Here is a 223,773-nt window from a genome sequence, read left to right on the forward strand (position 1 = left end):
TCTCGTTCAGGCGGTCCTGCACCACCTTCCAGCTGTTGTTGCGCGCCTGCGCTTCCAGCTGCGCCAGTTCGCGGAAGTTGTCGACGGCCTGCTGCACGCCGCGCTGCGCGACCTCGGCCTGTTTGGAGATGGCGTCCTTGCCGGTGGCGTCCTTCAGTGCATCCTGCCACTGGGCCAACGTGTCGCGCAGGATCTCGCCGCGCCGCTGCGCCAGCGACTGGATGCCTTCATAGGCCTGCCGGTTGGCCTCGGCCAGGGCCTCCATGTCCTTGCGCTGCCATTCCACGAGCGCGCCGACGTCCACGCCGGGCAGCTTGAGCTGCTCGATCAGCTTGCTGAAATCTTCCATCGACGGCAGCGCCGTGGGAAAGAGCGGGTTGGCGTTGGCTGCGGTCTTGCTGGTTGCCATGGATCGAATCTCCTTGTGTGAATGAAATAGCGGGTAACAAAAAAATCAGGCCGGCGCGAACTGCGTGCGCCCGGCCGCGGCGGGCCGCATCACGCGCAGCAGCACCACGCCGGACAGCAGCCACAACCCGATCGCCAGGAACATGCTGTTGTCCGAGCTGCCGGTGGCGGTGGTGATCCACGCGGTGATCACCGGCATCACGGCGGGCCCGAGGTTGCCCAGGCTGCTGATCAGCGCAATGCCGCCGGCCGCCGACTTGCGCGGCAGGTACTCGCTGATGGCCGCGAAGAAGATCGGCGTGTTGGCCGACTGGCCGATGCTCATGACCGCGAGGCCCGCCAGCGCCAGCACCAGGTTGCCGCCGCTGAACACGGCCACCAGCAGGCCCGCCGAGGCCAGCGCCACGCAGAAGAAGAAGTGCTTGCGCCGCTCCAGGTGCTTGTCGGAGCTGCGCCCGACGAACACCATGCCGATGGCGCCGAAGACCGCCGGAATGGCCGACAGCAGGCCGACCATGAACACGTCGCCCACGCCCCAGTTCTTGATGAGCGTGGGCACCAGGAACACCAGCGTGTAGTTGGCGCCCAGGAACAGGAAGTACACGAAGGCCATCGTGAACACCTTCGGGTCGCGCAGCAGCGCCCAGAACGAACCATGCGAGGCGGTCTCCACCGCATGCGGCTCGTTGTCCAGATGGTGGCGCAGCGCGACCTTCTCGGACGGCGTGAGCCAGCCGGCCTGCTCGGGCTTGTCCTTCAGGTAGAAGAACGCGACGATGCCCAGCACCGAGGCCGGCAGCCCCTGCACCACGAACAGCCACTGCCAGCCGTGGTGGCCGCCCAGGCCGTTCATGTACTTCATGATCCAGCCCGACAGCGGGCCGGCCAGCAGGTAGCCTATGGCCGTGGCCGTCATGAAGATCGAGATCACCTTGCAACGCCGCGCCGAGGGGTACCAGTAGGTGAGGTACAGGATGATCCCCGGGAAGAAGCCCGCCTCGAAGGCGCCCAGCAGGAAGCGCAGCACGTAGAACTGCGTGGTGGTCTCCACGAACATCATGGCCGAGGCCACGAGCCCCCAGCAGAACATGATGCGCAGCAGCGTCTTGCGCGCGCCGATCTTCTCGAGCATGAGGTTGCTGGGCACCTCGAAGAGAAAGTAGCCGATGAAGAAGATGCCCGCGCCCAGCGCATAGGCCTCGTTGCTGAAGGCCAGCGTCTGCTTCATCTGCAGCTGCGCGAAGCCGATGTTGATGCGGTCGATGAAGGCGACGATGTAGCAGAGGATCAACAGCGGCAGCAGGTGCCAGCTGACCTTCGAAAACAAAGCCTCGTCCGCCGCGTTGTACGGCGCGCGGGCGGGGGCCTGCGCAGAAGTGGGGGTCATGGTCTTGCTTTCCTTTGGGGTCGGTCGGTGAAGGGATCGCGGGAAGGCTAGGCAGCGGCGGCGGCGCGCTTGCCCTTGGCAGGCGCGGCCGGCTTGCGCGGCGCGCGGGGCTTCTTGCTGGCGGGTGCGGCCGCAGTGGCAGCCGCACGCGGCTTGGCAGCGGCCGGTGCCTTCGCGCGGCGCGAGGCCTTGGCGGGCACGGCCTCGGCCGGCGCCTCTTTCGCGACCGCCGGCTTGGCCGCGCTCTCGACGCTGGGCAGCCGCTCGATCTGCCGCAGCGCCGCGCGCAGGTGGCCGATCAGCTCGTACGACTCTTCCTGCGACAGGATGCGGCGGCAGGCCGTGAGGCCGAAGTCGAGCGAGCCCGCGTAGCTCTGCACCGTGATGTTCAGCGCGCTGCCGTGGTACGGAATGGAGACCGGATAGAAGTGCATCATCCGCGCGCCCGCCACGTAGAGCGTGGCGCCCGGCCCCGGCACGTTCGAGATCAGCACGTTGGCCGCGGGCGGCACGCGGCGCGCCAGGTTGGAGCGGCCGTACAGCGACGCCAGGCTGGTCATGAGCCAGGGCGAGCCGGTGATCGGCATGTCGACACCGAGCACGGGCTTGAGCTCGCGCACCACGGCCTTGGCCGCCTCTGACGAGGCATGGATCGCCTTGAAGCGCTCGGCCGCATCGCCGATGTCGGTCGCCAGGTCGACGCGCACCATCGACACCTGGTTGTTCATCGAGTCGTCGCCCTCCGCGCGCAGGCTCACGGGCACGCCGGCGATCAGCGCTTCTTTCGGCAGCAGGTTGCGCTCCTTCAGGAAGCGGGCCAGCGCCTCGCTGCACATCGCCATCACGATGGTGTTGACGGTGCCGCCCACGCGCTTGCCCAGCGCCTTGAGTTCATCGAAGGGCAGCGACATCGTGCTGTACGAGCGCTGGTTGGTGATGGCGTCGTTGAACATGCTCTTGGGCGCCATGCCCAGGCTCAGGCGGCGCTCGCCCTTGCCGGTCTGCTGGCTCGCCAGCACGCTGCCGGCCGCCGTGAGCGCGCGCGCGGCCGCCGGCAGCAGCTCGGCGAGCTTGCGGTACTGGCGCGCCGAGTTGGACACCGCCGCCTGCAGCAGCTCGGCCACGCCCAGCTGGTAGTGGCTGCCGCTGCCGCGCTTGCGGCGCGCGGGCGGCACCTCGCGCATCTGCGCCGTGGTGTCGTAGAGCACCTTGGCCAGCTCGGTGCCGGCCTTGCCGTCGACGCCGCTGTGGTGGGCCTTGGTGTAGAAGGCCACCTGGCCGTTCTCCAGGCCTTCGATGACGTACATCTCCCACAACGGGCGGCTGCGGTCGAGCAGGCTCGAATGCAGGCGCGCCACGAGGTGGTGCAGCTGCTCCATGGTGCCGGGGCGGCGCAGCGTGAGGCTGCGCACGTGGTAGTCCAGGTCGATGTCGTCGTCGTCGATCCACACCGGCTCGGCCAGCTCGAAGGGCATCTGCGCGAGCTTGCGCGTGAGCACCGACGCCAGGTGCAGCCGCTTGCCCAGCATGCCCTTCACGTCTTCGTAGTAGTCGCCCCGGTAGCCCTCGGGCAGGTCCAGGAGCATGAGGCTGCCGACGTGCATCGGCGTCTCGGGAGTTTCAAGGTGCAGGAACGACGCGTCCATGCTGCTCAGGTGGTCCATGGCGTGGCCTCTTTCGTCGGTGGGATCGGTGGGAATTCGGGAAGGGGTGCGCTCAAGCGGTGGCCGCGGCGACGGCCTGCTTGCGCAGCTCTTCGTCCACGAGGTCTTTCTTGGAGAGCTTGCCCACCGCCGTCTTGGGCAGCGCGGCGCGGATCTCCAGGGCCTGCACCATCTCGTGCTTGCCCACGCGCTCCTTGAGAAAGGTTTGCAGGGCCTTGATGTCGAAGGCCTCGGCGCCGGGTTTGAGCGTGACGAAGGCCTTGGGCGACTGGCCGCGGTATTCGTCGGGCACGCCGATCACCGCCACCTCATGCACGGCCGGGTGCTGGTAGATGGCCTCTTCGAGCACGCGCGGATAGACGTTGTAGCCGCTGCACAGCAGCATGTCCTTGCAGCGGTCGACGATGAAGACGAAGCCGTCCTCGTCCATGTAGCCCACGTCGCCGGTGCGAAAGAAGCCGTCGAAGGTGGTGCTGTCGGCCGTGGCCTCAGGCTTGTTCCAGTAGCCCTTCATCACGTTGGGGCCCTGGATGCACATCTCGCCCTTCTCGCCCAGCGGCACGTAGCGCGTGGGGTCTTCGAGGTCGAGCATCTTGATGACCACGCCCGGGTGCGGAATGCCGCACGAGCCCGCCTTGCGCTGGCCGTGCGCGGGCGAGAAGGTGCCGGTGGGCGAGGTTTCGGTCATGCCCCAGCCTTCGGCCAGCCAGGTGCCGGTGATGGCGCGGAAGCGCTCGCCCACCTCCATCGGCAGCGGCGCACCGCCCGAGTTGCACAGCTTGAGCGAGTGCAGGTCGTACTGCGGCGTGTCGGGGTCGCCGATCACCGCGGTGAACATGGTGGGCACGCCGCAGAAGGTGGTGAGCTTCTTCTCGGCGATGTCGCGCAGCGCGGCCTTGGGATCGAAGCGCAGGTGCTGCACGATCTCGGCCGCCAGGCGCACGCCCAGCAGCAGGTTGACCGTGAGCGCGTAGATGTGAAACGGCGGCAGCACCGCGAGCAGCCGCTCGGTGCCCATCTGCAGCACGGGCGGCGTGCCCGACTGCGTGATCACCACCTGTTCGCAGGCCGACGACAGGTTGGCGTGCGTGAGCATCGCGCCCTTGGGCAGGCCGGTGGTGCCGCCCGTGTACTGCAGGATGGCCAGCGCCTCGCGCGGATCGCCGAGGGGATGCGGCGTGTAGCGGCCGTCGTTGTCGAGCAGCTCGGAAAAACGCAGGTGGTGCTCGTCGCCCGAGATGCCGACCGTTTCGTTCTTCGCCTTCATCTGCGCGGCCACCTGCTCGGGCGCGCCCGTCATCTCGGCGAGGTTGCCGACGATGAGCTTCTTGAGCCGCGTCTTGCCGAGCATGGCGGCCATCTGCGGGTACAGCGCGGCCAGGTCGAGCGTGATGAGGACATCGGTCTGGCTGTCCTCGATCTTGTGCTCGAGCACCTTCGCCGCATCGAGCGGCGAGTAGTTGACCACCGTGCCGCCCGCCTGCAGCACGCCGAACAGTGCGACCAGGTAGTGCGGCGTGTTGGGCAGGAACAGGCCCACGTGCACGCCGGGTCGCACGCCCAGAGCCTGCAGCCCCTTGGCGGCGCGGTCGACCAGTGCGCCGAGCTCGCGGTAGTTCAGCCGCTTGCCCATGAAGTCGATGGCCGGCCGGTCGGAAAAACCGGCCACGGCGTCGGCCAGGATCTGCTGGACCGAGGTGGGCGTGATCGCGTGGTCCCACGCCACGCCTTCGGGGTAGGAAGCCAGCCAGGGCTTGCTGTTCATGTGCGTCTCCAGGAAGTGAACGGGTGGGTGATGCGGCGCATCAGGCGGCCTTGCGCACGTCGCGGTGCGGATCGAGGTACAGCAGGCGGCGCAGGCCTTCGCGGCGGAACGGCTTCCACTGGCCCTCGGGCTGCGCGAGCCGGTCGGCGATGGCGTAGAGCACCACGGGGTTGTGGCCGAGGCCGCAGTGGCTGCCCTCGACCTCGATGTTTTCCGAGGTCGCGGTCTCGCGTTCGCGGCAGCCCTGCCAGGCCACGATGCCGTCGCTGCGGCTGTAGATGGCGCTGGCCGGCACGGGCGGCGGCGTGCGCATGCGTTCGCGCTCGGGCCAGTCCTCGACCTTGCGCTCGCTCACCATCTCGTACAGCCGCCACGCGTTGCTCGCGCGCGGCTCGCCGGCGAACGGGCTGCCCAGCGTGATGACGCTGCGCACCTGCGAAGGCGCGCGCCGCGCCAGCTCGCGTGCGAACACGCCGCCCAGGCTCCAGCCGACGATGCTCACCTTGCGCTGGTAGCGTTCGTGCAGCTCGGCCAGGCGCTCCTGCATCTGGTCTTCCACGCCGGGGCGCGGACCGAAGTTGGGGCCGAGCTTCCATCCGTGCGCGCGGTAGCCGCGGTCGCGCAGGAAGGCGCGCAGCGGTTGCGTCGAAGCATCGCTCGCCGAGAGGCCGGGCAGCACGAGCACCGGGTGCCCGTCGCCCGCGGGCGCCATGCGCAGCATCGGGGCCATGGTGAAGAACGCGGACAGCTCCGCCACGGCGCGCCACTCGAGCATCAGCAGGCGGCGGGACGGCGGGGCCATCGAAGAAGATTCGGTCATGGTCATCTCGGGAGTGGAGGGAAAGGAAAAAGAGAAAAGAGAAGGCGAAGAAAAAGCCCGACGTGCAGACGCGATGCACACGGCTACCCGGTCGGGCGGTCGTTCGAGAGAGGATCGAGATCGGGGAAAAGGGGTGAAGGCGCCGCGCAACGGCGGCGCCCGGCCTGTGCGGCGGCACGCATGCATGGTGTGAACCCGCCGCGTACGTCCAGTCCGTGCCGGGCATGCCGGCACGCGCGAGGTGCATCCATGTTGTTGTCTCCTGTCGGCCTCGTCCGCGCCTTCAGCGAGGCTCGGATCGGGCACTTTGTTGTCGTTGCTCTGGGCGCCATCTTTTCGCGGCGACGTCGACAAGGAAAGGTGCGATGCGACCACTTCGCGGTGATTTCGGGACGTGTGTTCGAACGCCGCGCAGGCGCGACTCACAACTGCGAACAGATGTGTGGATCGACGGCCACGCGAACGCCGCACGCAGGCGCGCGCATGCGAATCAGCGGTGGTTCACGATGCCCGATGCGGCATCGCCAAAGCGCGGCTCAGGCCTTCGCCGCGCGGTAGTCCTGCGGGCTGCGGCCGGTCCAGCGCACGAAGGCGTGGCGGAAGTTCGAGGCGTCGCTGTAGCCCAGCCGCTCGGCGATTTCCTCGGTGGTCATGCGCGTGGTGCGCAGGTACTCGATGGCCAGCACGCGGCGCACGTCGGCCAGGATGCCGCGGTAGGTCGTGCCTTCGGTCTCGAGGCGTCGGCGCAAGGTGCGCGGATGGATCGACAGCTCCGAAGCCATCGGCTCGATGGTCGGAAAGCGCCACGGCATGTGGTCGATCAGCGTGCGCCGCACCACCGACGAGACACCGCCCGAGCGCGGCAGATCGGCCAGCACCTGCTGGCACATCTCGCTCACCATCGCATGCGTGACCGAGTCGGGCAGCCGCGAGGGATGGCCCACCCACGGCGAGCCCACATGCAGTTCGTCGCGCGGCTGGCCGAACGCCACGGGGCAGCCGAACAGCGTGCGGTAGGCGCTCAAATCCTCGGGCTCGGCGAAGCGCACGTGCAGTGCGGAGAGACCGAACGACGGACCGAAGAGATCGCGGCCCAGCCGCAAGTGCACCGCGAAGGCGAACTCGAGCGCGAAGCGGTACAGCGGGTCTTGCGGGTCGGACGACAGCAGCACCTCGTAGGGCAGCACCGCGGTGCCGCCGCTGCAGGTGTACGACACCGGCCCGGCCACGGGGCCCATGACGCGGTTGTACTTGATGGTGAAGTCCATCAGGTCGGCATGCGTGGGGCTGCTCAGCAGCCCGTAGCCGTACATGCCGTAGGCCGTGAGGTGCATGCGGATGCCCGCGCGAAAGGCGATGCTGGGACCGGGCGCCAGACGCACCGCGTTGCGGAAGACCACGGCCGCCTGCTCGTAGGAAATCCGCGTCGCCGGTGCGCGCAGCTGGTCTTCCGTCAGGCCACTTCCGCTCAGGGTTTGTTCCGGTGCGATGCCTTCTTCGACCAGGGTGGCGACGATGGCTGCGACGCGCTGGGGTCCGTAGACGCGTGACGCGAAGTCGGGTGGCGAACGATGCACGACGATTCAATCCCTTCAGAACACATGCCTTCGATGGCGGGCCGCCACTGGCCTCGCACTCCAAGGTCGTCGCAGGATATCGAAGCGTTCTGCACGCGCAGACTCGGAGTTTCCCGATAGCGCCAAATTGTCCCGAAGTCACTCCCGGTTGGTCTGAACGAACCTTTCTCGCGCTGGTGCCCCACGGAAAGATCGTCCACGAAACACCGTCCCGGCCGCAGGGCACAAAGCGCAACGCGCGACGGTTGCCTTTCGCTTCTCTTGCTTTCTCTCCCCTTCCTTTTCACCGCCACGCCCCATGCAACGCGACCCTTCTTCCCCTTCGTTCGCTTCGTCCAACGGCATCGAGCTGGCCTACGACTGCTTCGGCGATCCGGCAGCGCCGCCGCTGCTGCTCATCATGGGCCTGGGCACGCAGATGATTGCGTGGGACGAAGCCTTCTGCGAACGCCTGGCCGGTCGCGGCTACCGCGTCATCCGCTTCGACAACCGCGACATCGGACAGTCCACGCGCCTGAGCGCCGCGGGTATTCCCGACGTGGCCAAGCTGCTCGGGCAGGCGCTGGCCGGCGTGCCCGTGAGCGCATCGCAGGTGCCGTACACGCTGGCCCACATGGCGGACGACGCCGTGGGCCTGCTCGATGCACTGGGCATCGATCGTGCCCACATCGTCGGCGCCTCGATGGGCGGCGCCATCGGCCAGGAGATCGCGCTGCGGCATCCGGCGCGCGTGCGCACGCTGGTGTCGATCATGGCCACCAGCGGCGCCCCCGACCTACCGCCGCCCCAGCCCCAGGCGCTGCAGGTGCTGCTCACGCCCACGCCGCTGGACCGCGACGGCTACATCGCGCGCCAGCAGCAGGTGATGAAGGTGCTGCGCGCCGGTTCGCATCCGGACGAAGAGGCGCTCGATGCCGCGCGCGCGGAACGCAGTTTCGAACGCGGCCTGCACCCGGCCGGCTACGCACGCCAGCTCGCGGCCATCATCGCGTCAGGCAGCCGCAGGGAACGGCTGGCGTCGCTGAAGGCGCCGACGCTGGTGATCCATGGCGATGTCGATCCGCTGGTGCCGATCGAATGCGGGAAGGACGTGGCGCGCCACGTGCCCGGCGCGCGGATGGTGACCATCGAGGGCATGGGGCACGCGCTGCCGAAGGTGACGTGGGCGCCGGTGATCGATGCGATTGCGGGGCATGCGGTCGAGGGCCGCTGATTTCGTTCGGGCCTCGGGCGGCCCGGCCCGTCAGCGCATGCGCGCCCGGTGCGCCGCGCCGGCGCGCTCGACGAGGTCGAGGTCGAACGCCGTCAGCTCGGCGATGCGCACGTCGGCCAGGGCAAGCACCTCGGGCCCGAGCGGAAACTCCGGCCCGGGCGCCGCGATGATGCCCATGCCGGCCGCACGCAGCGAGCGGATGCCGTTGCCGGAATCCTCGACGCCGACGGCGTGCTCGGGCTTCACGCCGATCTTCTGCAGCACGTCGAGGTAGATGTCGGGCGCGGGCTTGCCGTGCGCGACATCGTCGCCATACGTGGTGGCCAGGAAGACCTTGTCGAGGCCCGTCACCTTCATCACATGCGCCGCCAGTTCGTTCGGCGAACCGGAGGCCAGCGCGACCTTGTAGCGGGTCGCCGCCAGGCGCACCGCAGCGATGGCGCCTTCGCGCTCGGGCAGGTGCACCTCGTACTTCGCCAGCAGGCGCGCCTTGATCTCGCGGGCGATCGCGGCCTCGTCCATGCCAAGCCTGGCGCGCAGGTCAAGCCGCTCGACCATGAGGCGCGACCACATGCGGGTGTTGCAGCCCATGGTGGCTTCCTGGTCCTCGGCGCTCCAGGTCATGCCGTGGTCTGCGGCGAACTCTTCGCGGGCCTGGCGCCAGAGCACTTCCGAGTCGATCAGGATGCCGTCCATGTCGAAGACGACGGCTTGGATGGTGGTCATGAAAAAGGCTCTCCTTGCGTGTGACAGTCGAATTCAGGGGGCCAGCCGGCGCTGCAGCGAAGCCGCCAGCGTCTGCAGGATCAGGCAGCACGAGGTGGCGCCGGCGTCGAGCACGCCGATCGAGCGCACACCCAGCCGCGCCGAACGGCCGACGCGGGCCTGCAGGTCCTTGGTGGCGTCGCGCCCCTGCTGCGCGGCAGCACCCATGGCCTGCAGGCAGGCAGCGAAGCCTGCGCCATTGGCGAGTGCGGCGGCGTAGGCATCGCGCGCCGGCACGAGCGTGTCGATCAGTGTCTTGTCGCCGACCTGGGCATTGCCCATTGCCTGCACGTTGGCGACGGCCACGGCCAGCGCCTCGCCGAACAGCGCCGCATCGAGTTGTTCATGCGGCGCCAGGGTGTCGACGAAGCCGAGAAAGAAGCGGCCATAGAGCGGCCCCATCGAACCGCCGATGTCGTCCATCAGCGCCTGCGACAGCTGCTCGAGCGCACCGGGCAGCGACGCGGCGCGCGGGCCGAGTGCGTCCAGGCGCGTGCCGCAGCCGGTGAAGCCCTTGGCCATGTTGATGCCGTGGTCGCCGTCGCCGATCAGGCCGTCGATCTCGCTCAGGTGCTGCCGGTTCGCGACGATGGCGTCGATGAGGTCGCGCACCACGGGGCCCGCCTCCGCGAGGGCCAGCGTGGCCCCGCTCACCGTGCGTGCGTGCGCGCCGGCGCCCGAAGACACGGCCGCCGTGGCCACGGCAGGGTTCATGCGGGCGCTCCCGCTGTAGGTGCGGCCCTGCGCGGCGTCGCCGGGCACGCTCAGCCCGACGCTGCGGCAGGGGTGCTTCAGGCAGGTCTCGAGTTCGTCGTCGAGTTTCATGAGGGTCAGCGTCACGCCCATCATCTCGAGCGAGGTGAAGAGGTTGCCGACCTGGTTGAACGCCACCGTGATGCCCCGGGCCAGGAGACGCTGCGCGATCTCTCCGTAGAGGATGTACTGCTCCATCACCGGCGTGGCGCCGAGCCCGGATATCAGCACCGCGACCCGGTCGCCGGCGCCGAACGGCAGGTCGGGCAGCACGACATCGAGCATGAGCTGCGCCATCTCGGCGGCGCTCGCCGTCGCCCGCACGTCGATGCCGGGTTCGCCGTGGTGTCCGATGCCGACCTCCATCGTGCCGGGCTCGATGTGGAAGTTGGCCTTGCCGACCGCGGGGATCACGCAGGCAGACAGGCCCACGCCGATGCTGCGCGTGTTCGCAATGGCCTTCTGCGCCGCGGCGATCACCTCGTCGAGCGAGGCGCCGAGCGCGGCCTTGGCGGCACCGACCTTCCACATGAAGATCTCTCCCGCGACACCGCGGCGCCGTGCCTCGTCGCCCTTCGCGGCCGAGGGCACGTCGTCGTTGGCGACCACGGTCCTGACCACGATGCCCTCGCGCTCGGCCATCTGGCGGGCCATGCCGACGTTCATGTTGTCGCCGGCGTAGTTGCCGTAGAGGCAGGCCACGCCCGCGCCGCCGTCGGCCGTGCGGATCGCGTCCAGGAAGCTCTTGGCTGTGGGCGAGGAGAAGATCTCTCCGACAGCGACGGCATCGACCATGCCGTCTCCCACGTAGCCGAGGAACGCCGGCTCGTGCCCCGACCCGCCGCCGGTCACGACACCGACCTTGCCGCGCTCGGGCGCCCGGGCGCGCTTGACGACACGCGGGTTGGCCGGCAGTGCCTCGACGCTGTCGCCGTGGGCCAGCAACCAGCCCCCGAGCATGTCCTCGACGACGCGATCGGGGTGGTTGACGACACGGTTCATGGACATAAGGCAGGTCTCCTGGGTAAGGGCGGGGCCGGACGCGGCCCGCGGGGTGTGTGTGCGCGAAGGGATGGCTCTACAGGGCCGCGGCGAGCAGGACAGGGGCAGCGGCAGGCGACGCGGCCGGCGGCACGGCGGCGCCGGGGCCCAGCGCCGCACGCTCCGCCGCGATGAGTTCGCGGTAGGCCGCAAGCTGCCGGCGGGTGTCGTCGCTCGACCAGCCCAGGTACGGCGCGATGCATCCGGCCACGAAGGGGGCCAGGGCCAGCCCGCCATCGGCGAGTTCGATCGACAGGTGGGTGCGGCGCGTCATCACGTCGGTCAGCGTGTGCGCGCCCTCGGCGACGACGGCATGCACGAGTTCGGCGGCCAGGTAGTGCGAGGCACCAGGCAGTGTCGCGCGCAGTGCGGGCCTGGCCCGCGCGAGCGCCCGCAGGTCGCGCACCCGGTCGCCGTGCCGCTGCAGCAGGCGACCCGCATCGCCGATGCCCATGCCGAAATGCCGCGCCAGGTCGCCGGCGCTGTCGCGCACCGCGGCCCAGTCGCCGGCCCCGACCAGCGGCAGCGAGGCCGTGGGCGATGGCGTGTTCACCCCCAGGGGCTTCACCGCGGCATCGACCGCGTCGGCCGCCATGCGGCGGTAGGTCGTGTACTTGCCGCCGACGACGGTGGTGAGGCCGGGCGGCCCGTCGATTACCGCGTGGTCGCGCAGCAGTGCCGATGTCGAATCGGTGGCGCCGACCGACTTCAGCAGCGGACGCAGGCCGGCGAAGGTGCCGAGCACGTCGGCGCGGCCGACCTTGCGTTCGAGGTAGGCGTTGAGGTTGTCGAGCAGGTAGTCGACATCGGCCGCTTCGGCGACCGGCTGCGACTTGTCGCCGTGCCACGGCGTGTCGGTGGTGCCGACGAGCCAGTAGCCGTACCAGCGGCGCGCGATGATGACGGAGTCGGTGGCGCGGGCGAGGATACCGGTGTCGGACTGCAGCGCTTCCGGCCGCAGCAGGATGTGCACGCCTTTCGCGGGTTGCACCCGGAAACTGTTGGCGCCCGCGCGCTGCTGGATGTCGTCGGCCCAGATGCCGGTGGCGCTGATCACCGCGCGGGCGGCCAGGCGGTGGCGCTCACCGGTGAGGGTGTCTTGCACCACGACACCCGCGACGCGCTCGCCGTCCTTGATGAACTCGACCATGGGCGCCCGCGTGATGACCCGGGCGCCGCGACCGGCCGCCGTGCGCACCACCGCAAGGGTGTGGCGCGCATCGTCCATCAGCGCGTCGTGGAACTGAACGCCGCCGACCACGCGCCGTGCATCGATCGAGGGAATGTGCCGCTTGAGCGCCGCCCGGCCGAAGTGACGCTGGCGCGGAACGGCACCGCCCTTCAGGCCGAAGAGGTCGTAGAGCAGCACGCCGGCCGCGACATAGGGCCGCTCCCACCAGGCGCGGGTGAGCGGATAGAGAAAGGACTCCGGGCGGGCGATGTGCGGGCACAGGACCTTGACCATCAGGTCGCGCTCTTCGATCGCATGCGCCACCAGCTTGAAGTTGAGCTGCTCGAGGTAGCGCAGGCCGCCGTGAAAGGTTTTTCCCGAACGCGACGAGGTGCCGGTGGCGATGTCGCCGGCCTCGACCAGCACCACCGAGAGTCCGCGTGCGACGGCGTCGAGCGCGGCGCCCGCGCCGGTCACGCCCGCGCCGATCACGAGCACGTCGGCCACGCTGCGCGAGGCTTCGGCCAGGTCGCGCCGCCGCTGCGCGGGATGGAGCCAGGTCGCGTCGGCCGGCTCGAAGGCCCGCGCCAGCACGGCGGGCGAGACGAAGTCGTTCATCGAATCTCCTGCGCGGCGGCATCGAGGTGGGCACGCCGGATGTCGGCCAAGGCCTGCCAGGGCGCCCTCGCCCGCTGTGCACCCTCGCGGTACTGCCCGTAGATCTGGTCGTAGAGCGCGGTCTGGCCCGGGTCCGGCAAGGTGACCGCCTCCTCGAGGTAGGCATCGACCCACTGGGGCAGCATCTGGTGAAGGCTGACGTGGCTGTCGATCGACAGCGCGGCGGTGATGGCCGCGCCTGCGGCGCCGCACTCCTCGCGGTTCGACACGCGCACCGGGCGCCCGGTGACCGACGCGATCATCTGCCGCAGCGCCAGGCTGCGTGCGGCGCCGCCGGACAGGCGGATCTCTTCGGGCAGCGTGCCGAGCGCGGTGTAGCAGTCGCGCGTGGCCATCGCGATGCCTTCGAAGACCGCGCGCGACAGGCCCGCCACGCCCAGCGTGGCACTGAAGCCGCTGAGCTGCGCACGGGCGCTCGCATCGACAAAGGGGCCGCGCTCGCCGCTCTGCGCGATGTAGGGGTGATAAACCGCCTGTGCGGGTGCGGTGGACAGCACCAGCGCATCGAGCCGCTCCAGCATCTGCGCGTGCGGCAACGCCGCGCCGCCAGCCAGTTCGGCCGCGCTGCCGAGCAGCCGGAGCAGCCAGTCGATGTTCAGCGTCGCCGCCATGTGCGAGACCAGGCGGACCCGCAGGCCCGGCGCAGGCATCGCGATGGTGTAGCCGGCTTCGGCGCTCGGTTCGATGGCCGCCGTGTTGTCGGTGACCCAGCCGTGCATGCCGGTGCTGCCGAGCACCGAGCAGCCGACGTGCCGCAGCCCGCCCTGCGCATCGAACGCCATGCCGCCGGCGCCGAGCACGCACAGCGGCACGTCCATGAGCGGCAGCACCACCGGCAGGCCTTCGGGTAGCCCCGTCTCGGTGGCGGCAGTGCGGGTCAGCGGCGCATGGCTGCGGGTGCCGTCGACGATCGGCGGCAGGAGGTGCTTGACGGCACCCAGGCCGAGCAGTGCCAGGGTCTCGTCGTCGTAGGCCAGGCTCCTGAAGTTGCCGAAGGTGTAGACGCCTTCGCAAGGGCTGGTCGCACGCACGCCCGTGGCCTGGAAGAAGAGCCAGTCCTTGCAATGCATGGCCGATGCGGCCCGTGCCAGGCGCTCGGGCTGGTGCGCCTGCAGCCACAGCAGCTGGCCGCTTTGCATCGACGGGTTGAGCGCATTGCCGGTGCGCGCGGCGACGAGCCGCGAGGCCGGCGTCTCGCGCAGCGCCTGCACGTGCCGGCCGGCGCGCGCGTCGAGCCACAGCATCGCGGGCCCGACCGGGCGGCCGTCGGCATCGACGAGCCAGGTCCCGTCGCCCTGGCCGGTGGCCGCCAGGGCCACCACGCGCGCCGCCAGGCCAGGGACGCGCGCGGCCAGCGCACGCAGCGTGGCTGCGGTGTCGGTCCAGGTTCCGTCGAGGTCCTGCTCGGCCGCGCCGTCGGGGCCGAGCAGCACGCGGTTCGGCGTGCTGGCCACCGCCACCTGCCGGCCCTGCAGGTCGAAGGCCACGGCCTTGATGACCGAGGTGCCGGCGTCCACGCCGATGATGAGGTCGCGTGCCATGCGCGTCAGTGCCGGCCGCCGAGGGAACGGGTTGCGTTCATCGGTGTTTCGCGTGGTACTTCTCGTCCAGCGCATCGATGGCGCGGACGTTGCGCGCCGACGTGCCGTGGGGGTCGAAGTGCGAGGACAGGTAGGCCTGCGCCACCGCCTTGGCCAGTTCGGCCCCGATCACCCGCGCCCCCATGGTGATGACCTGCGCGTTGTTGGAGAGCGCGGCGCGCTCTGCCGAGTAGGTGTCGTGCGTCTGCGCCGCGCGGATGCCGGGCACCTTGTTGGCCGAGAGGCAGACACCGATGCCGGTTCCACACACGAGGATTGCGCGGTCGTAGAGGCCGCTGAGGATGCCCTGGCAGACCCGGTCGGAGAGGTCGGCATAGAAGAAGTCGGCGTCCTCCTCGGGCAGGCCGATGTGGGTCACCTCGAGGCCCTCACGGCCAGTGAAGTGCCTGGCAAGAACCTCGGCAAGGGGCGCGCCCGCGGTGTCCGCGGCAATGGCGATCTTCATGTGCTTTCCATTTCTTCGAACCGGCTGTGCAACCGGCGGCGTCGCGTGGCGAGCGCCGCCGGAACCTTGCGGTGCCGGGGTGGCGTGACGTTGCGTGGGCTTACTTGTCCAGGACGAACGGCGAGGAGTACTTGGCGGCATTGCCCTTGGTGATCAGCAGGCAGTCGAACAGCTGCTTCTCGGTCTTGGCGCCGGTCTTGCCGGTTCGGATGAACGAGTCGGCTTGCTGCACGGCAGCGGCGGCGAACACCGCGACGGGCTGGAGCACCGTGTAGGCCAGCTCGCCGGCCTTGACCGAGGCCACCGAGTCCGGCGAACCGTCGAACCCGCCGACGACGACCCCGTTGAACTTGCCCGCCTTCTTGAGCGCGGCGATCGCGCCGAGGGCCATCTCGTCGTTGCCGCTGATGACGCCCTTGATGTCGGGGTGTGCCTGCATCAGCGACTGCATCTTGTTGTGCCCTTGCGTCCGGTTCCAGTTGGCGACTTCCGACCCGGCCTTGGCCAGGTCCGGGTACTGGCTCAGCACGGTCTTGAAGCCGTTCGACCGGGTCGCGGCGTTGTTGTCGGAAGGGGCGCCGACGAGCTCGACGTACTTGCCCTTGCTGCCCATCAGCTCGGCCCAGTGCTGGGCCCCGAGCGCGGCACCCTGGGCGTTGTTCGACACGAGCTGCGCCTGCGCCAGGCCCTCCTTGTTGATCTCGGCATTGACGAGGATCACGGGGATCTTCGCGGCCACCGCCTTTTGCACCGCGCCCACCGAGCCGCTCGCGTTCGCGGGGTCGAGGATGATGGCGACCGACTTGTTGGTGATGGCCGTGTCGATCAGCCGGCTCTCGGTGTTGGTGTCGCCGGTGTGCGCGGCGACGACCGCGGTGTAGCCCAGTTTCTGCGCCGTGGCCTTGGCCACTTCGCCTTCGGTGAACCAGTAGGGGTTGGCGGGATCGTTCACGATGATCGTGATCAGCCCCTTGCCCTTGCCTTGGGCCCATGCCGGGCTGGCCATCAGGGGCGTGAGCGAGAGTGCAGCAAGCAGCGTGCGGCGGGTGGTGTTCAACATGACTTCGTCTCCTTGGTGGTTTCTTCTGGACAGATGCCGCGGCTGCGGCGGACGGGAATCTTTCAGGCCGTGGGCCGTGGCTGGGCAGGCGTGCCGGACACGGCCGGGGTCGCGGCACGCGCAGGCCGACGCCCGTACCGGATGGCGTTCAGCAGCACCGCGAGCACGATCACGGCGCCCGTGAAGACGGTCTGCCAGTAGGAAGACACGCCGATGATCACGAGCCCATCGGACAGGAAGCCGATGACGAAGGCGCCGAGCAGCGTGCCGCGCACGTTGCCGCGCCCTCCGGTGAGCGCCGCGCCGCCCACCACGACGGCGGCGATCGCGGTGAGTTCGTAGGTGCTGCCCGCCGTCGGGCCGGCCGAGGTCAGTTGCGACGACAGGACCAGCCCCGCAATGGCGGCGCAGACACCGGACAGCACGTAGACGGTGACGGTCGTGAATCGCACGGGCACGCCCGACAGTTCGGCCGCCCGTGCGTTGCCGCCGCTCGCATACACCCAGCGCCCGAAGGCCGTGCGGTTCAGCAGCACGGCCGCGACCACCGCGACCATGGCAAGCACCAGCACGCCGACCGGCATGCCGAGGATCTGGCCGAAGCCGAGCCAGTTGAAGCCCGTGTTGCCCAACTCGGGCCGCCCGCCGAGGTTGTTGAAGGTCAGCCCGTTGGTGATCAGCAGCGCCACGCCGCGCGCGACGTACAGCACGCCCAGCGTGGCCACGAAAGCCGGCACCTTGAAGAAGGCGATCAGCACGCCGTTGACGGCCCCGACGAAGGCACCCAGTGCGCAGGTCAGCACCACCACGACCCAGACCGGCGGGTAGAGCACCAGGCCGAGCGCGTCGATCGTGACGCCCTGCATCAGGTAGCCGGCGACGACCCCGCACAGGCCGAGGGTCGATCCGACCGACAGGTCGATGCCACCGGTGAGGATCACGATCAGCATGCCGATGGCCAGCAGCCCGAAGATGGCGACGTGCGACGACATGATCAGGAAGTTGCCAGTCGAGAAGTACACGGGCGACAGCAACGAGAACACGGCCACGATCGCGATGAGCGCGAAGAAGGCGCGCCCTTCGAGCAGGAGGCGGACGATGTCAATGCCGCCGCCTCCGCCGTTGACAGGACGGGAAGGCAGTGCTGGAGATGGGGCTTCGCTCATGGTGATGTCCGCTCGGAAGGCTTCATTCAGGCAACCATGGCTTCGCCCGAGGCGGCCATGATCATTTCTTTGGTGGCGTCGGCGCCGAACTGGGCCGAGATTCGCCCCCGTCGCATGACGACGATCCGGTGCGCGACGCCCAGGCATTCGCTCACCTCCGAGGTCGAGAACACGACCGCGAGGCCCTGCCGCGCGCGCTCGGCGAGCAGGCGGAACACCTCGGCCTTGGCGCCGACGTCGATGCCCCGGCTCGGCTCGTCGAGCAGCAGGACCTTCGGGTGCGTGGCGAGCATCTTTCCGATGACCACTTTCTGCTGGTTGCCGCCCGACAGCGATCCGATGGCCGCCTGGCCACCGCGGGTCTTGACGGTGACGCGCCGGATCGATTCGTCGACGCATGCACGCTCCCGGGCCGGCGATGTGAAGCACCCGCGAACGAAGGCGCCGATGCTGGCCAGCGAGAGGTTCTGGCCCACGCTCATCGTCTGCACGAGGCCGTCGCGCTGGCGGTCTTCGGGCACCAGCGCGAGGCCCTTGGCGATGCGCTGCGCGATGCTCAGCCTCGACACGTCCTGCCCTTCGAGCAGCACGCGCCCGCCGTCGAGTGCGCAACGGCCGGCCACGGCCTCCAGCAGCTCGGTGCGCCCCGCGCCCATCAACCCGTAGATGCAGACGATTTCGCCCGCCCGCACGTCGAGCGACACATGGTCGACGACGTCGGCGCCGGAGCTTTCGGTGAGGACGGCGTCCTCGATGGCCAGCGCGATCTGGCCGAAGTCGTAGCCGCCGGGCGGACTGCCCAGATCGAAGTTCTCGCCGACCATGTGGCGCACGATCCATTCGAGATCGATCTCGGCGCGCGGCGCCTTGGCGGTCATGGCACCGTCGCGCAGCACCACGGCGTGGTCGGTGATCTGCAGTGCCTCTTCCAGGTGGTGCGAGATGTAGACGATCGACACCCCTCGCGCCGTGAGGTCGCGGATCACCTTGAACAGCGCCTCCACCTCCGTCGCCGAGAGCGCCGACGTGGGCTCGTCCATGATCAGGATGCGGCTGTTGACCGACAGGGCCCGCGCGATCTCGACGATCTGCTGCTGCCCGAGGCGCAGGTCTTCGACCAAGGTCAGCGGATCGATCGCTTCCTCGAGCTCCGCCATCAGCGCCCGCGTGCGCCGCGCCTCTTCGGCAAAGTCGACGCCGGTGGCGCTGCGCAGCTCGCGGCCCATGAAGACGTTGTCGCGCACCGAGAGGTTCGGTGCCAGGCTCAGCTCCTGGTGAATGATCGAGATGCCGCGCTCGCGTGCGTCGGCGGCCGACGCCAGGACGACCGGCACACCGTCGAGCACGATGTCGCCCGACGTGGGCGTGACCACGCCCGAGAGGATCTTCATCAGCGTGGACTTGCCGGCGCCGTTTTCACCGAACAGCGTCGTGACCTGTCCGCGGTGGATGTCGAAGTTCACGCCCTTGAGCGCCTGCACGCTGCCGTACGACTTGGCGATGTTCCGCGCCGACAGCACGATCGCGCTGTCGGGATGACGGGCGATGCCAGCGGCGCTCATTGCACGCCCAGCCGCACGGGCGTGACGAGCCAGCTCGACGGATTGATGAGCTGGAACACACCGACGACGTCGACCTTCTTGCCGGTGAGCGCGTCACGGTCGAGCGTGCCGAGCACCTGCGCCTTGACCTCGTTGTTCAGTGCCGAGCCCGCGTCCTGATAGTCGATCTGGTTGGTGAACTGACCGAAGGCCACCGTGCCCGTCGCGTCCCGCACCTCGGTGCCGTTGAGGGCCGGCCCGGTTTGCACGCGAAGCTGCAACCCTTGCGGCAGGCCATCGACCGCCACCGTGAAGATGCCCGCACGGCCCTCGCCGACCGTCCCGGTGAACCGGACCGGGAAGATCGGTCCGACGCTCCCGGGCTTGCCGTAGGTCTCGCCCGCTGCCGCCTTGTCCGCCGCGAGGGCCTGCGCCAGCACCGGGGCGTCGACAGCCGCCTTCTCGATCAGGGCCCGAATGGGCGCGAATGCCTTCTTGCCGTAGGCCTCGGCCGAAAACGCGTCGACCCGTGCGTCTTCGCTGGAGCCGATGCGGACCGCCTTGGTGTCCAGCGCCATCGCCGCGCACAACAGCAGGAGCACCGCCGTCCACACGCAGGCCGACGTCCGCAGACGGAACGGTCTGCGCGCGGAAATTTCGAGCTGGGCGCCCATGCGAACCTCCTCCCTGTTGATCTTCTTGAACCTGTCTATTCCGGTCGACGTTGGCGCTCTATGGGCACCGACTCCGACGGCCGGAAGATGGCGGCGCGGTCAGCGACGCTGACCGGCCTGGTGGCGCAGGCACAGCTGCGCGGTCGCCTCGTCGACGATGAGTTCGGTGATCAGGCCGGTGTTGAGCACCGCGCAGATCGCCTCGGCCTTGTACGTACCACCGGCCACCGCGAGCACGTCGCGCCCGCGCAGGTCGTCCAGCGACGCACCGACCGCGCGTTCGTTCATCTCGCACTTCACCGGTTCGCCGTTCGACGCCACGAAACAGCCGGCGAGTTCGCCGACCGCCCCCGCCTTGCGCAGCGCCGCCAGCTCCTTGGCCGTGACCGACTGGGTGCGCAGCAGATGGGTGTCCGGCCCCAGGTCGCCGACACCGACGACGCAGAGCTGGCACTCGCGCACAAGCTCGAGCACGTGCTGCACGCCACGCTGGGCGCGCAGCACCTGCGCGTCCGCCCGGCTGTCGGCCAGGAACGGCACCGGCATGAAGTAGCACTCACCGCCCGTGCGCTCGGCCAGCTTGGCAATCAGGTCGAACGGGTTGGCGGCGGAGCGGCGCGTGAGGCTGCCCAGGAGCGAGATGAAGCGCGTGTCCTTGCGATTCGCCGCGGGCATCCGCTCGACCATCGCAGCCAGCGTGCGACCGTGGCCCACACCGATGGTGCGCACCTCGCCGGCGTCGAGGACACGGGTCAGCTGGCGTGCGGCAGCCACTGCCAGCGCGGGGATCGCATCGGTCGCATCGTCCAGGTCGGCCTGGGTGGTCGGGACGACCACGCAGCGCTTCAGGCCGAAGGCTTCCACCAGCTTGTCTTCGAGCGCCATGCATTCGGCAGGCACACCTTCCACGAAGAACTTGATCAGCCCGCTCTGCATGGCCGAAGCGATCAGCCGCTGCACCTTGACTCGCGACACGCCGAGCCGCTCGGCGATCTGCTCCTGCGTGTGGCCGCCCACATAGGCCAGCCATGCGGCGCGGATGGAAAGACTCAGTTCGGGGTCCATGTCGTGTATTTTGTGAACATTTGATCTTCATCTGCTCAATTGATCAGATGGATGAACTTTAGGGATTGCGAGTGGGCCAGTCAACGAACGCGCCCTCGGTGTTTTCCCGCGCCATCACACACGCGGCGCCCTGACCAGGCGGAGCAATAGATGGGGAGGATGAGACCCGGCGCGAAGCGAATCGCCCGGGGTTTTCGGCTACTCGCTCGAGACGCCAGTCCGCCTCCAGGCCTGCGCATGGCCCAGGAAGGCGCGAAGCTGCGAGGGCCGCACCGGCTTGACGAGCACCGGCAGGCCAGCCTCGCGCGCAGCCGCCTGCGAATCGCCGCCGACGTCACCGGTCACGATCAACGCAGGCAGGTCGGCCTCGTTCAACGCAAGGCGCAGGTCCGCGATGGCCTGCAGGCCACTCGCCTGCAGGCCGAGCCGCAGGTCCACCACCAGCGCATCGGGCCGGAAGCCCGCCTGCAGGCACGCCAGCGCGCCCGCCATGTCGCTCGCGGCGCGGACCTCCGCGCCCCAGGAGGCCAACAGCCCTTGAAGCGCCTGCAACGAACTCTGGTCGTCATCGAGCACGAGCACGCGCGCCGCCAGTGCGGCGGTCGATGACGCGGCGAGCCGTTCGACGTCGTCCGCCCGATCGCTCTCGGCCGCATCCGCCAATGGCACCTGCACGTCGAACACGCTGCCCTGCCCCGGCTGCGAGCGCACGGTCATGCGCAGGTCGAGCAGCTCGCTCAATCGCTTCACGGTCGCGAGGCCCAGGCCGTAGCCCAGGCGGCGGTCGCGCGCGGGGTTATCGATTTGATAGAACTCGTCGAAGATGTGCGGCAAATGCTCGGGCGCGATGCCGATGCCCGTGTCTTCGATGGCCAGCCGCAGCCGGCCGTTGTCAACCCGGCCGCCGATCCGCACCGTGCCCTGGTGCGTGTAGCGGATGGCGTTCGCCAGCAGGTTGGTGACGACACGCGTGAGCAAGGCGCGGTCGCTTCGGACGGTGGCGGGGTCGATGGCTAGCTCGAACGTCAGCCCCTTGGCCGCAGCCACGGCCTGGTGCGGCCGGCAGCAGTCGCGCAGCAACTCGTCGATGGCGAAGAGCGACCACTGCGGGCTGATCGATCCGGCATCGGCGCGCGTGATGTCGAGCAGGTCGTCCACCACGTCGGTCATGCCGTCGGCGCAGGCCACCAGCTGCTCCGAGAGCGCCTGCACCTGCGGCTGCGTGCTGACCGTGTGCAGCGTCTGCGCCAGCAGCGCCATGGCGTTGAGCGGCTGGCGCAGGTCGTGGTTGGCCGAAGCGAAGAAACGCATGCGCGCCGCGACGGCTTCTTCAGCGGTCTGGCGGGCCGAGCGGCTGCGCTCGTTTTCGGCGCTCAGCGCGGTCACCAGTTCGGCATTGCGCCGGCGCTGCGCCTGGATCTCGTGCAGCGCGCGCGACAGTTCCCTGGAACTCAGCAGCGTGTAGACACCGATCAGCGTCACGATCATCGCCATGGCCAGGTGGTAGCTGCCGCCGAACCAGATGTCGCGCAGCACCAGCGGGCCGAGGATGAGGCCCACATAGACGATGGCCGACCGCTCCATCGTCGAGAGCCGGATCGCCCCACCGAGCGAAACAGTGACCATCGTGATGTGAAGGATGGCCTCGGCCTGCGCCGGCCCGTCGTTCTGCAGCAGGACGCACAAGACGCCCCACGACAAGGCCAGGCTCTGGCTGCTGGCCATGAGGGGCAACGCCATCGCCGCGAGGTTCGATCGAAGGCCGGGCCGCAGCGCCCATGCCACCCAGATGCCGCCCCGCACGGCCACGAGAAAGCAGTAGACGGCGAACCACGCCTGCATGCGCGCGCCGTCCGCGCCCGTCGCGTATTCGCGGTAGCACAGGTACCCGCCAAGCGCGGCCAGCATCCACGCCCAGGGCGTGGTGCGGATCATCTGCTCGACCTGCTGGAGCTGGAGGTCCGAGAAGCGCAGGCACGCGGCGATGAGGCCGCGCACACCAGGGACGCGCGGCGCTTTCAGCGGAGGTGCGAGGGCGGCAGGAGCCGAAGGCTTCATCGCGGCTCCAGCCACAGCCCCGCGCGCCGCGCCTGGACCAGCAGGTGGGTGCGGTTGCGCGCGTCCATCGTGTCGAGCAGCGCCGTGATGTGGAGCTTGACCGTGCGCTCCGCGATCGCCAGCTCGGCGGCGATCTGCTTGTTCTGGCGGCCCTGCGCCACCAGCAGCAGCACTTCGAGCTGGCGCGGCGTGAGGCTTGCGACCGGCAGGCCGGTGCGCGAGGGCAGCACATCGAAAGACTCGCCGCCGGCGGCCACCTCGTCCAACGCCGCCGCGATGTGCGCCACCGAGCGCGACTTGCCGATGAAGCCGGCCGCACCCGCGGCGCGTGCGCGCGCGGCGAGCGCGGGTTCTTCGTCGCCCGAGATCATCAGGCGCGACACGAGGGGATGCCGGGCGCCGAAGAGGCGCAGGCCTTCGAGGCCGTCTTCACCGCCCAGGCGGTAGTCGATCAGCACGATGTCGGGCGCGCATTGCGAGGCACGCGCCACGCCCTCGGCCAGCGAGAGCGCGGTCTGCACTTCGAAGTCGGGGCGGGCGTGCGTCAGCGCATGCGCAAAGCCGACACCGAACAGCGGGTGATCGTCGACAAGCAGGAGTTTCATGGTGCCGTGATCCTCGGGTGCGGGCCCGGCCCGCGCCCTCTCCTCGTAGGGCGCCATTGTTGTCCACGCCGGCGCATCGGTGCCGCATCGGCCTTCGCGAAGCCTCAGTTGCAACGACCGGCCGCGCGCAGCAGCGCATTGCAGGCCGGTGCGGGAGCGGTCGCCGGCCTCGTGGCGGAGCGGCGCGCGGACGCGGGGGCGTCGCTCTGGCGCATCTCCTGGCAGATCGCGTCGCTGACCACTCGACCGACGACCGACACCGAACCCTCCACGTAGCAGCTGTAGACCCGTCCACCGTCGGTGCGCGCCTGGAAGGTCGTCTGCACGCCGCTGTCGGCCCGGTTCGAGATCGTGAATGCCTGCGGCGGCAGGCCCAGCGCCCGCGAGGTGTTCGTGACGATGGCGTCGTCGGTCACGGCATGCGAAGCGCATCCGCCTGCCAGAACGGCGGCCGCGAGAAGCCAGGGCAGGCCGAAGAGCGTTCGTGAAGAGGTCATGCAAGGAGCCTATCGGGACACCTTGCAACGGCCCATAGCACCTTCGGGCAGGTGCCCGAAGGTGCTATGGGCCGCATGCGCAGCCGTCCCTACGATCCGCCCCTCTTGAACGAACAAGCAAGCACAGAAGGCGCCGGGCCCCGGCGCCAGCAGACGAGGAGGAACACGGACATGACGAAGACGAGCAGCTACGGACGGTGGATGGTGTGCGCAGGGGCGCTGGCCCTGCTGGCGGCCTGCGGCGGCGGTGGCGGCGGATCAGGCGGCGGCGCGTTGCCGCCGCTGGGCATCTTCCCGCCCGCGCCCCCGCCGGCGGCCGTGACCCATCGCCTCGAGGTCGGCATCACCGGCAACGGTCGCGTCGGATCGCAGCCCGCGGGCATCGACTGCACCGATCGCTGCAGTGCGGATTTCAATGCGGGCACCGAAGTCGTCCTCGCAGCCACGCCGGCCGCGGGACAGGTGCTCGGCAACTGGGGCGGCGCCTGTAGCGGCAACGCCGGCACCTGCACCGTGCGGATGGACGCCGCGCTCGACGTGACGGCCACTTTCGTGGCGGCACCGCCCGTGATCGGCTGGGGCGATGCAGCGGCGCTATCTGCCGGCGGCGCCAGCCTGCCGAAGACCGCGATCGATGCGCAGGGGCGCGCGCTGGTCGTGTGGCGCCAGATCGAAGGCAACCCGCAGGTGGACCGCCTGTGGGGCAGCCGCTACCTGCCCGGCAGCGGCTGGACCGCACCGCAACGCCTCGAGGCCAACGCCGGCGGCGTGCGTGACATCCGCATCGCCATCGACAAGCCCAGCGGCCGCGCCGTCGTGCTGTGGACCCAGCTGAGCTCCGTGACCGGCTACGACCTGTGGGCGCTGCCCGTCGACCCCGCGGGCGGCTGGGGCAGCCCCGCGCTGCTGGAGACCGGCACCGGCATCGTCGGCAACGCCAGCGTGGGCATCGACGCCAACGGCAACGCCGTCGCCGTGTGGTCGCAGATCGGACCGAGCACGCGCTTCAGCATCTACGCCAACCGCTACACCCCGGCCGGCGGCTGGGGCACCGCCGCGCTCATCGAGATCAACGAGGTCGTGGGCAGCGTCGACGGCGACCCGGCCGTCGTGGTCGCGGGGTCGGGCGAATCGGTCGCCGTATGGAAGCGCTCCGACGGCAGCAGCGCCTCGCTCTGGACCAACCGCGCCAACGCAAGCGGCACCTGGACCACGGCCACCGAACTCGTGCCCGACACCGGCACCGGCCACTCGATAGGTGCCCACGACCTGGCGATCGACGCCGCCGGCAACGCGTTGCTCGCCTGGGGCCAGGCCGACCTGCCCGGCGGCAGCAACCAGTGGGAGAGCGCCGTGTGGTTCAAGCGCTTCTCGGCGGGTGCATGGCAGAGCGGCACCGCGCGGGTGGGCGCACCGTTCGTCGCCACGCAGGCGTTGTTGAGCACGCCCGTGCTGCGCATGAATGCGGCGGGTGCGGCGGTCGTGAGTTGGGGGCAGTTGGACAACGCGCTCATGGCGGCGACGGCGGTGCCGGGCGCGGCGTTCGGCGCGGACCGTGCGGTGAGGGCGGCGGCTTCACAGGCGTTGGCGAGCTTGCCCGCATTGGGTGTGGACGATGCGACCAATGCGTTGGTGGCGTGGGCGCAGGGCAATGGGGTGGGGACCAGCGATCTCTACGCGGCTCGGCACACGCTGGCGGATGGCTGGGGGACGCCGGTGGCTCAGGAGGGCACGGATGAGATTGCGACTTCGCCGGATCTGGCGATGAATGAAGTGGGGGATGCGGTGCTGGCTTGGCAGCAATTTGAGGCTGCGAGTGGGACGCGCATTCTGGTGCGGCGGTATGAGTCAGGGAGATAAGGAGTACGTGAGGGGGAAATGGCTTGCCCCATCACGACCCGCATGGATAGGAGACCGACGGCGGAAGTGTGCCCACTAAGCTGGAGCGGGCGAAACGCCACGCACAGACTCAATAGTGGCAAGACTCTCGATGACTTAGCGCCGAGCGTCACTTTCAAGAAACGTAGGACCATCTTGCCGGATCGCATGAGTCTTGATGGGCATGTAGATGATGTGGGTCTTTGAGCATCTAGCAGCACCGACGGCCGACTCCAAGCGTTCACCACGTCTGCCGGCCCCCGATGAATGACGATGACCCGATCGACATTTCTGCCGATTGCCGATGATGCAACGCCTTTACATCTGGTTTAGGTGCAATCTACGCCCCGTAGTTGAGAGCGAGCGGAGTTCTTGGAGGCCTGCCCGCTGTACTAGCCTCGGCCCTTGTTGGTCTTTGCGGGATGGTGGTGCCGGCGCTTCTTCTGTACAACTGGCGGTGCAGGCACAAGCGAAGAGATCGTCTGAATCAAATTCCGGAAGGAAGGAGAGCGACTCTCCGCCGTTAGCGTCGTCACATGGGGTCCCATGGCTTCCGCCCATGCGACCTTATTTCCGCCTCCATCGTTCACGATCTGACCGAACAGCTCCCATGTTCCACAAATTGAGTCAGGCAGATACGCTCGTGCAGTTCCCATATCTGCACCTGGATAGGCACGCCTAAGCGCCCGCAGATCGCCCAAATAAAAGGCCTCCATCTCCTCAACCGCGACGCTGACACCAACACGAAGTTGAGGTGCACAGTGTCTGGCAACGGCACTGATATTGCCTGCAAGCCCTTCAACATCATCCTCATCCGCATCAAGCAGAACAAGTACGCCATCAGCACTCGGGTTCAATGCCGCCGCGAGGCCACGCAGCTTGGCAGGCAGTTGATCGAGAAGCCCACGCCTCTTGAAATCCGGAGGAGCGTCGACAACCTTTGGCAATGAACCTTTTCCTTGATGGGGATGCACACGAATATTTTGGGCCGGAAGAAGCCGCGGAATCCAACGATCAAGAAATGCACGCTCAGACGGTCCTTCAACTAGGACATGGATAGTCATTCCGGCGCACCGTCGTCCAAATGATTGCTGTACCAAAGCGAGCCAAGCGGGATACCTTGCTCACTCATAGCCGCGATGGTCGGTACATCAGCTGCACGGATTGCTTGAGCGTGGCCGTCAGGACCTTTGCGAATGAGCCACACCTGGGTCGGCTGAAGAGCATCGACAAAATAAGGCGAATGCGTGGTCACGAGCATCTGTGTCGTTAGCTTTTGGTCAGTAGTTCGACTGGAGAACTGGCTAGCCAATCGCTCTACCAGCCGAACGTAGAGTCCGTTTTCCGGTTCCTCTATGCCGATGAATGGTCTCGGATTTGGATCTTCGAGCAACACAGCGTACGCAAGCATCTTCAGCGTGCCATCTGACATGCTGTGCTGGAAGAATGGATCCTTGTAGCCCTGCTCATCGAACTTCAGAAGTAGTCGCTTATCCTTGCTCGGTTCCGGTGTGATCTTCTTCAGCCCCGGGATCGCTCGTGCAAGGCGACCCAGAATCGCTTCGAACTGTTGTGGATACTGTCTTTGGTAGTACTGCAAGACATTTCCGATGTTTGACCCCTCGCGATCCAGCCATCGCTGAGCACCACTTGCGGGGAGCGCACGAGCGGCATTGGGAACAAAATATGATAGGTACCACTGTTCGATGTAAGCGCGAAGCGCAACGATGCGAGGGTGTTCGGAAAGATTGCCAAGCGTCGCAATGCCGAGTTTGTCCAGATTGGCAAGCGTGACCGAATGGGAATCGCGAGACTTTTCCGTTACTTGACCAACTGCTTGACCTGCCCAGACCTTGCCCTTCCCTCTTTTCAGCTTCAGAAAATAGTAGGGCTTCCCCAACGTCTCACCCTCGCGACGTTGACGGCATGTCTCCTCGACAGCTGCAGGTACGCCATCAACTAAGTCAACAACCAATTGATAGACGATTGGCCGCGAGGCATCGCCCGCTTCGAAGAAAATCTCAAACGAAATAGGGCCATTTACACCTTGCGTCCTTAGACGGTCAAAGCCGCCACGCCAAGGCTTGTCGCACGCTGCTTCTACTCCGTCAAGCAGACAGTCCGCGACAAATCCAAACGCATCGAGGACAGTGGATTTCCCCGAGCCATTCGGACCTATTAGGCAGGTAAGGCGCGGAAGTGGTGTACCCCTACTGTACTGAACTTGGCCAAAACTGACGTCCGCTAGTGCGCGGAAATTTTTGATATGGATGCCGAGGAGGCGTGCCATGGAACCTTCCGGAACAAGTCAAAGTAGGCCGATGTAGCCCGGGCAAGTAGATTACCTCATCCGTCGAACGCAAGAGCCTTTACCGCTAGTTTTCGCGCGAACCCAGCGAGAGCTGCCAGCCGGTCTTTCTCATTCCTACCGAGGAAAAAGAGGGCTGCCCGTTGGACCGACGCAACACTCGCCGTTCTGACCAGAGACTAGCTTGAAGTCAAATCTTCGTGCAAATAGATTGGCCAGAACTATCTGCCTCGAAGTGCAAAAAGGGAGAAGTGCCAAACGCAATCCGATCTACGTAGTGTGCAACGCAATTGCCTGCCCCCAATTCCTCATCAGACACTCTTTTGATCGAGCGTCAGAATTCCGTGCGTCGCCAAGACCTCCCATGACCACCTCAACAAACAGAGGAGTAAATGACGGACGACTTGGTAAGGATGGATTCGCAAGCAAGCTTCTCGCCCGCGACGACTGGGGAATCGCGCTACCACGTCACCGCTCATTTCGTCACTAGTTCAGTGCTACTCACGAAGCGCGCCGTCGAAACGGAACAGGTCACGACTACAAGTCGTTCATCAAAAAGTGGAACATGTGGTGCTCAGTACCGGAGCAATCACACACAGGCAGCAGCTTCACTAGAGACTGCACTTTCTGAGGTACTTCAGGTGGTCTTGGTCACCAACCTGGCTCTGCCAAAAGAGGTTCCATTCCTTGAACCCCTCGACCGCCCCCCGCCCGTAGAGCACGGAGATATCATTCCCCGCATACAGGGAAAACCTCGACCCTCTCGAGGTGAGCAGCCCTTCAGCGATGCGAGTCTTCTAATCGGTCTTAGAAATGAACGGGCTTTTTGTCGACGATGCCCATTCGAAACTCGGTGCACTAGACGGATGCCAGTAACCAAGCGGCAGCCCGCACGAGTTGCGGCCCCTACGGGCCTAGCCAGATCGACAATGGGAAGCTGCCGAGCAAGCTCCCAATCACTTCATGCTGCCCCAATCAATCGCACTGACGGCAGATGGACTTATGGACGGGTACGGATTTCGAACTGGCCAAACGTCGATAGCTGGCGGAGAGTGTGAGATTCGAACTCACGGACGCTTTCACGTCGGCAGTTTTCAAGACTGCTGGTTTAAACCACTCACCCAACTCTCCGGAACCGTCGATTTTAAGCTGACGGCGCGGCCTTACTCGTCATCGGGCAGGAACAGCGTCTGCAGGTCGCTCAAGAAGTCGAGTCCGCGCTCGGTGGGCCACACGCGGAACAGGTCGCGCGCGACGAGCCCCTTGCGCTCGGCCTCTTCCAAGCCGCGTTGGATCGACGTCATCGCCAGGCCCGTGCGCTCGCTGAACTGGGGCAGCGTGAAGCCCTGCTTCAGCCGCAAGGCATTGAGCATGAACTCGAACGGCAGGTCGGCCAGCGCCACTTCGTCGCTCTGCGACACGGCCATGCCAGCGCGCGCGTTCTCCATGTACAGGCGCGGTTCGCGATAACGCACCTGCCGCACGATGCGGTGCGCAAAGCTCAGCTTGCTGTGCGCGCCGGCGCCAATGCCGAGGTAGTCGCCGAACTGCCAGTAGTTGAGGTTGTGCGCGCACTGGTGCCCGTCGCGTGCATAGGCCGAGACCTCGTAGCGCGACATGCCGTTCGCGCCCGTGCGCTCGGTGATGCGGTCGAGCATCGCGTAGGCGATGTCGTCCTCGGGCAGCGTGGGCGGGAACTTGGCGAACCAGGTGTTGGGCTCGATGGTGAGGTGGTAGATCGAGATGTGCGGCGGCGCGAGGGCCAGGGCCTGGGTCAGGTCGGCGTCGAGGCCTTCCATGGTCTGGCCCGGCAGGGCGTACATCAGGTCGAGGTTGAAGGTGTCGAAGGCGCTTGCGGCCTCTTCCACCGCGGCGATGGCCTGGGCGCGGTCGTGCACGCGGCCCAGCGCCGTGAGGTGCTCGTCGTTGAAGCTCTGCACGCCCACCGACAGGCGCGTGACGCCGGCCGCGCGGTAGGCGCGGAAGCGGTTGCGCTCGAAGGTGCCGGGGTTGGCCTCGAGCGTGATCTCGCACTCGGGCGCGAGCTTGAGGCGCGCGCGCACGTCGCCCAGCAGCCGGTCGATGGCTTGCGGCGAGAACAGGCTGGGCGTGCCGCCGCCGATGAAGATGGTGTGGACGGTGCGGCCCCAGATCAACGGCAACGCGGCGTCGAGGTCGGCGATCAGCGCGTCGATGTAGGCGGCTTCGGGGAGGCCGTCGATGTCGGCCTCGCTGGTGGCGCGCCACTCGTGCGAGTTGAAGTCGCAGTAGGGGCACTTGCGCAGGCACCACGGCAGGTGGATGTACAGCGACAGCGGCGGCAGCGCGGCGAGTTGCAGCGGGCCGGGGCGCATCCAGTGCAGCACGTCATTGGCCTGGGGAGCGCCGCCGGCTTGGGCGGGCTGGATCGGGAAGACGGTGGCCATGGGTCAGAACCAGCGCTCGCGCATCAGGGCGAGCATGGCCTGCGCGGCGCGGCCGCGGTGGCTGTTGGCGTTCTTCACGTCGGGCGGCAACTGGGCGAAGGTCTTGCCGAAGGTCGGCAGGTACATGACGGGGTCGAAGCCGAAGCCGTTGTCGCCGATGGGCGCGGGCGCGATCTCGCCGACCACGCGGCCAACGGCAATGAGCGGCTCGGGGTCGTCGTGGCTGCGCAGCGCGACGAGCGTGCTGACGAGCGCGGCGCGGCGGTTGACCACGCCGTCGAGCTGTTCGAGCAGCGCCTTCACGTTGTTGGCGTCGCCCTTGGCGTAGCCGAACTGCGTGGCGTAATAGGCGGTGTCGACGCCCGGCAGGCCGCCGAAGGCATCGACGCACAGGCCCGCGTCGTCGGCAATGGCCGGCAGGCCGGTGGCGGCGCTGGCGTGGCGCGCCTTGGTGAGCGCGTTCTCGACGAAGGTGCGGAAGGGTTCTTCAGCCTCGCCCACGCCGAGTGCCGACTGCGGCACCAGGGTGACGGACAGCTCGGCAAACAGCTGCTGGAGTTCGGCGAGCTTGCCCGCGTTGTTGGAAGCCAGAACCAGTTTCATGGAAAGTCAAAGATGGCTGTGATGCCCGATGAACGGGCGCCAGTGGCTCGTTGGTTGTAGTCGTCGTTCAGTTCGAAAGCAGGGCCTGCTGCTGCAGGCTCACGAGTTCGCCAATGCCCTTCTCGGCCAGGCCGAGCAGGAGGTTCATTTCGTCGCGCGTGAAGGCCACGCCTTCGGCCGTGCCCTGCACTTCGACGAAGTGACCGGCGCCGGTCATGACGACGTTCATGTCGGTGTCGCAGGCCGAGTCTTCGGTGTACTCGAGGTCGAGCAGCGGCGTGCCGTCGACGATGCCCACCGAGATGGCGGCCACGTGGCCCTTGATGGGCGAGGTCTTGAGGGCGCCAGAGGCCAGCAGCTTGTCGACGGCGTCCTGTGCGGCCACGAAGGCGCCGGTGATGGCCGCGGTGCGCGTGCCGCCGTCGGCCTGCAGCACGTCGCAATCGAGGTGGATGGTGCGTTCGCCCAGGGCGGCGAGGTCGAACACGGCGCGCATCGAGCGGCCGATGAGGCGCTGGATTTCCTGCGTGCGACCGGTCTGCTTGCCCTTGGCGGCTTCGCGGCTGCTGCGGGTGTGGGTGGCGCGCGGCAGCATGCCGTATTCGGCCGTGACCCAGCCTTCACCGCTGCCCTTCTTGTGCGGTGGCACTTTTTCTTCGACCGAGGCGGTGCACAGCACGCGGGTCTGGCCGAACTCGATGAGCACGGAGCCCTCGGCGTGGATGGTGAAGCCGCGGGTGATGCGCACGGGGCGCAGCTGATCGGCGGCGCGGCCGCCGCTTCGTGTGAAAGCAGTCATTTTTTGAAAGAGAAAACCGAAAGAAGAAAAGGGAAACTGCGCGCTCAGGTTTTGCGTGCAGCGGAGCGGCGGATGGCTTCGTTGATCTCGGCGATGGAACGTTCGATCGCGTCTTCGTCGAGGTCGTCGATCTCGCTGTCGGACGGCATGCCAGCCTGGATGGTCGAGGCGAACACGCCGTCGTCGATGGTTTCGGTGGACACGCCGCGGTCGTCGCCGGGCGTCTCGGGCATTTCCCATTCGAGCGCGATCAGCGTCACGTTGTCGCTGTGGGCGCCGCCCTTGCGCAGCGCCATCTCGGCGAGGTCGGGCGCGGCGTCGGACACGGGCTTGCCGGACGACAGGGTGTGCACGATGACGGCGTCGTCGAGCACGCCCCAGACGCCGTCGGAGCACAGCATGAGGCGGTCGCCGCGCTGCAGCGGCAGCGGCGCCGACACATCGAACAGCGGCGTGGTCGGCGAGCCCAGGCAGGTCAGCAACAGGTTGCGGTTGACGGGCGCGTCGGTGGCACCGTGGGGCTTGGGGCGCTCGGCATGCGAGTGGTCGCGCGTGCGGGTCAGCAGGCGGCCGTCACGCACGACGTACAGGCGCGAGTCGCCGCAATGCAGCCAGGTGGCGGTCGCGTTCTGCAGCACGGCCGCGACGACCGTGGTGCGGGGCGTGTCGAGCATCGCCTTGTGGCTCGCGTACCGCATGATCTGCTGGTGCGCCGACATGGCCGATTCGGCCAGGAAGGCCTTCACGTCCTTCACGGTGGGGCGGGCCTCGCGCTGGTACAGCGCGGCGATGGTCTGCAGCGCCAGCTGGGCCGCCACTTCGCCTTCAGGATGACCGCCCATGCCGTCGGCGAGCACGAACAGGCCCGACTCCCGCGTGTAGCAGTAGCCCATGCGGTCTTCGTTCTTGAGACGGCCGCCCTTGCGGCTGACCTGGAACACGGAGAACTTCATGTCGATCAGGCCGGACGGGTGGTGGGCGCGGCGGCGCGCGGCAGGCTCTTCTTGTCGAAGGAGCGGATGTTGTCGATCGACAGGCGCACCTTTTCGCCGACCGTGAGCTTGGTGTAGCGGCGCTCGCCTTCGCGGCTGAGCTCCTTTTGCAGGGCAAACACCGACTGCGGGCGCGAGAGCGGGTCGAGCGACATGCACCACTCGACCACCTCGATGAGGTTGTCGGAGTACACGCCGCGCAAGCGCGAGAGCGACAGGCTCAGGCGGTCTTTCTCGATGCGCCGGGGTGCGTCGTTGGGCGGATAGCCCTGCATGCAGGCGTAGATGCAGGCACCGATGGCGTAGATGTCGGTCCAGGGGCCCATCGACGAGTCGCGCCGGTACATCTCGGGTGCGGCGAAGCCGGGCGTGTACATCGGGCGGATGAAGATGCCTTCCTTGCTGAGCACCTCGCGCGCGGCGCCGAAGTCGATCAGCACGGCGCGGTCGTCGTCGGTGACGAAGATGTTGGCGGGCTTGATGTCCAGGTGCAGCATCTTGTACTGGTGGACGATGCGCAGGCCGCGCAGGATTTCGTCGAACAGCGAACGGATGGTCGATTCGCGGAACACCTTCTGCCGCTTCAGGTCGCGCGCCGTGACCACGAAATCCTGCAGGGTCGCGCCCTCCAGGTAGTTCATGACCATGTAGACGGTCTCGTTTTCGCGGAAGAAATTGAGCACGCTGACCACCGACGCATGCGAAATCTGCGCGAGCGAGCGGCCTTCTTCGAAGAAGCTCTTGAGCCCCAGTCGGTACAGCGACAGCTTCTCGGGCGGCACCTGCGGCGCCAGCTCGCCGGGGCCCCGCGTGGCGAGCGACGAAGGCAGGTATTCCTTGACGGCGACCTGCTGGCCGTTCGGGTCGATCGCGAGGTAGACCACGCCGAAACCGCCCGCGGAAAGCCGGCGAACAACGCGATATCCGCCAATGACCGTATCGGGCAACAGGGGCGTAGGCTTGACCTTTGACATAATCCGGGAGTTTCGCCCGAAGGCGATGGTGCGGCAAGCGAACGCTGTACCGACGCCTCGGTGCTTGCAAGCAAAACCACAGTGAGGCGCAATGCCAGTTTACAGCATGACCGGCTACGCCAGCGGCCAGAACGGCCCCGCAGGCAGCCACTCCGAAGCCGATGCACGGCCCTCCGCCGCGGGCCGGCTCGGGGTCGAAATCCGCTCGGTCAACAGCCGCTTTCTCGACCTCACCTTCAAGCTCCCCGAGGAGTTGCGCCAGCATGAGACCGCGCTGCGCGAGCTGCTCACGGGCAAGCTCAAGCGCGGCAAGGTCGAGGTGCGCGCGGCCATCGAGAACACGTCCCAGGCGGGCGTGGTCGAGCCCTCCGTCAAGCTGCTTCAGCGGCTGAACGGCGTGCAGGACGGCATCCGTGCCTGGCTGCCCGGCGCCCGCGAGCTCAGCGTGGCCGACGTGCTGCGGCTGGCCGGCGGCGACGGCGCCACGCGCGGCGACTGGGGCCCCGACCTGCTCGACGTGGCAGGCAAGGCCCTGGAGGCCCTGATGTCGGCCCGCCAGCGCGAAGGCGCCCGGCTGGCCAAGATGCTCGAGGCCCACCTGGCCCAGCTGCGCACCCTGGTGCAGCAGGCTGGCCCGCTGGTGCCGCAGCTGGTCGAACAGCAGCGCACCCGCTTCCTGGAACGCTGGCAGGAGGCCATGGGCCTGACCGCCGGCACGGGCGGCACGCTGCCCGAAGCCGCCCAGGACCGCGCCCTGACCGAGGCCACCGCCTTCGCGATCCGCATCGACGTGGCGGAAGAGCTCACGCGGCTGAATTCGCACCTCGACGAGATCGAGCGGCTGCTCAAGAAGGGCGGCGAGATCGGCAAGCGGCTGGATTTCCTGATCCAGGAACTGCACCGCGAAGCCAACACCCTGGGCTCCAAGTCGGCAGCCCTGGAACTCACGCGCATCGGCGTGGACATGAAGGTCCTCATCGAACAGATGCGCGAGCAGGTGCAGAACATCGAATGACGACGAGCCTACCCATGGACTACCCCGGCAATATCTTCGTGGTCGCCGCGCCCAGCGGCGCCGGCAAATCGAGCCTGGTCAAGGCGCTCATGGAGCTCGACTCGGCCGTTCAGCCCTCGGTCTCCCACACCACGCGCCCCCCGCGCGGGCAGGAAAAGCACGGCCGGGAGTACTTTTTCGCCTCCCCGAGCGAGTTCGACGCCCTGATCGCGGCCGACGGCTTCGTCGAATGGGCCCACGTGCACGGCCACCGCTACGGCACGTCGAAGAAGGCGGTCGAGGAGCGGGTGGCCCTGGGCACCGACGTGATCCTCGAAATCGACTTCCAGGGCGCGCTGCAGATCCGCAAGACCTTTGCCAACGCGGTCATGATCTTCATCCTCCCGCCCAGCTGGGAAGAGCTGCGCTCCCGCCTCGAGCGGCGCGGCGAAGACAGCGCGGCGGTGATCGAACTGCGCCTGAAGAACGCGGCCGAAGAGATGGCCCAGGCCGGAAAATTCGATTTCGTTATAATCAACGAGTTATTTGAGCGCGCGCTTTTCGATCTCAAGGCGATCGTCCACGCGCAGCGGCTGCGGTATTCCGCACAGCGCAGAGCCCGTGCCGATACGTTCGCCGCACTGAACATCCCTTGAAATCCCCGCTCACCGACCGAAAGAATTCATCATGGCCCGCATCACCGTCGAAGATTGTCTCGTTCAGATCCCGAACCGTTTCCAGCTCGTTCTCGCCGCCACGTACCGTGCGCGCATGCTGAGCCAAGGCCACGCACCCAAGATCGAGAGCAAGAACAAGCCCGCCGTCACGGCCCTGCGCGAAATCGCCGAAGGCAAGATCGGCATCGAGATGCTCAAGAAAGTGCCGGGCTGATCTGACGCAGCCCCGCAACGAAAAGGCACCGCATTGCGGTGCTTTTTTTACGTCTGGACGCGTCCACAGAGCGGTCACGCTAAAGTGGTAGCCATGAGCGCGGTCGCCAAACCTCCGTCCCCCACGCCGAAACCGAGTCCGGCGGCGCTGAACGCGGCCGCCGCGAGTTTTGCTGCGCTGACGGCCCGCCTCGACTACCTGAGCCCCGAAGACACCGAGCTGGTGCGCCGGGCCTACCGCTTCGCCGACGAGGCCCACCTCGGGCAGCTGCGCAACAGTGGCGAGCCGTACATCACCCACCCCATCGCCGTGGCGGCGCAGTGCGCCGAATGGAAGCTCGATGCCCAGGCGCTCATGGCCGCGCTGCTGCACGATGCCATCGAAGATTGCGGCGTCACCAAGCCGGAACTCATCGAGCGCTTCGGCGCACCGGTTGCCGAGCTGGTCGACGGGCTCACCAAGCTGGACAAGCTGCAGTTCAACACGCGCGAAGAGAACCAGGCCGAGTCCTTCCGCAAGATGCTGCTGGCCATGGCGCGCGATGTGCGCGTCATCCTGGTCAAGCTGGCCGACCGCACGCACAACATGCGCACGCTGGCCGATGCGCCGCGCGAAAAGTGGGCCCGCATCTCGCGTGAAACGCTCGAGATCTACGCCCCCATCGCGCACCGGCTGGGCCTGAACCAGACCTACCGCGAGCTACAGGACCTGTCGTTCCGCCACCTCAAGCCCTGGCGCTACGCCACGCTGGCCAAGGCTGTCGCCAAGGCCCGCGGACGACGACGCGACCTGATCCAGAAGGTGCAGAAAGAAGTCGAGACGGCCTTCTCCGCCGCCGGCATGACGCTGCGCATCGCGGGCCGCGAGAAAACGCTCTATTCCATCTACCGCAAGATGGAAGAAAAACACCTGAGCTTCGCGCAGGTCACCGACATCTACGGCTTCCGGCTCATCGTGCCGAACGTGATCGCCTGCTACACCGGCCTGGGCATCCTGCACCAGATGTACAAGCCGCTGCCGGGCAAGTTCAAGGACCACATCGCGATCGCCAAGCTCAACGGCTACCAGTCGCTGCACACCACGCTGGTGGGCCCTGCCGGCGTGAGCGTGGAGTTCCAGCTGCGCACCGAGGCCATGCATGTCGTGGCCGAATCGGGCGTCGCCGCGCACTGGCTTTACAAGGCCGCCGAGCCCAATGCCGCGAGCAACGACCGGCTGGGCACCAAGTGGCTGCAGTCGCTGCTCGACATCCAGGACGAGACGCGCGACGCCGCCGAGTTCTGGGACCACGTCAAGGTCGACCTGTTTCCCGACGCCGTCTACGTCTTCACGCCCAAGAGCCAGATCATGGCGCTGCCACGTGGCGCCACGGTGGTCGACTTCGCGTACGCCATCCACAGCAACATCGGCGACCACACCTCGGCCGCGCGCATCAACGGCGACCAGGTCCCGCTGCGCACCGAGCTGAAGAACGGCGACGTGGTCGAGGTGATCACCGCGCCCGTGTCCACGCCCAACCCCGCGTGGCTGGGCTTCGTGCGCACCGGCCGGGCACGCTCCAAGATCCGCCACTACCTGAAGACGCTGGCGCATGCCGAGTCCGAAGGCCTGGGCGAGAAGCTGCTGGCGCAGGCGCTGCGCGCCGAAGGCCTGGGCAAGCTGCCCGAGGAAGACGACGAACACCAGGCGCTGTGGGAGAAGCTGCTGCGCTTCACCGGCAACCGCACCCGCGCCGAGCTGCTGACCGACATCGGCCTGGGCAAGCGCATCGCCAGCATCGTCGCCAAGCGGCTCATGGCGCTGCTGGCCGAGATCGGCGAGCGCCCCGACGCCCTCCTCCTGAGCCGCGAGCGCTTCACGTCGCACGAGGCCGTGTCGCAGGGCGCCGTCACGCTCGATGGCAGCGAGAACTCTTCCGTGCGCTTTGCGCAGTGCTGCCGGCCCATTCCCGGCGACCAGATCGTCGGCTACCTCGGACACGGCGAAGGGCTGGTGGTGCACACCGACGACTGCGGCGTGGGCCAGCGCCTGCGCAACAAGGACAGCGAGCGCTTCTTCGCGGTCGAATGGGCCGACGAGCCCACGCGCGCCTTCGAGACCGGCGTGGTCATCACCGTGCGCAACGACAAGGGCGTGCTGGCTCGCGTGGCGGCCACGCTGGCCGACGCCGAGGCTGACATCACGCACGTGGAAATGGCCGACGAGACCCCGCAGGATTCGACCGACCTGCGTTTCGTGATCGCGGTGCGCGACCGCACGCACCTCGATGCCGTGCTGCGCGCCGCGCGCCGGACCGCGTCGGTGCTGACCGCGGCGCGGACGATTCCGGCGCCCTGAGCTCGCTCGCTCGTCAGTTCGCCGGCGTGCGCGGCGCCGGATAGCTCACCGACAGAATCTCCACCTCGTGCGCCCCGCCGGGTGTCACGAGCTTCACCACGTCGCCTTCGCGCGCCTTGAGCAGCGCGCGTGCGATGGGAGAAATCCAGCTGACCTCCGACTTGGCGCTCGCGGCCTCGTCGATGCCGAGGATCGTGACGCTGCGCTCGTCGCCGGCCTCGTCGACATAGCGGACCGTGGCGCCGAAGAAGACCTGGTCGCGACCATGGTGCACCGACGGGTCGGTGATCTCCGCGATCTCGAGCCGCTTGCCGAGGAAGCGGATGCGCCGGTCGATCTCTCGCAGGCGCTTCTTGCCGTAGAGGTAGTCGCCGTTCTCGGAGCGGTCGCCGTTCTTCGCAGCCCAGTGCACGGCCTCCACGACCTTGGGGCGCTCCTCGTCCATCAGCTGCAGCAGCTCGTCGCGCAGGCGCGCGTAACCCTCGGGCGTGATGTAGTTCTTGCTGCCCGCCGGCAGCGCGGATGCGGCGCCGCCTGCGCCGTCATCGTCGTCGTCCGCATCGGCGTCCGACTCCTTGGTGAATGCCTTGTTCAATGCAGAGCCCTTCAAATCGGAAATACTGGGCGCCCTTGCCGCGCCCTACAAGCCGGTGAGTTTGCCGCAACCGCTATGCCCAGGAGACAGGAGCCCCCCCGTGATCGCCACCGGACATTTCCCATGCCGTCGCCATGCCTCGGCGGGGCTTCATTTGTACGCTCTCACGGTCCTTGCTGCCGTACTGGGCTTTCTTCCCTTCGACACCCACGCCAGGACGCAGACCTGCTTCGTCGTGAGCATCCATAGCGGCGACACCCTCACCGCCCGCTGCGGCGACGCGGCCAGCGCCAGTGCGTGGCGTCGTGTGCGCCTGCAGGGCATCGAGGCGCCGAAGCCCGGGCAGCCCTTCGCCGAGCAGGCCCGACAGAAGATGCACGACATGGTCCGCCTGAAGCCAGCGAACGTCGACTGCGACGCGTCCACATCCCATGCCCGCGAGCGCATCTGCCGCGTGATGGTGACGCCGGACTCGGCACCCAACGGCCCGAGGACGCTCGACGCAGGCTTGGCATTGCTGACCGTCGGATTGGCGCGCTGGCAGCCCGCACAGGCGCAACGCCTGTCGCCCCAGGAGCGCGGGCAGTATGAATTCGCGGAGGAAGAAGCCAGGGCCAAGCGGGCCGGCCTCTGGAAGGACGTGCGACCGGCGCGTCCTTGATGCGGGCACGGTGCAATGACCGGCCAAAGAAAAAGGGTTAGCTCGAAAAACGAGCTAACCCTTGAAGAGTGGTGCGGCTGGCAGGAATTGAACCCACGACCCCTTGGTTCGTAGCCAAGTACTCTATCCAACTGAGCTACAGCCGCACAGCTTTCGATTATAGCGTGTTTTTTCGCCCGTCCCAACCTTTGTGATCGAAAGCTGAAAATACGGACAACGGCCGCCCGCAATGGGGCTTGTTGCAACGCATCCGGCCCGCGCCGCTCCAAAGTGACCCTTCCGACCCGGTACACTCCGCCCCGCCCGGAATAAGCCTGGGCCGCCGTAGGCAACACGGCGCCATACCATCCAAGGAATACTGAATGAACCGCATCGAACTGGTCGAGAAGATCGCCACCACCCACAACCTGAGCAAGGCCGAGGCCGCACGCGTCCTCGAAACGATCACCAGCAGCGTCGTCGCTGCCGTGAAGAAGGGCGATTCGGTCCAGCTGGTCGGCTTCGGTACTTTCAAGCAAGTCGCACGCGCTGCACGCTCGGGCTTCAACCCCCAGGCCGGCACCAAGATCAAGATCGCCGCCACCAAGGTGCCGAAGTTCGTCGCCGGCGCTGCCTTCAAGGCCGCCATCGACCCCAAGGCCGCCAAGCGCAAGGCTGAAAAGGCCGCTGCTGCACCTGCTGCCAAGAAGGCCGCCGCTCCCAAGAAGGCTGCTGTCACGAAGGCAGTCGTCGCCAAGGCTCCCGCCAAGAAGGCCGTCGCCAAGAAGAAGTAAGACGCATGGTGCGACGCTGCGCAGGCCCGGCCTGGCAGCTGTCCGTATCGACGTCAAAAAGCCGCCCTCGGGCGGCTTTTTTGTGGGCGCCTGCCGCGCAGCGAATGCGGGCAACGAAACCCTCTGTGCGAGGGCCCCAAACGAAAATAGCCTGGAAGAGAAACTCTTCCAGGCTATTCGAGAGATGGTGCGGCTGGCAGGAATTGAACCCACGACCCCTTGGTTCGTAGCCAAGTACTCTATCCAACTGAGCTACAGCCGCGCAGCCTTGAATTCTACCCCGCCGAAAGCGCTGTTCCGGCGAGGCCTTCAAAAAAGCTTCACGACGTTGTGATGCGACGGCCTCAGGCCACCTGTTCGCCGCCCTCCGCCTTGCGCCCCATCAGCCGTGCGGCCACGCGCTTCACCAGCAGGTAGAACAGCGGCACGAAGAAGATGCCCAGTGCCGTCGCCGCGAGCACGCCGCCGAACACCCCGGTGCCGATCGCGACCTGGCTGCCCGAGCCCGCGCCGGTGGCCACGGCCAGCGGGATCACGCCCGCCAGGAAGGCCAGCGAGGTCATCAGGATCGGTCGCAGCCGCAGGCGCGCGCCTTCGGCCACCGCTTCGAGCAGCGGCACGCCACGGCGCAGCGCGGCCTCCGCGAACTCGATGATCAGGATCGCGTTCTTGGCCGACAGCCCGATGGTCGCGAGCAGCCCGACCTGGAAGTAGATGTCGTTCGACAACCCGCGCAGCGCCGCCGCGATCACCGCGCCGAGCACGCCCAGCGGAATCACCAGCATCACCGACACCGGCACCGACCAGCTCTCGTACAGCGCCGCCAGGCACAGGAACACCACGAGGATCGACAGCGCGAACAGCAGCGGCGCCTGCCCACCCGACAGCCGCTCCTGGTACGACAGGCCGCTCCAGGCCTGGCCCGTGCCGCTCTGCTTCTTCGCGAGGGTCTCGATGGCCGCCATGGCCGTGCCCGAGCTGGTGCCCTGCGCGGCCGCGCCCTGGATCTGCACCGCGGGCAGGCCGTTGTAGCGCTCCAGCTGCGACGCGCCCTGCGACCAGCGCGTGGTGGCAAAAGCCGAGAACGGCGTCATCGCCCCCGTGCTGCCGCGCACGAACCACTGGCCGATGTCGTCCGGCGCCGAGCGGTACGGCGCATCGGCCTGCACGTACACGCGCTTCACGCGGCCGCGGTCGATGAAGTCGTTGACGTAGCTGCCGCCCCAGGCAATGCCCAGCGTGGAGTTCACGTCGTCCAGCGACAGCCGCAGCGCCGAGGCCTTCAGCTGGTCGATGTCGACCTGCAGCTGCGGCGTGCCGGCCACGCTGTTGGCGCGCACCGACTGCAGGCGCGGGTCCTTGTTGGCCTCGCGCACCAGCTTTTCGCGCGCCTGCAACAGCCGCTCGGCGCCCATGCCCGAGGTGTCCTGCAGCCAGAACTCGAAGCCGTTCGATTCACCCAGCCCCTCGATGGGCGGCGGCACCATGCCGAAGACCTCGGCGTCGCGCTGCTGCTTGGCCAGCGCCTTGCCGGCACGCTCGACGATGGCGTGCGCGCGCTTGTCGGCGCTGGCGCGCTCAGACCAGTCCTTCAGCGAGACAAACGCCATGCCCATGTTCTGCCCCGAGCCGCTGTAGCTCCAGCCGGTGAGCGTGAAGATGGTGTCGGTCGTGTCCTTCTCGGTCTCGAGAAAATGCTTTTCGATGGCGCGGTTCACTTCGTCGGTGCGGCCCGAGGTGGCGCCGGCCGGCAGCGTCGCGATCACCATCACGCTGCCCTGGTCCTCTTCCGGCAGGAAGCCGCCGGGCAGGCTGAGGTACAGCAGGCCCATGCCGGCCACGATGGCGACGTACACCGCCGTGAAGCGCAGCGGCTTGCGCAGGATGCGGCCCAGCACGCCCACGTAGCGGCCTTGCGCGGCGTCGAAGCGGCGGTTGAAGGCGCCTAGGAAGCCGCGCGTGCGCGGCGGCACGCCGGCCTTCAGGAAGCGCGCGCACAGCGCCGGGATGAGCACGATGGCCACCACCACCGACAGCACCATCGACGCGATGATGGTCACCGAGAACTGCCGATAGATCACGCCCACCGAGCCGCCGAAGAAGGCCATGGGCAGGAACACCGCCGACACCACCACCGCGATGCCGACCAGCGCGCCGGTGATTTCCTTCATCGACTTGATCGTGGCGGCCTTCGCATCGAGCCCCTCTTCGTGCATGACGCGCTCGACGTTCTCCACCACCACGATCGCGTCGTCCACCAGCAGGCCGATGGCCAGCACCATGCCGAACAGCGTGAGCACGTTGATCGAATAGCCGAAGGCCGCCAGCACGCCGAAGGTGCCCAGCAGCACCACCGGCACGGTGATCGCGGGGATCACCGTGGCGCGCCAGTTCTGCAGGAAGAGGAACATCACGACCACCACCAGCGCGATGGCCTCCAGCAGCGTCCGGATGACCGACTGGATCGAGATCTTGACGAAGCGCGTCGTGTCTTCCGCATAGGCCACGCGCAGGCCCGCGGGCAGCGAGCGTTCGAGCTCGGCAATGCGCGCCTTCACCGCGCGGGCGGTGGTCAGCGCGTTGGCACCGGGCGCCAGCATCACGGCCGAGCCCGCGGCCGGGTGGCCGTTCAGGCGCGTGGTTTCGGCATACGACTCACTGCCGATCTCCACGCGCGCCACGTCGCCCAGCCGCACCACGGCGCCGTCGGCCTGCGTCTTGAGCACGATGGCCTTGAACTGGTCGGGCGTCTGCAGCCGCGACATCGCGGTGACGGTGGCGTTCAGGTGCTGCGTCGGCGCCGACGGCCGCGCGCCGATCTCGCCCACCGACACCTGCGTGTTCTGCGCGGTGATGGCGGCCGTGACGTCGGACGGCATCAGCTGGTAGCTGGCCAGCCGGTGCGGGTCGAGCCAGATGCGCATGGCGTACGCCGCGCCGAAGGCCTGCACCGAGCCCACGCCGTCCACGCGGCTGATCGGGTCGCGCAGGTTGCTGGCCATCCAGTCGGCGATGTCGGTGTCGGTGCGCTGGCCGGTCTCGTCGTAGAGCGCCACGATCAGCAGGAAGTTGTTCTGCGACTTGGCGACCGTCACGCCCTGCTGCTGCACCGCCTGCGGCAGCCGGCTGGTGGCCTGGCTGACCTTGTTCTGCACCTGCACCTGCGCGGTGTCGGGGTCGATGCCCTGGCGGAAGGTGACGTTGATCTCGGCCCAGCCGGCGGCGCTGCTGGTCGACTTGAAATACATCAGGCCGTCGATGCCCTTGAGCTGCTGCTCGAGCACCTGCGTGACGCTGTTTTCCACCGCCTGCGCCGAGGCGCCGGGGTAGTTGGCCGACACGACCACGGTCGGCGGCGCGATGTCCGGGTACTGCGACACCGGCAGCGTGCGAATGGCCACGCCGCCGGCCAGCATGATGAGGATGGCGATGACCCAGGCGAAGACGGGCCGCTGGATGAAGAAATGAGCGATCACGGGAGGTTGTCGCTTCTGATCAATCTGCCGGCGAAGGCGCAGCAGCGGACGATGCGCCCGCCGTGGACACCGGCACCGGCTTCACTTTTTCGCCCGGGCGTGCGCGCTGCAGGCCGTCGACCACCAGGCGGTCGCCCTCGCGCAGGCCCCGGGTCACGACCCAGTGCTCGCCCTCGGTGCTGCGCACTTCGAGCGCGCGCAACTCGACCTTGTTGTCGGCCGCCACCACCAGCGCGGTCGGCTCGCCCTTCTCGTTGCGCGCCACGCCGCGCTGCGGCGCCAGGATGGCCTGGCGCTCCACGCCGGACTCGACCTGCGCGCGCACGTACATGCCGGGCAGCAGCAGCCCTTGCGGGTTCGGGAATTCCGCGCGCAGCGTGACCGAGCCGGTGGCCTCGTCGACAGCCACCTCGGAGAACTTCAGCGTGCCGGCATGCGGGTAAGGCAGGCCGTCTTCCATGCGCAGGCGGACCTGGGTGCTGGCCGGCGCCATGTCGCCCGAGATGAAGCGACGCTTGAGCTTCGTCAGTTCCAGGCTCGACTGCACGACGTCGACATAGATCGGGTCGAGCCGCTGGATCGTGGCCAGCGCCATCGCCTGGCCCGACGCCACGAGCGCGCCTTCGGTCACGGCGGAGCGGCCGATGCGTCCCGCGATGGGCGCGGTGATGCGCGTGAAGTCGAGGTTGATGCGCGCCGCCTTCACGGCCGCCTGCGCGGCCTTCACGCCGGCTTGCGCCTGCACCAGCGCCGCCCGCGCTTCTTCGTGCTCCTGCCTGCTCACGGCATTGGCCTTGACCAGTTCGCCGAAGCGATCGGCCTTGCCGCGCAGGCTGGCGATGGCGGCCTGCGAGGTGGCCAGCGTGGCCTGCGCCTGCTCGTGCGCGGCCTCGAACGGGCCGGGCTCGATCTCGTACAGCACCTGTCCCGCGCGGACCATGCCGCCCTCTTCGAACAGCCGCTTGCGCACGATGCCGTTGACCTGCGGCCGCACCTCGGAGACGCGGTAGGCGGCCGTGCGGCCCGCGAGCTCGGTATGCACGGCCACGTCGCTGGCGTGCAGCGCCACCACGCCGACTTCGGGCGGCGCGTCATCGGTGGTGGAAGCCTGCTTGGCGCCGCATGCAGCGAGCGCGAGCAGGGCCATCGGAAGCAGGAGCTTGAAAAGCGGGGTCATGGCCATCGGGAATCGCAGTGCGGCGCGCGCAGGGATCACCCGGCTCGTTACATTTGCACTCAAATGGTGCATTCTGCCTTCGATGTTGCATTGCAACCTGAAGGAATCCTGTGTTTGCCGTAGGTGAAATCGGCGGCGGCCGCAGGCCTCGCTCGCGCCCTCGCGGCTGCAAAGAAAAAGGCCGCGCAATGCGGCCTTCGTCGGAGTGTCTGCAGAGGGGGGAATGTGTGGTGGTAGGCCGTGAGTGGCTTGAACACTCGACCAACGGATTATGAGTCCGCTGCTCTAACCAACTGAGCTAACGGCCCACGCGGGCCCGATTCTATGCGCCGCGCGCAGCCGCTTACTTGCGGTGGCTCAGCGCGTTGCTCACCAGCCGCGACGTGATGTCGACGATCTGGATCATGCGGTCGTACGGCATGCGGGTCGGGCCGATCACGCCCAGCGTGCCCACCACCTGGCCGTCGACCTCGTAGTTGGCGCTGACGATCGACAGCTCCTCGAAGGGCACGACCTGGCTTTCGCCGCCGATGAAGATGCGCACGCCCTCGGCCTTGCTCGACACGTCGAGCAGCCGCATCAGCTGCGCCTTCTCTTCAAAAAGATCGAAAGCGCGCCGCAGCTGCCCCATGTCGCTGGAGAAATCGGTCACCGACAGCAGGTTGCGCTCGCCGGAGATCACGACGTCGTCGGCCTGGGCGTCGGTGAGCACTTCGGAGCTGACCTGCACCGCGGCCTGCATCAGCGCGGCGATTTCACCGCGCAGCTTCTCGACCTCGGACTGCAGCCGGTCGCGCACCTGCTCGATCGTCAGGCCCGCGAAATGCGCATTGATGTAGTTCGAGGCCTCGACCAGTTGCGACTGCGAATAATCGGACTCCGGAAAGATCACGCGGTTCTGCACGTCGCCGTCGGGCGAGACGATGATCACCAGCAGCCGCCGCTCCGACAGGCGCAGGAATTCGATCTGCTTGAACACCGAGGCGCGCCGCGGCGCCATCACCACACCGACGAACTGCGACAGGTTCGACAGCAGGTGGGCGGCGTTGGCAATCACCTTCTGCGGCTGGTCGGCCGCCAAGCTCGGCGTGCTCATCTGCTCGCGCTGCGCGGTCAGCATGGTGTCGACGAAGAGCCGGTAGCCGCGCGTGGTCGGCACGCGTCCGGCCGAGGTGTGGGGGCTTGCAATGAGCCCCAGCGCCTCGAGGTCGGACATGACGTTGCGGATGGTCGCGGGCGAGAGATCCAGCCCCGCCGAACGCGAGAGCGTGCGTGATCCGACGGGTTGCCCATCGGCGATGTAACGCTCGACCAGCGTCTTCAACAGCAACTTGGCACGGTCGTCCAGCATTGCAAGATTTTAGTGTTGTAATTTGTGAGCTATGACCTCACGCTTTCGTCACGTCGCCCTGATCGGCAAATACCAGGCTTCCGGCGCCCGGGCGCAGGCCGATGCGCGCGACGGCGTGATGGAGGGCATCGGCGCCTTCCTCGAATCGCAGGGTTGCACGGTGTTCGTGGAGCGTTCGTCCTGCGAGGACACCGACGCACCGCCCCACCCGCGCTACCAGGCGCTCTCGGTCGAAGAAATCGGCCAGCGCTGCGACCTCGGCCTCGTGGTCGGCGGTGACGGCACCATGCTCGGCATCGGCCGCCAGCTCGCGTGCTATGGCATCCCGCTCATCGGCATCAACCGCGGCCGGCTCGGCTTCATCACCGACATCCCGCTGGACAACTACCAGGCCACGCTGATCCCCATGCTGGCCGGCGAATACGAAGAAGACCACCGCAGCCTGATGCACGCGCAGGTGCTCCGCGACGAGGCCGTGGTGTTCGACGCGCTCGCGATGAACGACGTGGTGGTCAACCGCGGCGCCACCTCGGGCATGGTCGAGATGCGCGTGTCGGTGGGCCGCCATTTCGTGGCCAACCAGCGCGCCGACGGGCTGATCATCGCGTCGCCCACGGGCTCGACAGCCTACGCGCTGTCGGCCGGCGGGCCGCTGCTGCATCCGGCGGTGCCGGGCTGGGTGATGGTGCCGATCGCGCCGCACACGCTGTCCAACCGCCCCGTATTGCTGCCCGACGCCGACGAGATCGTGATCGAGCTGGTGAGCGGGCGCGACGCCAGCGCCAATTTCGACATGCAGTCGCTCGCCTCGCTCGCCATCGGCGACCGCGTGGTGGTGCGCCGCTCCGATTTCCGGGTGCGCTTCCTGCACCCGCGCGGCTGGAGCTACTTCGACACGCTGCGGAAAAAACTCCATTGGAACGAAGGGGGCTCCTGAATGAAGGACCACGCCCCCAGCTTGAGGACGAACTGAGATGGCTTTGCGACGCATCGCACTGCGCGACTTCGTGATCGTGCGGTCCCTTGAACTCGACCTGTCCGCCGGCTTCACGGTGCTGACCGGGGAAACCGGCGCCGGCAAGTCCATCCTGATCGACGCACTGCAGCTGGCGCTGGGCAACCGCGCCGACGCCGGCGCCGTGCGCGAAGGCGCCGAGCGGCTCGACGTGAGCGCCGAGTTCGACGCCGACCCGGCCCTGGCCGGCTGGCTCGACGAAGGCGGCTTCGAGGCGGGCGACGGCCTGCTGCTGCGCCGCACGGTCGATCTGCAGGGACGCAGCCGCGGCTGGATCAACGGCAGCCCCGCCACCGCCACGCAACTGCGCGAACTCGGCGACCGCCTGCTCGACATCCACGGCCAGCACGCCTGGCAGAGCCTGACCCGCCCCGAGGCCGTGCGCGGCCTGCTCGACGCCTACGCGGGCGCGCGCACCGACGCGCTCGACGCCGCCTGGCAGAGCTGGCGCCAGGCGCTCTCGGCGCTCGAGCACGCACGCTCGGCGCAAGACTCGCTGCAGCGCGAGCGCGAGCGGCTGCAGTGGCAGATTTCCGAAGTCGCGAAGCTGGCGCCAGGCGCCGACGAATGGGAAGAACTCTCGGCCCACCATTCACGCATCTCGAACGCGCAGGCGCTCATCGACGCGGCCCAGGGCGCAAGCCAGGCGCTCGAAGACGACGACAACGGCGCCCTCGCCGCCCTCACGCGCGCCGCGACGCTGCTGCAGAACTGCGAGCACATCGAGCCCGAATTCCGCACGCTGGGCGAGGTGCTCGCCTCCTGCGTGGCGCAGGCCTCGGACGCGGCCCACTCGCTGCACGGCTACCTGCGCGACACCGACACCGATCCCAAGACCCTCGCCGAACTCGACGAGCGCATGGGCCTGTGGATGTCGCTTGCGCGCCGCTACAAGCGCACGCCGGCCGAGCTGCCCGCGCTGCTGGCCGGCTGGCAGGCGGAGCTGCAGGCGCTCGACGCGCAAAGCGACCTCGAAGGCCTGGAACGCGCCGAGCAGAACACCCAGCAGGCCTACATGAAGGAAGCCAAGGCCCTCGGCAAGATCCGCAAGCAGGCCGCGCCGCGCCTGGCCCAAGCCGTCACGCAGGCGATGCAGGGCCTGGGCATGCAGGGCGGGCGCTTCGACGTCGACCTGCAGCCGCTGGCACAGCCCGGCCGCGCCGGCCTCGAAGAAATCTCGTTCCTGGTGGCTGGCCACGCCGGCAGCACGCCGCGCGCCATCGGCAAGGTGGCCTCGGGTGGTGAGCTCTCGCGCATCGCACTGGCCATCGCCGTGACGACCAGCGAACTGGGCGCCGCGCAGACGCTGATCTTCGACGAGGTCGATGCCGGCGTCGGCGGTGCCGTTGCCGAAACCGTGGGCCGCCTCATGAAGCAACTCGGCCGCGACCGCCAGGTGCTCGCCGTGACCCATCTTCCGCAGGTGGCAGCCTGCGCCGATCACCACCTCGTGGTCGCCAAGCGCCAGACGACGGCGGCCGGCACGGACGGCCCGCGCACCGAAAGCGGCGTGTCGCGCCTCGCCGCTGACGACCGCGCCCGCGAAATCGCCCGCATGCTCGGCGGCGAAAAGGTGTCGGCTACCTCGCTGGCCCATGCGCGCGAAATGCTGGGCCACAAGACGCCGGCGACCGCCCCATGAACATGAATCTCGACCTCGTCCTCATCACCGGCATGTCGGGCTCCGGCAAGTCGGTGGCGCTGCACGCGCTGGAAGACGCCGGCTACTACTGCGTCGACAACCTGCCGCCCGAACTGCTCACCGCTTTCATCGCGCTGCAGCACGAACAGCAGGCCACGCGCGTGGCGATCGCGATGGACGTGCGCAGCGGCGTGTCGCTGCCGATCGTTCCGCAGCAGCTCGAAGCGCTGCGCGCCGACGGCGTCTCGCTGCGCTCGCTGTTCCTCGACGCGACCACCGACGCACTGTTGCGCCGCTATTCGGAAACCCGCCGGCGCCACCCGCTCTCGCGCCAGGAAAGCCGCACCGACGTGCCCGAACAGCACCGCGTGCTGGTGCAAGCCATCGAACTCGAACGCGAATTGCTGGCCGACCTGCGCGACGGCGCCGACGTGATCGACACCAGCCTCATCCGCCCCGCGCAGCTGCAGAGCTACATCAAGGGGCTGATCTCGGCGCCGCAGAACGCGCTGACGCTGGTGTTCGAATCCTTCGCCTTCAAGCGCGGCGTGCCGCTCGATGCGGACTACGTGTTCGACGTGCGCATGCTGCCCAACCCGCACTACGTGCCGGCGCTGCGCGCGCTGACGGGCCGCGACGAGCCGGTGATCGAATGGCTGCGCGAGCACGACGACGTGGCGCGCATGTTCGACGACATCGAGCAGTTCCTGACGCACTGGCTCGACGCCCTCGCGCGCGACCACCGCAGCTACGTGACGGTGGCCATCGGCTGCACGGGTGGGCAGCACCGGTCGGTGTTCCTGGTCGAGCAGCTGGCGCGCGCCTTCGGTGCCCGCTGGGGCGCGCTCAAGCGCCACCGCGAACTCGACGCCTGAGGGCGGAGGCCGTTCAGGCCTCGGCGGTTTCCAGCAGCTTGCGCATCGGGGCGGGCAGCCCCAGCCGGCTCCACTCCTGCGCCTCGACCCAGCGCGCGCCCTCGCCTTGCGGCTGGACGCCCTGCAGCAGCACGGGGTGCAGGTGCAGGTCCTTGTGGGTCAGCACGTGCACGAAGGGTGGCAGTTCCTGCGTGTCGTGCGCCGCGCCCGACGGCAGGGCCGCGAGCAGGTCGTCGTGGCTGTCGAACACCGGCAGGCAATGCAGCCCCGCCCAGATGCCCTTGGCCGGCCGCTTCTCCAGCCACACGCGCCCTTGCGCGTCACGCGCCAGCAGCACCCACAGCGACTGGGCGCTGCGCTTGAGCTTGCGCGTCTTCACCGGATAGCGTTCGGGCGCGCCCTGGCGCAGGCCCACGCAGCTCGCGTTCACCGGGCAGATCATGCAACTGGGCTTGCGCGGCAGGCAGACCGTGGCGCCCAGGTCCATCAGGCCCTGCGTGTAGCTCGCCACCGCCTCGCGCTGGCCTTCTGGCGGCAGCAGTTGCGTGGCGAGGTCCCACAGCGCGCGCTCCTGCGCCGACGACGACATGTCGCCGTCGAAGCCGAGCACGCGCGTCAGCACGCGCTTCACGTTGCCGTCGAGGATGGCCACGCGCTCGCCGAAACAGAAGGCCGCAATCGCGGCCGCGGTCGAGCGACCGATGCCGGGCAGGGTCACGAGTTCGGCGGCGGTGTGCGGAAAGGCGCCGCCGAAGCGCGCGACCACCTCCTGCGCGCAGCGATGCATGTTGCGCGCGCGGCTGTAGTAGCCGAGGCCGCTCCACAGGCCGAACACCTCGTCCTCGGTGCCGGCGGCCAGCGCCGCCACGTCCGGGAAACGCTCGAGAAAGCGCGCAAAGTAGCCCAACACGGTCGTGACCTGGGTCTGCTGGAGCATCACCTCCGAAAGCCAGACGCGGTACGGATCGCGCGTGTTCTGCCACGGTAGCTCGCTGCGCCCATGGCTGCGCTGCCAGCGCACGACCTGTGCCGCGAAATCGGGGGGCAGCGACAGGGAAGGAGAGACGGCCGCCCGCGCGGCGCTGCGCTCAGGCCGCACGCAGTTGCTCGCCCGCGATGGCGGCGGCCGCAGCAGGCGGCTGGCTGCCGTGCTGCGCGATCAGCGAGGTGAACTCGTGCAGCCGCTCCTGCAGCGCGGCCAGGTGGCTTTCTTGCGCGGCGATCTCGGCCAGCCGGTCGTCGAGGCTGCCCGCGGCGTTCTGGATGCGTTCGATCGCCTCGATGCGCTTGCTGAAATTGCGGCGGCGCTCCTTGAGCTGCGCATCGATCTGCGCGCTGGCGCCCTTGCTCCAGCGCTCGACCTCGGTCATGGCGGCTTCGTTGACGAGCCGCAACCGGCTGGCCAGCGCGCGCACGAGCTTGTCGCAGAAGTCGGCCTGCGCGAGCTTGATCAGGTTGCCCACGCCCAGGTAGTGGATGTGGCTGCGCTCGATCTGGCCCAGCTCCTGCTCGAAGCCGCTCAGGTCGGGCTCGGCCGGCGCCTGCAGCGTGAAGCCCTGCTCGGCGTTGAGCTGGCGGAAGGTGGCGTGCAGCATCGACTGGATCTCGGCCGTGGTCGCCTGCACTTCGCGCAGGTTGTTGCGCAGCGCATCGAAGGTTTCGCCGTACACCTTGCGCACGTTGAACTTGACGCCGGGGCGCTTGAGCGCCGCGGCCAGCTTGACCATGTCGGCCTTGAGCGCCGTGCGCCCGAGCACCGCGTACACCTCGCGCAGCAGCTTGCCCTGCACCGAGCGCAGCGCCAGGATGCGGGTGTTGCTGCCCTCGAATTCAGCATGTTCCTGGTCGATGCGCGCACGCATGTGGCGGATCACCGACACGTTCTTGCCGCGTAGGCCCTGCAGTTCGAGCGCCTGCTCCGACAGGTCGCGCTGGCGCACCTTCAGCAGGCGCTCGGCCTCGGTGCGCAACGCGGTCATGCCGGCATCGACGGCGAGCCGCAGCATGGTTTCGCGCTTGCCGAGCACGCCTTCGCCGAGCAGTGCCTCGAGCGCCGGCAGCCGGCTGGCGTCGAGCAGGGTCGCGTCGTGAGCGATCTTGGCCTGCAGGCCCTTCTGCGCCGACACCGGCAGCACCTGCGCCAGCGGCACCTCGAGCAGCCGGGCCGCGCCTTCGCGCTGGCGCTCGATCTGTTGCGCGATCTGCGCCGGGGTGCTCAGCGTGTCCCACAGCGTGTCGATCTTGTTGAGCACCACGAAACGCGTGTCGTGGCTCTCGTCGCCCGTGATCAGGTGCTCGCGCCAGATCGACAGGTCAGAGCGGGTCACGCCGGTTTCGGCGCCCAGGATGAAGACAACGGCATGCGCCTGCGGGATCAGGCTCACGGTGAGTTCGGGCTCGGCGCCGATCGCGTTCAGACCGGGCGTGTCGAGGATCACGAGGCCCTGCTCGAGCAGCGGATGCGGCATGTTGAGCACCGCATGGCGCCAGCGCGGAATCTCGACGCGGCCTTCGGCGTCCTGCACCGGGTTGTCGTCGGGCGTCTCGGGGTTCCAGAAGCCGAGCGCGCGGGCTTCGTCCTTGCTCACCCAGCGGACTTCGGCCACCTTGCCCATGGCGCGGGCCAGTTGCTCGGCGTCGCCCACCTCGATGGGCAATTCGGTCCAGCGCGTGGGCCGCTCGCGCCAGTGGGCGAGCGAATGCGGTTCCAGGCGGGTTTCGATGGGCAGCAGGCGCAGCTTGGGCGCCAGGGCGGCGTCGTAGCCCAGCTCGGTCGGGCACATCGTGGTGCGCCCGGCGCTGGCCGGCATGATCCGCCGCCCGTAGCCGGCAAAGAAGATCGCGTTGATCAGCTCCGACTTGCCGCGCGAGAACTCGGCCACGAAGGCCACCATGACCTTGCTGGTGCGGATCTGGTCTTCGAGGGCGCGCAGCCGTTCGGCCACAGCCTGGTCGAGCAGCTCGTTGTCGGTCAGCCAACGGGACAGCCACTGAAGGCGGCGGGCGAAGTTGCTCCGCCAGGCGCCGTGCTGATCGAGCTGTTGGTTGAAAGAGCGGCTCAAGGGGAAGATGTAAGTAAGAATTTACAAATATAACATCGCCACATGGCGAACGGGGTACCGGCAGGAGTTTGCCCCGAAGCAGCCGCCATCGGGCGCACCGTCCCTAGGATTTCTGGCAATGGGGGCAGTAATAAGTAGAGCGCTGCCCCTGTTTCAGCTGCCGGATCGGCGTGCCGCACACACGGCACGGCTCGCCCGCGCGGCCGTAGACGGTCGCTTCGAGCTGGAAGTAGCCGCTTTGCCCGTCCACGTTCGAGAAGTCGCGCAGGGTGCTGCCGCCCTTCTCCACCGCCCGCGCCAGGATGTCGCGCACCGCCGCATGCAGCTTGGCCGCGCGCGGCCGGCTGATGCGCGCGGCCGACAGGGTCGGGCGGATGCCGGCGATGAACAGCGCCTCCGACGCGTAGATGTTGCCCACCCCCACCACCACGTCGCCCGCGAGCAGCACCTGCTTGATGGCCGTGCGGCGTTTCTTCAGCCCCGCGTGGAAAGCGTCGAGGTCGAAGGCATCGCCCAGCGGCTCCATGCCCAGTCCGCCGAGCAGCTTGAGGGCCCAGGGCGCCTCTTCATCGTCCACGTAGACCACGGCACCGAAGCGGCGCGGGTCGTTCAGCCGCAGCGTACCAAGCTCGGTGACGAGGTCGAAGTGGTCGTGCACGCCGGGTTCCGGCAGGTGGATGTCGAAACGCAGGCTGCCCGACATGCCCAGGTGCAACAGCAGAAGCCCGCGGTCCAGGTCGATCAGCAGGTACTTGCCGCGGCGGCGCACCTCGCGCACGCGGCGTCCGACCAGCGCCTGCGGCACCACCATCAGCGCCCAGCGCAGCGGCTTGCCGATGCGCACGGACTCGATGCGCGCGCCGGCAATGCGGTCGGCAAAGCCGCGCCGGGTGACTTCGACTTCGGGTAGTTCAGGCATGAAAAGTAAAACTCCGGCAGCGACGAAGCCCCATGCGGCGCTCGTTCAAATGGCTGGATTATTATGGTCAGATGAACCCATCGCCCCGCCGTCACCGCCTTGCGGCGGCCGCGTCTCTCGTGCTGCTTGCTTATGCAACGCACGCACAATCTCTCGAACCCACCGCCGCCGGCAACCCGCCTCCCGCCATCGAGCGCACGGCACCGCCGAAGCCGCCGGTGCGCCCCCGGACGACCCCTGCGGCCGCCAAGCCGGCCGCCGAAGCCGCGCTGCCGTCGGCGCTGACGGCCGACCTGTTCTACGAAATCCTCATGGGCGAGATCACCGCCCGCTCGGGCGACCCCGGCTCCGGCTATTCGCTGGTGCTCGACGCCGCCCGGCGCCTGCGCGACGGCAAGCTGTTCCAGCGCGCGGTCGAAATCGCGCTGCAGTCGCGCTCCGGCGACGCCGCCATTTCCGCGGCACGCGCCTGGCAGGAAGCACTGCCCAATTCGCGCGATGCCCGGCGCATCGAGCTACAGATCCTGATCGCGCTGAACCGCATCAGCGAAACCGTCGAACCGCTGCGCGCCGAAGTGGCCGCCACCTCGCAGATCGAGCGCCCCCTGCTGATGGCGGTGATCGCGCGCACCTATGGCCGCGCCGCCGACAAGAAGCTGGCCGCCTCGGTGGTCGAGCAGGCGCTGGTCGATGAGCTCAAGAGCCCCACGACCGGCGGACTGGCCTGGGCCACCGTGGGCCGGCTGCGCCTGAACGCCGGCGACCCCTCGGGGGCGCTGGACGCCGCGCGCAAGGGGCAGGCCATCGACCCGTCGTCCGAGGCACCCTCGGCGCTGGCGCTCGAGCTCATCGACCCGGGCCAGCCGCTGGCCGAGCCGATCGTCACGCGCTACCTCGCGAACAACCCCAAGGCCTCGCCCGACCTGCGCATCGCCTATGCGCGCACGCTGGTCGAGAACCGCCGCTTCAGCGACGCCACCACGCAGCTGCAGACCCTGACCGCCGCGCGCCCCGAGCTGGCGGAGCCGTGGCTGCTGCTCGGCAGCCTGCAGATGCAGGCCCGCCAGGAAGCGGCGGCCGAAACCTCGCTCAAGCGCTACGTCGACCTGATGACGGCGCCGGGCCAGAGCCAGGACGCCGGCGACATCGCCGACCGCAAGCGCGGGCTGACGCAGGCGTATCTCGTGCTCTCGCAGCTGGCCGAGCGGCGCAAGGATTTCCAGGCGGCCGACCGCTGGATCACGCGCATCGACAGCACTGACAACCAGAGCGCCATCCAGGGCCGCCGCGCCAGCCTGCTCGCCAAGCAGGGCAAGCTGCCCCAGGCCCGCGAGCTGCTGCGCGCCCTGCCCGAGCGCACTGCGGAGGAGCGCAAGCAGAAACTGCTGGCCGAAACCCAGCTGCTGCGCGAAGCCAAGCAATACCAGGCCGCCTACGACCTGCTGGCCCAGGCCTCGGCCGCCGCGCCGGACGACGGTGACCTCGTCTACGACCAGGCCATGATGGCCGAGAAGCTCAATCGCCTGGACGACATGGAGCGGCTGCTGCGCCGCCTCATGACGCTCAAGCCCGAGAGCCAGAACGCGTACAACGCGCTGGGCTACTCCTTTGCCGATCGCAAGATCCGGCTCGACGAGGCGCGCACGCTCATCCAGAAGGCCGTGCAGCTCGCGCCCGAAGACCCGTTCATTGCCGACAGCCTGGGCTGGGTCGAGTTCCGGCTCGGCAACACGGCGGAGGCGATCCGCATCCTCGAGGCAGCCTACAAGACGCGGCCCGACCCCGAGATCGGCGCGCACTTCGGCGAAGTCCTGTGGTCGGTCGGCCAGAAGGACCGCGCGGTCGCGATCTGGAAAGAATCGCTGCTGACCGACGCCGAGAACGAGACGCTGCAGGAAACCCTCAAGCGCCTGCGCGTCAAACCCTGAATGGCATCGATCACGCACACGGCTCCCGCGCGGGGCGACGAGTCCTTCACCCGCCGCGCGGCGCTCGGCGCGGGCGGCGGTGCACTGCTGCTGTGGCTCGCGGGCTGCGCCCAACTCTCGGGCGGCCCGGCCGCTGCACCCGGGCGTTCGGCCAGCTGGAGCGGGCGCATGTCGCTGCGCATCGACAGCGAACCGGTCCAGACCTTTGCCGCCCTGTTCGAGCTGCGCGGCTCGGCCGAAACCGGCGACCTGACGCTGACCACGCCCATCGGCAGCACGCTCGCGCAACTGCACTGGGCGCCGGGTGAAGCCCTGCTGAAGAACGGCAGCGAGACCCGCCGCTACGACTCCGTCGACGCGCTGATCGAAGCCGCCACCGGCGCCGCCATTCCGGTGGGCGCCCTGTTCGGCTGGCTCGATGGCCGCGCCGACCCCGTGCCCGGCTGGCGCGCCGATCTGGGCCAGCTGTCGAACGGCCGCCTGCAGGCCACCCGCGAATCCCCGGCACCACGGGCCGACCTGCGCATCGTGTTCGAACGCTCATGAAGGCGATCTACGACCTTCCCGCGCCGGCCAAGCTGAACCTGTTCCTGCACATCACCGGGCGGCGCGACGACGGCTACCACCTGCTGCAGTCGGTCTTCATGCTGATCGACTGGTGCGACACGCTGCACGTCGAACTACGCAACGATGGCCAACTGAGCCGCGAAGACCTCACCACGCCGCTGCCGGCCGACGATCTCGTACTGCGCGCCGCCCGTGCGCTGCAGGCGCATGCCGCACCGGGCCAGGGCGCGCACATCGGCATCGCCAAGCACGTGCCGGCGCAGGCGGGCATGGGCGGAGGGTCGTCGGATGCGGCCACCTGCCTGCTCGCGCTCAACCGCCTCTGGAACCTGAACCTGCCGCTGTCGCGCCTGGCACAGATCGGGTTGAAGCTGGGCGCGGACGTGCCTTTTTTCCTCGGCGGACGCAACGCCTGGGTCGAGGGCATCGGCGAGGAAATCACCCCCGTGAACCTGCCGCCGGCACGCTTCGTGGTGGCCAAGCCACCCGAGGGACTCGATACCCGATTAATTTTTTCTGCGGATGATTTGGAACGGGCAACTCCTGTTGCTATAATCTCAGGCTTTGCTGCAGATAGCGAACAGCTAGAAGCCACAAACCTCGGCAACGGGGTTTACGACTTCGGTCACAACGACCTGCAGCCGGTTGCCCAACGGCTTTGCCCCGCAGTCACCGACGCCATCGAATGGCTCGGACTGCAAGGATTGAAGGCCCGGATGACCGGCTCCGGGAGTTCGGTGTTCGCGAAGATGCCGCAATTGCCGCAGGAAGCGGAACTGCTGGAAGCCCCCCGGGGATGGCAGGTTCGACAATGCGACAATCTGGCAGTTCATCCACTCTGGGGATGGGCAGCCTGAAGAGATAATCGGAACGCTCTGCGGTTCGATGCGACATATATCGGTGGGTGGTGCAAACCATCAACCTGTGTAGGGGAGTCGCCAAGCTGGTTAAGGCACTGGATTTTGATTCCAGCATGCAAAGGTTCGAATCCTTTCTCCCCTGCCAAATCTCTCAAACTGCGGCCTGATGGCCGCAGTGCTTCTTTTGCAGTCCACCGGCTGCAATAATCGGCGGCCCACACAGGCCGCCACGACTCGAAACCTTTGGCGGCTTTCCCGCAAGCCCATTTGCACTGCCCGGACGCGCTCATGCAGGCCAATCACCCTGACTTCTTGGTTTTCACCGGCAACGCCAATCCCGGCCTTGCTGCAGAAATCGCGCACAACCTCGGCACCTCGCTGGGCGCCGCACGCGTCGGTCGCTTCTCCGACGGCGAAGTCACCGTCGAGATCAACCAGAACGTCCGTGCCCGCGACGTGTTCGTGGTGCAGTCGACCTGCGCGCCGACCAACGAAAACCTGATGGAACTGCTGATCATGGTCGACGCGCTCAAGCGCGCCTCGGCCGAGCGGATCAGCGCCGTGATTCCCTACTTCGGCTACGCCCGCCAGGACCGCCGCCCGCGCTCGAGCCGCGTGCCGATCTCGGCCAAGGTGGTCGCCAACCTGCTGGAAACCGTGGGCGTCGAACGCGTGCTCACCATGGACCTGCACGCCGACCAGATCCAGGGCTTCTTCGACATTCCGGTCGACAACATCTACGCCTCGCCCGTGCTGCTGGGCGACCTGCGCCAGAAGAACTACGAAGACCTGATCGTGGTCTCGCCCGACGTCGGCGGCGTGGTGCGCGCCCGTGCGCTGGCCAAGCAACTGAACTGCGACCTCGCGATCATCGACAAGCGCCGCCCGAAGGCCAACGTCAGCGAAGTCATGAACGTGATCGGCGAGATCGACGGCCGCAACTGCGTGATCATGGACGACATGATCGACACGGCCGGCACGCTGGTCAAAGCGGCCGAAGTGCTGAAGGAACGCGGCGCCAAGAGCGTGTACGCCTACTGCACGCACCCGATCTTCTCGGGCCCGGCCATCGAACGCCTCTCCAAGGGCACCGCCCTGGACGAAGTGGTCGTCACCAACACCATCCCTCTTTCCGACGCGGCCGTCGCGTGCGGAAAGATCCGCCAGCTCTCCGTGGCACCGCTGATCGCCGAAACGATCCAGCGCATTGCCAAGGGCGAGTCGGTGATGAGTTTGTTCTCGGACCAGGACAACCTGTTCTGAGCTGAGAGCGAAAAAGCAGGCCTCCTTCGGAGGCCTTTTTGAATCGGAGTCTCACTGGTCGCGGTGGACTCTCACAGGAGCTAGTTATGAAATTCGTCGCTTATGAGCGCGCAAAGCAGGGCACGGGTGCGAGCCGCCGTCTCCGCATCACGGGCAAGACCCCGGGCATCGTCTACGGTGGTGACACCCAGCCGCAACTGATCGAAATCGATCACAACGCGCTGTGGCACGCCCTGAAGAAGGAAGCCTTCCACTCGTCGATCCTCGAAATGGACCTCGCCGGCGCCGTCACCAAGGTGCTGCTGCGCGACGTGCAATACCACCCGTTCCGCCAGCTGGTGCAACACATCGACTTCCAACGCGTCGATGCCAAGACCCGCATGAACATGAAGGTGCCGCTTCACTTCAAGGGTGAAGAAGAGTCCGACGCCGTCAAGCTGGATCACAACCTCGTGAACCACGTGATGACCGAGCTGGAAATCAACTGCCTGCCCAGCGATCTGCCTGAATTCATCGAGATCGACCTCTCGGGCCTGAAGAAGAACGCCACGCTGCACGTCAACGACATCAAGCTGCCCAAGGGCGTGAAGTTCGTGAGCCACGGCAAGACCAACCCCGTCATCGTGTCGGCCGTGCCGCCGCTGGTCTCGGAAGAGCCGGCACCGGCCGCCGAAGGCGCTGCTGCCGAAGGCGCTGCTGCCGCCGCTGGCAAGCCCGCCGCCAAGACGGCCAAGAAGAAGTAATCCTCTTTCTTTCCGTCCGCGAACAGAAGGCCCGCCCCGTGCGGGCCTTTTGCTTTGGGGGGCGGCGAGATAATTCCCGCCATGATCAAGCTGTTTGTCGGCCTCGGAAACCCGGGCCCTGAGTACGAAGCCACGCGCCACAACGCCGGCTTCTGGTGGATCGACGCCCTCGCGCGCGACTGGAAGCTCAACCTCGTGCCCGAGCGCGGCTACCACGGCCTCGCGGCGCGCGCGAACATCGGCGGCCAGAGCATCTGGCTGCTGGAGCCGCAGACCTTCATGAACCTGTCGGGCAAGTCAGTGGCCGCACTGGCGCGCTTCTTCAAGATCGCGCCCGAGGAAATCCTCGTGGTGCACGACGAGCTCGACGTGGTGCCCGGCCAGGCCAAGCTCAAGTTCGGCGGCAGCCATGCAGGCCACAACGGCCTGCGCGACATCCACGCGCAGCTCGGCACCGGCGACTACTGGCGCCTGCGGCTGGGCATCGGCCATCCCGGCGTGAAGTCGGAGGTCGTCAACTGGGTGCTCAAGAAGCCGCTCAAGGAACAACGTGAAGCGATTGAAGACGCCATCGTGCGCACCTTGCATGCCGCCCCCGCGCTGGTGGCCGGCGAGATGGAAAAAGCCACGCTGATGATTCACACGAGCAAACCGCCGCGGCCCAAGCCGCCGAGGCGGGAGCCCGGCGACGGAGGCACGACGCCTGCCGCCACCTAGCCGGCCACGGGAGTGCAGGGAGGGAGAGCAAACAAAAAATGAGAAAAAGAAGAACGACGACGAAGAACAAGAAGACGGCTGGAACAGCGGCAATCGCTATATTTTCAATAGCACTGTCCATCGCATCCATGGGCGCTTCAGCACAGACCTGGCGATGCGGCAACACCTACTCCGACCAGCCGTGCGAAGGTGGGCGGACCGTGAAGGTGGACGACCGGCGCAGCGATGCGGACCGCAAGGCGTCGGAAGACGCCACGCGCCGCAACGAACACAGCGCGGGTCGGCTGGCACGCAACCGGGAGTCGCAGGAGCGGGAGGCGCTCGGCCGGCGCAGTCCCACGACCTTCGATGCGGGGCGCTTCGCCACGAACGCGCAGCCGCTCACGCCCGCCGAACAGGCCGCCCAGGCCCGTCAGCGCAAGCACACGGCCGAGCCCCGCCCGACGAGTGCGCGCTTCAACAGCCCTTCGACCGGCGACGAGGCGCCGAAGGACACAGGCAAGAAGAAAAAGAAGAAGAAACCGTCCGGCTCAGAGGGCGCCGGCTGACGACGACGGCGAGGCGGCATCCGACGAAGGCGGGGCCGCCTTGTCCGCCGTGAGGCGCACGTACTTCTGCATCAGCGTCTCGCGGGTCTCCACATGCGCCGGGTTCACCGGGATGCAGGCCACCGGGCAGATCTGCACGCACTGCGGCTCGTCGAAGTGGCCGACGCACTCGGTGCACTCGTGCGGGTCGATCTCGTAGAACTCGGCGCCCATGTAGATCGCATCGTTCGGGCACTCGGGCTCGCAGACATCGCAGTTGATGCATTCGTCGGTGATCATGAGGGCCATTCCCCGATTATCGGCGGAGCGGGCGAACGCCCTGCCACGGGCCTTGCGGAGCCCGCGTCGGCGTCAGGGCGGTCCGGCGAGGAGCGACAAAGTTCACAGTCGAGGCACGGTTGTTGCACCAGTCAGTTATGCTGCGGCCCGCCCCATGAGTCTGTTTCTATTCAAGCGCATCGCCACGCTGATCGGCACCCTGATCGGCGCCTCGGTCATCGTTTTCCTCGTCCTCGAGATCCTGCCCGGCAACGCCGCGCAGATGCTCATGGGCCCCGACGCCTCGCCCGACGCCGTCGCCGCCCTGGCCACCAAGCTCGGCCTCGACCAACCCGCCTGGACCCGCTACTGGCACTGGATCGGCGGCCTGCTCACCGGCAACCTGGGCGACAGCTACGCCTACAGCTCGCCCGTTGTCGACCTGATCCTGGAGCGCCTGGCCCTCACCGTGCCGCTGGCCGTGATGGCGATGGCCCTGACCGTCGTCATCGCCCTGCTCGTGGGCGTGACGGCCGCAGCGCGCCACAACAAGCTCGGCGACGTCGGCCTCATGGGCATGGCCCAGGTCGGCATCGCCATTCCCAACTTCTGGTTCGCGATCCTGCTGATCCTTGTGTTCTCGGTGCAGCTGCAGTGGTTCTCCGCCGGCGGCTTCGAGGGCTGGGGTGAAGGCATCTTCGCGGGATTGAAATCGCTGCTGCTGCCGGCGCTCTCGCTGGCCGTAGTGCAGGCAGCCATCCTCGCGCGCATCACGCGCTCGGCCGTGCTCGAGGTGATGCGCGAAGACTTCGTGCGTACCGCGCGCGCCAAGGGCGTGTCCCAGCGCATGGTGCTGTGGACCCACGTGCTGCGCAACGCGATGATCCCAGTCATCACCGTCATGGGCATGCAGTTCTCCGAACTGCTGGCCGGCACCATCGTGGTGGAGAACGTGTTCTACCTGCCCGGGCTGGGCCGGCTGATCTTCCAGGCCATCAGCAACCGCGACCTGATCGTGGTGCGCAACTGCGTGATGCTGCTCGCGGCGATGGTGGTCATCGTGAACTTCGTGGTCGACGTGCTCTACGCCGTGATCGACCCGCGCATCAAGGCGAGCGACGTATGAGCACGACCACAGTTCCCAGCGCCGTCGCGCTCAAGGTGCCGGGCTTCTGGCGCCGCGCCCTGCACCACCGCAGCTTCGCGATCGGCGGCGTGCTGAGCCTGCTGCTGCTGATCGCTGCCGTGCTCTCCCTGGTCTGGACGCCGTGGTCGCCCTACGCGATGGACATGGCGAACAAGATGCAGGGCCCCTCGGCCACGCACTGGCTCGGCACCGATGCCTTCGGGCGCGACGTGGCCTCGCTGCTGCTGGTGGGCGCGCGCGCCTCCATCCTCGTGGGCGTGATCGCCGTGGGCATCGGCCTCGTGGTCGGCACCGCGCTGGGCCTGCTCGCTGCGGCGAGACGCGGCTGGGTCGAGGAAGCGGTGATGCGCCTGTCGGACTTCACGCTCGCCTTCCCCGCCATCCTCTCGGCCATCATGATGACCGCCGTGTTCGGTGCCGGCATCGTCAACGCCATCATCGCGATCGGCATCTACAACATCCCGACGTTTGCACGCATCACGCGCGCCTCGGCCAACGCGATCTGGTCGCGCGAGTACGTGGCCGCTGCACGCGCCTGCGGCAAGGGATCGTTTGCGATCACGATGCAGCACGTGCTGCCGAACATCTCGGCCGTGCTGATCGTGCAGATCACCATCCGCTTCGCCATCGCGATCCTGGCCGAGGCCGCCCTCTCCTACCTCGGCCTCGGCACGCAGCCACCGCAACCATCGTGGGGCCGCATGCTCAGCGAAGCCCAGACCCTCATGTTCCAGCAGCCGCTGCTCGCGGTGTTCCCCGGCATGGCCATCGCCCTGGCGGTGCTCGGCCTGAACCTGATGGGCGACGGCCTGCGCGACCTGCTCGATCCGCGCCTGGCGCGCGCGAGGTAAGCAAGCACGCCATGGCACTTCTCGAAGTCAACGACCTCCACATCGGCCTGCAGACGCAACGCGGCCCGGCCGAAGCCGTGCGCGGCATTTCCTTCTCGCTCGAGCGCGGCGAAACGCTGGGCATCGTCGGCGAGTCGGGCTGCGGCAAGTCGATCACCGTGATGTCGCTCATGGGCCTGCTGCCGTCCACCGCCAAGGTCACGGGCAGCATCCGCTTCGACGGCACCGAGCTGGTCGGGCGCGACGAAAAGGACATGTGCCAGATCCGCGGCAACCGCATCGGCATGATCTTCCAGGAGCCGATGACGGCCCTGAACCCGGTGCACACCATCGCGCGCCAGGTCGGTGAACCGCTGCGGCTGCACCGCGGCCTCTCGAAAGCCGAGGCGCGCAAGGAAGTGCTCGCGCTGCTCGACCGCGTCGGCATTCCCGACGCCGCCTCGCGCCTCGATGCGTATCCGCACCAGTTCTCCGGCGGGCAGCGCCAGCGCATCGGCATCGCGATGGCGCTGGCCTGCGGCCCCGACCTGCTGATTGCCGACGAGCCCACCACCGCGCTCGACGTGACGATCCAGAAGCAGATCCTCGAGCTCATCCAGGGCCTCGTGGCCGAGCGCGGCATGGCGCTCATCCTGATCTCGCACGACCTCGGCGTGATCTCGCAGACGGTCTCGAAGATGCTCGTGATGTACGGCGGCAGCGTGGTCGAGAGCGGCCCCACCGACGCCGTGTTCGCCAAGCGCGCCCACCCCTACACGCAAGGCCTGTTCGCCGCGCGCCCCACCATCGGCGCGCCGCGCGGCCTGCGCCTGGCGACCATCCGCGGCAGCGTGCCCGAGCTGGTCGACCTGCCACCGGGCTGCCCGTTCGCGGGCCGCTGCGCCTACACAGTCGACGCCTGCCACACCACGCGGCCGTCCGCCACGGTGCTGCCGCCGGACCACGCGGTGCGCTGCATGCGTCTCGAAGAAATTGCAGCCGCGCAGGCTGTTGCGCCATGAATTCATCGACCCCGTTGTTGCAGGTGACCGACCTCGTGCGGCACTACGCATTGCCGCGCGAAAAACTCTTCGGCCCGCCGCCCACCGTGAAGGCCCTCAATGGCGTGAGCTTCAGCGTGCAGGCCGGCAAGAGCCTGGGCATCGTCGGCGAATCGGGCTCGGGCAAGTCGACCATCGCGCGCCTCGTGATGGCGCTGGACACGCCGACTTCGGGCAGCGTCGCGCTCGAAGGCCGCAACTTGCACGCGCTCTCGAAGGCCGAGCTGCGCACCGCGCGGCGCGACTTCCAGATGGTCTTCCAGGACCCGTACGGTTCGCTCGACCCGCGCCAGACCGTCGCACGCATCGTCGCCGAGCCGCTCGAAGCACTGGCCGAAACACGCCGCGCCGAGCAGCGCGAACGCGCCGCCGAAGCGCTCGCCGCCGTGGGCCTGCGCACCACCGACCTCGACAAGTACCCGCACGAGTTCTCAGGCGGCCAGCGCCAGCGCATCGCGATCGCACGCGCGCTCATCACGCGCCCCAAGCTCATCGTGGCCGACGAGCCCGTGAGCGCACTCGACGTGTCCGTGCAGGCCCAGGTGCTCAACCTCATGCAGGACCTGCAGCAGCAGTTCGGCATCAGCTACCTGCTCATCAGCCACGACCTCGCCGTGGTCAACCACCTGTGCGACGAGGTGTGCGTGGTGTTCAAGGGCCAGATCGTGGAGCAGGGGCCGCCGGCCGAGCTGTTCCATCACGCGCAGCATCCGTACACCCGCACCCTGCTGTCGGCGGTGCTGCACACGCCGCCCGGCGGCACACTGCGCGCGGCCTGAACACCGGGGCCCGGCCCTCGGACAGATCGGTCATGAGCATCTGGTGGCGCGAGGCCCTGGCTTCGCGCAAGATCGCTCGCCCATCCGGGAACGTCCCGAGGAAAAACCGCCCGCGCCGGCGCGCACCGGAGGGCCTGCTGCGAGAGAATGATCCGCTGCACGTGGCATCTTTCGTGCTGTGTGTCTTTCTTTCGTGGCGCTGCGCTTCCCCCTGGGGCACGGTGCGCGCCGAAGCAGTCATTCGACACTGACCGTTTTCCGGAGATCACCCCGTATGTTGAACCGTCGCACGCTCCTTACCACCGCCGGCGCCACCGTCGCCCTGGCCACCCCGCTGGCCGGCATGGCGCAGGGCCGCAAGGACGCCATCGTGATCGGCATGGCCCTGGAGCCGCCGGGCCTGGACCCGACCACCGGCGCCGCTGCCGCCATCGCCGAGGTCGTGCAGTACAACATCCTGGAAACGCTGACCAAGATCAACGTCGACGGCAGCGTCACGCCGCTGCTGGCCGAGAGCTGGGAAATCTCGCCCGACCTGAAGACCTACACCTTCAAGCTGCGCAAGGGCGTGAAGTTCCAGAACGGCGAGCCCTTCAACGCCTCCACTGTCAAGTTCGCGTTCGACCGCGCCGGCGGCGAAAAGAGCACCAACAAGGACAAGCGCACCTTCGCCAACCTCGCCACGCAGGTGGTCGACGAGCACACGGTGGTGGTCATCAACAAGGAGATCGACCCTGACCTGCCCTTCGTGCTGGGCCAGGCCACGGCCGCCATCGTCGAGCCCAAGAGCGCCGAGGGCAACGCCACCAAGCCGATCGGCACCGGCCCCTACAAGCTGGACAACTGGGCCAAGGGCTCGTCGATCACGCTGAGCAAGTGGGAGGGCTTCCGCGCCCCCGCCGTCGCGAAGATCAACAAGGTCACCTTCCGCTTCATCTCGGACACCGCCGCGCAGGCCGCCGCCGTGCTCTCGGGCGACGTGGACGTGTTCACGCGCATCGGCACGCGCGCCGTGCCGCAGTTCCGCAACAACCCGCAGTTCCAGACTATCCTGGCCGGTTCGCGCGCCAAGACCATCCTCTCGATCAACAACAAGAAGAAGCCCCTGGACGACGTGCGCGTGCGCCGCGCGATCCTCGCGGCCATCGATCGCAAGGCCTTCATCGAGGGCGCGGCCGACGGCCTGGGCGTGCCGATCGGCAGCCATTACGTGCCGGGCGCCGCGGGCTACATCGACACCACGGGCATCAACCCCTTCGACATCGAGAAGGCCAAGAAGCTGCTCGCCGAAGCCGGCGTGAAGACCCCGCTCGAACTGCGCATGACCCTGCCCCCGCCGCCGTACGCGCGCCAGGGCGGCGAAGTCATCGTGGCCCAGCTCGCCAAGATCGGCATCAACGTGAAGATCCAGAACGTCGAGTGGGCGCAGTGGCTCAGCGGCACCTACGGCAACAAGGACTACGACCTGTCGATCATTTCGCACGTCGAGCCTTTCGACCTGGGCAACTACGCCAAGCCCGACTACTACTGGGGCTACCAGTCGAAGGCCTTCGACACGCTGTTCGACAAGATCAAGTCCACCGGCAACGCGGCCGAGCGCAACAAGCTGCTGGGCGAGGCGCAGAAGCTGCTGGCCACCGACGCGGCCAACGGCTTCCTCTACCAGCCGCAGTTCCCGACCGTGGCCAAGAAGAACGTCAAGGGCCTCTGGAAAGAGAACCCGATCTTCGTGAACGACCTGTCGGCCCTGTCTTGGGGATGAGCCCCGCAGTGCCTGACCCTTCCCTGCCTTCGTTGAGCGACCTGTCGGCGCAGGAGCTGTCTGCGGCCTACCGCGAGAAGCGCCTGTCGCCGGTCGAGGTGACGCGCGCCGTCATCGCGCGCATCGAGCACTGCGAGCCCCGGCTGCAGGCCACGTGGCTGTTCCGGCCCGAAGCCGCGCTGGAGCAGGCGCGCGCCTCGGAGCAGCGCTGGCAGCGCGGCGACGCGCGCGGCCCGCTCGACGGCGTGCCGACCACGATCAAGGAAAACATCGCCACGCGCGGCGACCCGCTGCCCGCGGGCACCGCCGCCGTCGACCTCATGCCCGCTGCCGCCGACGCCCCGCCGGCCGCGCGCCTGAAGGAAGCCGGCGCCGTCATCGTCAGCAAGACCACCATGCCCGACTACGGCATGTTGTCGTCGGGGCTATCGAGCTTTCACACGCTCGCGCGCAACCCCTGGGACCTGAGCCGCACGCCGGGCGGTTCCAGTGCCGGCGCCGGCGCCGCCGCGGCGGCGGGCTACGGCCCGCTGCACCTGGGCACCGACATCGGCGGCTCGCTGCGGCTGCCTGCCAGCTGGTGCGGCATCTTCACGCTCAAGCCCAGCCTGGGGCGCATCCCGATCGACCCGCCCTACATGGGCCGCGCCGCCGGCCCCATGACGCGCACCGTCGGCGACGCCGCGCTCATGATGCAGGCGCTGGCACGGCCCGACGCGCGCGACAGCATGAGCCTGCCCGCGCAGGACATCGACTGGGCTGCGTTCGACGTCGCGCCCGACCACCTGCGCGGCCTGCGCATCGGGCTGCTGCTGGACGCCGGCTGCGGCCTCGCGGTCGAACCCGAGATCCAGGCCGCGGTCGAGCAGGCCGCGCGCCTGTTCGAAAAGGCCGGCGCCACCGTCGAGCCCATGCAGCCCTTCATGTCGCAGGCCCTGCTCGACGGCATGGACCACCTGTGGCGCATGCGCTCGCTCGTGGACCTGAAGGCCCTGCGCCCCGACCAGCGCGCCAAGGTGCTGCCCTACATCCGCGAATGGGCCGAGAGCGCCGCCGAGTTCAGCGGCGAGCACGTGTTCCGCAGCTTCAGCCAGTTCCACGCCACGCGCGTCACGACGGTGAACGCCTGCGCGCGCTTCGACTACGTGATCTCGCCGGTGTCGCCCAACATGCCGGCGGCGGCCGAGGCGCCCTCGCCCACCAACGACCCGCTGCGACCGCTGGAGCACATCGGCTTCACGGTGCCGTTCAACATGTCGGAGCAGCCTGCAGCGTCGGTGAACTGCGGGTACTCGGCCGGCGGTTTGCCGATCGGGCTGCAGATTGCGGGGCAGCGCTTCGACGACCTCGGCGTGCTGCGCGTGGCGCGCGCGTTCGAGCAGATCCGGGAAGTACAACGGCCCTGGCCGCAGCTCTGAGCACGGCCTTCAGGCCAGCTGCAACGACAGCATCTCCCGCGCCCGCGTCACGAACGCGGTCTCGCCCCGCCGCGCAGGCAACCACTGGAACGCCACGCGCGGCAGCGCCGGCAGCCCATGCGGCGGTGCGAGCCGTGCAATGCCTTCCCCGATCGCCGATTCGTTGAGGCAGGCCACGCCCAGGCCCGCGGCCAGGGCCGACTGCAGGCCCGCCACCCCCGATGCGACGTGCGCCAGCACGTAGGGCACGCGGCGGCGGCGCAGCAGGGACACGGTGAACTGGTGCAGCGAGCAGGTGTCGGGCAGCGCCAGCAGCCGCACCGGCTCGCCGCGCACGAGGCGCAGGCCGGTCGCGCCAAGCCAAGCCAGCGATTCGCGCCGCAGCACGGCACCGCTGCCCGCCGCTGCTGCATTGGCGCCCGCGATGTTCATCGCCAACCCCACGTCGAAATCGCCATGCGCATAGGCGGTGCGCAGCGCGTCGCTCTTCAGGATGGTCACGTGCAGCCGCACCTGCGGATAGCGCTCGCCGAGCCGGCCCAGCAAACGGGTGAGGTCGCCGGGGCGGAAGTAGTCGGTCACGGCCAGCCGCAGCTCGCCCTGCAGCGTTTCGCCGCGCAGGTCGCGAAAGGCCTCGTCGCTCAGCGCGAGGATGCGCCGCGCGTGCCCCAGCAATCGCAGGCCCGCCTCGGTGGGCGCCACGCCGGCCTTGCTGCGGGTCAGCAGCGACTGGCCGGCGCGCTCCTCGAGCTTGCGGATCTGCTCGCTCACCGAGGACTGCGACAGGTACACGCGCGGCGCCGCGGCCGTGAGGCTGCCGGCGTCGGCCACCGCCACCAGGGTGCGCAACTGTTCGAGGTCGAAGCCTTGCATGGTGCCTGCCTATCCATTCGCTGATCCGATGGATTCCATCATATCTTCCCGCTTTTCCGATGACGAGAGGAATCCCACAATCACCCCATCGACCACCCGTTCTTCAACGCAAAAGGAGTCCGCCATGCCCCACATCGTCGTCCACCTCTCCGGCCAGCCTGACGCCGCCCTCACCCGCAAGACCGTCGACACGGTCGCCGAGCTCACGCAGAGCGTGCTGGGCAAGGCGCTGCCGGTCATCGCCGTCACGGTGCAGTACATCGCCGCCGACAGCTGGTTCATCGGCGGCAAGTCGCTGGCCGAGCTCGGCAAGTCGGCCTTCCACCTGGACATCAGCGTGACCGACGAGACCAACACCAAGGCCGAGAAAGCGCGCTACCTGCGCGAGGTGCACGCGGCCATGGCCCGGCTGCGGCCCGATCTGCACGAGGTCTCGTACGTCCACGTGATCGACGCGCGCGCCGCGGCCTACGGCTACGGCGGCCAGACGCAGGAGTACCGCCACCAGCAAGCGGGTGTCTGAGAAGACTTCTTGAAAGACGCCGGGGGCGTGGCACCATGCCGCCATGCCCTCCCACGGAACCCCGCATGCCGCCGACAGCCTCGGCAATCCGCTCACGCTCGACGACGCCGCCAGCCTCGCGTTGGTCGACGACTTCGTCATGGGCTTTCTCTCGACCGAGGCGCGCGCCGCGAACCTGCTGGCGCTGGCCGAACGCGATGCCAGCCCGATCGTGCAGGCCTACTGCGCGACGCTGCACCTGTTCGCCGAATCGCGCGAGGCCGCAGCGAATGCGCAACCCTTCCTCGACAAGGCCCACGCCGGTGCGGCGCGCGCCACGCCGCGCGAGCAGCGCTACATCGCCGCCGTCCAGGCCTGGGCCGACGGCGACATCGCGCGCGCCATCGCGCTGCATGCCGAGCAGGCCCGCGAGCATCCGCGCGACCTGGTGTCGGTGAAGCTGGGCCAGTACCACTGCTTCAACACCGGCGACTGCCCCGGCATGCTGCGGCTCGCGCTCGCGGCGCTGCCGGCCGCGGCCGAGGTGCCCTACGTGCACGGCATGGCGGCCTTCGGCTACGAGCAGTGCCACCTGCTGCGCGAGGCCGAGGCCAGCGCGCGCCATGCCATCGGCCTGTGCCGCAAGGAGCCCTGGGCGCACCATGCGCTGGCGCACGTGATGCTCACCGAAGGCCGGCTGGCCGAGGGGCTGACGTTCATGCACAGCGTGAGCGACACCTGGACCGGGCTCAACTCCTTCATGGTCACGCACAACTGGTGGCACGTGGCGCTGTTCCTCATCGACCTGGGCCGCGACGCCGAGGCGCTCGCCGTGTACGACGAGCACGCCTGGGGCGTGGTGAAGGACTACTCGCAAGACCAGATCGGCGCCGTGTCGCTGCTCGCGCGGCTCGAGCTCGCGGGCATCGACGTCGGTGCGCGCTGGGACGACGTGGCCGACCACCTGCGGCAGCGCCAGGCCGACCACGTGCTGCCCTTTCTCGACCTGCAGTACCTCTACGGTCTGGCGCGCGCCGGCCGGCCCGAGGCGCAGGTGCTGCTGCACAACATCGAGGCCTTCGCGCCCGTGGCGCCGGCGTCCACGCGCGCCGCGTGGCAGCGCGTGTGCGTGCCGGCCGCACGCGGCCTCGTGGCCCATGCGCGTGGCGACGTGGCGGGTGCGGTCGAGGGCCTGGGCGTCGCGCTGCCGCGCATGATCGAGATCGGCGGCAGCCATGCGCAGCGCGACCTGTTCGAGCAGCTGTACCTCGACGCGCTGGTGCGCACCGGCACCGAGTCCGCGCTCGCGGGCGCGCAAGGCCTGCTGCAGCAGCAGCTCAACGGCCAGCCCGAATCGCTGCGGCTGCGGCGGCAGACCGACGCGGTCTACGCACGGCTGGGACTCGGGCAGATCACGGCGCGCTGAGCGGCGCGCGGCACCACCCATGCCTTCCGGTCATGGGGCGTGCCGCAAAAGGAATTAACGGCTGCGCGGGAGCGACTCCTAAACTGGCCGCTCCTCCCGCTCTGCTCCCGTTCGCCCATGCAGCGCTCCCTCGTCACGCTGGCCGTTCTCGCGGCCCTCGCCTCGCCCTTCCACACCACCGCCGCTGAAGCCCCCGTCGAGCTCGACCTGCTGCTGCGCGGCGGCACCATCTACACGGGCGACAGCGACACGCCGGTGGTCGGCGACGTCGGCATTGCGGGCGACCGCATCGTGTTCGCGGGCCGCGCCATGCCGGCGCAGTTCAGCGCGCGCCGCACCATCGACGCCACCGGCCTCGTGGTGGCGCCCGGCTTCATCGACGCCCACACGCACGCCGACGCCGACCTGCTCTCGAGCGACGCGCGCAAGCGCCTGAACATTCCCTTCCTCACGCAGGGCGTGACCACGGCCGTGATCGGCAACGACGGCTTCGGCGGCTACGACATCGCCGCGCAGACGCAGAAGCTGCGCGCCGAGCCGGTCGGCACCAACGTCGCGATGTACGCGGGCTTCGGGCCGCTGCGCATCAGCCAGCTCGGCGAGGCCAACCGCGCCCCTACGCCCGCGCAGATGGACACGATGAAGCAGCACCTGAGCCGCGCGATGTGCGACGGCGCGCTCGGGCTGTCGACGGGCCTGTTCTATCCGCCGCAGAATTTCTCGAAGACCGAGGAGGTCATCGAACTGGCCAAGGTAGCGGCCGCGCACGGCGGCCTGTACGACAGCCACATCCGCGACGAGGCCATGTACAACATCGGCCTCAAAGGCTCGATCGACGAGGTGATCCGCATCGGCCACGAGGCCAAGCTGCCGGTGCACGTGGCGCACATCAAGGCGCTGGGCGTGGCGGTGCAGGGCCAGAGCGGCGACATCATCCGGCGCATCGAGAAGGAGCGCGCCGCGGGCCTGGACATCACGGCCGACCACTACCCCTGGACCGCGTCGAGCACGCGCTTCTCGGCCGCGCTGCTGCCGCCCTGGGCCAACGAAGGCGGCCGCGCCGCGACGCTGCAACGCTTCGACGATGCGGCGCAGCAGGAGCGCCTGCGCAAGGACATGCGCGAGAACCTGCGCCTGCGCGGCGGGCCCGAGGCCATCCTGTTCTCGGCCGGCAGCACGAAGTACGTGGGCAAGACACTGGCCGACGTGGCCAAGGCCTCGAACGCCGACCCGGTCGACGCCGCCATCGCCGTGCTGCGCGACGGCGACCTGATGATCGCCTCGTTCAACATGAGCGACGACGACGTGCGCGCCTTCATGAAGCGGCCCTGGGTCATGACCTCGTCCGACTCGTCGCTGGGCCATCCGCGCGCCTACGGCACCTTCGCGCGCAAGTACGACCAGTACGTGGTGAAGGAACGCGCGATCTCGCTGGCGCAGTTCATCCGCAGCAGCACCTCGTTCACGGCCGACACGCTGGGGCTGGTGCAGCGCGGCCACCTGCGCCCCGGCTACCACGCCGACGTGGTGGTGTTCGATCCGAAGCGCTTTGCGGCCAAGGCCACCTACACGCAGCCGACGCTGCTGTCCGAGGGCGTGGTCACGGTGCTGGTGAACGGTCGCCTCGCGGTGGACGGCGGCCAGCCCACGGGCGTGGGCGCCGGCGTGCCGCTGCTGCGCACGCCGAAGCCGGGCAGCTGCCCGGCCTGAGCCGAAGGCTCATCAGTCTTTCTTGAGGTGCCGGCGCTGGTCGTAGGTGGGCTGCGGCGGCAAGTCGGCGAGGTGGCGCGTGTCGGCCCACTCGACGATCTCGATGGCGTCCGGCGCGGCCGGGTCGGCGATGCGGATGCGGTTGAAGCCCGCGTTCGGGATCTCGCTCTGGCGCGGGCCGCTGAGGCTCAGGCCGCGCGCGGTGCGCCACACCATGTCGAGCACGCCGCCGTGCGTGACGACGATCAGGCGCTGGCCGCGATGCGCCGCGGCCACGGCGCCGAGCGCGCCGATCACGCGTGCATGGAACTCGCGCGCGCTCTCGCCCTGCGGCATGGCGTGGTCTTCGCGGAACTCCAGCCACTCTTCCCAGGCGCGCGGATGCTGGCTCTGGATCTCGTCGGCCCGCATGCCCTCGACCACGCCGAAGTGCTGCTCGCGCAGCGCCACCGAGGTGACGACCGGCAGCGCCAACTGCTGCGCCGCGGGCGCCGCGGTCTGCTGGGCGCGCATGAGGTCGCTGCTGATGAGGTGCCGTGCCGTCTCGCCCGCGAGCCGCAGGCCGAGGCGACGCGCCTGCTCGTGGCCGATGTCGTTGAGCGGGACGTCCGCGTGGCCCTGGAAGCGCAGCTCGCGGTTCCAGGCGGTTTCGCCGTGGCGGATCAGGATGAGGTCGGTGGGGGCGGAGTCGGGGGTGGTGGTGGACATTGCATGCATTGTCCCCCGAGTGCATGACATGCCGGCTTCGTGCCAACCCGCTGTTGCACGACTGCCACCGCGTACGGGCCGTGCGTCGGGCGCGTCCGATCGCGCAAAATCGGCCCATGCCCCATCTTGTCCTGCTGCCCGGCCTTGCCTGCGACGAACGCCTCTGGGAGGCCCAGTTGCCCGCACTTCCCGCCGCCTTCGGCGCCCGCGTGAGCGACGTCCAGACGCGCCACGACACCATCGAGGGCATGGCCAGCGCCGTGCTGCGCGAGCACGACGGCCCGCTGGTGCTGTGCGGTGCCTCGATGGGCGGCATGGTCGCGATGGAAGCGGCGCGCCAGGCGCCCGAGCGCATCGCCGGGTTGATGCTGCTGGGCACCAGCGCGCGGCCCGAGACGCCCGACATGTTCGCGCTGCGCGAAGGCGCCATCGAATGGTTCGAGCGCGGCGAGGTGCGCGAGATCATCGAGCCCAACGTCGCCTTCGCCTTCCATCCCGCGCAGGCCGCCAACCCGGCGCTGGTGCAGCGCTACCTGGACATCGTGCTCGGTGCCGGCGCGGCCCAGCTCATCCGCCAGAACCACGCCGTGATGCGCCGCCCCGATGCGCGCACGCACCTGGCCCTGCTGCGCGCGCCGGTGCTGCTGATGTGCGGCGACGACGACCGCCTCGCGCCGCCCGAATGCACCCGCGAGATGGCGGCGCTGCTGCCGCGCGCCGAGGTGGTGTGGGTGCCGCAGTGCGGCCACATGCTGACGATGGAGAAGCCTGCGTTCGTCAACACGGCGCTCAACGCCTGGCTGGGCAAGCACTTCCCCAGCGCTTGAGAACCCCGGTCAGTGCAGCTGGCCGCCGGTTTCCGCGACGTCCTGCTTCACGGCGAGCGCTGTCTTCACCGTGATGCGCAAGGCATCGACCAGCGTCTCGAGCGCCATGCTCGGCGCACCCGGAAAGCGCGCCGCCTGCGCGGGCAGGTAGGGAATGTGGATGAAGCCGCCGCGCGCGCCCTTCGCCGCCGCGTGCGTCGCGATGCGGTGCATCAGCCCGTAGAAGAGGTGGTTGCACACGAAGGTGCCCGCACTGTTCGACACCGAGGCCGGCACACCGCCCGCGCGCAGTTCGCGCACGATGGCCTTCACGGGCAGGCTCGAGAAGTAGGCCGCAGGCGCGCCGGACACCACGGGCACGTCGATCGGCTGGCGGCCGAGGTTGTCGGGCACGCGGGCGTCGTCGACGTTGATGGCGATGCGCTCCGGCGTGAACTCGGCGCGGCCACCGGCCTGGCCGATGCAGATCACCAGCGTCGGCTGGAGCTCGTCCATCGCGCGGTCGAGCGCGGTGAGCGCCTCGCCGAAGACGCAGGGCACGAGGCGCGCATGCACGGTGGCGCGGCCGCACTTCCAGCCATCGAGCGTGCGCACCGCCTCCCATGATGGATTGAGCAGCTCCTGCTCGAAGGGCTCGAAGCCCGTCAGCAGGACCGTGGGAGAAGCGCGCTTCGCCGGCATCCTGTTCAGGCCATCGCGCGAACGTCGATGCCTTCCTGCTGCAGCCGTTCGCGGATGCGCCGCGCGAAGGCCAGCGCATGCGCGCCGTCGCCGTGCAGACACACGCTCTGGGCGTTGACGGGCACGGTGCTGCCGTCGATGGCGACCACGCGGTGGTCGCGCACCAGCGACAGGGTCTGCGCGAGCGACTGTTCCTCGCTCTCGATGAGCGCACCGGGCTGGCTGCGCGGCACGAGGCTGCCGTCGGGCATGTAGCCACGGTCGGCGAACACTTCCTCCACGGGCTGCAGGCCGGCGCGGCGGGCCGCGTCGATCATGTTGCTGCCGGCCAGGCCGAAGAACTTGAGCGAAGGGTCGAAGCGGCGCACCGCCTCGCACAGCGCCTCGGCCAGCTCGGGTTCTTTCACCGCCTGGTTGTAGAGCTGGCCGTGCGGCTTCACGTGCGCGAGCCGGCCGCCCTCGGCCTTGACGATCGCGGCCAGCGCGCCGACCTGGTAGAGCACGTTCGCCACGATCTCCTCGGGCGGCAGGTGCATGGTGCTGCGGCCGAAGTTCTCGCGGTCGGGAAAGCTCGGGTGCGCGCCGATCGCCACGCCGTGGGCCATGGCCCAGCGCACGCACTGCTGCATCGTCCTGGCGTCGCCCGCGTGCCAGCCGCAGGCGATGTTGGCGGAACTCACGAGGCCGAGCAGCGCTTCGTCGCTGCCGGCGCCTTCGCCGAGGTCGGCGTTCAGGTCGATCTGCATGGGGTGTTCTCCGTCTCGGGGGCAGGTGCGGGAGCCACCTGCTTCAGGCCACAGTCTAGGCCGCGCCGGGCCAGCCCGCAGCGGCGAGCCCCTGCGCCACCTGCGCCAGGTAGCGCTGCTGCGCAGCCCAGGCCGCGAGCGCGTGCGACAGGTCGGTGCGCACCAGCCGCAGCCGGCCACCCAGCGGCGCCTGCGCGAGCTTCCAGAGGTCGGCGCGGATCACCACGCCGATGCGCGGGTAGCCGCCGGTGGTCTGCGCGTCGCCCATGAGGATGATCGGCTGGCCCGAAGGCGGCACCTGGATCGTGCCGGGGATCACGCCCGACGAGAGCATGTCGCCGCCCGCCTTGCGCTGCAGCTCGGCGCCGGCGAGCCGGCTGCCCATGCGGTTGCTTTGCGGCGTGATGCGCCAGCGCTCGTTCCACAGCAGCGCCTGCGCGTCGGGCGTGAACAGATCGAACTCGGGGCCGGGCAGCACGCGCAGCGCGAGCGCGCCGTCGGGCTCGGCCGTGCCCCAGTCGGGCGCGCGCAGGCCGAAGGGACGGCGCGCGTTCTGGTCGGCGCCGAGGCGCGAAGCGCCCAGCGCGAGCCGGTCGCCCTTGCGCAGCGCGCGGCCCTCGTGGCCGCCGAAGCCGGCCTTGAGGTCGGTGCTGCGAGAGCCGAGCACGGGCGCCACGTCGATGCCGCCGGCCACCGCGAGCCAGCTGCGCAGGCCGGCCTTCGGCGTGCCGGGCGCGTTGGCACCGGCGAGCCGCAAGGTCTGGCCGGCGCGCACCGGCACGCTCCAGCAGGGCCACAGCGGCACGCCGTCGAGCGTGGCGCCGAAGTCGTCGCCGGTGAGCGCGATGCGGGTGTCGACTTCGAACTGCAGCTCGCAGCCGCCCATGGTGAATTCGATGCCCGCCGCCGCGTCGGCGTTGCCGGCCAGCCGGTTCGCCAGCGTGAGCGCGAGCATGTCGAGCGCACCGCCCGGGCAGATGCCGAGCTGGCGCAGGCCGGGCCGCCCGAGGTCCTGCACCGAGGCATGCACGCCGGGTTTGCGCACGAGGATCATGTCTGCAGGCTTTCGACGACGAAGCGCACGCGGTCGCCGGGGCGCAGCAGCGTAGGTGATTCCGCCGAGGGATCGAACAGCTCGAGCGGCGTGCGCCCGATGAGCTGCCAGCCGCCCGGCGACACCAACGGATAGATGCCGGTCTGCTCGCCACCGATGCCGACCGAGCGCGCAGGCACCGCGGTGCGTGGTTCGGCGCGGCGCGGTGTCGCGAGTTCGGGCGGCAGCCCGCCCATGAAGGCGAAGCCCGGCAGGAAGCCGAGCAGGTAGACCACGTAGTCGCCGCCGCTGTGGCGTCGCACCACCTCGGCCGCCGACAGCCCGGTGTGGGCCGCCACGTCGGCGAGGTCAGGGCCGTGCTCGCCACCGTAGGCCACGGGAATCTCGATGCGCCGCCCTTCAGCGGCATGGGCCGCGAGCCCCGGCCAGGCCTGGAGCACGCGCGCCGCGAGTTCCTCGAACGCCACGGCGGTCGGGTCGAAGGTCAGCGTGAGGTTGTTCATGCCCGGCAGCGCTTCGCCGACGCCGGGCCAGGCCAGCACCTCGGCGGCCAGCGCCCAGATGCGCTGCTGCTGCGCCAGCGTGGCGGGCGCGGGCAGGTCGCACACCAGCGCCGCATCGCCCAGCGGATGCAGGCGGGGCAAGGGGGTGGCGCTCACCTCAGCGCGAAGCCTGGAGCGGGCTCATTCCCTGCCCAGGCTGCGAACTTTGGCGGTGAGCTGTTGCTCGACGTTCGGCGAGACGAACTTGTTGACCTCGCCGCCGAGCATGGCGATCTCGCGCACGAAGGTGCTGGAGATGAACTGGTACTTGTCGCTCGGGGTCAGGAACACGGTCTCGACGTCGGGCATCAGCGAGCGGTTCATGCCGGCGAGCTGGAACTCGTAGTCGAAGTCGGTCACGGCGCGCAGGCCGCGCACCATGGCCTTGCCGCCGCGCGCGACGACGAAGTCGCGCAGCAGGCCCGAGAAGCTCTCGACCGTCACCTGGTCGCTGTAGGGCTTCACCGCCTCGCGGGCCATGTCCATGCGCTCGGAGAGCGTGAACAGCGCCTTCTTGTGGTGGCCCGCCGCGACGGCGACGATCACCTTGGAGAAGAGTTGGGTTGCACGCCGCACCACGTCCTCGTGACCGAGGGTGATGGGGTCGAAAGTGCCGGGATAAACCGCGATCACGTTGCTGGCCATGGTTGCTTCTTCCTCATGCTGCCGGTGCGGCTTGTCCGGCGGATTATGCAGGCAGGGGCGCGGCATGCCGCAGCAGATGGGCATGCACGGCGCCGGCCTTCAGGTAGCGGAATTCCATGAGGCCCAGCGCGGCGAGCTCCTCGGCGGCCCAGCGGCGCGGCGCCTCGAGGTAGATCGCGCCGTCGGCATGCAGCGCGCGCGCGGCCGCGCGCAGGGCCGGCTCGTAGAGCGCGAGGTTGTCGAAGGGCGGATCGAGAAACACCGCCTGCAGGCTGCCCGCCGCCGCGCGTTCGAGCGCGGTGACGCCGTTGCCGCGCTCCACGCGCACAGCCTCGGCCGAGAGCTTGGCCTTGGCGGCCTGCAGCTGGGCAACCAGCGCGGCGTCCTGCTCGCACAGCAGCACGTGGGCCGCGCCGCGCGAGGCGGCTTCGAGGCCGAGCGCGCCGGTGCCCGCGAAGGCGTCGATGCAGTGCCAGCCCGGCAAGGCACCGCCGCCCACGCCGGCCAGGCTCGCGAGCCAGTTGAACAGCGTTTCGCGCACGCGGTCGGGCGTGGGGCGCAGGCCGGGCTTGTCGGCCACGGCCAGGCGGGTGCGCTTCCATTCGCCGCCGATGATGCGGACCTCGCTGGGCCGCGACGGGCGCTTGGCGGCGGGGGCGCGCGCGACGGGCGCGGCGGCGTTCTTCTTCGGGGGCTTCTGGGGCATGCGGCGAGCTTAACGCCGCAGCTGGCCCCCCTTCACTCAGTAGCCCATGAACGCGCGACGGGCCAGCAGCGCGGCCAGCACGAGCATCGTGCCGCCGATGAGCGCATCGAGCATCTGCCAGGCGCGCGGCCGAGCGAACACCGGCGCCAGCAGCCGCGCGCCGAAGCCCAGCGCGGTGAACCACAGCACGCTGGCCAGCGTCGACCCGACCACGAACCAGGCCTTGAGCAGGCCCGGGTACTGCGCCCCGGCCGTGCCCACGAGCAGCACGGTGTCCAGGTAGACGTGCGGGTTCAGCAGCGTGAAGCCGGCGGCCTGCGCGACCACCGCGGCGCGCGAGCGCGAGGCGCCCTGCGACACCGTCTGCAGCGCGCCCGGCTGGCGCGAGCGCCACAGCGCGCGCAGGCCGTAGCCGCAGAGAAAGGCCGCGCCGAAGCCCGCGAGCAGCGTCGCCAGCATCGGCCGCCCCTTCAGCGCCTGCGCCATGCCGGCCACGCCCGCCGCGACCAGCACCGCGTCGCAGACGGCGCAGAACAGCACCACCGCGCTCACGTGCTCGCGGCGCAAGCCCTGGCGCAGCACGTAGGCGTTCTGGGCACCGATGGCGACGATGAGCACCAGGCTCATGAAGAGCCCGTTGAGGAAAGCGGTGGAGGCGTGAACGGCGGTCATGGTCCGAGCTTGCCGTCCGCTCGGCATTCAATCAAACTAAACTTTCTAACGCCGATTCAGTTTTACTTCATTCACCACCATGCTCGACTACGCCGCCCTGCACGCCCTTGCCGCCGTGGTGCGCGAAGGCAGTTTCGAGCGCGCCGCCCGCGCGCTGCACGTCACGCCCTCGGCGGTGTCGCAGCGCGTGAAGCTGCTCGAGGAGCGCACCGGCGGTGCGCTGCTGGTGCGCGGCCAGCCCTGCGTGGCGACCGAGGCCGGCCTGCAGCTGTGCCGGCACGTCGAGCGCGTGGGCATGCTGGAACACGAGCTGCGCGAGGCCCTGCCCGCGCTGGGCATGGGCAGCGGCGAGGCGCACGAGCGGGTCACGGTGCGGGTGGCGGTCAACGCCGACAGCCTCGCGACCTGGTTCATGGCGGGTGCCGCCGCCTTCGCCGCGCAGGCGCCCGACGCGCTGCTCGACCTCACGGCCGACGACCAGGACCACACGGCCGAGCGGCTGCGCAGCGGCGCCGTGCTGGCGGCCGTGACCGCGCTGGCCCAGCCGGTCACCGGCTGCAACAGCGAGGCGCTGGGCACGGTGCACTACGTGGCCGCCGCGAGCCCCGGTTTCGTGGAACGCTATTTCGCCAAGGGCGTGGGCGCGCGCACGCTGGCCGCGGCGCCGAACCTGGTGTTCGACCGCAAGGACCGGCTGCAGGCGCGCTGGGTGCGTCGCATCTGCCACCGCAACGTGGAGACGCCGCGCCACTGGGTGCCCTCGCCCGCCGCCTTCGTCGAAGCGGCCTGCCGTGGTATCGGCTGGGGCATGCACCCGACCAGCATGGTGGCCGATGCGCTGCGCGACGGCACGCTGGTCGAACTGGTGCCCGGCGCAACGCTGCCGGTGCCGCTGTACTGGCAGCACGCCCGCGCGGCGCCGCGCCTGCTGGCGCAGCTCGGCGCCGCGGTGCGCGAGGCCGCGCGCAACGGGCCGCACGCGCTGGCCTGAGCTTTTCTTTTCTTGCTTACTGCGCCGCGGCGGCCTGCTTGCCGCCCACCACCACCGTCACCATGCGCTGCGGCTGCAGCTTGCGGGCGAATGCGGCCTGGATGTCGGCGGCCGTGACGGCGTTCATGCGCGCGGTCCAGGTGTCGAGGTAGTCCAGCGGCAGGCCGTACCAGGCGATGTTGGCGACGTTGCCGATCAGCTTGCGGTTGCTGTCCAGGAGCAGCGGGAAGCCGCCGATCAGGTTGTCCTTGGCGGCCTTCAGCTCCTTCTCGGTCGGGCCTTCGGCCACGAACTTCGCGAGCACGTCGCGCGAGACCTTCGTCGCCGCCTCGGCCTGGTCGGGCCGGGTCTGGAAGCCGATGCGGAAGGCGCCCGCGTCGAGCCCCGGCGCAAAGCCGCTGTACACGCTGTAGGCTAGGCCGCGCTTCTCGCGCACCTCTTCGGTCAGCCGCGAGACAAAGCCACCGCCGCCGAGCACGTAGTTGCCGAGCGTGAGCGCGAAGTGGTCCGGGTCCTGACGCGGGTAGCCGGGCTGGCCGATGAAGACATGGGCCTGCGCCGAGTCGAACGCAATGCGCTCGTCCTTCGGCGCCGTGAGCGCCACCACCGGCGCGATGCCCGGCAGCGGTGCGCAGGCGCCGGGGCTGGGCAGGCGCGACAGCAGCGTGGTCGCGAGCGCCTCGGCCTCGGCGCGCGTGACCGCGCCCACGATGCTGAGCTTGGCGCGGCACGGCAGGATCAGCTGCTCGTAGCGCTGGCGCATGGCGGCGGTGTCGATGCGCGCCAGCGTGGCCTCGGTCACTTCCTGGCCGTAGGGGTGCGTGCCGTACACGGCCTGCGCGAAGGCGCGGCCGACGACGGTCGCGGGCTTGGTGTTGGCTTCCTTGATGGCGGCGTTGATGCGCTCGCGCTCGCGCGGCCAGATGTCGTCGGGGAACGAGGGCTCGCCGATCTCGCGCGCGGCCAGGGCCACGGCCTTGGTCAGCAATGCCGGGTCGGACAGCGTGCGCAGCGTGTAGCTGGTGCGGTCGGTGCCGGCGCTCACGTCGAAGCTGGCGCCCAGGTCGGCCCAGGCCTCGCCCAGCGCATTCTGGTCGAGCGCGGGCTCGCCGTTGCGACCGGCGCGCACGCCCTTCTCGACCATCGCGGCGCTGGTGCTGGCCAGCCCGGCCTGCGCGGCCGGGTCGCGCCGGCTGCCGGCGTCGAAGTCGATCTGCACGTCGACGATCGGCAATGCGTTGGTCGACACCAGGTACACCTTGGCGCCGTTGGCCAGCGTCCAGTGTTGGATGGGCAGCGCGGCCTGCGCGCTGCCCATGCCGAACAGCGCGGTGATGCCCGCCAGGAGGGCGGTGCTTGCAATCTTGTGGAGGTTCTTCATGAGGGGAATCCGGTGCCTTTCAGCGCATCTCGCCCACGGGGGCTGCGAAGCCGCGGCCGCGCTTGGGTTCGGGCGGCAGGGGCCGCAGCGTGGCGACCGTGAGCTGGTCGTCGCCGAAATACTTGGCGGCCACGGCCTGCACCTGCGCCGCCGTCACGGCCTGCAGCCGGGCGACGATGCGCTCGCTGGCGTCCAGCGGCAGGCCCTGGATCCAGTTGCTGCCGAGTTCGCGCGCCTGCGCCATCACCGAATCGCGCTTGTAGGTCTCGCTCGCCACCCACTGCGTCTTGACGCGGGCCAGCTCGGCTTCGCCGACGCCCTCTTTCGCCACGCGCGCCACCTGGGCGCGCAGCGCGGCCTCGACGGTCTCGGCGGTCTTGCCGGCGGCCGGCACGCCGTCGAGCATGAACAGCTGCGGACCGCGGCCGATGAAGCCCGCGTACGCGCCTGCCGAATCGGCCACGCGGCCGGGGCCCTGCGTGAGGGCTCGGTCGAGCCGCGCGCCGGCGTAGCCGTCGAGCACGGCCGAGAGCACCACCAGCGCCCAGGCGTCGCTGTTGGCGTCGTCGATGTTGGTGAGCTGCGGCACGCGGAAGGCGAGCGACACGTACGCCTGCTCGGCCGGGGCCTTGAACTCGAGGCGGCGGATGCCGCGCTGCGCGGGCTCGGTGCGCGGCTTGCGCTCCGGCACGGCGCGCGCGGGGATGCTGCCGTAGTACTTCTCGGCCAGCGCGCGCACGCGCGCCACGTCGACGTCGCCGGCCACCACGAGCACGGCGTTGGCCGGCACGTACCAGCGCTGGAAGAAGGCGCGCGCGTCGGCGGGCGTCATCGATTCGAGGTCGCTCATCCAGCCCACCACCGGGCGGCGGTAGGGCGACGCGGTGAAGACGGCCGCGCTCTGCTGCTCGCCGAGCAGGGCGCGCGGCTGGTCGTCGGTGCGCAGGCGGCGCTCTTCCTTGACCACCTCGATCTCGCGCTTGAACTCGTCGTCGGGCCACTGGTTGTTGGCGAAGCGGTCCGATTCGAGCTTCATCACCTGTTCGAGGCTGCCGACCGGGATCTGCTGGTAGTAGCCGGTGGCGTCGCGCATGGTGAAGGCGTTTTCCTGGCCGCCCAGCGCCGCCACGCGGCGCGAGAACTCGCCGGCCGGCACGCTCTTCGTGCCCTTGAACAGCATGTGCTCCAGCACGTGCGCCACGCCCGTGGTGCCATCGACCTCGTCCATGGAGCCGACCCGCACCCAGACCATCTGCACCGCCGTCGGCGAGCGCCGGTCGGTCTGCACGATCACGGTCATGCCGTTGGCGAGGGTGAATTGCTGGGGGCCCGGGGCCGCGGCGGTGGGGGCCGATGCGGCGGGAGCGGGGGTGGACTGGGCCTGCGCGGGCACGGTCCACAGCGCCGAAAGCGCCAGGGCCAGCACCGCACCAGACGCAGCGCGGCGTGGCGAGAGGTGTTTCATAGAATGGGTCGGATTGTAAAAAGCTCCCGATGTTCAGTTTCTTCAAGAAAAAACCACCTGCCGATGCCCCGGTGACACCGGCCCCGCCGCCGACCGCCGAACCCGCGCCCACCCCGGCCGCGGAACCCGCACCGGCACGCTCGGTGTTCTCACCATCGAGCTGGTTCGGGTCGAAGCCTGCGGCGGAAGCGCCTGTTCCCGCACCCACACCCACACCTGCGCCGGCCCCCGAGCCGACACCGGCCGCGCCCGTGGTGGCGCCGGCGCCCGCGCCAGTGCCGGTCGTAGCACCAGCGCCGATTCCTGCGCCCGCGCCCGCCCCCGCCCCCGTTCCTGCACCCGCTCCCGTCATTGCGCCACCGCCACCCCCTCCGGCGCCCGTGCCCGCACCGCCTCCCGCGCCGGTCGCCGTCGTCGCCGAACCGGCCCCCATCGCCACCGAGCGCAAGAGCTGGTTCGACAAGCTCAAGACCGGCCTGCGCAAGACCGGCACCGGCATCCAGGCCGTGTTCGTCAACGCGCAGATCGACGACGCGCTGTATGAAGAGCTCGAATCGGCGCTGCTCATGGCCGACACCGGCGTCAAGGCCACCGAGTTCCTGCTCGACGACCTGAAGGTGCGCGTCAAGCGCCAGATGGCCACCGACGCCTCGCAGGTCAAGCGCCTGCTGGCCGACGCCGTCACCGACCTGCTCAAGCCGCTCGAGAAGCCGCTGGTCATCGGCGAGTACACGCCCACCGTGATCATGGTGGCCGGCGTCAACGGCGCGGGCAAGACCACCTCCATCGGCAAGCTCACCAAGCACCTGGCCACCGAGGGCGCTTCGGTGCTGCTGGCCGCGGCCGACACCTTCCGGGCGGCGGCGCGCGAGCAGCTGCTGGTCTGGGCCGACCGCAACACCGTCGAGATCGTGAGCAACGAAGGCGGCGACCCGTCGGCCGTGAGCTTCGACGCGGTGAACGCCGGCAAGGCGCGCGGCAAGGACGTGGTCCTGGTCGACACGGCCGGGCGCCTGCCGACGCAACTGCACCTGATGGACGAGCTCAAGAAGATCAAACGCGTCGTCACCAAGGCCGACGCCACCGCGCCGCACGAGGTGCTGCTGGTGATCGACGGCAACACCGGCCAGAACGCGCTGGCGCAGGTCAAGGCCTTCGACGAGACGCTGGGCCTCACGGGCCTCATCGTCACCAAGCTCGACGGCACCGCCAAGGGCGGCGTGCTGTGCGCCATCGCGCGCGAGCGGCCGATTCCGGTGTACTTCATCGGCGTGGGCGAAAAGCTCGAAGACCTCGAGACCTTCAACGCCCGCGAGTTCGCGCAGGCGCTCCTGGGCTGACCGGCGCTTTCGCCGCCGTTCGCTTCGGTCAAAAAAAACGGTCCCCGACTCGCGCCGGGGACCGTCAGCTCCCTGTCTTTCTTTTTTCTCCCTTTGTATTTCCCCCTGCGTGTGTGCCTCTTCGGGAATCAGAAACCGAACAGTGACGTCGGGCCGCACACCGGGCTGGCGTTGCAGTCGGTCGGCGTGAAGTAGTAGGCCTTCTGCTCGCTGGTGCCCAGCGCCAGGTGACCGAGCAGCGCCGCCTTCTTGGCCCCTTCGGCGTTCGCCTGCTGGATGAGGGCCGTGGGGTTGGTGCTCGGTGCGAGCGAATAGAAGTTGAAGGTCGCCGACTGCGACAGGTCCTTGATGTAGACCACGCCGCCACCGTCCGAGAAGCCGAACTCCGTGCGGAAGCGGAAGCCGCGAGCGCCGCGCTCGTTGAACTGCGCGAGGTAGCCGGCGTGGTCGCCGATGGGATCGCCCAGTTCGTAGCCGAAGGTCGAATTGCCCACCGAGCTCTTTTCGTAGACGGCCGCCGTGCCCGCCGAGTCGCCGGTCAGGAACGCGATGGTGCGGTTGTAGAAGCCGCTCGCGCCCTGGCTGTTCGCCTGCGCCAGGTAAGCCGCCTTGCTGGCGGGCTGCAGCTCGACACGGTAGCTGTAGGTGGCACTGTCGGCGCTGCTCTTGCGATAGACGTTGAACATCTCGCCGCCGATCGACTGGGCGCCCACCCACTGGAAGCCCCGCGCGCCGGCTTCGTTCAACTGGTTCTGCAAGTCTGCGTTGGACGTGGCCGGGGCCTTCTTCTCGTAGCTGTAGGTGGCGTCGATCGTCTTCACGAACCCATCGATGTGCTCGAAGGTGGTGGGGCCGGTCGTGAAAGAGAAACCGCTCAGGAAACGGAACCCGCGCGCACCCTGCGCAGCGAGGCTGTCGAAGAAGGCCGACGCGGTGGTCGCAGCCGGCAGGCCCTCGTACAGGAAAGTGGTGGCACCCGGATTCGGTGCTGGTGCTGGTGCCGGGGCCGGGGCTGGTGTGGGCGCAGGCGCCGGGGCTGGCGCCGGTGCGGGCGGCGGCAACACGAAGCCACCGCCTCCACCGCCGCCGCTGCCCCCACCTCCGCACGCCGTCAGGGCCAGCAGCGCGGCCGTCGCGGCGGCCACTGCAGCAGGTTTGAAATTCATGGTCACTCCCTTGTCGATTCTTGTTCGGTGGCGACGCGGACCGCTGTCCGTCGACGCCGTGGAAACCCGAAATTACGACGGGGCCGATGTTCCCGGCAGTGCCAAAAGTCATTGCATGTGTGCCTATCCGAATCGATCGGCACGCAATGAACTACAACGTATTCACTTTCGACCGCAAGCTGTGTGCGGGACGCTACGACGCCGCTGCGAGCCCTGCCATGGCCTGTAGCAGCGCATCGGGCGCCACGGGCTTGAACAGCACGGGCACGCCCGACTCGCGCACGCGCTGCAGGCGGTCGGGCGAGGTCTCGCCGGTGATGAGCAGCAGCGGCAGTTCGGCGCCGGCATGCCGGCTCAGGCGCAGGCCGGCATCGAGGCCATCGACGCCGTCGGCCAGGCGGTAGTCGCACATCAGCAGGCCGAAGGGCCGGCCTTCGGCGCGGGCCTGGTGCAGCGCCTCGGCTGCGGCGGCCTCGTCGGCGACGGCGTGCGCATCGATCGCGTGCGAGCGCAGCAGGCCGGTCATGGCTTCGCGAATTTCAAGTTCGTCGTCCATCAACAGCACGCGACCGGGCAGCGTGGCCGCGCGCCGACGTGCAGCCAGTTCGACACTGCCGGCCGGAAACGGGCCCACGAGCGCGCTGACCTGCGGCGGCACGGTCGGCAGCACGACGCGAAAGTGCGTGCCCCGGCCCGGGCGCGAATGCATCTGCACCGGATGGCCCAGCAGGCGCGACAGGCGACGCACGATCGACAGGCCGATGCCCAGCCCGCGCGCGCGGTCGCGGCCCGGGTTATCGATTTGATAGAACTCTTCGAAGATGCGGTGCGACTGCTCGGGCGCGATGCCGATGCCGGTGTCGCGCACCTCGATCCACACCGTGTCGCCACGGTCGCGCGCCGTCACGGTCACGCCGCCCTGCACGGTGTACTTGAGGGCGTTGTCCATCAGGTTGGACAGCATGCGGTGCAGCAGCTGCGGATCGCTGCGCACCCACAGGCCGCTGGCGCGCACGCGCAACTGCAGCTCCTTCTGCTCCGCCTGCGCCGAGAAGGTGTGGTTGAGCGGCAGGAACAGCGCATCGAGCTCCACCGGCTGCGGCGACGGCGTGATGACGCCGGCGTCGAGCCGGGACACGTCGAGCATGGTGTCGAGCGAGGCCCCCAGCGCGTTCACGGCGCGCATCAGGCGCTCGGCGTTGCGGCTCTCGGGACGGCCGCGCAGTTCGTTCTCGAGCGCGGCGCCGAACAGCGCGATGGCGTGCAGCGGCTGGCGCAGGTCGTGGCTGGCGGCGCCGAGGAAGCGGGTCTTTTCTTCGCTGGCGCGCTCGGTGGCGGCGATCTGTTCGCCCAGGCGCGCGGCCAGCGCTTCGTTCTCGAAACGCAGCATGAGCGAGTCGGTCAGCAGCCGGTGCTGGCGCACGCCGGCGTGCAACGTGAGCATGAGGTAGGCCGAGCCGGCCGCGGCCAGGAACAAGTGCAGGCCGTCGCCCTGCCAGGCCAGCGCGATGATCATGCCCAGCGACATGGGCAGCGTGTAGCCGAACAGCGCGGGCTTGAGCGGCCACAGCGACTGCGCGGCGCGCGCGCAGCTGCCGACGATCACGGCCATCAGCAGCGAGGTCATGGGCAGGTTCTCGTGCGGCACGATGAACCACGGCACCACCGCCGTGATCATGCTCACCAGCGTGACCATGCGCGAGATCTTGCGCGCCCAGTACGGGCTCTCGGAGGCCGGCTTGTCGGGCGTCCAGCGCGGCGTGAAGAACACGTAGATGTCGACCGCCACCAGCGCCGCCATCCAGAACAGCAGGCGCGCATCGCTGAGCTGCGAGTAGATGATGCAGCCGAACACGATCACGAAGCCCAGGTGGGTCAGCGTGGAGATGCCGTAGGTGTCGTAGACCGAGCCGACGTGCTCGCGCAGCACACGCTGGCCCAGCAGCTGGCCGGCGGCGGCGTCGCCGCGGCCCGCCAGCGTGGCGCCGCTCAACGCAGCATGCTGATCAGCTGGGCGCGCGAGCGCATGCCGAACAGCAGCAGGATGGTCGAGACATGGTTCTTCACCGTGCCCTCGCTCAGGTTGGCCAGTTGCGCGATCTCCTTGTTCGCCTTGCCTTCGAGCACCCACTGCAGCACCTGCATCTGGCGCGGCGTGAGCTCCTGCCAGGCGCTGGCGTGCGCGAACTCCGCGTACCCCGACAGCGACTTGGGCAGCGCCGCCGGCGGCAGCGGCTGCGGCGGCGTGCCGTCGGCCTCGAACAGACCGCAGGCGCGGATGAAGCCCACCATCTCCTTCAGGTCGGCGGACTTGGGCAGGAAGGCGCTGGCCCCGAGCGCGAGCGCACCCTGCGCCAGCGTGCTGTTGGCGGTGCCCGAGAGCACCACGACCCGCGCCGCTGGAAAGCGCAAGCGGAACTCGGCCAGGCCGCTGAGCCCGTGCGTGTCGGGCAGCGCGAGGTCGAGCAGCACGAGGCCGATGGCGACCTCATGCGCCGCGTAGAGCGCGAGCGCGTCGGCGATGTTGCCGGCCTCGAACACCGCGATGCGCGCGCCCGAGGTGGCGGCCTGGGCCTGCACCAGCGCGCTCACGCCCAGGCGCAGCAGGTCGTGGTCGTCCACCACCAGGATCGCGCCGGACACGCCGACAGGCACACCGGTGTCGGTGAGGGGCGGCGGGGGTGCGGAGGGGGAGTCGAAAGAGGCCACGGATTTGATCTTAGCGGCGCAAGCCCCGCGCGACAGTGCCCTTAGTCATGGCGCCGGGACAGCGCTACTTGCCATGGTGCCGCACCGTGGGCACCATGGAAGTCCTGCCGCAACGCACGGCGCCCCGGAGACCTGCCATGACCCACACCGCCGCCGCCCCGCTCGCCACCAGCGAGCGCAAGGTCGACCGCCTGCTCGCCCACTACGAGGAGAGCCATCGCCACCCGACCAACGAGCTGATCCACTTCGTGGCCATTCCCGCGATCATGCTGAGCATCGTCGGGTTGCTGTTCGCGATCCATCCGTGGGTGGCCTACGGCTTCGTGGCGGCCAGCCTCGTGTACTACGCCCTGCTGCGCTCGCCGGCCTTCCTCGTCACCATGCTGGCGCTCACGGTGCTGGCGCTGGTGGCGGTGCATGCGATGGGCACCGCGGTGGCGCCGGTGTCGGCGGCGATCTTCGTGGTGGCGTGGATCTTCCAGTTCGTCGGCCACAAGATGGAAGGCAAGAAGCCGTCGTTCTTCGAGGACATCCAGTACCTCTGGGTCGGTCCGCTGTTCGTGCTGTCGAAGCTGTTCGTCAAGCTCGGCATTCGCTGGTAGCCCGGCAAGCCCGGCCACGCCGGTGCACAGCGTCCGCGCGCGAGGTCTCCTTCAAGGCGACGCGAGCGGCTCGGCCGCATGGGCCCGGTGCAACAGTTCCACGAAAGCCGGCGCTGGCGGCAACACCACGTCGCCGATGCGGTGCAGCGCCACGCCCGGCGTCCACGAATTCATGACCACGGCGCCGGCCAGCGCGGGCAGGTCGGCCATCCGCAGCACCTGGCTGCGCTGCGGGACACCGAGGCGTTCGAGCTGCCGGCGCACGATGCCCATCGTAGTGCCGACCAGGATCTCGGCCTCGGGCCACACCACCGCCTCGCCGTCCCAGAACGCCAGGTTCCAGATTGACGCCTCGCCGAGCCGCCCGTGCCGGTCGAGAAAGGCCGCGTCATCGAAACCCTGCGCGACGGCCTGGCGCAGCAGCTGGGTCTTGGCGCCTTCGCCGACGTGCTTCACGGCCGGCAGGAAGCGCTCGTGTTCGATCGCGGCCAGGGTCAGCGGGCCGGCGGGGCCGTTGGAAGGCGGGCCGGTGCGGACCAGCACCTCGGGCACCGCGTCAGCCGCGGTGAACTCGCCGGCCGGGGAGTAGACGGTGGCCGTCAGCGACAGGTCCGCCGGGCCGGCCGCGAGCGCCGCCCGCAGGTGGGCGCGCACCGTGTCGTCGGGCAACGCCTGGCCGAACAGGGTCTGCGAGGCGAAGCGCAGCCGCGCCAGATGGAGGTCGAGTCCGCGCACCCGGCCGCCGCGCACCTGCATGGCCGTGAAGTGGGCGTGGCCGGCGAAGGCGAGCGGCGCCAGGGCCTCGGCAGTTGCGGGTTGGCCGTTGCGTTGCACGACGAAAGTGGAAGAGGAAGGGACGCTGGCGGACATGGTTTCGTGGCTCCTGGAAGGGATGGATCATCAAGTTCCTGAACTATCCCGCGTTGACTTCCCTAGGAAAAACGAATAGTTTTTGGAAAATCATCAAGAACCATTTGAAGATCGATGCACCCCAGACTGCTCCCCGGCACCCGCGCCCTGCGCACCTTCGAGGCCGCCGGGCGGCACCTGAACTTCACGCGGGCGGCCGAAGAAGTCGGGCTGACACCGGCGGCCGTGAGCCACCAGATCAAGGAGATCGAGGAGCAGCTCGGCGTGGTGCTGTTCACGCGCACCAGCCGCAGCATCCGCCTGACGCCGGCCGGTGCCGTGTGGTTCGAGGCCACCGCCGACGCACTCGACACCCTGCGCCGCGCCGCCGGCCGCGCCCGGCGCATGGTGCGCGGGGCGGCGACGCTGCGGCTGTCGACCAGCGCCCGTTTCGCGACCAACTGGCTGCTGCCCCGGCTGCCGCAGTTCCGCGCCGCGAACCCGGGGCTGGAGCTGGGTTTTGATATTTCGGACGCGCTGCGGGATTTCGACGCCGACGACATCGACGTGGCGATCCGCTTCGGCACCGGAAAGTACCCGGGCACGCGCGCGCAGCGGCTGTTCGACACCGTCATCGTGCCGGTCTGCAGCCCCAGGCTGCTGGCCAGCGGGCCCCCGCTGACAACGCCGCGCGACCTGTTCCAGCACACGCTGTGCTACGTCGACTGGAAGACCGACGGCATGGTCTGGCCGAACTGGCCGATGTGGATGGCCGCGGCGGGCATCGAGGGCTTCGACGACAGCCGCTGCATCGGCTTCGCCGACTCGAGCGACGTGGTGCGCGCCGTCACCGAGAGCGGCATGGTCGGACTGGCCGACCTGGACATGATCGGCGCCGACCTCGCCCAGGGCCGGCTGGTGCGGCTGTTCGACATCGGCGTGCCCATGGCGGCGGGCTACGCCTACCACCTGGTCTACCCGGAAGGCAGCGCCCAGGACCCGCGCATCCTGGCGTTCCAGGACTGGCTGCTGGGGCAGGCGTCCAGGACTTGAAAAACGCCAAACGGCATACAAATATCCAACAAATCGCGACAAAAGCTATCGCAACGATAGAAACCCAAGGGAACCCTTGGCTTAGCACTCCCTCTAACCGAGTGCTAATATGACCGCCACAAAGGAGTTTCCCCTGATGACAACGCTGTCTGGAGTCTCTGCCAACCAGCTGGCCGTCGCCAACCCCTGGTCGATGGTCCCCCCGCTGGGCAACCTGGATGCCTACATTTCGGCCGCCAACCGCCTGCCGCTGCTCACGCTCGAAGAAGAGCAGGGCTTCGCACGCAAGTTGCGCGACCAGAACGACCTCGAAGCCGCCGGTGCGCTGATCCTGTCGCACCTGCGCCTGGTCGTGTCCATTTCCCGCCAGTACCTGGGCTACGGGCTGCCGCACGGCGACCTGATCCAGGAAGGCAACGTCGGTCTCATGAAGGCCGTGAAGCGTTTCGACCCCGACCAGGGCGTGCGGCTGGTGAGCTACGCCATGCACTGGATCAAGGCCGAGATCCACGAGTACATCCTGAAGAACTGGCGCATGGTCAAGGTCGCGACGACCAAGGCGCAGCGCAAGCTGTTCTTCAATCTGCGTTCGATGAAGCAGGGTTTCAAGGCCGACTCGGCCGCGGCCGACAACGGCACGCACCGCGAGACGCTGAGCCCCGACGAGGTCTCGCAGATGGCCACGCGCCTGAACGTGAAGCCCGAGGAAGTGCTCGAGATGGAAACCCGCCTGTCGGGCGGCGACGTGCTGCTCGATCCGGGTCCGTCCGATGACGGCGACGAAGGCTTCGGCCCCATCGCCTACCTGGCCGACGCCACGCAGGAACCGACCGCCTTGCTCGAATCGCAGCAGCGCGACCGCCTGTCCAGCGACGGCATCGCCACCGCCCTGGAGGCGCTGGACGACCGCAGCCGCCGCATCGTCGAAGAGCGCTGGCTCAAGGTGAACGACGACGGTTCGGGCGGCATGACGCTGCACGACCTGGCCGCGGTGTACGGCGTGAGCGCCGAACGCATCCGCCAGATCGAAGTGGCGGCGATGAAGAAGATGAAGAAGGCGCTGGCCGAGTACGCGTAAGCGTCACGACCGCCCTCCTCCACGAAAAAAGCCCGGCAGTGCCGGGCTTTTTTCGTGGAGGAGGGCGCTTCAGGGCGTCGACTTGGTCAGCGTGCGCAGCGCCCGCTTCGCGATGTAGCGGGTCTCGGCGACCGGCGACTCGGCCACCCAGCGCGTGCACAGCGTCTCGACCCACTCGGGCTGCGTCTTGCTCGCGTCGTTGAGCCAGTTGGCGACCGAGTTCTGCACGTAGCGATGCGCGTCGGCGCGCAGCGGTTCCAGCAGCGGCAGCGCCAGCCAGGGCTCGGCCTTCAGCGTCTCGATCTGCGCGCACCACACGCCGCGCGGACGCGTGAGTTCGCTGGCGAAGCGGCGCACGTTCGGATCGGCATCGGTCACCCAGGGCTGCAGCAGGGCCAGCGCCTCGTCGAGCGAATCGATGACGCTGTCGCGCACCGCCATCCAGGCGAACTCGCGCACGCCGAAATGCGGGTCGGCGGCAAAGCGGCGCACGGCGTCGAGCTGGGCCGCCAGCGGCAGGCCCGACAGCGTGATCCACTGCACCGCCCAGCAGCGCGCCACGTCGCTGGCGTGCGTGGCCAGCCGGTGTGCCACGGCATCGCGCTCGGCGTGTTCGGCCGTCATGTCGTACAGCGCCCTTGCGATGTGGCTGTGGCGCTGCATGGGCTTGAAGGCGGCCAGCATGGCGAGCGTGTCGTCCAGCCGTTCGTGCGCCGCGTCGAGGCCGACATGGCCCGCCACGCTGCGCGCGAGCAGCGGCAGTTCGAGCGCGAGGAATTCGTTGAGGTTGACGGTCTCGAGCAGCCCGCCGTTCAGCGCGCCCAGCACCTCGGGCGGAATGAGTGCGATGCGGAACGCGCCCTTGCGCGACTTCAGGTGCGCGACCGATGCGGCGTCCATGCCCCGGGCGCCCGGCTCAGGACGCGAGCAGCGTCTTCAGGTCCGACACCATCGCCGGCACGCCCGCGCCGTAGCGCGCGTAGAGCCGCAGGCGGCCCTGCGGGTCGTAGATGTAGCTGGCGGCCGAGTGGTCCATGGCGTAGCTGGTCGGGGTCTTGCCCTCGACCTTCTTGTAGTAGACCTTGAAGTCCTTCGCGACGGCGGCCAGCTGCTCGGGCGTGGGAATGAGCGCCACGAAGCTCGGGTCGAACGCGCCCATGTAGGCCTTGAGCACCTCGGACGTATCGCGCGCCGGATCGACGGTGACGAACAGCACCTGCAGCTTGCTGCCGTCGGCGCCGAGCTGCTGCTTGACCTGCGCCATCTCGGTCATGGTGGTCGGGCAGACGTCGGGGCACTGCACGTAGCCGAAGAACAGCACGACCGCCTTGCCCTTGAAGTCGGCCAGCGTGCGCACCTTGCCATCGGCGTCGGTGAGCGAGAAGTCTTTGGCGTAGTCGGCGCCCGTGATGTCGACCGCCTGGAAGCTCTGCTTCGGCTGCTCGCTGCAGGCCGAAAGGCCCAGGCCCAGCGTGGCCGAGGCGGCCACCCAGCCGGCCGTGGCGGCGATTGATTTCAGGGCATTGCGCTTGTTCATGGGCAGGTGAGGTCCGGTCAGCGGAGGTAATGGTCGACGAGCAGCGCCGCGAACAGCACGCTCAGGTGGATGAGCGAAAACCGGAAGGTCTTGCGCGCCAGCGTGTCGGAGTAGTTGCGCCACAGCGCGAAGGCGTAGCCGGTGAAGCCGATGCTCACGCCGATGGCGACCACGAGGTAGAGCCAGCCGCTCATGCCGTAGATGAAGGGCATCAGGCAGGCCGCGAACAGGATGAAGGTGTACAGCAGCACCTGCAGCCGCGTGAACTCGTTGCCGTGCGTCACGGGCAGCATCGGCAGGCCGGCCTTGCGGTAGTCCTCGACGCGGTACAGCGCCAGCGCCCAGAAGTGCGGCGGGGTCCACAGGAAGATGATGAGGAACAGGATCAGCGCCTCGGGGCCGACGTCGCCCGTCATGGCGGCCCACCCCAGCACCGGCGGCATGGCGCCCGAGGCGCCGCCGATCACGATGTTCTGCGGCGTCAGCGGCTTCAGGATGACGGTGTAGATCACCGCGTAGCCGACGAAGGTGGCAAAGGTGAGCCACATGGTCAGCGGATTGACCGTGAACCACAGCAGCGCCGAGCCGGCCGCGCACAGCAGCGCCGAGAACACCAGCGCCTGCATGTCGCTGAGCTGCCCGCGCGCCGTGGGGCGCCAGGCGGTGCGCTTCATCTTGGCGTCGATGCCCTTCTCGACCAGGCAGTTGAACGCGGCCGCCGCGCCGGCCACCAGCCAGATGCCCAGGCAGGCCAGCACGCCGCGCTGCACGTCGGCCCACGACGGCAGGCCGGGCACGGCCAGCACCATGCCGATGAGCGCGCAGAACACGATCAGCTGCACCACGCGCGGCTTGGTGAGCGCGTAGAACTGGCGCAGCACGTTGGCGGTGCTGGCGTGCTGAACTGGAATCGGGGTGCTCACGCGGTGGCTTTCTTCGGTTGGGGGGTGCCGCGCGCATTGTCGACGGCGCGCGGAATCGGTGCAGCGGCGGCACTTTCGCGCCGGCTCTCGCACAACGCCCAGGTCAGGACCACGGCCAGCGCCGCGGCGCCGCCGGTGTGGAGCACGGCGGCGGCCAGCGGCCAGCCGAGCAGCACGTTGCCCAGGCCCGTGGCCAGCTGCAGCAGCGCCAGCCCGAGCAGCCAGTGGGCCTGCGGGCGCAGCGCCTCGAGGCGGCGCAGGCGCCAGGCCAGCAGGCCGAGCGCCACGAACACGGCATACGCCATGAGGCGGTGCGCGTAGTGGATGGCGGTGAGCGCGGAAAAGTCGAGCGGCTGGCCGTCGCCGGTCACGCCGAGGTGGCGCCAGATCTCGAAGCCCTGCACGAAATTCATCGGTGGCCACCAGCTGTCCTGGCAGGTCGGGAACTGCGTGCAGGCCAGCACCGCGTAGTTGGTGCTGACCCAGCCGCCGAGCGCGATCTGCAGCACCAGCAGCACCGCCGTGGCGATCAGCCCGTTGCGCAGGGCCGGTGACACGGCCGTAGGCAGGCGCTGCGCCGCCACCTGGCGGTAGCGCACGGCCTGGATGCACAGCAGCGCGAGCAGCACGATGGCGCCCATCAGGTGCATCGTGACGATGGCGGGGAACAGCTTCCAGGTGACGGTCATGGCGCCGAAGGCACCCTGCAGGCAGACCCAGACCAGCGTGGCCGCGGGCCACCAGGCGCTGAGCACGACGTGGTGGTGCGCGCTGTCGACCGGCGGCGCGGGCTGGCGCCGCTGGCGGCGGCGCACGATCCAGGTGGCGCCCGCGAGCGTGAGGATCAGCACCCCGACGCCGGTCGCGAGGTAGCGGTGGACCATCTCGATCCAGGCCTTGCTGTGCGTCACCGGGCCGGTCGGCTGGGCCGCCTGCGCCATCGCGATCTCGTGGCGCGCGCCGGCCGGGCTGGCGTTGCCGTAGCAGCCGGGCCAGTCGGGGCAGCCCAGGCCCGAATCGGTGAGCCTCGTGAAGGCGCCGAACAGCGTGAGGTCGAAGGTGAGGAACAGCGTGAGCACGGTCAGCGCATGCAGCCGCCGCGCGGGGCCGGAGCCGGCGTTGCGGCGCCACACCCAGACCAGCGGCCCGAGCGCGAGCAGCACGCCGGCGCCCATCATCCAGGCGATCGGCGTGAGGTCGTAGAGGGAGCTCGTGTCCATGAGACGGTGGTGGTTCGCGCGGGCTCAGCGGCCCGCTTCGTCCCACGACGACGAGGCGCGCAGCAGGCGGTCGATGTCGCGCTTGGCGCGGCTCGCGCCGGCGGCGTCCATGCGGGCCGGGAAACGCATCATCCAGTTGCCCATCGGATCGACCACGTAGAGGTGCTCGGACAGCGCGTGCCCTTGCACGGGCGCGAGCCAACGGGCGAGTTGGTCGGCCGGCACGCGCAGCACGGTCGCGCCGTGCAGGCCGTTGGTCAGGCGCTCGGGCACGGGCGCCGCGTCGCTCACGAGCCAGACGCGGTCCAGGCGGTCTTTCTCGCGGCCCAGGCTCTCGCGCAGCTGGCGCTGCAGGTACAGCTGCTGCTCGCACAGCGCGTCGCAGGCCGCGTCGGCCACCGCCACCAGCAGCCACTGGCCCTTGAGCGTGGCCAGCTCGACCGGCGCGCCGCTGCGGTCGGTTGCCGTGAGGCGGGGCATCTCGCGTTGCGGATCGATCAGCTCGCCGTACACGCTGCGGCCCTCGGGCCGGATCACGTAGTAGGTGAAGTACGAGGCGATCACGGGTGCCGCGCACATCAGCAGCACGGCGATCATCTTCCAGCGCCCGTGCACGGTGCGGCGGTTCTCGGCCTCGTCCAGCGCCTGGCCCGGTGACGGCATCGAGTGCACGGTCAGGCCCAGCGGCTCGTCAGAGGCCGCGGCCATCGCGTGCGCGGCGCCGTGCGCGCCGGAAGGGGGAGATGAATTGGAACCAGACATAGAGGATGACAACGAGGGCCGACAGGCCGAACCACTGGAATGCGTAACCGTAGTGCCTCTCGAGGCCCAACGCCGGGGCCGGCCAGTCGCGCTGCAGGCCCTCGGACGCCGGCCCGCTCTGCTGCAGCGACACGTCGGTGCGCAGCGGCAGCTGGGTCTCGCCGCGGAATGCCTCCAGGTCGAGATTTTGCCGGATGGGGGAAGACCCCTGAATGCCCGGTGCCGGAGCGCTGGCGCCGGCAGCCGAAGGGGCCGGCGCAGCAGCCGATGCCGCGGGTGCCGGTGCGGCCGCAGTCTTCGCGCCGAGTTCGAACAGATGGCTCGGCGGCGACTCGATCAGCGCCGTGAGTTCGACGATGCCGGGCGGCGTCTCGACCACGCCGAGCTGCGTGCGGTCGACGAAATTGCGCTGCACCCAGCCGCGCTGGACCATCACGGCCTGCTCGCTGCCTTCGAGCGCGAACGGCGTCAGCACGTAGAAGCCCGGCGTGCCGTGCATCTGGCGGTTGTCCAGGTAGACCGTCTGCGCCGTGAGCCACAGGCCGCGCAGGCGCACCGGCCGGTGCATCTCGCCGGCGGCTTCGCCCAGCGCCAGGAACTCGGCCTGCGACAGCGGGGCTTTCAGCTTCTGCGCATCGATGCGGGCCTGCAGCGCCTCTTTCTGCGCGGCGCGCGACAGCTGCCAGCGGCCCAGCGACACGGTGGCGGCCAGCGCCAGCACGGCCGCCAGCGTCACGACCAGGAAACGGCCCCGGCCCGCGCGACGGCGCGGCGTGGCAGAGGAAACGAGAGGCTCGGAAGGCTCGGGGGTCACTGGAGCGGACGGGGCGTGCGGCCGATAATGCGGGTCATGAAATATTTCGTCGCCCTGATCTTTCTGGGCATCTTCGCGAGCCTCGCTTTCGCGCTCTACTTCATGTTGAAGGACGGTCGCGACGGGCAGAACAAGCGCGGCGGCATGGCCCGCGCCCTCACCTTTCGGATCGGCCTGTCGGTCTTTTTGTTCCTGTGCATGCTGCTGGCCTGGAAACTCGGCTACATCCAGCCCACCGGGCTCCCGCTCGGGAAGTAACAGATGGTGCTCGTTCCACGAGAACCATGAAAAAGGCGCCTTACGGCGCCTTTTTTCTGGAATGCCGTGAGGTTTTTCGCTCAAAGCCAATAGACCAGCACGTACAGGCCCAGCCAGACCACGTCCACGAAGTGCCAGTACCAGGCGGCGCCTTCGAAGCCGAAGTGACGCTCGGCGGTGAAGTGGCCCTTCTGCAGGCGCAGCGTGATGAACAGCAGCATCAGCATGCCGATGAACACGTGCAGGCCGTGGAAGCCGGTCAGCATGAAGAAGGTCGAGCCGTAGGTGCCCGAGCTGAGCTTGAGGTTCAGTTCGGTGTACAGGTGGAAGTACTCGTAGCCCTGCACGCCCAGGAAGATCACGCCCAGCAGCACCGTGAGCCACATGAAGCGGATGCACTGTGCGCGGTGGTCGGCGCGCAGCGCGTGGTGGGCGATGGTCAGCGTCACGCCCGAGCTCAGCAGCAGCGCGGTGTTGATGGTCGGCAGCCAGAACGGACCGACGGTCTGGAAGGGCTCGATGATGCCAGCCGGCGAACCGGTCACGCCGGCGGCGACGCTGGGCCACACGGCCTTGAAGTCGGGCCAGAGGATCGCGTTGTCCAGGCTGCCGAGCGTCGGCAGCGCGTGGGTGCGGGCCCACCACAGCGCCGTGAAGAAGGCGCCGAAGAACATCACTTCCGAGAAGATGAACCAGCTCATGCTCCAGCGGTACGAGAGGTCGATCTTGTGGCCGTACTGGCCGCTCTCGCTCTCGCCGACGGCAGCGCGGAACCACACGAAGAGCGTGCCGAGCCAGATCACCATGCCCAGCAGCAGCGACCAGGCGCCCCACTGGTGGCTGTTGATCCATTGCCCCGCGCCGAGGATCACGAAGAACAAGCCGATCGCGGACACGACCGGGTAGGCCGAGGGTCCGGGCACGAAGTAGTAGGGCGTGGTGCCGTGGGTGGTTGAACTCATATCAGCTCCTGGCTTTCTTTCTTCTCTCGATTCAATGATTCTGGAGATCGTGGTTTCTTATCTTCGGCTCAGCAGGCAGCGCTCAGGCGGCCGCGACCACATGCCGCACCAGCAGCACCAGCCCGACCACGAAGACGATCACTGCGGCAAACGCCACCACGATGACGTGCAGCGGATTGAGCTTGCCCAGGTCTTCCTTGTAGGCGCTGTTGCGGCGCACCCCGAAGAACGACCAGCCCACCGCCTTCATCGTGTCCCACAGCGTCGGCTTGCGGCGCGGGGCTTCGGGCGGCAGCGGCGAGGTCACGAGCGCGGCTCATCGGCGACAGCATGCGAAACGGTGGCCACCGGGGCCGGAGGCGTCTTGCCGCCCACCTCGAAGAAGGTGTACGACAGCGTGATGGTCTTGACGTCCTTCGAGATCTTCGGATCGATCACGAAGGCGACCGGCCACTGCTTCTTCTCACCCGCGTCGAGCGTGTACTGGTTGAAGCAGAAGCACTCGAGCTTGTTGAAATGCGCCGCGGCCTGCTGCGGCGCGTAGCTCGGGATGGCCTGCGCGGCCATGCGGCGGTTCTGCGTGTTCTGGAACTCGTACATCACCGTGTTCAGCTGGCCCGGGTGCACTTCGATGAAGCGCTCGGCCGGCTTGAAGTCCCACAGGCCGCCGCGCACGTTGGAGTCGAACTCGACCTTGATCGTGCGGGTCATGTCGACCTGCGTGTTGTCCGGCACGCGCACGTTCTTGGCGCCGCTGGCGCCGCCCGGCACCTGGAGCTCGGAGAGCGCAAGGATGTTGATGCCGGTCATCTCGCAGATGGCGCGGTACATCGGCACCAGCGCGTAGCCGAAGGCGAACATGCCGCAGGTCACGACGGCCAGCTTGCCGACCATGCGGACGTTGGCGCGGCGGATGCGTTGACCGAGGCTCATGCTGTTGCTTCCGTTCGGGAGTGCGATGCGGCGCGGTCAGCGACCGCTGAACCAGACCATGCGGACGATGAAGCCGATGAAGAAGATCACCGCGATGGAGGCCAACGTGAGCCCCATGCGTCGGTTGTTCCTTCTTTGTTCAGGCGTCGTCATCGTCGTGCGGTCGTTGTGCTTGTGCGGCGTGCGCGGGTGATCAGCCGATCACCTTGGTGGCGGTCACGTCGAGCTTGGGCGGGTTCTCGAAGGTGTGGAACGGGGCCGGCGACGGCACTTCCCACTCGAGGCCTTCGGCCGCTTCCCAGGGCTTCTGAGCCGCTGCTTCACCCTTGCCGCGCATCGAAGGCAGCACGATGAACAGGAAGAAGTAGACCTGCGCGAAGCCGAAGAAGAACGCACCCACCGAAGCGATGGCGTTGAAGTCGGCGAACTGCATGGGGTAGTCGGCGTAGCGACGCGGCATGCCGGCCAGACCCAGGAAGTGCATCGGGAAGAAGGTGACGTTGAACGAGATCAGCGACCACCAGAAGTGGACCTTGCCGCGCGTTTCGTTGTACATCACGCCGGTCCACTTGGGCGCCCAGTAGTAGAAGCCCGAGAACATGGCGAACAGCGAGCCGGCCACCAGCACGTAGTGGAAGTGGGCCACCACGTAATAGGTGTCCTGCAGCTGCGTGTCGATCGGCGCGACCGCGAGGATCAGGCCGGTGAAGCCGCCCATCGTGAACACGAAGATGAAGCCGACCGCGAACAGCATGGGCGTCTCGAAGGTCATCGAGCCCTGCCACATCGTGGCGATCCAGTTGAAGATCTTCACGGCCGTGGGCACCGCGATCAGCATGGTCGCGTACATGAAGAACAGCTGGCCCGTGAGCGGCATGCCGGTCGTGAACATGTGGTGGGCCCACACGATGAACGACAGGATGGCGATCGACGAGGTGGCGTACACCATCGAGGCGTAGCCGAAAAGCTTCTTGCGGGCGAAGGCCGGGACCACCTGGCTGATGATGCCGAAGGCCGGCAAGATCATGATGTAGACCTCGGGGTGGCCGAAGAACCAGAAGATGTGCTGGTACATCACCGGGTCGCCGCCGCCGGCGGGGTTGAAGAAGCTGGTGCCGAAGTGGCGGTCGGTCAGCGTCATCGTGATGGCGCCTGCGAGCACGGGCATCACGGCGATCAGCAGGTAGGCGGTGATGAGCCAGGTCCAGCAGAACATCGGCATCTTCATCAGCGTCATGCCGGGGGCGCGCATGTTCAGGATGGTGACGATGATGTTGATCGAGCCCATGATCGACGAGGCGCCCATGATGTGCATCGCGAAGATGCCGGCGTCCATCGAGGGGCCCATCTGCAGCGTGAGCGGGGCATACAGCGTCCAGCCGGCCGCGGGCGCGCCGCCGGGCATGAAGAACGAACCGGCCAGCATGATGGCCGCCGGGATCAGCAGCCAGAAGCTGAAGTTGTTCATGCGCGCGAACGCCATGTCGGATGCGCCGATCTGCAGCGGGATCATCCAGTTCGCGAAGCCCACGAAGGCCGGCATGATGGCGCCGAACACCATGATCAGGCCGTGCATGGTGGTGAACTGGTTGAACAGCTCGGGGTTCACCATCTGCAGGCCGGGCTGGAACAGCTCGGCGCGGATCAGCAGGGCAAGCACGCCGCCGATCATCAGCATCGTGAAGCTGAACAGCAGGTAGAGCGTGCCGATGTCCTTGTGGTTGGTCGCGAACACCCAGCGGCGCCAGCCGGTGGGCGCGTGGTGGTCGTGATGGTCGTCGTGTGCGTGGCCGCCGGGGGCGTGACCGTGGGGGTCGAGGACTGCGCTCATGTCGTTGTTCCTTGCAATTTCTTCTTCGCGGGGCGCCGTCGGATCACTTGCCGCGCAGGGCCAGCACTTCGGCCGGTTGCACCAGCTGGCCCGTCTTGTTCGACCAGCTGTTCTTGGTGTACGTGGCCACGGCCGCGAGGTCGGTGTCGCTCAGCTGCTTCCAGGCAGGCATGGCACCGTTGTTCTGGCCATTGAGCAGCACCAGCAGCTGCACCTTGTGGTCGGAATCGGTCACCTTGGCTGCGCCGTCGAGCGGCTTGATCGGGCCTGCGCCCTTGCCGTTGGCCTGGTGGCAGGCCGCGCAGTTGGCGGCGTAGACCTTCTCACCGCGTGCCAGCATGTCGGGCAGCGTCCAGACCTTGGTCGGGTCGTCGAGCTTGGCGGCGGCTTCCTTGCGCTTGGTGGCGACCCAGGCGGTGTAGTCGGCAGCCGACAGCACCTTCACGTGGATCGGCATGTAGGCGTGTTCCTTGCCGCACAGTTCCTGGCACTGACCGTAGTAGTCGCCCACGGTCTCGGCTCGGAACCAGGTGTCGCGCACGAAGCCGGGAATGGCGTCCTGCTTGAGGCCCAGCTGCGGCACGGCGAAGGCGTGGATCACGTCGTTCGCGGTGGTGATGATGCGGACCTTCTTCTGCACCGGCACGACCATGGGGTTGTCGACCTTGAGCAGGTAGTCGTCGGGCATCGCGCCCTTGGCACCGGCGTCGGACATGGCGCGCTGCGAGCTGTCGAGCGTGGAGATGAAGGCCAGGCCCTCGCCTTCGCCGTTCAGGTAGTCGTAGCCCCACTTCCACTGGTAGCCCGTGGTCTTGATCGTGAGGTCGGCGTTCGTGGTGTCCTTCTGGGCCACGAGCACCTTGGTGGCGGGCAGCGCCATCACGATCACGATGAGGAAGGGCACGATGGTCCAGATGACCTCGACCACCACCGATTCATGGAAGTTCGCGGCCTTGTGGCCCACCGACTTGCGGTGCTTCCAGATGGAATAGAACATCACCGCGAACACGGCGACGAAGATGACCGTGCAGATGATCATCATGATCGTGTGGAGCAGATGCTGCTCCTGCGCGATCTTGGTCACGCCGACCGGAAGATTCAGCTGGCGCACCGCGGGGCCGCCGGGCAGATCGTTGACTGCGTGCGCCGCGTTGCTGAACGCCGCGCCGGCCGCCAGCAACAGATTCGCCGGCCTGTACTTATTGCGCCAAATGCTCTTCATCGTGTTCACGTTTCTTCAATTTTTCGAAAACCCAACCGTGCAGCACCGCGCGAGCCCCCTCAGGCGCCACGCAACGCCATGCGAATCTCGCGCGCCAGTGCGGCTCGCAACTCCGGGCGTACATAGCGCCCCACCCTGACCGATCGACCTTGCCCCGAGACCTCGATCAGCGAACGATCGCCGGTCTGCGGTTCGATCCGCACCTGGTGCGGAAGAAATTCCGTGCGTTCGTAGTGCCCACCGTTCTCGAGCTCCACGACGAGGCGTCCGCCCTGCAGCGCGATCCGTTCGCCATCGGTGGCATGCCGCGCGTACATCATGAACGCAAAGCCCACCGCGGCCAGTTCGAGCCAGGCGAATGGCAAAACCAGCGGCGCACCGTGCAGCCAGAACACCATGCCCGTTCCCAGAGATACCACGCACAGCGAGGCGTAGAGCCAGCCCAGCTGGCTCGGCGTCACCGAGCAATTGCGTTTCAGGAACCAGTGGATGTTCTGGCCTGAGACGGTGGCAAAACGAAACACGGAATTCGACACGGGCGAGTTCAGCAAATCGGTGCGTCGATGGTGGCCAAACCCCTCGTACAAACAGGATCCGACACCCCTCGATCACGGGACAATACCCGCGAGTTTCACGCAACGGCGGATTGTAGCGGGTAGAGCGCGGCCCCCGCGCACCGAATGAGGGCTGCCGGGTCGCTCAGGCGCCAGGGCGGCCGCGCTGGAGCATCGATCGCATCTCGCGCAGCGAGACCGCGCTCTCGGGCGAGAGCGCCACGCGCGGCGTCGGCTTGAAGGCGTGGCCGTAGATGACCTCGAAGGTCAGCGCGATGCGGCCCTCGCCTTCCGCGGCCGGTGCCAACTCGGGCAGGGCCTGCTTGAGCGCGCGGTGCCAGGCCTTGCCGCGCAGCGCGGGGAAGCGCGCCGGATGCAGATTGCGCCCCAGCGTGCGCAGCTCGGCCAGGGCCGCCTCGGGGGTGGCCCAGGTGAGCACGATGCGCTCCATGTCCATCACGGGCTCGGCGAAGCCGGCGTGCACGAGCATGTCGCCCCAGTCGTGCATGTCGGTGTATTCATGGCCGGCGGCGGGCCAGCCGAGCCGGGCGTGCAGGGCGCGCAGCTCGCGCACGGTGTCCGGGCCCAGGCAGGAGAACATCAGGAAGCCGTTGGTCGCGACCAGCCGGTGCCACTGCGCGATCAGCGCTTCAGGGTCGGCCGCCATGTGCAGCGACATGTTGGCCCACAGCAGGTCGACACCGTCTTCGGGCGTTGCGTCGAAGCGGGCCTTGCCGCCTTGCCAGCGGCGCGCGCTCCACCAGGGCGCGGTCAGCGCCTCGCCGGTCCGGTCGGCCAGTGCGGGTTCGGATTCGATGACGAAGGCTTCGGCATCGCGGTAGCGGCGGGCCAGCAGCGCGTGCGCCTCGAGGCCGCCGCGCAGCGGCGACCAGTCGGCCCAGGTGCGGGGCTGGGCCTTGATCCATTGCAGCCGGTCTTCCATCCGGCGGCCGATTTCCTCGTGCAGCCAGGGCGAGCCCTCGGCGGGCGCGAGCCGGCGCCAGCGGTCGGCCGCCGTGGGATCGATGGTCGGCGGTCTTCTTGCGGGGTCGGTGGCCATGGGGCCGTGAGTATATTGAGGCATGCACAACCGCCGGGCCCTGAGGCCTTTCACCTCGCTGCTCGCGCGGCTGCCCAGCCAGTGCGAGGTCTGCCGCGCCTGGCCGGCGCAGCGCGTGTGCGACGCCTGCGTGGCCCGCTTCGCGCCGCCGACCCCGCGCTGCGGCGGCTGCGCCCTGCCGATGCCCGAGGGCGTGGCGCGCTGCGGCGAATGCATCAAGCACCCGCCACCGCTCGACGCCTGCCTCGCCGCCTGCACCTACGCGTGGCCGTGGCCCGACTGCATCGCCCAGTTCAAGTTTCGCGGCGAGGCGGGCTGGGCCGGCCCGCTGGCCACCCTGCTGCGCAGCGCGCCGTGGGTGGAGCCGGCGCTGGAACAGTGCGACCTCGTGCTGCCGATGCCGCTGGCGCCCGGACGCCTGGCCGAGCGCGGCTTCAACCAGGCGCACGAGCTCGCGCGCCGGCTGGCACCGGCCAAGACCGACGCCACCCTGCTGCTGCGCACGCGCGACACGCCCGCGCAGAGCGGCCTGCCGCGCGCCGACCGGCTGCGCAACCTGCGCGGCGCCTTCGCCGTGGAACCGCTGCGCGCCGACGGCCTGCGGGGGCGGCGCGTGGTGCTGGTGGACGACGTGATGACCAGTGGCGCCTCGCTGTTCGCCGCGGCCGCCACCTTGCGCCTGGCGGGTGCGGCGCACATCACCGGCGTGGTGCTGGCGCGGACCGACCCGCCGCGCTGAAGCCATCGACGGCGCCCGCGACAATCGGCGCATGTTCCATATCGTCCTGGTCCACCCCGAAATTCCGCCGAACACCGGCAACGTGATCCGGCTCGCGGCCAACACAGGCTGCACGCTGCACCTGGTCGAGCCGCTCGGCTTTTCGATGGACGACCGCCTGCTGCGCCGCGCCGGGCTCGATTACCACGAGTACGCCGAAGTCAAGCGCCACGCCGACTGGGCCGCGCTGCTGGCCACGCAGCAGCCGCCGGCCGAGCGCATGTTCGCGCTGACCACGCGCGGCACCCGCGCCGTGCACGACGTGCGCTTCCAGCCCGGCGACTGGCTGGTGTTCGGCTCGGAAACCGCCGGCCTGCCGCCCGCGATCCGCGACGGCTTTGCCGAGCCGCAGCGCCTGCGGCTGCCGATGCGCACCGGCCAGCGCAGCCTGAATTTGTCGAACGCGGTGGCGGTCACGGTGTTCGAAGCCTGGCGGCAGAACGACTTCGCCTGACGGCCCTTCGCGCGGCAGGGGCACATCCGATCGGTGCTGCGCGGCGTATGGGAAGGCATGCCGGTGATTCACACCGGCATCCGCCCCTCAACGCCAACTGCCAAGGAGTCCCGCCATGCACACCACCCTGCACCTCATCACGATCGCCGCCCTCGCCTTCGCCGGCGGCGCCCATGCCTTCCAGGGCGAGCAGAATCCGCTGCCGCCCGCGCCCTTCCAGTCGTCCCTGACGCGCGCCCAGGTCCAGCAGCAAGCCCTGCAGCCGCTGCAGATCAGCAACGGCGGCACCGGCGTGGCCCGCCCGACCGCGGGCAACGTCGACCGTGCGGCGGTGCGCGCGAGCGCCGTCGGCATCACCCGACAAGGCGCCGCCACCTACGGCGAAGTCACCGACCGCCGGATGTAAAGAGAAGAAGAAAAGAAAAACCGCTCAGGGAAAACGGCGCACCACCGACTCGGCGACGCACGCCGGCTTGGCGGCGCCTTCGAGTTCGATGGTGGTTTCCCAGGTCATCTGCAGGCCGTTGTTGGGAATCGGCTCGGCGCTCAGCAGCTTCATGCGGGCGCGCAGGCGCTGGCCCACCGGCACCGGCGACATGAAGCGCACGCGGTTCAGGCCGTAGTTCACGCCCATGCGCGACTCGACCACGTCGATCGCCGTCTCGAAGAACTTCGGCAGCAGCGACAGCGTGAGAAACCCGTGCGCGATCGGCGCGCCGAAGGGGCCGGACTTGGCCCGCTCCACATCGACGTGGATCCACTGGTGGTCGCCCGTCGCCTCGGCGAACTGGTTGACCTGCTGCTGCGTCACGCTGATCCAGTCGCTCACGGCGACTTCCTGGCCGACGCAGGCGGCGAGATCCTGAAGGGTCTGGAATGTCTTTTTGGTCATGCGGGGCATTCTGGTGCCAAGGGCACAAGGCTGGCTGTCGGACTTGCGACAACCGGGAATCGGGGAAATCCGGGATCAGTTCAGGCGTCGAGCCATTCGCAGATCGGCGCCCACTGGTCGAGGTCGCGCTGCACGCGCCCCGGCGCGATGTCGAACAGCGTGAGGCCGCGCGCGGCCAGCTGCACGTAGTTCTGCGTGTCGCGCAGCTCGCCCAGCACCGGCACGCCCAGGCCGGCGATGAACTCGTGCAGCCGGTCGGCCGCCAGCGTGCGGGCGTTCACGCGCATGCCGACCAGGCCGATGCGGGTCTTCTCGGCGCGGCGGCTTTCCAGCAGGCGGTCGAGGAAATCGCGCGTGGCGTAGATGTCGAAGATGCTCGGCTGCAGCGGCACGATCACGCGGTCGGCCAGCGCCAGCACCTCCTTGAAGCGCCAGCCGTGCAGGCCGGCCGGCGTGTCGAGCACCGCGTGGGTGGTGCCGCGCGGCGGGCGCACCACGGTGCTGTCGCCGGTGGCTTCCCAGGTGGCGATGGGGCGGGCCTGCGGCGGGCGCAGGCCGAGCCACAGCCGCGAGGACTGCTGGCGGTCCACGTCGCCGAGCATCACGGCATGGCCGCGGCTCGCGAAGTAGCCCGCGATGTTCGTTGCAATCGTCGACTTGCCCACGCCCCCCTTGGGATTGGCGACCAGAACCACCGGCATGAGGATCTCCTCCAGAACGAGAACAGGGCTGGATGGTAGTCGCCCCGGGTGGCGCGTCGGCGACGGCGGGCCGTCTGCGTTATGTTCGCCACATGACGACAACAACATCCACGGAGAACCCCGCCAGCATCTATGTGCTGGCGGCCCACCCCCACTGGCGCGACTCGCGCGTGAACCGCCGGCTGTTCGCCGCGGCGCAGCGCGTGCCCGGCGCCGAGGTGAACGACCTGTACGGCAGCTACCCCGATTTCGCCATCGACGTGGAGGTCGAACGCGAGCGGCTGGCCCGCGCCGACCTGGTGGTGCTGCTGCACCCGATCCAGTGGTATTCGATGCCGCCGCTGCAAAAGCTCTGGGTCGACGACGTGCTGGGCTACGGCTGGGCCTACGGCCCCGGCGGCACCGCGCTGCAGGGCAAGGACTGCTGGCTGGTCGCCACCACCGGCGGCCCCGAGCCGAGCTACCACCCGCAAAGCTACAACCGCTACTTCTTCGACGCCTTCCTGCCGCCCTACGAGCAGACCGCCGCGCTGTGCGGCATGCGCTTCCTGCCGCCGCTGCTGCTGCACGGCGCGCGCCGCGCCAGCGAGGCCGAGGTGGCCGCGCACGTCGAGGTGTTCGTGCAGCGCCTGGAAAGCTACCCGGTGTGGCCGGAGATGGACGAGCTCGATGCCTGCATCGCCTGCCCGGTGCCCGAGACCGACCGCCCCGCCGAATCCGACGACGTGGGCCAGGTGATGGCCGGCGCGTTCCACAGCGCGATGACGCACGGCCTGGCCGTCGCCAATGGCAGCAGCACCCACAAGGCGGCCTGAGCATGGAACACGCACCCGCCTGGCTGACCAGCAGCCTGATCTACCTGAGCGCCGCCGTGCTGGTGGTGCCGCTGTCCAAGGCCCTGGGCCTGGGTTCGATCATCGGCTACCTCGTGGCCGGCATCGCCATCGGCCCCTGGGGCCTGGGCCTCGTGTCCAGCGTCGAGGACGTGCTGCATTTCGCCGAGTTCGGCGTGGTGCTGATGCTGTTCCTCGTGGGCCTCGAACTCGAGCCCAAGCGCCTGTGGAGCCTGCGCCGCCCGATCTTCGGGTGGGGGTCGGCGCAGGTGCTCAGCTGCGCGGCGGTGCTGTTCGCCGTCGGCTGGGCCGTGGGCGCGCCGTGGCGCGTGGCGCTGGTGGCCGCCCTCGGGCTTGCGCTGTCGTCCACCGCCATCGCGCTGCAGGTGTTCGGCGAACGCAACCTGCTGAAGACGCCCAGCGGCCAGGCCGGCTTCTCGATCCTGCTGTTCCAGGACGTGGCGGCGATCCCGATCCTTGCGCTGCTGCCCCTGCTGGCCGGTGCGACTGCGGCCGAACAGTCCATCAGCGGCCTGGACCGCGCACTCGAGGCGCTGAAGATCGTCGGCGTGATCGCCGGCATCATCCTCGGCGGCCGGCTGCTGCTGCGCCCGATCCTGCGCTGGATCGCGCGCAGCGACACGCCCGAGATCTTCACCGCCGCCGCGCTGCTGCTGGTGGTGGCCATCGCGGCGCTGATGCAGTTCGTCGGCCTGTCGATGGCACTGGGCGCCTTCCTTGCCGGCGTGCTGCTGGCCGAAAGCGAGTACCGGCGCGAGCTCGAGACCGACATCGAGCCCTTCAAGGGCCTGCTGCTCGGGCTGTTCTTCATCGCGGTGGGCATGTCGATCAACTTCGGCGTGCTGCTGGCCAACCCGGGGGTCATGGCCTTGCTGGTGGTGAGCTTCCTGGTCATCAAGCTGGTCGTGATCTACGCGCTGGCCAAGGCCATGGGCCTGGCCTACCAGGAGCGGCCGGTGTTCACGCTGCTGCTGGCGCAGGGCGGCGAGTTCGCCTTCGTGGTGTTCCAGGCCGCCGGCCCCGACGTGCTGCCGCCGCAGACCACCTCGCTGCTGATCGGCGCGGTGGCGCTGTCGATGCTGCTGTCGCCGCTCTTGCTGGTGTTGCTCGACAAGTTCGTGCTGCCGCGCTACAGCCACGCGGGCGGGCCGCAGCTGGAGGAAATCTCGGAGCAGCAGGACGCCAAGGTGCTGATCTGCGGCTTCGGCCGCTACGGCCAGATCGTCGGTCGCCTGCTGATGTCGCAGGGCCTGCGCGTGACGGTGCTCGACCACGACGCCGACACCGTCGAAGGCCTGCGCCAGTTCGGCTTCCGGGTGTTCTACGGCGATGCCACGCGGCTGGACCTGCTGCGCACCGCGGGCGCCGGCACTGCGCGCGCCATCGTGGTGGCGGTGGACGACATCGAGCAGTCGCTGGACATCGTCGACCTGGTGCGCGAGAACTTTCCGCAGGCGCGCATCATTGCGCGCGCACGCAACGTGACGCACCTGTTCCAGCTGCGCGACCGCGGCGTGCAGGACATCGAGCGCGAGGTGTTCGAGTCGTCGCTGCGCAGCGCGCGCTCGGCACTGGAGGCGCTGGGCTGGCCGGCGGCCGAGGCGCGCGAGGCCTCGATGCGTTTCCGCCAGCGAAACCTCAAGCTCAGCGACGAGATCTACCCGCACTACAAGGACCGCGCCAAGCTGATCGCCGCCAACAAGGCGGGCCGCCAGCAGTTCGAGGAACAGATGGCCCGCGAGCGCGAGGAGCGCAAGCTGCGCTCGGGCCAGGACTGGGACCGGCTCGGCGAAGACGAACCAGCGGGCGACGCGAAGGCGTCCTGAGGCCCCAGGTCAGACGGGCACGGTCAGGTACACGCCCTCGCGGCCGATCACCGGCGCGCGGGTCGGCATGAAGATCGTGCAGCCGTCGCAGGGCGAGCGGATCTCGCGCCCGGCCTGCACCGCGATCAGTTCACCCTGGTCGAAGGTCTCGAAACCGAGCACCGGGCGCACGAAGGCGAAGTCGTCCGACGTGACCATGTGGACCTCGAGCAGCCGAAAGCGGCGCGCGGCCACCGGCACGCGCGGCACCGGGTCGACGAGCCCGAGGTGCGCCAAAAAGCGCAGCGACACGTCGGTGGCCAGGTCGGCCGCCGACTGCGCGAAGTGCTGGCCGCACTCGACCACCACCGCGCCGCCGTCGATGCCCGGCTCGCCGTGCCGGCCGTAGGCGGTGACGCCCGTGCCGGGCGCGGCGCCCACGGGCATCACGAGGTGCACCGCCGGGCCGCCGACGGCCTGCGCCAGGCCTGCATTGCGTTCGAACTCCGGGTAGACCCAGAAAGGCTGCACGGGCGCGCGCGTGGAATGAATGTCCAGCACGTAGTCGGCCGCGTCGAGCACCGGCCGCAGTTCGCGCGCGCGGCGCAGCTCGGGGCTGTGCGCGTCGCCGTCGAGCAGCTCGGGCGACCAGATGCGGTTCAGGTTGTGCACCAGCTGGCGGTTCTCGTAGGGCCGGTCGATGTCGAAGGCCTCGTAGGCCTCGACGTTCGCGAAGCTCACGGTGAGCGTGCCGATCTTCGGGCGCACGCCGGTGTCGAGCAGGTGCGTGGCCGCGACCATGCCGCAGATCTCGTTGCCGTGCGTGAGCGCGTTGACGAGCACGTGCGGACCCGGCTTGCCCGACGCGAAGCGGTGCACGTAGTCGATGCCGGTGTTGCCCTGGCGGTAGGCCGAGAGGTCGCGCGGCAGCACCTCCAAGGGTGCGGTGTCGGGAGCGAAAGTCGGCAGTGTCTGCGTCATGGAACCAGCCGCCCGCTCACTCGCCGCGGATGCCGGCGCGCTTGACCATCTCGCCGTACAGCGCGAGCCGCTCCGACATCATGGCCGTGAACTGCGCGGGCGATTGCGCCTCGGGCGCGAGCGAGCCGCGCGCCAGCAGCGCCTCGACCATCGTCGGCTGCTCGGCCACCGTGCGCACGGCCTTGTGCAGCGCGGCGATGACCTCGGGCGGCGTCTTCGCGGGCGCGGCCAGGCCAATCCACGAGGTGGTGTTCAGCACCGGGTAGCCCAGTTCGGTGAAGGTCGGCACGTCGGGCAGCGCCGCGACGCGCGTGGGCGAGGCCACGGCCAGCGCACGCAGCTTGCCGGCCTGGATGTGCGGCAGGAAGGGCGCGAGGTTGTCCAGGCCGAACTGCACTTCGTTGGAGATCAGCGCGGTCACCAGCGGGCCGCCGCCGCGGTAGGGCACGTGCGTGGCGTTGAGCTGCAGCTGCGACTTCATCAGCTCCACGTTGAGCTGGCCCATGCTGCCCGGCCCGGCGCTGCAGAAGTTGAGCTCGCCCGGGCGCGACTTCACCAGCGCGACGAACTCCTTGAAGGTCTTGGCGGGCACGGCCGGGTTCACCAGCAGCACGTTGATGGAGCGCGCGAGCTGGCTGATCGACAGGAAATCCTTGATCGGGTCGTAGCCCGGATTGGCCTGCGTCAGCGGGTTGGCCAGGTGCGAGCTCTGCGACGACACCACGAGCGTGTAGCCGTCGGGCTTGGCGCGCGCCACCTGCGCGCTGGCGATGGAGCCGCCCGCGCCGGCGCGGTTGTCGATGACCACCGGCGTGCCCAGCGCCTTCGACAGCGGCTCGGCGTACAGCCGCGCGATCAGGTCGACCGAGCCGCCGGCCGGGAACGGCACCACCAGCGTGACCGGGCGGGCCGGAAAGGCCTGGGCGCGCGCGGACAGGGGCAGCAGCGCCGCCGTCAGGCCGGCGCCGAGGATCTCGCGCCGACGCAGAGCGGGCACGGCGGGGGTGGTGGAACGCATGGCAAGGTCTCTCTGCAGAAGAAGCGGGCAATCGGGCGGACAGGTCCGGCCGAAATCGTGCATTCATTTTTGCAAGGAGGCCTAATTTTTGCAATACTCGTTGCAAACATGAGGTTTCTCCGATGCCGCACGCAGACACCCCCGCCGCCCCCAGCCTGACCCAGCGCATCTCGGGCTACGGCAAGAAGCTCACGAAAAGCGAGCGACGCCTCATCGAGGAATTGCAGGCGCACCACCCGCAGGGGCTGCTCGAATCTGCAACGAGCCTTGCAAGAAAGGTGGGCACCAGCGCCTCGACCGTGGTGCGGCTGCTCGCCAAGCTGGGCTACGAGAGCTACGCCCAGGCGCAGATGGAGGCGCGCGCCGAAGTCACCGCCCTGCTGGCCTCGCCCGCCACGCGCGCCGACGCCGTCATCGGCGACGACACCTCCGTGCGCAGCTGCCTGGACAACGCGCTGCTGCACGACCAGCACAACCTGGCCGCCACCTTCGCGGCGCTCGACGTGGGCGCGTTCGAGGCGGCGGTGAAGCTGCTCACGCAGCGCAAGGTGCGCGTGCACGTGCTCGGCCAGCGCAACGGCCTGCCGCTGGCCAGCCACCTCGCGCTGAACCTGAACCTGTGCCTGCCCGACGTGCGGCTGCTGGGCGGCGCGGGCGCGCTGCCGCTCGAAGACCAGCTGCTGCGCATCGACGACAACGACCTCTTGCTCACGCTCACCTTCCGCCGCCACTCGCTCGCGATCGCGCGCACGGCGGCGTACTTCCGCGAGAAGGGCGCGAAGGTCGTCATGGTCACCGACAGCCCCTCCGCGCCCGCGGCGGCCTCGGCCGATCACCTGCTGCTGGTGCGCACCTCCAGCGCGTCGCCCTTCGATTCGTACACGGCGGCGCTGTCGGTCTGCAATGCCTTGATCACCGCGGTGGCGCAGCGCCGCAAGAAGGAGCTGGCCGCCGTGTTCGAGCGCGGCGCGGCGCTGTGGGAGCCGCACTGGAACGAGGCGGCGCCGCGCGCCGCCTGAGCCTCAGGCCGCCGGGGTTCCGAGCCCCAGCAGGCGCACCGCGTTGTCCTTGAGGATGCCGGGCATCACCTCGGGCTTGAAGCCGGCGGCCTCGAAGTCCTTCATCCAGCGGTCGGGCGTGATCAGCGGGTAGTCGCTGCCGAACAGCACGCGGTCCTTGAGCAGCGTGTTGGCGTACTGCACCAGCTGCTTCGGAAAGTACTTGGGGCTCCAGCCCGACAGGTCGATCCACACGTTGGGCTTGTGCGTGGCCACGCTCAGCGCCTCGTCCTGCCAGGGGAAGCTGGGGTGGGCCATGACGATCTGCATGTCGGGGAAGTCGATGGCCACGTCGTCCAGGTGCATCGGGTTGCTGTACTCCAGCCGCAGGCCGCCGCCGCAGCGCATGCCCGAGCCGATGCCGCTGTGGCCGGTGTGGAAGATGGCCGGCAGCTTGTACTCGGCGATCACCTCGTAGATCGGCCAGGCCATGCGGTCGTAGGGGTGGTAGCCCTGCACCGTCGGGTGGAACTTGAAGCCCTTCACGCCGTGCTCCTCGATGAGCCGGCGCGCCTCGCGCGCGCCCATCTTTCCCTTGTGGGGATCGACGCTGCCGAAGGCAATCATGATGTCGCTGTTCTGCTGCGCCGCCTCGGCGATCTCCTCGTTCGGGATGCGGCGGCGGCCCATGTTCGACTCGGCGTCGACCATGAACATCACCAGCCCGATCTTCCTTTCACGGTAGTACGCCACGCTCTCGGCGATGGTGGGGCGGCGGTTCGAGCCGAAGAACTTGTCGGCCGCGCGGTCGTATTCCTCGCCGTAGTTGTCGAAAGGGTTCCAACAGCTCACTTCGGCGTGGGTGTGGATGTCGATCGCGATCAGGTTCCGTGGGTCCATGTCGTTGTCTCCGGTTCGGGTAAGTCCCTAGGTTTCGGGAGGCTCCAATGCCTTGAATTGATTATTTCTCATAACCATAATCCAACGCAACCCCGCACACCATCATGACCAATCCAGACCTCCACCTCGACATCCGCGACGACGTCGCCATCGTTCGTCTCACGCGCGGCGCCAAGCGCAACGCGCTGTCCGACGGCCTGATCCTCGCGCTGCGCGACACCTTCGAGACGCTGCCCGCCACGGTGCGCGCGGCCGTGCTCGACGGCGAGGGCCCGCATTTCTGCGCCGGCCTGGACCTGAGCGAGCTCAAGGAGCGCGACGCCGGCCAGGGCATGCAGCACTCGCGCCTGTGGCACAGCGCGCTCGACCTGATCCAGCACGGCCCGGTGCCGGTGGTGGCGGCGCTGCACGGCGCGGTGGTCGGCGGCGGGCTCGAGCTGGCCAGCGCCTGCCACATCCGCGTGGCCGACCGCTCCACCTTCTACGCGCTGCCCGAAGGCTCGCGCGGTATCTTCGTGGGGGGCGGCGGTTCGGTGCGCATCCCCAAGCTGATCGGCGTGGCCCGCATGACCGACATGATGATGACCGGCCGCGTCTACAACGCCGAGGACGGCGAGCGCGCCAACTTCGCGCAGTACCTGGTCGACGAAGGCACCGCCTTCGACAAGGCCCTGGAGCTCGCCAAGCGCATCGCCACCAACGCGCCGCTCACCAACTACGCGCTGATGCACGCCCTGCCGCGCATCTCCGAGCAGTCGGCCGACCACGGCTTCTTCACCGAGGCGCTGATGTCGGGCATCGTCCAGGCCGCGCCCGAAGCCAAGGCACGCGTGCGCGACTTCCTCGAAGGCCGCGGCGCCAAGGTGAGCAAGGGATGACCGCCGTCCGCTACCGCCCGCTGGCCTTCGGCGTGACGCGCGCGCTGCTGCGCGACGGCGCGCCGGGCACGCGCTACCTCACGGCCGAGACGCCGCTGCAGGCCTACCGCGAACGCATGACCGACCGGCTCGCGCACTGGGCGCAGGTGGCGCCCGATCGCACCTTCATCGCGCGCCGCGAGCGCCTGCCCGACGGCCGCACCGGCGACTGGCTGCGCGTGAGCTATGCGCAGGCACTGGAAGAAGCGCGCGGTATCGGACAAGCCCTGCTCGATCGCGGCCTGAACGCCGAGCGCCCGGTCGTGATCCTCAGCGAGAACGGCATCGAGCATGCGCTGCTCGCGCTGGGCTGCCTTTACGCCGGCGTGCCCTACTGCCCCGTGTCGCCGCCCTATGCGATCGTGAGCCAGGACTACGACAAGCTGCGCCACGTCATCGACACGCTCACGCCCGGCCTGGTGTTCGCTGCCGACGCCGCGCGCTTCGCCAAGGCCATCGCGGCCAGCGTGCCTGCCGGCACCGAGGTCGTGCTCGCCGAAGGCACGCTCGAAGGCCGCGCCACCACGCGCTTCGACGTGCTCGCCGCCACGCCGGCCACGCCCGCCATCGACGCGGCGATGCAGGCCACCGGCCCCGACACCATCACCAAGTTTCTTTTCACCTCGGGCTCGACCAAGATGCCCAAGGCGGTGATCAACACGCACCGCATGTGGTGCGCCAACCAGCAGCAGTTGCGCCAGTCGATTCCCGCGCTGGGCGACGAGCCGCCCGTGCTGGTCGACTGGCTGCCCTGGAACCACACCTTCGGTGGCAACCACAACGTGGGCATCGTGCTGGACAACGGCGGCACGCTGTTCATCGACGACGGCAAGCCCACGCCCGCCGGCATGGCCGAGACGCTGCGCAACCTGCGCGAGATCGCGCCCACCATCTACTTCAACGTGCCCACCGGCTTCGAGGCCATCGCCAACGCGATGGAGAGCGACGCCGTGCTGCGCCGCAACCTGCTGTCGCGCGTGAAGATGTTCTTCTACTCGGGCGCGGCGCTTGCGCAGCCCGTGTGGGACAGCCTGCACCGCACGCAGGAGTCGGAAGTCGGCGAGCGCATCGTGATGGGCACCGGCCTGGGCATGACCGAGTCGGGCCCCTTCGCGCTGTACGTGACCGGCCCCGACGTGAAGTCGGGCGACGTGGGCCTGCCGGCCGCCGGCATCGAGCTCAAGCTGATCGAGGTCGACGGCAAGACCGAGGTGCGCTACCGCGGCCCCAACATCACGCCCGGCTACTGGCGCGCGCCCGACGCCACGGCCGAGGCCTTCGACGACGAAGGCTTCTTCTCCACCGGCGACGCGGTGAAGTGGATCGACGACCACGACATCCACCGCGGCCTGCGCTTCGACGGCCGCATCGCCGAAGACTTCAAGCTCGCCACCGGCACCTTCGTGAGCGTGGGCCCGCTGCGCGCAAAGATCATCGCGGCCGGCTCGCCCTATGTGCAGGACGCGGTGCTCACGGGCATCAACCTGAAGGAAGTCGGCGCGCTGATCTTCACTACGCAGAAGGTGCGCCAGCTCTGCGATTTGCCCGGCGACGCCCCGCTGCAGCAGGTGCTCGAGAGCGCACCCGTGCAGGCGCACTTCCAGCAGGTGGTGGACACGCTCGCGGCCGGCGCCACCGGCAGCGCCAACCGCATCGCGCGGCTGCACCTGATGGCCGAGCCGCCGTCGATCGACAAGGGCGAAGTGACCGACAAGGGCTCGATCAACCAGCGCGCCGTGCTCAAGCACCGCGCCGCGCTGGCCGACGCGCTGCACGCCGACACGCTGCCTTTCACGCTCAAGCCCCGCTAACCCAATCAGGAGACAACCCATGAAGATCGAAGGACAAGCCGCACTCGTCACCGGCGGCGCCTCGGGCCTCGGCGAGGCCACCGCACGCGAACTCGCGCGCCTGGGCGCCAAGGTCGCGGTGCTCGACCGCAACGCCGCACTCGCCGAAAAGGTGGCCGCAGAGATCGGCGGCGTCGCCTGCGTCTGCGACATCACCGACACCGACAGCGTGAACGCCGCGCTCGACAAGGCGCAGGCCGCACACGGCCCCGCGCGCATCCTGATGAACGTGGCCGGCATCGGCAGCGCCAAGCGCATCGTCGGCAAGGACGGCAACCCCGCGCCGCTCGAAGACTTCGTGCGCGTGGTCAACATCAACCTGATCGGCGGCTACAACATGGCGCGCCTGTTCGCGGCGCGCTGCGCGAAGCTCGAAGCCCTGGACAACGGCGAAAAGGGCGTGATGCTCTTCACCGCCTCGGTCGCGGCCTTCGACGGCCAGGTGGGCCAGCAGGCCTACAGCGCCTCGAAGGGCGGCCTCGTCGGCATGACCCTGCCGATGGCGCGCGACCTCGCGCAGCACGCCATCCGCGTGTGCACCGTGGCGCCGGGCCTCTTCGCCACGCCGCTGCTGCTGGAACTGCCCGAGCCGGTGCAGCACTCGCTGGCCGCATCGATCCCGTTCCCGCCGCGCCTGGGCAAGCCGTCGGAGTTCGCCGAGCTGGCCTGCCACATCGTCACCAACGGCCACCTCAATGGCGAAGTGATTCGCCTCGACGGCGCCTTGCGCATGGCGCCGCGCTGATTCCCGCCCCCGCAGACAACCAGGAGACAAGACCATGACCACCCGACGCCAATTCACGGCGGCGCTCGGCGGCACCGCCGCGCTCGCCGCATTGCATCCCCTTGCCGCACTCGCCCAGGCGGTGCAGCAGCAGGTGAAGATCTACTACGGCTTCCCGGCCGGCAGCGCGGGCGACAGCGTGGCCCGCCGCGTGGCCGACAAGCTGGGCAACACGCCCTTCACCGCCACCAACCCGGTGGTCGAGAACAAGCCCGGCGCGGGCGGGCGCATCGCGCTCGACACGCTCAAGACCTCGCCGGCCGACGGTTCGGTGCTGTGCCTCGCGCAGGCTTCGGCGCTGTCGATCTACCCGCACATCTACACCAAGCTCAGCTACGCCATCCCAGACTTCGCGCCCATCTCCATCGGCGCCGTCATGACGCACGGCCTGGCCGTCGGCCCGATGGTGCCGGCCAGCGTGAAGACGCTGAAGGACTACATCGCCTGGGCCAAGGCCAACCCCGGCCAGGCCAGCTACGGCTCGCCGGGCGCGGGCTCCACGCCGCACTTCCTGGGCGCGCTGCTGGGCCTGAGCACCGGCACCGACCTGCGCCACGTGCCGTATCGCGGCTCGCTGCCCGGCATCAACGACGTGGTGGGCGGTCAGATCGCCTCGTGCCTGACGCCCGCCGGGGACTGCCTGCCGTTCGCCAAGGCCGGCAAGCTGCGCGTGCTCGCCACCTCGGGTGCGCAGCGCCCGGCCTACCTGCCCGACGTGCCGACCTTCACCGAGCAGGGCTTCCCCGAGATCGTGGCCGACGAGTGGTTCGGCTTCTTCGCACCCGCGAAGACGCCGGCCGCGACCATCGCCGTCGCGAGCACCGCGATCCAGGCCGCGCTGAAGGACAAGGCCGTGGCCGACGGCCTGCTGTCGGTGGGCCTGATCGCGCACGGCTCCTCGCCCGAGGAGATGAAGAAGTCGCTGCAGTCCGAGTACGAGCGCTGGGGCCCGCTGGTCAAGAAGATCGGCTTCACCGCCGAGTCCTGAACCCCATGCATTACCAGCCTCGCCCCGAAGACGTCCGCTTCCTGTTGAATGCGGTGCTCGATGCGCCCACGCGCCTGCGTGCCCTCGCGCCCTTCGCGGAGGTCGACGAGCCGCTGCAGTCGCAGGTGCTCGAAGAAGCCGCACGCTTCGTCGGCGAGGTGATCGCACCGCTGAACCGCGAGGGCGACGAGGTCGGCTGCCGCTTCGACGGCGGCGAGGTCGTCACGCCACCAGGCTTTCGCGCGGCCTACCAGGCCTTCGTGGACGGCGGCTGGCCTGCGCTCTCCGCCGCCACCGAAGACGGCGGACAGGGCTTGCCCGCGGTGCTCGAGGCCATCCTCTACGAATGGCTCAGCGCCGCGAACCACGGCTTCACCATGGCGCCGGGCTTGCTGCACGGCGCATACGCCTGCCTCAAGCACCACGGCAGCGACGAACTGAAAGGTCGCTATCTGCAGAAGATCGCGACCGGCGAATGGCTCGCGACCATGTGCCTCACCGAAGCGCATGCCGGCAGCGACCTCGGCCAGGTGCGCACGCGCGCCACGGCGCAGGCCGACGGCAGCGTGCGCGTGAACGGCGGCAAGATCTTCATTTCGGGCGGCGAGCACGACCTCACGTCGAACATCGTGCACCTCGTGCTGTGCCGCCTGCCCGATGCACCGGCGGGGCCCAAGGGCCTGTCGCTGGCGCTGGTGCCGAAGCGGCTGCCCGACGGTGCGCGCAATGCGGTGCACTGCGAGCGCATCGAAGAAAAGATGGGCCTGCACGGCAGCCCGACCTGCACGATGCGCTTCGACGACGCCACCGGCTGGCTGGTCGGCGAGCCCGGTCGCGGGCTGGCCGCGATGTTCGTGATGATGAACGCGGCGCGCCTGCACGTGGCGCTGCAGGGCATCGGCCTGCTCGACGCCGCCTGGCAGAAGGCCGACGCCTACGCCGCCGAGCGCCGCCAGATGCGCGCGCCCGGTGCCGCGCCCGCCAGCCGCGGCAGCGAGACAGCCGACCTGATCGCCGAGCACCCGGCCGTGCGCCGCATCCTCGACACCCAGCGCGCCTGGATCGAGGGCTCGCGCGCGCTGGCCTACCGCAGCGCGCTGATGCTCGACGTCGCCACGCACGACGCCGACCCCAAGGCCCGCGAGCGCGCGCAGCGCTGGTGCTCGCTGGTCACGCCGGTGCTCAAGGCCGCCTGCACGCACCAGGCCTTCCAAGGCGCGAGCGACTGCCTGCAGGTGTTCGGCGGCCACGGCTACGTGCGCGAATGGGGCATGGAGCAGGTGGTGCGCGATGCGCGCGTGACCATGATCTACGAGGGCACCAACGAGATCCAGGCCATCGACCTGCTGGTGCGCAAGGTGCTGCCCGACGGCGGCGCGGCGCTGTCGGCCGTGCTGCTCGAATTGCGCGACACGCTCGACGCCTCGCGCGAGGCCGATGCCGACGTGCAGCGCCGGCTGGCGCAGCTGCGCTACCTGGGCACCACGGTGGCGATGGCGGCGCACGCCAACCCCGTGCTGCCGTACGAGGTGGCAGACGACTTCCTGCGCGTGACGGCGCTCACGCTGATGGCGTGGGCCTGGGCCCGCATCGAGGTGGCCGCGCCCGACGATGCGGATCGCCTTCGCGCCGCGGCGGCCTTCCGGCGCTGGGTGCTGCCCGAGTTCGAGATGCGCCTGGGCATCGTCAAGCGGGCTTGTGAGGGTGTCGCACTGGCGCATTCCGCACAAGAGGCGTCACGCTAGTTGTTCGAGAAAGCAACGCGCGGTTACGCTCGCCGCATGCCTCCTCCCGCGAAAACACCGTCCGCCAAAACCGAATCCGCCGCCCTGCCGTCTCCCCGCACGGACCGGCTCGACGCCCGCGTGCTCGAAGGGCTGGTCGGCTACAACGCCCGGCGCGCCTGGCTGATCGTGAGCACCGTGTTCGCCGACCGCATGGCGCCCTACGGCCTCAAGCAGATCGACTTCTCGGTGCTCTCGCTGCTGGCGCACAACCCGGGCGCCACCTCGCGGCAGCTGTGCAACACGCTGGACATCCTGCCGCCCAATCTCGTGAGCCTGGTGGCCACGCTGGACGGCCGCGGCCTCATCGAACGGCGGCCGCATCCGCACGACGGCCGCGCCGTCGGCCTGCACCTCACGCCGGCCGGCGAGACGCTGATCCGCGAGGCCGAGCAGGCCGTGGTGCAGCTCGAAACCGAAGCCAGCAGCCGCCTGAGCACGCGCGAGCGCGAGACGCTCATCAAGCTGCTGCAGAAGATCTATCTCTGAACGCTGAGCGCGGCGACTACAGCCCGCGTTCCACCATGTCGATCAGGCGCTGCCCCAGCGCGTGCGTGGCCGCCGCGTCGACGCCGCGCAGCGGGCCGTCGATGATGAGCAACGCCAGCCCGTGCACCGCCGACCACGCGAGGTATTCGGCGCCCGGGCGCCGCGCCGGGTCGAGCAGGCCCGCGTCCACGAGCCGGTCGACGGCCGCGCCCAGCAACTCGAACGGGTTCATGCCGCTGGCGCCCGCGCCGTCGGGACCGACGTCGCCCTGCGCGTCTTCCGACACCACGAAGGCCGTGCGGAACAGCCCCGGCTGCGCCTGCGCAAAGCGCAGATAAGCGGTGCCGATGGCGCGCACCTGGGCGCGCGCGAAGTCGGCGGGCGGCTGGTCGCAGGGCAGCACGGCGAGTTCGCCCTCCATCGCCTTGGCCGCCTCCGACAGCGCCGCAGCGCGCACCGCCAGCAGCAGGTCGTGCCGGCTGGCGAAGTGGCGATACGCCGCGTTCGGCACCACGCCCACGCGGCGCGTGGCCTCGCGCAGCACCACGGCACTGGGGCCCCCGTCCCGTGCCAGTTCGATGCCCGCATCCAGCAGCGCACGGCGCAGGTCGCCATGGCGGTAGGTGCTGCGCGCGGGCGGCAGGCTTTCGGGAACGTTGTTGAGCTTCATCGCGACTCCATGTGGACACTGTCCATTATCTCTGCTATTCTTTGTGGACGGTGTACACAAAGTAATTCCATTGTTTTCGCGCAGACCCGTTGTGCCCGTGAACCAACCGAAAGGAAACGCCATGAAAGTCCAGTCTTACCTGTCCTTCGAAGGTCGTTGCGACGAAGCGATTGCCTTCTACAAGAAGGCGCTCGGCGCCGAAGTCGTGCAGCTGATGCGCTACAGCGAGGCGCCGGCCACCGGCGGCCCCGAGGGCAACCCCGAAGCCGGTTGCGCCGGCGGCATGCCCGGCCCTGACAAAGTGATGCATTCGGTCTTGCGCATCGGCCAGACCGAGCTCATGCTGTCCGACGGACGCTGCTCCGGCCAGGCCGAGTTCAAGGGAATCATGCTGTCGCTGTCGGCCGACAGCGACGCCGACGCCCGCAAGTGGTTCGACGCACTGGCCGACGGCGGCCAGGTGATGCAACCGCTGATCCCGACCTTCTTCACCACCAGCTTCGGCATGCTCAGCGACCGCTTCGGCGTGGGCTGGCTGCTGGTCGCAGACCCGGCCGCCGCGTGATGCGCGGGGGCTTGCTCTTCACTCTTCCCACACGCTTTTTTTCATCATGCTCAAGACCATCGTCCTCGCCGTCCTCGCGCTGATTGCCGCGCTGCTCATCTACGGCGCCACGCGGCCCGACAGCTTTCGCGTCGAGCGCACCACGCGCATCGACGCACCCGCCGAAAAAATCTTTCCGCTGATCGACGACTTCCACCGCTGGAGCGCGTGGTCGCCCTACGAGAAGCTCGACCCGGCCATGAAGCGCACCTATGGCGGCGCCGCCAGCGGCAAGGGCGCGACCTACGCCTGGGAAGGCAACAGCAAGGCGGGCGCGGGCACGATGGAAATCACCGAGTCGCAGCCGGCGTCGAAGGTTGCGATCAAGCTCGATTTCGTGAAGCCCTTCGAAGGCCACAACACGGCCGAGTTCACGCTGCAGCCGCAGGGCGGCGCCACGCAGGTCACCTGGGCCATGTACGGCCCGAGCCCCTACATGGCCAAGCTCATGGGCATCTTCTTCGACATGGATCAGATGATCGGCAAGGACTTCGAGGCGGGCCTGGCCAATCTGAAGAGCGCAACCGAAAAGTAAACGCCTCCTCCCCTCATCGACTCACCTCAATCATTCAAGGAACTCTCATGTCCCCCATCAACGCTTACCTCACGTTCGACGGCAACGCCGCCGAGGCCATGCGCTTTTACGAGAAGACGCTGCGCGGCACCATGCAGATGATGATGACCGTCGGCGAAGCGCCCGACACCGAGCAGATGCCGGCCGAGGCCAAGAAGCGGATCATGCATGCGTCGCTCACCTACGGCGAGGGCATCCTCATGGCCTCCGACACCATGCCGGGCCAGCCCTTCGAAGGCATGAAGGGCTTCGGCGTGGCGCTCACGCTCGACACCGTGGCCGAAGCGCGGCGCATCTTCGACGCCTTCGCCGACGGCGGCTCGATCGGCATGCCGTTCGAGAAGACCTTCTGGGTCGAAGGCTTCGGCATGGTGACCGACCGCTTCGGCACGCCGTGGCTCATCAACGGCGGCAAAGCGCTGGTCTGAGCACGGAGCCGCCTCTCTCTACTTTTTCCCTTCTTCGCAGGAAGCACCTTCCATGACCGAAACCCTCGACAACCGAAAGCGCTGGCTCGCCCTGATGGTGCTGTGCCTGGGCGTGCTGATGATCGTGCTGGACACCACGATCGTGAACGTGGCGTTGCCTTCGATCCGCACCGACCTCGGCTTTTCCGAGACGTCATTGGTCTGGGTGGTGAACGCCTACATGCTGACCTTCGGCGGCTTCCTGCTGCTGGGCGGGCGGCTGGGCGACCTGTACGGCCACCGCCGCGTGTTCCTCGCGGGCCTGGTGCTGTTCACGCTGGCCTCGCTGGCCTGCGGGGTCTCGACCTCGCAAGGCCTGCTGGTGGCGGCGCGCGCGGTGCAGGGCCTGGGCGGCGCGGTGGTGTCGGCCGTGGCGCTCTCGCTGATCATGAACCTGTTCACCGAGCCGGCCGACCGCGCCAAGGCGATGGGCGTGTACGGCTTCGTGTGCGCGGGCGGCGGCAGCATCGGCGTGCTGCTGGGCGGGCTGCTCACGAGCACGCTGAGCTGGCACTGGATCTTCCTGGTCAACCTGCCGATCGGCGTGGCGGTGTATGCGCTGTGCGTGGCGCTGCTGCCCAACGCGCGCGGCCATGCGCACGGCGAGAAGCTCGACGTGGCCGGCGCCATCACCGTCACCTCGTCGCTGATGCTCGCGGTGTACGGCGTGGTCAACGGCAACGAGGCGGGCTGGGGCTCCACGCAGACGATGGGCCTGCTCGGCGCGGCCGTGGTGCTGCTGGCCGTCTTCATCGCCATCGAGGCTCGCGTGCAGCATCCGCTGATGCCGCTGGGCCTGTTCAAGCTGCGCAGCGTGTCGGTGGCCAACGTGGTGGGCGTGCTGTGGGCCGCGGCCATGTTCGCGTGGTTCTTCATCTCGGCGCTGTACATGCAGCTGGTGCTGCAGTACACGCCGATGCAGATCGGGCTGGCCTTCCTGCCGGCCAACGTGATCATGGCGGTGTTCTCGCTGGGCCTGTCGGCCAAGATCGTGATGCGCTTCGGCATCCGCAAGCCGCTGGCGGCGGGCCTGTGGCTCGCGGCCCTCGGGCTGGCGCTGTTCGCGCGCGCGCCGGTCAACGGCAGCTTCGTGCTCGACGTGCTGCCCGGCATGGTGCTGCTCGGCCTGGGTGCGGGCATGGCCTTCAACCCGGTGCTGCTGGCGGCCATGAGCGAGGTCGACCCGGCCGACTCGGGCCTGGCCTCGGGCGTGGTCAACACCGCCTTCATGATGGGCGGCGCCCTGGGCTTGGCCGTGCTGGCCAGCGCCGCGGCGGCACGCACCACCGCCATGGCCACCGCGGGCGCGCAGATGCCGCTGGCGCTCACCGGTGGCTACAACCTGGCATTCCTGGTCGGCGCCGTGTTCGCGGCGGCGGCGGGTCTGATCGGGGTCCTGCTGCTTCGCCCGGCCTCGCCGGGACACACCCAGAACAACAACGAAGCAGCGTCGGCCCCGGGCGCGGCGGGCGAGACGGCGTCGTCGTGAACGCGACGGCGCCATGCAGCCCCCGCTTTTTCTTTTTCAACGTTTCTATCCCCTATTCAGGAGAACAGACATGGCTCGTTATGTAGACGGATTCATCGTCGCCATTCCCACCAAGAACGTCGAGGCCTACCGCAAGCTCGCACGCAAGGCCGGCAAGGTCTGGATGGAGTACGGCGCGCTCGAGTACGTGGAGTGCATCGCCGACGACGTGAAGCCCGGCAAGCTCACGTCGTTCCCTCAAAGCGTGAAGCTCAAGGCCGACGAGACCGTGGCCTTCTCGTGGATCACCTACAAGTCGCGCAAGCACCGCGACACGATCAACAAGAAGGTCATGGCCGACCCGCGCCTGGAGGCCATGATGGACATGAAGAACCTGCCGTTCGACGGCAAGCGGATGATCTTCGGCGGCTTCAAGTCGATCGTGGAACTTTGATGCTTTCTCAGGCCAGGAAGCCGTCGTAGACGAGCTTCAGGCCCGTGAGCAGCATGCCCAGATAGACGAAGCGATAGAACCACGTCGCATCGATGCGGCGTGCGATGCGGATGCCGATCCACACGCCCAGCGGTGCGATCGGCATCAGCACGAGCGAGGTGGCCAGCGTGCGAAAGTCGAGCAGGCCGAGCCACGCGTAGGGAATCCACTTGCTGAGATTCACCACGAAGAAGAAGTAGGCCATCGTCGCCGTGAACACCACGGGCTTGAGCTTCAGCGGGATCACGTAGGCATTGATCGGCGGCCCGCCCGCATGCGCGATGAAGCTGGTGAAGCCCGACACGGTCGTCAGCACCGCGCCCACCGCGCGCGACGGCAGCGGGTCGTTGGGCTTGGGCGGAAACAGCAGGCGCTGCGCCAGGAACACCAGCGTGAACACGCCCACGATGCCCGCCACAGTGTGGGCCGACAGCACGCGAAACAGCAGCGTGCCGATCACCGTGCCGACCAGCCCGAACGGAACCAGGAACTTGAGCAGCGAGCGGTCGAAGTCGCGCCGGAACGCGGCCAGGCCGAGCAGGTCCATGAGCAGCAGCAGCGGCATCAGGATCGCCGCCGCCTGCGGCACGGTGACGGCCAGCGCCATCATCGGCACGGCCAGCGACCCGAAACCGGCGCCGAAGCCGCTCTTGCTGATGCCGAGCAGCAGCACGGCGGGGACGGCGACCGCGTAGAACGACGGGTCGGTGATGAGGGGAAAAACCATGGGGAAACCAGCAGCGCAGAAAAAAGCCCGCCAGGGGCAGGCGGGCCGTCCGGGAGCGTAGCAGGAAGCCCGGTTTCCTGCCGACGGCCCACCCCGGCCACGCCTCGCGGGACAACCCGCTTGACAGCGTTTTCGAGATTTATGACATTTATGATCATAAATACCCGAAACGCAGATGCCCCCTTCCCAACCCAAGCCTTCGCTCACGCGCGACAAGCGCGTGAAGCGCTCCGACCAGGTGGTCGACAACATCAAGCGCTGGGTCGTGCAGACCCAGCAACAGGTCGGCAACAAGCTGCCGCAGGAGAAAGAGCTGATCGAGCAGCTCGGCGTGTCGCGCGGCACGGTGCGCGAGGCGCTGGCCGCGCTGCAGGTGCAGGGGCTGGTCGCGATCAGCACCGGCCCCAACGGCGGCGCCACGCTCACGCAGGCTTCGTACGAGCAGTGCCTGCAGGCGGTGTCGAACTTCCTGTACTTCCAGCCGGTCGACATCACGATGCTGTACGCGCTGCGGCGCGTGGTCGAGCCCGAGCTGGCCGCCAACGTGGCCACGCGCCTCACCGAGGCCGACCTGGCCGCGCTGGAGGCGCTGATCGGCCACAGCCACCCGGCCCACGGCGGCAGCGCCGACTGGAACGAGCGCCGCGAGGCCGACCTGCTGTTCCATGACCGCCTGGCCGAGGCCTGCAGCAGCCCCTTCCTGGCGCTGGTGTGCCGCCTGCTCAATGACGTGATCCGCCGCGTGATCATCGTGCGCAACGCGCTCACCGAGTTCGACCAGTTCGACGAGGAGATCGTCGACAGCCACACCGAGCTGCTCGACGCGCTGCGCGCCCGCGACCCCGCGCGCGCGCGCGAGGTCATGCGCGTGCACATGGAACACGCCGAAGCCCTGGCCCTGGAGGCCGAATCCCGCGTCGACCGCGGCAGCCTGCTCATGAAGAAACCGACCGGCTGACGCCTGCGCGGCGCGGGCTGATCCGCGTCGCCGCCGCCTTCTTCCCTGCTCTCTCTTGCCTTCACCCCGGTCGCGCCGGGGTGCGGGGTTTCCTTTGCCTGAACTTTCCCTGAGACCACCCATGACTGCATCCCCCGCCCTCTGGCAGCGCAGCGCCACCGACCTCGCCGACGCCGTGCGCCGCCGCGAGGTGTCCTGCCGCGAAGTGACGACCAGCGTGCTCGCGCGCATCGCCGAGCTCAACCCGCGCCTCAATGCCCTGGCCGAGGTGCTGGCCGACGAAGCCCTGGCCAGCGCCGACGCGGCCGACGCGCGCACCCTGCGCGGCGAGCCGCTCGGCCCGCTGCACGGTGTGCCGGTGAGCATCAAGGTCAACGTCGACCAGGCCGGCCACGCCACCACCAACGGCGTGATCCCGCTGAAGGACCACATCGCCCACGAAGACGCACCGGTGGTGGCGCACTGGCGCAGCGCGGGCGCCGTCATCGTGGGGCGCAGCAACACCGCGACCTACTCGTCGCGCTGGTTCACCGATAACGGCGTGCACGGCCGCACGCTGAACCCGTGGGACGCCGCCATCACCCCCGGCGGCTCCAGCGGCGGTGCGGCCTCCGCGGTGGCCAGCGGCATGGGCGCGCTGGCGCACGGCAACGACATCGGCGGCTCGATCCGCTACCCCGCGTACGCCTGCGGCGTGGCCGGCCTGCGCCCCACGGCCGGCCGCGTGCCGGCCTTCAACCCGAGCGCGACGAGCGAGCGCGGCATCACGCCGCAGCTCATGTCGGTGCAGGGGCCGCTGGCGCGCAGCATCGCCGACCTGCGCCTGGGCTACGAGGCCATGGCGCGCGCCGATGCGCGCGACCCGAACTGGGTGCCGGTGCCGCACGAGCTGCCGCGCCCCGCCGGCCCGATCCGCGTGGCGCTGTTCAAGCGCGCGCCGGGCATCCCGGTCGACCCGGCCGTCACGCAGGCGCTGGACGACGCCGCGCGCTGGCTGCAGCAGGCGGGCTACGCGGTCGACGAAGCCGAGCTGCCCTTCTTCGGCGAAGCCGCGGCCCTGTGGCGCACGCTGATCGTGGACGACACGCGCCGCAACATCATCGCGGGCGTCGAGCAGCACGGCGACGACCTCATGCGGCGCAGCCAGCGCTACCTGCTCGAAGGCATGGCCGCGACCGACCGCGACGGTTTTCTCGACGCCCTCGCGCGGCGCCAGGCGCTGCTGCGCAGCTGGTCGGTGTTCATGCAGACCCATCCGCTGGTGCTGATGCCCGTGTCGTGGCAGCGCCCCTGCCCGCAGGACGAAGACGTCGCCAGCCTGGAGCGCGCCCGCGCCCTCATCGACGCCCAGAGCCCGCTGCTCGCAACCGCCGCGCTGGGCATGCCCGGCCTCGCGGTGCCCACCGGCATGGCCGGCGGCGCGCCCATGGGCGTGCAGCTGCTGGCCTGGCGCTTCCGCGAAGACCTGCTGCTCGAGGCCGGCCAGGCGATCGAGGACGCGGCCCGCTTCACGCCGCTGGTCGCGCAGTGACCTTTCTCTTCCTGTTCTTCCAACGATTCCAACCACCCGGAGACTTTCGATGACCCCCTTCACCTTCCCCACCGGCCCCGCGCTCTCACGACGCGACCTCATCCGCGCAGCGGCGGCCACGGGCCTGGGCGGCCTGCTGCCGTACGGCGCGAACGCGCAGCCGGCGGTCAACCGACTGATCGTGCCCTTCCCGGCCGGCGGCCCGGCCGACTTCATGGGCCGGCTGCTGTCCGAAAAGCTCAAGGACGAGCTCGGCCGCCCGGTCATGGTCGACAACCGCCCCGGCGCCGGCACGCGGCTGGCGGCCGAGGTGCTGAAGAACAGCCCCGCCGACGGCACCACCATGCTGCTGGCGCCGGTCGACCCGATGTTCATCGGCCCCGCCATCTACGCCAACATGCGCTTCAACCCGGCCACCGACTTCAAGCCCGTGACCGACGTGAGCGGCATCCAGTTCGGCCTGGCCGTGAGCGCCGCCTCGCCGGTGAAGACGCTGGCCCAGTTCGTCCAGGCCGCCAAGGCCCACCCCGACCAGGGCTCGATCGGCATCACCACCGTGGGCTCGCTGCTGCACTTCCTGGCCATGGACTTCGTGGCCCTGTCGCGCAGCGGCGCCACCCTGGTGCCCTACCGCGGCGGCGCGGCCATGGTCACCGAGCTGATCGGCGGCCAGGTGGCCTCGGGCATGGACGCCACCACCACCCTCACCGAGTACCACCGCGCGGGCAAGCTGCGCGTGCTGGCCGTGGCCGGCGACAAGCGCGCCGACGGCCTGCCCGACGTGCCGACCTTCGCCGAGTCGGGCTACCCGACGCTCGTGGCCTCGTCGCGCTACGTGCTGTATGCCCACGCCAACACCGCGCCCGCCACGCTGGCGCAGTGGAACCGGGCCGTGCGCAAGGTGCTGGCCCTGCCCGACGTGCGCGAAAAGCTGGGCCGCGTGGGCTACGACCTGCTGCCCGGCGCCTCGAGCGAAGAGGTGGTGCGCTACACCGACGCGCTGGCCGCACGCTGGCTGCCGGTGATCAAGGCCTCGGGCTACAAGGGCGACTGAGGCCCGGCGGCCGCGACCCAACCGCCGAAAAGTGTGCGTAAACGCACCGACCGGCGGCGGCGGGGCTCTCACACTGGCATGGCAACCGCCGCAGTCCGCGGCGGCCTTCTTCCTTTTTTCTTCCACTCAAGGATTCGCCATGAACACCCAGGCTGCCCCGATCGCCTCCGCCGCTTCGGCGTCTTCCTCCTCGTCGTTCCTTGCCACGCCCGCTGCCCGCGACGACGCCGGTAAGCTGGTGCTGCGCGTGTCGGTCGGCGTGCTGATGCTGCTGCACGGCATCTTCAAGCTCTCGGCCGGCGTCGGCTTCATCAGTGGCATGCTGGCCAAGGCCGGCCTGCCGGGCGGGCTGGCCTACCTCGTGTTCGTGGGCGAGATCGTCGCGCCGCTGCTGATGATCGCGGGCGTCTGGACGCGCGCTGCGGCCGCCGTGGTCGTGATCAACATGCTCGTGGCCTTCGGCCTCGTGCACATGGCCGACCTGTTCGCGCTGACCAAGCAGGGCGGCTGGGCGCTGGAGCTGCAGGGCCTGTACCTGTTCGGCGCGCTGAGCGTGGCGTTGATGGGCGCCGGCCGCTACAGCGTGGCGGGCCCCAACGGACGCTGGAACTGATCTAGTCCCCGCGCACCTGCGAGACCATCAGCGCCAGGCGCTCGGCATCGGCCACCACCAGCGCCTTGCCGTCCTTGCGCAGCACGCCGCCGCGCACCAGCGTGTTGAGTTCGCGGGTCACCTGCTCGCGGTTGGTGCTGATCTGGCTGGCCAGCGCCGCATGCTTGGGCGCGGGCTCCAGCCGGGCCTCGTTGCCGTCGATGCCCGCCTCGCGCGCCAGGCGCAGCAGCTCGGCATGCAGGCGGTTCTGCACGCCCAGCGTGCTCAGGTCGATCACCCGCTCCGACAGCTGCCGCACCAGCGCGGCCAGCCGCTGCATCACGCGCTCGGCCACCAGCGGCTCCTCGCGCAGCAGCGCCAGGAAGGCCGCGCGATCCAGGCTGGCGACCACGCAGGGTTCGAGCGTGACCACGTCGGCCGAACGCGGCCCGCCGTCCAATGCGGCGATGTCGCCGAAATGCGCGCCGGCCTCCGAATCGCGGAACGTCACCTGCCGGCCATTGGCCGCGTAGGTCGTCACGCGCACGCGGCCCGACACCAGCAGGAACACCTCGCCCTGCAGGTCGGCGCGCAGCATCAGCGGCTTGCCGGCCGCCACGCTGTGCCACAGGCACTGGCGCGCCAGATGGTCGAAACGGTCGTCGGACAGGCCTTCGAGCAGCGCGATGCGGCGCAGCGCGAGGCTGGAGCGGGGGGTGGGTTCGGGTAGGGCCATGCCGGTGGTCATCGAGGCGCGCGCATTATGCTCGGGTGCCGCTTCGAACCCGTTCATGGACAGACGTTCCCCTCCTTCCCCTTTTTTGCTGAGAACGCCGACACGGCGCAACCTCCGCTGGGCGAGCGGGCTGGTGCTGATGGCCTACATCACGGCGCACCTGCTGAACCATTCGCTGGGCATCGTCTCCTTCGCCGCGGCCGAGACCGTGCTGCGCGGCGTGCAGAAGTTCTGGCACAGCCTGCCCGGCACGCTGCTGCTGTACGGTGCCGCCCTCACCCACCTCGCGCTCGCCGTGGCCGCGCTGTGGGAGCGCCGCACCCTGCGCATGCCACCACTCGAAGCCCTGCGCGTGCTGCTGGGCTTTGCGCTGCCGCTGCTGCTGGCCACCCACCTCACCGCCATGCGCGGCGCCTGGCTGGCCTACGGCATCGAGGGCTCGTACGTGCGCGTGGTCTGGGGCTTGTGGGACTTGGCCGGCGCGGGCGCGCAGCTGGGCATGATGCTGGCCGCCTGGGCCCACGGCTGCCTCGGCCTGCACTTCGCGCTGCGCGTGCGCCCGCTCTACCGGCGCCTGTTCGCGCCGCTGCTCGCGGTGGCCGTGCTGCTGCCGGTGACCGCCGCGATGGGCTTCGTCTCGATGGGGCGCGAGTTCCAGTGGACCGGCGTGCCGCCCGTCGTGCTGCCGACGCCCGAACAGGGCCGCGCGCTCAACGCCGCCGAAACCAACATCAAGCTGTATTACGCCTTGGCGCTGCTGGCCCTGCTCGCGGCCTACGCGGTGCGCAGCCGCCTGGCCCGGCGCGCGCGCGGCGCCACCGTGGCGCTGCGCTACCCCGACCGCACCGTGCACGTGCCGCCCGGCTGGAGCGTGCTCGAAGCCAGCCGCTCGCACGGCATCGCGCACGTGTCGATCTGCGGCGGGCGCGCGCGCTGCTCCACCTGCCGCGTGCGCGTGGGCGGTGCGCCCGAACACATCGGCACGCCGGGCCGCGACGAGCAGCGCACGCTCGAGCGCGTGCGCGCCCCGCACGACGTGCGGCTGGCCTGCCAGCTGCGCCCGCGCGGCAGCATCGAGGTGACGCCGCTGTTCGCGCCGCTGCCGCGCGAAGGCCGGCCCGCGCCGGTCGGCCGCTTCGGGCACGAGCGCGACGTGGCGATCCTGTTCGTCGACCTGCGGCGCTGGTCGGGCCTGTCGGAGCGGCAGTGGCCCTTCGACCTGGCCTACGTGCTCGACCGCTACTTCGCCATCGTGGGTGCCGCCGTGCGCGAGAGCGGGGGCGTGCCCAACCAGTTCATCGGCGACAGCGTGATGGCCATCTTCGGCCTCGAGAGCGACCTGCCCACCGCCTGCCGGCAGGCCCTGCACGCCACCCAGCTCATCGGCGAGCGCATGGACGCATGGAACATCGACTTCCAGGCCCAGTTCGGCCAACACCTGGACTTCGGCATGGGCCTGCACGCCGGGCGCGCGGCCGTCGGCGAGGTCGGCTACCTCGAGACCACCACCTTCACCGCCATCGGCGAAGTGGTCAACACTGCGAGCCGCCTGCAGGACCATTCGAAGACTGCTTCAGCGCGGCTCGTGGTCTCGCAGTTCGCGGCGCAACAGGCCGGCGCCGAAGCAACGCTGGGCCCGGTCGACACGCTGAACGTGCGCGGGCGCTCCGAACCACTGGCCGTGATGTATTCACGCGCCGGGAAAGCGGCCTGAGCACCACCTGCTGGATTCGGTGCGCAAACGCACAGCGCCTTCCGTGATGCGGTTTCACACTGCAGCTTGTGGCAACGACGACTGTCCGCCGCCCACAGACTCAAGGGAAATCTCATCATGAACAGCAAGCAACTCCTCGCCATTTCCGCCGCCGCCTTCGCCCTGCTGGGCACCGTGGGCGCGGCCCACGCCGAAACGTATGAAGGCGTGCACGCCATCACCTCGGCCGCCAGCCGTGCCGACGTGCGCACCCAAGCCGTCGCCGCCGCGCGCAACGGCAACGAATACTCCGACGCTGCCGCCGAAGGCACCGTGGCCGTGACCTCCACGCTCGACCGCCAGGCCGTGCGCGACCAGGCCGTGGCCGCTGCCCACAACCCGCTGCAAAGCCTGGACCGCCGCGCCTTCTACCGCGACGAAGTGCCCGCCGCCTACAAGAAGCCGGCCGTGAGCTTCACGCGCCAGGCCGGCCTGTAATCACGACGCCACCTGCACCCGCGCCGCGCGCGGGCCTGCGGCCTCGGTGATCGTGAAGCGCACCGGCAGGAAGCGCTCGATCACCGAGCAGTTCGTGCGCGTGTGCGGCGTCACTTCGCTGCAGGTGAACGCGCCCGCCTGCCCCCGTTGCCGGAACACCGCCAGCGCCAGCAGCAGCGCCAGCTGATCGGCCAGGTGCGGCCCCACGGCCGCGTCCTCGTGCTTCTGGAACGCGCGCACCTCCTTCACGAGGCCGTGCGCCACCTGCTCAGCGCTCAGCGTCTTCTCGCCGAAGGCCGTGAACACCTCGGTGAGGTGTGCGTAGGCCAGCGTCACCAGCAGCGCATTGCCCGGACCCTCGTTCTGGCGCGTCGGCACCGTGCGCAGCTGCTCGGCCTGCGCCGACCAGCCCATCGCCGCCCCCACCGTTTCGAGTTCGCGCGCCGCCACATGGCGCGGCAGGCCGGGCGCCAGGCACTCGGCATGGCACGACAGCAGATGGCCGCGTGACAGCAGGTCGAAAGCCTGCAGCCGCGCGCCGTCCGCCGCCGGCACGATCGTCGCGTCCACCTCGCCGCCACCGGCCGGATAGAAGCCGCAACGGCGCAGCACGAGCTGCAGGTCGCCGCCGAGGCGACGCACCAGCGGCGCGAACGCACGCTCCAGAAAGTGGAACGGCGGCGCCATCGGGTTGTGCGTGCCACCGCTCAGCCGCAGCCGGCTCACCTGACCCGCGGGTTGCAGCAGCAGCGGCGGCAGCACGGTCTGCAGCACCAGCATGCAGCTGCCCGCACCGGCGATCGCAAAGCGGTAGTCGCCCGCGCGCACCGGCCCCGGCACGAAGCGCAGCGACTGCGAACCCAGCTCGGCGCCTTCGACCTGCGCGCCGCTGATCTCCGCGGCCGCATGCACGCACGCCAGGTGCTGGCGCATCAGGCCCGGCTTGGCCCGGCCCGCGCGGATCTTCGCGATGGCCAGCGGCCGGCCCGTGACCATCGACAGCGCGAGGCCGGTACGCAGGATCTGGCCACCGCCTTCGCCTTGGGAGCCGTCGAGTTCGACGGCATCGAGTGCTCGTTGTTCTTCTTGTGCTTCCGTCATCGGGACACGTCTTTCTTTCTTGTTCAGTCGTTTGTCGTTGTTCTTGTTCGCGGCGTTCCGAGCCGGCATGCACGACAGCGCACCGCCGTGCTGTGGATGCTGCCGAGCGCCACCTCGTACCACCACTTCTGCTGCTTGGCCGTCCACACCTCTTGCGCGCCGCAATCGCGGCAGGTGAACGCCTTGTCGACGTAGAAGGTCGGCAGCGGGCCGTAGGTGTTGTTGTGCGCGGCCAGCAAGGCCGTGTCGGCCGCGACCATGCCTTCGGCGCGCAGCAGCCGTGCATCGGCCTGGCGCTGCTGCAGTGCCACGGCGCGCGCGGCGCGTTCGAGGCGGTGCGCCTTGATTTCGGCGCGGCGTTGCTTGTTGCTTTTCATGATCGCAATGTTCTTCAAATAATCCGAAAGGCACGCAGGTGGAGCTCCATCTCACTCGGGAAGCCATAGGGCAGAAGAGCGCGTGGACTTTCCTCGGACAGCAGTTCTTTTCTTCGGTTCCAGAAAGCAGCCACGGCCGCCTTCTGCGTTTCCTTTGGAGGCACGTAGCAATTGGCCATCGCCTTGCACCAGGAATCGACTTCAATGGTCACGGCATGGCAGAGATCGTTGGAAAGTTTCCCTCTCTCCATGAGTGCCATGACAAACAGCAAGCGATCCCAGGGCGATCCGGACCTGAGCATTGCCATGACTTCCGGTGCAACCTCCTGACGTTCCAGACCCATGCGCATCAGCGCATCCGGGCAAGGCAGCGATGCGCCGCGCCGGATGTGCTCGACCGCGAGGCGACGTACCTTCGGTGAAGCGTCTGCCAGGATCTCCATCAATTCCTTGTCGATCTCTTCGTCTTTCGCGGCACAGAGCACGAGCCATCGGGCAAGGCGCCGCAGCGGCACCACTTTCGACGCCTGCAACCCACGGGCATACCCCGTCGCGCGCGAGTCCTGCAGCAAGTGCAGCACGTGAAGGGCGGCCGTCTTTCGAGCGTCGATTTGGGGGAGTTCCAAGATCTCCGCCGCCCGACTGGCGAACTCCTCCCTGCTCACAGCCGACGAATTCACGACCAGCGAACGCACGACCGCGCTCGTGTCGAAGCACATGGACCGGACAAACCGCTGCACATCGAAGTCTTTCTCGCCCAGAAGCACCCGGGTGGCCGCTGCCCGCACACGCGGCAGGCATGCACGGGAAGCGCTCTCGAAAAACTTGCGCCTGTCCGCCGACGACTGCAGCCGGTCTGCCGCGTTGAGGCAGAGCTGCGCCGTCGGTGGGTCGCGTGAGAGCGCACCTTGTGTCAGCAGCGCCAGAAGCACTGGACCCGCGCTCGCCCGCTGGAGACGCAGCGTGAAGATCCAACGCCGCATGGCATCGTCGAGCACCGGCGCCTGACGCTCCAGCTCGTCGGTGTTGCGCGCAAGAAAATCCTCGATGGCGGCTCGCAGCGCGCGCAGGTCGATCCTGCGGATGCGATAAGCGAAGGCCAGTTCCGGCAAGGCATGCGCCCAATGGCCGATGAACTCGTCGCGCATGAAGGAGGCGAGGCCTTTCTTTGCAGCCTCGCCCACCCCCGGCACCCAGTCGTCGACACACACAAGAAGGATGGCGATGGCCCGTGGGTCCTGACGCCGCACCAGTTCGGCAACGACGGCTTCGCGCTGATAGCCGTCATAGGAACGTGCAAGCTCTTTCAATTCGCTGAATGCGAGCGCACTCGCATCCAGCGTCGGCACCGCCTCGGTTCTACTTTTCCACCATGTCATCGCAATGTCCTTTTCTCGGCGCCTGAAACTTGCGCCGCCTCCCTTTGTCAGGGCGATGATCGCGCCTGGCTCTACCCCTTCACACACACCACCTGCTTGAGCGTGTAAACCACCTCCACCAGGTCCTTCTGCGCCTCCATCACCGCGTCGATGTCCTTGTAGGCCATCGGGATCTCGTCGATCACGTCGGCGTCCTTGCGGCATTCGACGCCCTCGGTCGCGGCGATCTGGTCGGCGACGGTGAACAGCTTCTTTGCCTTCGTCCGGCTCATCTTCCGGCCCGCGCCGTGGCTGCAGCTCATGAAGCTCTCGGGGTTGCCCTTGCCGCGCACGATGTAGCTCTTGGCGCCCATGCTGCCGGGGATGATCCCCAGCTCGCCGAGCTTCGCGCTCACCGCACCCTTGCGGGTCACGAGCACGTCTTGCCCGAAGTGCGTTTCGCGGCTCACGTAGTTGTGGTGGCAGTTCACCGCTTCCACGTGCGCCTCGAACGGCTTGGTGATGACCTTGCGCGCGGCCGCGACCACGCGCTGCATCATCACTTCGCGGTTCGCCCGTGCGAACTTCTGGGCCCAGCCCACTGCGCGCACGTAGTCGCCGAAGTACTGGGCGCCTTCTTCGAAGTACGCCAGGTCCTGGTCGGGCAGGTTGCGCTGGTGCAGCTGCGCGTCCTTCTTCGCGAGTTCGATGAAGTGCGTACCGATGGCATTGCCCACGCCACGCGAACCCGAGTGCAGCATGAACCACACGGCGCCCGCTTCGTCCAGGCACACCTCGATGAAGTGGTTGCCGGTACCCAGCGTTCCCAGGTGCTTGTGGTTGTTCGTGTTCTTGATGCGCGGGTGGTCCTCGCAGATCAGCTCGAACTCGTCCACCAGCTTGGCCCAGGCGGCGTCGGTTTCATCGGGCGGCGTTTCCCACGAACCCTTGTCGCGGCCCATGCGCTTGGGGTTGCTTCCGTGCGGCACGGCCTTCTCGATCGCCGAACGCAGCGGGCCCAGGTTGTCGGGCAGATCGCGTGCGTTGAGCGTGGTCTTGCAGGCCATCATTCCGCAGCCGATGTCCACGCCGACAGCGGCGGGGATGATGGCCTTGAAGGTCGGGATCACCGAACCCACGGTCGCGCCGATGCCGTAATGCACGTCGGGCATGGCCGCGATGTGCTTGAACACGATGGGCAGGCGCGCGGCGTTCTCGAGCTGCTTCTGCGCCTCGTCTTCCACGGGCACGCCGTTCGTCCACATCTTCACGGGGACGCCGTTGGCGACTTCATGCAGTTTGTAGTTCGTCATTTTTCTTTCCTCTTCTCTCTATCTATCTATTCTTCACACTCGTTTGGTGGACACGGCGGGATTCGAACCCGCATCAATACGGCGACCGTGGTGTTTGAGTCCAGCGGCTCAGTCGACGATTGGAAACGCGCGCCAGTGACAGACCCGTCATCGGAGCCAGCACCTGCATCCTCAACCTTGCTCGTCAACCGACTTGCCCGCCGTACCTGGTCTTACCCAGGCTGCCGGCAATTTCAAACATTTTTGGCAGTGGCGCTCCCTTCTGTGCCTGCGTGCCCGTGTCTCTCTCTTTTCTCTACCGCTCAGGACCCGTTCGGCCGCAGCGTCACGAGCCCGTTGAGCACCTGGTCCAGGCCGCCGACCACCGAGATCTTGTCGATGCGCTCGGCCACGCGTTCCAGCGTCTCGAGTTCCTTCATGCGCAAGGCGACGGGGTTGCCCTCCATCACCTTGGCGGTGTTCAGCAGCGAGCGCGTGGCCGCGGTTTCCTCGCGGCGACGGATCACGTTGGCCTGGGCCGACTTCTCGGCCTCCACCACCTGCGCGAGGATGGTCTTCATCTCGCCCGGCAGGATGATGTCCTTCACGCCCACGCTCTCCAGCACCAGGCCCGAACCCTCGAGCCGCTCACGCACCTGCGCCAGCACCGTCTGGTCGATGGCCGACTTGTTCTCCAGCAGCGCGTCGAGCGTCTGCTCGCCCACCGCCGCGCGCAGGCCGAACTGCAGCTCGCGGTACACATGCTCGGCCGGCTTGGGCATCTGGGCCAGGGCCTGACGCACATCAGCAAAGCGCCACACCGCCGACAGGTTCAGCCGCAGCCCCACCTTGTCGCGGGTCAGGATTTCCTGGCCGCTCACTTCGGCGATCTGCGAGCGCAGGTCCACGCTGGTCACGGCCACCTGCCGGTTGAAGCGCCAGAAGCCGTGGTTGCCCGGCGGCAGCAGCGCCTGCATCTGGCCTTCGAGGGTCAGCACGCCGGCGTGGAACTCGGGCACCTGCACCAGCAGCACGCCTTCGAGCCCCTGCACCGCACGCGGACGCAGCGCCACGCTCTGCAGCTTGGCCAGCAGCTCGGCCGGCAGGCGTGCATCGGCGGCCACGTCGATCACGTCGACGCGCTGCTCGCGCAGGCCGCGCCAGTAGAGCTTGCGGGTGGCGGGCGGCAGCACCTGCACCAGCACGCCGTCTTCATGGCGCAGGCCGACCTCGGTCTCGCCCAGCGACACCTGCACGAACTCGCGCTGCACCAGCTGCGGCTCGCGCGCCAGGAAATAGTCGGCCAGCTCGTGCTCGAAGGCCGGCTCGGCCAGCGAGAAGCGCTCGAGCTGCACGGCGTCGAAGCCCGTGAACACACGGTACTTGCCGGCGGCATACAGGCCCTCGAAATCGCCGTTGCGCAGCAGCAGCACGCGTTCGTTCTTCTTCACGGTGAATTGGGTGAATCCCAGCATTTTTTCTTCCTCTCTCTTCTTCTTCGTTGCGGTTGTCGTTCGTCTACGTTTCGTGTCGGGGCCCACGAAGGGCAGGCGGCGGGCACCGTGGCTTGCGAGGTCAGCAGTACAGCGGTCGACGGGTCGGTGCGGTGGCTGCGCCATCGCCTCCTTCTGCGTCGATGGCTGCATGCGGTTCCTTGCAGAACGCGCGATGCGCAAGCCGCCTGCACTGGCACGGTGTCGCTCGGCCGGGCCCTGCCCTGCGCCTCGCTCCGGTGTGCCGGGGCGGTGGGGCTTTCGCCCCCATCAAAGCGGCGGTGCGAACACCGCCGAAGGTTGTTTGCGGGAATCGAACCCGCCACGCCGCGTGGTTAGCACGGTGCTCGACCATGAGCAGACTGGATCAAGTCCAGTGACCAGTGCAGTTCAACAGCGGCATACCGCGGACCCAAGAACAGGTCTGGCCTGCGGCACCGGGCCGCTTTCATGCGGCACCTGGGAGCGGATGAACTGCATCCGGACCCTTTCCCTATTGCAGCGAGCGTGCCAACTTGCGCGCACGGCGCCTGAAAACAGGGTGATGGCGATGCAAGTCATTGACCGGCAAGGGAAATTTCTTCTTCGCCCGATGTGACACGGCGCCCATCCCTTGCTAGCATTCGGATAATTTCTAGAATTTCAGCTAGTCTTTTATCCATGAAGCCCATCGTCGTCATCGGTTTCCTCGGCACCCAGCTCGATGCCGGCCAGGGCGCGGGCCGCTGGCACAAGTGGCGCCCCACGGTCTCGCTCGCGCAGCACGACGACATGGTGGTCGCGCGCATCGAGCTGCTGCACACGCGCAAGCACACGGCGCTGGCCGAGCTGGTGAAGGCCGACATCGCCGCCGTGTCGCCCGAGACACTCGTCAACCTCGTGCCCTTCGACCTCGAAGACCCGTGGGACTTCGGCGAGGTCTACACGCGCCTGTACGACTGGGCGCGCGCCTACCCCTTCCAGCCCGAGCGCGAGCAGTACTGGACGCACATCACCACGGGCACGCACGTGGCGCAGATCTGCATGTTCCTGCTGTCGGAATCGCGCGTGGTGCCGGGCGTGCTGGCCCAGACCTCGCCGCCGCGCAAGCAGCGCCAGGGCGACGCCGGCAAGGTCGCGCTCATCGACCTCGACCTGTCGCGCTACGACCCGATCGCGCGCCGCTTCGACGCCGACCAGCGCGACGCGGTCGCTTTTTTGAAGAGCGGCATCGCCACGCGCAACGCGCGCTTCAACGCGCTCATCGACGAGATCGAGCGCGTGGCCGTGCGCTCGCGCGCGCCCATCCTGCTGGTGGGACCGACGGGCGCGGGCAAGTCGTTCCTGGCGCGCCGCATGTTCGAGCTGAAGCAGGCGCGCCACCAGGTGACGGGGTCGTTCGTCGAAGTGAACTGCGCCACGCTGCGCGGCGACGGCGCGGCGTCCACGCTGTTCGGGCACAAGAAGGGCTCGTTCACCGGCGCAGCGAGCGACCGCGCGGGGCTGCTGCGCACCGCGCACCAGGGCGCGCTGTTCCTCGACGAAATCGGCGAACTGGGCCTGGACGAACAGGCGATGCTGCTCAAGGCCATCGAGGAAAAGCGCTTCTTCCCCGTGGGCGCCGACAAGGAGGTGGAGAGCGACTTCCAGCTCATCGCCGGCACCCACCGCGACCTGCGCCGCGACGTGGCGCAGGGGCGCTTTCGCGAAGACCTGTTCGCGCGCATCAACCTCTGGACCTACGACCTGCCCGGCCTCGCACAGCGGCCCGAGGACATCGAGCCCAACCTCGACCACCTGCTGGCCCTGCACGCGGCCGAGAACCACCGCGTGGTGCGCTTCAACGCCGAGGCGCGCACGGCCTACCTGCGCTTTGCGCAAAGCAGCGAGGCGCTCTGGCGCGGCAACTTCCGCGATCTGTCGGCCAGCGTGACGCGGCTCGCGACGCTGGCCGATGGCGGGCGCATTGCCGTCGCGCTGGTCGAGGCGGAGATCGCGCGGCTGCGCTGGCTGTGGAAGCACGAGGGCACGGGTGCATCAGCGGCTGCGGCGGGCGACGATGTCGACCTGGAAGCCCTGCTCGGCGAAGAGACGTTCGCCGCGCTCGACCTGTTCGACCGCCTGCAGCTCGAAGCGGTGGTGCGCGTGTGCCGGCCGGCGCGCAGCTTGTCGGAGGCGGGGCGCCAGCTGTTCCAGGCCTCGCGGACGCAGCGCAGCGTGGTCAACGATGCGGACCGGCTGCGCAAGTACCTGGCCAAGATGGGGCTGGACTGGGCGCGCGTTTCAGCCGATGCGCGACCCTGAGGGCGTGGGCTATCCTCCGCCCGATGCCCATCTCCGCATTCGCCGTGAAGGTTCCCGCGGCTGAACCCATCGCCGCAGACCTTCGCCGCCGCTTCGACCCCACCGTGGCGCTCGGCGTGCCCGCCCACATCACGCTGCTCGTGCCCTTCATGGACCCCGAGCGAATCACCGACGAGGTGCTCGCCCGCGCGCGGCGCGTGCTGCAACGCACGGCGCCGTTCTCGTTCGTGCTCGGCAAGGTCGGGCGCTTTCCCGAGACCGCCTACCTCGCACCGGAGCCCGCCGCGCCGTTCATCGAAATGACGCGTGCGCTGGTGAAGGAGTTTCCCGAGTTCCCGCCGTACGACGGCGCGCATGACGACATCGTTGCGCATCTGTCGGTGGCGCATGGCAACGCGCTGCATGCGGAGGAGGCGGCCATCGAACTGCAGGCGCGGCTGCTTGCATCGGGGCCGGTGCAGGCGCGCTGCACGGAGGTCGTGCTCATCGAGAACGCGTCGGGGCGCTGGATGGACATGCATGTCTTCCCCCTCACCGACCCCGCGACGATCCTTCGCCCATGACCGAGATCTACATCAGCACCGACGTCGAAACCGACGGCCCCATCCCCGGCCCGCACTCGATGCTCAGCTTCGGCTCGGCCGCCTACACGGCCGACAAGCAACTCGTTTCTACCTTCAGCGCCAACCTGCACACGCTGCCCGGCGCCGAGGCCGACCCCAAGACGGCTGCCTGGTGGCAGACCCAGCCCGAGGCCTGGGCCGCGTGCCGCACCGACCTGCAGGACCCGGCGCATGCCATGAAGAACTACGTCGCATGGCTCAAGGGATTGAAGGCGCGGCCGGTGTTCGTGGCCTATCCGGCGGGCTTCGACTTCCTGTTCGTCTACTGGTACCTGATGCGCTTCGCGGGCGAGAGCCCGTTCAGCCATTCGGCGCTCGACATGAAGAGCTTTGCGATGGCCCTGCTGAAGATCGGCTACCGCGACAGCACCAAGCGCGCGATGCCGCGCCGCTGGTTCGATGCCGGGTTGCCGCACACGCACGTGGCGCTGGACGACGCCATCGAGCAAGGCGCCCTCTTTTGCAACATGCTCGCCGAAAGCCGGCGGGCCGGCGGACCGCAGGCATGACGACCACCACCGCCGCACCTGCTCGCCGCTGGTGGATGCCGCTCGCCGCCCTGCCCCTCTTGTTGCTCGGCGGCTGCGTGCAGTCGATGTTCTATTACCCCGACCGCGTGCGCTACGAAACGCCCGACGCGCTGGGCCTGCGCTATGAGAACGTGCACTTCACCAGCGCCGACGGCACGCGCCTGAGCGGTTGGTTCATTCCCGCCGCGGGCCGGGCCGACCCGAAGGCGGCCAAGGGCACCGTGGTGCACTTCCACGGCAACGCACAGAACATGAGCAGCCACTGGCGCTTCGTGTCGTGGCTGCCCGCGCAGGACTACAACGTCTTCGTGTTCGACTACCGCGGCTATGGCGAATCGGACGGCGAACCCGAGCCCCGGGGCGTGTTCGAGGATTCGAACGCCGCGCTCGACCACGTGCGCGCCCGCGCGGATGTCGATGCGTCGCGGCTGTTCGTCTTCGGGCAGAGCCTGGGCGGCACGAACGCGATCGCGGCCGTGGGCTCGGGCACCCGGGCCGGCGTGAAGGCGGTGGCGATCGAGTCGACCTTCTATTCGTACCGCTCCATCGCCAACGACAAGCTGCCGGGTGCCGGCCTGCTGGTGCGCGACGACTACGCGGCCTCGAAGTTCGTCGCAGCCATCGCGCCGATTCCGCTGCTGTTGATCCACGGCACGGCCGATGCGGTGATTCCGCACCACCACTCGCAGCGCCTGCTGGCCGATGCGAAAGAACCCAAGCAGCTGATCGAAGTGCCGGGCGCCGGTCACCTCGAGCCGATGGCGGCGCCGCGCTTCGGCACGACGTACCAGCAAGCCCTCACCACCTTCTTCGACAGCGCCCCGGCGTTGCCTTCCCGTCCATGAAACACTTCGACGAAGCCGCCACCGCCGCACCCCTGGGTTTCGAGCAGCTGGTGCCCGCGCTGCGCGCCGCCTTCGCGGCCGAGGCACAGGTGCCGCCGCGCCACGTGCACAGCATCGAGACCAGTGGCGACGCGGCCACGCGCGGCACGGTGTTGATCATGCCGGCGTGGAGCGACGCGGGCTTCCTGGGCATCAAGACGATCAACATCTTTCCGGGCAACGGCGCGCGCGGCCTGCCCGGGCTGCACGCGACCTACGTGCTGTACGACGCGCGCACCGGCGTGCCGCTGGCGATGATGGACGGCAACGAGATCACGGCGCGGCGCACGGCGGCCGCATCGGCGCTGGGCGCCTCGTTCCTGGCGCGCACCGATGCGCGCAAGCTGCTGGTGCTGGGCACCGGCCGCATCGCGCGCATGCTGCCCGCGGCGCACGCGAGCGTGCGACCCATCGACGAGGTGTGGGTGTGGAACCACCGGCCCGAGGGCGCCGAGGCACTGGCCGAGCAATGGCGCAGTGAAGGATGGAACGCGCAGGCGGCCGGCACCGACCTCGAGGCGGCCGTGCGCAATGCCGACATCGTGAGCTGCGCCACGCTCGCGACCACGCCGCTGGTGCGCGGCGAATGGCTCGCGCCGGGCGCGCACCTCGACCTGATCGGCAGCTTCACGCCCGCGATGCGCGAAGCCGATGTGCAATGTTTTGACGGCACGCGCACCTTCATCGACACGCCCGAGGCGCTGCAGAAGGCCGGCGATCTGCTCGACGCGATCGCCGCCGGCACCTTGCGCGCCGACGCGGTGCAGGGCACGCTCGCCGAGCTGTGCCGCGGCACGCGGCCCGGGCGCACGGGCGATGCCGAGCGCACGGTGTTCAAGGCCGTGGGCAGCGCGCTCGAAGACCTGAGCGCGGCCACGCTGGTGTGGCAGGCGCGCACGGACCCCTGAGGTCCGCGCCGCCCGCCATGGCCATCGTCAACCTCAGAACGTCACGTTCGCCGACAGCCAGATCGTGCGCCCCGCCGGCGTGGTGCCCGCCACCGACGCGCCGCCCTGGAAGTACTCGTTGACCCAGGCCGAGGTGCCCGCTAGGTTCACCTGCTGGAACTTGCGGAAGTCCTTGTTGAACAGGTTGTTGATGTTGGCGTTCAGGCGCACGTTCTTCGACACCTGGTAGGAGCCACCGAGGTGGAACAGGTGGTAGGCCTTGATGTCGCCCACCGCGCGGTAGATCGCCAGGTTGTTGCCCGTGAGGCGCGCCGGGTCGCCGGTGAAGCGCGGGCTCTTGCCGCGGTATTCGCCGCGCAGCCAGAAGCGCCACTTGGCGTCGGGGTTCCAGTCGAGCTGCGCGTGCAGCAGGTGGCGCGCGGTGTCGGCCAGCTTGCCGTTCTTCACGCCGCCCTCGATCACTTCGCTGTCGGTCCAGGTGTAGCCCGCCTTCAGGCCCCAGGCCTTGGTGAGCTGCACGCGGCTGCTCAGTTCCATGCCCCAGGTCTTGGCCTGGTCGACGTTGACCGAGTAGTTGGCGGTGGGGTCGACGATGCAGCTGGAGATGCGCGCCACGCTGCAGTCGCCGCCGCTGGCGATCTTGTCCTTCACCTTGTTGTGGAACAGGGTCGCCGAGGCGGTCAGGCCCTTCTGGTTGTTGAACAGCGCCGACAGCTCGGTGCTGGTGCTGGTCTCGGGCTTGAGGTTCGGGTTGCCGATGTTGAGCGTGGCGCCCTGGCCGCTCACGCCGCTGATGCCGTCGATCAGCTGGTTCAGGCGCGGCGCGCGGAAGCCCTTGCTGACGCCGCCCTTGAAGGTCCACTGCGGCGTGGCGTCCCAGACCAGGTAGCCGCGCGGGCTCACGTGGCCGCCGAAGGCGCTGTGGTGGTCGTAACGCCCGCCCAGCGTGGCGGTGAGGCCGGGCGCGAGGCGCCATTCGTCTTCGGCGAACAGCGCCCACATGGTCTGGCTCTGCGAGCGCGGCAGCAGGCCGTCGACCAGCTTGGCGTCCCACCACTGGCCACCGACGGTGAGCACGTGGGCGTCGCCCACCGGCGCGACGAGCTTGCTGTCGAGCACCAGGTTGGTGGTCTTGAGTTCGCGCGCGCGGCCGCGGTCGGCTTCGTTCAGCCAGTACACGGTGCGGCGGGCCGCGGCATTGCGCGGAATGGCGCCGCCGGGAATCGTGCGGCCGACGGTTTCGGTGGTGGTGTGCATCAGGCTGCTTTCGACCGTGCCGAAGCCCAGGCGCCCGGTGTGGCCGATGGCGACCTGGTCGCGGTTGAAGCGCAGCGCGTCCAGGTAGCCGGGCGGGTTGTTGCCGGTGCGGTTGGGCGCGGCGGCGTCGCGCGTGCCCAGGCGGCCGTCTTCGTTGTCGTACCAGCTGCGGCCCGATTCCACGTCGAGCCAGATGTCGTGCTGGCGGTTGGGCGTGAGCATCAGGCGCCCGCCCACGCTGTGCTGGCGGCTCTCGGCCGGTGCCGGGTTGCGCGCCGTCGCGGGCTGCGCCTGGCCGGGGGCCAGCACCCAGTCGGCGGCTTCGCGGCGGTAGATGTTGCCGCGCAGGGTCAGGCCCAGCAGGTCGGTGGCCACGGGGCCGCTCAGGTAGACGCTGGAGCGCGTCTGCGAACCCCACTCGCTGTCCTGCGGAATGCCGGTTTCCATCGTGACCTGGCCGCCCCATTCGCGCGCCACCTTGCGCGTGATGATGTTGACCACGCCGCCCATGGCGTCGGAGCCGTACAGCGTGGACATCGGACCGCGGATGACCTCGATGCGCTCGATGGCCGCCAGCGGCGGCATGAAGCTGGTGTGCGCGGCGCCGAAGCCGTTGGGCGTCACGTCGCCGGCCACGTTCTGGCGCCGGCCGTCGATGAGGATCAGCGTGTAGTCGCTGGGCATGCCGCGGATCGAGATGTCCAGGCCCCCGGTCTTGCCGGTCGAGCCGCCCACGTCGATGCCTTCGACGTTCTGCAGCGCCTCGGCCAGGTCGCGGAACTGGCGCGTTTCCAGCTCCTGGCGCGTGATCACCGAAATGGACGCGGGCGCGTCCTTGAGTTCCTGCTCGAAGCCGGTCGCGCTGACGACGACCTCGCGCAGTTGTTGTTCAGCGGGCGTCTGGGCGAACAGGGCGGGAGAAAAAAGAGATGCGGCGGCCAGCGCCAGCACCGACGGACGCGGCCGACGGCCGCAACGCGAAAACAACATGCAAAAACTCCACGGGAAACGGCAGGAAAAACAGGGCCGCTCTCGGGATGCGTTGTTGTTGCGTACCAACTGATCAGCATCAATTCTATTGAGAATGAAAACAAATATTATTTGCATCCAGAACCATCGAAGGGACATTGCGAGAGGCCGATGGCGCTTCGTGTAGGCCCTGCTTCCGGCCACCCAGACAAACCCCATGTCAGCCGAAAGTTCATCTTGAATTCGGGGGCGGATACGTCATCTGGCGAATGGCAGCCCGCGAAGGGCGCTGTTACTCTGGAACAAGAAAAAAGAGAGGTCCGCCATGCTCACCATCCTTCAGAAAGCCGTGATCCTCGGGAAGGCCGGCGTCGATGTCCCGGCCCGTCCGCTGGACGACCTGTCGACGCCGATGGCCACCGGCTCGCCGGTGAAGGCGGAAGGCGTGTCGCAGAAGGCGCACGAATGGGCGCGGGCCGTCGAGACCCTGTACGTCACCTACGTCGCGGCGCGCGCCGCGAAGAGCCTGCGCGACGCCGAAGAGGCGCGGCAGTCGGCCATGCTGCGGCAACTGTCGGCCGCGGTGCAGGCCTGAGCACCATGGGACTGTTCGATTTCCTGAAGAAGAAAAAGCAGCCGGAAGTGGACATGCCGTCGACGCTCGAGGCCGGCATGGCCTCGCAGGCGGAAGACTTCATCGGCGCCTTCTCGCAACCCGGCGCGCCCATCGACAGCGCGGCGCTCGACTACTCCGAAGCCTCGCTGGTCCTGGTCGACCAGGTGCTCGAAGACTTCTTCCAGCAGCAGGCGCCCCTGCCCGACGACCTGCACTTCCTGGCCTCGGCCTACGTGTTCGAAACCGCACGCCGCGAGTTCGGCGGACGCTACCTGCGCGGCGACGACGACAACCCCTTCGTCCTCGTGATCGGCCCCGACAGCGCACAGGTCGGCGTCTGCGCGATGGCCAAGGTGCGCGGGCGCGCCGTCAACGGCCCCGAGGACAGCCTGGCGTTCTTCTACGCCGGCATCGCGCCCGTGGTGCAGCGCGGCGTGAGCGCCACGCTGATCTGACACAGCGGCAGCAGCGGGCGCCTCACGGCCCGCTGCCGCCCCCTGCCACCTCCCCTTCAGTCGAACTGCGTGGCGACCTGCCGCTGCGTGCCCAACCCTTCGATGCCCAACGTGACGACATCGCCGCGCTTGAGGTAGACCGGCGGCTTGAACCCCATGCCCACGCCGGGCGGGGTTCCGGTGGAAATGATGTCCCCCGGACGCAGGCTCATGAACTGCGAGAGGTACGCGATCAGGTAGCGCACGCCGTAGACCATGGTGGCCGTGGAGCCGCTCTGGCGCCGCACGCCGTTGACGTCCAGCCACATGTCCAGCTGCTGCGGGTCGGGCACTTCATCGGGCGTGACGAGCCAGGGTCCGATCGGTCCGAAGGTGTCGGCCGACTTGCCCTTGGTCCACTGGCCCTGGCGTTCGGTTTGAAAGGCGCGCTCCGACACGTCGTTGATCAGGCAGTAGCCCGCGACGTGGTCCATCGCATCCGCTTCGCTGACGTACTTCGCGGTCTTGCCGATCACCACGCCCAGCTCCACTTCCCAATCGGTCTTGGTGGAGCCGCGCGGAATTTCAAGCACGTCGTTCGGTCCACCGATCGCCGAGGTGGCCTTCAGGAAAACGATGGGCTCGGGCGGCACCGTGGCGCCCGTCTCGGCCGCGTGGTCCGAGTAGTTGAGCCCGATGCAGATGAACTTGCCCGAGCCGGCCACGCAGGCGCCGATGCGCGGAGTGCCTTCCACCAGCGGGAGAGTCTGCGGGTCGAGCGCGGCGATGCGCGCCAAGCCGGCAGGCAACAGCACATCCTGTGCGATGTCGTTCACGTGCGCAGAGAGGTCGCGCAAGCGCCCTTCCGCGTCGAGCATCGCCGGCTTTTCCTGGCCGACAGGCCCGTAACGCAACAGCTTCATTCGTCATTCCTTGGTTGTTTTTTGGTTGGCTATCTGGCGGCACTGCTGCGCGCCTTGCCAAGCTCGGAGAACAGCTCTTTCGTCAGCGCCGGATCGATCTGCTTGACGTGCTTGTCCGTGACCGGCACGAGCTTCTCGCGCAGGCGTTCGCGCTCGGCGGCGGGGAACTCGGTCAACACCATGCCCTGGCCCTTCAGGAACTCGGCGGCCCTGGCGTTGACGTCGCGGTTGGCGGCGCGCTGGAAGGGCTGCGTCTCCCGGGCCGCATCGAGAAGGATCTTGCGTTCGTCTTCCGACAGCTGCTCCCACCGCTTCTTGCTGAACAGCAGCACGACGGGGTTGAACACGTGCCGCGTGTTGGAGCCGTACTTCTGGATCTCGTAGTACTTCGAGGCTTCCACCAGCGAGTACGGATTTTCCTGGCCGTCGACGGCCTTCTGCTCCAGCGCGGTGTAGACCTCGGGCAGCGGCAGCGGCGACGGGTTGGCGCCCAGCGCGCGGAAGGCATCGATCATCACGGGGATCTGCATCACGCGCAGCTTCAGGCCCTGCAGGTCTTCCATCTTCGCCACCGGCCGCCGGCTGTTGGTGACGTTGCGAAAGCCGTGCTCGAAGTACGTGAGGCCGATCAACCCCTTCTCGGGCAGCTTGTCCAGCAGCTTGCGGCCGACCGGGCCATCGAGCACGAAGTCGGCTTCCTTCTCGTTGTTGAACAGGAACGGCAGGTCGAACAGCGAGAACTCCCGGGCCATGCCCGAGAGCAGACCCGGAATCGCCATCGTCATTTCCACCGTGCCGCCCTGCAGCGAGGCGATGACCGAGGCATCGCCGCCCAGCACGCCCGAAGGAAAGAGCTTCACCTTCATCTTGCCGCCGCTCTTTTTCTCGACGATCTCCGAGAAGCGCTGCGCCCCCATGCCCTGCGGATGCTCCTTCTGGTTCACGAAGGCGAACTTGAAGGTGCGCTCCTGGATGTTCTGCGCAGCGGCGAGGCCGGCCGCCAGGAACGCGCTCAGGACGAGGCAGGTGGCGGCCAGGCGATGCGGCAATTTCTTGGGCATGGGCGTCTCGGTGAAAGGGTGTGGCAACCCGCGCGCGATCAGACCGCGACGCGTTCGAACTGGACGCTGCGGCAGTCCATCTCGTACTCGAGGTCGACCACGGGCGGGCGGTTGTAGTGCCAGGTGAGCCCGTGCCGCGCGGCACCGCGCTTGACGATCTCGTCGGCGATGAAGGGATGGATGTCGTGCACCGTGTACAGCTGCGAGCCGGTGGTGCTGGCCCAGGTGAAGCCCAGCGACGCCAAGCGGCGTTCCATTTCGTCGAGCACCCACTGCGCCTTCTTCAGGATGGCGGGCGGCGAGGTGTCGCCCAGGCGCACGGCATGGTCGCGGTAGTGCCCCTTGCCTTCCGGCGCTTCGGCGCTGCCCGCCACCACGAACGACGCCGCCGCCTCGGCGTCGGGCACGGTGTAGCTGAAGGCATGGAACGAGGGCTCCGACGGCGGCGACAGCGCGGGGCACACGTTGCTTCGCGCCACCGGGTTCAGGTCGCCGATGAAGATGCCCCACTCCTTCAACGTGCCCACGTAGAGGTTGTTGAACTCGACGAAGCCCTGTTCAGTGAACGGTGCCGGGGACCGCAGTTCGCACGCGCAGAAGGCGGCCAGCGGACGCGAGGCCTCCTCCAGGATTTCCTTGATGCGCCGAAAGCCCTGCTTCAGGGGCAGGGGCTCCAGGAAGCGCACGCGCTCGATGCGAAACCCAGGTTCGGCGGCCACGCCAGCCGAGTACTGCTGGACGCCCGGAATGAACCGATAGCCGCCTGGGAGGGAGAGTTGGAGTGCCGACACGTGATTTCCTTTTTGGAGAGAGCGAGAGAAAAAGAGAGAGAACGGGCAGAAGAGCTCAGGGGATCTGGCTCCAGCGCTGGTTGGCCCCGCCATGGCAGGCGTAGGTGGACAGCGCCGTGCCCTGCGTGGTGGTCGAGCCGGGCACATCCAGGCACGCACCCGAAGACACCCGGTTGCGCAGCGTCGCCCCGACCACGCTCCACTGCGTGGCCGCGCCCGCCGTGCACGCCAGCTGCACCACCGGGCCGCCGCCGGCGTTGGTGTTGCCCTGCGCCAGGCACAGGCCGCTGTGCTTCGCGACGAACTGGCTGTAGCCGCCGCTGCTGTTGACGGTGAAGGTCTCGTTGGCGCCGTTGCCGCAGGCCCACTGCACCACCGTGGCGCCGCTGGCCGTCGAGCCGCCCGACACGTTGACGCACAGGTTGTTGCTCTCCGAGCGGATGCGCGTGTCGATCGCCGGTGCGGTGTCGAACGACTTCACGTACTCGCCCAGTGCCAGCAGGTCCGCCGCCGGCAGGCCCGAGGCATTGCCGTGGCCGCCCGCGAGCACGTCCTGCAGCGTGGCCTTCTGGCCGTTGTGGAAGAAGCTCGGGTTGCTCCAGGTGCCGTAGAGCGTCGGGGTGTCGAAGCCCACGCCGGACAGCGGCTGGTTGCTGCCCTTGCCCGACGAGAGCTGGATCGTGCCCACGTCGTGCCGCAGACCGTCGCGCAGGCTGCCGGCCGTGTGGCAGGTCGCGCACTGGGCCGTGTTGAACACGGTCTGGCCGCGCACCGCGTCCACGCTGAGGTTGCCGTCCGCCGCGCGGGCCGGGCTGCGCATGTACTTGTTCAGCGAGTTCAGGTAGGCCGCGAGATCGTCGAGCTGCGCGTTGCGGCCGGCCTTCGGCACGCCGAGCGGGTCGCCCGTGGCCGAGAAGTCGGCGTTGGTCAGGAAGCCCGTGCCGCCGAATTCGTTGCGGATGTCGTGCTCGAAGTCCTGCACCTCGTCGAAGTTGGCGGTCCAGTGCAGCTTGCCGTGGCCCGTGCCGCGCCGCCCTTGCAGGCTGATGGTGCGGCGCAGGCCTTCGCCGCGCTGCGTGAAGTCCCACACCATGCCGTCGTCGCTGCCATCGGCATGGCAGCTCGCGCAGGACATGTAGTTGTTCATGCTCATGCGCCGGTCGGACGCGTTGTAGAACACCTGCTTGCCGCGCAGTGCCGCGGCGGCCATCGGCTCCTGCGCGACCGTGGTGATGTTCTGCAGGAAGGCCGGGGCAGCCGACTCCGAGGACAGCACCTGCGCCACGTCGTGCACCGACACCGAGCGCGCCAGGAAGTTGTTGACGTACAGGCGCTTCCGCACCGCATCGAGGTACAGGCCGTGCGGCGCGCTGCTGGCGTTGATCTCGCCGCGCACCGAGCGGTTGTAGGCATCGACGATGGCGATGCGGTTGCCTTCCATCTGCGCCACGAAGATGTAGTCGCCGGCCGGCGAGTACAGCGCGGCGCGCGCGGGGGCGCGGTCGTTGAAGTCGAGCTGTTCGCTGAACACTTCCGCGGCCGTCTGCAGGTTCACCTGCGACAGGATGGAGCGCACGGTCTTGTCGTGCTCCAGCGGCAGGCCGTCGCGGAAGGTGCCGCGCACGATGTTGTCCTTCTTCGAAGGCAGGAGCGCACGCGCGCCGTCGGGCGAGATCACCACCTGGCTCAGGTAGTTGGGCACGCCGCGCGAGGCGGCCTCGGTGTCGACCGTGGTCGTGTCGACCGCCAGCGCGATCGGGGTGGCGCTGCTGAAGCTCTGCAGGTTCACCTTGTGCAGCTGGCCGCCCGTCATCTTCGACTTGAAGCGCGTCACGTAGGCCGACTGCGAACCCGCATCGACCGCGATGCCGCGCACCGCGCCTTCCAGGGGGAGCGTGCCGGTGGCAGCGCCGGTGGTCGGATCGAAGCTGACCAGGGCCGACTTGCTTTCCAGCGTCAGCAGGCCCTTGGTGCCATTGGGCGTGAAGACGACGCCGTAGGGGCCGCTGCCGTAGGCCAGCGGCACCGTCGTCGACAGCGTGCCGTCGGCCGCGTTGAGCGCCACCAGCTTGTCCTCGCCCTGCACCGTGACCCAGATGCGACCGTCCGGCCCCACGGCCAGCGTCTTCGGCTCGTCGCCCACGCGCACTTCCCAGCGCTTGGCGAAGGTCTGCGCGTCGATGGCGGCCACCGTGCCGCTGTCAGGGTTCACCGAATACACCGCGTTCGCATCGCCCGCGATGTTGGTCGTGTGCGTCGGCGCCGCCGCCGTGACGGGCGCGATCACCGTGAGGTTGTAGGTGTAGAAGGTCTCCTGGCCGTTCGCGGCCTTGACCGTCAGCGTCACGGTGTAGTGGCCGGGGCTGCTGTAGGTGTGCGTGATGCCGGGTTGCGAGGCGTACGCGCTCTGCGTGCCGTCGCCGAAGTTCCAGCGGAACTGCGCGCCGGTGGCACCGAGCGTGGCCGGGTTGAAGTTCAGCTGGCCGTTGACGATCTTCGGTGCACCCACGATGCCGGGATCGCCGATCACGGCCTGCGCCCGCAGCGCCGCCACGTCGGTGTCGCCGAGCACGCGGGCGTACACGCGCACTTCGGCCAGCGTGCCCTTGAAGAGCGCCGCATTGCCCTGGATCTGCCCCAGCAGCTGGAACCTGGTCGACAGGCCCTTGGTGCCGGTCGGGCCGGTCGACGTGGTCTTCACGCCATCGACGTACACCGCCTGCGCACCCGAGGCCGCGTCGCGCGTGAGCACGACGTGGTGCCAGTTGCCGTCGTTCACGGCGCTTTGCGAGCGCGTGCCCGCATGGTCGCCCACCGACAGCTTGATGTTGCCGGTGCTGTCGAGCCAGCCCCAGAACACGTCGTCGACGCCCGGCGACTGGTCGCGCCCGAAGATGCCGGGCGCGGTCCACGAACTGGCACTGCCCGCCTGCGTGGTCTTCATGTAGAAGCTCAGCGAGGCGGTGCCGCCCAGCGTGGTGGACACGCTGTCGTTCTTCAGTTGCACGCCCGTGGTGCGGTTCGCGAAGTTCAGGCCGATGCTCTCGAAGGCATCGCCGGTGGCGGGCGTGCCGTTGTTGGCGCTGATCTGGTCACCCAGGTTGCCCGTCAGCGCCCAGTGGTGCATCAGGTTGATGTCGTTGGCGTTGCCGGTGTTGAAGGTCGAGCGGTAGTCGGCCGCGATGGCGTTGCCCGCATAGTCCTTCAGGCCGTTGGCGGGCAGGAACACCTCGTAGGCGGTGCCCGGCTGCAGTGGCTGCGCGGGGTGGAAGTTGACGATGCCCAGCTGCACGCTGTAGGTGCCCGCCAGCGTGTTGCCACCGACCGGGCGCACGATGAAGGTGTTGGCGTTCACGCTCTCGGGCCGGATGCTGTCGGTCATGCCCAGGCCGATGCGCGAGGTGAGCGCCTGCTGCTTCGCACCGTTCACGGGCGAGACCTGCTTCACTTCGGGCTTGGTGGTGTCGGGGTCCACCGCATGCACGATGAAGCCGCTGCCCGAGCCGTGGTCGTTGCCGACGTAGATCAGGTTGCCGAACGGCGACACCTGGCCATGGTCGGAGCTCGAGAAATCGGGATGCGTCGTTGCGAACAGTCCGCCGCGCCCGACTTCGACGTGGTTGAGCGGGTTGCTCACATCGACCTTGTGGATGTAGTTCTGCGCGCCCTGGAACACGAAGTTGTCCTGCGTGCTGCAGTACAGCTGCTGGTTGATCACCAGCCGGTTGTCCTCGGCCACGAAGCGCGAGCGGTCGCTCAAGTCGTAGCCGTACATCTTGCCGCCGCTCTCCTGCGCCGAGGCGTAGACCTTCTTGCCGTCGAAGCAGGTGGAGTAGTAGCTGGCGGTGGACCCGGCAACGGTGTCGAGCACCTTGGGATTCAGCGGGTCCGAGATGTCCAGGCTGGCGAAGCCGCTGGTGTTGGTCATGGACGTCAGCACCATGTGGTTGCCCATGGTGAAGATCGGCCCCACGCGAAAGCCGCCGAGCTCGCCGGTCGGTATCGGGTTGGGCTTGCCGGCGCCGCGGTTCGCGAGCACTGCGTTCGCGGGGTCTGCGGCGTCGATGACGAACACGCCCTGCTCCGCCGCCGCCACGTACAGGTAGGGCGCCTGCCACCACAGCTGCCAGCTCACGTTGTTGTAGTCGCCCTTGTTGACGTTGGGCAGCACCAGCTTCTTCACCTGCTTGACGTCGTTGATGTCGGTGAAGTCCCAGAACTCCACGCCGAAGACGCTGGGCACGGCGACGTACTGCTTGCCGCCGATGGTGGCGATGCCGATGGAATGCGGCTCCCTCAGTTCCTTGGTGCGGCCGTCCGGCTCGTAGATGCGCTTGACGAGCCGCAGGTTGCGCGGATCGGAGACGTCGTAGAGCAGGAAGCCGCCGGGGCCCAGGCCGCCGTCGGGCGTGAACGTCGTCAGGAAGTAGCCGTTGATCATGAGGCCCACGTTCTGGCCGTAGTGGTACTTGGTGTACCCGGCGGTGGGGTGCGTCACGCTGCCCCCGGGGATCTTCGGCACGTCGGCGCCGGTGCCGGCTCCGACGCCGGTGTCGACCTCCTCCTTGATCATCGAGATGGGCTTGAACAGCTCGGCCTGCGTGTAGGTCAGGTTGCCCAGTCCGGGTCCTTGCAGCGGCAAGGGATCGGCCACCAGGTCAGCGGCCGCGGAGGCCATGCTGGTGGCGGCCTTCCTGATCGTGTCCAGGGGGTTCACCCCGGTGATCGCCGCATGCGTCAGCAACGCACAGCCGAACAGAAAACCTACCGCAAGAACTTTCTTGGTGCTCATTTTCATCCTCGCAAATTCGATCGGACGCCATCTTTCGGTGGGAAAAGATTCGACCGGAATCTAGCAGCGGATGCCTGCGCGAACGGCATTGAATTTCGAAGGGAGAGTTCGAATATTTAGATCATTGCTCAGGGTAAATGGTGATGTTTTGGCATAGGTTGTGCTTCAAAGTTCGGGCCTGAAAAAAGTGAATTCATTGCCCACCGATCGCCCATGAAGGAACACCCCATGTCTCACGCCGGTCTTGTCCAGCGCCTGCCCCGCCTGTCGAAGCGCAGCCTGCTGGGAGCTTCCCTGCTCGCGATGCTGTGCGCCGCACTGCCTCACCCCAGCGCCCACGCGCAGGGCCCGCGCAACTTCGCCACGCTGGCGATGGTGGCCGAGCCGCAGACGCTCGACCCGATGGCCTCCACGGCCGACCTGGTCGGAACCATCATGCAGCACGTGTACGAGACGCTGTACACCTTCGACGCCAAGTGGAACGTGGTGCCGATGCTGGCCGAGGGCATGCCCAAGATCTCGGCCGACGGCAAGACCTACGCCATCACGCTGCGCAAGGGCGTGGCGCTGCACAACGGACGCGAGCTCACGGCCGACGACGTGGTGGCCAGCCTGCAGCGCTGGATGGACCAGTCGCCGCGCGGCAAGGCCGTGGGCAAGGAGATCGAGAGCCTCAAGGCCAAGGGCCCGCTGGGCGTGGAGATCGTGCTGAAGGCGCCGTACGCGCCGCTGCTGTCGCAACTGGCATTGCCCAGCAATGGCACCGCCGCGATGATGGCCAAGGAATCGATGGCCTCGCCGCTGAAAGACTTCGTCGGCACCGGCCCCTACAAGTTCAAGGAGCGCCGCCCCGACCAGTTCGTGCTGCTCTCGCGCTTCGACAAGTACAGCGCGCGCAAGGAGCCCGCGAGCGGCTACGGCGGCAAGCGCGAAGCGGTCATCGAAGAACTGCGCTTCGTGCCCGTGCCCAACGCCAGCACGCGCGTCGAAGGTGCACTCGCCGGCCAGTACGACTTTGCCGACCTGCTGCCGGTGGAAGCGCTGCCGCGCCTGGGGAAGGCCAGTGGCAAGACGCTGCCGATCATCACGCCCGCGTTCGGTTTTCCGCTGGTGGTCTTCAACACCAAGGAAGGCCCGCTGGCCAGCCAGGCCGTGCGCCAGGCCCTGCAGACGGCGATGGGCCAGGGCGAGATGCTCGCGGCCGGCTTCGGCGACACGCGCTTCTTCATCGCGGAAGCGAACCACTTTCCCAAGAGTTCGCCGTTCTACTCGGCGGCGGGCACCGACCAGTACAACCAGCGCAACGCCACCAAGGCCAAGGATGCTGCCGCCAAGGCCGGCTACAAGGGCGAGCCAATCCGCGTGCTGACCAGCCGCCAGTACGACTTCCACTACAACATGTCGCTGCTGATGGCCGAGCAGCTCAAGCGCGCCGGCTTCAAGGTCGACCTCAACGTGGTCGACTGGGCCACGCTCACCCAGCGCCGCAACGACCCGCGGCTGTGGGAAATCTTCATCACCCATTCGGGGCTGTTCCCCGAGCCCATGCTGTCGCCACCGCAACTGGGCGACGGTGCACCAGGCTGGTGGGATTCGCCCGCCAAGAAGGCCTCGCTCAGTGCCTTCAACACCGAGAGCGATCCGGCCAAGCGCGGCGCGCTGTGGGGCAAGGTGCAGCAGGTGGTGTACGACGAGGTGCCCTACATCAGCGTCGGCAAGTTCAACGCGCTCTCGGCCAAGAGCCCGGCGCTGGACAACTACCAACCCACGAACTGGCCCTTCTTCTGGAATGTGAAGATCAAGTAGGAGGCGCGCTTGTTCCGTTTCATTGCCTCGCGCTTCGCCGGCATGCTCATCGTGCTGGCGTTGGTGGCCGTGCTGGTCTTCGTGCTCACGCGCGCCGCCTCGGGCGACCCCATCTCCGTGCTGCTGGGCGACCAGGCCACCGCCGCCGACATCGCCCGCGTACAGAAGGACTACGGGCTCGACAAACCGCTGCCCGTGCAGTTCGGCTACTGGCTGCGCGAAGTGCTGCAGGGCAACCTGGGCACCTCGATCTTCCTGCAGCGCCCGGTCACGCAGGCGCTGTGGGAGCGCGCAGAGCCCACCACCTTGCTCGCGCTGCTGGCGGTGGCCATCGCCGCGCTCATCGGTGTGCCCTGCGGCATCGTCTCGGCCGTGTTCCGTGGCCGCGTGGTCGACCAGTTCTTCACCGGCATCGCGATGCTGGGCGCGAGCATTCCCAGCTTCTGGCTGGGCATCGTGCTGATCCAGATTTTCGCGGTGTCCTTCGGCTGGTTCCCGGTGTCAGGCTACGGCGCGCCCGATGCGCCGTTTGCCGAGAGATTGCACGCGCTGGTGCTGCCGGCCACCGTGCTGGGCCTCTTGAACTCCGCACTCATCATCCGTTTCACGCGCGCCTCGATGCTCGACGTGCTGGGCGAGGACTACGTGCGCACCGCACGCTCCAAGGGCCTGAGCGAGAAGGTCGTCGTCTTGAAGCACGCGCTGCGCAATGCCTTGGTGCCCATCGTCACCGTGATCGGCCTCACCGTCGCTCTGATGATCGGCGGCGCTGTCATCACCGAGACCGTGTTCGGCCTGCCGGGCGTGGGCAACTTGGTGGTCAACGCCGTGCTGCGCCGCGACTACCCCGTCATTCAGGGCGCGCTGCTCGTGATCGCCGCGATCTACGTGCTCATCAATTTCTCGATCGACCTGCTGTACGCGGTGGTTGATCCGCGCGTGAAGGTCTGAACGATGCGCATGCCTCGAATGCTCCGCCAGCTGATGCACCGCCGCATCGTGATGGTCTCTGCCCTGGTGCTGCTGGTGATTGCCGTGCTCGCGATTGGTGCGCCGCTGTTCGCCTCAGCCGACCCCAACGACACAGCGGTGCTCCAGCGCCTGAAGGCGCCCAGCGCCGAACACCTGCTGGGCACCGACGAACTTGGGCGCGACATGTACTCGCGCATCGTGCACGGCGCCCGTTACTCGCTGGCCATTGCGGCACTCACCGCACTGGGCGCGGTCATCGCCGGCACCGTGCTGGGTTTGATGGCAGGCTTCTTCCGCCGCCTCGATGCACCCTTGATGCGCGTGGTCGACGCCATGATGTCCTTCCCCGACATCCTGCTGGCCATCGCGCTGGTGGCCATCCTCGGACCGTCGCTGATGAACACCGTGCTTGCACTGGTGCTGGTCTACACGCCCCGCGTGGCGCGGGTGGTGCGGGCCTCGACCTTGGTGGTGCGCGAACTGCTGTTCGTCGAAGCCGTGCGCGCTTTGGGCGTTCGCACCTCGCGCATCCTGTGGCGCCACATCCTGCCGAACCTGATGTCGCCGATCCTCGTGCAGGTGTCGTTCATCTTTGCGTACGCGATCCTGGCCGAAGCCGGCCTGTCGTTCCTGGGCGTGGGCGTACCGCCCGAGATCCCCACCTGGGGCACCATGGTCGCGGGCAGCCAGCAGTACGCGCACCAGGCCTTCTGGGTCGTGCTGTTCCCGGGCCTGGCGATCATCTTCACGGCGCTGTCGCTGCAATTGCTCGGTGACGGTGTGCGCGACTTGCTCGATCCGAAGCTCAAGAAGACCTCGTGATGACGAACGCCAACCAAACACCACGTCTCACGGTCACCAACCTGAGCACCAGCTTCCCCACCGAAGACGGCCTGATCCGTTCGGTGGCCGACGTGAGTTTCTCGATTCAACCCGGCAAGACCACCGCGCTGGTGGGCGAATCCGGCTCGGGCAAGTCGGTCACCAGCCTCACGCTGATGCGCCTGCTGCCCAAGACCGCCAACGCGCAGGTCAGCGGATCGGCTTCCTTCATCACACGCGAAGGCAAGACGCTCGACCTGCTGCAAATCGGCGAGCGCGAGATGCGCTCGCTGCGCGGCAACCAGCTGTCGATGATCTTCCAGGAGCCGATGACCAGCCTGAACCCGGTCTTCACCATCGGCGAGCAGATCGCCGAGAGCGTGCGGCTGCACAAGGGGCTGGACCGCAAGGCGGCATTGGCCCACGCGCTGCGCATGCTGGAGCTGGTGGAGATCCCGGCTGCCGCCCAACGCATCCACGAGTACCCGCACCAGCTGTCGGGCGGCATGCGCCAGCGCGTGATGATTGCGCTGGCCATGGCCTGCGACCCGACGCTGCTGATCGCCGACGAGCCCACCACCGCGCTGGACGTGACCATCCAGGCGCAGATCCTCGAACTCATGCGCCGGCTGCAGGCCGAGACGGGCATGAGCATCCTGTTCATCACGCACAACCTGGGCGTGGTGGCGCACCATGCCGACGACGTGGTGGTCATGTACTCGGGCCGCGTGGTCGAGCGTGCGCCCGTGCGGCCTCTGTTCGCGCAGCCGGAGCACCCGTACACGCAGGGCCTGCTGGCCTGCCTGCCGGGCAAGGCGCGCCAGCCCGGCCAGCCCAAGCCCAAGCGGCTGTTCGCCATTCGCGGGCAGGTGTCGAGCCCGCTGGCGCCGCCGCCGGGCTGTGCTTTCGAGCCGCGATGCGACCAGGCACTGCCCGAATGCCGAAGCGCGATGCCGCCGCTGATCGACATCCGCCAGGACCGCCAGGCGCGCTGCGTGCGCGTGCAGCCCGATGCCCAACTCGCGAGGGTCGCATGACCGCTGTTTCTGTTTCCTCTCCTCCTTCTTCCCCGCCCCTCATCGAAGTCCGAGGGCTCAAGAAGTACTTCGGCAGCAGCGAGCGCCCCGTGCGCGCAGTCGACGACGTGTCCTTCGCGATCCAGCCCGGCGAGACGCTGGGCCTGGTCGGCGAGTCGGGCTCGGGCAAGAGCACCATCGGGCGCACCGTGCTGCGCCTGGTCGAGCGCACCGAGGGCCAGGTGCTGTACCGCGGCGACGACATCGGCGAGCTCTCGGGCGAGCGCATGCGCAAGCTGCGCAGCAAGCTGCAGATCATCTTCCAGGACCCGTACGCCAGCCTGAACCCGAAGATGCGCATCAGCGCCATCCTGGGCGAGGCGCTGTCCACGCACGGGCTGCACAAGGGCGCGGCGGCACGCGACAAGCGCATTGCCGAACTGCTGGAGACCGTGGGCCTGCGCCCCGAGCACGCCAGCCGCTTCCCGCACGAGTTCTCGGGCGGCCAGCGTCAGCGCATCGGCGTGGCGCGCGCGCTGGCCGTGGAGCCCGAGTTCATCGTGGCCGACGAGCCGCTCTCGGCGCTCGATGTGTCGATCCAGTCGCAGGTCATCAATCTGCTGGCGGACCTGCGCGAGCGGCTGGGGCTGACCATGCTCTTCATCTCGCACGACCTCGATGTGGTCGAGTATTTGTGCGACCGCGTGGTGGTGCTGTACCTGGGCAAGGTGATGGAAGTGGCCACCACCGAGGAGCTGTTCGCGAACCCCTCGCACCCCTACACCCAGGCGCTGCTGGCTGCGAGCCCGAAGCCTGATCCCGAGCTGGCCACCGAGCGCATCGCCTTGAAGGGCGACATTCCCAGCCCGATCTCGCCGCCCTCGGGCTGCGTGTTCCGCACGCGCTGTCCGCATGCCATCGAGGCCTGTGCGCAGACGGTGCCGCCGCTCGAGGAGATTTCCCCCGCACACTACAGCGCCTGCATCCGCAAAGAACTGCTCCCCCACATCGCCGTTGCACGACCATGACCGACACCGTTTCTGCTACCCAAGACTTCATCGACCCGCTGCTGAGCGACCGTTTCAAGGGCTACCCGCGCACCCAGCCGCCGCGCCTGCGCAGTGAAGTCGGCGCCGCCGGCTGGAACGTGCTGGCCGGCGACCTGCCGCTGCCGCTGGCCGTGCTCAAGCGCGAGGCGCTCGAACACAACCTCCAATGGATGCAGGCACGCGTGCGCGAATGGGGCATCGACCTGGCACCGCACGGCAAGACCACCATGTCGCCGCAGCTGTTCCAGCGCCAGCTCGACGCCGGCGCCTGGGGCCTGACCTTCGCCACCGTCACGCAGCTGGCCGTGGGCGTGGCCGCCGGCGCGCGCCGCACGCTGATCGCCAACCAGGTCGTGAGCGACGAAGACCTCGCGGGCATCCAGCTGCTGCTGGCCGACCATGCGGATCTGCGTGTGGTGTTTCTGGTCGATTCGATCGCGCAACTGGCGCTGATCGAAGACTGGTCGAAGCGCCATCCCGCCAGCGTGCCTTTCGAGGTGATGCTCGAGATCGGCATCGACGGCGGACGCACCGGCTGCCGCACGCACGACGAAGCGGTCGCCGTGGCCAGCGCGGTGCGTGGCAGCAGCGCCGCGAAGCTGGTCGGCATCGAGAGCTACGAAGGCCTGAATGCCACCGGGTCCACCGAGCAGGACACCGCCTTTGCCAAGGCCCTGATGGACCGGATCGAAGCCGTGGCGCGCCACTGCGACACGCAGCAGCTCTTCGAGACCGACGAGGTGCTGGTCTCGGCCGGCGGCTCGGCCATCTTCGACCTCGTGGCGGGGCGGCTCAAGCCTGCGCTGGGCTCGCCCGTGCGCGGCCTGCTGCGCTCGGGCTGCTACGTGACGCACGACCACGGCTTCTACAAGCGCATGGTGAATGTGGCGGATGAGCGCATGGGTTGCGAGTGCGGCGAAGGGCTGACGCCGGCGATGGAGGTCTGGGCCAACGTGCAGTCGCGGCCCGAGCCCGGCCTGGCGATCCTTTCAGTCGGCAAGCGCGACGTCTCTTTCGACATGTCGATGCCCATTCCCATTGCGCTCGCAGCACGCGGTGCATTGCAATCGCACGCTGTGCCCGCCAGCTGGAAAGTCACGGCGCTGAACGACCAGCATGCCTACCTGCGTTGGGACGCGAGCGACGAAGCGCAGGCACCGGTCGTCGGCGACCGTGTCGGCCTGGGCATCTCGCACCCCTGCACCACCTTCGACAAATGGCACTGGATGCCCGTGGTCGAGAACGACTACCGCGTGAGCGATGCGGTCGTGATCCATTTCTGAGCAAGGCAACGCATCCCCCATGAACACACAGAAGAACAGCGCGACGCTGCTCGAAGCCGGCCTCGTGGTCGACGGCTCGGGCGGCCCTTCGTGGCCCGGCGACGTGCTGCTGCAGGGCGATCGCATCCTGGCGCTGGGCGACGGCCTGCGCACGCGGCTGCCTGCAGGGTTGAACATCGCCGACGTCGACGTGGTCGACTGCCGCGGCAAGGTGATCGCGCCCGGCTTCATCGACGCCCACACGCATGACGACGCCATCGTGCTGCGCGACCCGCTGTGCCTGCCCAAGGTGTCGCAGGGCATCACCTCCGTGGTCACGGGCAACTGCGGCATCTCGCTGGCGCCGTACCGCACGCCGCAGTCGAAGCCGCCGCTCACGCTGCTGGGTGCCGACTCGTTCAAGCACGCGACCATGGCCGAGTACCGCGCCGCGGTTGATGCGACGCAGCCCGCGCTCAACGTGGCCGCGCTCGTGGGCCACACCACGCTGCGCTTCGCGGCAATGCAGGCACTCGACCGGCCCGCGAACGGCGATGAACTGGCACACATGGCCGCACTGCTCGACGACTGCATGGCCGCCGGCGCGCACGGCCTGTCATCGGGCCTGTTCTACGAAGAGGCCTTTGCTGCGCCGGCCGAAGAAGTCACCGCGCTCGCGCGCGTCGTGGCGCGCCATGGCGGCGTCTACGCCACGCACCTGCGCAGCGAGATGCAGCAGATCATCGAGGCGATGCACGAGGCCGGCGACTCGGCGTTCGAGGCCGGCGTTCCCTTGATCATCTCGCACCACAAATGCGCAAGCCCCGCCAACTGGGGCCGCACGAAGGAGACCCTGCCGCTGATCGACGCGCTGTCGCAGCGCCAGGAGATCGCGATGGACGTCTACCCGTACGTCGCCGGCTCCACCGTGCTGCGCGAGGACATGGTGGACGGCGTCATCGACGTGCTGCTGACCTGGTCCGAGCCCCACCCGGAGATGACCGGGCGCCTGATCTCCGATATCGCACGCGAATGGGGCACGACGGAGCAGGAGGCCAGCCTGCGCCTGAAGCCCGGCGGTGCGTGCTATTTCCTGATGCAGGAAGAAGACGTGGAACGCGTCATCGCGCATCCGCGCAGCATGATCGGCAGCGACGGCCTGCCGCACGACCGTCATCCGCATCCGCGCCTGTGGGGTGCGTTCCCGCGCGTGTTTGCGCGCTACTGGCGCCAGCGCAAGCTCTTCACGCTGGAGCAGGCGGTGCACAAGATGACCGGCATGACGGCGCGCAACCTGCGCATCGCGGATCGCGGCCTGCTGCGCGTCGGCACCATGGCCGACGTGGTGGTGTTCGACCCCGAGACCATCACCGACACCGCGACCTACGACCAGCCGCTGGGCGTGAGCGAAGGCATCGAACGCGTGTTCGTGAACGGCGTGCTCGCGTACCGCGGTGCGAACGAGGCGCGCGTGCTCGCGCGCGCGGGGCGCATGCTGACACGGCAATCACGCGCCGCGAACTGAGCGTCGCCGCGCCCCTTCCCCGCCATCCCGTAGAGTGCACGCATGATCGAATCCACCACCCTTCGGTACTTCTACGAGGTCGCGGCCTTTGGCTCCGTGCGCGTGGCGGCGGAAAAGCTCTTCGTGGCCCAGAGCGCCGTGAGCCGGCAGATCGCGCTGCTGGAAGACGAACTGGGCGTGCCCGTCTTCGAACGCCATGCACGGGGCATGGCACTGACCGCGGCCGGCGAACTGCTGCTGCGCTATGCGCAGGACAACAAGACGCAGCTGGCCGACCTGAAGGGCCAGATCCACGAGTACGAGACGCTGGCCAAAGGTCACGTGCGGGTGGGGTGCGTGGAAGGCATCCTGCACGGCCTGCTCACCAGCTTCATGCCGAGCTTCATCCGCACGCACCCGGGCATCACCTTCTCGCTCGATCTCATGGGCTCGCATGCGGTGGGCGAGTCGGTGGCGGAGCACAAGTACGACCTGGGCATTTTGTTCGGCGCCTCGCCGCGCCCCGACCTCATCGAGCTGCAGAAGATCGAGCAGCCGCTGTGCGTGATCGCTTCGACGCAGCATCCCCTGGCACAACAGCGCAGCTGCACGCTCGCGGAAGTCGCCGACGCGCCGCTGGCGTTGCCCGACCGTTCCTTCGGCCTGCGCCAACTGGTCGACCGCGTCAGCTCCAAGGGCAAGTTCAAGCTGAACATCGCGGTCGAGACGAATTCGCTGTCCTTTGCGAGCCGGCTGGTCGCAGAGTCGGACCTCATCACCTTCCAGCCGAGCGACGTGGTCGCGCCGCTGATCGAAGCCGGCAAGGTGGTGGCCATTCCGCTCACCGATGCGTCGCTGCGCTCGGCGCGCGCCACGCTGGTCGCGAGCTATTCCCGGCGGCTGTCGCTTGCGGCGAATCACCTGTCGCAGTCGCTGATCGCCTACATGCAGGGGTGGCAGCGGCCCGTGAAGCCGGGGCGTGCCACCGCCGCTCGCACGCCCGCCAGGGGAAAGCCGGAGTAGTCCCCGCGCGCGGGATCGTCGGCATCGAAGGGCTCAACCCGGCAGCGTGACCGTGATCATCTTGATTTCGGTCATCGCCTCCAGCGTGTGCATGCCGCCCAGCCGGCCGATGCCGCTCTTCTTGCCGCAGCCACCGCCAAAGGGCAGGTGGATTTCCCACCAGGTGGTGCCCGCGTTGATGTTGACGATGCCGGCGGGGATCGCCTTGGCCATGGCGATGCCGCGGCCGATGTCTTGGGTGAAGACACCCACCGAGAGTCCGTAGTCGTTCTGCAAGGCCAACGCCAGGGCCTGCGCTTCGTCCTGGAAGGCGATGACCGGCACGACGGGGCCGAAGGTTTCTTCGCGGCACAGCCGCATGTCGGGCGTGACGTCGCGCACCACGGTCGGCTCGAAGAAGAGGTCGCTGCCCAGGTCCGGCCGCGCCCGGCCGCCGCACAGCACGCGCGCACCCTGTTCAACGGCCTCGTCCACATGCGCGCGCACCTTGGCCGCCACCTTGGCGTTGTTGAGCGGCCCCATGGTCGTGGCGGGATGCAGGGGATTGCCCGGCACCTGGTCGGCGGCCCGGGCGACCAGCTTGTCGCAGAGGCGGTCGACCACGCTGGCATGGGCCAGCACACACCCCGTCGCTGCGCACACCTGCCCCGCGTTGAAGAACGCGCCGCCCGCCGCTGCAGCGGCTGCCGCATCGAGGTCGGCATCTTCACAAACGATCAGGGGCCCGTTGCCTCCGAGCTCGAGCAGCAGGGGCTTTCCGGCGCCTCGCTCGGCGATGCGCTGGCCCGTCGCGGTGCTGCCGGTGAAGGCGATGGCGGTCACGTCCGGATGCACCACCACCGCGTCGCCCACGGTCGCGCCCTCGCCGATCACCAGATTGAGAACGCCAGCGGGCAGGCCAGCCTTTTCGATGGCCGCCATCAGCGCGCAGGCCACGAGTGCGGTGGACGGCGCAGGCACCCAGACGAGAGTGTTGCCGGTGGCGATGCCGGGGGCGATGTATTCCACCGGGATGTTGACCGGGAAGTTCCAGGGCGTGATGACGCCATACACGCCGCGCGGCTGCCGCAGCGTCATGACGAGCTTGCCCGGGTCTTCCGCCGGCAGCGTCTTGCCGCCCATCTGCTTGACGAGTTCGGCGGCAAGCCGGAAGCCATCAGCGGCCTTGGCGACCTCGCCCAGCGCCTCGGCCAGGACCTTGCCCTGCTCGCACGACAGCGTGTGCGCGAGGGCCTCGCGCGCGGCATCGATCTCGGCCGCGATCGCCATGCACATCGCGGCGCGTTCGAACACGGGCGTAGCAGCCCACGCGTTGGCCGCGGCCTTGGCGGCGGCGACCGCCGCGTTCGCCGTCTCGCGGCCCGACCGGGGCACGGTGGCGATGGTTTCGCCGTTGGCCGGGTTGACCACCGGCAGGGTGTCGACGGTGGTCGACCAGCGCCCGCCGATGTGGTTGCCCGTTTCGACTTCGGGCATACGGTTGCTGCTCATCGCCTAGCCGTACGAATACGCGATCGACGCGGCGTGGCGCGGGCCTTCGCTGCCGCCGGCACGCGAATCCACGCTGGACGCGGACGGCCTGTACCCGGCCGGCGCCGGGGCCGCGACGCCCACATGGCGCTCGGTCTGCGCATCGAAGCAATGGGTCGATGCGGCCTCGCGGACCTGCAGGTGCACGAGGTCACCGGGCTTGAGGGCCACGCGATCGTGCACGGACACGCACCAGGGCGTCTCGCTGCCCGCCACGGTGCCGTAGATCTGCGTCTTGTCGCCCGTCGACTCCGTGAGGATCACGCGCAACGCCAGGCCTTCCGGGGCCAGCTGCAGGTGCTCGGGCCGCAGCCCCAGCAGCACGTGCTGTCCATCGGCCAGCAGGGGTGTGCACCCGGACGTGGGCAGGTCCCAGGCCTGGCCGTCGGGCAGCGCGAGCCAGGTGCGGCCGTGTGCGCGATGCACCTGTCCCTGCGTGAAGTTCATGGCGGGCGAGCCGATGAAGCCCGCCACGAAGCGGTTGACCGGGCGGTCGTAGAGCTCGAGCGGCGCACCGACCTGCTCCACCCGGCCCGCGCGCATCACGACGATGCGGTCGGCCATGGTCATGGCTTCCACCTGGTCGTGCGTGACGTAGACCATGGTGTTGCCCAGGCGCTGGTGCAGGGCCTTGATCTCGGCGCGCATCTGCACGCGCAGCTGCGCATCCAGGTTGGACAGCGGCTCGTCGAAGAGGAACAGCGCGGGCTCGCGCACCACGGCGCGGCCCATGGCGACGCGCTGGCGCTGTCCGCCCGAGAGCGCGCGCGGCAAGCGGTCCAGGTACGGGGTGAGGTTGAGCAGGCCGGCGGCTTTTTCGATGCGCGGGCGGAAGTCGCTTTCTGCCTCGCCGCGCGTGCGCGGGCCGAAGGCGATGTTCTCGTAGACCGACAGGTGCGGGTAGAGCGCATAGCTCTGGAACACCATCGAGATGTTGCGCTTTTGCGGCGACAGGTCGTTGGCGCGCGCACCGCCGATGCGCAGCTCACCGCCGCTGATGGGCTCCAGCCCCGCGATCATGCGCAGCAGCGTCGACTTGCCGCAGCCCGAGGGGCCGACGAGCACGACGAACTCGCCGTGGGCAATGTCCAGGTCGATGCCGTGCACGACGGGCACGCCGGCGAAATCCTTACGCAGTTGCTTGAGTTGAACCTGAGCCATGGGGTCTCCTTGTCTTTGTGGAAGTGAGTCGCTGGCTCAGTAGTCTTCGACGGTGATCTCGCGGGCCATCGGCAGGATGCCCGCCATGAGGCCCGCATCCACCGGCAACGCCACGCCCGTGATGACGCGCGCGGCGGGCGACGCCAGGAAGAGCACGGCATCGGCCACGTCGTCGGGTGTCGCGAAGTCGCCCAGCGGATACCACTTCTTCAGTTGCTCGAACACCTGCGGGTTCTTGTCGGCCCGCGCCTGCCAGGCGGGCGTCTTGACGGTGCCCGGCAGCACGATGTTGGCGCGGATGCCGTAGGCGCCCAGCTCCATGGCAAGCGAGCGGGTGTAGCTGACCAAAGCGGCCTTGGCCGCGCTGTAGGCCGGGTGGCCGAGCGTGGTCAGCGCGTTGACCGAGCCGATGAGCACCAGCTGCCCGCTGCGGCGCTCGACCATGGCGTGGCGCACCGCCTCCACGCAATGGAACGCGCCATTCAGGTTGAGCTGGATGTCGGCCTGCCAGTCCTGCGGCGTGGTCTTTCGCACCGTCGGCCCGCGCGCGGCGCCCACGTTCGACACCAGCACATCCACCGGGCCGACAGCCGCAACGGCCGTGGCCACCTTGTCGCACAGGCCTGCGCAGTCGGTGACGTCCGCCACCAAAGGATGCAGCCGCGCCAGATCGTCAGCACTCACGCCCTGCCCGGCCAACACGGCCGCCAGGCGTTCCAGTGCGCCCGCGTCGTGGTCCAGCGCGATCAGCCGGTCGCCCGCCTGCAGCACGCGGCGGCACAGGGCCTGGCCGATGCCGCCCGCGGCGCCCGTGACCAGCGTCACGCGCCGGGACGGCGCGTGGGGATGAACCGAAGACGGAGTCGAAATTGATGTGTCCACGCAATGCGCCCTGTGAATTGCCAATACCTCTCCCGACCGGGCGGCAATGAATTACCGCGCGCAATTCGAGCTCGAATTTTGAAGCGTACAGGACGTCGCGGAAATTTGGCCTTCAATATTTCGCAGGCAGGGTTCTGTTTTTTAGAAATCGAGGGTTAGCTCTATCTATGGCGCCATTCGGCCGGCTCGTAAGATAAAAAAGCGCAATCATTGATCGCAGCAGATCCCGACGTGTATTCAATTAATTTTCAATCACTTCACGAGGAATTAAATATGAAAAAACGAAATACAACTCTATTGGCAGGAGCAATTCTTCTGGGTCTTTCCTCCCTCACGGCCCAGGCGGGAAATATCCGCATCGCCATGTCCAGCTACAGCGACAACACACGCCCCTGGCTGGAGGCTCTGGCCCGGGACTACGAAAAGGCCAACCCGGGAGACAAGGTCAAGGTCGAGGTGGGAAGCTGGGAGAACATGCAGCAGAAACTGCAGGCGGAAATCGCCAGCAACAACCCGCCCGATCTGGCCCACGTCGCGACCCGCTGGGTCGGCGATTTCGTGAATGACGGTCTGGTGGAGCCGGTCGACAATTACGCCAATGCGGCGTTCAAGGACCAATTCATTCCGGCCTTCCTGAAAGCCGGCAATATCAATGGAAAGCCTTATGCGCTGCCCATAGCGGCCAGCGTGCGCGCCATGTTCTATAACAAGGACATGCTGAGCAAGGCGGGCTTTCCCAATGGCCCCAAGACCTGGGACGACGTGATTGCCGCCGCGAAAAAGATCAAGGCCACGGGGGCCTACGGCTATGGCATCCAGGGCAAGGACCTGGATACCGACACTTATTTCTACTACGCGCTGTGGAGCATGGGCGGCGACGTGCTCGATGCGGGCAACAAGGCCGCCTTCAATTCGCCGACCGGCGTGAAAGCCGCCACGCTCTACAAAAGCATGATCGACCAGGGCCTGACCGAGCCCGGCGTGGCCGGCAACACGCGCTACGACCTGCACAACCTGTTCAAGCAGGGACGGCTGGGCATGGTCATTTCGCTGCCGCCGCTGGCCAAGGAAATCGCCAAGGACGCGCCGCAACTGAAATACGGCATCACCGGCGTGCCCAATGGCGGCAAGGACATCACCTTCGGCGTGACCGACTCGATCATGATGTTCAAGACCTCGAAGAACAAGGAAACCGCCCAGAAATTCCTGAGCTTCATGTTCTCGAAAACCGCGCGGCTGAAGTTCGACCAGGGCGAAGGCTTCATGCCGGTGACGCGCGAGGTGGCCAACGACCCCGTGTTCAAGGACGACCCGGTGCTCTCCGAGTTCGTGACCCTGCTGCCCAACGCACGCTTCGCCCCGCTGGTCGCCGGCTGGGAAGACTCGGCGCAGGCCGTCACCAACGCGCTGCAGGCCATCTACCAGGGCAAGGCGGAACCGAAGGCGGCGCTGGACAAGGCCGCGGCCGAAGCCAACACCAAGCTCAACAAGAAATAAGCCAGCAAGCCCCGGGGCGCAGCCCTGGGGCTGCGCCAGCTTTTCGCGTGTCGCACCACGCCCAACCACGCCTATCCGATCGAATCGACCTATGCAGAATCCCGTTCGAGGCCCTGCCCTGGCTTGGGGGCTGATTGCGCCGAGCCTGTTGCTCACCCTCTTCATCCTGGCCTACCCGCTGTCCACCCTGGTGTTCCAGTCGGTGCACGACATCTCGCGCTTCGGCCTGCTGCGGGCCTTCAACGGTCTGGACAACTTTCGCACCGTGTTCACCGACCCGGTGTTCGCCCATGTGGTGTGGCGCACGGTGCAGTGGACGGTGTGCGTGGTCGGCGGCGCGGTGCTGTGCGCTGTGCCGATCGCGCTCATCCTGCAGCAGGATTTCTATGGCCGGGGCGTGGCGCGCACGATCGTGATGCTGCCCTGGGCGGTGTCGCTGACGATGACGGCCATCGTCTGGACCTGGTCCTTCAACGGCCAGTACGGCATGGTCAATGCGAGCCTTGCCATGGTCGGGATCATCCGGGAGCCGATCAACTGGCTGGCCGACGGACAGCTCGCGTTCTGGGTCGAGGTGGGCGTGGGCATCCTGGTGTCCATCCCCTTCACCGTCACCATCTTCCTGGGCGGGCTGTCGTCGGTGTCGCAGGACATCTACGAAGCGGCCGGCATCGAAGGCGCGTCGCGCTGGCAGCAGTTTCGCCGGCTCACGCTGCCGCTGCTCAAGCCCTTCATCCACATGGCGATCGTGCTGAACGTGATCTACGTCTTCAACTCGTTCCCCATCATCTGGATCATGACGCAGGGCGGGCCGGACAACGCCACGCACATCCTCGTCACCTGGCTGTACCAGCTGGGCTTCCGCCTGGGCCGCCCCGGCGAGGCGGCCGCCATTTCGCTCGTGATGCTGGCCTTGCTGCTGGCCTTCACCGTGTTCTACCTGCGCCTGCAAAAGCGCCAGTCCGCGAAGGCCGCCGCATGATCCGCCCCGACAAACTCGTGCGCAGCCTCTGGTGCTGGCTGCTGCTCGCGCCGCTGGTGGCCGTGGTCGTCTTTCCGCTCGCGGTGATGTTCTTCACGGCGCTCAAGCCGGCGTCCGAGATCTACGTCTATCCGGCGCGCTGGCTGCCCCAGCAGTGGCAGTGGAGCAACTTCTCCGCCATGTGGACGCAGACCGGGTTCGGGCGCGCGCTGCTGAACAGCCTGCTGGTGTCGCTCTCTGCCACGGTGCTGACGATTGCCGTCAGCGTGCCTTCCGCCTATGCGTTGGCGCGCCTGAAGTTTCGCGGCCAGGGCGGCTACCGGCAGTTCCTGCTCATCACCCAGATGATCTCGCCCGTGCTGCTGGTGGTGGGCCTGTTCAAGATGGCGGCCAGCCTGCCCTGGTTCGAGGGCGGCAACATGACCGACTCGCGCCTGTCCGTGGTGGTGGCCTATGGCGCCTTCGGCATTGCCTTCGCCGTCTGGATGATGACCTCGTACTTCGAGACCATTCCGCGCGACCTGGAGGAGTCGGCCTGGCTCGAAGGCTCGGGCCCGGTGCGCACGGTCTGCAAGGTGTTCCTGCCGCTGGCGCTGCCGGCCATGGCGGTCACGGCACTGGTCACTTTCGTCAATGCGTGGAACGAGTTCGCCGTGGTCTACACGCTGATCCGCTCCACGGAAAAGCAGACGCTGACCGTGCTCGTCACCAACATGGTCGCGGGCCAGTACGTGGTGCAGTGGGAGCTGGTAATGGCCGCCGCCATCTGCGCCGTGGTCCCGGTCGCCATCCTGTTTGCGTGGATGCAGCGCTACATGGTGCAGGGCTTGACCGCGGGCTCGGTCAAATAGCGACCGCAGCGGCATCACAGCCCGCTGCTACCCGCTGCGCCCTCCCCCTTCGAATAATGCGGCGACGGCCGGCGCGCACCCTGCGCCGGCCGGTTTCGCCCACCTCATCCGAAGGAGACAAACCCGATGGCTCGCAAGATCCTGATGCTCTGCGGCGACTACGCCGAAGACTACGAAACCATGGTGCCGTTCCAGACCCTGCTGGCCGTCGGCCACACCGTGCACGCGGTGGCGCCCGACAAGAAGGCCGGCGACTGGGTGCACACCGCCATCCACGACTTCGAGGGCGCGCAGACCTACAGCGAGAAGCCGGGCCACCGCTTCACGCTGAACGCAACCTTCGACGAGGTGCGTCCCGAGGCCTACGACGCGCTCGTGATCCCCGGCGGCCGCGCGCCCGAGTACCTGCGCATGCACAGCCGCGTGGTCGAGATCGCGCGCCACTTCCTGGCGACCGACAAGCCGGTGGCCGCCGTCTGCCACGGCGCGCAGCTGCTCGCGGCCACGGGCCTCATCAAGGGCCGCAAGGTGTCGGCCTACCCAGCCTGCCAGGTCGAGGTGGAACTGGCCGGCGCCGAGTACATGGGCATCCCGGTCGACCAGGCCGTGACCGACCGCAACCTCGTCACGGCACCGGCCTGGCCGGCGCATCCGGCGTGGCTGTCGCAGTTCCTCGTGGTGCTGGGCACGCGCATCGAACACTGACCTGAACGGATGGACGCGGGCGGCGCTACAGTGCCGCGTCGCCCCGATTCACCCGCCTCTCGAGGAGATGGCCCATGTGCGAAGTCTTCATCAGCGCCGATCCGCAAAGCTACGACGCGCGCACGCGCTCGGTGCGGCTGCACGGCGTGGTCACCAGCATCCGGCTCGAGAACCTGTTCTGGCAGGTGCTCGAAGAGATCGCGCAGCGCGACGGCATGGCCGTGGTGCAGCTCATCGAGCGGCTGTACGACGAGCTGGTGGCGGCGCGCGGCGAGGTCGGCAACTTCGCGTCGTTCCTGCGCGTGTGCGCGCTGCGCTACGAGGCGATGGTGGCGCAGGGGCGGATTCCAGCCGACACCTCGGTCGCGATCCGCTCGCTCGACGCGAACGCCGTGCTGCATGAACTGCCGCAGGGTTGGGGTCGGCCATCACCTGCGCAGCAGCCGGGAGAGGCACGCGTGCACACGCTCCACGCCGGCGTACGGCGGCATGCGTAGACGCCGCCCTTGCGCGCCCCTTCACGAGATCACCAGCGCATCTTCACGCCGACGCTCGCATTCACCCCGCTCTTGATGCGCGAGTCGCCGCCGGAGCCCGCCCACAGCTTGCCCAGCTCCACATACACGCTCGTGTTCTCGGCCACCTGCAGCGTGGCCCCCGCCGCCAGCTCGGTGCTGCTGCCGCCGGTACGCGTCGCGATGTCGGTGAAGCCGGCCGGGCCGACGAAGCGGGTGACGTCGGTGCCGCGGCTGCTGCGGTGGAAATTGACCCGCACATAAGGCTGCAGCACCCCGGCGCTGGTGACGAACTCGCCCTTCACGCGCACGCCGGCGCGTGCCCGCCAGCCGTTGTGGCTGTTCTGCTGCACCAGCGCGCCGGAGATGCCCGTGTCGCCCAGGCTCACCCGCTGGTGCACCAATTGCACCTGCGGCTCGACGGTCCAGTTCTGCGCGATGGGAATCGACTGCCCCACCTCGATGGACGCCAGCAGGCTGTTGCCCTTGCCGCCCCGGGAGAAGCCCAGCGTGGGCCTGGCGGTGTAGCGGTGGCGCCCGGCCTGCAGCACGCCGTCGACGTACACGCCGCTGGCGTGCTTCCAGGTGGCATAGGCGCCCAGGTACTCGCTCTTCTGGTTGTTGGTGCCCACGCCGAGGTTCGCCAGGCCGCTGGCAAAGCCGTTCACGCGCATGTCGCCGTCGAGCTGGCCGACGTACACGCCCGCGTGCCAGTCGGGGTTGGCCCACAGGTCGGTGCCGGCCTGGAAGCCCGTGAGGCGCCCCTTGCTCGTGGGGCTCACGGTGCCGCCCTGCGCGATGGTGCGGTCGGTGCTGATGATGCGCCCCCACGCCTCGCGGTAACCCTGCGTGGGCTTGGCCGGGTTTGCGCCCGCTACAAGGTCCTCACCCATGCGCAGGCGCCTGTTGCCGAGCATCGCGAAGCTGGACTGGCGCAGCTGCTCGGGCAGCGCGGCGTACAGCGGCACTTCGGCGCGGTAGGTGGGCACGGCGAGCACGGGCACGACGCCGGTGCCGCCAGTGCCCGAGCCGCCACCGCCGGCAGGCGGCGTGACGGGCGGGACAGGCGTCACGGGCGTCACGGGTGCGGCGGTCGAGCGCAGGTACCAGTTCTCGCCCGCGCCGGCGGCATCGGCCGCATGCAGCCGGTACTCGTAGGCGCCCGCATCCACGTGCGTGCCGGCCAGCACGAACGCGCTCTTGGTCGTCTGCGCGGTGGTGATCGCGCCGTTGAGGGCGCTGATCACCTCGATGCCGTTGCCCGTGGTGAGCGCGCCCAGGCCGCCCAGGTTGGTGATCTGCACATTCGTCGTGCCGCTGGCGACGGCGGTGGCGCCGCTCAGGATGAGCCGGTCGCTCGCGCTCGCGCTGCCGCCCAGCGCGGTGCCCAGCCGCAGCGTGCCGCCGTTGCCCACCCAGGGACCGTTGACGGTGAGCGTGGTGCCGGGCACCGCGCCCACCAGCGAGACGGTGCCGCTGTGGGCCATCGACGCGAGGGTCTGGCTGTTGCCGGCCAGGTCGAGCGTCGCGCCGGTGGCCACGGTGAAGGGGCTCACGCTGCTGAGCACGTTGGCCGCGCCCGCACGCAGGGTGCCCGCCGCGACGTTGGTGGCGCCCGAGTGGGTGTCCGCACCGCTCAGCGTCAGCACGCCCGCGCCGATCTTCACGAGATCGCTGGCGCCGGAGATTGCGCCCGTCCACGTCAGGGCGTTCCCGTTGGTGTCGATGGTGCCCGTGCCGCCCAGCAGCAAGGCGTTGCTGACGGTGAGGCCGCCGGCGCCCGCGATGACGCTGGCGGTGGCGCCCGCGCCGATCGAAATCGCGCCCGTCATCGACGAGCCGGTGTTCAGCGTGAGGCTGTTGGTGCCGCCCGTGAATGCGACCGCCGCGGCGCGCGTGACGCCGTCGCCGCCCAGGCCGCCCGAGATGGTTCCGCCGTTGGTCAGCGCGAGGTTCGCGCCCGTCACCCCGACGCCGCCCACCCCGTTGGCACGGCTCGGTCCACCGTTGCTGTTGGCCCCGCCGACGCCGCCCGCCCCACCGGCGATGGTGCCGGTGTTGGTGACGGTTGCGCCCGCGCCGGTCGATGCGAGGCCCGCCCCGCCGTCGCCGCCAGCGCCCGGTGAGCCAGTGCCGCCCGCACCGCCGCCGGCCGCGCCGCCCGCGCCCCCGGCACCGCCCGTGATCGCGCCGGAGTTGTTGACGGTGACGGCGACACCCGCCAACGTCGCGCCGATGCCCCCTGCGCCGCCGCCGCCGCCCGAGGCGTTGGAACGGGCGGGCGCCAATTCGGCCCCGCCGGCGCCGCCCGCCCCGCCCGTGAGGGGACCGGTGTTGGTGAAGCTGAGCCCCGGGTTGGTCGCGTTCAGGTAGAACCCGCCGCCCCCGCTGCCGCCGCCGCCGCCCTGCGAGAAGGCGTCGCCGCCCTTGCCGCCGGCGCCGCCCGTGGAAGATCCCGTGGCCGTGTAGCTGCCGAGCGGGCCGCTGAGGATCGAGCCGTAGCCGCCCGCGCCGCCGCCGCCCGCGGCCCAGTACCCGTTGCCGCCCGCGCCACCGATGCCGCCGGTGTAGCTGTCGGACGAGTTGGCCACGTTGTTGGCGATCGACATCCCCTGGAAGCCGCCGCCGCCCCCGCCGCCATAGCCGTTGCCATTGCCCGGGTCGCCGGTCTGCGCCTGGCCCGCGCCACCGGCGTCGCCCTGGAACGCCCCGGGACCGGTGGGCGTGCTGGCCGCGCCGGCCGCGCCACCGGTGCCCGGCGTGGCACCACCGAAGCCGCCGATGCTGGCGTTGGCCCCCGCCGTGACGCCGCCCGGCGTGGACGATCCGCCCGCGCCGCCGAAGGCATTGACCGTGGTGTCATTGAGCCCGCCGCTCCCGCCCGTGCCGTCGCTGCCGCCCGTGCCCGCGTTCAGCGACGCGTCACCGACCGGCTGGCCGCCCGCGCCGCCGGCCGCGAGCACCGGCACGACGCAGACCCACAGGGCCGCCGTTGCCGCCGCTGCCGCCACCGCGCGCACGCCGCCCCCACTGCACGATCGCGCGTGGCCGCGCGCGATTTCCGGCGCGGCCACCCAGGTGCCGGCGGTGGGACTCCACAGGGTTCGGAAGATCTTGTTCATGACTCAACTCCCTCTTCGTTCACTGACTGAGCAGGTGGACCTCCGTGTGCAGCAGCAATGGCTTGCTCCTCCCCACGGCGACGATTTCGGATGTGCAAGTCAAAAATGTAAGAACGCGTGCCAGTTACGCGTATCCCTGCAAGGGGCTACCCTGAAACGGGAGCGACCGGCCCCATGCGGGGCCACTCCGCCTCTGTCAGGCCCTTCGGTAGACGGTCTACCCTGTCGCGTATCCATACGTAACATGTGACTTTTGGACAGCACAATCTCTCGCCTCGGGCGCGGCGCCCAAAAGAAAAGGCACCCTCGCGGGTGCCTTGTTCGTTGCGGATGCGCCCCGGGGCGCGCGCTGTCAGTCCAGCGACACGTTCGCCTTGCGGATCACGTCGGTGAAGCGCTTCGTTTCGGTCGCCACGAACTGGTCGAACTGCGGGCGCGTGGTCGGGAACGGCTCGTAGCCGAAGCTCTTGAACTTCTCCAGCACGTCGGGTTCGGCCAGGCCCTTCTCGATGTCGCGCTTGATCTTGTCGGTCACCGAAGCCGGCAGGCCCTTCGGCACGGCGATGGCGTTCCAGCCGATGACCTCGAAGCCCTTCGGGCCGCCCGATTCGCTCACGGTCGGCACGTCGGGGAAGGCGGCCACGCGCTGGGGCGCGGCAGCCGCCAGGAAGCGCAGCTTGTTGGCGCGCTGCAGCGGGCCGGCGGTGGCGCTGCTGCCCAGCGCAAAGGCCAGCTCGCCGGTGGCGACCGAGGTGTACAGCTGCGTGGTTTCCTTGTAGATCACGTGCTCCATCTGCGTGCCGGTGGCCGACTCGAACAGCTCCGAGCCCAGGTGCACCGGGTTGCCGACCGACCATGAGCCGTAGTCGAGCTTGCCGGGGTTGGCCTTGGCGTCGGCGATGAGGTCGCCCACGGTCTTGTACTTGCTGTTGGTCGCGACGGTGAAGAAGAAGTAGGTCTTGAACAGCGGCAGCAGTGCGTCGAAGTCCTTCGATGCGTCGTAGGGCAGCTTCTTGAACAGCGCCGGGTACGCGGCCAGGTGCACGTTGTCCAGCACGATGATGTCGTGGCCGTCTTTCGCACCGCGCTTGAAGGCGTCGATGGCGATGAAGCCGTTGCCGCCCGGGCGGTTCTCGACCACCACCGGCTGGCCCCAGGCGCGCGAGAGCTTGTCGGCCACGAGGCGGGCCACGCCGTCCGGACCACCGCCGACCGGGAACGGCGTGATGATGCGCACGGGCTTGGTCGGGAAGGCTGCGGGCTGCTGTTGTGCCGAAGCGGTCAGCGGCAGCAGGCCGCCGGCAGTCAACGCCAGCACGGCTGCAGCGATGGCGCGGCGCGAAAGCGACGAACGAAAGAAGGACATGAGGGAAGTCTCCGGTTTGATGAATCGTTGATGGGTGGGAAGCGGTGCGTCGCCGCTCAGTCGACCGACGCGCCCGAGGCCTTGACGATGCCGGCCCACAGCGCGCTTTCCTTCGCGATGAGCGCGGCGTACTCGGCCGGCCCGCCGAGCAGCGGCACGGCGCCTTCCACGTCCAGGCGCGACTGGAACTCGGCGCCGCCCGCCACCTGCAGCATCTGCGCCGACAGCGTCTTCACGAACGCGTCGGGCGTGCCGCGCGGCGCGAGGATGCCGTAGGTGAGCGTGCTCTCGAAGCCCGCGAGTTCGCGCAGGCCCGACTCGGCCACGGTGGGCACGTCGGGCAACGACGGCAAACGCTTCGCGCCCGTGACGGCAATCGCGCGCAGGCGCCCGCCCTTGACCAGCGCGAGCGCGGGCGGGATGACGCTGAACATCATCTGCACCTGCCCGCCCGCAAGGTCGGTGAGCGCGGGGTTGGTGCCCTTGTAGGGAATGTGATTGATCTTCGTGCCGGTGCGCTGCGCGAAGAGCTCGCCCGTGAGGTGGCCGCCCGTGCCGCTGCCGCTCGAGGCGTAGTCGAGCAGCCCCGGGCGCACCTTGGCCTCCTTGGCGAGGTCGGCCACGCTGCGCACCTTCGAGGCCGCGGGCACCACGAGCACGAGCGCGGACGAGGCGAACATGGCCACGGGCACGAGGTCCTTGCGGGCGTCGAACTTCAAGCCCTTGTACAGCGCCGGATTGATCGACACGGTGCCCGTGTGGCCCAGCAGCAGCGTGCTGCCGTCGGGCGTGCTGCGCACCACCTGCTCGGTGCCGAGGTTGCCGCCCGCGCCGGGCTTGTTGTCGACGATGACGCCCGAGGTGCGCACCTCGCCCAGGCCCTTGGCCATCTGGCGTGCGAACACGTCGTTGCCGCCGCCAGCCGCGAAGGGCACGACGATGCGGATCGGCTTGCCGTCGGCCTGCTGCGCATGCGCAGGCAGGCCCGCTGCTGCTAGCAGGCCCAGCAGCAGCAGCAGCTCGCGTCGGGCGAGCGCCATCAGACGCGTTCCAGGATCACGGCAATGCCCTGCCCCACGCCGATGCACATCGTGCACAGCGCGTAGCGGCCGCCGCCCTTGTGCAGCTGGTTCACCGCGGTGGTGGCCAGGCGTGCGCCGCTGGCGCCGAGCGGGTGACCCAGTGCGATGGCGCCGCCGTTGATGTTCACGCGTGCGTCGTCGTCCTTCAGGCCCAGCAGACGCAGCACGGCGAGGCCTTGTGCGGCGAAGGCTTCGTTGAGTTCGATGACGTCGATCTGGTCGAGCGTAAGGCCGGTGAGCGCCAGCACCTTCTGCGTGGCGGGCGCCGGGCCGATGCCCATGATGCGCGGCGCCACACCGACCGTGGCCATGCCGACCACGCGGGCGCGCGGCGTGAGCCCGTGCTTGGCGGCGCTGGCTTCGTCGGCCAGCAGCAGCGCGCAGGCGCCGTCGTTCACGCCGCTGGCATTGCCGGCGGTGACGGTGCCGTCAGGGCGCACGATGGGCTTGAGCTTGGCCAGCGCCTCCAGCGTGGTGTCACGCGGATGCTCGTCCTTGTTGACGATGAGGGCGTCGCCCTTCTTTTGCGGCACGCTCACGGGCACGATCTCGGCGTCGAAGAAGCCGGACTTCTGCGAGGCCACGGCGCGCAGCTGCGAGTTGAGCGCCATCAGGTCTTGCGCTTCGCGCTCGATCTTGTAGTCGGTGGCCACGTTCTCGGCCGTCTCGGGCATCGAGTCGACGCCGTACTGCGCCTTCATGAGCTTGTTGATGAAGCGCCAGCCGATGGTGGTGTCGTACACCGCGTTGTTGCGGCTGAAGGCGCTCTCGGCCTTGGGCATGACGAAGGGCGCGCGGCTCATGCTTTCGACGCCGCCGGCAATCATGAGGCCGGCTTCACCGGCGCGGATGGCGCGCGCGGCGGTGCCCAGTGCATCGAGGCCCGAACCGCACAGGCGGTTGATGGTGCCGCCGCCCACTTCGATCGGCAGGCCCGCGAGCAGCGCCGACATGCGCGCGACGTTGCGGTTGTCTTCGCCGGCCTGGTTGGCGCAGCCGTAGAGCACGTCGCTCACCGCTTGCCAGTCGACGTTCTTGTTGCGCTCGATGAGGGCGCGCAGGGGCACGGCGCCGAGGTCGTCGGTGCGCACGCTGCTGAGCGAACCGCCGTAGCGGCCGAAGGGGGTGCGCACGGCGTCGCAGATGAAGGCTTGATTGGTCATGTGAGTTGTCTCTCTGATTACTTGGATGGGATCAGGCGGCGATCGGCAGGCCGACCAGCTTTTCGAGTTCTTCGCGGCTCAGGCCCTCGACGGTGTCGACGAGCTTCAGGCCCTGCGGCGTGCACTCGAGCGTGGCGAGGTCGGAGTACACGCGCTTGACGCAGCCGATGCCGGTGAGCGGATAGGTGCACTCTTGCACCAGCTTGCTCGCGCCCTGCTTGGTGAGCAAATCCATCATGACCCACGTCTGCTTGGCGCCGATGGCCAGGTCCATCGCGCCGCCGACCGCGGGAATGGCGTCTTTCTCGCCCGTGTGCCAGTTGGCGAGGTCGCCGGTGGCCGACACCTGGAACGCGCCGAGCACGCAGATGTCGAGGTGGCCACCGCGCATCATCGCGAAGCTGTCGGAGTGGTGGAAGAACGAACCGCCCGGCAGCAGCGTGACGGGCTGCTTGCCGGCGTTGATGAGGTCGTAGTCTTCTTCGCCGGCCTCGGGCGCGGGGCCCATGCCGAGGATGCCGTTCTCGCTTTGCAGGATGACCTCACGGCCCTGCGGCAGGTGGTTGGCCACCAGCGTGGGCTGGCCGATGCCGAGGTTGACGACGGCGCCGTCGAAGATGTCTTGCGCGACGCGGGCTGCCAGTTGGTCTTTGGTGCGACGGGTGTATGCCATGGTCATGCTGCCTTCTTGAAGCCGCCGGCCTGCGTGGCCACGCGTTCGATGCGCACCACCTGGTGCACGAAGATGCCCGGGGTCACGATGCTCTCGGGGTCGAGGGTGCCGAGTTCGGCGATGTCGTGCACGGTGGCGACGGTCTTCTTCGCGGCCATGGCCATCACTGGACCGAAGTTGCGCGCGGCCTTGCGATAGACCAGGTTGCCCCAGCGGTCGCCGCGCTCGGCCTTGATGAGCGCCACGTCGCCGTGGATGGGGTACTCGAGCACGTACTGCACGCCGTCGATCTCGCGCGTTTCGCGGTTGCCGGCCAGTTGCGTGCCGTAGCCCGTGGGGCAGTAGAAGGCGCCGATGCCGGCACCCGCCGCGCGGATGCGCTCGGCCAGGTTGCCCTGGGGCACCAGCTCGAGTTCGATCTTGCCGCTGCGGTACAGGCCGTCGAACACCTGGCTGTCGGCCTGGCGCGGAAAGCTGCAGATGATCTTGCGCACGCGCCCGGCCTTGAGCAGCGCCGCCAGGCCCGTCTCGCCATTGCCTGCGTTGTTGTTGACGACCGTGAGGTCCTTGGCGCCCTGCTCGACGAGGCCGTCGATGAGTTCGCCTGGAATGCCGGCGGTGCCGAAACCGCCGATGAGCACCGTGGCGCCGTCTTGGATGCCTGCCAGGGCATCGGCGACCGAGCGCGCGATCTTGTTGATCATGAAGCCTGTCTCCGGGAGTGAAGAAAGAAACCGAACGGTCCGAACACCCTGCCGAATTCACGAATCCTCGCGAATCGCAATTTGTTCGCCTAAAGAACTTTTGTTCGTATAATGAATTTTAGAGAGGATCGCTCGCCATGGCAACCCACCCCGTTTCCGTCACTTCCACCGCCGACACGCCCGCCCCTGGCGACAGCTACGTGCAGTCTTTTGCGCGCGGCCTGCAGGTGATCCGCTCGTTCAGCGCGAGCGCACCGCACCAGACCCTGAGCGAGGTGGCGGCCGGCAGCGGCCTCACGCGTGCGGGGGCGCGGCGCATTCTTCTCACGCTGCAGACGCTGGGTTATGTGGTGACCGACGGCAAGCTCTTCACGCTCACGCCGCGCATCCTCGACCTGGGCTTTGCCTACCTGTCGTCGATGCCGATCTGGAACCGCGCCGAGCCCGTGATGGAGGCGCTGGTGCAGCAGGTGCAGGAGTCGTGCTCGGCCGCCGTGCTCGACGCGACCGACATCGTCTATGTGCTGCGCGTGCCCACGCAGAAGATCATGCGCATCAGCCTGGGCGTGGGCTCGCGGCTGCCGGCGTACTGCACCTCGCTGGGCCGCCTGCTGCTCGCAGACCTCAGTGACGACGAGGTGCGCGCGCGCCTCGAGGCCTCGAACCTCGAGGCGCTGACCAAGCACACCGTGACCGACATCGACGCGCTCATGGCCAAGGTGGCCCAGGCGCGCAAGCAGCAGTGGTGCCTGGTGAACCAGGAGCTGGAAGAAGGCCTGATCTCCGTGGCCGCGCCCATCGTGAACCGCCAGGGCCGCATGGTGGCCGCGCTGAACATCAGCGGGCAGGCGAACCGCACCAGCGCGAAGGTGATGCAGGAGACGATGCTGCCGGCGCTGATCGATGCGGCACGGCAGGTGTCGGCGCTGCTGTAGCCGCAGCGCGGTCGCGCTGGCACTGGCTCAGGCCTCTGAGCGAATGCCTTTCATGAGGATCACGCCGCCCAGGCGAGTGGTGTCGGCGCGCATGCGCTTGGCCAGCGTGTCGGGCGAACCGGGCTGCGCCTGCCAGCCGGTCTTGAGCAGCTCGCCGCTCACCTCGGGCGAGCTGATCACCTCGACCAGCGCGGCGTTGAGCTTGGTCACAGCCGCCGGCTTCATGCTCGCGGGCGCGGCGAGCGCGGTCCAGATCTCGAGGTCAGCACCGCGCACGTCGGCGTCGCGGATCGTCGGCAGCTCGTTGACCAGCGGGCTGCGCTCGGGCGAGGTCACGCCGATGGCCTTGAGCTTGCCCGACTTCACATGCGGCATCGCCAGGCCCGGCGGCAGCAGCGCCAGCTGAATCTCGCCCGCGAGGATGCCGGCGATCACCTGCGGGTTGCCCGTGTAGGGCTTGTGCTGCGCGGTGATGGCCGCGCGGCTCTTGAGCAGCTCCATGCCCAGGTGGCCCACGGTGCCCACGCCCGGCGTGCCGTACTTGCCGGCGCTGCCCAGGTTGCGCACCCACAGCAGCAGGTCGGCCGCGGTCTTGCCCGTGGCGCCGCCCGACACCACCAGCACCAGCGGCGCGGTGCCGATCAGGCCGACGGGTGCGAAGTCTTTCTCGGGGTCGAAGTCGAGCGACGGGTTCAGCAGCTTGGCGATCGTGAGGTTGCCGTTGATGAGCGCGCCAATCGTGTGGTCGTCCGTGGCCTTGGCCACTTCGGCAGCCACGAGGTTGCCGCTGGCGCCGGGCTTGTTCTCCACCGTCACCGGCTGGCGCAGGAGCTTCGAGAGCGGCTCCGCGATGGCGCGCGCCGCCAGGTCGGGCGAGGCGCCGGCCGGAAAGCCCACGAGGATGCGCACGGGCTTGGTTGGCCAGGCGGCATCGCCGCCTGCTGCGCGCTGGGCCCACGAGGCCGGCGTGAACAGCGAGGTGGCAATGGCTGCAGCGCCGCCTTCGAGCAGGCGGCGTTTGGTGATCTTCAAGACGGACTCCGGAGGGTTGGAAAAATCAGGGTAAACACGTGCATTTTGCTTACGAGACGTTACATGATGATGCTGCAGCGCACAAGTTCGGCACAACTGTGAATAGGGCCATCGCAGGGCTCCGTCAGCTTGGTATCCAGAGGTGACGGGCGCATTTACAATGCCTGCCGCATTCCCCTTCCCCACCAACGAGGTCTTGTCCGCAATGCCCAAGAGCCCCCGGCCTCGCGCCCGCTTCAGCTTCTCCCCCACCGTGCGCGCCCTGCTCCTGGCCGTTGCGGCCTGCGGCGCCGCGCTTCCCGCGCTGGCCGCGACCGAGCACGAAGAGGTCGACCGCCTGATGCAGTCCGGCAAGCTCGACGAGGCCATGACCAAGGCCGAGGCCTTCCTCAAGGACAAGCCGCGCGATCCGCAGATGCGCTTCCTGAAGGGCGTGATCCAGCTCGACACCGGCAAGCGCGCCGAGGCCATCGCCGCCTTCACCCAGCTCACGCAGGACGCACCCGAGCTGCCCGAGCCGTTCAACAACCTCGCCGTCATCTACGCGAGCCAGAACCAGTTCGACAAGGCCCGCAACGCCCTCGAAAGCGCCATTCGCACCAACCCCAGCTACGCCACCGCCCAGGAAAACCTCGGCGACGTGTACGCGCGGCTGGCCAGCCAGGCCTACAGCAAGGCGCTGCAGCTCGACCAGAACAACACCGCCGTGCAACCCAAGCTGGCCGTGATCCGCACGCTCTTCACCGCCCCGCCGGCGGCCGGCTCCAAGGGCTCGACCCTCGTGGCTTCGGCCACGACGACGCCCGCACCGGCACCGGCTGCGAAGCCTGCCCCGGCGCCTGCGCCCGCACCGGTCGCCAAGGCACCTGCTCCGGCCCCCGTGCCCGCGCCTGCGCCCGTCGCCAAGGCGCCGCCTGCGCCCGCGCCGGCACCTGCCGCCGCGCCTGTCGCACCACCCGTCAAGATGGCCGCAGCCCCCGCGCCGGTCGCCAAGACGCCTGAACCGGCACCAGCGCCTGCTGCAGCCCCGGCTTCCAACGCCGAGATCGAATCCGTCGTGCGCGGCTGGGCCTCGGCCTGGGCCAGCCAGGACATGGACCGCTACCTCGCCGCCTACGGCAGCGACTTCGTGCCCGCCGGCGGCCAGAGCCGCAAGGCCTGGGAAGAAGACCGCCGCGCCCGCATCGTCGGCAAGTCCAGCATCAGCGTGAACCTCGAGAACCTCGCGATCAAGGTCGACGGACAGACCGCCACCGCGAAGTTCCGCCAGGTCTACCGCGCCGACAACCTCAACATCGCGAGCCGTAAGACGCTCGAGCTGCAACGCTCCGGCAACCAGTGGCACATTCGCAAGGAAAGCGTCGGCGGCTAGTGGCAGACATCGTCCGGCACGGCCGGCTTCAGACCCTCCCGTTCCCGCTGCGGAGCGGGAAGCTGCTCGCGGCCTTGACGGCCGCTTCTGCGCTCCTGCTGGCCACGCCCGGCGCCGCGCTCGCAGCCAACAACAGCAACAGTTCCAGCAAGTCGGCCAACGCCAAGACCAGCGGCACCAAGGCCGCCAAGGCGGGCGGCAGCCGTGCGTCCGCCAAGGAAGCCCGAGGCGCCAAAGCCGGCAGCGGCGCCAGCAAGACGCAGCTGCAGGCCAAGGGCAAGCGGTCCGCCGTCGCAGCAGACAACGCGGGCGCCACGCGCCCGGCCCGCAAGACCGCCAGAACCGCCGCGCCGCTGCAGGAAGCCAGCGGCGCCGAGGCCCGCCTGATCGGCGTCTACGAACTGTTCGGCCGCGGCAAGACCCGCGAGGCGCTGGCCAAGGCCCAGACCCTCGTGCGCGACCACCCGAACTTCCAGCTCGCGCAGCTCGTGTACGGCGACCTGCTCGCAGCGCAGGTGCCGCCCTCGAACGCCATGCCCGACACCGCCGGCATCGCGCGCCTGCGCGGCAACCCGGCCATGGTCGAGCTGCACGAGGAATCGCGCCGCCGCCTGCAGGCCCTGCGCGAACGCCCGCCCGCCGGCACCGTGCCCTCGCAGTTCCTCACCCTCTCGACCCGCAGCCGCTTCGCCATTGCCGTCGACGCCTCGCGCTCGCGGCTGTACCTGTTCGAGAACTCCGACAAGGGCCTGAAGCTCGTTGCCGACTACTACATCTCCGTCGGCAAGTCGGGCACTGACAAGGCCGTCGAAGGCGACGCGCGCACCCCGCTGGGGGTGTACTACATCACCAGCAGCCTCGACCCGCGCTCGCTGAGAGACTTCTACGGCGCCGGCGCCCTGCCCATCAACTACCCCAACCCGTACGACGTGCGGCGCGGCAAGACCGGCAGCGGCATCTGGCTGCACGGCACCCCGCCCCAGCAGTTCGCGCGGGCGCCGCTGGCCAGCGACGGCTGCGTCGTCATGGCCAACCCCGACCTCAAGCAGCTGCTGCGCAAGGTCCAGATCGGCGCCACCCCCGTCGTCACCGCGCGCAGCCTGCAATGGATTTCGCAGCCGCAGGCCGAAAAAGAAACAAAGAAATTCGCCGATTCAATTACCGCCTGGAAAGACGCGCGCGCCAGCGGCAATGAAGCGCAATTGAAAAAATTCTATTTGCCGGATTTCCAGCGTGCCAGCCGCAAGCCCGTCGATGCCGATGCGGTACTCCGCGACGAATTGACCTACGCACAAGGTAAACGAGTGCAAATCAAGGACACGTCGTACCTGCACTGGCGCGACACCGAGGACACCATGGTCGCCACCTTCGGCGAGGTGTTCGAGGGCGAGAAGAACGGCCGCACCCGCCGCCAGTACTGGCTGCGCCAGGGCGGCGAGTGGAAGCTCTTCCACGAAGAAATCCTCGGCTGAGCCCACATCACCGAAGGGGTCTCGGCCCCAAAAGTGTGATTTATTGCCCAAACGGAGCCGCCTTGTCGAGTGTTACAAATTGCACTCCTAGGTACCGCGCTACGTAACACGTAACGGGCATGTTCCCGTAACGCTCAACGTCCGGACGTTCCCACGCCCGTAACGTGTTCCCCTCGTCCATGCAAGGCTGCATGCGGTTTACAGAGGGAAACGAACATCTCCAGACTGTGAATAAGTGACCTTTTCTGCCCCGTTGCGGGGGCCGAACGAGGCTGGCCGCCTTCCTGCTTTACCCCTCCGAGTAGCACATCCGGGACTCGATCCGGTGTGTTTCTCCTGTTGATACACGGAGTTACGCTGTATAACATCCACCGTGCCAGCCTTTGTTAACACTTCCTTTCAGGAGATCACCATGCTTAGTTCTATTACTCGTTTTCTGCGCGATGAAGAAGGTGCTACTGCAATTGAATATGGAATTATTGCGGGGCTGATGGCCGTCGTTTTGGTCGCTGCATTCAGTACAACCGGTGGTCTCGGCGACGAGCTGAAAAAATTGTTTGGCAAGATTGCAACCAAGCTCAGCAGCGTTACTTTGACTTGAACGTCGTATTCCTCCTCTGGCTGAGTTTTGCCGTGGTCTATGACTTCCAGAGGCGCCGCGTTCCCAACTGGTTAGTGCTCGCAGGCGCCACCCTTGCAATTGGGGCACTGGCCTTGGATGCAGGACCCCTCGGGCACGATTGGAAAGCGGCGCTTCTTGGCGCGGCAGCAGGCTTCGGCTTCCTCATCCTCTTCTACGCAACGGGTCTCATGGGAGCAGGCGACGTGAAGTTCGCCGGCGCCCTGGGACTGTGGGTCGGCCTGTCGGCCCTGATACCGATCTGGATCGTCGCCAGCCTGATGGCCGGCGCCCATAGCGTCCTCTGGCTCGCCCTTAAGCGCTGGCCCTTCTTCCCGCGACTTGCCTTCTTGCTTACCGGCCCGTCGCGAACAGCAGAATCCGGCGCCCCGACGCGGCGGCCTCGCATCATTCCCTATGCGGCCTATCTCGCGTTGGCCACGGCGGCATGGATGGCTTGGGGGCGACAGAGCTAGCCACAACTAGCTCTGCCCCGACTCGCAGGCACTTCATCTCTTTCATCGTGATCGCTTGCTCCCCTCCTTCAGTTCGCCGCCCATGATCAACCTCACCAAAATCATCGCTGCCGTTCTCGTGCTTCTGGCCTTTGCACTCGGAGGCTATGCATGGGTTCTCAGCCGCAAGGCACCGCCTCCGCCGCCAGCAGCCGCAAGCGCTGGCGCAGCGACTGCCAAGACTTCGCAGGCGCAGACATTCCCCGTGGTCGTCGCCTCCAAGCCGCTGCCAGCCGGTGAGGCGATACCAGTGGACGCGCTGCGTGTGGAACAACTGACGATCAATCCGACCGGGGCCTTCAAGGAGACCGCGTCTCTCGCCGGCCGCGTCCCGGTGATCGACCTGGGCGAAGGCTCGCCTCTGTTGGAAGGGCAGTTGGTTTCCGGTCTGGCTTTGCGCGTTGCCGAGGGCGAGCGCGCCGTGGCGATCAAGGCTGACGAGGTTATGGGTGTGGGCAACAAGGTCCAGCCTGGCGACTTCGTCGACGTGTTCTTGATGCTGAAGTCAGACAGCAAAGATATCGACCGCAGTCAGGCGCGCTTACTCCTGTCACGCAAGCGTGTGCTGGCCTTCGGCACTGCATCCATCGACGGCTTGCCTTCCAAGACCGACAAGAACGGCAACCCCCAGGCGCAGCAGCAACGCGCCGAGGCCGCACGCACAGTCGTGCTCGCGGTGCCGGTGGACGACGTCAATCGTTTGACGCTCGCCGAGAACAGCGGCCGCCTGCTGCTGGCGCTGCGCAATCCCACCGACATGTCGGAACCCGATCCAAAGCTGTTCGCCGAATTGCCCACCGCCCTGCAGCCCGTACAACCGAAGCGCGGCGAACCGCCGCGCGCCCCGCTCGAAGGCTTGGACCGCGCCCAAGCTGGCCTGACGGCTGCCGATTTCGTGACCGGCGGCAAGCCCGGCGCCCTGCGCGCGCCCACTGCCCCGGCACGGCCCGTCGCAACAACCAGCACCGGCGGCAGCCGCGGCGGACTCCCGGTCGAGGTCATTCGCGGCGATCGAAGCGAAACCATCCACTATTGATCGGCGTCACCCTCATGCACGCCCCGCACGAAAAAAACACCATGCCGCATCCTCCCCGCGCGAAACCTAACGCTCCAGTCCATGCCCTGCGCCCGACCTTCGTGGCGCTGTGCCTGCTGGCACCGGGCATCTGGCCTGTTGCGTCCTCGGTCGCCAATGCGCAAGCCGTCGCTTCGGGGGCGCCGATCCAATTCCGCGTCGATGCCGGTACGCAGAAGGAATTGCTGATCCCGAAGGGCATCGAGCGCATGGCCATTGCCGACGAAGCGGTGGCTGGGGTCGCGCTTACCCGCCAAGCGCCGAACTCACCGGCCGCACGCCTGATCGTGACAGGCAAGGTCGCAGGGCGGACCACGCTGATGGTCTGGGAAAAGGGCCAGTCGACCGCCACGGTGTATGCGCTCGAAGTACGGCGTCACGCTTCCACCGTCACCGGCTCACTCAGCAGCATGGATGCCCATCAAGAGGCGCGCGATGTTGCCTTGGCGAGCAACGGAGAAAAAACGCCCCTAATCGACCGCTCCATCGTCAACGTGCGCAGCAACACCGTGCAGGTAGAGGTGAAGGTCGTCGAGTTCAACCGCAGTGTGCTCAAGCAAGCGGGCCTCAACATCTTCAGCACGCGCGCTAATTCCAACGGGTTCAGCTTTGGCTCTTTCACGCCGGCATCACTCAAGTCCGCGACGTTCGCGCCGGATGGAAGCATCAGCGGCGAATACAGCAACCCGCTCGCACAAGCCTTCAGCCTGCTGTTCAACTTCGGCAAGGCCGGCATTGGACTGAACGTCGGCTTCCTCGAAGGCAATGGCATGGCGCGCGTGCTCGCCGAGCCCACGCTGGTGGCGCTGTCGGGCCAGAGCGCCAGCTTCCTGGCCGGCGGAGAACTGCCCGTGCCCGCCCCGCAGGGGCTTGGCTCCACGAGCATCGAGTACAAGCCCTTCGGCATCGGTCTCACAGTCACTCCCACGGTACTCTCGAACGAGCGCATCGTGCTGAAGGTCGCACCGGAAGCCAGCGACCTCGACTACACCAACTCGCTGAGCATCGGCGGTGTGGCCGTGCCGGCCATCACCACGCGCCGCGCCGACACCACGGTCGAACTCGGCGACGGCGAGAGCTTCATCATCGGCGGCCTAGTGAGCCGCACCACCACCTCGAACGCGGACAAGGTGCCACTGCTCGGCGACATCCCGGTACTCGGTACGTTCTTCAAACAGAACAGGTACCAGATGAGCGAGAAGGAACTGGTCATTCTCGTCACACCGCACTTGGTGAAGCCGATCGCACGCAACACCGACCTCACACCGTACCTTCCCGGCGGCGCCGAGCAGCGCGATGGCCCCGTGTGGCGCGCTCACCTTCTGGGGCCGGCCTCTGGCACAACAGTGCCGGGCTTCTCCCGTTGATGGAAACCAGCCGTTCGCGACCTGTGGCCGACGCCATGAATGCCCCCCGTGATCACCTTCCAGAGACCGGCGCGGAGACCTATCTCTTCGCCTCCCCCAACGACGGCCACATCACGTGGTTGACCGACGCCCTTGCCAGACTAGGTGCGGTGGTGATGCTGTCGCCCGACATCAAGTCGCTCGATGAGCGCATCGCTCTGCTCAGCCCGGCGGCCGTCTTTCTCGACTTCTCTGGTGACCACGCCGAAGCTGCAAGCGAATTGCACCAACGCCTCAAGCGTGACTGGGCAGCACTGCCTGTGCTGGCAACGGGCGTCTCAGTCGAGCCGGCGTCGATGCTGGCCGCGCTGCGTGCCGGCGTGGACGATTTCATCGACATGGCCGCACCGCAGACCGATGCGGTCAACACACTGCGCAAGCTGCTTGAGCGACGCAGCAACCTGTCGATCGGCACGCGTGGAAGCACCATCGCGCTGCTGGGCGCCCGGCCAGGCATCGGCGTGACCACGCTCGCGGCCAGCCTGTCGCTCGTGCTCAACGATCAACTGGCGCAGCCAGCACAAGCGTCGGCCAAGACACCGGGCCGTAGCGCGCGACATGGCGTGGCCCTGCTCGACCTGGGCCTGCCTGCACGCGACGGCCTGCTCTATCTCGACACGCAGAGCAGTTTCAGCTTCGTCGATGGCGTGCGCAACCTGCGCCGCCTCGACCAGACACTGCTGCAGACCGCTCTCGCGCATCACGCCAGCGGCATCGCGGTGTTGCCATTGCCCGCAAGCCTCGCACAGGTACGCGAAATCTCGCACGCCGACTCCGTCGCGCTGATCAAACGGCTGGGCGACTTCTTCGATTTCCAGATTGCCGACCTTGGCGGCTTCTCGACCATCGACTTCGTGGCACAGACGGTGAAGGAAGCCCAGCGTTCCTGGGTCGTGTGCGACCAAAGCATCGGCGCCATCGTGTCCACCGCAACCATGCTCAAGGAACTGCGCACACGCGGCATCGAGACCGATCAGCTGTCGCTCGTTGTCAACAAGTTCGACGGTCACGTGGGGCTTTCGGCCAAAGACATTGCCGAGCGGCTCGAACTGCCGCTTCGCCACGTGTTGCCGGCACGCAGCGCCCAATTGCTCGGCGCCGCAAGTCGCGGCGAGATGCTGGTTCGCATCGCGCGCAACGACCCGTATTCACAGGCGGTGACCAGCCTCGCACGCGGCCTGCACCAAGAGTGCGCGACAGGCACGGCGCCGGCGCCAGTCGGAACTACGCGCTGGACTTCGACGCTGATGTCGAAGGTCACTGGCTTCCGGAAGAGCCCTACCCAAGGTTGAACAGCCCATGTCCACTGATATCGAATTTGCCGACGACGACCAGGCGTTCATCAACTCCCAGCAGTTCCAGGACATCAAGAGCTGGACGCACGACCATCTGTTGAGTCGCATCGAAGAGCTAGGCGCGGAATTTGGCCGCTGGTCGCGCGCATCGATCCAGCAGTTTGTCGAACTGGAGGTCGACAGTTTCGTGCGCCTGCGCCGCGTGCCAATCAACGACCGCGAGATGCAGCTCATCGCCGATGCGCTGACCAAGGAGCTGGCAGGCTTCGGCCCGCTGGAAGATCTGCTGAACGACCCGGCCGTCGAAGACATCCTGATCAACGGCTACCAGAACGTCTATGTGTCGAGGCACGGCATGCTGGAGCGCGAAACGCTGCGCTTCGCGGATTCCGAGCACGTGATGCGGATCGTGCGTCGCATCCTGGCACCGCTGGGCCGTCGCCTCGACGAGGCCAATCCGATGGTAGATGCGCGATTGCCCGACGGTGGTCGCATCAACGTGATCATCGAGCCGTTGGCGATTGACGGACTCTCCGTTTCGATTCGAAAGTTCCGTAAGGAGCCGCTCACGCCAGCTGACTTGGTGAAACTTGGTACCTTCGATGCTGGCATGGCGCAACTGCTCGAGATCGCGGTGCGCGCACGCTGCAACGTCCTCGTGAGCGGCGGCACCAGTTCGGGTAAGACTTCGCTGCTCAACGCGTTGGCCAGCTTCATTCCGGCACGCGAGCGCGTGATCACCATCGAAGACACCGCCGAACTCTCGCTCAGCACCAGTCACGTGGTGCGGCTGGAAAGCCGCCCCGGCGGGTTCGACGGCACGGGCGTGGTCTCGATCCGTGACCTGCTTCGCAATAGCCTGCGCATGCGGCCGGACCGCATCATCGTGGGCGAAGTGCGCGGCGCCGAAGTCATCGAGATGCTGCAGGCAATGAACACCGGCCACGAAGGCTCGATGGGGACGATCCACGCAAGCTCGCCACGCGAATGCCTCTATCGCCTCGAAATGCTTGCAGGCTTTGCTGGCTACCAAGGAAGCGAAGTGAGCCTGCGGCGTCAGATCGCCAGCGCGATCGACTTCATCGTGCAGATCGGACGGATGTCGAATGGTCAGCGCCGCATCATCTCGCTGAGCGAAGTTACCGGCGTGAACGACAACGTGGTGGCGATGCAGGAACTGTATCGCTACGAGCCGATCATTTCACCCGACGGAGAGGAGCGCGACCGCTGGGTGTCTCTCGGCATTGCGCCGCATTCTCCGAAGATCACACGATTCCGGCAGTCGCTCGCACGCACACAGCAGGGAGAGCATCGTGCGTGAGGTCGTGCTGCTCGGTGTTGCCGTGGCTGCGTTGCTGCTGGCAGCGTGCGGGTTGTTCCTTTGGCAGTGGGCGAAGAAGCGGCAGACGCAACACGCTGTCGAGCGGCATCTCGATCAGCAGATCCAGGCTGGTACGGGCTCCTCGGCTCCAGCAGCCTTCTCTGCGATGCTGCCTACGCGGGCAGCCGAGCCAATCGGCAACCTCAGCTCCGGACTGACCACCGACCCATGGCTCGAGACCGAGGCTACTGCTGCAGCGGCTGCTCGGCCCAAGCGATGGCTCGACCGGATCATGCCCGGCTGGCTGGTTGGCGTGGTCGAGCCCCAGATACTCGTACTCGGCTTCTTGGCCGTTGTGGCGCTGTCACTGGTTGCCGGCCTCTTCGGTGGCTGGCTCGCCGCGTTCGCTGCACTGCTCCTGTTCGCGTTGGCTGGAACTTTCGCAATTTGGCTTCGGTTGCAAAAGATGCGCCGCAAGCTGGTTGGTCAGTTGCCCAGCTACATCGACGCCATGGTTCGCCTGATCACCATCGGCAATTCGACGCAGGCCGCCTTCCAGCTTGCGATCGGCAGCACGCAGGAGCCTCTGCGCGGTCACTTGGAGCGCTCGGCTGCGCTGGTGCGCGCAGGTGTCGACTTGGACAAGGCCCTGCACCAGACCGCCACCAATGTACGTGTCGAAGAGATGTTCCTTCTCTCGTCAATCCTCGGGCTGGGCGTGCGCTATGGCGGGCGGGCTGACCTGCTGCTGGAACGCGTAGGCAACTTCATGCGCGATCGCGAGCAAGCCGAGCACGAACTGGTGGCGATGTCATCAGAAACACGGCTTTCGGCCTGGATTCTGGGGCTGCTGCCTGTGGGGGTCGGCGCTTTCATGATCATGAATAACCCAAGCTATTTTCTTGGAATGTGGAACGACGGCACCGGCAGGGTGCTCGTCTTCACAGGCGTTGGGCTTCAGGCACTGGGTGGCCTGCTGTTGTACCGCCTTGCGAGGATCGCATGATGCTGACACCCAGTGTGTTGACCGCCATCAGCCTGGGTCTGCTGGCGCTCGGGCTGCTTTTGGTGGGCGGTACGTTGATTGCATCGGAGTTGCGCCGCGCGCGCAGCGGCCATGTGATTGGCAAGGCGATTCACCAAGGCACCATCTCATCGGCCACAGGCACCACCGAAGTCGACACGGAGTTCGGGGGGCAGTACAAGCCTGACGTCGAGTTGCCATTCCATTGGCTGGATTCGCGCCTCGGACGTGCATTCGTTGCTGACGAAGACCGCAACCTTATCGATCAGTGCGGGCTGCCTTCTCAACGCGCGCAGTTGGTATTTCTTGTCACTCGCATCCTGCTGGCGATCTTGTTGCCGTTGCTGGCACTGGTCTTCTGGAGCCCAGGGCACAAGCAAGGCACAGTCATCCCTGCGCTTGCCGCACTCTTCGTGATCGGCTTCATGGGTCCGAAATGGCTGCTGGGTCGATTTGCCGCAGGTCGGCGAATGCGGGTGGCCAGAGAGCTACCGCTCTTCGTGGATCTTCTGAGATTGCTGCAAGGCGTGGGCATGAGCCTGGACCAGGGCTTGCAGGTCATGGCCAGCGACTTCTCACATGTGCTGCGCGTGCTGGGGTACGAATTGACGCTGGCCAATCGGCAGTACGCGCAGGGCCGTACGCGTGAGCACTCGCTGCACCGCCTTGCCACGCTGCACAAGAACGAGAACTTGCGCAGTCTGGTTGGGCTACTGGTGCAAGTCGATCGTCATGGCGGTGCGGTCCAGGAGCCGCTGCGCGCTTTCAGCGACCGCCTTCGCGAGCATCGTCGCTCTGAAATGAAGGAACGCATCGGCAAGATCACCGTAAAGATGACCGGCGTCATGGTCATCACACTGCTGCCTGCGTTGCTGATCGTGACCGCAGGCCCCGGCTTCATCGCCATCTTCCGTGCATTGGGGAGCGTCGGCCAATGAGAGCACCCTTCAAGCTATCTGTACGCATCGCATGGCCATCCGTGGCCGTGGGGTTGGTTCTGGCTGTTTCCGGCTGCGCGGCCACCAAAGACCACTACGCCGCTAGCGAAGACGCCCAGCAGCGGCAAGCCTTCGAGGCCGCCAGCGAAACGAAAACTGGCGCCAATATCGACACTCAGGCGACCTACCTCAAGGTCGTCGGCCAGATGCAGCAACAGGGCTTGTGGTTCGCGTCGCTGGCACACATCGACGCGTTGGAGCAGCGCTGGGGCATCACGCCCGACTCCACCCGTGTGCGCGCCGACGCGCTGCGCCAGACCGGCCAGGCCGAACTCGCGGAGGTCGCCTACAAGCGCTTGCTGACCACGCCGCAGGAAAGCGCAGGCTACAGGGGCCTGGGACTTCTGGCCGGCGCACGCGGCCACTACGCAGAGGCAGTGCACCTATTCAAGCAAGCGCAGCGCCGCACGCCGACCGACGCATTGCTGTTGAGCGATCTGGGGTATGCAAGCCTGCGCGCCGGCCAGTTTGAGGAGGCACGGCTGCCGCTGATGCAGGCCTTGCAGCTGCAACCTGACAGCAAGCAGGCACAAGCCAATGTGGCGCTTTACCTCGAGGCCACGCATCAGCAGGAACAAGCCACGGCCCTGATGGATGCGAACCGCATGCCTGAAGCCACGCGCGCCGCCGTGCGCACAGCTGCGTTGCAGATGCGCGGCGTCGGGACCTCAGCCGCCTGGGCCCCCTCGGCGGCCACCACGGCACCGGCATCTGCCATCGCATCGACCGGCACCTCCACGACGCTGCTGCGTGATGAGCCCACCTCCGTCCCGCTCGCACTCAAGCCCACCCGCTGGGCTGGAATGGGCGGCGTACGCACCGCTAACCAGCTGAACCCGCCGGTCTCGACCGCAGACACGCCTCTTTCGCCCAATCCGACCTCACGAGGTACCCCATGAATAACAACCAGTCTGCCAACCGGATGTCCGCGCTGTCCGCGCTGTCCGTCTGCGCGCTGGCAGCGGCATTTCTCTTTGTGACGGCAGCGGCCTCTGCGCAGACCGCCAACGCAGGCGCTGGTCAAGGCGGCATCACTCCTAGTCAGGCATCAGCGGTGACCGGAGCCGGTCCCGCTGGGCCGACATCCTCTCCACAACCGGCGCAGGACACTCCAGCAGCCGAGGAGGGACAAGAGGCCTTCGATCTCCCACACCAGGTCGGCGATGCGACATTGAGCCTGCTTGCCTGGCAACGCAGCGGCGACATCGCATCCAAGACGCAGCGCCCTATTGCGGGCAATGTCGCGCAAAGAAGCTATGAGCGCTATCTGAAGAGCTTCGAGTACTCGATTCCGGAACGCATGAGCTCAACGGTCAAGACCACCACTGGCGGCGGGAAGTAAGGAGCCGTTTCTCCTACGCCTCTGACACTCCGAAAAGCACCATGAACGCGACCCGCGCTTTCACATCGCCGCGCTTCCAGCGCGGCGTGTACGCGATCGAGTTCGCGTTTGTCTTCTTGATCTTCTTCACCATCCTTTACGCCATCATCTGCTATGGCATGCTGTTCGCGTTTCGGATAGGGCTACAGAACGCTGCAGAAGATGGGGCACGAGCGGCGCTTCAGTACCAGAGCAACGTAGAGAAGCGGAGAGCGCATGCAGAAAAAATTGCAACCGTTCAAAGCGGTTGGATGCCCTCCGTTGTCACAGTAAGCGCGACGGCGAAAATTTGCTCGGCAAGCGACAACAAATGCGCGACCACTGCACCTTATCCGTGCGGAATCACATGGAGTCATCGCTGTCAGGTCACGGTCTTCGTGCAGGCAAGCAATCTGAATTTGCTTTTGCCCCCGCTGCCTAGCTTCGCGCTGCCAGCCAAGATCGCTGGCAGCGCCAGCATGCTGCTTGACATGAGGTCCGAGCCATGAGGACGGTGCGGCACCAAGCGTGTTGTGGACACCGCAAGCAGCGTGGTGTCGCAGCCATCGAGTTCGCTCTTGTCTTCATGACTCTCTTTCTCGTGATGTACGCGCTGGTGACCTTCGGTGCCGCGCTCTATATCCAGCAGGCCGTCTCACGTGCCGCCGAAGATGGCGCCCGTGCTGCGGGGCTCTTGCCGCACCCTCCAAATGCGGTCAATGTCAAGGAGGCTGTAGTCGAATCCCTGGCTCGCTCACTCGTCATCCCCGCTTCCGCAAACGCAGACACGGCGAGTCGGAAAAGCTGGATCTCAGGCCACGTCACCATCGAGCCTTGCACGGTTGCAGCGGGAGCGACCAGTTGTGTAGTGACCATTACCTACCCTTATACGGGTGACGCCCGCATCCTTCCCTCGATGCCGCTGCTGGGTGCTGGCAATTGGATCGAGCAACTGAAAGGCAGCGCCACTACGGCGCTCAGGACATCGTGAGAGCCCCAAACAAATGACTACAGGACTCACCCGTGCAACCGGAGGCTTTCTTACCGGGCGGCAACAACGAGGTTCAATTCTGATCAATACAGCCATCGCGATGAGCCTGATCGTCATCACGCTCATAGGGACTGAATTGGGGTACCTCTTCTTCGTAAAGAGAGAAATACAAAAAGCAACCGATCTGGCCGCTCTCGCTGGCGCCCAGATGATCGCCAGCGCTGATGGCTGCGCAGACGCGAAAACCGCGGCCAAACTCAGCGCCAATGGCGCAGGTGCCACAGACGCCAAGCGGAATCTCCCGGCCATGTTCTCTTTGGTCGATGGGGATATCGAATGTGGCCGATGGTCCCCCGACAAGGCGACGGTTGATCACTTCGAGGTTGCGACGACCGAGTTGAATGCAGTTCGGGTCACGATCAAAAGGACGCCAGTTGCTCTTCTGCCATTTTTTGAAGCAGATCGAACGATTCAAAGCAAGGCGGTCGCTGCCAATGATCCAATCGCCTCTTTTTCTCTTGGGACGGGCGTCGCCAGTCTCAATGAAGGCGCCGTCAATAAGCTCCTGAATGCCTTGCTCGGTACCGGTAATAAGATCAGTCTCAGGCTGGTGGACTATCAGGGACTAGCCATTGCGCAGATTCGACTGCTTGATCTGATCTCAGCCATGCCCGATGTTGGAACGGTGGATCAGCTTCTGAACACGCCCATCCAATTGAGCGACCTCATGCTACTCATGGTTAAGGCACTCGGAAATTCCAACACACTGGCGGTGCAGGCGCTCAACTCGATCATCTCCGCCAATGTGAAATCCGTGGAAATAAAGCTCGGAGATCTGATCAAAGTCACTACACCCTCTCCAGAAGGTGCAGCCAATGCGGCGATCAACGTACTGGATCTACTGACCACTTCGGCTCAGATCGCCAACGGAAAGAATCTCGTGAAGCTCGGCACGGCGATCGATCTGGGCGCGTTGGCCAAAGCAGATGTGCATCTTGTAGTTGTTGAGCCACCATCAATTGCCATCGGCCCTGCGGGCAAGGACAGCCACGACAACTGGCGAACCCAGGCACATTCAGCGGCGGTGAGACTGCTCCTTGATGTCACGCTGGTGGACACCAACGAAGTTCCTGGCCTTTCATGGCTGGTCAAGGTGACGCTGCTGCGGCTGCCTATCTACATTGAAGTGGCTCAAGGGAATGCTCGATTGGAGAGTATCAAGTGTGCGAGTAACTTGGCCGACTGTAGGGTAGGCATAGGGGCCAAGCCCGGGCTAGCGAGCGTCTGCATTGCGGGCGTCTCCGATGCCTTGATGTTGAATACGACCGCGCCAGTAAATTGCAGTGCGATGCCGCCCGTCAAGATCAGCGAGATCAGCCTTTTGGGGGGTCTCCTTCCCATTCTGCAGGTCAATGCCAAGGTACCTGTTCAAGCAGAAATTCCCGATACCGCTTACCAGACCCTTACTTTCAACGGCGTCATCGGAGACACCGATGATGTTCAGACCGTGAACTCCAATGCCGTCGGCTCGGTTCTCTCCAACACACTCGGCAACTTCACCAATGCCTCCAAATGGACATTGACGCCGGTGATTCTCGGCTTTCTTCCGCTGCCAGTAGGAGACATTCTGTCTCCTTTGCTGAGTTTTGTTCTGAGCATTCTGAGTCCGCTGTTCAGCCTGCTCGACGCGATCATCGTCCCCTTGCTCAACTTGCTTGGCGTTCAGCTTGGCTACAGCGATGTGCGCATGCTTTCTCTCGTATGCGGCGAGTCGAAGCTTGTCTACTAGCCCATTCCATTTGCCTTTCGATACATGAGTGCTCCCAGCTTCGACGAACTCGACCTCTTTGTCTGGGAAGGCAAAGCCGACATCCTCGACCGCATTGCGCGGTGCATGGCGAGCTTCGACGTGGAAGTCATCCGGGCCGATGGCCTGCCGCCACCTCAGCAGGACCGCGGTGTCGCACTGCGCCCTTCCGTTGCGATCATCAGCGTCACCGTCATCGATGGCGGCGGTCTTCCGCACGCGACCGAGCTGCTGCAAGGCATGCCCGTGATCTGGGTCGCTGCGGCCTCGCGCGAGCGCGACTCGCGCACGTATCCGCCCGAGTACCTGCACGTCCTGCCCTACGATTTCACCTGCGCCGAGTTGCGCACGATGGTGGCGAAGCTGGTGCGCCAGCTGCGCGCGCGCGATGTCGCGCCGCAGGCGCCCGACGTGCTGGTGGCGCATTCCGATGCAATGAAAGGGCTGCTCGCCGAAGTGGGCGCCTTTGCCGACTGCAACCATCCGGTGCTGGTGCGCGGCGAGACTGGCGTGGGCAAGGAGCGCATTGCGCAGCAGCTTCACATCGGGCACCAGCAGTACGGCAAGGGCGCGTTCGTGGCGGTGAACTGCGGCGCGATCCCCGACGGGCTGTTCGAGTCGCTGTTCTTCGGCCACACGAAGGGCTCGTTCACGGGTGCCGTGCATGCGCACCGCGGGTACTTCGAGCAGGCCACGGGCGGTACGTTGTTTCTCGATGAGATCGGTGACTTGCCTCGCTATCAGCAGGTGAAGCTGCTGCGCGTGCTTGAAGACAGCGCGGTCACGCGGCTGGGTGCGACGTCGCCGATCCGTGTCGACTTCCGGCTCGTGGCGGCGACGAACCGCAACCTGCGCGAGATGGTGGCGAGCGGCGAGTTTCGGGCCGATCTGTTCTACCGGCTCGCGGTCATCGAGCTGCATGTGCCGAGCCTCGAAGAGCGCGGCGAGATCGACAAGATCGCGATCTTCAAGGCGCTGCTGGCGAACGTGCTCGGCGACGAGCTCGAGGCCTTGGGCGAAACGCCGCACTGGCTCAGCGATGCGGTGGCCGAAACCTACTTCCCCGGCAACGTGCGGCAGCTGCGCAATCTCGCGGAGCGCGTGGGCGTGATCGCGCGGCAGTTGCACAGCTGGGACCAGAACCTGATCCAGCGCGCGATCGCGCTCACGCGCGGCACGCCGGCGCCCGCTGCGCTGGCCACCGACCGCAACGGCACGGGGGTCGCGCTCGACGCGAATGGCGACCGCAAGGGCTGGAACAGCAGCGAGCGCAACCGCATCATCGCGGCGCTCGAGATCAACGACTGGAAGCGCCAGGACACGGCGCAGCACCTGGGCATCAGCCGCAAGGTGCTGTGGGAGAAGATGCGCAAGTACCAGATCCTCGACGGCGAGCCCGGCATCCCAGAAGAGACTTAGCTCGCCCCCAGGCTGCGCGGCACTTCGTGTCCGCTTCTCCTTCCCCCTACCGGGGGCAACACCTGAGGCCCGGCAAAGCCGGTTCCTCGGTGTTTCACCAACGGGCTTCGCTGCGCTTGCCTCGAACGACTATTGGGTTCCGAGGCGCGTCGCTCTGCGCAGCGGCGGGTTCGCAATCGATGCGCCCGGTGCGCGGTCGACCAACGGTTCGCTCGCGCAGGTCGTGTTGCTCGAGATGCACAGCGCGCCCAGCAGGCCGTCTTCGGTCAGGACGTTCCGGCTCGGGGGGCCGAAGATGCGATCGATCCAGTTGTTGGCGCCGATGGGGTCGATGCGCAGTTCGCCGGTGGTGCGCGCCAGGCGCAGTTCCGAAATGCGCAGGTCGAACACGCCGTCGATGTAGTCGAACAGCAGGGTGTAGTAGTCGAGTTGGGCATCGAGCACCTGGGGCAGGGTCTCGCGGCCGAACTCCATGAGGCGGCGGCGACCGCGGAAGGCCTGGCCCGAGGTGCTGACAGCCTCCATCAACTGGCGCTCGCGTTCGCGGCCGGCCACGGTGCGGGACCACGACGATGCGGTGAGCTCCATCAGGTTGAGCTTCACGCCCTCCATCTTGGCTTCCTGGTTCGCCACTTCGGCCAGGGCGCCCTTGAGCTTGAGCTGGCGGTCGAAGCCGTTGCCGAAGTTCCAGTTGAGTTCGAAGGCGGCGCGCGTCGGGTCTTGCGGCGACACGCCGCGCGGGTCCTTGCTCTTCACGACGACGGCGTCGAGCGTGGGGTACAGGCTGGCTTCGGTCTGGTCGACCAGCGCGCGCGCACGCGCCACGCGGCCCTGGGCTTCGGCCAGTTCGGTGCTGCGCGCTTCGGCGCGGCGCAGCGCTTCTTCCTGCGAGCCGATGCGCCAGTGCGCCGGCGCGGCGAGCACGGGCAGCGATTCGGGCGCGGGCGAGAACTTGAAGTAGTTGCGGAACTTGGCCAGCGCCTCGTCGCGCTGGGCCTCGAAGTCGGACTCGCGCGCAGCCACGAGGGCGCGGCGCGAGGCGGCCATGTTGAGGTCGTTGTCGCCGCTCACGCCGAGCGCCACGCGGCGGGCCTCGGCCTTCGACAGGTCGGCCACGACTTCGGTGGCGCGATGCGCGATCTGCTTTTTCAGGTCGAAGCGCTGCACCTGCAGGTAGGCGGTGAGCGCGTCGAGCACCACTTTCTGCGACGTGGTGGTAACGGCTTCGTCGTCGGCCTGGTTGCCGAATTCGGCGGCGCGCTGCGCCGCGCTCATGGCGCCGCCGTCGATCAGGCTCACGCGCGCTTCGGCGGTGAGCACGGTGTAGTTCTCGCTCTTCGCGTCCTTGGCGCCGCTGCTGTAAGTGCCCGACGACGTGCCGACCTTGAAGCGCGGGTAGCGCGCCATGCGGGCCGCGTCGACGCCGAAGCTGCTGGTGTTGGCCGCGGCCTGCGCGGTCAGCACTTCGGGGTATTCCTGCGACAGCGCGATGAGCGCCTGCTTCACGCGCTGCGCGTAGCTGGCGGCGCCGAGGGACGGTGGCGACAGGCGGCGCGACAGTGCCAGCGCTGCAGGCGGCCCCTCCTGCTCAGGCGACGGTTGGGCGTAAGCGGTGGGCGGCAGCGCCATGCTGACGCACAAGGTCGCGCAGAGCACTCCCGGGGCGATGCGCGCGCGCCGGCCCGGCAACACGGGCTTGCTCATGGTTCGCGGAAGGCTTCGCGCCGCAGTTTGAGCACAGGCCGCAGGATGTACCAGATGAACGGATCGGTCCCCACGCGCAGGTCGACTTCGGACTCCATGCCGGCGGTGATGCGGTTTTCCGGCCGCCCCACGTGCGACTGCGACATGCTGATGAGCAGCCGGTAGTACGGCGCGCCGCTGGCAATGGCGGCGTCGCGATCGGCGTCGGCCGCCACGAGCTTGACCTTGCCGTCGACGGCGCCGTAGCGCAGGTAGTCGTAGGCGGTGATCTTCACGCGCGCCTCCTGCCCCACTTCGACAAAGCCGCGGTCGTTCGGGTTGAGGCGCGCCTCGACCATGATCTCGTCCTCGTCGGGCACCACCTCCAGGATGGATTCGCCGGGCTTCACGACCCAGCCGGCGCTGGAGCTGCGCAGGCCCTTCACGATGCCGTCGGCCGGCGCCTTCACCACCGTGCGCGAGCGCTGGGTGCGGGCGCGCGCGAGGTCTTCGCTCAGGCTGGCGAACTGGCGCTCGACGGTGGCGAGTTCGTCCGATGCGCGGCGGCGAAAGCGGCCCTCGGCCTCGGCCATCTTGGCCTGCGCCTCGGTGATGGCGGCCTGCGCCGAGATCACGCCCTGGCGCGCCACGGCGAGTTCGCTGCGCACGCCTTCGGCCTGGCGGCGCTTCTCGAGCACCTCGACCTGGCCGACGAGTTTTTCGCTCAGCAGCTGTTCGGAGATCTCCAGCTCTTTCTGCATCAGCGCGAGCCGGTCGTTCAGGCCCTTGGCCTTGGCCTGCTGTTCGAGCTGCTTGCTGCGCGCCTGCTCCAGGCCCGACACGGCGCCGGCCATGACGCCGCGCTGCTCGAGCGCGCGCGCCTGGTAGGCACCGATCTCGCCTTCGAGCACGGCTTCGTCGATGTCGGCATCGAACGAATCGCGCTTGAGCGGCTGGCCGCGGCTCTCGGCAATGAGCCGCACGCGCGTGGCCTGCGTGGCGGCGTAGCGCGCGGTGAGCTCCTCGAAGTTCAGGCCGCTGCCGCCCAGGTCGATCTCGACGAGCGACTGGCCCTGCTTGACCTTGTCGCCTTCTTTCACGAGCACGTTGCTGACGATGCCGCCTTCCAGATGCTGGATCGACTTCACGCGGTCGGAGGGGATCACGCGGCCCGGTGCGACGACGACGGTTTCCATCGGAAAGCCGAGCCCCACCGCCGCCAGCACCGCGACCGCGCCGCCGATGATCCACTGGCGCCGCCGGCCTTGCGGCGTGGTCTGCGCCGCCTGTTTCTCGCTCTCGCCCTGAAGCACCTGCGGCAAGTCTGGTTTCAAAATCCCGTTCCCCTGTCTCTGTCTGTCAGTCGGTCGATCCGTGGCAACCACGAATCACGCATCGCGTGGCCTTCTTGCTCACGCCATCGAGCGCGAGGCGGCCGGGACGCCTGCATTGTTGTTGCTGCTGCCGCTGCCGTCGTCGGTGCTGTCGCCCAGCGCCACCAGCGGCTTCTTCACGCCGAAGAGCTTGGGCACCATGACGGCGGCGGAGCCGATTTCCACATTGCCCTGGCCGGTGACGTGATAGACGGCGGAGGCCGCCGACACGATGCGCAGCGAGTGCGTGACCACGACCACGGTGCGCACCTTGGCCACCGCGAGCATGGTCGCGAGCAGGTTGCGCTCGCTTTGAAAGTCCAGGTCGTTGCTGGGCTCGTCGAGCACCAGCACCGAGGGCTTGCGCAGGAAGCTCATGGCCAGCGCGAGCTTGCGCCGCTCGCCCACCGAGAAGCCGGTGCCGCCCTCGCCCACCACGGTGCGGTAGCCGTCGGGCAGGCGCGAAATGAAGTCGTGCGCGCCCGAGAGCTTGCAGGCCGCGACGATCTGCTCGTCGCTCTGGCCCGGCGCGCCGCGGCGCATGGTGTCGACCAGCGGGCCGCCAAACCAGTACACCTCTTGCGAGAGGTAGCTGATCCAGCGCGACAGCTCTTCGCGGCCGAACTGCGACAGGTCGTACTCGCCGATGCTCACCACGCCGTGCGTGGGCGTGTACAGGCCCGACAGCAGCTTCACCAGCGTCGACTTGCCCGCGCCGTTGCGCCCGACGATCACATGCAGACCGCCGGGGCCGATGTCGAGGTCGACGTTTTCCAGCACGGGCTGCGGCGCGTCTTCGGTGAAGCTGAAGCTCACGTCTTTCAGCGTGACGCGGCCCAGCGGCTGCGGCAGCGCCATGCCGGTGGGCGCCTTCTCGACCGGCTCGCCGAGCACGGTCTCCAGGCGCTTGGCGGCTTCCTTGGCGGTGGCCAGCGCGCGCCAGTTCGACACCAACCCGGCCACCGGCTGCAGCGCCTTCAGCGCAAGCATGTTGGAGGCAACGAGGCCGCCCACCGTCATCCACTGCTGCATGACGGCGATGGCGCCGACGGTGACGACGATCACCGAGAACACGGTGAGCAGCACGGTGGTGCCGTCGCGCGCGGTTTCGATCTGGCCGTTCTTGCCGAAGCTCTCGCTGAGCCAGGCGTTGTAGGTCTGCTGCCAGACCTCGATGGTCGGGCCGTCGTTCGACTGCGCCTTGAGCGTCTCGCGCGCATGGCAGATCTCGGAGGTGATGCGATCCAGGCCGCGCCCGCGCAGCACTTCTTCGACGCGGCCGGCGCGCACTTCGTCGGCCCACCACCAGGCCAGGAACGCCATGATGGCCAGGAAGGCCGCCACCACGGGCAGCACCGGCAGCGCGACGATGCCGATCACGATCAGCGCGAAGATCGCCATCGGCAGGTCGAAGATCGATTGCGCGAGCCCGCCGGTGACGGTGCCACGCACCGCGCCCACGTCGCGAAAGAACAGCTGCCAGGACGAAGCCGGCCGCGCCTCGAGCGCGCGCAGCGGGCGCCCGAGCATGGAGTGCAGCAGCGCGCCCGACACGCCGTGGTCGACGGTGGCGCCCGCGTTGCGCAGCAGGCGCGAGCGGCGCGTGCGCAGCCAGAACTCGATGCACAGGAAGAACAGGATGCCGCTCACCAGCGCGGCGAGCGTGGAGACGCCGCTGCGCGAGAGCACGCGGTCATACACCTGCAGCAGGAAGATCGAAGGCAGCAGCCCGAACAGGCTGATGGGCAGCGACAGCCAGGCCGCGCTCTTGACGAGCGGGTAGGCCGCGCGAAACGCATCGTTCAGCGCACTGGCATACGGACTGGCGCCGGGGACTTCCGGCCTGTCGGCAACCAGCTGGCTGGGCAAGAGGAACTTGATCATGGAAAAAGACCGATCCGTCGGGCAACGACGCCTGCATCATTATCAACTGTTACCCGACTGTTACAAGGCAAAAATTCGCCTCTGACGCCTCTCAGCATCGGTGGGTGCGAACCTGCGCCGGACCGGTCGTTTCCGCGCCGCGCGTTCCTTGCGGCGCGGCGTTTTCCCTGAGCGTGCAATTCATCGTTTTGTGGGCATGGCCGTGGGTCGCGGTGCGGCCGGACGAGCCCGGCAGGCCTTCGGCAAAAACGAGGGCGATGTTGGCGCACAGCAGCATCAGCAGCACCCAGGCGCACAGCAGCTGCAGCCAGCCCAGCCACCAGCGCCGCGGGGGTACCTCGCGTTCGGATTCATAGGGGATGTGGACCAATGCGTTCCATCTCATGGCAGTGCTTTCAGGACCCGGGCGAGCCGGGAAAGACCGACACCGGCGGAGCTCTTGGCCAGCACCCAGTCGCCTGGTTGCAGCAGCCCGCCGAGTGCGGTGGAGAGGTCGGACACATCGACAAACCAATGGGAGCGGACCTTGGTGCGGATGCGCGTGTGAAGCGCCCGCATCAAAGGTCCGCACAGGAGCACGCGGTCAGGTTGCGACGCCAGCAACTCGGCCTCCAGATCGAGGTGATGGCGTTGCGCCGCGGGCCCCAGCTCCTGCATGTCGCCCAGGATGGCCACCCGGCGCGCAGGCTCGCAGGGGGCTTGTGACAGCAACTCAAGCGCCGCCCGCATCGAACTCGGGTTGGCGTCGTAGGTTTCATCGATCAGCTTGAAGCTTCCGCCGCCGATGTGAATGGTGTGCAGCGCACCGCGTCCGCCCGGCGGCTCGAAGTGCGCAAAGGGTTCGACGGCCGCGGCCAGCGGCAGGCGCAGCGCCTGCAGCGCGGCCAGCGCGGCCACGGCACTCGCGCCCATGTGGCGGCCCGGCGCGTTCAGGCGCAGCTGGAAGGGCTCGCCGGCCACCTCGGCCTGCACCTCGCCGTGGTCGAAGGCGAGCAGGCGCACGTCGGCGTCCTTGTGCTCGCCGTAGGTCACGATCTGCAGCTGGTGCGCCATGGCCGCTTCGGCGAAGGTGGCGAACTCGGGCATGTCGCGGTTGAGCACCACGCGGTCGCCCGCGGCCATGGCCTGGAACATGCGGCAGTCGAGCCGCGCGGCGGCCTCCGACGGGCCACGGTGTTTCTGCGACGCGGCCGACAGCCCCGTCACCACGATGAGCGAAGGCCGCATCAGCTGCGCCGAGGCCGGCATGTGCGAGGTCCCCATCTCGAGCACCCAGTAGGCGGCATGGCGCGGCATGCAGGTGAGGTTCCACGCAATACCCGACGGCAGGCTGATGTTGCCTTCGGGCTGCGCCACCTCGCCCCACACGGTGAGCGCGCCGGCCAGCATGGCGGCCACCGTGCTGCTGCCCGCGCCGCTGCCGAGCACGCCGCAGACGCGGCCGGTGAACTCGGTGCGCGCGTGGTCGCCCAGCTCGAGCACGGCCTGCAGCACGTTGGGCACCTGCAGCACGGGCACGCGCTTGTCCAGGTGCGGCTTGGGGTCGGTGCACAGCACGGCCGCGGCCGGCTGCAGCACGCCCTTGAGCGTGACAGCGGCCAGCGGCGTCTTCGAGGGCCGGGCCTGGTGTTCGAACACGACGCGGCCCTTGCGCATGAAGGTGCGCTGGGTCACGCCGGTGGCGCGCCAGCCGTCCTCGGGCTTGACCACCCACTCGCCGCCGGTGACGCGGGCCATCTCGCTGGCGGTCCAGACCGCGCCGTCGTCGCGCACGCCGCCACCACCGCCGCCGCCAGGACCCGCGCCGCCGGGCTGGCTGCGCCGGTCGAGCAGGTAGCGGTGGTAGGCCGCGAAGCCGGTCACGTACTGCTCGACGTCGTCGATGCGCACGCGGAACGAGTGATGCCGCACGAAGAAGGCGCCGACGACCGTGGACGGCCGGCGGAAGTACATCGCCATCTCGGGCCAGAAGAAACCGTTGAGCAGGTAGTGCGCGCGGTAGTCGAGCGCGCGGTAGAACTTCTCGGTGTCCAGCTCGTCGAGCAGGTGCCGCATGGCGGGCATGCTCTCCAGCCGCTGCAGCATCTGCTGCGCCGCCAGCATGAGGCTGAGCAGCGTGGGAAAGGTGGTCTTGCGATCGAGCACGAAGTCCAGGTAGCCCGCCACGTTCTGCAGCCCGAAGCGGAAGTAGCGCTCCTGCGGGCTCCACTGCGTGAGCTCGTTCACGCAGCCGCTGAGCCAGTGGTCGTGCGATTGCCAGTGCTGGCTCGCAATGAAGTGGTCGAAGGCTTTCTCGACCGCGGCCAGCCAGCGCGGATCGCGCGTGAGGCCGTACAGGCGCATGAGGCCGAAGGCCGCTTCGCCGTCGTAGAAGATGACGCGCGAGGCCTGCTTGAGCGACAGGTCGGCCGCGTGCAGCACGTGGTCGAAGCGCCCGCTGGCCGGGTCCTGCAGCGCCACGATGCCCAGCGCGAGCTTCTCCAGCAGCGGCAGCCAGTGGCGCGTTTCCATCAGCTCGCAGTAGCGCACGAACATGCGCACGCAGGCCGCATTGCCGCCCAGGCGGATCTCGCCGCCGGTGTCGACCAGGTAGGCCACCTCGCGGCCGTCGGGCAGCGTGTAGTCGCGGATCAGCGCGTCGGTGAGGTGGTCGATGGCGCGGTCGATGGCCGCGCGCAGCGTGTCGTCGCGCGTGAGCTCCCAGGCCTCGAGCATGGCGTGCACGGTGCCCGCGTGGCGCATCGCGTCGTAGGTCGGGATGCGGCGGTCGAAGCACGGAAAGTAGCCGTACACGAACAGGCCATCGCTTTGCATCTGGCGCGCCAGGTACGACGAGCCGCTGCGCACCAGCTCGAGCACGGCCTGCGGGTTGAGCGCCGGCAGCTGGCGGCGGCCCGCGTCGAGCCCCGTGCCCACGAGCTTGTGCACCACGCCGTCGGGCTGGCAGAACACGCCGACCGTGGCCAGCAGGTACACCGTGCGCTCCGACGACTCTTCCAGCGGCAGCGTGCGCTCGAAGCGGGCCTGCGCGTAGACGTCGAAGTTGCGCACGTTCACCACCGAGTGCGCGATGGTCGAATCGCCGCACAGCATGGCGTTGGCGTTGAGTTCCTGCTCGGTGAAGGCGAAGCCGAAGTCCTGGTCGAAGGCCAGACCGAGCCGGAAGTAGTTGCGCTTGACCGCGGTGAGCTGGGTCTTGAACTGCGTCCAGTCCATGGGACTGGCGCCCTCGACCCAGTCGATGCGCAGCCAGGGCGAGACGATGCCGCGCTCGCGCACCCATCGCTCGACGAGGTCGGCGCCTTCGCGCCAGGCGGTCTCAAAGTCGTCGGCCCGGGCATGCACGACGTGCGCACGCTGGGAGCCGTCGCTCACCGAGAAGAAGAGCGTGAAGGCCGGGTACGGGGCAGGCAACGCCGCGCACACGGACACCAGGCGCTCGTGGCAGGCGTGGAGCTGGTCTGAGAAGGACATCATTCGGCCCCGGTCGAATGCGGGCGAAGGCCGGTCGCGTCCGTCATCTGCTCTCGCTTGAATGACGTGATCGCGGACCGGAAGCCGCCCGTGAAATCATCGCGTGCTCCCGATTCAGCGGTAGCTGAACTCGGCGCGACGATTGAGCTGATGGCCCTCCTCGGTGGTGGCAAGCGATGCGGGCTTTTCAATGCCCCAGCTGACGGCTTCGATGCGTTCGCCCGGCACGCCCATCTGCGTGAGCATGCGTTGCACGGCCTCGGCGCGGCGCTGGCCGAGCGCGAGGTTGTACTCGCGGCCGCCGCGCAGGTCGGTGTGGCCTTCGATCACGACCCGGCTCGCCGGCCGGTTGCGCATGTAGCCCGCGTGCGCCTCGACGATGCTGCGGTCGCCCGTCCTGACGTCGTATCGGTCGAAGTCGAAGTAGACGATCTTGGCCGGTGTGTTCGGCGGCGGCGGCGGGGGTGCCGGCTCCACCTTGGGCACTTCGCGCACGCTCTTGTTGGAGTAGTAGTAGGTCGCGTCGTCGCGACCGCCCTTGGGCGGCACACCGCAGGCAGCGAGGCTTGCGCCCATTGCCACGAGGGCCAGTATCCGGAAATTCTTGTTCATGACGGTCCTTTCGCGGGACGGGCCGCTGACGGCCCGTCCCTGTCTGCTTGCTATCGAGGTTTCCCTTCCTCCTTCTTCGTGTCCTTGGATCAGCCCAGCAGGCCGTGCAGGATGTTCGTCACGGGTGCCAGGGCACCGCCGGCCGGGCTCTGGTCGAGCAGGCTGGTGATCGGGGTGAGCACGTTGTCGAGCACCGGGGCCACCGTGTGTTCGACGGTGTCCAGCACACCGGTCACGACCGCGGCCACCGGGGCTGCCGGCGTGCCGGCGAGGATGTCGGTCACCGGTTCGACTGCGTGGGTCACGGTTTCGACCACCGTCGAGACCACCGAGCCGGCCGAGCCGGCCGAGCCGTCGAGGATGCTCGTCACCGGTTCCAGGATGCCGGCCACCGGTTCGGCGCCACCCGTCAGGCCACCGAGCAGGCCGCCCACGAGACCGTCCGCACCGAGCAGGCTGCCGACCAGGCCGTCGTCACCGAGGACGCCGCCGAGCAGACCGCCTTCGCCGCCGCCGAGGACGCCGCCCAGGAGGCCGCCGTCACCGCCGAGGACACCACCGAGCAGGCCGTCGTCGCCCAGCACGCCGTCGAGCAGGCCGCCAGCGTCGCCACCGGTCACGCCGCCGAGGACACCGCCCAGCAGGCCGTCGTCACCGAGGACGCCGTCGAGCAGGCCACCGGCGTCGCCACCGGTCACACCGCCGAGGACACCGCCCAGCAGGCCGTCGTCACCGAGGATGCCGTCGAGCAGGCCGCCAGCGTCGCCGCCGGTCACGCCACCGAGGACACCACCGAGCAGGCCGTCGTCGCCGAGGATGCCGTCGAGCAGGCCGCCAGCATCGCCACCGGTCACGCCGCCGAGGACACCACCGAGCAGGCCGTCGTCGCCGAGGATGCCGCCGAGCAGACCACCGTCACCGCCGAGGACGCCACCCAGGAGGCCGTCATCACCCAGCACACCGCCGAGCAGACCACCGTCGCCGCCGAGGACGCCGCCCAAGAGGCCGTCATCACCCAACACACCGCCGAGCAAGCCGCCGTCACCGCCGAGCACGCCACCCAGAAGGCCGTCGTCACCCAGCACGCCACCGAGCAGACCACCGTCACCGCCGAGGACGCCGCCCAGGAGGCCGTCGTCACCCAGCACACCGCCGAGCAGACCACCGTCACCGCCGAGGACGCCGCCCAGGAGGCCGTCGTCGCCCAGCACGCCGCCGAGCAGACCGCCGTCACCGCCGAGCAAGCCACCCAGCAGACCGTCGTCACCCAACACGCCGCCAAGCAGACCACCTTCACCGCCGAGGACGCCACCCAGGAGGCCGTCGTCACCCAGCACGCCGCCGAGCAGACCGCCTTCGCCGCCGAGCAAGCCGCCCAGCAGGCCGTCGTCGCCCAGCACGCCACCGAGCAGGCCACCTTCGCCGCCGAGGACACCACCCAGGAGGCCGCCCTCGCCGAGCACGCCACCGAGCAGACCGCCTTCACCGCCGAGCAAGCCGCCCAGCAGGCCGTCGTCACCCAGCACGCCGCCGAGCAGACCACCGTCGCCACCGAGGACACCGCCCAGCAGGCCGCCGTCGCCACCCAGCACGCCACCCAGCAGGCCATCGCCGCCGATCAGGTTGGCCACGCCGTCGGTCACGAAGTCGACCTGCGTGTCCACCGCGTTCAGCAGGCCGTTCGTCGCACCGGCGCCGAGCAGCTGGTCGACCACCGGGCTGACCAGGCCGCCCACGCCGTCCGTCACGTCGTCGACGAGGCTGTCGGCCGGGTCGAGCACGTTCGGGTCGTTCGGCGTGAAGCTGGAACCGAGCACCGGTGCCAGCAGGCCGTCGACCGTGTCGGTCAGGCTGTCGGTCAGTTGCGAGACCGGGGCCAGCACGTCGCCCAGGCCGAGGTCGCCGAGCACGCCGTTGTTCAGGCCGTTCACCAGGCCGGCCACCACGCTGTCGGCCGGGTCGAGCAGGGCCGCGCCGGTGCCGGGGGTGCCGCCACCGCCGATGCCACCGAGCACGCCGCCCAGCAGACCGCCGACGAGGCCTTCTTCACCGAGCAGGCCGCCCACGGGGCCGTCTTCGCCCAGCAGGCCACCGACCACGCCGTCCGGTCCGAGCAGGCCGCCGACGCCGTCGCCACCGAGCAGGCCACCCAGCGGGCCGTTGTCGCCCAGCAGGCCGCCGAGCAGGCCGTCGTCACCGAGCAGGCCGCCGATGGGGCCGGTACCGCCGAGCAGACCGCCGACCAGGCCGTTGTCGCCGAGCACGCCGCCCAGCACGCCGTCGCCGCCGAGCAGGCCGCCGATGGGGCCGGCATCGCCGAGCAGGCCACCGACCAGGCCGTCGTCACCCAGCAGGCCGCCCAACGGGCCGTCGCTGCCGAGCACACCGCCCAGCAGGCCGTCGTCGCTCAGCAGGCCGCCGACCAGGCCGTCGTTGCCGAGCAGGCCGCCGATGGGACCGCCTTCGCCGATGACACCGCCGAGCAAGCCGCCCAGCAGGCCGTCGTCGCCACCGAGCAGGCCGCCCAGCGGGCTGTCGGCGAGCAGGCCGGAGATCGCGCCGTCCTGGCCAAGCAGGTTGTCGATGAGGCCGCCCTGGCCGAGCAGTTCGCCGGTGAGGCCTTCCGAGCCAGCCAGGCCGGCCAGTGCGCCGTCGCCGCCGAGCAGGCCGCCCACGAGGCCGTTGTCGCCCAGCAGGCCGCCGATTGCGCCGTCGTCGCCGAGCAGACCGCCCAGCAGGCCGTCCGCGCCGAGCAGGCCGCCGGTCAGGTTGCCGACGGCGCCGTCGCCGAGCAGGCCGCCGACCAGGCCGTCTTCGCCGAGCACGGTGTCGAGCAGGCCGCCGACGGCGGTGTCTTCACCCAGCAGGCCGCCGACGAGGCCGTCCGGTGCCAGCAGGCCACCGACCAGGCCGTCTTCGGCCAGCACGCCAGCCACGAGGCTGCCTTCGCCGAGCACGTTCTCGAGCAGCCCGCCGAGCGCGCCGTCGTCGCCCAGCAGCTGGTCGGTGACACCGCCCAGGCCGAGGGCGTCGGTGAGGCCGCTGACGATGCCGTTGTCGCCGACGAGGTTCTCGAGCCCGTTGTTGAGCGCGTCGGTCACGTAGTCGACCTGGCCGAGCAGGCCGTCCAGGATGGCACCGGCGGCGCCGGCACCGAGCAGCGGATCGAGCACCGGGCTGAGCGCTTCGCCGAGCGGGCCGGTGATGCTGCCGACGGTGTCGTCGATCGGGTCGAGCTGGTTCGGGTTGTTGGCCTGGAACTCTTCGCCGAGCAGTGGAGCGAGCACGTCGTCGACGACGTCGGTCAGGTCATCCACCACCCCGGCCACCGGGGTCAGCGAGCCACCAAGGCCGAGCGCGTCATCCAGGCCGTCGACCACGCCACCCACGATGCCGTCGGCTGGGTCGAGGAGGTGGTCGGCGTCTGCGTCGGAGTCGGAATCGCTGTCCGAGTCGGAGTCAGAGTCAGAGTCAGAGTCGGAGTCACTGTCCGAGTCCGAATCAGAGTCGCTGTCCGAGTCAGAGTCTGAATCCGAGTCACTGTCCGAGTCGGAATCAGAGTCGCTATCCGAGTCGGAGTCGCTGTCCGAATCCGAGTCAGAGTCCGAATCAGAGTCGCTGTCCGAATCCGAGTCGCTATCGCTATCGCTGTCGGAGTCGCTGTCCGAGTCGGAGTCAGAGTCAGAGTCCGAATCGCTGTCCGAGTCCGAGTCCGAATCGGAATCCGAGTCGCTATCCGAATCCGAATCCGAATCCGAATCCGAGTCAGAGTCGCTGTCCGAATCCGAGTCGCTGTCAGAGTCCGAGTCCGAGTCGGAATCCGAATCAGCGTCCGCATCGGACTCACCGCCCGGGCCGCCCACGAACAGGGGGAAGCCGGTGGTGCCACCGTCGCCGCCACCGCCGCTCAGTGCAGCACCCAGCGCCGCGGCGCCCAGGGCGCCCAGCGCGAATTCACCGAGGCCGATGCCGCTGCCGGCCGCGGTCTTCTTGGTCACTGCCAGGGCGGCCGCATCGGCGTCGCTGTCCGGCGGGGTCACCTGCAGGTCGCCCGAGGCGACGTCCACATTCACTTGTTCGAGGCCGCCGGGCAGCTTGGTCGAACCGATGGTCGCATCGGTGCCGCCGGTGAAGACGCCGGCCAGCGGCGCCTTGTTGGAGGCCGATCCGGGGAACAGCACGTTGGCCTGGCCGCCGTCCGGCACGATCACGCGGTCGCCGGCCATCAGGGTCTGATTGCCGTCCACCGGAATGCGGACACCCTCGCGCATCACTGCAACGCCGGGCGTAGCATTGGACAATGTGCCCACGCTGGGCGACGCCACGGCCGCAGGCGCGGCGGAGGCGCCGGCGCTGATGCCCGGCGTGCCGAGCGGCGTGACGGTGGCTTGGGCGAGAACCACGGGCGCGCCAGTGGCGGCGAGCCCTTCGGTCGAAACGGTCGATGCTTGTGGAGCGGTCATGGCAGCCTCTGTGACAAAAGATGCATCTACAGGGGCAACTTGCGTGCCGCTTTTCCGCCGCCGTGCCAACGCCGCGCCATCGGTGCCTCAAGTGATTGATTTGTATGGATATTTTTCTGAAAACCGCGCAACGCACCGACCTCCGAAACAGCCCGTAAGGAGGTCAATTCGCGATTCGTTACGTAACGATGTAACGCCTCGTACCCGGAACGTCGGGCGTGTCGCGCGCACTTTCCACAGCCCTGGCGCCCGCGCCGCGCCACCCGCTTTTTCTCTTTCCTTCTTCTCTCTTCTATATATGTTCAATCCCTCCCAGGAAGACGTGCGCCGCTTCTTCTGCGACGTGTACGCCAAGCACCGGCAGGGCCTGCCGATGGAGCCGCTGGAGACCATCGCGGCCGGCTGGATCGACGAGCACCCCGAGTACCACGAGGACCTGGTCGACGCCGACGCGGCGGTGGCGCGGGTCTACGACGGATCGAACGGCCGCGAGAACCCGTTCCTGCATCTGTCGATGCACCTGTCGATCAGCGAGCAGTGCTCCATCGACCAGCCGCGCGGCATCCGCCAGGCCGTCGAGCTGCTGGCCGCGCGCCGCGGCTCGCTGCTGCATGCGCACCACGAGGCGATGGATTGCCTGGGCCAGATGATGTGGGAGAGCCAGCGCGCAGGGCGCCCGCCCGATGGCGATGGCTATGTGGCCTGCGTGCAGCGCCGGGCCACGAAGGACTGAGCGATCAGCCGGCGGCGCGCGGCGTTCCCTTTCGCGCCGGCAATGCGCCTTGCGCTTTCGCCGCTTCGCGCAGCAGCCCCGCCATCGCGGCGCGCAGCGGCGACGGCTCGGCCTCGCTGCGCTGCAGGAGGCCGACCGGCTCCTCGGTGCCGGTGGTATCGATCGGCAGCCGCACCAGGCGGCCATCGGCCAGCTCGCTGCGGGCGGCGCCCAGGGGCGTGATCCACACCGCGTCCGACACCGCCACCAGCGCGCGCGCCACCGCCACGTCGAGCGTCTGCAGGGCATTGCGCGGCAGCGCCAGGCCGCGCGCCGACAGGAAGCTCTCGGTGTTGTGGCGCGGGATCGTGCCCTCGCCGTACACCACCAGCGGATAGTCGAGCACCGCCTGCACCGGCGCCGGCTTGAGCGCGAGCGGATGGCCGGCGCGCACGGCGAACACCAGCGGTTCGGTGTGCAGCAGCTCGAAGCTCAGGCCCCCCATCAGGCGCGGGTCGCTCATGCGGCCGACCACGAGATCGAGCTCGCCGGCGCGCAGCTCGTCGAGCAGTACGGCGTTGGCCGCGCTCTTCACCAGGATCTGCACCGCCGGCCAGCCTTCGCGCAGCCGCGCCAGCGCCACCGGCAGCAGCGCGGGCGCCACGCTGGGCAAGGCGCCGATGCGCAGGCGCTCGATGCGCCCGCCCGCGGCCGGCGCCACGGCCTGGGCGCTGGCGTCGAGCGCTTCGAGCACGCGCAGGGCATGGGCCAGCAGCTGTTCGCCCGCCGGCGTCAGGCCCTGCACGCCGCGGCGACCGGCCTGGCTGCGCTCGACCAGCCGGGTACCGACCACCGCCTCGAGCTCCGACAGCGTCTTGGACACCGCCGGCTGGCTCAGCGCCAGCCGCTCGGCCGCGCGCGCCAAGTGGCGCTCCTGCGCGACCGCGACGAAGGCGCGCAGGTGCCGCAGCTGCACGTTGCGCACGAAATCCTGGCGAAGCTCGGCGGGAGACTTTTTCAATGCCTTCTGGTTATTGAAACTGGAACAATCTTCAATTTACATCATTGATCGCGACTTCTACAGTGCGGGCTTCGGATTCGTCCCACGACAGGAGACAACGTACATGACCAAGACCAGCGGCGCCCAGCCCACCCTCACCCCGCGCGACTGGGACGCCCATCCCAGCTACATCTACCCCGGCTACAAGTCGACCGGCAAGCGCGGCCCGCAGAAGCCGCTCATTCCGCTGAAGGCCTCGCTCGGCGAGCTGCAGCAGCCGGTGTACGGCCACGACAGCATCGGCGAGTTCGACCACGACCTCACGCGCAACGCGCGCGTCAACGGCGAGCCGCTGGGCGAACGCATGATCCTCACCGGCCAGGTGCTCGACGAGCGCCGCCGTCCGGTGGCCAACACGCTGGTCGAGCTGTGGCAGGCCAACGCCTCGGGCCGCTACGTGCACAAGGTCGACCAGCACGACGCCCCGCTGGACCCCAACTTCCTGGGCGCAGGCCGCTGCCTGACCGACAGCGAAGGCCGCTACCGCTTCCTCACCATCAAGCCCGGCGCGTATCCCTGGGGCAATCACCCGAACGCCTGGCGCCCGCAGCACATCCACCTGTCGCTGTTCGGCCAGAGCTTCGCCAGCCGCCTCGTGACGCAGATGTATTTCCCCGGCGACCCGCTGCTGCAGTACGACCCGATGGTCACCGGCACGCCCGAGCGCTACCGCAACCGCCTCATTGCCGACTTCAGCCTCGACATCACCGAGGAAGGCTACGCCCTGGGCTACCAGTTCGACATGGTGCTGCGCGGCGCCGATGAAACGCCGTTCGAGAACCGCTGAAAGGAATTCCCCATGCCATTGATGACCGCACAGGAAGCCGACTTCGGCCAGACCCCCTCGCAGACCGTGGGCCCCTACTTCGCCTACGGCCTCACCGCCACGCAGTACGGCTACAACTTCAACCAGCCCTTCGACGCCGTGCTGGCACTGGACACCGCCAGCGGCCAGCGCATCCGCCTCGAAGGCCGCGTGATCGACGGCGACGGCAACCCGATCAACGACGCGCTGGTCGAGATCAGCCAGCCCGACGGCGAAGGCCGCTACCCGCAGACGCCCGACGAGGCGCGCGCCCTGGGCTTTCGCGCCTTCGGCCGCGTCGGCACGGGCACCGACGCGCAGAACCGCTTCGTGTTCCACACCGTCAAGCCCGGCGCCGAAACGCCCGGCGAAGCCCCGCACATCAACGTGATTGTGCTGATGCGCGGCCTGCTGCTGCATGCCTTCACGCGCGTGTACTTCAGCGACGAGGCCGAAGCCAATGCGAAGGACGCCGTGCTGCAGAGCGTGCCGGCCGATCGCCGCCACACGCTGGTCGCCGAGCGCGTGGAGCAAGGCGGCGCGGTGACGTACCGCTTCGACATCCGCATGCAGGGCGCGGACGAGACGGCCTTCTTCGACGTCTGACCCCCGGGAAAATCCGGACGAAAAAAAGCCCGCTGATGCGGGCTTTTTCTTTGGGGCACCAGTCTTTCGGACTGGCCCTGCTTACTGGGGCGCGTGATGCAGACGCGATTCAGGCACGACCTTCAGTTCGCCGGGCAGCGAGCTGATGTAGGTGGCCAGCGTCTTCAGCTCGGCGTTGGTGAACTTCTTGGGTTCGACCTGTGCGGCCATCACGGCGTTGGAGCGGCCCAGGTGGGGGTTGTTCTTCACGCGGTACGACTTCAGCGCCACGAACAGGTAGTCGGCGTGCTGGCCGGCCAGCTTGGGCACGGTGCCGTCGTTCGGCGTGTTGAAGTTGGCGCCGTGGCACTTGGTGCAGCTGTTGTCCTTGTCGCGCGCGATGAGCGCCTGGACGTTCTCGGACGCGGCCTTGGCCGGTGTGGCCGCAGGCGCGTCGCCTTCCTTCACGCCCAGCTGGCTGTAGTAGGCCGAGAGGTCGGCGATGTCCTGTTCGGTGAGGCTGTCGGCGATGGCGCGCATCGTCGGGTGCTTGCGGTCACCGCCCTTGTACGCGGTGAGCGCGGCCGAGATGTAGGTGGCGCTCTGGCCCGCGATCATCGGCACCTTGTGGATCTCGGGGAAGCTCGCCTGGTAGCCGATGATGCCGTGGCAACCCACGCACATCTGGACCTTCTTGGCTCCGTCCTGGGCCTTGCCAGTGACTTGTTGGGCTTGGGCCGAGACCGTCACGCAAGCGACAGCAAGGGCAAACATCGTGGTCAACAACTTGTTCATTTTGCGCGCACAATCTCGTGGAGATACAGTTTTTCGAATCAACATTCGATTATATGCAAGGGTCCCACGGGAACCTCGCGCGGGCTGCACAAGAGACTGCGCAATGCAGATCGAGTGTGTTCTTTTCTCCACCCTGCCTCCGCTCCACTCATGAAATTCAAGGGCTCAGACAACTACGTCGCCACTCAGGACCTGATGCTGGCGGTCAATGCGGCCATCACACTCCAGCGCCCCCTGCTCGTCAAGGGCGAGCCCGGCACCGGCAAGACCATGCTGGCCGAGGAAGTGGCGCAAGCGCTCGACATGCCGCTGCTGCAGTGGCACATCAAGTCGACCACCAAGGCGCAACAGGGCCTGTATGAATACGACGCCGTGAGCCGCCTGCGCGACTCCCAACTGGCCGACGTGGACGGCGGCCAGCGTGTGAAGGACATCCAGAACTACATCGTCAAGGGCGTGCTGTGGCAGGCCTTCACGGCCGACAAGCCGGTCGCGCTGCTGATCGACGAGATCGACAAGGCCGACATCGAATTCCCGAACGACCTGCTGCGCGAAATCGACCGCATGGAGTTCTACTGCTACGAGACGCGCGAGCTCATCCGCGCCAAGCACCGTCCGCTGGTGTTCATCACCTCGAACAACGAGAAGGAACTGCCCGACGCCTTCCTGCGCCGCTGCTTCTTCCACTACATCAAGTTCCCCGATGCCGAGACGATGAAGCACATCGTCGCCGTGCACTTCCCGAACCTGAAGCAGGAGCTGCTCACGTCGGCGATGAAGACCTTCTACGACGTGCGCAACCTGCCCGGCCTGAAGAAGAAGCCCTCGACCTCCGAGCTGCTCGACTGGCTCAAGCTGCTCGTGGCCGAGGACATTCCGCTCGAAGCCCTGCAGAGCAAGGACGACAAGGTCGCCGTGCCGCCGCTGGTGGGCGCGCTGCTCAAGAACGAGCAGGACGTGACCCTGTTCGAGAAGCTCGTCTTCATGCAACGCAACAACCGCTAGGCCATGAGCCGGCAACCGCATTCCACCAGGCAGCTGATGAAGCTGGGCATCGCCCAGGCGGTGCTGTTCGTGGTGGGCGCGCTGATCGGGCGCGGGATCGGGCTCTTGCTCGGGCTCGACGCCTTCGGCACCGACAGCAAGTACGGCACGCGCGAGATCGTCGGCATTGCGCTGATCGGCCTGGGCGGCGGCGCCGGTGCACAGGCCGCGCGTGCGTGGTACGTGCACAAGTACGGCGACCCGCGCGGCTGAGCCCCAGATCCACCGAGACCTGTACGGAGACACGGAGAGTTTGCACATGGCGTTCGTCGAACCCGTCACGCTGAAGGCCCGCGGCCTCGCGCTCGTGCCGCTGGCACTCACCCATGAAGACGGCCTGCGCGCCGCGGCCGCCGACGGCGCGCTGTGGAAGCTGCGCGTCACCTCCGTGCCCGAGCCGCAGGACACGCGCGCCTACATCGAGACCGCCCTCAAGACGGCCGACCGCTTCGCCTTCGCCGTGACCGACGAAGCCACCGGCACCGTGCTGGGCAGCACGAGCTTTCACGACATCCTGCCGGGCGTGAAGCGCGTCGAGATCGGCTACACCTGGTACGCCGAGCGCTGCCAGCGCACCCACGTCAACACCACCTGCAAGCTGCTGATGCTCACGCACGCGTTCGACACGCTGGGCTGCAACGTGGTGGGCTGGCGCACCGACAACTTCAACTTCGCCTCGCAGCGCGCCATCGAGCGCCTGGGCGCCAAGAAAGACGGCGTGATCCGCGGCCACGTGATGCGCCGCGACGGCACCATCCGCGACACCGTCATGTACAGCCTGCGCGCGGGCGAATGGCCCGAGGTGAAGGCCCAGCTGCAGTACCTGCTCGACAAGCCGCGCGACTGACGACGACACACAAGGAGCGCACCCCATGCTCATCGACTTCTTCTACACCCTGCGTTCGGCCAAGCTGCCGGTGTCGGTCAAGGAATACCTCACGCTGCTCGAGGCGCTCAAGTCCGACGTGGTGGGCCCGAACTCCGATGGCGCCTACGGCATCGACGACTTCTACTACCTCTCGCGCACCGCGCTCGTGAAGGACGAGAAGCACTACGACAAGTTCGACCGTGCCTTCGCCGCCTACTTCAAGGGCGTCGAGATGCTCACCGACTTCACGAAGGAAGTGCCGCTCGACTGGCTCAAGAAGACGCTGGAGCGCGAGTTCACGGCCGAAGAAAAGGCCAAGATCGAGAAGATGGGCTGGGACGAGCTCATGGAAACGCTCAAGAAGCGCTTCGAAGAACAGAAGGAACGCCACGAAGGCGGCAGCAAGTGGATCGGCACCGGCGGCACCTCGCCCTTCGGCAACGGCGGCTACAACCCGCAGGGCATCCGCATCGGCGGCGCGGGCAAGAACCGCAGCGCCGTGAAGGTGTGGGACCAGCGCGCCTACAAGGACTACGACGACACGCAGGAACTGGGCACGCGCAACATCAAGGTCGCGCTGCGCCGGCTGCGCAAGTTCGCGCGCGAAGGCCACGAGGAAGAGCTCGACCTGGACAACACCATCCACTCGACCGCCGCCAACGCCGGCTACCTCGACATCAAGATGCGGCCCGAGCGCCACAACAACGTCAAGGTGCTGCTGCTCATGGACGTGGGCGGCACGATGGACGAGCACATCCAGCGCGTCGAAGAACTGTTCTCGGCCGTGAAGACCGAGTTCAAGCACCTGGAGTTCTACTACTTCCACAACTGCGTCTACGACTTCATGTGGAAGAACAACAAGCGCCGCTTCTCCGAGAAGTTCGCGACCTGGGACATCCTGCGCAAGTACAACAAAGACTACAAGCTGATCTTCGTGGGCGACGCCACGATGAGTCCTTACGAAATCTTGCAACCTGGCGGCAGCGTCGAATACAACAACGAAGAGGCCGGCGCCGAATGGATCCAGCGCCTCACGCACACCTTCCCCAAGTTCGCCTGGATCAACCCCGAGCCCCAGGGGGTGTGGCAGTACCGCCAGAGCATCGCGGTGATGCAGCAGCTCATGTCCAACCGCATGTACCCGCTCACGTTGCGCGGCCTCGAAGAGGCGATGCGCATGCTGTCCAAGTAACCCGCGGCCCCGCACAAGTGGGGGGCAGCCGCCACACGGGTGCTGTCAGAATGCCCCCATGGTCAGGGTGGCATCCGTTCTTTCGCCGGCGTTGTGGCCGGCTTTGCTTTTTTCCGGCGTCCTGCTTTTGCAAGGCTGCAGCCTGCTGCCCAAAAAAGAGGCGGCGGACACGGGCGCGTCCACCGCGGGCGTGGTGCGCAGCGGCGACAGCAACGGAGACACCGCCAAGGACGACGACAAGGCCAAGGCCGACGGCCGGCGCAACGCCTTCAGCGTCGACGTGCGCGGCCCCGAAACCGAGCGCGACTACCTCGCGCGCCACCTCGAGATCCAGCGCTACCGCGAGCTCGACGACCTGGGCGTGACCGAGGTCTCGCGCCTCATGGTCGCGGCCGAGGCCAATGCGCGCGAGCTGCTGGGCACGCTGGGCTACTTCACGCCCACGCTCACGCTCGAACTCAACGAAACGCCCGACAGCACCGAGGCCCCGCGCGAGGTCGTCATCACCGTGGCGCCCGGCGAGCGCACGAAAGTGTCGACCGTGCAGATCCGCTACGCCGGCCAGATCGCCAACGACCCCACTGCCGAAGCGCAGCGCGACGCCATCCGCACCGGCTGGGCGCTGCGTGCCGGCGAGCCCTTCACGCAAGGCGCGTGGGACGACGCCAAGACCACCGCGCTGCGCAGCCTCACGGCCAAACGCTTTCCCACCGGCAGCGTGGAAATCAGCCGCGCCGAGATCGACGCCGACCGCCACGAGGCCCGCCTCGGCGTGACCTACCAGTCAGGCCCCGCCTACAAGTTCGGCCCGCTGGTGCTGCGCGGCGTGGAGCGCTACGACGCCGACGCCGCGCGCCGCATCGCGCGCCTGCCCACCGGCACCGACTACGACCAGCAGAAGCTGCTCGACGCCCAGCAGCGCCTGGCCAGCAGCGGCTACTACGACTCGGTGTTCCTCACGCTCGACACCGACAGCCACACGCCGCTGGCCGCGCCCGTGATCGCGCAGCTGCGCGAGGCGCCGCTGCAGAAGGTGGTGATGGGCGTGGGCTTCACCACCGACAACGGCCCGCGCCTGTCGATCGACCACACCCACAACCGCATGCCGCTGCTCGGCTGGCGCGCGGTGTCGCGGCTCTCGCTGGACAACGACATCCAGTCGCTGGGCACCGAGTGGAACGCCGTGCCCGACGACCGCGGCTGGCGCTGGTTCGCCGGCGGCGAACTCAAGAGCGAGCAGTCGGGCAGCTACGTGGTCGACAGCGGCCGGCTGCGCGGCGGGCGCAACAAGTCGAGCGACCACATCGACCGCAGCTACTTCCTGCAGTACGACTACGCCCACAACCGCGGCACCGACGCGCCGCCCTCGGCCTCGGCCGTCACCGCCAACTGGGGCTGGACCGGGCGCTACTTCGACGACAACGCGGCGCCCTCGCGCGGCTACGGCCTGGCGCTCGAAATGGCCGCGGGCTACACGCTCACCGGCCAGCAGGTGCCCTTCACGCGCACCTACGCGCGCTTTCTCGGCGTGCTGCCGCTGGGCGCGGCCGACGACAGGAACGCCCGCGCGCGCCGCAGCCGGCTGCAGATGCGCCTCGAGGCCGGCGCCGTCGCGGCCAAGGACAGCGCGCAAATCCCGTCCACGCTGATGTTCCTCACCGGCGGCGACACCACCGTGCGCGGCTACAGCTACAAGCAGATCGGCACCGTGCGCGCCGACGGCAAGACCGTGGCGGGCCGCTACCTGGGCGTGGCCAGCCTCGAGTGGCAGCGCCCCTTCGTCTACAAGGACAAGCTCACCGAATGGGAGAGCGTGGTGTTCGTGGATGCCGGCGCCGTGGCCGACAAGCCCGGCGAACTCAAGCCCAAGGTAGGCGTGGGTGTCGGCGCGCGCTGGCGCAGCCCGGTCGGCCCGGTGCAGGCCGACCTGGCCTACGGCGTCGACTCGAAGAAATTCCGCCTGCATTTCCGTCTCGGCTTCACCTTCTGACCCGCTTCATGCCGTCCACGCCCACCACAGCCACGCCCCGTCCCCGCTCGCGCACCCGCCGCGTGCTGCGCGTGCTGGGCTGGACGCTGGCGGGCCTGCTGCTCGTCGTGCTGCTGCTCGCCGCAGGCACCTGGTGGTGGCTCGGCTCGAACACATCACTGGCCTTCGCACTCGCCCAGGCCGCGCAGCGCCTGCCCGCGGGCCAGACGCTCGAGAGCCGCGACGTGACCGGCTCGCTGCGCACCGGCGGCCGCATCGGCTGGCTCAAGTGGCAAAGCGAGAGCCTCGCGGTCGAGGTGAACGACGCCACGCTCGGCTGGCAGCTCGCCCCGCTGTTCCAGCGCAAGGTGCAGCTCGGCGAGATCCACGCCGCAAGCCTGTCGATCGAGCGCCGCGGCCCGCCCAGCGACGCGCCGACCGAGCCGCTCACGCAGATCGCGCTGCCTGTCGAAGTGGCCGAGGTGCCCTTCCGCATCGACGAGGTGCGCTGGGCCGGACCGCCCGCGCTGGAAGCCAAAGGCCTCGCAGGCCGCTACAGCTACCTCGGCGCGCAGCACGCGCTGGACATCGAAGGCGTCGACATCGCCGACGGCCACTACAGTGCCCGCGTGCGGCTGCAAGGCCCGGCGCCGATGGCGCTCGACGCCACGCTCGACGGCCGCGTGAAGGCCCCGCTCGCCGAAGACCGCCACATCGAAGTGCAGGCCAAGGCCTCCGTGAAAGGCACGCTGGCCGGCCCCGAGGCGCGCCTGCAGGTCGCCGCCGACCTGCAGCCCACCGAGCCCGACGCCGAAGCGCCCATGGAAGCCAAATTGCGCGCGCAGATCGCGCCCTGGCTGCCGCAGCCCGTGGTCGACGCCAAGGCCGACCTGCGCAACGTCGATGCCGCCAGCCTCTGGCCCGGCGCACCCCGCACCCGGCTCACCGGCACCGTCGAACTCGCGCCCGACGCCGCCACCGGCCCCGCCGCGTGGAAGGCCTCGGCCGACATCCGCAACGCCGTCGCCGGCCCGTGGGACGAACAGAAGCTGCCGGTCGAGCAGGTCCAGGCGCAGGTCGGCTTCGACGGCACGACCTGGACCGTGCCCGAAGCCACCGTGCGCGCGGGCGGCGGCCGCATCGACGCCGAAGGCAGTTGGAGCCCCGCGCCCTCGCCCTGGCAGGTGCGCGCCACCGTGCGCGGTGTGCGGCCCGGCGCGCTGTACAGCGAGCTGTCGGGCGCGCCCGTCGGCGGGCAGATCAGCGCACGGCAGGCCGAAGACTCCGACACCCTCGTCTTCGACGTGGCCCTCCGCGCCGAAGGCAACGGCGGCGCCGGCAGCAAGGCGCTGCCCGGCTTCGGCCTGGACCGCGCACTGGCGCAGGGCCAGTGGAAAGACCAGGTGCTCGACCTGCGCACGCTGCGCGTCGAAGCGATGCGCGCCAGCATCGACGGCAAGCTGCAGGTGCGCGTGGCCGAGCAGGCCGCCAGCGGCAAGCTCGCCCTCTCGCTGCCGGGCGGCAGCGCGCAGCTCGACGGCCGCATCGCGCCCACCACCGGCGGTGGCGACCTCCAGGCACGCATCGACGACGCCGAGGCCCTGCAGCGCTGGGTGCAAGGCCTGCCGGGCCTCGCGGCCGTGTTCGCGAACGCCAGCGCCAAGGGCAGCGCCCGCCTCGACGCCAGCTGGCAAGGCGGCTGGCAGACCGTGCAGCGCCGCATCGAGAACCCCGGCGCCCCGGCTGCTCGCGGCAATGCCGAGCCCAGCCTCAAGGCCGCGCTCGCTGTACCGCGCCTCGATCTGAACCTGCCCGCCGCCCAGCCCGGCGGCACGGCCACCAATGTGCAATTGCGCGCACTGCAAGCCGACCTCGCCGGCAGCATCGCCCAGGCCACGCTGACGCTCAAGGGCGAAGCCACCACCGGCACGCAGAAGCTGGCACTCGACACCCGCGCCAGCGGCGGCCTCGCCAGCGCCAACCAGTGGCGCGCCACCCTCGCCAGCCTGCGCCTGCAGGCTCAAGACACCGCCACCGCGCGCCCCGGCCAAGGGCCCTGGGTGCTGGAGCTGGGCCGCGAAGTCACGGCCACCGTGCGCGCCGCCGACAACCGCCTCGACGTCGAGGCCTCCGCCGCCGACGCCACCCTGCGCGGCCCGCTGCCCGGCACCGTGCGCATCGACTGGCAGCCGCTGCGCTTCAACCAGAGCGGCGCCGCGCCCAACCGCGTGTTCCGCCTGCAATCCAAGGGCCAGATGCAGGGCCTGCCGATGGCCTGGGCCGGCGCGTTCGGCGCCAACGCCACGCTGAGCGAACTCGGCATCAGCGGCGACCTGCTGTTCAACGGCGACTGGGACATCGACGCCGGCGACACCCTGCGCGCCAAGGCCCGGCTCGCGCGCCAGAGCGGCGACATCCGCGTGCAGGCCGGCGAGGCCGCGCTCGTCACCCGCATCACCAGCACCGGGACCGGCACCGCGAGCGAACGCACCATGAGCTCGGCCAGCGGCAAGAACGAGGTCAACGGCGTCGACGTCACCGCCACCCCGGCCGGCCTGCGCCGCGCCGAACTGCAGCTCGACGCGCAAGGCGACGCCGTGCGCGCCACCCTGGCCTGGGACAGCGAACGCGCCGGCCGCCTCGACGCCGAACTCGGCACCCGCATGCAGCAGCGCAGCGGCGGCTGGCAGTGGGCGCCCGACGCGCCCCTGAACGGCACGCTGCGCGCCGCGCTGCCCAACCTGGGCGTGTGGTCGATGCTCGCGCCGCCCGGCTGGCGCATCGCCGGCACGCTCGACGCCAACGCCACCCTGTCGGGCAGCCGCACCGCGCCGCGCTGGAACGGCACGCTCGGCGCCGACCAGCTCGCGCTGCGCGCCCCGGTCGAAGGCCTCGACCTGCGCGACGGCCGCCTGCGCGCCTCGCTCACCGGCGACCGCCTGGAGATCACCGAGTTCACGCTCAAGGGCGGCGCCGGCAGCAACGCGCGCATCGGCGGCCAGAGCGGCAACCGCAGCACCGCCGCCAGCGAAGCGCGCACCGACGGCGGCTCGCTCACCGCGCGCGGCGACCTGAGCTGGGGCAGCAACAACAGCGCGACCAGCACCGGCATCCGCATGGCCCTGCAGGCCGAGCTGCGCGCCCTGCGCGTGCTCGTGCGCACCGACCGCCAGGTGTCGCTGTCGGGCAACCTGCAGGCGCGGCTGGACGACGGCCAGTTCAACGTGCGCGGCAAGCTCAAGACCGACCGCGCCGTCATCATCCTGCCCGACGAGACCGCGCCCAGCCTGGGCAGCGACGTCGTCGTGCGCTCGGCCGCCAAGGACAAGGCCGCCGCCGAGGCCGCGCAGCGCGAGTCCGCCAAGGCCGACGCCCAGGCGGCCAAGGCCGCCAAGCCCCAGACCGCCAAGCCGCCCGACATCGTCGTCACCTTCGACCTGGGCGACGACTTCGCCGTGCAGGGCCGCGGCATCACCACGCGGCTCGAGGGCGAACTCGAGATCCGCAGCACCCGCCTCGATGCGCCGCCGCGCATCACCGGCGAGGTGAAGACCGTCAAGGGCCAGTACCGCGCCTACGGCCAGCAGCTCG

203 protein-coding genes and 5 tRNA genes (2 of these 208 running past the window's edge) are annotated in these 223,773 nt (G+C 68.3%); 104 read left to right on the forward strand and 104 right to left on the reverse strand.

Annotated elements, in window-relative coordinates; genetic code table 11:
* The 6 genes from phaP to AC1RAA_RS16910 form a co-directional block, all read right to left on the reverse strand.
* Positions 1–409 carry the 5' portion of a TIGR01841 family phasin gene (gene phaP, locus AC1RAA_RS16885; protein WP_062482377.1) on the reverse strand. It extends 41 nt beyond the left edge of the window, so the window shows 409 of its 450 coding nt (coding positions 1–409); the start codon lies at positions 407–409; its stop codon lies off the left edge, out of view.
* 45 nt (positions 410–454) lie between these two features.
* A complete protein-coding gene (locus AC1RAA_RS16890) occupies positions 455–1,795 on the reverse strand; it encodes an MFS transporter (RefSeq protein ID WP_492731144.1) in 1,341 nt (446 codons plus the stop codon).
* A gap of 47 nt (positions 1,796–1,842) precedes the next feature.
* Positions 1,843–3,459 carry a wax ester/triacylglycerol synthase family O-acyltransferase gene (locus AC1RAA_RS16895; RefSeq protein WP_492731142.1) on the reverse strand — a complete coding sequence of 539 codons (1,617 nt, stop codon included), beginning with the start codon at positions 3,457–3,459 and terminating at the stop codon, positions 1,843–1,845.
* 52 nt (positions 3,460–3,511) lie between these two features.
* Positions 3,512–5,224, reverse strand: coding sequence for a long-chain-fatty-acid--CoA ligase (locus tag AC1RAA_RS16900; protein ID WP_492731140.1), 1,713 nt, complete (start codon positions 5,222–5,224; stop codon positions 3,512–3,514).
* Between the two features lie 40 nt (positions 5,225–5,264).
* Complete coding sequence (locus AC1RAA_RS16905) at positions 5,265–6,044, reverse strand: esterase/lipase family protein (RefSeq protein ID WP_095948796.1); 780 nt, start codon at positions 6,042–6,044, stop codon at positions 5,265–5,267.
* Between the two features lie 536 nt (positions 6,045–6,580).
* A complete protein-coding gene (locus AC1RAA_RS16910; RefSeq protein WP_095746631.1) occupies positions 6,581–7,621 on the reverse strand; it encodes an AraC family transcriptional regulator in 1,041 nt (346 codons plus the stop codon).
* A 298-nt stretch (positions 7,622–7,919) separates the two neighbouring features.
* On the opposite strand from AC1RAA_RS16910, the gene AC1RAA_RS16915 reads away from it, so the two are divergent.
* The gene (locus AC1RAA_RS16915; protein ID WP_492731138.1) at positions 7,920–8,834 is read left to right on the forward strand and encodes an alpha/beta fold hydrolase; all 915 of its coding nucleotides are present in this window, start codon (positions 7,920–7,922) and stop codon (positions 8,832–8,834) included.
* Positions 8,835–8,864: 30 nt separating this feature from the next.
* Here AC1RAA_RS16915 and AC1RAA_RS16920 read toward each other — a convergent pair whose 3' ends face one another.
* From AC1RAA_RS16920 to AC1RAA_RS16980, 13 genes are all read right to left on the reverse strand, one after another.
* Positions 8,865–9,560, reverse strand: coding sequence for an HAD family hydrolase (locus AC1RAA_RS16920; RefSeq protein ID WP_492731136.1), 696 nt, complete (start codon positions 9,558–9,560; stop codon positions 8,865–8,867).
* A 33-nt stretch (positions 9,561–9,593) separates the two neighbouring features.
* Positions 9,594–11,360 carry a dihydroxyacetone kinase subunit DhaL gene (dhaL, locus tag AC1RAA_RS16925; RefSeq protein WP_492731135.1) on the reverse strand — a complete coding sequence of 589 codons (1,767 nt, stop codon included), beginning with the start codon at positions 11,358–11,360 and terminating at the stop codon, positions 9,594–9,596.
* Positions 11,361–11,430: 70 nt separating this feature from the next.
* Positions 11,431–13,182, reverse strand: coding sequence for a glycerol-3-phosphate dehydrogenase/oxidase (locus AC1RAA_RS16930; protein WP_492731133.1), 1,752 nt, complete (start codon positions 13,180–13,182; stop codon positions 11,431–11,433).
* Positions 13,179–14,783 carry an FGGY family carbohydrate kinase gene (locus tag AC1RAA_RS16935; RefSeq protein WP_492731131.1) on the reverse strand — a complete coding sequence of 535 codons (1,605 nt, stop codon included), beginning with the start codon at positions 14,781–14,783 and terminating at the stop codon, positions 13,179–13,181. Before AC1RAA_RS16935 ends, AC1RAA_RS16930 begins: the two co-directional genes overlap by 4 nt.
* A 37-nt stretch (positions 14,784–14,820) precedes the next feature.
* A complete protein-coding gene (gene derI / locus AC1RAA_RS16940) occupies positions 14,821–15,288 on the reverse strand; it encodes a D-erythrulose-4-phosphate isomerase (protein ID WP_492731129.1) in 468 nt (155 codons plus the stop codon).
* A gap of 100 nt (positions 15,289–15,388) precedes the next feature.
* The gene (locus tag AC1RAA_RS16945) at positions 15,389–16,348 is read right to left on the reverse strand and encodes a D-ribose ABC transporter substrate-binding protein (protein ID WP_492731127.1); all 960 of its coding nucleotides are present in this window, start codon (positions 16,346–16,348) and stop codon (positions 15,389–15,391) included.
* A gap of 62 nt (positions 16,349–16,410) precedes the next feature.
* Positions 16,411–17,514 carry an ABC transporter permease gene (locus AC1RAA_RS16950; protein ID WP_492731125.1) on the reverse strand — a complete coding sequence of 368 codons (1,104 nt, stop codon included), beginning with the start codon at positions 17,512–17,514 and terminating at the stop codon, positions 16,411–16,413.
* A gap of 26 nt (positions 17,515–17,540) precedes the next feature.
* Entirely contained in the window at positions 17,541–19,076 is a 1,536-nt protein-coding gene (locus tag AC1RAA_RS16955) for a sugar ABC transporter ATP-binding protein (RefSeq protein WP_492731123.1), read from the reverse strand.
* Positions 19,073–19,729 carry a DUF2291 family protein gene (locus tag AC1RAA_RS16960; protein ID WP_492731121.1) on the reverse strand — a complete coding sequence of 219 codons (657 nt, stop codon included), beginning with the start codon at positions 19,727–19,729 and terminating at the stop codon, positions 19,073–19,075. The genes AC1RAA_RS16955 and AC1RAA_RS16960 overlap by 4 nt, the downstream gene beginning before the upstream one ends.
* A gap of 99 nt (positions 19,730–19,828) precedes the next feature.
* The gene (locus tag AC1RAA_RS16965; protein WP_070062041.1) at positions 19,829–20,794 is read right to left on the reverse strand and encodes a sugar-binding transcriptional regulator; all 966 of its coding nucleotides are present in this window, start codon (positions 20,792–20,794) and stop codon (positions 19,829–19,831) included.
* Positions 20,795–20,992: 198 nt separating this feature from the next.
* On the reverse strand, positions 20,993–22,852 hold the full coding sequence (locus AC1RAA_RS16970) for a sensor histidine kinase (protein WP_492731118.1): 1,860 nt from the start codon (positions 22,850–22,852) through the stop codon (positions 20,993–20,995).
* Positions 22,849–23,457: a response regulator transcription factor gene (locus tag AC1RAA_RS16975; RefSeq protein WP_492731116.1), complete on the reverse strand. Its 609-nt coding sequence runs from the start codon at positions 23,455–23,457 to the stop codon at positions 22,849–22,851. The genes AC1RAA_RS16970 and AC1RAA_RS16975 overlap by 4 nt, the downstream gene beginning before the upstream one ends.
* 104 nt (positions 23,458–23,561) lie before the next feature.
* The gene (locus AC1RAA_RS16980) at positions 23,562–23,954 is read right to left on the reverse strand and encodes a hypothetical protein (protein ID WP_492731114.1); all 393 of its coding nucleotides are present in this window, start codon (positions 23,952–23,954) and stop codon (positions 23,562–23,564) included.
* Between the two features lie 171 nt (positions 23,955–24,125).
* Here AC1RAA_RS16980 and AC1RAA_RS16985 point away from each other — a divergent pair, with 171 nt between their 5' ends.
* On the forward strand, positions 24,126–25,814 hold the full coding sequence (locus tag AC1RAA_RS16985; protein ID WP_492731112.1) for an InlB B-repeat-containing protein: 1,689 nt from the start codon (positions 24,126–24,128) through the stop codon (positions 25,812–25,814).
* 410 nt (positions 25,815–26,224) lie between these two features.
* On the opposite strand, the gene AC1RAA_RS16990 is transcribed toward AC1RAA_RS16985, so the two are convergent.
* From AC1RAA_RS16990 to AC1RAA_RS17025, 8 genes are all read right to left on the reverse strand, one after another.
* Positions 26,225–26,896 carry a DUF4276 family protein gene (locus AC1RAA_RS16990; protein ID WP_492731110.1) on the reverse strand — a complete coding sequence of 224 codons (672 nt, stop codon included), beginning with the start codon at positions 26,894–26,896 and terminating at the stop codon, positions 26,225–26,227.
* Positions 26,893–28,122, reverse strand: coding sequence for an AAA family ATPase (locus AC1RAA_RS16995; protein WP_492731108.1), 1,230 nt, complete (start codon positions 28,120–28,122; stop codon positions 26,893–26,895). The genes AC1RAA_RS16990 and AC1RAA_RS16995 overlap by 4 nt, the downstream gene beginning before the upstream one ends.
* A 1,061-nt stretch (positions 28,123–29,183) precedes the next feature.
* A tRNA-Ser gene (locus tag AC1RAA_RS17000) sits at positions 29,184–29,271 on the reverse strand.
* Between the two features lie 32 nt (positions 29,272–29,303).
* The gene (gene hemW, locus AC1RAA_RS17005) at positions 29,304–30,566 is read right to left on the reverse strand and encodes a radical SAM family heme chaperone HemW (RefSeq protein ID WP_492731106.1); all 1,263 of its coding nucleotides are present in this window, start codon (positions 30,564–30,566) and stop codon (positions 29,304–29,306) included.
* A gap of 3 nt (positions 30,567–30,569) precedes the next feature.
* Positions 30,570–31,169: a non-canonical purine NTP pyrophosphatase gene (locus tag AC1RAA_RS17010; RefSeq protein ID WP_062476318.1), complete on the reverse strand. Its 600-nt coding sequence runs from the start codon at positions 31,167–31,169 to the stop codon at positions 30,570–30,572.
* A 67-nt stretch (positions 31,170–31,236) separates the two neighbouring features.
* The gene (gene rph, locus AC1RAA_RS17015) at positions 31,237–31,968 is read right to left on the reverse strand and encodes a ribonuclease PH (RefSeq protein WP_492697481.1); all 732 of its coding nucleotides are present in this window, start codon (positions 31,966–31,968) and stop codon (positions 31,237–31,239) included.
* Positions 31,969–32,012: 44 nt separating this feature from the next.
* The gene (locus tag AC1RAA_RS17020) at positions 32,013–32,921 is read right to left on the reverse strand and encodes a PP2C family protein-serine/threonine phosphatase (RefSeq protein ID WP_062476311.1); all 909 of its coding nucleotides are present in this window, start codon (positions 32,919–32,921) and stop codon (positions 32,013–32,015) included.
* Between the two features lie 5 nt (positions 32,922–32,926).
* Positions 32,927–33,934: a serine/threonine protein kinase gene (locus AC1RAA_RS17025; protein WP_056573330.1), complete on the reverse strand. Its 1,008-nt coding sequence runs from the start codon at positions 33,932–33,934 to the stop codon at positions 32,927–32,929.
* 91 nt (positions 33,935–34,025) lie between these two features.
* On the opposite strand from AC1RAA_RS17025, the gene AC1RAA_RS17030 reads away from it, so the two are divergent.
* The 4 genes from AC1RAA_RS17030 to AC1RAA_RS17045 all read left to right on the forward strand — a co-directional run bounded on the left by AC1RAA_RS17030 (position 34,026) and on the right by AC1RAA_RS17045 (position 38,156).
* Entirely contained in the window at positions 34,026–34,949 is a 924-nt protein-coding gene (locus AC1RAA_RS17030; protein ID WP_492731104.1) for a YicC/YloC family endoribonuclease, read from the forward strand.
* 14 nt (positions 34,950–34,963) lie between these two features.
* Positions 34,964–35,584, forward strand: a complete 621-nt coding sequence (gene gmk, locus AC1RAA_RS17035) for a guanylate kinase (RefSeq protein ID WP_062476362.1) — start codon at positions 34,964–34,966, stop codon at positions 35,582–35,584.
* A 31-nt stretch (positions 35,585–35,615) separates the two neighbouring features.
* Entirely contained in the window at positions 35,616–35,819 is a 204-nt protein-coding gene (gene rpoZ / locus AC1RAA_RS17040; RefSeq protein ID WP_013543330.1) for a DNA-directed RNA polymerase subunit omega, read from the forward strand.
* A 93-nt stretch (positions 35,820–35,912) separates the two neighbouring features.
* On the forward strand, positions 35,913–38,156 hold the full coding sequence (locus AC1RAA_RS17045; RefSeq protein WP_095746649.1) for a RelA/SpoT family protein: 2,244 nt from the start codon (positions 35,913–35,915) through the stop codon (positions 38,154–38,156).
* A gap of 13 nt (positions 38,157–38,169) precedes the next feature.
* Here AC1RAA_RS17045 and greB read toward each other — a convergent pair whose 3' ends face one another.
* Positions 38,170–38,751: a transcription elongation factor GreB gene (gene greB / locus AC1RAA_RS17050; RefSeq protein ID WP_492731102.1), complete on the reverse strand. Its 582-nt coding sequence runs from the start codon at positions 38,749–38,751 to the stop codon at positions 38,170–38,172.
* A 100-nt stretch (positions 38,752–38,851) separates the two neighbouring features.
* Between greB and AC1RAA_RS17055 the strand changes: the two genes are divergently transcribed.
* A complete protein-coding gene (locus AC1RAA_RS17055) occupies positions 38,852–39,412 on the forward strand; it encodes a thermonuclease family protein (protein WP_492731100.1) in 561 nt (186 codons plus the stop codon).
* Between the two features lie 69 nt (positions 39,413–39,481).
* On the opposite strand, the gene AC1RAA_RS17060 is transcribed toward AC1RAA_RS17055, so the two are convergent.
* Positions 39,482–39,558 (reverse strand) — tRNA-Arg (locus AC1RAA_RS17060).
* A 216-nt stretch (positions 39,559–39,774) separates the two neighbouring features.
* On the opposite strand from AC1RAA_RS17060, the gene AC1RAA_RS17065 reads away from it, so the two are divergent.
* On the forward strand, positions 39,775–40,185 hold the full coding sequence (locus tag AC1RAA_RS17065) for an HU family DNA-binding protein (protein WP_070062003.1): 411 nt from the start codon (positions 39,775–39,777) through the stop codon (positions 40,183–40,185).
* 185 nt (positions 40,186–40,370) lie between these two features.
* Here AC1RAA_RS17065 and AC1RAA_RS17070 read toward each other — a convergent pair.
* The 5 genes from AC1RAA_RS17070 to hrcA form a co-directional block, all read right to left on the reverse strand.
* Positions 40,371–40,447: transfer RNA gene (locus AC1RAA_RS17070), tRNA-Arg, on the reverse strand.
* 82 nt (positions 40,448–40,529) lie between these two features.
* Complete coding sequence (locus AC1RAA_RS17075) at positions 40,530–43,661, reverse strand: efflux RND transporter permease subunit (protein ID WP_492731097.1); 3,132 nt, start codon at positions 43,659–43,661, stop codon at positions 40,530–40,532.
* A 19-nt stretch (positions 43,662–43,680) separates the two neighbouring features.
* Positions 43,681–44,838 (reverse strand): efflux RND transporter periplasmic adaptor subunit, encoded by a 1,158-nt coding sequence (locus AC1RAA_RS17080; protein WP_492731093.1) that lies wholly within the window; start codon positions 44,836–44,838, stop codon positions 43,681–43,683.
* 231 nt (positions 44,839–45,069) lie between these two features.
* Positions 45,070–45,146: transfer RNA gene (locus AC1RAA_RS17085), tRNA-Ile, on the reverse strand.
* 35 nt (positions 45,147–45,181) lie between these two features.
* A complete protein-coding gene (gene hrcA / locus AC1RAA_RS17090; protein ID WP_139702596.1) occupies positions 45,182–46,189 on the reverse strand; it encodes a heat-inducible transcriptional repressor HrcA in 1,008 nt (335 codons plus the stop codon).
* 31 nt (positions 46,190–46,220) lie between these two features.
* On the opposite strand from hrcA, the gene AC1RAA_RS17095 reads away from it, so the two are divergent.
* The 3 genes from AC1RAA_RS17095 to rapZ are packed head-to-tail and all read left to right on the forward strand — an operon-like array spanning position 46,221 to position 49,721.
* Positions 46,221–47,126: an NAD kinase gene (locus AC1RAA_RS17095; RefSeq protein WP_062476290.1), complete on the forward strand. Its 906-nt coding sequence runs from the start codon at positions 46,221–46,223 to the stop codon at positions 47,124–47,126.
* Between the two features lie 37 nt (positions 47,127–47,163).
* A complete protein-coding gene (gene recN / locus AC1RAA_RS17100; RefSeq protein ID WP_492731086.1) occupies positions 47,164–48,846 on the forward strand; it encodes a DNA repair protein RecN in 1,683 nt (560 codons plus the stop codon).
* Between the two features lie 2 nt (positions 48,847–48,848).
* Positions 48,849–49,721, forward strand: a complete 873-nt coding sequence (gene rapZ, locus AC1RAA_RS17105) for an RNase adapter RapZ (RefSeq protein WP_062476353.1) — start codon at positions 48,849–48,851, stop codon at positions 49,719–49,721.
* 13 nt (positions 49,722–49,734) lie between these two features.
* On the opposite strand, the gene mutY is transcribed toward rapZ, so the two are convergent.
* The 3 genes from mutY to mutM all read right to left on the reverse strand — a co-directional run bounded on the left by mutY (position 49,735) and on the right by mutM (position 53,702).
* Complete coding sequence (gene mutY, locus AC1RAA_RS17110; RefSeq protein WP_492731304.1) at positions 49,735–50,769, reverse strand: A/G-specific adenine glycosylase; 1,035 nt, start codon at positions 50,767–50,769, stop codon at positions 49,735–49,737.
* Between the two features lie 40 nt (positions 50,770–50,809).
* The gene (locus AC1RAA_RS17115; protein WP_492731084.1) at positions 50,810–52,783 is read right to left on the reverse strand and encodes a dynamin family protein; all 1,974 of its coding nucleotides are present in this window, start codon (positions 52,781–52,783) and stop codon (positions 50,810–50,812) included.
* A 103-nt stretch (positions 52,784–52,886) separates the two neighbouring features.
* Positions 52,887–53,702, reverse strand: a complete 816-nt coding sequence (gene mutM / locus AC1RAA_RS17120; protein WP_070061998.1) for a bifunctional DNA-formamidopyrimidine glycosylase/DNA-(apurinic or apyrimidinic site) lyase — start codon at positions 53,700–53,702, stop codon at positions 52,887–52,889.
* A 71-nt stretch (positions 53,703–53,773) separates the two neighbouring features.
* On the opposite strand from mutM, the gene AC1RAA_RS17125 reads away from it, so the two are divergent.
* The 8 genes from AC1RAA_RS17125 (at position 53,774) to AC1RAA_RS17160 (ending at position 60,328) form a co-directional block, all read left to right on the forward strand.
* Complete coding sequence (locus AC1RAA_RS17125) at positions 53,774–55,630, forward strand: tetratricopeptide repeat protein (protein ID WP_492731081.1); 1,857 nt, start codon at positions 53,774–53,776, stop codon at positions 55,628–55,630.
* Positions 55,631–56,176 carry a lipoprotein insertase outer membrane protein LolB gene (locus tag AC1RAA_RS17130; RefSeq protein ID WP_095746668.1) on the forward strand — a complete coding sequence of 182 codons (546 nt, stop codon included), beginning with the start codon at positions 55,631–55,633 and terminating at the stop codon, positions 56,174–56,176.
* On the forward strand, positions 56,173–57,054 hold the full coding sequence (gene ispE, locus AC1RAA_RS17135; protein ID WP_070061996.1) for a 4-(cytidine 5'-diphospho)-2-C-methyl-D-erythritol kinase: 882 nt from the start codon (positions 56,173–56,175) through the stop codon (positions 57,052–57,054). The genes AC1RAA_RS17130 and ispE overlap by 4 nt, the downstream gene beginning before the upstream one ends.
* A 71-nt stretch (positions 57,055–57,125) precedes the next feature.
* Positions 57,126–57,202, forward strand: a tRNA-Gln gene (locus AC1RAA_RS17140).
* Positions 57,203–57,345: 143 nt separating this feature from the next.
* Positions 57,346–58,320 (forward strand): ribose-phosphate pyrophosphokinase, encoded by a 975-nt coding sequence (locus AC1RAA_RS17145; RefSeq protein WP_062476346.1) that lies wholly within the window; start codon positions 57,346–57,348, stop codon positions 58,318–58,320.
* Positions 58,321–58,406: 86 nt separating this feature from the next.
* On the forward strand, positions 58,407–59,063 hold the full coding sequence (locus AC1RAA_RS17150) for a 50S ribosomal protein L25/general stress protein Ctc (protein WP_062476274.1): 657 nt from the start codon (positions 58,407–58,409) through the stop codon (positions 59,061–59,063).
* A gap of 81 nt (positions 59,064–59,144) precedes the next feature.
* Entirely contained in the window at positions 59,145–59,780 is a 636-nt protein-coding gene (pth, locus tag AC1RAA_RS17155) for an aminoacyl-tRNA hydrolase (RefSeq protein ID WP_056573407.1), read from the forward strand.
* 128 nt (positions 59,781–59,908) lie between these two features.
* Positions 59,909–60,328, forward strand: coding sequence for a hypothetical protein (locus tag AC1RAA_RS17160; RefSeq protein WP_492731077.1), 420 nt, complete (start codon positions 59,909–59,911; stop codon positions 60,326–60,328).
* Here the strand turns inward: AC1RAA_RS17160 and AC1RAA_RS17165 are convergent.
* Entirely contained in the window at positions 60,311–60,616 is a 306-nt protein-coding gene (locus tag AC1RAA_RS17165) for a YfhL family 4Fe-4S dicluster ferredoxin (protein WP_492731074.1), read from the reverse strand. The two genes, AC1RAA_RS17160 and AC1RAA_RS17165, sit on opposite strands and share 18 nt — an antisense overlap.
* Before the next feature lie 145 nt (positions 60,617–60,761).
* On the opposite strand from AC1RAA_RS17165, the gene AC1RAA_RS17170 reads away from it, so the two are divergent.
* The 6 genes from AC1RAA_RS17170 to AC1RAA_RS17195 all read left to right on the forward strand — a co-directional run bounded on the left by AC1RAA_RS17170 (position 60,762) and on the right by AC1RAA_RS17195 (position 67,583).
* Positions 60,762–61,712, forward strand: a complete 951-nt coding sequence (locus AC1RAA_RS17170; protein ID WP_492731072.1) for an ABC transporter permease — start codon at positions 60,762–60,764, stop codon at positions 61,710–61,712.
* Positions 61,709–62,584, forward strand: a complete 876-nt coding sequence (locus AC1RAA_RS17175; protein WP_062481348.1) for an ABC transporter permease — start codon at positions 61,709–61,711, stop codon at positions 62,582–62,584. The genes AC1RAA_RS17170 and AC1RAA_RS17175 overlap by 4 nt, the downstream gene beginning before the upstream one ends.
* An 11-nt stretch (positions 62,585–62,595) precedes the next feature.
* Positions 62,596–63,585, forward strand: coding sequence for an ABC transporter ATP-binding protein (locus AC1RAA_RS17180; protein WP_492731070.1), 990 nt, complete (start codon positions 62,596–62,598; stop codon positions 63,583–63,585).
* Positions 63,582–64,403 carry an ATP-binding cassette domain-containing protein gene (locus AC1RAA_RS17185; protein ID WP_095949168.1) on the forward strand — a complete coding sequence of 274 codons (822 nt, stop codon included), beginning with the start codon at positions 63,582–63,584 and terminating at the stop codon, positions 64,401–64,403. Before AC1RAA_RS17180 ends, AC1RAA_RS17185 begins: the two co-directional genes overlap by 4 nt.
* A 274-nt stretch (positions 64,404–64,677) precedes the next feature.
* Positions 64,678–66,165: an ABC transporter substrate-binding protein gene (locus AC1RAA_RS17190; protein ID WP_159275445.1), complete on the forward strand. Its 1,488-nt coding sequence runs from the start codon at positions 64,678–64,680 to the stop codon at positions 66,163–66,165.
* Between the two features lie 23 nt (positions 66,166–66,188).
* Positions 66,189–67,583 carry an amidase gene (locus AC1RAA_RS17195; protein WP_370869985.1) on the forward strand — a complete coding sequence of 465 codons (1,395 nt, stop codon included), beginning with the start codon at positions 66,189–66,191 and terminating at the stop codon, positions 67,581–67,583.
* A gap of 9 nt (positions 67,584–67,592) precedes the next feature.
* Here the strand turns inward: AC1RAA_RS17195 and AC1RAA_RS17200 are convergent, their stop codons facing one another.
* Entirely contained in the window at positions 67,593–68,456 is an 864-nt protein-coding gene (locus tag AC1RAA_RS17200; RefSeq protein ID WP_159275443.1) for a LysR family transcriptional regulator, read from the reverse strand.
* Between the two features lie 124 nt (positions 68,457–68,580).
* Between AC1RAA_RS17200 and AC1RAA_RS17205 the strand changes: the two genes are divergently transcribed.
* The 3 genes from AC1RAA_RS17205 to AC1RAA_RS17215 all read left to right on the forward strand — a co-directional run bounded on the left by AC1RAA_RS17205 (position 68,581) and on the right by AC1RAA_RS17215 (position 72,094).
* A complete protein-coding gene (locus tag AC1RAA_RS17205) occupies positions 68,581–68,979 on the forward strand; it encodes a tautomerase family protein (protein ID WP_095949164.1) in 399 nt (132 codons plus the stop codon).
* 43 nt (positions 68,980–69,022) lie between these two features.
* The gene (locus AC1RAA_RS17210; RefSeq protein ID WP_492731068.1) at positions 69,023–70,384 is read left to right on the forward strand and encodes a tetratricopeptide repeat protein; all 1,362 of its coding nucleotides are present in this window, start codon (positions 69,023–69,025) and stop codon (positions 70,382–70,384) included.
* A 117-nt stretch (positions 70,385–70,501) separates the two neighbouring features.
* The gene (locus tag AC1RAA_RS17215) at positions 70,502–72,094 is read left to right on the forward strand and encodes an N-acyl-D-amino-acid deacylase family protein (protein ID WP_492731066.1); all 1,593 of its coding nucleotides are present in this window, start codon (positions 70,502–70,504) and stop codon (positions 72,092–72,094) included.
* Positions 72,095–72,106: 12 nt separating this feature from the next.
* Here AC1RAA_RS17215 and AC1RAA_RS17220 read toward each other — a convergent pair whose 3' ends face one another.
* Entirely contained in the window at positions 72,107–72,802 is a 696-nt protein-coding gene (locus AC1RAA_RS17220; protein WP_139706433.1) for a histidine phosphatase family protein, read from the reverse strand.
* A 116-nt stretch (positions 72,803–72,918) separates the two neighbouring features.
* On the opposite strand from AC1RAA_RS17220, the gene AC1RAA_RS17225 reads away from it, so the two are divergent.
* Complete coding sequence (locus AC1RAA_RS17225; RefSeq protein ID WP_174543705.1) at positions 72,919–73,629, forward strand: alpha/beta fold hydrolase; 711 nt, start codon at positions 72,919–72,921, stop codon at positions 73,627–73,629.
* 9 nt (positions 73,630–73,638) lie between these two features.
* Here AC1RAA_RS17225 and pcp read toward each other — a convergent pair whose 3' ends face one another.
* The 7 genes from pcp to AC1RAA_RS17260 are packed head-to-tail and all read right to left on the reverse strand — an operon-like array spanning position 73,639 to position 78,675.
* The gene (gene pcp, locus AC1RAA_RS17230) at positions 73,639–74,310 is read right to left on the reverse strand and encodes a pyroglutamyl-peptidase I (RefSeq protein WP_492731065.1); all 672 of its coding nucleotides are present in this window, start codon (positions 74,308–74,310) and stop codon (positions 73,639–73,641) included.
* A 5-nt stretch (positions 74,311–74,315) separates the two neighbouring features.
* Complete coding sequence (gene pxpA, locus AC1RAA_RS17235; RefSeq protein ID WP_070061982.1) at positions 74,316–75,056, reverse strand: 5-oxoprolinase subunit PxpA; 741 nt, start codon at positions 75,054–75,056, stop codon at positions 74,316–74,318.
* A gap of 55 nt (positions 75,057–75,111) precedes the next feature.
* Positions 75,112–76,110, reverse strand: a complete 999-nt coding sequence (locus AC1RAA_RS17240) for a 5-oxoprolinase subunit C family protein (protein ID WP_492731064.1) — start codon at positions 76,108–76,110, stop codon at positions 75,112–75,114.
* Complete coding sequence (pxpB, locus tag AC1RAA_RS17245) at positions 76,107–76,754, reverse strand: 5-oxoprolinase subunit PxpB (RefSeq protein WP_369647790.1); 648 nt, start codon at positions 76,752–76,754, stop codon at positions 76,107–76,109. The genes AC1RAA_RS17240 and pxpB overlap by 4 nt, the downstream gene beginning before the upstream one ends.
* A gap of 39 nt (positions 76,755–76,793) precedes the next feature.
* Positions 76,794–77,297, reverse strand: a complete 504-nt coding sequence (gene coaD, locus AC1RAA_RS17250) for a pantetheine-phosphate adenylyltransferase (protein ID WP_062481439.1) — start codon at positions 77,295–77,297, stop codon at positions 76,794–76,796.
* 43 nt (positions 77,298–77,340) lie between these two features.
* Entirely contained in the window at positions 77,341–78,003 is a 663-nt protein-coding gene (locus AC1RAA_RS17255; protein ID WP_492731062.1) for an RsmD family RNA methyltransferase, read from the reverse strand.
* 36 nt (positions 78,004–78,039) lie between these two features.
* Positions 78,040–78,675: a LysE/ArgO family amino acid transporter gene (locus AC1RAA_RS17260; protein WP_095746682.1), complete on the reverse strand. Its 636-nt coding sequence runs from the start codon at positions 78,673–78,675 to the stop codon at positions 78,040–78,042.
* Positions 78,676–78,754: 79 nt separating this feature from the next.
* Here AC1RAA_RS17260 and AC1RAA_RS17265 point away from each other — a divergent pair, with 79 nt between their 5' ends.
* Positions 78,755–79,666, forward strand: coding sequence for a LysR family transcriptional regulator ArgP (locus AC1RAA_RS17265; protein ID WP_492731061.1), 912 nt, complete (start codon positions 78,755–78,757; stop codon positions 79,664–79,666).
* Between the two features lie 16 nt (positions 79,667–79,682).
* On the opposite strand, the gene AC1RAA_RS17270 is transcribed toward AC1RAA_RS17265, so the two are convergent.
* Positions 79,683–81,047, reverse strand: a complete 1,365-nt coding sequence (locus tag AC1RAA_RS17270) for a M16 family metallopeptidase (RefSeq protein ID WP_492731060.1) — start codon at positions 81,045–81,047, stop codon at positions 79,683–79,685.
* Between the two features lie 19 nt (positions 81,048–81,066).
* Entirely contained in the window at positions 81,067–82,512 is a 1,446-nt protein-coding gene (locus AC1RAA_RS17275) for a M16 family metallopeptidase (protein ID WP_492731058.1), read from the reverse strand.
* A gap of 29 nt (positions 82,513–82,541) precedes the next feature.
* Between AC1RAA_RS17275 and ftsY the strand changes: the two genes are divergently transcribed.
* Positions 82,542–83,852 carry a signal recognition particle-docking protein FtsY gene (gene ftsY / locus AC1RAA_RS17280; RefSeq protein ID WP_492731057.1) on the forward strand — a complete coding sequence of 437 codons (1,311 nt, stop codon included), beginning with the start codon at positions 82,542–82,544 and terminating at the stop codon, positions 83,850–83,852.
* A gap of 128 nt (positions 83,853–83,980) precedes the next feature.
* Here the strand turns inward: ftsY and AC1RAA_RS17285 are convergent, their stop codons facing one another.
* The 3 genes from AC1RAA_RS17285 to AC1RAA_RS17295 all read right to left on the reverse strand — a co-directional run bounded on the left by AC1RAA_RS17285 (position 83,981) and on the right by AC1RAA_RS17295 (position 87,727).
* A complete protein-coding gene (locus tag AC1RAA_RS17285) occupies positions 83,981–85,018 on the reverse strand; it encodes a hypothetical protein (RefSeq protein ID WP_492731055.1) in 1,038 nt (345 codons plus the stop codon).
* Positions 85,019–85,211: 193 nt separating this feature from the next.
* A complete protein-coding gene (locus tag AC1RAA_RS17290) occupies positions 85,212–87,011 on the reverse strand; it encodes an ATP-binding response regulator (RefSeq protein ID WP_492731053.1) in 1,800 nt (599 codons plus the stop codon).
* Positions 87,008–87,727, reverse strand: coding sequence for a response regulator transcription factor (locus AC1RAA_RS17295; RefSeq protein ID WP_492731051.1), 720 nt, complete (start codon positions 87,725–87,727; stop codon positions 87,008–87,010). Before AC1RAA_RS17295 ends, AC1RAA_RS17290 begins: the two co-directional genes overlap by 4 nt.
* 137 nt (positions 87,728–87,864) lie before the next feature.
* Here AC1RAA_RS17295 and AC1RAA_RS17300 point away from each other — a divergent pair, with 137 nt between their 5' ends.
* Entirely contained in the window at positions 87,865–88,329 is a 465-nt protein-coding gene (locus AC1RAA_RS17300) for an Mpo1 family 2-hydroxy fatty acid dioxygenase (protein WP_492731049.1), read from the forward strand.
* A 51-nt stretch (positions 88,330–88,380) separates the two neighbouring features.
* Here AC1RAA_RS17300 and AC1RAA_RS17305 read toward each other — a convergent pair whose 3' ends face one another.
* Complete coding sequence (locus tag AC1RAA_RS17305) at positions 88,381–89,199, reverse strand: aminotransferase class IV family protein (protein WP_492731047.1); 819 nt, start codon at positions 89,197–89,199, stop codon at positions 88,381–88,383.
* A gap of 114 nt (positions 89,200–89,313) precedes the next feature.
* On the opposite strand from AC1RAA_RS17305, the gene AC1RAA_RS17310 reads away from it, so the two are divergent.
* Both AC1RAA_RS17310 and rpoH read left to right on the forward strand, forming a co-directional pair.
* Positions 89,314–90,231, forward strand: coding sequence for a LysR substrate-binding domain-containing protein (locus AC1RAA_RS17310; protein WP_492731045.1), 918 nt, complete (start codon positions 89,314–89,316; stop codon positions 90,229–90,231).
* 136 nt (positions 90,232–90,367) lie between these two features.
* The gene (rpoH, locus tag AC1RAA_RS17315) at positions 90,368–91,309 is read left to right on the forward strand and encodes an RNA polymerase sigma factor RpoH (RefSeq protein ID WP_056577975.1); all 942 of its coding nucleotides are present in this window, start codon (positions 90,368–90,370) and stop codon (positions 91,307–91,309) included.
* Between the two features lie 69 nt (positions 91,310–91,378).
* Here the strand turns inward: rpoH and AC1RAA_RS17320 are convergent, their stop codons facing one another.
* Genes AC1RAA_RS17320 through AC1RAA_RS17345 form a run of 6 tightly spaced genes read right to left on the reverse strand, consistent with a single transcriptional unit; the run spans position 91,379 to position 96,565 of the window.
* Positions 91,379–92,209, reverse strand: coding sequence for a DNA alkylation repair protein (locus tag AC1RAA_RS17320; protein WP_159275429.1), 831 nt, complete (start codon positions 92,207–92,209; stop codon positions 91,379–91,381).
* A gap of 16 nt (positions 92,210–92,225) precedes the next feature.
* Positions 92,226–92,846 (reverse strand): SCO family protein, encoded by a 621-nt coding sequence (locus AC1RAA_RS17325; protein ID WP_492731042.1) that lies wholly within the window; start codon positions 92,844–92,846, stop codon positions 92,226–92,228.
* A gap of 17 nt (positions 92,847–92,863) precedes the next feature.
* Positions 92,864–93,769, reverse strand: coding sequence for a heme o synthase (cyoE, locus tag AC1RAA_RS17330; protein WP_070061969.1), 906 nt, complete (start codon positions 93,767–93,769; stop codon positions 92,864–92,866).
* Positions 93,766–94,989, reverse strand: coding sequence for a COX15/CtaA family protein (locus AC1RAA_RS17335; RefSeq protein WP_487849555.1), 1,224 nt, complete (start codon positions 94,987–94,989; stop codon positions 93,766–93,768). Before AC1RAA_RS17335 ends, cyoE begins: the two co-directional genes overlap by 4 nt.
* A gap of 24 nt (positions 94,990–95,013) precedes the next feature.
* Complete coding sequence (locus AC1RAA_RS17340) at positions 95,014–95,697, reverse strand: redox-active disulfide-containing membrane protein (protein WP_062481371.1); 684 nt, start codon at positions 95,695–95,697, stop codon at positions 95,014–95,016.
* Positions 95,681–96,565: an SURF1 family protein gene (locus AC1RAA_RS17345; protein ID WP_492731039.1), complete on the reverse strand. Its 885-nt coding sequence runs from the start codon at positions 96,563–96,565 to the stop codon at positions 95,681–95,683. Before AC1RAA_RS17345 ends, AC1RAA_RS17340 begins: the two co-directional genes overlap by 17 nt.
* A gap of 27 nt (positions 96,566–96,592) precedes the next feature.
* Between AC1RAA_RS17345 and AC1RAA_RS17350 the strand changes: the two genes are divergently transcribed.
* Positions 96,593–96,823 carry a twin transmembrane helix small protein gene (locus AC1RAA_RS17350; protein WP_062481367.1) on the forward strand — a complete coding sequence of 77 codons (231 nt, stop codon included), beginning with the start codon at positions 96,593–96,595 and terminating at the stop codon, positions 96,821–96,823.
* 80 nt (positions 96,824–96,903) lie between these two features.
* Here the strand turns inward: AC1RAA_RS17350 and AC1RAA_RS17355 are convergent, their stop codons facing one another.
* The 8 genes from AC1RAA_RS17355 to AC1RAA_RS17390 form a co-directional block, all read right to left on the reverse strand.
* A complete protein-coding gene (locus tag AC1RAA_RS17355) occupies positions 96,904–97,785 on the reverse strand; it encodes a cytochrome c oxidase subunit 3 (RefSeq protein ID WP_062481365.1) in 882 nt (293 codons plus the stop codon).
* 82 nt (positions 97,786–97,867) lie between these two features.
* Positions 97,868–98,035, reverse strand: a complete 168-nt coding sequence (locus AC1RAA_RS17360) for a DUF2970 domain-containing protein (protein WP_082818316.1) — start codon at positions 98,033–98,035, stop codon at positions 97,868–97,870.
* A gap of 53 nt (positions 98,036–98,088) precedes the next feature.
* Positions 98,089–98,718: a cytochrome c oxidase assembly protein gene (locus AC1RAA_RS17365; protein ID WP_492731037.1), complete on the reverse strand. Its 630-nt coding sequence runs from the start codon at positions 98,716–98,718 to the stop codon at positions 98,089–98,091.
* 36 nt (positions 98,719–98,754) lie between these two features.
* The gene (locus tag AC1RAA_RS17370) at positions 98,755–98,871 is read right to left on the reverse strand and encodes a cytochrome oxidase small assembly protein (protein ID WP_216360125.1); all 117 of its coding nucleotides are present in this window, start codon (positions 98,869–98,871) and stop codon (positions 98,755–98,757) included.
* A 40-nt stretch (positions 98,872–98,911) separates the two neighbouring features.
* Positions 98,912–100,549 carry a cytochrome c oxidase subunit I gene (gene ctaD / locus AC1RAA_RS17375; protein ID WP_062481356.1) on the reverse strand — a complete coding sequence of 546 codons (1,638 nt, stop codon included), beginning with the start codon at positions 100,547–100,549 and terminating at the stop codon, positions 98,912–98,914.
* 43 nt (positions 100,550–100,592) lie between these two features.
* The gene (coxB, locus tag AC1RAA_RS17380) at positions 100,593–101,771 is read right to left on the reverse strand and encodes a cytochrome c oxidase subunit II (protein ID WP_062481354.1); all 1,179 of its coding nucleotides are present in this window, start codon (positions 101,769–101,771) and stop codon (positions 100,593–100,595) included.
* A gap of 59 nt (positions 101,772–101,830) precedes the next feature.
* Positions 101,831–102,307, reverse strand: a complete 477-nt coding sequence (locus AC1RAA_RS17385; RefSeq protein WP_056578078.1) for a DUF2244 domain-containing protein — start codon at positions 102,305–102,307, stop codon at positions 101,831–101,833.
* A gap of 163 nt (positions 102,308–102,470) precedes the next feature.
* A complete protein-coding gene (locus AC1RAA_RS17390) occupies positions 102,471–103,385 on the reverse strand; it encodes a class I SAM-dependent methyltransferase (protein WP_062481352.1) in 915 nt (304 codons plus the stop codon).
* Between the two features lie 22 nt (positions 103,386–103,407).
* Here AC1RAA_RS17390 and AC1RAA_RS17395 point away from each other — a divergent pair, with 22 nt between their 5' ends.
* The 3 genes from AC1RAA_RS17395 to AC1RAA_RS17405 all read left to right on the forward strand — a co-directional run bounded on the left by AC1RAA_RS17395 (position 103,408) and on the right by AC1RAA_RS17405 (position 105,023).
* Positions 103,408–104,124, forward strand: coding sequence for a ComF family protein (locus AC1RAA_RS17395; RefSeq protein WP_492731034.1), 717 nt, complete (start codon positions 103,408–103,410; stop codon positions 104,122–104,124).
* Between the two features lie 31 nt (positions 104,125–104,155).
* Positions 104,156–104,617: a tRNA (uridine(34)/cytosine(34)/5-carboxymethylaminomethyluridine(34)-2'-O)-methyltransferase TrmL gene (trmL, locus tag AC1RAA_RS17400; protein WP_492680290.1), complete on the forward strand. Its 462-nt coding sequence runs from the start codon at positions 104,156–104,158 to the stop codon at positions 104,615–104,617.
* 115 nt (positions 104,618–104,732) lie between these two features.
* Complete coding sequence (locus tag AC1RAA_RS17405; protein ID WP_492731032.1) at positions 104,733–105,023, forward strand: DUF4148 domain-containing protein; 291 nt, start codon at positions 104,733–104,735, stop codon at positions 105,021–105,023.
* 24 nt (positions 105,024–105,047) lie between these two features.
* On the opposite strand, the gene AC1RAA_RS17410 is transcribed toward AC1RAA_RS17405, so the two are convergent.
* Together AC1RAA_RS17410 and AC1RAA_RS17415 are read right to left on the reverse strand one after the other, a co-directional pair.
* Positions 105,048–105,518: a MaoC family dehydratase gene (locus AC1RAA_RS17410; RefSeq protein WP_062479484.1), complete on the reverse strand. Its 471-nt coding sequence runs from the start codon at positions 105,516–105,518 to the stop codon at positions 105,048–105,050.
* A 71-nt stretch (positions 105,519–105,589) separates the two neighbouring features.
* Complete coding sequence (locus AC1RAA_RS17415; protein ID WP_070061962.1) at positions 105,590–106,210, reverse strand: nucleotide-binding protein; 621 nt, start codon at positions 106,208–106,210, stop codon at positions 105,590–105,592.
* Between the two features lie 92 nt (positions 106,211–106,302).
* Between AC1RAA_RS17415 and kefF the strand changes: the two genes are divergently transcribed.
* Positions 106,303–107,025 carry a glutathione-regulated potassium-efflux system oxidoreductase KefF gene (gene kefF, locus AC1RAA_RS17420; protein ID WP_492731030.1) on the forward strand — a complete coding sequence of 241 codons (723 nt, stop codon included), beginning with the start codon at positions 106,303–106,305 and terminating at the stop codon, positions 107,023–107,025.
* A gap of 2 nt (positions 107,026–107,027) precedes the next feature.
* Positions 107,028–108,890 (forward strand): glutathione-regulated potassium-efflux system protein KefC, encoded by a 1,863-nt coding sequence (gene kefC / locus AC1RAA_RS17425; protein WP_447787698.1) that lies wholly within the window; start codon positions 107,028–107,030, stop codon positions 108,888–108,890.
* Positions 108,891–108,899: 9 nt separating this feature from the next.
* Here the strand turns inward: kefC and AC1RAA_RS17430 are convergent, their stop codons facing one another.
* A complete protein-coding gene (locus AC1RAA_RS17430; RefSeq protein ID WP_492731028.1) occupies positions 108,900–109,850 on the reverse strand; it encodes a M14 family metallopeptidase in 951 nt (316 codons plus the stop codon).
* Between the two features lie 16 nt (positions 109,851–109,866).
* Positions 109,867–110,868, reverse strand: coding sequence for a Bug family tripartite tricarboxylate transporter substrate binding protein (locus AC1RAA_RS17435; protein ID WP_070061958.1), 1,002 nt, complete (start codon positions 110,866–110,868; stop codon positions 109,867–109,869).
* A 122-nt stretch (positions 110,869–110,990) separates the two neighbouring features.
* Between AC1RAA_RS17435 and AC1RAA_RS17440 the strand changes: the two genes are divergently transcribed.
* Positions 110,991–111,887: a MurR/RpiR family transcriptional regulator gene (locus tag AC1RAA_RS17440; protein WP_492731026.1), complete on the forward strand. Its 897-nt coding sequence runs from the start codon at positions 110,991–110,993 to the stop codon at positions 111,885–111,887.
* A gap of 3 nt (positions 111,888–111,890) precedes the next feature.
* Here the strand turns inward: AC1RAA_RS17440 and AC1RAA_RS17445 are convergent, their stop codons facing one another.
* Positions 111,891–112,766, reverse strand: a complete 876-nt coding sequence (locus AC1RAA_RS17445) for an amidohydrolase family protein (protein ID WP_062479505.1) — start codon at positions 112,764–112,766, stop codon at positions 111,891–111,893.
* Between the two features lie 104 nt (positions 112,767–112,870).
* Between AC1RAA_RS17445 and AC1RAA_RS17450 the strand changes: the two genes are divergently transcribed.
* From AC1RAA_RS17450 to AC1RAA_RS17475, 6 genes are read left to right on the forward strand one after another with little or no spacing between them, the layout of a single operon-like run.
* On the forward strand, positions 112,871–113,644 hold the full coding sequence (locus AC1RAA_RS17450) for a crotonase/enoyl-CoA hydratase family protein (protein ID WP_062479508.1): 774 nt from the start codon (positions 112,871–112,873) through the stop codon (positions 113,642–113,644).
* Entirely contained in the window at positions 113,641–115,494 is a 1,854-nt protein-coding gene (locus AC1RAA_RS17455) for a feruloyl-CoA synthase (protein WP_492731024.1), read from the forward strand. The genes AC1RAA_RS17450 and AC1RAA_RS17455 overlap by 4 nt, the downstream gene beginning before the upstream one ends.
* A gap of 19 nt (positions 115,495–115,513) precedes the next feature.
* A complete protein-coding gene (locus AC1RAA_RS17460; RefSeq protein WP_492731023.1) occupies positions 115,514–116,278 on the forward strand; it encodes an SDR family NAD(P)-dependent oxidoreductase in 765 nt (254 codons plus the stop codon).
* Between the two features lie 34 nt (positions 116,279–116,312).
* A complete protein-coding gene (locus AC1RAA_RS17465; protein WP_062479517.1) occupies positions 116,313–117,305 on the forward strand; it encodes a Bug family tripartite tricarboxylate transporter substrate binding protein in 993 nt (330 codons plus the stop codon).
* A 5-nt stretch (positions 117,306–117,310) separates the two neighbouring features.
* Entirely contained in the window at positions 117,311–119,050 is a 1,740-nt protein-coding gene (locus tag AC1RAA_RS17470; RefSeq protein ID WP_492731021.1) for an acyl-CoA dehydrogenase family protein, read from the forward strand.
* Between the two features lie 36 nt (positions 119,051–119,086).
* Positions 119,087–119,578 (forward strand): MarR family winged helix-turn-helix transcriptional regulator, encoded by a 492-nt coding sequence (locus tag AC1RAA_RS17475; RefSeq protein WP_070061951.1) that lies wholly within the window; start codon positions 119,087–119,089, stop codon positions 119,576–119,578.
* Positions 119,579–119,594: 16 nt separating this feature from the next.
* Here AC1RAA_RS17475 and AC1RAA_RS17480 read toward each other — a convergent pair whose 3' ends face one another.
* Positions 119,595–120,248, reverse strand: a complete 654-nt coding sequence (locus AC1RAA_RS17480) for a TetR/AcrR family transcriptional regulator (RefSeq protein WP_095951005.1) — start codon at positions 120,246–120,248, stop codon at positions 119,595–119,597.
* A gap of 121 nt (positions 120,249–120,369) precedes the next feature.
* Here AC1RAA_RS17480 and AC1RAA_RS17485 point away from each other — a divergent pair, with 121 nt between their 5' ends.
* From AC1RAA_RS17485 to AC1RAA_RS17505, 5 genes are all read left to right on the forward strand, one after another.
* Positions 120,370–120,813, forward strand: a complete 444-nt coding sequence (locus tag AC1RAA_RS17485) for a VOC family protein (protein WP_062479529.1) — start codon at positions 120,370–120,372, stop codon at positions 120,811–120,813.
* A gap of 46 nt (positions 120,814–120,859) precedes the next feature.
* Positions 120,860–121,387, forward strand: a complete 528-nt coding sequence (locus tag AC1RAA_RS17490; protein WP_307695028.1) for an SRPBCC family protein — start codon at positions 120,860–120,862, stop codon at positions 121,385–121,387.
* A gap of 47 nt (positions 121,388–121,434) precedes the next feature.
* Positions 121,435–121,854, forward strand: a complete 420-nt coding sequence (locus tag AC1RAA_RS17495) for a VOC family protein (protein ID WP_139699953.1) — start codon at positions 121,435–121,437, stop codon at positions 121,852–121,854.
* A 52-nt stretch (positions 121,855–121,906) separates the two neighbouring features.
* Positions 121,907–123,382: a DHA2 family efflux MFS transporter permease subunit gene (locus AC1RAA_RS17500; protein WP_492731018.1), complete on the forward strand. Its 1,476-nt coding sequence runs from the start codon at positions 121,907–121,909 to the stop codon at positions 123,380–123,382.
* A 70-nt stretch (positions 123,383–123,452) separates the two neighbouring features.
* Positions 123,453–123,815 (forward strand): DUF1428 domain-containing protein, encoded by a 363-nt coding sequence (locus tag AC1RAA_RS17505; protein ID WP_062479540.1) that lies wholly within the window; start codon positions 123,453–123,455, stop codon positions 123,813–123,815.
* Positions 123,816–123,822: 7 nt separating this feature from the next.
* Here AC1RAA_RS17505 and AC1RAA_RS17510 read toward each other — a convergent pair whose 3' ends face one another.
* Complete coding sequence (locus tag AC1RAA_RS17510) at positions 123,823–124,581, reverse strand: sulfite exporter TauE/SafE family protein (RefSeq protein WP_095951002.1); 759 nt, start codon at positions 124,579–124,581, stop codon at positions 123,823–123,825.
* 175 nt (positions 124,582–124,756) lie between these two features.
* Here AC1RAA_RS17510 and AC1RAA_RS17515 point away from each other — a divergent pair, with 175 nt between their 5' ends.
* The 4 genes from AC1RAA_RS17515 (at position 124,757) to AC1RAA_RS17530 (ending at position 128,737) form a co-directional block, all read left to right on the forward strand.
* On the forward strand, positions 124,757–125,539 hold the full coding sequence (locus tag AC1RAA_RS17515; protein ID WP_070061946.1) for a FadR/GntR family transcriptional regulator: 783 nt from the start codon (positions 124,757–124,759) through the stop codon (positions 125,537–125,539).
* Between the two features lie 121 nt (positions 125,540–125,660).
* Positions 125,661–127,070 carry an amidase family protein gene (locus tag AC1RAA_RS17520; protein WP_492731016.1) on the forward strand — a complete coding sequence of 470 codons (1,410 nt, stop codon included), beginning with the start codon at positions 125,661–125,663 and terminating at the stop codon, positions 127,068–127,070.
* A 49-nt stretch (positions 127,071–127,119) separates the two neighbouring features.
* Positions 127,120–128,124: a tripartite tricarboxylate transporter substrate-binding protein gene (locus AC1RAA_RS17525; protein ID WP_492731014.1), complete on the forward strand. Its 1,005-nt coding sequence runs from the start codon at positions 127,120–127,122 to the stop codon at positions 128,122–128,124.
* Positions 128,125–128,263: 139 nt separating this feature from the next.
* Positions 128,264–128,737: a DoxX family protein gene (locus tag AC1RAA_RS17530; RefSeq protein ID WP_492731012.1), complete on the forward strand. Its 474-nt coding sequence runs from the start codon at positions 128,264–128,266 to the stop codon at positions 128,735–128,737.
* 1 nt (position 128,738) lies between these two features.
* Here AC1RAA_RS17530 and AC1RAA_RS17535 read toward each other — a convergent pair whose 3' ends face one another.
* Complete coding sequence (locus AC1RAA_RS17535) at positions 128,739–129,464, reverse strand: Crp/Fnr family transcriptional regulator (RefSeq protein ID WP_139700373.1); 726 nt, start codon at positions 129,462–129,464, stop codon at positions 128,739–128,741.
* Positions 129,465–129,507: 43 nt separating this feature from the next.
* On the opposite strand from AC1RAA_RS17535, the gene AC1RAA_RS17540 reads away from it, so the two are divergent.
* A complete protein-coding gene (locus AC1RAA_RS17540; RefSeq protein ID WP_492731010.1) occupies positions 129,508–131,166 on the forward strand; it encodes an adenylate/guanylate cyclase domain-containing protein in 1,659 nt (552 codons plus the stop codon).
* 117 nt (positions 131,167–131,283) lie between these two features.
* Complete coding sequence (locus tag AC1RAA_RS17545) at positions 131,284–131,643, forward strand: hypothetical protein (RefSeq protein WP_062479876.1); 360 nt, start codon at positions 131,284–131,286, stop codon at positions 131,641–131,643.
* Here AC1RAA_RS17545 and rtcA read toward each other — a convergent pair whose 3' ends face one another.
* From rtcA to AC1RAA_RS17570, 5 genes are all read right to left on the reverse strand, one after another.
* The gene (gene rtcA / locus AC1RAA_RS17550) at positions 131,644–132,744 is read right to left on the reverse strand and encodes an RNA 3'-terminal phosphate cyclase (RefSeq protein WP_492731008.1); all 1,101 of its coding nucleotides are present in this window, start codon (positions 132,742–132,744) and stop codon (positions 131,644–131,646) included. It abuts the gene before it with no gap.
* Between the two features lie 23 nt (positions 132,745–132,767).
* On the reverse strand, positions 132,768–133,121 hold the full coding sequence (locus AC1RAA_RS17555; RefSeq protein WP_062479873.1) for a zinc-ribbon domain-containing protein: 354 nt from the start codon (positions 133,119–133,121) through the stop codon (positions 132,768–132,770).
* 14 nt (positions 133,122–133,135) lie between these two features.
* A complete protein-coding gene (locus AC1RAA_RS17560; protein WP_492731006.1) occupies positions 133,136–134,500 on the reverse strand; it encodes a hypothetical protein in 1,365 nt (454 codons plus the stop codon).
* Between the two features lie 71 nt (positions 134,501–134,571).
* Positions 134,572–135,792, reverse strand: a complete 1,221-nt coding sequence (locus AC1RAA_RS17565) for an RtcB family protein (RefSeq protein WP_307589349.1) — start codon at positions 135,790–135,792, stop codon at positions 134,572–134,574.
* A gap of 302 nt (positions 135,793–136,094) precedes the next feature.
* On the reverse strand, positions 136,095–137,246 hold the full coding sequence (locus AC1RAA_RS17570; protein WP_492731004.1) for a slipin family protein: 1,152 nt from the start codon (positions 137,244–137,246) through the stop codon (positions 136,095–136,097).
* Between the two features lie 678 nt (positions 137,247–137,924).
* Between AC1RAA_RS17570 and rtcR the strand changes: the two genes are divergently transcribed.
* The 5 genes from rtcR to lhpI are packed head-to-tail and all read left to right on the forward strand — an operon-like array spanning position 137,925 to position 142,492.
* Positions 137,925–139,547, forward strand: a complete 1,623-nt coding sequence (gene rtcR / locus AC1RAA_RS17575) for an RNA repair transcriptional activator RtcR (RefSeq protein WP_492731002.1) — start codon at positions 137,925–137,927, stop codon at positions 139,545–139,547.
* A gap of 23 nt (positions 139,548–139,570) precedes the next feature.
* The gene (locus AC1RAA_RS17580; RefSeq protein WP_492731000.1) at positions 139,571–140,110 is read left to right on the forward strand and encodes a 2'-5' RNA ligase family protein; all 540 of its coding nucleotides are present in this window, start codon (positions 139,571–139,573) and stop codon (positions 140,108–140,110) included.
* Positions 140,107–140,679 (forward strand): 3'-5' exonuclease family protein, encoded by a 573-nt coding sequence (locus tag AC1RAA_RS17585; protein ID WP_307589341.1) that lies wholly within the window; start codon positions 140,107–140,109, stop codon positions 140,677–140,679. The genes AC1RAA_RS17580 and AC1RAA_RS17585 overlap by 4 nt, the downstream gene beginning before the upstream one ends.
* On the forward strand, positions 140,676–141,545 hold the full coding sequence (locus AC1RAA_RS17590; RefSeq protein WP_492730998.1) for an alpha/beta hydrolase: 870 nt from the start codon (positions 140,676–140,678) through the stop codon (positions 141,543–141,545). Before AC1RAA_RS17585 ends, AC1RAA_RS17590 begins: the two co-directional genes overlap by 4 nt.
* Positions 141,542–142,492, forward strand: coding sequence for a bifunctional Delta(1)-pyrroline-2-carboxylate/Delta(1)-piperideine-2-carboxylate reductase (gene lhpI / locus AC1RAA_RS17595; RefSeq protein WP_492730996.1), 951 nt, complete (start codon positions 141,542–141,544; stop codon positions 142,490–142,492). The genes AC1RAA_RS17590 and lhpI overlap by 4 nt, the downstream gene beginning before the upstream one ends.
* 33 nt (positions 142,493–142,525) lie before the next feature.
* On the opposite strand, the gene AC1RAA_RS17600 is transcribed toward lhpI, so the two are convergent.
* On the reverse strand, positions 142,526–144,739 hold the full coding sequence (locus AC1RAA_RS17600; RefSeq protein ID WP_095746722.1) for a TonB-dependent receptor domain-containing protein: 2,214 nt from the start codon (positions 144,737–144,739) through the stop codon (positions 142,526–142,528).
* Positions 144,740–145,043: 304 nt separating this feature from the next.
* On the opposite strand from AC1RAA_RS17600, the gene AC1RAA_RS17605 reads away from it, so the two are divergent.
* Both AC1RAA_RS17605 and AC1RAA_RS17610 read left to right on the forward strand, forming a co-directional pair.
* Positions 145,044–145,313: a hypothetical protein gene (locus AC1RAA_RS17605; protein WP_307589336.1), complete on the forward strand. Its 270-nt coding sequence runs from the start codon at positions 145,044–145,046 to the stop codon at positions 145,311–145,313.
* Positions 145,314–145,318: 5 nt separating this feature from the next.
* Positions 145,319–145,789, forward strand: coding sequence for a hypothetical protein (locus tag AC1RAA_RS17610; RefSeq protein WP_159272956.1), 471 nt, complete (start codon positions 145,319–145,321; stop codon positions 145,787–145,789).
* A 56-nt stretch (positions 145,790–145,845) separates the two neighbouring features.
* Here the strand turns inward: AC1RAA_RS17610 and AC1RAA_RS17615 are convergent, their stop codons facing one another.
* The 4 genes from AC1RAA_RS17615 to AC1RAA_RS17630 are packed head-to-tail and all read right to left on the reverse strand — an operon-like array spanning position 145,846 to position 153,335.
* Positions 145,846–146,691: a fumarylacetoacetate hydrolase family protein gene (locus AC1RAA_RS17615; protein ID WP_492730993.1), complete on the reverse strand. Its 846-nt coding sequence runs from the start codon at positions 146,689–146,691 to the stop codon at positions 145,846–145,848.
* 29 nt (positions 146,692–146,720) lie between these two features.
* The gene (locus AC1RAA_RS17620) at positions 146,721–147,752 is read right to left on the reverse strand and encodes a TRAP transporter substrate-binding protein (RefSeq protein ID WP_492730991.1); all 1,032 of its coding nucleotides are present in this window, start codon (positions 147,750–147,752) and stop codon (positions 146,721–146,723) included.
* A gap of 38 nt (positions 147,753–147,790) precedes the next feature.
* Positions 147,791–148,543 carry a 2-amino-5-chloromuconate deaminase CnbZ gene (gene cnbZ / locus AC1RAA_RS17625; protein WP_062479841.1) on the reverse strand — a complete coding sequence of 251 codons (753 nt, stop codon included), beginning with the start codon at positions 148,541–148,543 and terminating at the stop codon, positions 147,791–147,793.
* A 55-nt stretch (positions 148,544–148,598) separates the two neighbouring features.
* The gene (locus AC1RAA_RS17630; protein ID WP_492730988.1) at positions 148,599–153,335 is read right to left on the reverse strand and encodes an Ig-like domain-containing protein; all 4,737 of its coding nucleotides are present in this window, start codon (positions 153,333–153,335) and stop codon (positions 148,599–148,601) included.
* 228 nt (positions 153,336–153,563) lie between these two features.
* Between AC1RAA_RS17630 and AC1RAA_RS17635 the strand changes: the two genes are divergently transcribed.
* Genes AC1RAA_RS17635 through AC1RAA_RS17670 form a run of 8 tightly spaced genes read left to right on the forward strand, consistent with a single transcriptional unit; the run spans position 153,564 to position 162,789 of the window.
* A complete protein-coding gene (locus tag AC1RAA_RS17635) occupies positions 153,564–155,141 on the forward strand; it encodes an ABC transporter substrate-binding protein (protein ID WP_492730986.1) in 1,578 nt (525 codons plus the stop codon).
* 9 nt (positions 155,142–155,150) lie between these two features.
* On the forward strand, positions 155,151–156,092 hold the full coding sequence (locus AC1RAA_RS17640) for an ABC transporter permease (RefSeq protein WP_095746728.1): 942 nt from the start codon (positions 155,151–155,153) through the stop codon (positions 156,090–156,092).
* 3 nt (positions 156,093–156,095) lie between these two features.
* Positions 156,096–156,935 (forward strand): ABC transporter permease, encoded by an 840-nt coding sequence (locus AC1RAA_RS17645; protein ID WP_307697169.1) that lies wholly within the window; start codon positions 156,096–156,098, stop codon positions 156,933–156,935.
* Positions 156,935–157,972, forward strand: coding sequence for an ABC transporter ATP-binding protein (locus AC1RAA_RS17650; protein ID WP_492730984.1), 1,038 nt, complete (start codon positions 156,935–156,937; stop codon positions 157,970–157,972). Before AC1RAA_RS17645 ends, AC1RAA_RS17650 begins: the two co-directional genes overlap by 1 nt.
* Complete coding sequence (locus AC1RAA_RS17655; RefSeq protein WP_492730980.1) at positions 157,969–158,979, forward strand: ABC transporter ATP-binding protein; 1,011 nt, start codon at positions 157,969–157,971, stop codon at positions 158,977–158,979. Before AC1RAA_RS17650 ends, AC1RAA_RS17655 begins: the two co-directional genes overlap by 4 nt.
* Positions 158,976–160,283, forward strand: a complete 1,308-nt coding sequence (locus AC1RAA_RS17660; RefSeq protein ID WP_492730978.1) for an amino acid deaminase — start codon at positions 158,976–158,978, stop codon at positions 160,281–160,283. The genes AC1RAA_RS17655 and AC1RAA_RS17660 overlap by 4 nt, the downstream gene beginning before the upstream one ends.
* 19 nt (positions 160,284–160,302) lie before the next feature.
* Positions 160,303–161,787, forward strand: a complete 1,485-nt coding sequence (locus AC1RAA_RS17665; RefSeq protein ID WP_492730976.1) for an N-acyl-D-amino-acid deacylase family protein — start codon at positions 160,303–160,305, stop codon at positions 161,785–161,787.
* 42 nt (positions 161,788–161,829) lie between these two features.
* Positions 161,830–162,789 carry a LysR family transcriptional regulator gene (locus AC1RAA_RS17670; protein WP_062481526.1) on the forward strand — a complete coding sequence of 320 codons (960 nt, stop codon included), beginning with the start codon at positions 161,830–161,832 and terminating at the stop codon, positions 162,787–162,789.
* Positions 162,790–162,822: 33 nt separating this feature from the next.
* Here the strand turns inward: AC1RAA_RS17670 and AC1RAA_RS17675 are convergent, their stop codons facing one another.
* From AC1RAA_RS17675 to AC1RAA_RS17685, 3 genes are read right to left on the reverse strand one after another with little or no spacing between them, the layout of a single operon-like run.
* On the reverse strand, positions 162,823–164,280 hold the full coding sequence (locus AC1RAA_RS17675; protein WP_492730971.1) for an aldehyde dehydrogenase family protein: 1,458 nt from the start codon (positions 164,278–164,280) through the stop codon (positions 162,823–162,825).
* A gap of 3 nt (positions 164,281–164,283) precedes the next feature.
* Entirely contained in the window at positions 164,284–165,480 is a 1,197-nt protein-coding gene (locus AC1RAA_RS17680; protein WP_492730969.1) for an ABC transporter ATP-binding protein, read from the reverse strand.
* Positions 165,481–165,516: 36 nt separating this feature from the next.
* On the reverse strand, positions 165,517–166,305 hold the full coding sequence (locus tag AC1RAA_RS17685) for an SDR family oxidoreductase (protein WP_492730967.1): 789 nt from the start codon (positions 166,303–166,305) through the stop codon (positions 165,517–165,519).
* A 330-nt stretch (positions 166,306–166,635) separates the two neighbouring features.
* Here AC1RAA_RS17685 and AC1RAA_RS17690 point away from each other — a divergent pair, with 330 nt between their 5' ends.
* From AC1RAA_RS17690 to AC1RAA_RS17710, 5 genes are all read left to right on the forward strand, one after another.
* Entirely contained in the window at positions 166,636–167,859 is a 1,224-nt protein-coding gene (locus tag AC1RAA_RS17690) for an ABC transporter substrate-binding protein (RefSeq protein ID WP_492686574.1), read from the forward strand.
* Between the two features lie 91 nt (positions 167,860–167,950).
* Entirely contained in the window at positions 167,951–168,841 is an 891-nt protein-coding gene (locus AC1RAA_RS17695) for a carbohydrate ABC transporter permease (protein WP_062481532.1), read from the forward strand.
* Positions 168,838–169,692, forward strand: coding sequence for a carbohydrate ABC transporter permease (locus AC1RAA_RS17700; protein WP_095948089.1), 855 nt, complete (start codon positions 168,838–168,840; stop codon positions 169,690–169,692). Before AC1RAA_RS17695 ends, AC1RAA_RS17700 begins: the two co-directional genes overlap by 4 nt.
* A 126-nt stretch (positions 169,693–169,818) precedes the next feature.
* Entirely contained in the window at positions 169,819–170,397 is a 579-nt protein-coding gene (locus tag AC1RAA_RS17705) for a DJ-1/PfpI family protein (protein ID WP_159272943.1), read from the forward strand.
* A gap of 74 nt (positions 170,398–170,471) precedes the next feature.
* The gene (locus AC1RAA_RS17710; RefSeq protein WP_307696991.1) at positions 170,472–170,894 is read left to right on the forward strand and encodes a ribbon-helix-helix domain-containing protein; all 423 of its coding nucleotides are present in this window, start codon (positions 170,472–170,474) and stop codon (positions 170,892–170,894) included.
* Between the two features lie 29 nt (positions 170,895–170,923).
* Here AC1RAA_RS17710 and AC1RAA_RS17715 read toward each other — a convergent pair whose 3' ends face one another.
* From AC1RAA_RS17715 to AC1RAA_RS17740, 6 genes are all read right to left on the reverse strand, one after another.
* Positions 170,924–174,034, reverse strand: a complete 3,111-nt coding sequence (locus AC1RAA_RS17715; RefSeq protein WP_492730965.1) for an autotransporter outer membrane beta-barrel domain-containing protein — start codon at positions 174,032–174,034, stop codon at positions 170,924–170,926.
* 352 nt (positions 174,035–174,386) lie between these two features.
* Positions 174,387–175,400: a Bug family tripartite tricarboxylate transporter substrate binding protein gene (locus tag AC1RAA_RS17720; RefSeq protein ID WP_095948087.1), complete on the reverse strand. Its 1,014-nt coding sequence runs from the start codon at positions 175,398–175,400 to the stop codon at positions 174,387–174,389.
* Between the two features lie 56 nt (positions 175,401–175,456).
* Positions 175,457–176,440, reverse strand: a complete 984-nt coding sequence (locus tag AC1RAA_RS17725) for a Bug family tripartite tricarboxylate transporter substrate binding protein (RefSeq protein WP_492730963.1) — start codon at positions 176,438–176,440, stop codon at positions 175,457–175,459.
* Positions 176,440–177,645 (reverse strand): 3-oxoadipyl-CoA thiolase, encoded by a 1,206-nt coding sequence (gene pcaF, locus AC1RAA_RS17730; RefSeq protein WP_492730961.1) that lies wholly within the window; start codon positions 177,643–177,645, stop codon positions 176,440–176,442. Before pcaF ends, AC1RAA_RS17725 begins: the two co-directional genes overlap by 1 nt.
* Before the next feature lie 31 nt (positions 177,646–177,676).
* Positions 177,677–178,324 carry a 3-oxoacid CoA-transferase subunit B gene (locus AC1RAA_RS17735; protein WP_095746742.1) on the reverse strand — a complete coding sequence of 216 codons (648 nt, stop codon included), beginning with the start codon at positions 178,322–178,324 and terminating at the stop codon, positions 177,677–177,679.
* The gene (locus AC1RAA_RS17740; RefSeq protein ID WP_369630106.1) at positions 178,321–179,022 is read right to left on the reverse strand and encodes a 3-oxoacid CoA-transferase subunit A; all 702 of its coding nucleotides are present in this window, start codon (positions 179,020–179,022) and stop codon (positions 178,321–178,323) included. The genes AC1RAA_RS17735 and AC1RAA_RS17740 overlap by 4 nt, the downstream gene beginning before the upstream one ends.
* A 137-nt stretch (positions 179,023–179,159) precedes the next feature.
* Here AC1RAA_RS17740 and AC1RAA_RS17745 point away from each other — a divergent pair, with 137 nt between their 5' ends.
* Entirely contained in the window at positions 179,160–179,957 is a 798-nt protein-coding gene (locus AC1RAA_RS17745) for an IclR family transcriptional regulator domain-containing protein (RefSeq protein ID WP_492730959.1), read from the forward strand.
* Between the two features lie 27 nt (positions 179,958–179,984).
* Here AC1RAA_RS17745 and AC1RAA_RS17750 read toward each other — a convergent pair whose 3' ends face one another.
* On the reverse strand, positions 179,985–180,989 hold the full coding sequence (locus AC1RAA_RS17750; protein WP_492730957.1) for a Bug family tripartite tricarboxylate transporter substrate binding protein: 1,005 nt from the start codon (positions 180,987–180,989) through the stop codon (positions 179,985–179,987).
* A 205-nt stretch (positions 180,990–181,194) separates the two neighbouring features.
* Here AC1RAA_RS17750 and AC1RAA_RS17755 point away from each other — a divergent pair, with 205 nt between their 5' ends.
* The 16 genes from AC1RAA_RS17755 (at position 181,195) to AC1RAA_RS17830 (ending at position 197,663) form a co-directional block, all read left to right on the forward strand.
* A complete protein-coding gene (locus AC1RAA_RS17755) occupies positions 181,195–182,361 on the forward strand; it encodes a nuclear transport factor 2 family protein (protein WP_492730955.1) in 1,167 nt (388 codons plus the stop codon).
* Positions 182,361–183,833, forward strand: coding sequence for a L,D-transpeptidase family protein (locus AC1RAA_RS17760; protein ID WP_492730954.1), 1,473 nt, complete (start codon positions 182,361–182,363; stop codon positions 183,831–183,833). The genes AC1RAA_RS17755 and AC1RAA_RS17760 overlap by 1 nt, the downstream gene beginning before the upstream one ends.
* Before the next feature lie 412 nt (positions 183,834–184,245).
* The gene (locus tag AC1RAA_RS17765; RefSeq protein ID WP_489061757.1) at positions 184,246–184,434 is read left to right on the forward strand and encodes a Flp family type IVb pilin; all 189 of its coding nucleotides are present in this window, start codon (positions 184,246–184,248) and stop codon (positions 184,432–184,434) included.
* Positions 184,431–184,928, forward strand: coding sequence for an A24 family peptidase (locus tag AC1RAA_RS17770; protein WP_489061587.1), 498 nt, complete (start codon positions 184,431–184,433; stop codon positions 184,926–184,928). Before AC1RAA_RS17765 ends, AC1RAA_RS17770 begins: the two co-directional genes overlap by 4 nt.
* An 82-nt stretch (positions 184,929–185,010) precedes the next feature.
* Complete coding sequence (cpaB, locus tag AC1RAA_RS17775) at positions 185,011–186,003, forward strand: Flp pilus assembly protein CpaB (RefSeq protein ID WP_492730952.1); 993 nt, start codon at positions 185,011–185,013, stop codon at positions 186,001–186,003.
* A 41-nt stretch (positions 186,004–186,044) separates the two neighbouring features.
* Entirely contained in the window at positions 186,045–187,409 is a 1,365-nt protein-coding gene (locus tag AC1RAA_RS17780) for a type II and III secretion system protein family protein (protein WP_492731299.1), read from the forward strand.
* A gap of 35 nt (positions 187,410–187,444) precedes the next feature.
* A complete protein-coding gene (locus AC1RAA_RS17785) occupies positions 187,445–188,740 on the forward strand; it encodes a CpaE/TadZ family protein (RefSeq protein WP_492730950.1) in 1,296 nt (431 codons plus the stop codon).
* A gap of 7 nt (positions 188,741–188,747) precedes the next feature.
* Complete coding sequence (locus tag AC1RAA_RS17790; RefSeq protein ID WP_492730948.1) at positions 188,748–190,064, forward strand: TadA family conjugal transfer-associated ATPase; 1,317 nt, start codon at positions 188,748–188,750, stop codon at positions 190,062–190,064.
* A complete protein-coding gene (locus tag AC1RAA_RS17795) occupies positions 190,057–191,070 on the forward strand; it encodes a type II secretion system F family protein (RefSeq protein ID WP_492730946.1) in 1,014 nt (337 codons plus the stop codon). Before AC1RAA_RS17790 ends, AC1RAA_RS17795 begins: the two co-directional genes overlap by 8 nt.
* Positions 191,067–192,026 carry a type II secretion system F family protein gene (locus AC1RAA_RS17800; RefSeq protein ID WP_492730944.1) on the forward strand — a complete coding sequence of 320 codons (960 nt, stop codon included), beginning with the start codon at positions 191,067–191,069 and terminating at the stop codon, positions 192,024–192,026. Before AC1RAA_RS17795 ends, AC1RAA_RS17800 begins: the two co-directional genes overlap by 4 nt.
* A complete protein-coding gene (locus AC1RAA_RS17805; protein ID WP_492730942.1) occupies positions 192,023–192,985 on the forward strand; it encodes a tetratricopeptide repeat protein in 963 nt (320 codons plus the stop codon). Before AC1RAA_RS17800 ends, AC1RAA_RS17805 begins: the two co-directional genes overlap by 4 nt.
* Positions 192,982–193,428, forward strand: coding sequence for a DUF3613 domain-containing protein (locus AC1RAA_RS17810; protein ID WP_492730940.1), 447 nt, complete (start codon positions 192,982–192,984; stop codon positions 193,426–193,428). Before AC1RAA_RS17805 ends, AC1RAA_RS17810 begins: the two co-directional genes overlap by 4 nt.
* 41 nt (positions 193,429–193,469) lie before the next feature.
* A complete protein-coding gene (locus tag AC1RAA_RS17815; protein WP_492730939.1) occupies positions 193,470–193,955 on the forward strand; it encodes a TadE/TadG family type IV pilus assembly protein in 486 nt (161 codons plus the stop codon).
* A complete protein-coding gene (locus AC1RAA_RS17820) occupies positions 193,952–194,437 on the forward strand; it encodes a TadE/TadG family type IV pilus assembly protein (RefSeq protein WP_492730937.1) in 486 nt (161 codons plus the stop codon). Before AC1RAA_RS17815 ends, AC1RAA_RS17820 begins: the two co-directional genes overlap by 4 nt.
* A 13-nt stretch (positions 194,438–194,450) precedes the next feature.
* Positions 194,451–196,226: a TadG family pilus assembly protein gene (locus tag AC1RAA_RS17825; protein ID WP_492730936.1), complete on the forward strand. Its 1,776-nt coding sequence runs from the start codon at positions 194,451–194,453 to the stop codon at positions 196,224–196,226.
* Positions 196,227–196,250: 24 nt separating this feature from the next.
* Positions 196,251–197,663, forward strand: a complete 1,413-nt coding sequence (locus AC1RAA_RS17830) for a sigma 54-interacting transcriptional regulator (RefSeq protein WP_492730934.1) — start codon at positions 196,251–196,253, stop codon at positions 197,661–197,663.
* A 129-nt stretch (positions 197,664–197,792) separates the two neighbouring features.
* Here the strand turns inward: AC1RAA_RS17830 and AC1RAA_RS17835 are convergent, their stop codons facing one another.
* The 7 genes from AC1RAA_RS17835 to AC1RAA_RS17865 all read right to left on the reverse strand — a co-directional run bounded on the left by AC1RAA_RS17835 (position 197,793) and on the right by AC1RAA_RS17865 (position 211,152).
* On the reverse strand, positions 197,793–199,367 hold the full coding sequence (locus AC1RAA_RS17835) for a TolC family protein (RefSeq protein WP_390348644.1): 1,575 nt from the start codon (positions 199,365–199,367) through the stop codon (positions 197,793–197,795).
* Positions 199,364–200,659, reverse strand: coding sequence for an HlyD family type I secretion periplasmic adaptor subunit (locus tag AC1RAA_RS17840; RefSeq protein ID WP_223301423.1), 1,296 nt, complete (start codon positions 200,657–200,659; stop codon positions 199,364–199,366). The genes AC1RAA_RS17835 and AC1RAA_RS17840 overlap by 4 nt, the downstream gene beginning before the upstream one ends.
* Before the next feature lie 99 nt (positions 200,660–200,758).
* Entirely contained in the window at positions 200,759–202,603 is a 1,845-nt protein-coding gene (locus AC1RAA_RS17845) for a peptidase domain-containing ABC transporter (RefSeq protein WP_487849628.1), read from the reverse strand.
* Positions 202,604–202,694: 91 nt separating this feature from the next.
* On the reverse strand, positions 202,695–202,988 hold the full coding sequence (locus AC1RAA_RS17850) for a hypothetical protein (RefSeq protein ID WP_492730933.1): 294 nt from the start codon (positions 202,986–202,988) through the stop codon (positions 202,695–202,697).
* Positions 202,985–206,080 (reverse strand): glutamate ligase domain-containing protein, encoded by a 3,096-nt coding sequence (locus AC1RAA_RS17855; protein ID WP_307584539.1) that lies wholly within the window; start codon positions 206,078–206,080, stop codon positions 202,985–202,987. Before AC1RAA_RS17855 ends, AC1RAA_RS17850 begins: the two co-directional genes overlap by 4 nt.
* Positions 206,081–206,191: 111 nt before the next feature.
* Positions 206,192–206,689: an OmpA family protein gene (locus AC1RAA_RS17860; RefSeq protein WP_062479666.1), complete on the reverse strand. Its 498-nt coding sequence runs from the start codon at positions 206,687–206,689 to the stop codon at positions 206,192–206,194.
* An 89-nt stretch (positions 206,690–206,778) separates the two neighbouring features.
* Positions 206,779–211,152, reverse strand: a complete 4,374-nt coding sequence (locus tag AC1RAA_RS17865; RefSeq protein WP_492730931.1) for a hypothetical protein — start codon at positions 211,150–211,152, stop codon at positions 206,779–206,781.
* 298 nt (positions 211,153–211,450) lie between these two features.
* Between AC1RAA_RS17865 and AC1RAA_RS17870 the strand changes: the two genes are divergently transcribed.
* Positions 211,451–211,885 (forward strand): DUF1841 family protein, encoded by a 435-nt coding sequence (locus tag AC1RAA_RS17870; RefSeq protein WP_492730930.1) that lies wholly within the window; start codon positions 211,451–211,453, stop codon positions 211,883–211,885.
* 4 nt (positions 211,886–211,889) lie between these two features.
* On the opposite strand, the gene AC1RAA_RS17875 is transcribed toward AC1RAA_RS17870, so the two are convergent.
* On the reverse strand, positions 211,890–212,885 hold the full coding sequence (locus AC1RAA_RS17875) for a LysR substrate-binding domain-containing protein (RefSeq protein ID WP_492730929.1): 996 nt from the start codon (positions 212,883–212,885) through the stop codon (positions 211,890–211,892).
* Positions 212,886–212,988: 103 nt separating this feature from the next.
* On the opposite strand from AC1RAA_RS17875, the gene pcaH reads away from it, so the two are divergent.
* Both pcaH and pcaG read left to right on the forward strand, forming a co-directional pair.
* The gene (pcaH, locus tag AC1RAA_RS17880; protein WP_095746761.1) at positions 212,989–213,711 is read left to right on the forward strand and encodes a protocatechuate 3,4-dioxygenase subunit beta; all 723 of its coding nucleotides are present in this window, start codon (positions 212,989–212,991) and stop codon (positions 213,709–213,711) included.
* Between the two features lie 12 nt (positions 213,712–213,723).
* On the forward strand, positions 213,724–214,335 hold the full coding sequence (gene pcaG, locus AC1RAA_RS17885; RefSeq protein WP_492730927.1) for a protocatechuate 3,4-dioxygenase subunit alpha: 612 nt from the start codon (positions 213,724–213,726) through the stop codon (positions 214,333–214,335).
* A gap of 81 nt (positions 214,336–214,416) precedes the next feature.
* On the opposite strand, the gene AC1RAA_RS17890 is transcribed toward pcaG, so the two are convergent.
* A complete protein-coding gene (locus AC1RAA_RS17890) occupies positions 214,417–215,109 on the reverse strand; it encodes a c-type cytochrome (protein ID WP_070062690.1) in 693 nt (230 codons plus the stop codon).
* Between the two features lie 150 nt (positions 215,110–215,259).
* On the opposite strand from AC1RAA_RS17890, the gene AC1RAA_RS17895 reads away from it, so the two are divergent.
* The 6 genes in view from AC1RAA_RS17895 to AC1RAA_RS17920 are tightly spaced (at most 58 nt apart) and all read left to right on the forward strand, a layout consistent with a single transcriptional unit that may run on beyond the window.
* On the forward strand, positions 215,260–216,114 hold the full coding sequence (locus AC1RAA_RS17895; RefSeq protein WP_070062691.1) for an AAA family ATPase: 855 nt from the start codon (positions 215,260–215,262) through the stop codon (positions 216,112–216,114).
* A 3-nt stretch (positions 216,115–216,117) separates the two neighbouring features.
* Positions 216,118–216,366, forward strand: a complete 249-nt coding sequence (locus AC1RAA_RS17900) for a hypothetical protein (protein ID WP_159279304.1) — start codon at positions 216,118–216,120, stop codon at positions 216,364–216,366.
* A 46-nt stretch (positions 216,367–216,412) separates the two neighbouring features.
* A complete protein-coding gene (locus AC1RAA_RS17905; RefSeq protein WP_070062693.1) occupies positions 216,413–217,000 on the forward strand; it encodes a GNAT family N-acetyltransferase in 588 nt (195 codons plus the stop codon).
* A 25-nt stretch (positions 217,001–217,025) separates the two neighbouring features.
* The gene (locus tag AC1RAA_RS17910; RefSeq protein WP_062482585.1) at positions 217,026–218,213 is read left to right on the forward strand and encodes a vWA domain-containing protein; all 1,188 of its coding nucleotides are present in this window, start codon (positions 217,026–217,028) and stop codon (positions 218,211–218,213) included.
* 58 nt (positions 218,214–218,271) lie between these two features.
* The gene (locus tag AC1RAA_RS17915) at positions 218,272–220,203 is read left to right on the forward strand and encodes an autotransporter assembly complex protein TamA (RefSeq protein WP_492730924.1); all 1,932 of its coding nucleotides are present in this window, start codon (positions 218,272–218,274) and stop codon (positions 220,201–220,203) included.
* 8 nt (positions 220,204–220,211) lie between these two features.
* Positions 220,212–223,773 carry the 5' portion of a translocation/assembly module TamB domain-containing protein gene (locus tag AC1RAA_RS17920; RefSeq protein WP_492730922.1) on the forward strand. It continues 536 nt past the right edge of the window, so the window shows 3,562 of its 4,098 coding nt (coding positions 1–3,562); its start codon is at positions 220,212–220,214; its stop codon lies off the right edge, out of view.

This window comes from Variovorax sp. GW823-FHT04F07, from assembly GCF_058795995.1.

Bases quoted from the DNA above. Each gene is read 5' to 3' on its own strand.
- pcaF (WP_492730961.1), bottom strand. From the start codon at position 177,645: ATGACCAATCAAGCCTTCATCTGCGACGCCGTGCGCACCCCCTTCGGC.
- AC1RAA_RS16900 (WP_492731140.1), bottom strand. From the start codon at position 5,224: ATGAACAGCAAGCCCTGGCTGGCTTCCTACCCCGAAGGCGTGGCGTGG.
- kefF (WP_492731030.1), top strand. From the start codon at position 106,303: ATGACGACAACAACATCCACGGAGAACCCCGCCAGCATCTATGTGCTG.
- pcaG (WP_492730927.1), top strand. From the start codon at position 213,724: ATGCCATTGATGACCGCACAGGAAGCCGACTTCGGCCAGACCCCCTCG.
- AC1RAA_RS16960 (WP_492731121.1), bottom strand. From the start codon at position 19,729: ATGGGCGCCCAGCTCGAAATTTCCGCGCGCAGACCGTTCCGTCTGCGG.
- AC1RAA_RS17630 (WP_492730988.1), bottom strand. From the start codon at position 153,335: ATGAGCACCAAGAAAGTTCTTGCGGTAGGTTTTCTGTTCGGCTGTGCG.
- AC1RAA_RS17530 (WP_492731012.1), top strand. From the start codon at position 128,264: ATGAACACCCAGGCTGCCCCGATCGCCTCCGCCGCTTCGGCGTCTTCC.
- AC1RAA_RS16975 (WP_492731116.1), bottom strand. From the start codon at position 23,457: ATGAAACTCCTGCTTGTCGACGATCACCCGCTGTTCGGTGTCGGCTTT.
- AC1RAA_RS17655 (WP_492730980.1), top strand. From the start codon at position 157,969: ATGACCGCTGTTTCTGTTTCCTCTCCTCCTTCTTCCCCGCCCCTCATC.
- AC1RAA_RS16935 (WP_492731131.1), bottom strand. From the start codon at position 14,783: ATGGCACGCGACCTCATCATCGGCGTGGACGCCGGCACCTCGGTCATC.
- AC1RAA_RS17735 (WP_095746742.1), bottom strand. From the start codon at position 178,324: ATGACCATGGCATACACCCGTCGCACCAAAGACCAACTGGCAGCCCGC.
- AC1RAA_RS16895 (WP_492731142.1), bottom strand. From the start codon at position 3,459: ATGGACCACCTGAGCAGCATGGACGCGTCGTTCCTGCACCTTGAAACT.
- trmL (WP_492680290.1), top strand. From the start codon at position 104,156: ATGTTCCATATCGTCCTGGTCCACCCCGAAATTCCGCCGAACACCGGC.
- AC1RAA_RS16990 (WP_492731110.1), bottom strand. From the start codon at position 26,896: ATGACTATCCATGTCCTAGTTGAAGGACCGTCTGAGCGTGCATTTCTT.
- AC1RAA_RS17200 (WP_159275443.1), bottom strand. From the start codon at position 68,456: ATGCAAGGCTTCGACCTCGAACAGTTGCGCACCCTGGTGGCGGTGGCC.
- AC1RAA_RS16905 (WP_095948796.1), bottom strand. From the start codon at position 6,044: ATGACCGAATCTTCTTCGATGGCCCCGCCGTCCCGCCGCCTGCTGATG.
- coxB (WP_062481354.1), bottom strand. From the start codon at position 101,771: ATGAAGAGCATTTGGCGCAATAAGTACAGGCCGGCGAATCTGTTGCTG.
- AC1RAA_RS17145 (WP_062476346.1), top strand. From the start codon at position 57,346: ATGCAGGCCAATCACCCTGACTTCTTGGTTTTCACCGGCAACGCCAAT.
- AC1RAA_RS17500 (WP_492731018.1), top strand. From the start codon at position 121,907: ATGACCGAAACCCTCGACAACCGAAAGCGCTGGCTCGCCCTGATGGTG.
- AC1RAA_RS17220 (WP_139706433.1), bottom strand. From the start codon at position 72,802: ATGTCCACCACCACCCCCGACTCCGCCCCCACCGACCTCATCCTGATC.
- rph (WP_492697481.1), bottom strand. From the start codon at position 31,968: ATGACTGCTTTCACACGAAGCGGCGGCCGCGCCGCCGATCAGCTGCGC.
- pcaH (WP_095746761.1), top strand. From the start codon at position 212,989: ATGACCAAGACCAGCGGCGCCCAGCCCACCCTCACCCCGCGCGACTGG.
- AC1RAA_RS17600 (WP_095746722.1), bottom strand. From the start codon at position 144,739: ATGTTGTTTTCGCGTTGCGGCCGTCGGCCGCGTCCGTCGGTGCTGGCG.
- AC1RAA_RS17845 (WP_487849628.1), bottom strand. From the start codon at position 202,603: ATGATCAAGTTCCTCTTGCCCAGCCAGCTGGTTGCCGACAGGCCGGAA.
- AC1RAA_RS17765 (WP_489061757.1), top strand. From the start codon at position 184,246: ATGCTTAGTTCTATTACTCGTTTTCTGCGCGATGAAGAAGGTGCTACT.
- AC1RAA_RS17720 (WP_095948087.1), bottom strand. From the start codon at position 175,400: ATGTCCTTCTTTCGTTCGTCGCTTTCGCGCCGCGCCATCGCTGCAGCC.
- AC1RAA_RS17855 (WP_307584539.1), bottom strand. From the start codon at position 206,080: ATGATGTCCTTCTCAGACCAGCTCCACGCCTGCCACGAGCGCCTGGTG.
- AC1RAA_RS17700 (WP_095948089.1), top strand. From the start codon at position 168,838: ATGATCCGCCCCGACAAACTCGTGCGCAGCCTCTGGTGCTGGCTGCTG.
- AC1RAA_RS17310 (WP_492731045.1), top strand. From the start codon at position 89,314: ATGCACCCCAGACTGCTCCCCGGCACCCGCGCCCTGCGCACCTTCGAG.
- AC1RAA_RS16920 (WP_492731136.1), bottom strand. From the start codon at position 9,560: ATGACCACCATCCAAGCCGTCGTCTTCGACATGGACGGCATCCTGATC.
- pxpA (WP_070061982.1), bottom strand. From the start codon at position 75,056: ATGCAGATCGACCTGAACGCCGACCTCGGCGAAGGCGCCGGCAGCGAC.
- AC1RAA_RS17570 (WP_492731004.1), bottom strand. From the start codon at position 137,246: ATGCTGGGATTCACCCAATTCACCGTGAAGAAGAACGAACGCGTGCTG.
- AC1RAA_RS17895 (WP_070062691.1), top strand. From the start codon at position 215,260: ATGAAATTCAAGGGCTCAGACAACTACGTCGCCACTCAGGACCTGATG.
- AC1RAA_RS17180 (WP_492731070.1), top strand. From the start codon at position 62,596: ATGGCACTTCTCGAAGTCAACGACCTCCACATCGGCCTGCAGACGCAA.
- AC1RAA_RS17680 (WP_492730969.1), bottom strand. From the start codon at position 165,480: ATGGCTCAGGTTCAACTCAAGCAACTGCGTAAGGATTTCGCCGGCGTG.
- AC1RAA_RS16985 (WP_492731112.1), top strand. From the start codon at position 24,126: ATGACGAAGACGAGCAGCTACGGACGGTGGATGGTGTGCGCAGGGGCG.
- AC1RAA_RS17520 (WP_492731016.1), top strand. From the start codon at position 125,661: ATGACTGCATCCCCCGCCCTCTGGCAGCGCAGCGCCACCGACCTCGCC.
- AC1RAA_RS17555 (WP_062479873.1), bottom strand. From the start codon at position 133,121: ATGAAAAGCAACAAGCAACGCCGCGCCGAAATCAAGGCGCACCGCCTC.
- AC1RAA_RS17350 (WP_062481367.1), top strand. From the start codon at position 96,593: ATGCGGGTCATGAAATATTTCGTCGCCCTGATCTTTCTGGGCATCTTC.
- AC1RAA_RS17865 (WP_492730931.1), bottom strand. From the start codon at position 211,152: ATGACCGCTCCACAAGCATCGACCGTTTCGACCGAAGGGCTCGCCGCC.
- rapZ (WP_062476353.1), top strand. From the start codon at position 48,849: ATGAATCTCGACCTCGTCCTCATCACCGGCATGTCGGGCTCCGGCAAG.
- AC1RAA_RS17255 (WP_492731062.1), bottom strand. From the start codon at position 78,003: ATGCCCCAGAAGCCCCCGAAGAAGAACGCCGCCGCGCCCGTCGCGCGC.
- AC1RAA_RS17030 (WP_492731104.1), top strand. From the start codon at position 34,026: ATGCCAGTTTACAGCATGACCGGCTACGCCAGCGGCCAGAACGGCCCC.
- AC1RAA_RS17305 (WP_492731047.1), bottom strand. From the start codon at position 89,199: ATGTCCGCCAGCGTCCCTTCCTCTTCCACTTTCGTCGTGCAACGCAAC.
- AC1RAA_RS17360 (WP_082818316.1), bottom strand. From the start codon at position 98,035: ATGAAGGCGGTGGGCTGGTCGTTCTTCGGGGTGCGCCGCAACAGCGCC.
- AC1RAA_RS17355 (WP_062481365.1), bottom strand. From the start codon at position 97,785: ATGAGTTCAACCACCCACGGCACCACGCCCTACTACTTCGTGCCCGGA.
- AC1RAA_RS17585 (WP_307589341.1), top strand. From the start codon at position 140,107: ATGACCGAGATCTACATCAGCACCGACGTCGAAACCGACGGCCCCATC.
- AC1RAA_RS17785 (WP_492730950.1), top strand. From the start codon at position 187,445: ATGAATGCCCCCCGTGATCACCTTCCAGAGACCGGCGCGGAGACCTAT.
- dhaL (WP_492731135.1), bottom strand. From the start codon at position 11,360: ATGTCCATGAACCGTGTCGTCAACCACCCCGATCGCGTCGTCGAGGAC.
- AC1RAA_RS17300 (WP_492731049.1), top strand. From the start codon at position 87,865: ATGACCCACACCGCCGCCGCCCCGCTCGCCACCAGCGAGCGCAAGGTC.
- AC1RAA_RS17620 (WP_492730991.1), bottom strand. From the start codon at position 147,752: ATGCCCAAGAAATTGCCGCATCGCCTGGCCGCCACCTGCCTCGTCCTG.
- AC1RAA_RS17480 (WP_095951005.1), bottom strand. From the start codon at position 120,248: ATGAAGCTCAACAACGTTCCCGAAAGCCTGCCGCCCGCGCGCAGCACC.
- AC1RAA_RS17320 (WP_159275429.1), bottom strand. From the start codon at position 92,209: ATGGACGCCGCATCGGTCGCGCACCTGAAGTCGCGCAAGGGCGCGTTC.
- AC1RAA_RS17045 (WP_095746649.1), top strand. From the start codon at position 35,913: ATGAGCGCGGTCGCCAAACCTCCGTCCCCCACGCCGAAACCGAGTCCG.
- kefC (WP_447787698.1), top strand. From the start codon at position 107,028: ATGGAACACGCACCCGCCTGGCTGACCAGCAGCCTGATCTACCTGAGC.
- hrcA (WP_139702596.1), bottom strand. From the start codon at position 46,189: ATGCTGGACGACCGTGCCAAGTTGCTGTTGAAGACGCTGGTCGAGCGT.
- rpoZ (WP_013543330.1), top strand. From the start codon at position 35,616: ATGGCCCGCATCACCGTCGAAGATTGTCTCGTTCAGATCCCGAACCGT.
- AC1RAA_RS17905 (WP_070062693.1), top strand. From the start codon at position 216,413: ATGGCGTTCGTCGAACCCGTCACGCTGAAGGCCCGCGGCCTCGCGCTC.
- AC1RAA_RS16980 (WP_492731114.1), bottom strand. From the start codon at position 23,954: ATGACCTCTTCACGAACGCTCTTCGGCCTGCCCTGGCTTCTCGCGGCC.
- rtcR (WP_492731002.1), top strand. From the start codon at position 137,925: ATGAAGCCCATCGTCGTCATCGGTTTCCTCGGCACCCAGCTCGATGCC.
- AC1RAA_RS17065 (WP_070062003.1), top strand. From the start codon at position 39,775: ATGAACCGCATCGAACTGGTCGAGAAGATCGCCACCACCCACAACCTG.
- AC1RAA_RS17580 (WP_492731000.1), top strand. From the start codon at position 139,571: ATGCCCATCTCCGCATTCGCCGTGAAGGTTCCCGCGGCTGAACCCATC.
- AC1RAA_RS17410 (WP_062479484.1), bottom strand. From the start codon at position 105,518: ATGCCCCGCATGACCAAAAAGACATTCCAGACCCTTCAGGATCTCGCC.
- AC1RAA_RS17405 (WP_492731032.1), top strand. From the start codon at position 104,733: ATGCACACCACCCTGCACCTCATCACGATCGCCGCCCTCGCCTTCGCC.
- AC1RAA_RS17270 (WP_492731060.1), bottom strand. From the start codon at position 81,047: ATGAAGAACCTCCACAAGATTGCAAGCACCGCCCTCCTGGCGGGCATC.
- AC1RAA_RS17225 (WP_174543705.1), top strand. From the start codon at position 72,919: ATGCCCCATCTTGTCCTGCTGCCCGGCCTTGCCTGCGACGAACGCCTC.
- AC1RAA_RS17910 (WP_062482585.1), top strand. From the start codon at position 217,026: ATGCTCATCGACTTCTTCTACACCCTGCGTTCGGCCAAGCTGCCGGTG.
- AC1RAA_RS17610 (WP_159272956.1), top strand. From the start codon at position 145,319: ATGGGACTGTTCGATTTCCTGAAGAAGAAAAAGCAGCCGGAAGTGGAC.
- AC1RAA_RS17460 (WP_492731023.1), top strand. From the start codon at position 115,514: ATGAAGATCGAAGGACAAGCCGCACTCGTCACCGGCGGCGCCTCGGGC.
- AC1RAA_RS17470 (WP_492731021.1), top strand. From the start codon at position 117,311: ATGCATTACCAGCCTCGCCCCGAAGACGTCCGCTTCCTGTTGAATGCG.
- AC1RAA_RS17790 (WP_492730948.1), top strand. From the start codon at position 188,748: ATGTCCACTGATATCGAATTTGCCGACGACGACCAGGCGTTCATCAAC.
- AC1RAA_RS17650 (WP_492730984.1), top strand. From the start codon at position 156,935: ATGACGAACGCCAACCAAACACCACGTCTCACGGTCACCAACCTGAGC.
- AC1RAA_RS16945 (WP_492731127.1), bottom strand. From the start codon at position 16,348: ATGTTGAACACCACCCGCCGCACGCTGCTTGCTGCACTCTCGCTCACG.
- AC1RAA_RS17020 (WP_062476311.1), bottom strand. From the start codon at position 32,921: ATGAAGTTCTCCGTGTTCCAGGTCAGCCGCAAGGGCGGCCGTCTCAAG.
- AC1RAA_RS17830 (WP_492730934.1), top strand. From the start codon at position 196,251: ATGAGTGCTCCCAGCTTCGACGAACTCGACCTCTTTGTCTGGGAAGGC.
- AC1RAA_RS17205 (WP_095949164.1), top strand. From the start codon at position 68,581: ATGCCCCACATCGTCGTCCACCTCTCCGGCCAGCCTGACGCCGCCCTC.
- ispE (WP_070061996.1), top strand. From the start codon at position 56,173: ATGAAGGCGATCTACGACCTTCCCGCGCCGGCCAAGCTGAACCTGTTC.
- rtcA (WP_492731008.1), bottom strand. From the start codon at position 132,744: ATGACGGAAGCACAAGAAGAACAACGAGCACTCGATGCCGTCGAACTC.
- AC1RAA_RS17025 (WP_056573330.1), bottom strand. From the start codon at position 33,934: ATGTCAAAGGTCAAGCCTACGCCCCTGTTGCCCGATACGGTCATTGGC.
- AC1RAA_RS17465 (WP_062479517.1), top strand. From the start codon at position 116,313: ATGACCACCCGACGCCAATTCACGGCGGCGCTCGGCGGCACCGCCGCG.
- lhpI (WP_492730996.1), top strand. From the start codon at position 141,542: ATGAAACACTTCGACGAAGCCGCCACCGCCGCACCCCTGGGTTTCGAG.
- AC1RAA_RS17635 (WP_492730986.1), top strand. From the start codon at position 153,564: ATGTCTCACGCCGGTCTTGTCCAGCGCCTGCCCCGCCTGTCGAAGCGC.
- AC1RAA_RS17080 (WP_492731093.1), bottom strand. From the start codon at position 44,838: ATGACCCCGCTTTTCAAGCTCCTGCTTCCGATGGCCCTGCTCGCGCTC.
- AC1RAA_RS17260 (WP_095746682.1), bottom strand. From the start codon at position 78,675: ATGACCGCCGTTCACGCCTCCACCGCTTTCCTCAACGGGCTCTTCATG.
- AC1RAA_RS17430 (WP_492731028.1), bottom strand. From the start codon at position 109,850: ATGACGCAGACACTGCCGACTTTCGCTCCCGACACCGCACCCTTGGAG.
- AC1RAA_RS17370 (WP_216360125.1), bottom strand. From the start codon at position 98,871: ATGACGACGCCTGAACAAAGAAGGAACAACCGACGCATGGGGCTCACG.
- AC1RAA_RS17490 (WP_307695028.1), top strand. From the start codon at position 120,860: ATGCTCAAGACCATCGTCCTCGCCGTCCTCGCGCTGATTGCCGCGCTG.
- AC1RAA_RS17150 (WP_062476274.1), top strand. From the start codon at position 58,407: ATGAAATTCGTCGCTTATGAGCGCGCAAAGCAGGGCACGGGTGCGAGC.
- AC1RAA_RS17675 (WP_492730971.1), bottom strand. From the start codon at position 164,280: ATGAGCAGCAACCGTATGCCCGAAGTCGAAACGGGCAACCACATCGGC.
- AC1RAA_RS17325 (WP_492731042.1), bottom strand. From the start codon at position 92,846: ATGAACAAGCGCAATGCCCTGAAATCAATCGCCGCCACGGCCGGCTGG.
- pth (WP_056573407.1), top strand. From the start codon at position 59,145: ATGATCAAGCTGTTTGTCGGCCTCGGAAACCCGGGCCCTGAGTACGAA.
- mutM (WP_070061998.1), bottom strand. From the start codon at position 53,702: ATGCCTGAACTACCCGAAGTCGAAGTCACCCGGCGCGGCTTTGCCGAC.
- AC1RAA_RS17590 (WP_492730998.1), top strand. From the start codon at position 140,676: ATGACGACCACCACCGCCGCACCTGCTCGCCGCTGGTGGATGCCGCTC.
- cpaB (WP_492730952.1), top strand. From the start codon at position 185,011: ATGATCAACCTCACCAAAATCATCGCTGCCGTTCTCGTGCTTCTGGCC.
- AC1RAA_RS17805 (WP_492730942.1), top strand. From the start codon at position 192,023: ATGAGAGCACCCTTCAAGCTATCTGTACGCATCGCATGGCCATCCGTG.
- AC1RAA_RS17545 (WP_062479876.1), top strand. From the start codon at position 131,284: ATGAACAGCAAGCAACTCCTCGCCATTTCCGCCGCCGCCTTCGCCCTG.
- AC1RAA_RS17170 (WP_492731072.1), top strand. From the start codon at position 60,762: ATGAGTCTGTTTCTATTCAAGCGCATCGCCACGCTGATCGGCACCCTG.
- AC1RAA_RS17780 (WP_492731299.1), top strand. From the start codon at position 186,045: ATGCCGCATCCTCCCCGCGCGAAACCTAACGCTCCAGTCCATGCCCTG.
- ctaD (WP_062481356.1), bottom strand. From the start codon at position 100,549: ATGAGCGCAGTCCTCGACCCCCACGGTCACGCCCCCGGCGGCCACGCA.
- AC1RAA_RS17415 (WP_070061962.1), bottom strand. From the start codon at position 106,210: ATGCCGGTGGTTCTGGTCGCCAATCCCAAGGGGGGCGTGGGCAAGTCG.
- AC1RAA_RS16955 (WP_492731123.1), bottom strand. From the start codon at position 19,076: ATGAGCGCCGCTGGCATCGCCCGTCATCCCGACAGCGCGATCGTGCTG.
- AC1RAA_RS17715 (WP_492730965.1), bottom strand. From the start codon at position 174,034: ATGAACAAGATCTTCCGAACCCTGTGGAGTCCCACCGCCGGCACCTGG.
- AC1RAA_RS17095 (WP_062476290.1), top strand. From the start codon at position 46,221: ATGACCTCACGCTTTCGTCACGTCGCCCTGATCGGCAAATACCAGGCT.
- AC1RAA_RS16915 (WP_492731138.1), top strand. From the start codon at position 7,920: ATGCAACGCGACCCTTCTTCCCCTTCGTTCGCTTCGTCCAACGGCATC.
- AC1RAA_RS17745 (WP_492730959.1), top strand. From the start codon at position 179,160: ATGGCAACCCACCCCGTTTCCGTCACTTCCACCGCCGACACGCCCGCC.
- AC1RAA_RS16995 (WP_492731108.1), bottom strand. From the start codon at position 28,122: ATGGCACGCCTCCTCGGCATCCATATCAAAAATTTCCGCGCACTAGCG.
- AC1RAA_RS17740 (WP_369630106.1), bottom strand. From the start codon at position 179,022: ATGATCAACAAGATCGCGCGCTCGGTCGCCGATGCCCTGGCAGGCATC.
- coaD (WP_062481439.1), bottom strand. From the start codon at position 77,297: ATGGCCAGCAACGTGATCGCGGTTTATCCCGGCACTTTCGACCCCATC.
- AC1RAA_RS17285 (WP_492731055.1), bottom strand. From the start codon at position 85,018: ATGAATTTCAAACCTGCTGCAGTGGCCGCCGCGACGGCCGCGCTGCTG.
- AC1RAA_RS17265 (WP_492731061.1), top strand. From the start codon at position 78,755: ATGCTCGACTACGCCGCCCTGCACGCCCTTGCCGCCGTGGTGCGCGAA.
- AC1RAA_RS17335 (WP_487849555.1), bottom strand. From the start codon at position 94,989: ATGGACACGAGCTCCCTCTACGACCTCACGCCGATCGCCTGGATGATG.
- AC1RAA_RS17340 (WP_062481371.1), bottom strand. From the start codon at position 95,697: ATGGCCGCGGCCTCTGACGAGCCGCTGGGCCTGACCGTGCACTCGATG.
- AC1RAA_RS17175 (WP_062481348.1), top strand. From the start codon at position 61,709: ATGAGCACGACCACAGTTCCCAGCGCCGTCGCGCTCAAGGTGCCGGGC.
- AC1RAA_RS17450 (WP_062479508.1), top strand. From the start codon at position 112,871: ATGACCAATCCAGACCTCCACCTCGACATCCGCGACGACGTCGCCATC.
- AC1RAA_RS17485 (WP_062479529.1), top strand. From the start codon at position 120,370: ATGAAAGTCCAGTCTTACCTGTCCTTCGAAGGTCGTTGCGACGAAGCG.
- AC1RAA_RS17505 (WP_062479540.1), top strand. From the start codon at position 123,453: ATGGCTCGTTATGTAGACGGATTCATCGTCGCCATTCCCACCAAGAAC.
- AC1RAA_RS17395 (WP_492731034.1), top strand. From the start codon at position 103,408: ATGCACAACCGCCGGGCCCTGAGGCCTTTCACCTCGCTGCTCGCGCGG.
- AC1RAA_RS17495 (WP_139699953.1), top strand. From the start codon at position 121,435: ATGTCCCCCATCAACGCTTACCTCACGTTCGACGGCAACGCCGCCGAG.
- AC1RAA_RS17660 (WP_492730978.1), top strand. From the start codon at position 158,976: ATGACCGACACCGTTTCTGCTACCCAAGACTTCATCGACCCGCTGCTG.
- derI (WP_492731129.1), bottom strand. From the start codon at position 15,288: ATGAAGATCGCCATTGCCGCGGACACCGCGGGCGCGCCCCTTGCCGAG.
- AC1RAA_RS17440 (WP_492731026.1), top strand. From the start codon at position 110,991: ATGCCGCACGCAGACACCCCCGCCGCCCCCAGCCTGACCCAGCGCATC.
- AC1RAA_RS17365 (WP_492731037.1), bottom strand. From the start codon at position 98,718: ATGAGCCTCGGTCAACGCATCCGCCGCGCCAACGTCCGCATGGTCGGC.
- AC1RAA_RS17510 (WP_095951002.1), bottom strand. From the start codon at position 124,581: ATGGTTTTTCCCCTCATCACCGACCCGTCGTTCTACGCGGTCGCCGTC.
- AC1RAA_RS17705 (WP_159272943.1), top strand. From the start codon at position 169,819: ATGGCTCGCAAGATCCTGATGCTCTGCGGCGACTACGCCGAAGACTAC.
- AC1RAA_RS17815 (WP_492730939.1), top strand. From the start codon at position 193,470: ATGAACGCGACCCGCGCTTTCACATCGCCGCGCTTCCAGCGCGGCGTG.
- AC1RAA_RS17645 (WP_307697169.1), top strand. From the start codon at position 156,096: ATGCGCATGCCTCGAATGCTCCGCCAGCTGATGCACCGCCGCATCGTG.
- AC1RAA_RS17850 (WP_492730933.1), bottom strand. From the start codon at position 202,988: ATGAGATGGAACGCATTGGTCCACATCCCCTATGAATCCGAACGCGAG.
- AC1RAA_RS17690 (WP_492686574.1), top strand. From the start codon at position 166,636: ATGAAAAAACGAAATACAACTCTATTGGCAGGAGCAATTCTTCTGGGT.
- AC1RAA_RS17900 (WP_159279304.1), top strand. From the start codon at position 216,118: ATGAGCCGGCAACCGCATTCCACCAGGCAGCTGATGAAGCTGGGCATC.
- AC1RAA_RS17560 (WP_492731006.1), bottom strand. From the start codon at position 134,500: ATGACATGGTGGAAAAGTAGAACCGAGGCGGTGCCGACGCTGGATGCG.
- AC1RAA_RS17825 (WP_492730936.1), top strand. From the start codon at position 194,451: ATGACTACAGGACTCACCCGTGCAACCGGAGGCTTTCTTACCGGGCGG.
- AC1RAA_RS17890 (WP_070062690.1), bottom strand. From the start codon at position 215,109: ATGAACAAGTTGTTGACCACGATGTTTGCCCTTGCTGTCGCTTGCGTG.
- AC1RAA_RS17800 (WP_492730944.1), top strand. From the start codon at position 191,067: ATGATGCTGACACCCAGTGTGTTGACCGCCATCAGCCTGGGTCTGCTG.
- AC1RAA_RS17670 (WP_062481526.1), top strand. From the start codon at position 161,830: ATGATCGAATCCACCACCCTTCGGTACTTCTACGAGGTCGCGGCCTTT.
- AC1RAA_RS16970 (WP_492731118.1), bottom strand. From the start codon at position 22,852: ATGAAGCCTTCGGCTCCTGCCGCCCTCGCACCTCCGCTGAAAGCGCCG.
- AC1RAA_RS17535 (WP_139700373.1), bottom strand. From the start codon at position 129,464: ATGACCACCGGCATGGCCCTACCCGAACCCACCCCCCGCTCCAGCCTC.
- AC1RAA_RS17445 (WP_062479505.1), bottom strand. From the start codon at position 112,766: ATGGACCCACGGAACCTGATCGCGATCGACATCCACACCCACGCCGAA.
- AC1RAA_RS17390 (WP_062481352.1), bottom strand. From the start codon at position 103,385: ATGGCCACCGACCCCGCAAGAAGACCGCCGACCATCGATCCCACGGCG.
- AC1RAA_RS17455 (WP_492731024.1), top strand. From the start codon at position 113,641: ATGACCGCCGTCCGCTACCGCCCGCTGGCCTTCGGCGTGACGCGCGCG.
- AC1RAA_RS17605 (WP_307589336.1), top strand. From the start codon at position 145,044: ATGCTCACCATCCTTCAGAAAGCCGTGATCCTCGGGAAGGCCGGCGTC.
- recN (WP_492731086.1), top strand. From the start codon at position 47,164: ATGGCTTTGCGACGCATCGCACTGCGCGACTTCGTGATCGTGCGGTCC.
- AC1RAA_RS17190 (WP_159275445.1), top strand. From the start codon at position 64,678: ATGTTGAACCGTCGCACGCTCCTTACCACCGCCGGCGCCACCGTCGCC.
- rpoH (WP_056577975.1), top strand. From the start codon at position 90,368: ATGACAACGCTGTCTGGAGTCTCTGCCAACCAGCTGGCCGTCGCCAAC.
- AC1RAA_RS17755 (WP_492730955.1), top strand. From the start codon at position 181,195: ATGCCCAAGAGCCCCCGGCCTCGCGCCCGCTTCAGCTTCTCCCCCACC.
- AC1RAA_RS16950 (WP_492731125.1), bottom strand. From the start codon at position 17,514: ATGAGCGAAGCCCCATCTCCAGCACTGCCTTCCCGTCCTGTCAACGGC.
- AC1RAA_RS17160 (WP_492731077.1), top strand. From the start codon at position 59,909: ATGGGCGCTTCAGCACAGACCTGGCGATGCGGCAACACCTACTCCGAC.
- AC1RAA_RS17525 (WP_492731014.1), top strand. From the start codon at position 127,120: ATGACCCCCTTCACCTTCCCCACCGGCCCCGCGCTCTCACGACGCGAC.
- AC1RAA_RS16930 (WP_492731133.1), bottom strand. From the start codon at position 13,182: ATGAACGACTTCGTCTCGCCCGCCGTGCTGGCGCGGGCCTTCGAGCCG.
- gmk (WP_062476362.1), top strand. From the start codon at position 34,964: ATGGACTACCCCGGCAATATCTTCGTGGTCGCCGCGCCCAGCGGCGCC.
- AC1RAA_RS17435 (WP_070061958.1), bottom strand. From the start codon at position 110,868: ATGCGTTCCACCACCCCCGCCGTGCCCGCTCTGCGTCGGCGCGAGATC.
- AC1RAA_RS17240 (WP_492731064.1), bottom strand. From the start codon at position 76,110: ATGATCCTCGTGCGCAAACCCGGCGTGCATGCCTCGGTGCAGGACCTC.
- AC1RAA_RS17820 (WP_492730937.1), top strand. From the start codon at position 193,952: ATGAGGACGGTGCGGCACCAAGCGTGTTGTGGACACCGCAAGCAGCGT.
- AC1RAA_RS17475 (WP_070061951.1), top strand. From the start codon at position 119,087: ATGCCTCCTCCCGCGAAAACACCGTCCGCCAAAACCGAATCCGCCGCC.
- AC1RAA_RS17835 (WP_390348644.1), bottom strand. From the start codon at position 199,367: ATGAGCAAGCCCGTGTTGCCGGGCCGGCGCGCGCGCATCGCCCCGGGA.
- AC1RAA_RS16890 (WP_492731144.1), bottom strand. From the start codon at position 1,795: ATGACCCCCACTTCTGCGCAGGCCCCCGCCCGCGCGCCGTACAACGCG.
- AC1RAA_RS17725 (WP_492730963.1), bottom strand. From the start codon at position 176,440: ATGGCGCTCGCCCGACGCGAGCTGCTGCTGCTGCTGGGCCTGCTAGCA.
- AC1RAA_RS17565 (WP_307589349.1), bottom strand. From the start codon at position 135,792: ATGACGAACTACAAACTGCATGAAGTCGCCAACGGCGTCCCCGTGAAG.
- hemW (WP_492731106.1), bottom strand. From the start codon at position 30,566: ATGGCCACCGTCTTCCCGATCCAGCCCGCCCAAGCCGGCGGCGCTCCC.
- AC1RAA_RS17860 (WP_062479666.1), bottom strand. From the start codon at position 206,689: ATGAACAAGAATTTCCGGATACTGGCCCTCGTGGCAATGGGCGCAAGC.
- AC1RAA_RS17185 (WP_095949168.1), top strand. From the start codon at position 63,582: ATGAATTCATCGACCCCGTTGTTGCAGGTGACCGACCTCGTGCGGCAC.
- AC1RAA_RS17515 (WP_070061946.1), top strand. From the start codon at position 124,757: ATGCCCCCTTCCCAACCCAAGCCTTCGCTCACGCGCGACAAGCGCGTG.
- AC1RAA_RS17915 (WP_492730924.1), top strand. From the start codon at position 218,272: ATGGTCAGGGTGGCATCCGTTCTTTCGCCGGCGTTGTGGCCGGCTTTG.
- AC1RAA_RS17165 (WP_492731074.1), bottom strand. From the start codon at position 60,616: ATGGCCCTCATGATCACCGACGAATGCATCAACTGCGATGTCTGCGAG.
- AC1RAA_RS16965 (WP_070062041.1), bottom strand. From the start codon at position 20,794: ATGGACCCCGAACTGAGTCTTTCCATCCGCGCCGCATGGCTGGCCTAT.
- AC1RAA_RS17275 (WP_492731058.1), bottom strand. From the start codon at position 82,512: ATGAAACACCTCTCGCCACGCCGCGCTGCGTCTGGTGCGGTGCTGGCC.
- AC1RAA_RS17810 (WP_492730940.1), top strand. From the start codon at position 192,982: ATGAATAACAACCAGTCTGCCAACCGGATGTCCGCGCTGTCCGCGCTG.
- AC1RAA_RS17695 (WP_062481532.1), top strand. From the start codon at position 167,951: ATGCAGAATCCCGTTCGAGGCCCTGCCCTGGCTTGGGGGCTGATTGCG.
- AC1RAA_RS17215 (WP_492731066.1), top strand. From the start codon at position 70,502: ATGCAGCGCTCCCTCGTCACGCTGGCCGTTCTCGCGGCCCTCGCCTCG.
- AC1RAA_RS17615 (WP_492730993.1), bottom strand. From the start codon at position 146,691: ATGAAGCTGTTGCGTTACGGGCCTGTCGGCCAGGAAAAGCCGGCGATG.
- AC1RAA_RS17710 (WP_307696991.1), top strand. From the start codon at position 170,472: ATGTGCGAAGTCTTCATCAGCGCCGATCCGCAAAGCTACGACGCGCGC.
- AC1RAA_RS17010 (WP_062476318.1), bottom strand. From the start codon at position 31,169: ATGAAACTGGTTCTGGCTTCCAACAACGCGGGCAAGCTCGCCGAACTC.
- AC1RAA_RS17125 (WP_492731081.1), top strand. From the start codon at position 53,774: ATGAACCCATCGCCCCGCCGTCACCGCCTTGCGGCGGCCGCGTCTCTC.
- AC1RAA_RS17665 (WP_492730976.1), top strand. From the start codon at position 160,303: ATGAACACACAGAAGAACAGCGCGACGCTGCTCGAAGCCGGCCTCGTG.
- AC1RAA_RS17130 (WP_095746668.1), top strand. From the start codon at position 55,631: ATGGCATCGATCACGCACACGGCTCCCGCGCGGGGCGACGAGTCCTTC.
- ftsY (WP_492731057.1), top strand. From the start codon at position 82,542: ATGTTCAGTTTCTTCAAGAAAAAACCACCTGCCGATGCCCCGGTGACA.
- AC1RAA_RS17540 (WP_492731010.1), top strand. From the start codon at position 129,508: ATGGACAGACGTTCCCCTCCTTCCCCTTTTTTGCTGAGAACGCCGACA.
- pcp (WP_492731065.1), bottom strand. From the start codon at position 74,310: ATGCCGGCGAAGCGCGCTTCTCCCACGGTCCTGCTGACGGGCTTCGAG.
- AC1RAA_RS17210 (WP_492731068.1), top strand. From the start codon at position 69,023: ATGCCCTCCCACGGAACCCCGCATGCCGCCGACAGCCTCGGCAATCCG.
- AC1RAA_RS17870 (WP_492730930.1), top strand. From the start codon at position 211,451: ATGTTCAATCCCTCCCAGGAAGACGTGCGCCGCTTCTTCTGCGACGTG.